The sequence below is a fragment of the Parazoarcus sp. PS-13 R2A genome (genome assembly GCF_057621855.1).
Genome location: NZ_JBYEXN010000001.1, coordinates 169,502 through 398,154, shown reverse-complemented (window position 1 = coordinate 398,154; position 228,653 = coordinate 169,502). Strand labels below are relative to the sequence as shown.

The window sequence follows — 228,653 nt, the reverse complement described above, 5'->3', positions numbered from 1 at the left end:
TGCGCTGGTCAAGCGCGGCTTCGTTTCCGCCAGCGTCGAGGACAAGGCCCGCACCGAGGCCACGGCGCGTCGCTCGGCCTGCGCCACGGCCCGCGCCGACGTGGCCACGGTCGAGGCGCAGATGGCCGCGACCGAGATCGACCGCCAGCGTACGGTGCTGATCGCCCCGTTTGACGGCACGGTCGCCAAGATCACGGGCGAACTCGGCGAGTACGCCACCCCGTCGCCCCCGGGCGTGCCCACCCCCCCGGCCATCGACCTCATCGACGAGTCCTGCCTTTACGTCAAGGCGCCGATGGATGAAATCGATGCACCCAAGATCCAGCCCGGACAGGTCGTCCGCATCAGTTTCGAAGCGCTGCCGGACAGAACCTTTGCGGGCAAGGTCAAGCGCATCGCGCCCTACATTACGGCAGTGGAAAAACAGGCCCGCACGGTGGAGGTCGACGTCGCCTTCGACCACCCTGAAGAAGCGCGCGGCCTGCTTGTGGGCTACAGCGCCGATGTCGAGATCGTGCTCGACACCCGCGAGGAAACCCTGCGAATCCCGACCGCAGCCCTGCGCGAAGGCCAGCGCGTGCTGGTCCTGGGCGACGACGGCGTGCTGAGCGAGCGGGCGCTCAAGACCGGGCTCGCCAACTGGGATCAGACCGAGGTACTCGAAGGGCTCGCGGCTGGCGAGCGTATCGTCACCTCGCTGGAGCGTGAGGGCGTAACGGCGGGCGCGCAGGCTGTCGTCGACGACGATGGCCGCACCCGCTGACCACGCCGGAGGCAAAGCCATGGCGCAGATCGAGCTTGAAGGCATCGAGCGCGTCTTTACCCTGGGCGACAGTGAAGTACATGCGCTGAACGCGGTGTCGCTCACTATCGAGGCGGGCGAGTACGTCGCGGTGATGGGGCCGTCAGGCTCGGGCAAATCCACGCTGCTGAACCTGCTCGGCCTGCTGGACCGCCCCGATGCCGGACACTACCGACTGGAGGGGCGCGACGTCACCACCCTGTCGGGCGACGAGCAGGCGACGGTGCGCCGCAGTCGCATCGGCTTCGTGTTCCAGAGCTTCCACCTCGTTCCCCGCCTGACCGCGGCCGAGAATATCGCCCTGCCGTTGATGCTTGCCGGCATGCCGGCATCCGAACGCTCGACCCGCGTATCGCGCGCGCTGAAGGATTTCGGCCTTCAGACCCGCGCCGACCACCGCCCGGAAGAGCTCTCGGGCGGCCAGCGCCAGCGCGTCGCAATCGCGCGCGCCACCATCATGCAACCCGCCGTGCTGCTGGCCGACGAGCCGACGGGCAACCTCGACCGGCATACCGGGCAAGAGGTCACCGCCCTGCTCGAGGCGCTGAACGCCAGCGGCACCACGCTGATCGTTGTCACCCACGACCCCTCGATGGGCGAGCGTGCGCGCCGCCGCCTGATGATGGAGGACGGCGCCCTGGTCAGGGATCTGCGTGGCGGCACAGATGCAGATCGGGGGGCCAGCGGATCGTGACCCCCGCCGACACCCTGCGCTTTGCCACCCGCGCGGCACTGGGCTATCCACTGCGCACCTCGTTGATGGTGCTGGCCATGGCAATCGGTGTCGCTGCAGTCGTGGTGCTGACAGCCCTTGGCGATGGCGCACGCCGTTACGTCGTCGGCGAGTTTGCCTCGCTCGGCGCCAATCTCATCATCGTTCTGCCCGGTCGCAACGAGACCGGGGGCGTGAACGCGGGCAGCTTCATCACCAGCACCCCGCGCGACCTTACGGTGAACGACGCCGCAGCCCTGCTGCGCGCACCGATGGTGAGCCGCATCGCCCCGCTGTCGGTCGGCAACTCCGAGATTTCGGTGGGCGGACGCCTGCGCGACGTGATGGTGCTCGGCACCAACGCCGACTACCTCGACATCCGTCAGTACAGCGTCGCCCAGGGGCGTTTCCTGCCCCGGGAGGACCTCGGGCGTGCGAGCGCAGTGGCGGTGATCGGCGACAAGATCCGGCGCGAGCTGTTCGGCGCCGAAGCCGCGGTGGGGCGCATGGTGCGCGTTGGCGACACGCGCCTGCGCGTCATCGGCGTCATGGCCCCGGCCGGCCAGGGCCTGGGCATGACCACCGACGAACTGGTGATGGTGCCTGTCGCCACCGCGCAGGCCATGTTCAATACCAACACCCTGTTCCGCATCATGGTCGAGGCCCGCAATCGCGAGGCCCTCGCCCCCGCACAGAAGCAGCTCGAGGACATTCTTAGGGCCCGACGCGATGGCGAACTCGACGTCACCCTGATCACCCAGGACGCGGTACTCGGCACCTTCGACCGCATCCTTGGCGCACTTACAATGGGCGTCGCCGGCATCGCCGCAATCAGCCTCGCAGTCGCCGGCATTCTGGTGATGAACGTGATGCTGGTGGCGGTCACCCAGCGCACCGGCGAAATCGGTCTGCTCAAGGCCCTCGGCGCCACCGCTCGCGACATCCGCTTTGCCTTTCTCACCGAAGCGGCGCTGCTGTCGATTGCCGGTGCGCTGGTCGGCTACGGGCTCGGCCACCTTGGTGCCTGGGGCATCCGCCTGGCCTACCCGGTGCTGCCGGCGTGGCCGCCTGACTGGGCCGTCGCGGCCGGCCTCGGTACGGCGCTCGGAACCGGACTGCTGTTCGGCGTGTTGCCGGCGCGGCGGGCTGCACGCCTCGACCCCGTACAGGCCCTGGCCAAGCGTTAGGACAGGCCATGCTCTGGCGAGACTTCTTCCAGCTCTCACTCCGTGCCCTGATTGCGCACCGCATGCGCAGCTTCCTGACCCTGCTCGGCATCGGCGTCGGCATTGCCGCAGTGATCCTGCTGACCTCGATCGGCGAGGGGCTGCATCAGTTCGTGCTCAAGGAGTTCACCCAGTTCGGCACCAATCTCATCCAGGTCACGCCGGGCCGCCAGGGCGCGCGCGGCGGGCCACCCGGCCTGCCCTCCACCACCCGGGAGCTGACGCTCGAGGATGCGGCCGCGCTCGAACGCGCGCCCTTCGTCACCGGCGTCACGCCCAATGTGTCCGGAAACTCGGAAGTCCGTGCCAACGGCCGCGTTCGCCGCACCTACATCATGGGTGTGGGCGCAGACATGCAGAACGTGTTCTCGATGCGGGTCAAGAGCGGTCAGTTCCTGCCCCCTGACGATGCGGCCAACGCCCGCGCCTTCATCGTGCTCGGCTCCACGCTCAAGCAAGAACTCTTCGGCACCGCGAATCCGCTCGGCGAACGGGTGCAGATCGGTGGCGAACGTTACCGCGTCATCGGTGTCATGGAGAGCAAGGGACAGTTTCTCGGCATCGATCTCGACGACACGGCCTACATCCCCACGGCACGGGCGCTGTCGCTGTACAACCGCGACGGTCTGATGGAAATCAACATCACCTACGACGAAGGTGTCGCCGCATCGCGGGTCGCCGCCGCGGTAAAGAAGATCCTGGTCACGCGTCATGGACGCGATGACTTCACCCTCACCACCCAGGAGGACATGCTGGACAGCCTCTCGAACATCCTCGACATTCTCACCGCGGCCGTCGGCGCCTTGGGCGGCATTTCGCTTCTGGTGGGCGGCGTTGGCATCATCACCATCATGACCATCGCAGTGGCCGAACGCACCAACGAAATCGGTCTGCTGGTCGCGCTCGGCGCGCGACGCAGAACCATTCTCGGGCTGTTTCTTGGCGAAGCGGTCGCGCTCGCCGCGATTGGCGGCCTGTTCGGCCTCGCCATCGGCGCCGGCATTGCCCAACTGATCGGACTGTTCGTCCCCGCCCTGCCAGTGACCACGCCCTGGCACTTTGTTTTCGTCGCCGAATCCGTGGCGGTGCTCATTGGCCTGGCCGCCGGAGTCATCCCCGCACGCCGTGCTGCGGGCATGAACGCGGTCGAAGCCTTGCGCGCGGAGTAAGCCATGCCCTCACGCTGCCTCCGCACCCTGAGCATTCTGCTCTGCCTGCTGCCAGGCTCCTCGTCGATTGCCGCGCCCGCCGCCTGGCATTGGTGGCAAAGCAAGCTGGACGGACGCCTGTTTTGTGCTCAGGCCTCGCCCGGCCCGGGCTGGAACAAGCTCTCGCGCCCCTATCTGGACGTGAATTGCAAGAAACCTGCTCCGCAGCCCCCGGGCACATCGCGCCCCCGGTTTGAGCCAGGTCAACCCGAGGCGGATTCGCCGCACAAAGTTCGCACCCCACGCCTAAACTGACATTGACAAAGCAGGTAGCAACTGATCAATAAAATCTGGCGCAGGAGGCAATCATGAGCATATTCGACTCCCCGGTCGGCCGCTGCGAAGCGGTCAAGGAAATGGTCTTGCTGGACGAAACCCAGGCCGAGTGTGCATGCGAACACGAGTGCCCGCCCGGCAGGGAATGTCCGCTCGACGGTCACTTCACACCGGTAAGCGGACTATCCGAAGAAGACGCTGAACTTCTCTCGCACAAACCGGCAAGCCGTAAAGCCCGGACAAACTGAATCACGATGGCGTGTCGCGCCGGCGTGTGCGAATGAGCGAATAGCCCACAGACCGTTCAGTGGGCATGCGCTCGTTCGCGCGCCGAGTGCCACAGGCTGGCCCCCACCGCCAACGCAAGCAGCACGGCGACGACACCAAGCGACACCATCACCGGAATCTTCACCCACTCGACGATCAGCATCTTGGTGCCGATGAAAACCAGGATCGCTGCCAGACCGTATTTGAGCAGCGAGAAGCGGTCACCCAGGTCAGCCAGCAGGAAGTACATCGCCCGCAGACCAAGGATCGCGAACAGGTTTGAGGTCAGCACGATGAAGGGGTCGGTGGTAATCGCAAAGATCGCGGGGATGCTGTCGACCGCGAAGATCACGTCGGAGATTTCCACCAGCACCAGCGCAAGCAGCAAGGGAGTTGCCATGCGAACCCCGTCGCGCATCACGAAGAAGCGCTCGCCCTCAAGCCGTTCGGTAATCGGGTAGTGATTGCGAATCCAGCGGATGAAGGGGTTCTTCTCCAGGTTCGGATCGTGCTCGGCGAACCACACCATCTTGATGCCGGTGATGACCAGGAAGGCGCCGAACACGTAGAGCAGCCAGTGAAACTCGGTCACGAGCCAGCTACCGGCAAAAATCAGGACCGTACGCAACGCGATTGCCCCCACGATGCCATACAACAACACCCTGCGCTGCAATTCGAGGGGCACAGCGAAATAGCTGAAGATCATCATCCAGACAAAGACGTTGTCGACCGCCAGCGACTTCTCGACCAGGTAGCCAGTCAGAAATGCCACCGCCTTCTCATTGGCAACAACCCGACCGAGGCTGACGTCGAGGTACCACCACAGCCCCGCCGCGAACAGCATTGCCACCGACACCCAGGCTGCCGACCACGCGGCAGCCTCCCTGAGCGACACACGGTGCTGTTGTCCGCCCTTGAACAGAAAGAGGTCTGCCGCCAGCATCGCCAGCACGATGACTGCAAACGCCACCCACATCCACCACGTACCGATCGATTCCACCGCTGACTCCGCACAGAAAACAAAAAGGGCCTGTTCCCGAAGGACACAGACCCTGGATGCACGCTATCCATGCACGGACCTTGCCCTCGGGCAAGGTCTCGCCTGCGACGGTATGCCGTCGCCCGAAGCACCGGGAGGCCGTCGCGAGACGAACCAGCCGTGATGACGATGCTGCGGCGTTGAAAAGCTACTCCCCTTGATTCCCCGCAGTCTATATCGCGTTACGCCAAAGTCAAGGTACCGAAGGGTGGATCAAGCACATTCTTCGGGGCCGTGACAAGCACGCAGACTTGCGGCATGATCGCCGCTTCTCAACAGATCAGGGCTTGCGCGGGGTTTGACAACTCCGCACTATGAGTTGCTTCTGTCCTTCCCGGGGCCTCGTCCCCCAGTCGTCGAATATTGGCGCACCCGACACCTCCGGCCACCGGTTCACGTCAGGCCACCCGCGCGGGGATCCTGTCACTCCTGATGCGTCCTTCCGCGCCCCTGCGGCGCAGGCACCGACGCAGCGCCTGATGGCGACCGGCCCTGCCCTTCGCGCCACCCCATCACGAATCTTTCAGCATGCCTGCGGGCAGGGCTGCACACGTCACGACTCAGGAAACTGAAAACCTTCCATGGAAATACTCCTGCTTACCGCCCTCATCGTCGTGAACGGCCTTTTCGCGATGTCCGAAATTGCCCTGGTGACCGCACGCCGGGCGCGCCTCGCGCGTCTGGCCGAAGACGGTGACGGTTCCGCTGCCGTCGCAATGAAACTCGGCGAAGAGCCGACGCGCTTTCTGTCGACCATCCAGATCGGCATCACCTCCATCGGCATCCTCAATGGCATCGTCGGCGAAGCGGCGCTCGCGGGCCCGCTGGCAATCTGGCTGCAAACGCTCGGGATGGAGCAGCGCATGAGCGAGATCGGCTCTACCGTGCTGGTCGTGGTGGTCATTACCTATGTCTCGATCGTGGTCGGTGAGCTGGTGCCGAAACGCATCGGTCAGATCAATCCGGAGGGCATTGCCCGTCTCGTGGCGCGGCCGATGTACCTGTTGTCGATCGCCTCCCGCCCTTTCGTTCACCTGCTGGCCGGCTCCACCGCGCTGCTGCTGAGACTGATGGGACAGCGCGAGTCCGGCGGCCCCAGTGTCACCGAGGAGGAGATCCACGCAATGCTCGACGAAGGGTCGGAAGCAGGCGTGATCGAGAAAAGCGAACACGAGATGGTGCGCAACGTCTTTCGACTGGATGATCGCCAGATCGCTTCCTTGATGGTGCCGCGCTCGGACATGGTCTGGCTCGACGTCAACCGTCCGCCCGAGGAGAACATGACCCTGATGGCAGAGTCCTGCTACTCACGCTTCCCGGTCTGCCGCGGCGGGCTTGATGACATCCTTGGCATCGTCAGCTCGAAGCAGCTCTTCAACCAGATGCTACGTGGCGCCCGGGTCGATCTTACCCACGACCTGCAGCCCCCGGTGTATGTACCTGAGTCGCTCACCGGCATGGAACTGCTTGATCAGCTCCGCGCCTCCGGCGCGCATACGGTGTTCGTGATCGACGAATACGGCGAAGTTCAGGGCATGGTCACCCTGCATGACGTGATTGAATCGGTAACCGGAGAGTTCACGCCTCAAAACAAGGAAGAAGCCTGGGCCATGCAACGCGAGGATGGTTCCTGGCTGCTCGACGGCCTGATTCCGATTGTGGAGCTGAAGGATCGACTCGGCTTCAAGACCGTGCCTGAGGAAGAAAAGGGCCGTTATCACACCCTGTCCGGCATGGTCATGTGGCTGCTCGGACGCCTGCCCAACACAGGGGATATCGCCACCTGGGAAGGCTGGCGCCTGGAAGTGATCGACCTCGACGGCAAGCGGATCGACAAGGTACTTGCCACCGCCCTGCCAATGACCTCGCCCGACCCGAACTCGAACGAGGGCGGCTGAGCACGCCGCTCGTTCAAACAGTCAGGGACGGCGGCGGCGCCACAAGCCCGGGCGAGGCCGCCAATGCCAGCAGGCCCGCCAATCCGTGCTTGCGACTCAGGCGAACGATTCGTCGTCGGCCAGGTAACGCCACTGTCCGAGGGGCAGGTCGCGCAGGGCGACCTTGCCGATCCGCACCCGCTTGAGGCCCACCACATTCAGTCCCACCAGTTCGCACATGCGGCGGATCTGGCGCTTGCGCCCCTCGCGCAGCACGAATCGCAACTGGTCATCGTTGATCCACTCGACCTTCGCCTCGCGCAGCGGACGATCGTCCAGCCACAAACCATGGTTGAGCAGTGCCAGACCATTTTCGGCCAGCTGTCCCTCGACCCGCACGATGTACTCTTTTTCCACCGAAGAGTTGTCGCCGATCAGCTGACGGGCGATGCGGCCATCCTGAGTAAACACCAGCAAGCCGGTCGAGTCGATATCGAGCCGGCCGGCAGGCGCCAGCCCCTTGAACTGCGAGGGGTGGAAGCGTTGCGAGGTTTCGTGGTCATACTGGGTGTCACTGCCAATCAGTGCCATTGCCGGCTGATACCCCGGCTCGGGCTGGCCGGACACGTAGCCAACGGGTTTGTGCAGCAGAATCGTCACGCGTTGCGCCTGTTCCTGCTTGGCCTCCGGGGCCAGCGCAATGCGTGCATCAGGATCGATCCGGGTTCCGAGCTCGGACACCCGCTTGCCATCGACGAACACCCAGCCGCGCTCGATCAATTCGTCGGCTTCACGACGCGAACAGATACCACGGTCCGCCATAACCTTGGACAGGCGCAGTCCTTCAGCGGTGGAGGTGCGCGGCGTCAGCGGCGGGCCGGGCGGAATGGCGCGATGCTCGCGGGGCGAAGTACGATTATCCGAACGGGTCGCGCTGCGGTCATCATTGCGACCATCGCTGCGCGCATCGGTACGCCCGCCGCTGCGCGCAGCGTCACGCGCTTCGGGCTTGCCCGCACGTCGGGGAGGATTCGCGTCCTTTGCGCGTCTGTCATCCGGGCGCGAGTCGCGACCGCCACGCCCGCCCTGCTCGCCTTCCTTCTTCGGCTTGCGCCGCACATCTGCGGCGTCGGCAGGCGGCGCCTCGGGTGCGGGACGATTGACCTTGAGCGTACCTGCAATACGGGACGGGGCCGGCTGCGGCGGATTCTTGCGGACAGTATTCAAAACAGACCTCGGGCGTCGGACGACGTTTTCAGAGAAACAGGCGCAATTATGCGCCGAAGTGGAACTCAAGGCGCACGGAAGGCTTCTGCGCCCCGCGATACGGCCCTTGAGCCGGCACCATCGCGCTGCCTTATTCAGCGCGACAGCCGAACAAAAAACAAAACCCGGCACGAGGCCGGGTTCTGCAGCGTGCTACGAACAGCACCGATTACATCATGCCCAGCGCCTTGGGCAGGAAGGTCGAGATGCTCGGGATGTAGGTAATCATCATCAGGAACACCAGCATGGTGTACAACCAGGGCATTACGGCCTTGCTCATCTCCGTCAGGCCCGCATTGGTGATGCCGCTAGCCACGAAAAGGTTGAGTCCGACCGGTGGCGTGATCATGCCGATTTCCATGTTCACCGTGATCATCACGCCGAAGTGGATCGGGTCAATGCCCAGCGCCACAGCCACCGGGAACAGAATCGGCGCCAGGATCAGAATGATCGAGGACGGCTCCATCAGTGCGCCCGCTACGATCAGCAGAATGTTCACCACGATCAGGAAGCCGACCTGCCCCATGCCGCTTGCAACGATCGCATCAGCCATGCGCTGCGGAATCTGCTCGGAAGTGAGAATGAAAGAGAACAGGATCGCACTGGCAATGATGAACAGCAGCATCGCGCTCATGTTTGCCGAGTCGAGCAGCACACGGGGAATCTGCTTGAAGGTCAGATCTTTGTAAACGAACACCGCAATGAAGAAGGCGTACACCGCGCTCATCGCTGCCGCTTCGGTCGGAGTGAACATGCCGGAATAGATCCCGCCCATCACCACGACGATCAGCATCAGGCCCCAGAAGGCATCCTTGAAGTAGCGCAGCTTCAACTTCCACGGTGCGCGGGGCAGCGTCGGGTAGTTGTTCTTCTTGGCCACATACCAGGTGCATAGACCAAGCATGAATGCCAGCAACAGACCCGGGATCACCCCCGCCATGAACAGCGCGCCGACCGACGAGTTGGTCGTCACCGCGTACATCACCATGACGATGGATGGCGGAATCAGGATACCCAGACCGCCCGCCGAAGCCACCACGCCCGCGCCGAAGCGAATCGGATAGCCCTGCTTGACCATTGCCGGAATCAGGATTGAGCCGATTGCCACCACCGTTGCGGGACTTGATCCCGACACCGCCGCGAACAGCGCGCATGCCAGCACTGCAGACATGCCCAGACCGCCGCGCAGGTGACCGACCATTGCCGTGGCAAAGTTGATCATGCGTCGCGCCACGCCACCGTGGGTCAGGAAGTTACCGGCGAGGATGAAGAACGGAATCGCCATGATCTCGAACTTCTCGATACCGGTGAACATTTTCAACGCCACCGCTTCAAGCGGCACGTCAGTGAAGATGAACATGAAGCTCAGCACGGTGAGGCCGAGCGCCACGCCTACCGGCATGCCGATCGCCATCAGGACGACGAGCAGGCCGAAAATCGCAAGTGTGTTAGTCATTCCTGCATGCTCCTGTTAGCGCTTGTCGTCGGTGCCGGGACGATCTGCACGGGGCTTGCCAGCCTGCCCGTGCTCGATATCCTCGTACATCGAGATTGCTTCACCCTCGAGCAGCACGCTCGCATCCTGTTCCTCGTCCAGTCCTTCGACATGGCCGTGGTCGTGACGGGGGAGTTCGCCGGTCTTGGCAAAGCTGACCATCACCTGCAGGAAACGGAAGCACATCAGGAAGGAACCCAGCGGAACCGCTGCATACACGATCCAGGTTGGCCACTCAAGGTCCGGGGTCGTCGGGCCCTCGTAGAAATTGCCAACATCGGCGCCAAACAGGGAGAGAGTTTCGTAGGCCATGCCGTTCTCCCAGATGAACAGCGCGCCAAACACGCCGATCAGTCCGGTGAAAATGACGCCGCACACGAGGCCGAGCTGGATCATGGCCGCACGGGGCTTGTCCGACAGCTTGTTGACGAGGATGTCGACACCCACGTGGATGCCGGTACGCACGCCATAGGCCGCGCCGAACTTGGCCATCCACACAAAGAGGATGATGCAGAACTCCTGCGCCCAGCCGAAGTTCATCGACAGCAACCAGTCCTGCAGGTACGGAATTTCGTAGCCGGACATGTAGCGATGAACAACCGAAATGAAGATCACCACCGTTGCCACCGCCATCAGCGACGCAATGATGATCTCTTCGAGACGATCGAGAATTTTATTCATGGGGATCTCCCTGCAAAAAGCGCCCGTCAGGTGACGGCCTGACGGGCGCTTCCGGGTACAGAAACGAATTACAGCTTGGACGGATCGAATCCCGTTTCCTTGTAGATGGACTGGATCAGGTCAGCCCCGATACGCGACTCCATCTTCTTGTGTACCGGCGCCAGCGCCTTCTTGAAAGCCAGCTTTTCAGCCGGGGTCAGCTGATACACCTCGGTCTTGCCCGAAGCGCGGACAGCAGCCAGTGCCTTGTCGTTCTCTTCCTTGGCAATCGTGTTGGCGTATTCGGTCGACTCGACCATGGCCTTCTCAAGTTCGGTGCGAACGGCAGACGGCAGGCCATCCCAGAACTTCTTGTTGGTGATCACGGCATAGCCCAGGTAACCGTGCTCAGTCAGGGTCACGTTCTTCTGCACTTCGTGCATCTTCTGCGTGTACAGGTTGGAGTGCGGGTTCTCGGTGCCATCAACCACGCCGGTCTGCAGCGCCTGATAGACCTCGGAGAATGCCATCACCTGCGGCAGCGACTTCAGTTCGCGCATCTGCTCTTCGAGCACCTTGGACGACTGAATGCGCATCTTCTTGCCCTTCAGGTCATCGGGCGTCTTGATCGGGCTGTTGGCCGAGAACGACTTGAAGCCGTTGTCCCAGAATGCCAGACCCTTGATGCCCTTGGCCTCAAGCTTGGACAGCATCATCTGACCGACCGGACCGGTCGTCACCTTGTGCAGGTCGGCGTAGCCGTCGAAGATGTAGGGCAGGTCAAAGGCTTCGAATTCGCGCACGCCGAGCGGGCCGAACTTGGCCAGCGACGGGGCGAGCAGCTGGACGGCGCCAAGCTGCAGCGCTTCCATCTCTTCCTTGTCCTTGTACAGGGTGCTGTTCGCGTAAACTTCGACCTTCACGGCACCGCTGGTGTATTTTTCGGCCAGTTCCTTGAATTTTTCGGCGGCCTTGCCCTTGGGGGTATCCGTCGCCACGACGTGGCTGAACTTGATTACGATAGGATCGGCTGCAGCAGCAGTTGCGGTGATGCCGGCAGCAATAAGACCCAGTAGAAGCGCACGAATTTTCATTACCCATCTCCTCCAATTGAGAAACTGACGCACTGAATGCGTTTTCGACTCGAGAACGGCATGCCTTGCACACCGCCATACGAGACTTCAAGGCCGGCCAAACCCGCCGTAAAGTGTGAGCATACTGTTCGATCGGAACAATGATCGCAATTGTGGAATACCGCAAATCTAATGGATGCGGGCATAAACCCCGTCAATGCAGCCGATTCCAAGCCCAGGTTGAACGTTCGCGTAATGCACTCTCTGTCCGATACCCAGAACACCACCCGCAACCGCTGGATCGGTCGCCTTCCGTATTTCTTCCTCACCCTGTTCCTCGCAACCATTGTGCTGCTGGTCTGGCTCACACGGCAGTACGACGCCGAGGAGCAGCAGACGACGCTGATCACCGATGTCCTGTGGATGGAGCAGAATCTCCGCTTTCAGCTCGATCGTAACGAGGCCCTGCTGCAGCAGATCGGCCCGGAGCTCCTGCTCAGTGCCGGACGACCGTCGGGACAGACCGAGGCACAGTTGCGCCAGCTGATGAGCCAGGATCGCGGCATTGTCCGCGTGCTGTGGCTCGACCAGGATGGCGAGCTCAAGGGGGCCCTGCCCCCGACCCAGGACCGCGGCCTGGTTGGCGAGGCCGACGGCGCAGTTCCCTCGGAATCGGTCATGACCCTTGCACGCGGGCTCGGACGGCCGGTCTATGGCCCGGCCTACCCGGTGGTCAACGACAGGTACCACTTCGAAGTGCATGTTCCCGCGTGGTCGGACGATGCGTTTCTGGGCGTGGTCGTCGCCGTCTACTCACTCTCCGATCTTGTTTCCCGCGAATTGCCGTGGTGGTTCTCGGAGCGATACCGCGTTGCGGTGCTCGATCCGGACGGACAGGAAATTGCAGCGAAGTCCAAGATTGCACCGCTTGCTTCCCACCTGAGCTACACCACCCCCTTCGACCCCCCGGGGCGCGGCCTGATGCTGCAGATCACGGCCTACAAGGGCGAAACCCGGTGGGTGCTGGTCCTGCTGATTGCGTCCATCGTGCTCTTTGGAGCCGTCATCGTATGGAGCACCTGGCAATTGCGACGCCAGCTTGCGCGCCGTCAGGCCGCCGAACAGGCTCTGAGGCGGGAGTCCGCGTTTCGCAAGGCCATGGAGGACTCCGTCATCACCGGCCTGCGGGCGCGTGACCATGAAGGCCGCATCACCCACGTCAACCCGGCCTTCTGCCGCATGACCGGGTACAGCGCCGACGAACTGATCGGCGCCACACCGCCCATGCCTTACTGGGACCCGGATCAGATCGACCGCACGCTGGAGGTCCACGACAATGTGATGGCGGCCGGCACGCCGGTGGACGGGCTCGAAGTCTCGCTGCGGCGCAAGAACGGGGAGCGCTTTGACGCCCTGATTTTCGAAGCACCGCTGATCGATGCGGAAGGACGGGACAACGGCTGGATGGGCTCGGTACTGGACATCACCGAGCAGAAGCGGGCACGCGAACTTGCCCGCCAGCAGGAGGAGCGCCTGCAGGCCACCTCGCGCCTGGTCACCATGGGTGAAATGGCCTCCACGCTGGCGCACGAGCTGAACCAACCGCTGGCCGCGATTGCCAGCTACAACAGCGGCTGCATCAACCGTCTCGATGCGAGCGAAGTCGACCCTGCAGAGCTGCGCGAGATCCACGAAAAGATCGGCCGTCAGGCACGTCGTGCGGGCGAGATCATCCGCCGCGTGCATGATTTCGTGCGCCGTTCCGAACCGAAACGCGAAACCGTCGACCTCAACGCCATCATCGTCGAGGCCGTCGGCCTCATCGAGGCAGATGCGCGCAAACGCCGGATGCGCATCACCACCGAGCTGCTGCCGAACCCGCCGATGGTGACGGCAGACCCGGTCATGATCGAGCAGATCCTCGTGAACCTCGCGCGTAACGGCATGGACGCAATGCGCAGTACGCCTGCAGCATTGCGGGAAGTGCGCATCCGCACCCGCAGCACCGGGAGCACGATGGAAGTGCAGGTCTGCGACTGCGGCGCAGGCATTGACGCAGAGTCTGCGGCCCGGCTCTTCCAGCCCTTTTTCACCACCAAGGAGGAAGGCATGGGCATGGGGCTCAACATCTGCCGCTCGATTGCCGAACTCCACCATGGCCGCCTGACTTTTGAGCCAAACCCTTCAGGCGGTACCATCTTCATCCTTTCGCTACCGGTAGAACGCCAATGACCCAGGCTTGCGCCCACATCATCGACGACGACGAAGCCATTCGCGATGCCCTGCAGTGGCAGTTCCGGACCCGCGGCGTGGCCTGCCGGATGTGGCCAGGGGCCGAGGACTTTCTCGCCGCCTGGCAGCCCGAATGGCGCGGCTGCATTGTGCTCGACATCCGCATGGCAGGCATGAGCGGGCTGGAGTGCTTCGACGTGCTGATCGAACGCAACTGCACCCTGCCGGTGATTTTCATCACCGGTCACGGCGACGTACCGATGGCGGTCAGCGCGCTCAAGAAAGGCGCCTTCGACTTCATCGAAAAACCGTTCAACGACAACGACCTGATCGAGCACGTGCAGCGCGCGTTCGAACGCGACGCAGCGAGTCAGCAGGCGGCAGCCGATCGCGACACGGTCGAGGCCAGGCTGTCCACGCTGACAGCACGCGAACGTGAGGTCATGGAACTGATTCTGGAAGGAAAATTCAACAAGGTCATTGCCGACGAACTGTCGATCTCGATGCGCACCGTCGAAGCACACAGATCAAAAGTGTTCGACAAGATGCAGGTACGCTCGGCCGTCGAACTGGCGCAGATGCTGACCACGCTCAGGAGCTGACGGGCACCCACGCCGGCTCGACACCCTCATCCCCGGGCGGGCACGCGAAAGCCGCGTCGACGCCAATCCCGCCAATCCAGGCTACCTTGCCGTCGACCTCCAGCACCGGCAGACGGTCGCGCATCCACGCCGGGATGCCGGCCTCCTGGCACAGATTCTTGAATGTGCGACTGGGCCGCTCCGGCGCCAGCCGCATGCGCAGGCCCGCCGGGCGCGTCACCAGACTCAGTTTCGCCGCCTGATCCAGCGCAGCACGGACAATGCCACGCCCCTGTGCCGCGCTGAACACCACCCTGCCCGCCCCCCACGGTTTCTCGACATCCGCCGCACCCGCCCAGTGGCAAGGCGTCGGCAGACCGCCCCCGACCGGCTCCAGCCAGACCTCGCCGCGGTAGGCACAGCAGACCAGATCGCCGAGCGGAAAATGGAGCGGCCGCACCGCAGGCGCCGCACGCAGCTGGCGCAAAGCCTCCAGCAGGCGCGCACGCGAGGGCGCTGCCATGCCACAGCAGCGGGCCTGCCAGCGCAGCAGGTTGGCAATGCGCGCATCGGACAGCGCGAGCAGCGCCTCGCGCACCAGCATGCGGCCGCCGCAGGCACGCTCGTCGCTGGCGGCAAGCTCGTCGAGCAGGTCGCTGGCTTCTCTGAAGTGCGCCGCAGCGCGAGCGATCGAGGCTGAAGCTGAAGGATAGGCGGTCTCAATCGCCGGCAGAATGCGATGGCGAATGTCGTTGCGCGCAAAACGACGGTCGGTATTGCTGTCGTCCTCGACCCAGGTCAGTGCGTGCGCACGAGCCCAGTCGCGGATGGCCGCGCGGCCGACGCCAAGCAGCGGGCGCAGACGCCCTGCGCGCCCTGCCGCACCGGGTTCGACCGCCGCCATGGCGCTCGCGCCGCGCAAGCCGGTTCCACGAAAAAGGCGAAACAGAACCGTTTCGGCCTGATCGTCGCGGTGATGACCAAACACCAGCCAGTCACACGCCACTGACTCCAGCACTGCGTGTCGGGCCTTGCGCGCCGCAGACTCCAGCCCCTCGGGATCGTCGCGTGCGACATCGACCGAAAATGCAGCAAAGGGAATGCCACGGTGACTGCACAGTGCTGCGCAGTGCGCCTGCCAGGCACTGGCTGCAGGGTTCAGGCCATGGTTCACATGCGCCGCGCTCAGCGCAAAACCAAAGCGTGGCTGCAAACCCGCCAGCAGGCCCAGCAGAACGACCGAATCAACCCCGCCTGAGAGCGCACAGCACAAGCGGCTGTGCGCCCCGACGCCAGCCGCCTCGAGGACGGCCGCGGCTGCCTGTAGCGGGGATGTACTCAGGCTGCCTGTTCCTTGAAGCGGCCGTAACCCATCAGCTTCTCGATCCGCTGCGCCACCAGATCGGCAGGCGTCATCGAATCGACCTGACGCAAGGCATCGGTCAGCGCGCGCTTCAGGCTCTGTGCCATCGCCCGATGATCGCGGTGTGCACCGCCCACCGGCTCGTTGACGATCTTGTCGATCAGGCCCAGCGACTTCAGACGAGCGGCAGTAATGCCCATGGTTTCAGCCGCCTCCGACGCCTTGTCCGCACTCTTCCACAGAATGGAGGCGCAGCCTTCGGGGGAGATCACCGAGTAGGTGGAATACTGCAGCATCATCACCTGGTCGCCGACGGCAATCGCCAGCGCACCGCCCGAACCGCCTTCGCCGATGATGGTGCAGATCAGCGGCACCTTGAGCTCGGCCATCACGTAGAGGTTGTGGCCGATGGCCTCGGACTGCCCACGCTCCTCGGCACCAATGCCCGGGTAGGCGCCCGGCGTGTCGACGAAAGTGAACACCGGCAGGCCGAACTTCTCCGCCAGCTTCATCAGCCGCATGGCCTTGCGGTAACCCTCGGGCCGCGGCATTCCGAAGTTGCGCACGATCTTTTCTTTGGTATCGCGCCCTTTCTGGTGGCCGATGACCACGCAACTCTGGCCATTGAAGCGCGCCAGACCACCCACGATTGCCTTGTCGTCGGCAAAGGCGCGATCGCCGTGCAGCTCTTCGAAATCGGTGAAGATATGCTGGACATAGTCCAGCGTGTAAGGACGCTGCGGATGGCGTGCGACCTGTGCGATCTGCCACGGCGTGAGCTTGCCGTAGAGATCCTTGGTCATCGTGTGGCTCTTGGCCTCGAGTCGGCCGATCTCCTCGGAGATGTCCACCGCAGAGTCGTCCTGCACGAAACGCAACTGTTCGATCTTGCCTTCAAGCTCGGCAATCGACTGTTCGAAGTCCAGAAAGGTGGTCTTCATGGGACCTTTCCCGTTGAAAAAAAGTCATCCATTGTAACCGCTCGCGCAGCTCTAGGCCGCAGCAAGCACAAATGCAAAGGGGCGACCCCTTTGCGGAAGTCGCCCCGGATTGCAGTCAGCAGGCGCGTCAGTCGTTGTTCATGAAACCCAGCAGATGCAGCAGGCTGGTGAAGAGGTTGTAGATCGTCACGTACAGCGTGACCGTCGCCATCACGTAGTTGGTTTCGCCACCGTGGATGATGTTGCTGGTCTCGTACAGGATCAGGCCCGACATCAGCATCACGAACATCGCCGACACGGCAAGCGACAGGCCGGGCATTTCAAAGAACACCGCGCCCAGACCCGCAAGGAAGGCCACCAGGATGCCAACCATCAGGAAGCCGCCCATGAAGGAGAAGTCCTTGCGCGTGGTCAGCGCATAGCCCGACAGGCCAAGGAAAATCGCCGCCGTGCCCCCCATCGCCTGCATCACGACCTGACTGCCGTTGGGCATGGACAGGTAGTGCGAGATGATCGGACCAAGGGTGTAACCCATGAACCCGGTCAGCGCGAAGACGAACAGGATGCCCAGACTGCTGTTGCGGAACTTGGTCGTCAGGAACAACAGGCCGAAATAGCCGACCAGCGTCAGGATCAGGCCCGGATGCGGCAGCCCGAACGCCATCGAGGCACCTGCGGTCACTGCCGAAAACGCCAGCGTCAGCGACAGCAGCATGTAGGTGTTGCGGATGACCTTGTTGGTCGACAGCACCGAGGCTTCCGACCGGTTCATCGAGGCAATGCGATTTTCCATCTGTGATTCTCCTTGAAACAAGCGGCGATGCCGTAGTCTAGTTTTGATTTGCTCGAAATATAAACGCTGAATGCGTGCTCAGGCGGGCGCTTCGATCAATGCCGCGCAGCGGGTGTGATCCACGCGCCGGTTACGACGCAGGCGCTGGGCGAGAACGCGCGAAACCCTGTCCGCCGCCTCATCGACCGCCGCCCTGACATCGAGCTGGGTGATCGCGAATACCACGTCCGGCAGGTTGCGCAAGCGCAACTGCACCACACAGCGCTTGTCCGCGCCACCGCGCGGCCCGTTCACGTCGGCCACCTTGATCCGGGCCCACTGGATGTGATCCCTGAATTTGCCGACAGCAAAGCGCATCCTCCGCGCCACGTAGTCCTGCAAACCGGGAGCCGCTTCAACGCCGTCACAATGCAGATCGATTCGCATGTCTGAGTCTCCTTTGTCTGGTGCAATGACCGCCCTGCAATACACAGTTCGGATGCTAAGGCTCAGACTGTTCGATAAACTCCGGGTTCAACTGAATTTTCATCTGGTTTTACCGAACTATACACATGATCAACTTCAAGCAGCTTCACCATTTCTGGAGCGTGGCGCGTGCCGGCGGCGTGGTCAGGGCCAGCGAGCGCACCGGCCTTGCACCACAGACGCTGTCGGGCCAGATTGCCGCGCTTGAGACCACGCTCGGCGTCAATCTGTTTCGCCGCCAGGGGCGGCGACTGGTGCTGACCGAAACCGGTGACATGGTGCTCGACTACGCAGAGGAGATCTTCCGCCTCGGCACCGAACTGGAAGACGCCCTCAGCACGCGTTCGGCCGGCCGCGCCCTGCCCTTTCGCGTCGGCGTCTCAGATGTCGTGCCCAAGGCAATCGCCTATGTCCTGCTCGCCCCCTCGATCGCCCTGCCCGAACCGATGCGCATCGTGTGCCGCGAAAACAAGCTCGACCAGTTGCTTGGGGAGTTGGCCGTCCACAAACTCGACGTGGTGCTGGCCGACAGCCCGCTTCCACCGCATATGGACGTGCGCGGCTTCAGCCACAAGCTGGGCGAGTCGCCGGTCAGCTTCTTTGCCACGCCGGCCCTCTCGGCCAGTCTCAAAGGCGGCTTCCCCGCCTGCCTGCATGGTGCGCCCATGTTGCTGCCGGGTGCCGATGCCGCGGTGCGGCGCCCCTTGCTGCGCTGGCTCGAAGATCACAAGGTACACCCGCGCATCGTCGGAGAATTCGACGACAGCGCGCTGATGAAGGCTTTCGGAGAGGCCGGTGTCGGCATTTTTCCCTCGGCCGACCTGATCTCCGACGAGGTCTGCAGGCAGCACGGCGTACAACGCCTGGGCACGGCCGACAGCGTCAGGGAATCCTTCTATGCGATTTCCGTGGAGCGCCGGCTGACGCATCCCGCAGTGCGCGCGATCAGCAATGCCGGCCCGATGCAATCGGACTCAAATGACACGACGTCGTGAGGGTCAGACACATCCAGCAGCATCAAGCGGACGAAACACACTGGAAGGCAGGTAAGGCCAAGGGAAGAGTGGCAGAGACCGAGCCCGCCGATGAAAGCTGCTAGAATCCGCCGCTTTCGATGCGTGCTGTCTTGCCTGGTGCCGGGAGAGGGACTCGAACCCTCACACTGTTACCAGCGGCGGATTTTGAATCCGCTGCGTCTACCGATTCCGCCATCCCGGCAGGGAGGGGCACGCATTATCACTGAACTCGACCGATTGCGGCAAGCCGTTACTGTTATTTGATGCCTCTGACCCTCAACGATTTTGACTACGAGCTTCCACCCGAGCTGATTGCGCAGGCACCGCTTGCCGAGCGCAGCGCCAGCCGCCTGCTGATTGTGGGTGATACGCTCGATGACCGGCAGTTTTCGGACCTCCCCGACTACATTCGTCCCGGCGACCTGCTGGTGTTCAATGACACCCGTGTGCTGCATGCGCGCCTGCACGGCACCAAGGCCTCGGGCGGCCAGATCGAGGTGCTGATCGAGCGCCCGGTGGGCCCGCACGAAGCGCTTGCGCAGATCCGCGCATCCAAGTCTCCCAAACCGGGCAGCACCCTGCGGCTGGCAGATGCGTTCGACGTGACCGTGCTCGGGCGCGTGGGCGAATTCTTCCACCTCCGCTTCCCGGACGATGAAGACCTCGTCCAGTTGCTCGAACGCCACGGCAAGCTGCCGCTTCCGCCCTATATTCAACGTGCTGCTGGCGACGCCGACGAGAGCCGCTATCAAACGGTGTATGCACGCTCGCCGGGCTCGGTGGCGGCGCCTACAGCTGGCCTCCACTTCGACGAGTCCGTGCTCAAGCGTGTCACCGAGCGCGGTGCCAAGTGCGCCTGGCTGACGTTGCACGTGGGTGCAGGCACCTTTCAGCCGGTCAGGGTGGACGACCTCGGCGAACACCGCATGCACTGCGAGCGCTACGTGATTCCGCAGGAAACCGTAGACGCGATCGCCGCCACCCGCGCCGCCGGCGGGCGGGTGATCGCAGTCGGCACCACCAGCATGCGCGCGCTTGAAGCCGCTGCGCAGGAAGGCCCGCTCGCAGCAGGCAGCGGCGAGACCGAGATCTTCATCCTGCCCGGCTTCCGCTTTCGCGTGGTGGACGCCCTCGTCACCAACTTTCACCTGCCCAAATCAACCCTGCTGATGCTGGTCTCCGCCTTTGCCGGCATGGACACCATGCGGCAGGCCTATCGCCACGCAATCGCCCAGCGCTATCGCTTTTTCAGCTACGGCGACGCCATGCTTCTGACCCGGAACGACCATGCAGTTTGAACTCCTCACCACCAGCGGCAGCGCCCGCCGCGGCCGCCTGACCCTGGCTCACGGCGTGGTCGAAACCCCGGTATTCATGCCGGTCGGCACCTATGGCACGGTCAAGGCCATGACGCCGACGATGCTCGCGGACATCGGCGCCCAGATCTGCCTCGGCAACACTTTCCACCTGTGGCTGCGCCCGGGGCTCGATGTCATTGCGGCACACGGCGGCCTGCATGGCTTCATGGGCTGGGACAAACCGATCCTCACCGACTCCGGCGGTTTCCAGGTCTTCAGTCTCGGCGCCCTGCGCAAGATCACCGAAGAAGGCGTGAAGTTTGCCAGCCCGATCGACGGTGCCAAGCTCTTCCTCACGCCCGAGATCTCCATGCAGATTCAGCACACGCTGAACTCGGACGTGGTGATGATCTTCGACGAGTGCACGCCCTACCCTGCCACCCGCGATGAAGCCGCCAAATCGATGCGCATGTCGCAGCGCTGGGCGCAGCGCTCGCGCGACGAATTCGACCGCCTGGAAAACACCAACGCACTGTTCGGCATCGTCCAGGGCGGGATGTACGAAGACCTGCGCGACGAATCGCTGGCCGCGCTGGATGAAATCGGCTTCCACGGCTTTGCCATTGGCGGCCTGTCGGTGGGTGAACCCAAGGAGGACATGCGCCGCATCCTCGCCCATACCGCACCGCGCCTGCCCGTGGGCAAACCGCGCTACCTGATGGGCGTGGGCACGCCGGAAGACATCGTGGAAGGCGTGGCGGCCGGCATCGACATGTTCGACTGCGTGATGCCGACCCGCAATGCCCGCAACGGCTGGCTATTCACCCGTTTTGGCGACATCAAGATCAAGAATGCCACGCATAAGCTTGATACCCGGCCACTCGACCCCACTTGCGACTGCTACACCTGCCAGAACTTCAGCAGGGCTTATCTTCACCATCTGCACCGTACCGGGGAGATTCTGGGCAGCATGCTCAACACGATTCACAATCTGCGCTATTACCAGACACTCACCGCCGAACTCCGCGACGCCATTGCGGTCGATGGCTTCGCTGCGTTTGTCGAGCGCTTCCAGCGCGATCGCAATACAGGCACCGTCTGATCCCCACCAAGGCAGCGCATGCTTCGCTGCTATAATTCAACGCTTTTTGCCAACTTTGGAGTAACAACGTGCTGATTTCCAACGCATACGCACAGGCCGCAGGCGCCGATCCTACCGGTGGCCTGATGGGCATGCTGCCGCTGATCCTGATGTTCGTGGTGCTGTGGTTCCTGATGATTCGGCCGCAGATGAAGAAGGCCAAGGAACACAAGGCCATGGTTGAAGCGCTGGGCAAGGGTGATGAAGTCGTCACCGGCGGCGGTATCGCTGGCCGCGTCACCGAAGTGAACGACAGCTTCGTGCAGGTCGAGGTCGCGCCCAACACCGTTGTCGCCGTGCAGAAGAATGCCGTCGCCACGGTGCTGCCCAAGGGCACGCTGAAGGCACTCTGAGCATTGCCTGAACGGAGGTGGCGCTCTGCCGCCTCCGTACCGACACTCCCGCGCTGCCGAGGCGCAGGGGATGCCTTTTACGTTGTCCGGAAGGCGGGTGCATGACCGGCCCGCTTCCCGTACAGCCTCATCCTCAAAGCACTGCCCTCCACAATGAATCGCTATCCACTCTGGAAGAACATCCTCATCGGGCTCGTCCTGCTATGGGGCCTGATCTACACATTGCCGAACTTCTACGGCGAGGTGCCCGCGGTTCAGGTGTCGAGCGGAAAGGCCACGCTCAAGCTTGATCCCGCTTCCGTCACCGACCGCGTTGCCGAGGTGCTGCGCAGCGCCGGCATCGAGCACAACGGAATTTTCTCGGATGTCTCCGGCGTCCGCGCCCGCTTTGCCAGCACCGACATCCAGTTGCGCGCCAAGGACGCCATCGAGCGCGCCTTCAACCCCGATCCGCAGGACCCGTCCTACGTCGTCGCGCTCAACCTGCTGTCGGCCTCGCCGGCCTGGCTGACCTCGATTCACGCCTTGCCGATGTATCTGGGCCTCGACCTGCGCGGCGGCGTGCACTTCCTGCTTCAGGTGGACATGCCGGGGGCACTCACCAAGCGCCTCGACTCCACCACTGGCGACCTGCGTACCCTGATGCGCGACAAGAACGTGCGCCATGCCGGCATCACCCGCGAAGGCAACACGATTCACATCCGCTTCCGCGACAGCGCGCAGCGCGACGCCGGCCGCAACGCCATCCAGGACAGCACGACCGACCTCCAGCTGTCCGACCGCGACGACGGCAGCGATGACCTCAAGCTGGTGGCCACGCTGACGGCGCAGGCACAGCAGACCATGCGCGACTTCGCGATCAAGCAGAACATCACCACGCTGCACAACCGGATCAACGAACTGGGCGTCGCCGAGCCGGTGATCCAGCAGCAGGGTGCAGAGCGCATCGTTGTCCAGCTGCCTGGCGTGCAGGACGTGGCCAAGGCCAAGGACATCCTCGGCCGTACCGCCACCCTCGAGGTGCGCATGGTCGATGACACCCCCGGCGCGGTAGAGGACGCCATTGCCGGCAAGGTGCCCTTCGGCACCGAGCTCTACACCGAGCGTGGCGGCTTGCCCCTGCTGGTGAAGAAGCAGGTAGTGCTGACCGGCGACCGCCTCACCGACGCCCAGCCCGGCTTCGACGGCCAGACCAACGAAGCGGCTGTGCACCTCACCCTGGATGCAGCCGGCGCCCGGATCTTCCGCGATGTCACCCGTGAAAGCATCGGCAAGCGCATGGCCATCCTGCTGATCGAGAAGGGCAAGGGCGAAGTGGTGACCGCACCGGTCATCCGCAGCGAAATCGGTGGTGGCCGGGTACAGATTTCCGGCCGCATGACCACCGCCGAAGCCAACGACGTTGCCCTGCTGCTGCGTGCCGGCTCGCTCGCAGCACCGATGGAGATCATCGAGGAGCGCACCGTCGGCCCCAGCCTCGGCGCCGAGAACATCGCCAAGGGCTTCAACTCGACGCTGTGGGGCTTCCTCGCCATCGCCGTGTTCATGTGCGCCTATTACGCGCTTTTCGGTGTGGTCTCGACCATCGCACTGGCAGCCAACCTGCTGCTGCTGGTGGCCTTGCTGTCGCTGCTGCAGGCCACGCTGACCCTGCCGGGTATTGCCGCCATGGCGCTCACCCTGGGCATGGCCATCGACGCCAACGTGCTGATCAACGAGCGCATCCGCGAAGAACTGCGGAACGGCTCAAGCCCGCAGGCGGCCATCGCAGCCGGCTACGACCGCGCCTTCGACACCATTCTCGACTCCAACATCACTACCCTGATCGCAGGCATTGCGCTGCTGGTATTCGGTTCGGGACCGGTGCGCGGCTTCGCCGTGGTGCATTGCCTGGGCATCCTGACCTCGATGTTCAGCGCGGTACTGGTGTCGCGGATGATGATCAACCTGATCTACGGTCGTCAGCGCAAGGTGGAAAAGCTGGCAATCGGCCAGGTCTGGAAGCCGGGCAATAACTGAGCGGAAGACAAGGACAAGCAATCATGGAATTTTTCCGCATCAAGAAAGACATCCCCTTCATGCGCCATGCGCTGTTGTTCAACATCATCTCGTTGATCACCTTCGTGCTGGCCGTGTTCTTTCTCGCCACCCGCGGCCTGCATCTGTCGGTCGAGTTCACCGGCGGTACGCTGATCGAGGTCAGCTACACCGAAGCGGCGCAGCTCGAGCCCATCCGTCAGGCGCTTGGCACCGAAGGCTACCCGGATGCCCAGGTACAGAACTTCGGCAGCGCGAGCGATGTGCTGATCCGCCTGCCGAACCGCGAAGACCTCGATACCAACCGGGTGTCGGAGCGGGTCATGAGCACGCTGGCAACCATCGACGGCCCCAAGGCTGAACTGCGCCGGGTCGAGTTCGTCGGCCCCCAGGTCGGCAAGGAGCTCGCCACCGATGGCGCGATGGCGCTGCTGCTGGTGATCATCGGCATCATGCTCTACCTTGCCGCCCGTTTTGAATGGCGCTTCGCGGTGTCGGCCATCGTCGCCAACCTGCACGACGTGATCATCATTCTCGGCTTCTTCGCCTTCTTCCAGTGGGAGTTCTCGCTGCCGGTGCTGGCGGCCGTGCTCGCGGTGCTGGGCTACTCGGTGAACGAATCCGTCGTGGTGTTCGACCGTGTGCGCGAGACCTTCAAGAAGAAGCGCAGCATGACCACGCCCGACGTGCTCAACCACGCCATCACCAGCACCATCTCGCGTACCGTGATCACCCACGGCAGCACGCAGATGATGGTCCTGGCCATGCTGATCTTCGGCGGCGAAACGCTGTACTACTTCGCCCTCGCGCTGACCATCGGCATCCTGTTCGGCATCTACTCGTCGGTGCTGGTCGCCAGCCCGCTGGTGATGTGGCTCGGCGTGTCGCGCGAGCAGTTCATCAAGCCGAAGAAGGAAAAGGAAGAAGCCGTCGTCTGACGCTTCCTGCAGCACACATGACAAGGGCGCCGATTGGCGCCCTTTTTCATGCCACCCTGCCCGGCAGCGCCGGACTGCCTTGCATCAAACGGCAAACACCTGCTTCACCCGCAGCGTCTCGCCGCGCTCGATCAGACCGATCAGGCGGTCGATGTTCGGGTGCTTGCCGGGGTTCTGGCGCGCATCCTCGGTATGCTCGGCATACAGCTCCAGCCCCTTTGCGGCGGCTTCGGGGCTGATCGCGCCATGAATCTGCGCCAGATGGTTGTACACCGCCAGCGAGCCGCCCTGGCCGGGCTTGTTCTCGATCGTTCCCACGACTGCGCCCGCAGCGTCAATCAGATTGATTGCCGCCAGGTGGGACACCTTGGGCAACTGCTTGAGGTTATCGGCAAACGCCATGTTCACACTCCCTGTTTGATGGAAAACGCCACCCGGGGGTGGCGTTGAATGTCTTATCGTGCCAGGGCTCACGCCCTCGGCACTTCGGCAACGCTCAGATGGCGCGGGCCAGTTCTGCGGCCTTGCCGATGTAGCTCGCCGGCGTCATCGCCAGCAGACGGTCACGCTCGCTCTGCGGAATCGCCAGCGTGGCGATGAAGGACTGCAGCGCCTCACGGGTGATGCCCTTGCCGCGCGTCATGGCCTTGAGCTGTTCGTAAGGGTTCTCGATGGCAAAGCGGCGCATGACGGTCTGCACCGGCTCGGCGAGCACTTCCCAGCAGTCGTCGAGGTCGGCCGCCAGACGGGCCGGTTCGGCTTCGAGCTTGCCCAGACCGCGCAGCGCGCTGTCGATTGCCAGCACCGTATGACCAAAGCCCACACCCATGTTGCGCAGCACGGTCGAGTCGGTCAGGTCACGCTGCATGCGCGACACCGGAAGCTTCTCCGAGAAGTGACGCAGCACCGCGTTGGCGATGCCGAGGTTGCCCTCTGCGTTCTCGAAATCGATCGGATTGACCTTGTGCGGCATGGTCGACGAACCCACTTCGCCGTCCTTCAGACGCTGCTTGAAGTAACCCAGCGAGATATACATCCAGATGTCGCGGCAGGCGTCGATCAGGATGGTGTTCATGCGGCCGGTGGCGTCATACAGCTCGGCCATCGCGTCATGCGGCTCGATCTGGATGGTGTAGGGGTTGAACTCCAGCCCCAGCGACTCGATGAAGCGGCGGTTGAAGCCCTCCCAGTCGAACTCGGGCCAGGCCGAGAGGTGGGCATTGTAGTTGCCCACCGCACCGTTGAACTTGGCGGTCAGCGACACCGCTGCGATCTGCGCGCGCGCCCGCATCAGGCGCGCTGCGATGTTGGCCATCTCCTTGCCCAGCGTCGTCGGGCTCGCCGGCTGACCATGGGTGCGCGACAGCATCGGCAGATCGGCGAGCTGATGTGCAAGCTCGCGGAAACGGGCGATCACCTTGTCCACTGCCGGCAGCAGCACCTCGTCGCGACCGGCCTTGAGCATCAGCGCGTGAGAAGTGTTGTTGATGTCTTCCGAGGTGCAGGCAAAGTGGATGAACTCCGACACCTTCATCACCTCGGCGTTATGGCCGAGGCGCTTCTTGAGCCAGTACTCCATGGCCTTGACGTCGTGATTGGTGGTGGCCTCGATGGCCTTCACCGCCTCGCTGTCGTCCGGGGAGAAGCCCGCCACGACGGCATCGAGTTCAGCAACGGTTGCGGCAGAGAACGGCGCGATCTCCGCGAGGCCGGCGTCGGCCGCAAGGGCCTTGAGCCACTCCACCTCCACCCTTACCCGATTGCGGATCAGGCCGTGTTCGGAAAAATGGTCGCGCAAGCCCCCAACCTTGCCGTGATAACGGCCATCGAGCGGGGACAGGGCAGTAAGGGCAGAAACGGACATGACAGATTTTCCGGACAAAATGTTATTTTACCGCTCTGACCCCCGTCTTGGCCCGCTTTCGGGACAAGAAAGCCAACACCATCCACCGGCAACCCGTGGCGCCTGCGCCACCTTAACCGATGGTCATTCCAGGAGAATCACGCGCGTGAGCACTTCAGACGCCTATCGCATCGCCGTCGAAGCTGTCGCCGAATTCATTCCGGCACAGTCCAATCCCGACGAGGACCACTTCGTTTTCGCCTATCACATCACCATTCGCAACACCGGCACCGTGCCAGCACGGCTGGTCAGCCGCCACTGGATCATCACCGACGGCACCGGCAAGGTTCAGGAGGTTCATGGTCAGGGCGTGATCGGCGAGCAGCCGCTGCTCGAACCGGGCGAAGTGTTCCGCTATTCCAGCGGCTCGGTGCTCGAAACGGCCGTGGGCACCATGCACGGCAGCTACCAGATGGAAGCGACCGACGGCCATCGCTTCGAAGCCGAGATCCCGCCCTTCATGCTGGCAATGCCGCGCGTACTGCACTGATTCGAAAGGTGCAGACTGTGCCGCCGGGCACGATGCTCAGTACAATGGTGTCGACGCATGGAAGGCTTTCGGCGCGTTGTCGCCGGCCACCAGCGGATCGCAGCAAGGCACCGGAGTGCACGCGGAAGCGTCCGCTTTGCAGAGCCGGGCGCCCAGCAAAGGAGTCGTCACCATGAGCAAGCAGACGTCTATGACCGGCAGTGCTTCGCATGCAAGCGGAGGCGCGCCAGCCGCGGGACCGGCAGTCGACGAGATCGAGCGCGAGACCCGCAATGCCACCGGGGGCTCCCCCGAGGAAATTTCCGAACGCGTCCGCGCCATCACCCTTCAGGCCCTCGCCGACGGCCATCTGAACGGTGATGCGATTCGTGGCGTGCTGGATGCGGTGGTAAAGGGCGCCCAGCAAGGCGCGGCCAACCGTGGCGGAGACGAGGCACAGGCACTCAGGCAGGCGATGACCGGCCTTGACGAGGCACTGGCATCCGCAGCGGAGGCCACCCAGCTTGCGCTGCAGGAGGCAGGAAAGCGCGGCGAAGCGTTTTCGCATCAGGTGCTCAAGCAGACTCGCGACGAACTCTCCGCGCTTGAAACCCTGTTCATCGAAACCCTCGGCAATGCGGCACATAACGCCAGCGGCATTGCGCGGGCGACCCTGCAGGACCTGAACGACCACGCGCGCAGCAGCGGCACGGCGGTGGGCGGGCGCATCCGGAGCGCACTGTCCGAGCTCACTCAGAGCCTGGCCGACACCGCACGTGGCCAGGTCGAAGACGGTGCGCGTATCGTGCGCAACGAAGCCGCGGTTCTCGCCGGCCTCGCTGCCGGCCTGATCCGCGGCATCGCCGACCGCCTGCATCCGCAGACGGACGATAGCAGCAAGCCCACGCCACCCGACCAGCCCCGCTGATGTGGTCGGAGGCCGTCAGCGCCGTTCGCGACCTTGGCCGCCTGCATGACATTGCAAGTGTCCTGATTCGCTACGGCTTCGGCGATCTGGTGCGCCGCATCGGCATGGCCGGCGCACTTGAGCGCGCGGGCAAGGTATTGCACTGGCGCGCCCCGGATGAACTCGCCCAGCTCGAACCGCCCGCCAGGGTGCGTCGAGCGCTCGAGGATCTTGGCCCGACCTTCGTCAAGCTCGGCCAGATCCTCGCCACCCGCGTCGACCTGTTTTCGGCTGAGTGGACGACCGAGTTCAGCAAGCTGCAGGACGCCGCCCCCGCCCTGCCCTATGCCGACATCCACGCGCAACTGACGGAAGCCTTCGGCGAGGCACCCGAGAACATCTTCCCGCGACTTGAAACCTCCCCGCTGGCCGCCGCCTCCCTGGCCCAGGTGCATCGAGCCTGGCTCGCGGACGGCACGCCGGTGGTGCTCAAGGTGCGCCGTCCGGGCATCCGTCCGGTCGTGGAAGCCGATCTGCGCCTGCTGGCCCGCCTCGCCGAGATTGTCGAAGCCGACGCCCCCGATCTGCGGCGTTACCGTCCACGCGAGGTCATACGCCAGTTCACCCGGTCCCTGCGTCGCGAGATGGATTTTTCCGCCGAGGGCCGCAGCGCGGAGCGCATCGCCGCCCGTTTCGCAGACCGTCCGGAAATCGTGCTGCCGCGCATCCACTGGCAATGGACCAGCGAACGGGTCAATGTGCAGGACTGCATCGAGGGCATTCCCGGGCGCAACCTCGCCGCCGTTGATGCCACCGGTCTCGATCGCAAGCTGCTCGCCTGCCGCGGAGCCAATGCGGTGCTGCAGATGATCCTGGAAGACGGTTTCTTCCACGCCGATCCGCACCCGGGCAATCTGTTCTACCTGCCGGGCAACCGCATCGCCTTCATCGACTTCGGCATGGTTGGCAGGCTCACCGAAGAGCGCCGTTACCAGGTCGCGCGCCTGCTGCACGGCCTCGTTCGCCACGAAGCGGCGGCCGTTGCGGACATCCTGATCGACTGGAGTGGCGGCATGGAGGGCGACAGCGCGCCGCTGATGGACGAGATCGACGCCTTTGTCGATCAGTACCATGGCGTCCCGCTGAAGGCGCTCGATTTCAGCGCCATGCTTTCCGACCTGATCACGATCCTGCGCGATCACGGACTGGCCCTGCCCCCCGATCTCGCGCTGCTGGTGAAGACCTTCATCACCCTCGAAGGCCTCGGTCGCCAGCTCGACCCCGAGTTCGATATGGCGGGCGAGGCCACCCCGTTTCTGGAGAAGGTCCTGATCGCTCACGCCGCACCGCTCGCGCTGGCCAGGCGCGGCTGGCGCACGCTCAACGGCGCCCTTGACCTGATTGCCGGACTTCCTCAGGACCTGCGCCAACTGCTGCGGGCATCGCGCACCGGCCGGCTGAAGGTTCAGGTCGAGGTCGTTCCGCTCAAGCAGTTCGGTGAACGGCTGGATCGGGCAATCAGCCGTCTGGCACTGAGCATCGTGACCGCGGCACTGATCATCGGCTCGGCCATCATCCTGACGGTCGATAACGATGCCGCCCTGCCCGGCGGCATCTCGTTTGGCTGGCTCGGCTTCGGCGCGGCCGTGCTGGGCGGTCTGTGGGTCCTGATCTCGATCTGGCGCAGCGGTGGCCGACACTGAGGCCTCGTCGTCGCAGTCCGACCGCCCCCCCACCGCAGCATGCTCAGAACTCGACCTGCGCCCCCAGCTCCACCACCCGGTTGGGCGGAATGCCGAAATAGTCGGCCGCACTGCCGGCATTGCGAAACAGCACGATGAACAGCTTCTCCCGCCATCCGGCCATGCCCGAACTTGCGCGCGATACGAGTTTCTCGTGCCCGAGGAAAAACGAGGTGCTCATCAGATCGAATTCGAGCCCGTGCTGAGCACTCAGCGCCAGCGCCGCCGGAATGTCCGGCTCCTCCTTGAAGCCGTAGCGCACCAGCACGCGCCAGAAGCCGTAGTCCAGTTGCTCCACCTCCAGGCGCCGCTCGTCGGGCACCCATGGCGTGTCTGCGGTTTCCACCTTCAGCAGCACCACCCGCTCGTGCAGAACCTTGTTGTGATAGAGGTTGTGCAGCAGGGTTCGCGGCACACTCTCGAGCCAGTGCGTCAGAAACACGGCCGTCCCTGGCACCCTGGGCGGCGGGTCGTTGAACAGGGACGGAATGAAGATCTCGAGACGCATCGTGTCCGCACGTGAGCGCTCCTCGAGCACGGCGCGACCGCGTTTCCAGGTTCTGAGCACGACGAAGATCAGCGCGCCAATCAGCAGCGGAAACCATCCACCGGCGACGATCTTGACCGCGGTGGCGGAAAAGAAGGCGATGTCGACCGTGATGAATACGCCAATGAAGGCGAGCGAGGTCGCGACGTTCCATCGCCACAGGGCGCGCACGACGACGAAGGCGAGGATGGTGTCGATCAGCATCGTCAGCGTCACGGCGATCCCGTAGGCGGACGCCAGCGCGCTCGACGAGCGGAAACCCACCACGAGGGCGATCACCGCGCCCAGCAGCATCCAGTTGATGCCCGGCACGTAGATCTGGCCGATCTCCCGCTCCGAGGTGTGCACCATCAGCATCCGCGGCGCATAGCCGAGCTGTATCGCCTGCCGGGTGAGCGAGAACGCCCCCGAGATCACCGCCTGACTGGCAATGATCGTTGCCAGCGCGGACAGGGCCACCATCGGATACAGCAGCTGATCGGGCACCAGCAGAAAGAAGGGATTCCGGACGTTGTCAGGGTGATCGAGAATCAGCGCTCCCTGCCCCAGATAGTTCAGGTACAGGGCGGGAAAGACGACAAAGAACCAGCTCAGCTTGATCGGCCGGCGGCCGAAGTGCCCCATGTCGGCATACAGGGCCTCACCACCGGTAATCGCCAGCACGACCGCGCCCAGCGCGAGCCACGCGATCAGTGGCTGAGTGGCGAAGAAGTGCGCCGCCCACCACGGACTGATGGCGCCGAGAATCTCTGGATGCAGACGAATGCCGTTGATGCCGAGCACGGCCAGCACCGCAAACCAGCACAGCATGACCGGGCCGAAAATTGCACCGACGCTGCCGGTTCCGCGGCGCTGCATCATGAACAGCCCGATCAGCAGGACGAGTGCGATCGGGAGCACGAAGGGGCGGAACGCCGGCGTCGCGATCTCCAGCCCCTCCACTGCGGAGAGCACCGAAATGGCCGGCGTGATCATGCCGTCGCCGTAGAACAGCGCGGCACCGAACACCCCGAGCACCGACAGCCACCACGCCTTGCGCCCCGGCTTCACCGCACGCAGCGCGAGCGAAGTCAGCGCCATGATGCCGCCCTCGCCATCGTTGTCGGCACGCATGATGAAAAGCACGTACTTCGCCGAGACCACCAGCATCAGCGCCCAGAACACCAGGGACAGAATGCCGTAGACGTTCTCGGGCGTCACCGGCACGGCGTGTTCGCCGTTGAACACTTCCTTCAACGTATAGAGCGGGCTGGTGCCGATGTCGCCGTAAACGATGCCGATAGCCGACACCGCAAGCCCTGCGATGCCCGCTCTGGGTCCGTGACCTGCATTTACAGGAGGCTTACTCTCATCATGTGCCGACACCGTCGATCTCCGCGCGCTGTGCAATAGGCTGCTAAGGCGTGCCGCTCCGGCCCGTGCGGACCGCAGCAGGCGTTTCATGCACCGCAACATTCTGCACCAAGGCGACGGCGAGCGCGAACCTGCGTGCCTGAGTCCTGCGCTCACGTCCGCCGCGGGCAGCATGCCCGCGAACCATGAAAAAACCGGACAGCGCGCTCGACGCGGTGTCCGGTTTGTGTGCTGCCAGGCTGGGCTGAATCAGCTGCGGTAGTCGGCGTTGATCTTTACGTAGTCGTAGGAGAAATCGCAGGTCCACACTGTGGCAGCCGCATCACCGCGGGCGAGATCGATGCGCACGGTGAGTTCCGCTTCTTTCATGATCCGGGTGCCGGCTTCTTCAACGTAGCTCTCAGCCCGGCCACCGTGCTCGGCGACCAGCACGGACTCTGCCGTGTTGCCGAGCCAGACGCGAAGCCTGGAGACATCGAGGTCGTCGATGCCCGCATAACCGATCGCAGCTAGAATCCGCCCGAGGTTGGGATCGGACGCAAAGAACGCGGTCTTGACCAGCGGCGAGTGGCCCACCGCATAAGCTACCTTGCGGCACTCGTCACGGCTTGCGCCACCTTCGACGACGATGCTCATGAACTTGGTCGCGCCCTCACCGTCGCGAACGATGGCCTGTGCAAGCCGGATCGACACGTCGACGATTGCGTCGCGCAGTGCGGCGTAATCGGCCGTGCTCGCGTCGGTAATCTCTGCGTTGCCGGCCTGCCCCGTTGCGATCACGATGAAGGAGTCGTTGGTCGAGGTATCACCATCGATGGTGATGCTGTTGAAGGACAGATCCGCCGCTTCGCGCGTCACGGCCTCCAGCAGCGGCTGACTGATCGCAGCATCGCAGGCGAGAAAACCGAGCATGGTTGCCATGTTGGGCCTGATCATGCCCGCGCCCTTGCTGATACCGGTGAGCGTGATGGTGCGCCCGCCCACGACGACCTGCTTCGAGACGCCCTTCGCCAGGGTATCGGTGGTCATGATCGCGTGCGCAGCGTCGAACCAGCCATTGGCGCGGAGATCCGACACGGCCTTCGGCAGACCGGCCACCAGGCGGTCAACCGGCAGCGGCTCGAGAATGACGCCGGTCGAAAACGGGAGCACCTGTTCCGCACCGATATCCAGCCGCGCCGCCACCGCTTCGCACGTCGTTCGCGCGTTGGCCAGGCCCGACTCGCCGGTGCCGGCATTGGCCACACCGGTGTTGATCACCAATGCACGAATGTCGCCGAGCGGCAGGTGCGTCTTGCACAGCTGAACCGGCGCTGCGCAGAAACGGTTCAGCGTGAACACGCCTGCAACACGGCTGCCCGGTGCAAGTTCGATCACGGTCAGGTCGCGCCGGTTGGCCTTGCGGATACCCGCTTCGGCAACACCCAGACGCACGCCGGCGACAGCGTTCAGCTCAGCCGGGTTCGGAGTCGTCAGATTTACAGCCATGGTGTTCTCCTGGACCGGCTCAGCTCAGCTTGCCGTGACAGTGTTTGTACTTCTTGCCCGATCCGCAGGGGCATGCATCGTTGCGCCCGACCTTGGGCCCGGCCGTGGCCGGCTGCGGGGCATCGCCGCCCGCAGCGGCCTTGCCCAGTGCCTCGTCGTAATCGGCGTGGTGATACTGCACGTTCTCGACGTCTGACTGCGGTTCGGCCTCATCGAGCTGCGATTCGGTACGAATCTGCACCGTCATCAGCAGCTTGCTGACATCGGCACGGACCGCATCGAGCAGGGTCTCGAACAGCTCGAACGCTTCGCGCTTGTATTCCTGCTTGGGGTTCTTCTGCGCATACCCGCGCAGGTGGATGCCCTGACGCAGGTGATCCAGCGCCGCAAGGTGCTCCCGCCAGTGGGTGTCGAGGCTTTGCAGCATCACATTGCGCTCGAACTGCTGCCACGCCACCGGATCGACCGTCGCGGTCTTGGCGGCATAGGCGGCTTCGGCCGCTTCGAGAATGCGCTTCAGAATCGCGTCGTCATCCAGGCTCGGCTCGGCCTTGATCCACTCGGCCACGTCCAGCTTGAGCTGGAAGTCGGCCGCGAGTGCCTGCTCCAGCGCGGGCACGTCCCACTGCTCTTCCACGGTGTCCAGCGGCACGTAGAGGCGGAAGGTGTCATGCACAACGCCCTGGCGCATCGCGGTGATCGTGTCGGAGATGCTCTCGCTCTCAAGCAGCTCGTTGCGCTGCTGGTAGATCACCTTGCGCTGATCGTTGGAGACGTCGTCGTACTCAAGCAGCTGCTTGCGGATATCGAAGTTGCGCTGCTCCACCTTGCGCTGCGCAGATTCCAGCGAGCGGGTGACCATTGCATGCTCGATGGCCTCGCCTTCAGGCATCTTGAGGCGGACCATGATCGCGTTCAGGCGCTCGCCGGCGAAGATCTTCATCAGCGGATCTTCAAGCGAGAGGTAGAAACGGCTCGAACCCGGGTCGCCCTGACGGCCCGAACGGCCGCGCAGCTGATTGTCGATACGACGCGACTCGTGGCGCTCGGTACCGATGATGTGAAGACCGCCCGCGGCACAGACCTGCTCATGCACCTTCTGCCACTCCGCGCGCAAGGTGGCGATGCGGCCCTCCTTCTCGCTTTCCGGAATGCTCTCGTCTTCACGCAGCAAGGACACCGGCTTCTCGATATTGCCGCCCAGCACGATGTCGGTACCGCGACCGGCCATGTTGGTGGCAATCGTCACCACACCGGGGCGGCCGGCCTGAGCGACGATCTGGGCTTCGCTGTCGTGCTGCTTGGCATTGAGCAGCTGATGCGCAATCTTGGCCTTGTTCAGCAGGCCGGACAGGTACTCGTTGGTCTCGATCGAGGTCGTACCCACCAGCACGGGCTGCCCGCGACTGACGCAGCCTTCGATATCGGCGATCACCGCATCCCACTTTTCCTTGGCGGTGCGATAGACCTTGTCGTTCTCGTCGCGCCGTGCGGCCGGACGATTGGTCGGAATGACGACCGTCTCGAGACCGTAGATGGAGTGGAACTCGAACGCTTCGGTGTCGGCCGTACCCGTCATGCCGGCGAGCTTGCCGTACATGCGGAAGTAGTTCTGGAAGGTGATCGAGGCCAGGGTCTGATTCTCGGCCTGGATGCGCGCGCCTTCCTTAGCCTCGACGGCCTGGTGCAGACCGTCGGACCAGCGCCGGCCCGCCATCAGGCGCCCGGTGAACTCGTCGACGATAACCACTTCGCCGTTCTGGACGACGTAGTGCTGATCCTTGTGATACAGCGCGTGGGCACGCAGCGAGGCGTAGAGATGGTGCACCAGCAGGATGTTGCCCGGCTCATAGAGGCCGCTGCCTTCCGGCAGCAGGCCCATGCGCACCAGCAGCTGTTCGGCCGTCTCGTGCCCCTGCTCGGTCAGCAGCACCTGATGGGCCTTGAGGTCGACCGTGTAGTCGCCCGGCACGGTCACATCGTCGCCTTCGCCCTCCTGCTTTTTCAGCAGCGGCGCAACCTGGTTCATCTTCAGGTACAGCTCGGTGTGATCTTCGGCCTGGCCGGAGATGATCAGCGGCGTGCGCGCTTCGTCGATGAGGATGGAGTCCACTTCGTCGACAATGGCGAAGTTCAGTTTGCGCTGAACACGTTCGCCGGTGTTGTACACCATATTGTCGCGCAGGTAGTCGAACCCGAACTCGTTGTTGGTGCCGTAGGTGATATCGGACGCATAGGCCGCCTGCTTTTCCTGGTGCGACATGCGCGACAGGTTGCAGCCGGTGGTCAGCCCGAGGAAACCGAAGATCCGGCCCATCCAGTCGGCGTCGCGGCTGGCCAGGTAATCGTTGACGGTGATGACATGCACGCCCTTGTCGGCAAGCGCATTCAGGTAGGCCGGCAGCGTGGCGACCAGGGTCTTGCCCTCGCCGGTACGCATCTCGGCAATCCTGCCGTCGTGCAGCACCATGCCGCCAATGAGCTGCACGTCGAAGTGGCGCATGCCGTGCACCCGCTTGCCCGCTTCGCGCACCACGGCAAAAGCCTCGGGCAGCAGCGCATCAAGCGTTTCGCCGTTTGCAACACGCTGCCTGAACTCGGCAGTCTTGCCTTTGAGCGCTTCGTCCGACAGCGCCGAGATCTCGGGCTCCAGAGCATTGATCCGACGAACGGTCTGCGAATACTGGCGGATCAGACGGTCGTTACGTGTACCGAATAATTTCTTGAGAAGGCCGGAGAACATGAGATGGGGTCGACGTCGATTCGGCAAAGCGGCGAGTTTATCATGTCGGACTGTCCTCCCATATTTCTCCCTCATTTAGCGACCCGAAACTCATGAGCAAGCTCCTGCAACGATACCTTGGCGCCGGCAATGCACTTGCCCGCCTGCAGGACCATGCAGCCCGGCTGCGCCGCCTGCAGACCGTCCTCGACGGCGGCCTGCCCCCCCAGTTCGCGCATGTGTGCAGCGTGGTCAATCTGAAGGATGACGTGCTGGTGATCGCCACCCGTGGCAGCGCCCTTGCAGTGCGCCTCAAGCAGATGGCGCCCTCCCTGATGGACCACTTCCTGCACGCGGGCTACCCGCTGCAGTCGATCAGGATCAAGGTGTCCACGCCCGAGGAGACCGTCGTACAACGCGCACCGACCGTGCGCACGGTGTCGCCGGCGGCCAAGAATCAGTTGCGGGAATTTGCTGCGACGCTGCCCAAGGACTCACCGCTGCGCGATGCGCTCGAGCGGCTAGCGCGCCTCAGCAGGGAAAGCTGACAGAGCGTCAGATCATGGGCACCAGCAGGCGCTCGAGGGCAAACAGGGACAGAAAAACAAAGAGAACGACCAGGCCGGCACGAAAGATCTTCCATGCCCACTGCCGATAGCGGCGGTTGCCGGTCAGCAGCCACAGCAGGATGGAGCCGGCAATCCCGAGCACCAGCAGCAGACCGACAATCCGCAGCACGAGCATCGCGGGGACTCAGGTCGCCAGCGCGGCGTCGGCAAACTGATGCACGACAGCAGCAGGCGTAGCGGCTACTTTTTCGAAGGTCACGATTTCCCAGGCCGAAGCGTCTTCGAGCAGAACGCGCAGCACCTGGTTGTTCAGTGCATGCCCGGCCTTGTGAGCCGAATAGGCGGCGAGCAGCGGATGGCCGCACAGGTACAGGTCGCCGATGGCGTCGAGGACCTTGTGCTTGACGAACTCGTCGGCGTAGCGCAGCCCTTCGGCGTTGAGCACGCGGTACTCGTCCATCACGATGGCGTTGTCGAGGCTGCCGCCCAGCGCAAGGCCGTTTGCGCGCATGAACTCGACGTCCTGCATGAAGCCGAAGGTGCGGGCCCGTGCCACATCGCGAATGTATGAATGTTCGGCGAAGTCGATATTGACCGACGTCGAGGTACTGTCGATCGCGGGATGGTTGAACACGATGGAAAACTGCAGCTTGAAGCCGTCGTACGGCTCAAGGCGTACCCACTTGTCGCCCTCGCGATACTCCACAGCCTTCTTGACCCGCATGAACTTCTTGGGCGCGGACTGCTCTTCGATGCCCGCTGACTGCAACAGGAACACAAAAGGACCGGAACTGCCGTCGAGAATCGGGATTTCGGGCGCATCGACATCGACGTGCAGGTTGTCGATGCCGAGGCCGGCCAGCGCCGACATCAGGTGTTCGACCGTACCCACCTTCTCACCGCCCTGTTCCAGTCCGGAGCACATCCGGGTGTCGCACACGGCATAGGGATCGGCAGGCAGATCGAGCGGCGGATCAAGATCGACGCGGTGAAAGACGATACCCGTGTCCGGCGCGGCCGGACGCAGCACGAGATTGACCTTGCGTCCGCCGTGGAGGCCTACGCCGGTTGCCTTGACGATCGATTTGAGTGTTCGCTGCCTGATCATGTGTTTCATTCCCGTTTCACACCCGCAGTTTAGCACGCCCCAAATTTCCAGTTGCAGTGCACAAAAGAGACGGGCACCCGCGCGCGAACCGGAGGCGGCGGTTCGCGCGTGAGTGCCCGTGCGGGCCCGCAGGAAGCGGGATCAGTCTGCCTGACGACGCAGGAAGGCCGGGATGTCGTAGGTACCGACGCCGTTGTTGCTCATCGCATCGACGGTCGTACGGCGACCACTGCGCATTACGGCAGGCACGTCGAGATTGTTCATATCGACGCCGCTGTTCGGGCCGTAGGTACCCGTACCCTGCACCACCTGCATCACCGGCTGGCGAGCGGTAGCACGCGGCGTACCGAGACCGGTGGCGACGACGGTGATGCGGATGCGGTCTTCCATGCTGTCTTCAAACACGGTGCCGTACTTGACGAAGGCTTCCGGTGCGGCAAACGCCTGCACCGTCTTCACCGCATCGCGCACTTCGGACATCTTCAGCGACTTGCTGGCGGTGATGTTGATCAGCACACAGCGCGCGCCGGAGAGCTCGGTCCCCTCGAGCAGCGGCGATACGGCTGCCTGCTCGGCGGCAATCCGCGCACGGTCCATTCCGGCGGCTTCTGCGGAACCCATCATCGCGCGGCCCATTTCGGCCATCGCGGTACGCACGTCCTGGAAGTCGACGTTGACCAGGCCCGGCACATTGATGATCTCGGCGATACCGCCAACGGCCGAACGCAGCACGTTGTCGGCCGAACGGAAGCATTCCTCGAAGCCGGCGTCGTCACCGAAGACGTCGAGCAGCTTGTCGTTGAGCACGACGATCAGCGAATCCACGTGGCGGGTCAGTTCCTCGACACCGCTCTCGGCCACACGAATGCGGTTCTCGAAGTCGAAGGGCTTGGTCACCACGGCAACGGCCAGAATGCCCATCTCCTTGGCGATCTCGGCCACGACAGGCGCAGCACCTGTACCCGTACCACCACCCATGCCGCCAGTGATGAAACACATGTGCGCACCTTCCAGTGCGGCGGCGATCGCCTCGCGCGACTCCTGAGCTGCAGCGCGACCGGCTTCAGGCTTGGAGCCTGCGCCCAGACCCGTAACGCCGAGCTGAATCTTGGTCGGGGCCAGACAGCGTGCCAGCGCCTGCGCATCGGTGTTTGCGGAGATGAAATCCACCCCTTTCACACCCTCGCGGATCATGTGGTCGACGGCGTTCCCGCCGGCACCACCCACACCGACCACCTTGATGATCGTTCCAACCGGCTCTTTCTCAATGATTTCAAACATTTGCCTCGCCTCCTTGATAAACGGCCCTGCTACACTCAGAACGTCCGTTTAACCCGCATTTAGTATTAACTGTGAAGTGTAATACTAAATCTAGGTATCAAAACAGACACTCATTCAAAATGACTGGCTGCACCTGCAGTCGGTCAGAAATTTCGCTCGAACCATGACTTCATGCGTCCGAAGAACTGTTTCACGCCGCGCGTATCGCGCGCCTGCAAGCCTCTCCTGCGCTGCGCTGCGCCTTCGATCACCAGCCCCATCGCGGCCGCATAGCGCGGCTGACACACCACGTCGGCCAGACCGCCGTCGTACTGCGGCGCACCGACCCTGACCGGCATGTGGAACACGTCCTCGCCGAGTTCGACCATGCCTTCCATGACTGCCGAACCACCGGTGAGCACGATGCCCGACGACAGCAACTCTTCGTAACCGCTGCGGCGCAGCTCCGCCTGCACAAGCTCGAAGAGCTCGGACACCCGCGGCTCGATCACATCTGCCAGACGCTGACGCGACAGCGGGCGCGGCGGACGATCGCCCACACCGGGCACTTCGATCATTTCCTCGGGATCGGCGAGGGTGTGCATCGCCACCCCGTGGCGGATCTTGATCTCCTCGGCCTCCGAGGTCGGCGTACGCAGCGCCATTGCGATGTCGTTGGTGATCTGGTCGCCTGCAACCGGAATCACCGCCGTGTGGCGAATGGCACCCTGAGTGAACACTGCGATGTCGGTCGTGCCTCCGCCGATATCGACCATGCACACGCCGAGTTCCTTCTCGTCCTCGGTCAGCACCGCGTAGCTCGACGCCAGCGGCTGCAGGATCAGGTCCATGACCTCGAGCCCGCAGCGACGCACGCACTTGACCACGTTCTGAGCGGCCGACACGGCGCCGGTGACGATGTGCACCTTGACCTCGAGCTTGACGCCGCTCATGCCGATCGGTTCGCGCACGCCACCCTGGCCATCGATGATGAATTCCTGGGTGAGGATGTGCAGGATCTGCTGTTCGGCCGGAATCGGCATCGCACGCGCGACCTCGATCACCCGCTCCACATCCATCGGCGTGACTTCCTTGTCCTTGATCGCCACCATGCCATTGGAGTTGAAGCTCTTGATATGGCTGCCGGCAATGCCGGTGTAGAGATCATGGATCTTGCACTCGGCCATCAGTTCGACTTCCTGGATCACCCGGGAAATCGCATCGACCGTGGCTTCGATATTGACCACCACACCGCGCTTGAGGCCGTTGGTCGGCTGCGTGCCGAGGCCGACGACATTGAGTCGTCCGTCAGGGCGCACCTCGGCCACCATGCAGGTGATCTTGGAAGTGCCGATATCGAGACCGACGATCAGTTCTTTGAAATCCTTGCTCATTTCTTGCCTTTCGTTGCCTGGTTCCGGCCGACCGGCACGGCATCAATGGGAGTCAATGCAAAACCGCCCGGGTAGCGGAGATCCGCCACGGCGACCTGTAATCCGATGGAGTCCCGAACTTCGGGCCAGGCTGCGACGAAGCGCTTCAACCTGGCCTCGAGGGGGACACGCTCCTGCTCGCGCCCGAGCACGATGAGCACGCCGTTATCAAGCTTGAGCTGCCAAGCCTCGCGCGCCGACAACATCAGGCCCATCAGCGACGCGCCCATCGGCTTCAGCATTCCGGAGTAGGTCTCGTAGCGCGCCAGCAGCGTTGCTGCCGACCCCTGCGGGCCGGAGAACGCGGGCATGCGGGCATCGCTCGATGCGGTAAACACCTCGCCCTGACGGTTGACCAGGCGCGTGTCGCCGCTCTCGGTCGCCGTCCAGTACGCAACCGCCTGGTGCTCCTCAAGGCGCAGTTCGATGCCATCGGGCCAGCGCCTGCGCACTTCGGCACGCCGCACCCAGGGCAGCTTCTCGAACGCCGAGCGCACCGAATCAAGCTCGATGGTGAAGAAATTGCCGCGGATCGCCGTGCGTGCCACGTATTGCAGTTGCGCCTCGGTCACCTGCCCCGGCGGGGTCAATACCACCAGTTCGCGCAGCGGAAACAGCGGCCGCGACAGAAACCATGTCACCAGGGCCCAGCCCAGACCGATGGCTGCGAACAGCATCAGCACGTCGGAGAACAGATCAAGCAATGCCGGACGATTCCACAGCCCACGGTCGTCGCGCGCGTTCGTCCGCTGCCCGGCCTTGCGGGCAGATGCTGCAGCGGATCGCATGCGCGCTTCAGCCAAGGCGGGCTCCCTTGAGCAGTTCAAGGCACAAGGCCTCGAAGGAGAGGCCCGCAACACTGGCCGACATCGGCACCAGCGAATGCCCGGTCATGCCGGGCGAGGTATTCATTTCCAGCAGGTAGGGCTTGCCGTCCTCGGTCAGGATCAGGTCTGCGCGGCCCCAGCCACGACATCCGAGCACACGTGCGCTCTTCATCACCAGCGCCTGCAGCGCCTGCTCCTCGGCTTCGGGCAGGCCGCAGGGACAGTCGTAGCGGGTGACGTCGGTAAAGTACTTGTTCTGGTAGTCGTAATTGCCATCGGGCGCGACGATGCGCACCAGCGGCAGAACGCGATCCTCGAGGAAGGGAGCGGTGAGCTCCTGACCGGACACGAACTCCTCTGCGATCACCAGGCTGTCGTAGCGTGCGGCCAACTCCCATGCGGCCTTGAGCTGAGCGGCTTCGACCACCTTGGTGGCGCCCATGCTCGAGCCTTCGTGCGCGGGCTTGACGAAGATCGGCAGCCCGAGGTCTGCGACCACCGCGGCCCAGTCGGTATCGGCGTCAAGAATGGCGTAGCGCGGCGTGGGCAGACCGGCCGCCAGCCACACCATCTTGGTCCGCCACTTGTCCATCGAGATCGCGGAAGCCATGACGCCGCTGCCGGTATAGGGGATGCCCATGAGTTCGAGCGCGCCCTGCACCGTGCCGTCTTCGCCACCGCGTCCATGCAGGGCGATGAACACACGGTCGAAGCCTTCTTCCTTGAGGATGTGCAGATCGCGCTCGGCCGGATCGAAAGCGTGCGCATCGACCCCGGCGTGCTGCAGCGCTGCGAGCACGGCTGCGCCCGACATCAGCGATACCTCACGCTCGGCGGACGAGCCCCCGAACAGCACTGCGACCTTTCCGAAACGCGCCTTCACGACTGATCCTCGCTGTTGCAAAGCTTGCCGGGTACGGCGCCGATGCTGCCGGCACCCATGGTGATGACCACATCGCCGTCCTGGGCGAGGTCGAGCATGGCCTGCGGCATGTCGGCGATATCCTCGATGAACACCGGCTCCACTTTTCCGGCCACACGCAGGGCGCGAGCCAGACTGCGCCCGTCGGCAGCCACGACCGGCGCTTCGCCGGCGGCATAGACTTCGCTCAGCAGGAGCGCATCGACCGTCGACAGCACCTTGACGAAATCCTCGAAACAGTCGCGGGTGCGGGTAAATCGGTGCGGCTGGAAAGCAAGCACCAGACGACGGTCGGGGAAGGCGCCGCGCGCGGCTGCAATGGTTGCAGCCATCTCGACCGGATGGTGGCCGTAGTCATCGATCAGGGTGAAGCTGCCGCCGTTTGCGAGTGCGATTTCGCCATAGCGCTGGAAGCGGCGGCCAACGCCGCGGAACTCCGAAAGCGCCTTGATGATGGCGGCGTCCGGCACCTGCACTTCGGTTGCCACCGCAATCGCGGCAAGCGCGTTGAGCACGTTGTGCAAACCCGGCAGGTTGAGCTCGATCGGCAGGCGCGAAGTCGTGCCATTGACCCGTACCGCGTCAAACTTCATCCGCCCGTTCTCTGCGCGGATATTCTCGGCACGGATGTTGGCCGTCTCCGACAGACCGTAGCGCACCACCTGCTTCGACACCAGGGGCATGATCGACCGCACGTGCGGATCGTCCTCGCACAGCACGGCCACACCGTAGAAGGGCAGGCGCTGGAGGAAATCCACGAAGGCCTGCTTCAGGCGGGCGAAGTCGTGGCCATAGGTATCCATGTGATCGGCATCGATGTTGGTCACCACCGAGATCACCGGGCTCAGCATCAGGAAGGACGCGTCCGACTCGTCGGCCTCGGCCACCAGAAAGTCGCCCTTGCCCAGGCGTGCATTGGCGCCTGCCGCATTGAGGCGGCCACCGATGACGAAGGTCGGATCCATTCCGCCTTCTGCAAGAATGCTGGCGACCAGCGACGTCGTCGTGGTCTTGCCATGGGTGCCGGCAATTGCGATACCGCTCTTGAGCCGCATCAGCTCTGCAAGCATCTGGGCACGCGGCACGACCGGAATGTGGCGCGCACGCGCAGCGATCACTTCCGGGTTGTCGTTCTTGACTGCAGTGGATACAACCACGGCGTCAGCCGCCTCGACGTTGGCCGCGTCGTGACCGAGCACCACGCGCGCACCGGCGGCCTTCAGCCGGCGTGTCGCTGCGCTTTCGCTCAGATCCGAGCCGCTGACCCGGAACCCGAGGTTAACCAGCACTTCGGCAATGCCGCTCATGCCCGAGCCGCCAATGCCGACGAAATGAATGTTCTTTACCTTGTGCTTCATTTTTCTTCCCCGCCTGCCAGTTCTTCGCAGATACGGACGACTGCCTCGGTGGCGCGCGGCTTGGCCAGCGCCCGGGCATGTTCCGCCATCTGCAACAGGCGCGTTCGATCGAGACTGACGAGAATGCCGGCCAGTCGTTCGGCGTTGAGTTCGGTTTGCGGCAGCAGGTAGGCCGCGCCGTTATCGGCGAGGAATCCGGCGTTGCCGGTCTGGTGGTCATCGACTGCGTGCGGAAAGGGCACAAGCAGGCTCGCCGCTCCGACCGCAGCAAGTTCCGCTACGGTAAGTGCCCCCGAGCGCGAGATGACGAGGTCCGCAGCCGCATATTCCCCGGCCATGTCCTGAATGAAGGGACGCAGATCACCTTCGACACCTGCGCCCGCATAGGCGGCACGCAAGGCCTCGATCTGCTTCTCGCCCGCCTGGTGCACTACGATGGGACGGACTGCGGCGGGAATCCGGGCCAGGGCCTGCGGCAGCGTCTCGTTGAGCACCGCAGCGCCGAGGCTGCCACCGACTACCAGCAGGCGCAGCGGACCTTCCCGCCCGGCGAATCGCTCGGCAGGTGGCGCAACCGCGCTGATTTCCGTACGCACGGGGTTGCCGACCCAGCCGGCCTTCTTCAGTGCATGCGGAAAGCCGGACAGCACCTTGTCCGCGACCATTGCCAGCACCCGGTTGGCAAGACCCGCCACCGAGTTCTGTTCGTGCAGCACCAGCGGCCGCCCGAGCAGTACCGCCATCATGCCGCCGGGAAACGTGATGTAGCCGCCCATGCCGATCACGACGTCGGGCCGGACACGGCGCAGTTCGCGCAGCGCCTGCCAGAATCCCGACAGCAGGTTGAGCGGAAGCATCAGCTTGCGCATCAGCCCCTTGCCGCGCAGCGCACCGAAGCGAACCCACGCGGTGTCGTAGCCGTAGGTCGGCACGATGCGCGCTTCCATACCGTCAGGATTGCCCATCCATACGATGTGCCAGCCCTTCGCCTTGAGCGCCTCGGCGACCGCCACGCCGGGGAAGATATGGCCGCCTGTGCCGCCAGCCATCATCAACAGGGTTTTCATGACCCGCCCCCCCGTTTCATTTGCCTGACTTCCCAGTCGATCCGCAGCAGAATGGCGAGCGCCAGGCAGTTGGCCACGATGCCCGAACCGCCGAAGCTCATCAGCGGCAGGGTCAGCCCCTTGGTCGGCAGCAAGCCGGTGTTCACACCCATGTTGATGAAGGACTGGACGCCCATCCACAGGCCGATGCCCTGCGCCACCAGGCCGGAGAAATAGCGCTCGAGCTTGATTGCCTCACGACCGATGACGAAGGCGCGCTGAATCAGGATCGCAAACATCCCGACGACCACGACCACGCCGACAAATCCGAGCTCTTCGGCAATCACCGAGAGCAGGAAGTCGGTATGCGCTTCGGGCAGGTAGAAGAGTTTCTCGACGCTCGCACCGAGGCCGACGCCGAACCATTCGCCGCGACCGAAGGCGATCAGCGCATGCGACAGCTGATAGCCCTTGCCGAATGCGTCCTGCCAGGGGTCCATGAAGCCGAAAATGCGCTCGCGCCGATAGGGTGAAGTCCAGATCAGAATCACGAAACCGATCAGCGCCACGACGCCGAGCAGCGCGAACACGCGGATATTCACGCCGCCGAGGAAGAGCACACCGAACGCAATCGCGGTGATCACCACGAAGGCGCCGAAGTCGGGCTCGCGCAGCAGCAGGAAACCGACGAACAGGATGACCATCATCATCGGCAGGAAGCCGCGCTTGAAGCTGCCCATGGCGTCGAGCTTGCGCACCGTGTAGTCCGCCGCATAGATCGCGGCAAACACCTTCATCAGCTCCGAGGGCTGCAGGTTGACCGGGCCAAGCGACAGCCAGCGCTGCGCGCCATTGACCTCGCGCCCGACACCCGGAATCAGCACCACGATCAGCAGCACCACGCCGCCCACGAACAGGGCGGGCGCGAGCCGCTGCCACTGTGTCATCGGCAGCTGGAACGCCACCAGCCCGACACCGATGCCGACCGCAAGGAAGACCGCGTGGCGCATCAGGAAATAATGCGACTGGTTGCCGGTAAAGCGGCTGCCCTCGGCAATCGCGATCGAGGCTGAATACACCATCACCAAGCCAAGCAGCAGCAGGCCGACCGCGGACCAGATCAGCAGCAGATCGAGCTCACGAGCCGGTGCCGACGGGCGCATCATGCGCGCGACCGTGCGTGCCCCGGCGCTGCTGGTGGGCGGCGTACGGGAGGCAAACATTCCGGCGAGCGCGGCTGAAATCTTCATCGGGCGCTGACCCCCGGCAGCCTGCGCGCGGCCGCGACAAAGACGTCGGCACGGTGCGCATAGTTGCGGAACATGTCGAGGCTGGAGCAGGCCGGTGAGAGCAGCACCACATCGCCGGGCTGGGCCAGCTGCGCAGCACGCTCAACAGCCGCATCGAGGCTGTCGGCATGCTCGAGCGGGACGCCGCATCCCGCGACACCCGCCTCGATCCGTGCCGCATCACGTCCGATGAGCACGGCAGCACGAACATGGCGCGAGAACGGCTCTGCAAGCGGCGAGAAGTCCTGCCCCTTGCCGTCGCCGCCGGCGATCAGCACGACCGTGCCGGCAAGACCGTCCAGCGCTGCAACCGTGGCACCGACGTTCGTGCCCTTGGAATCGTCGTAGAAGCGCACGCCGTCGTCACGTTCGGCAACCAGTTCAACCCTGTGCGGGAGGCCGCGGAAGGCGCGCAGCGCAGGCAGCAGGGACTGCGGGTCCAGACCAAGGCCGGCTTCGCACAAGGCCAGGGCCGCCATCGCATTGGCGGCATTGTGGCGCCCGGCGATCGGCAACGCGGCCAGCGGAATAAGCCGCTCATCACCACGCTCAAGCCAGTCTTCACCGGCCTGACTGATCAGGCCGTAATCGTCGGCACACTGCGGCGCCGACGTAGAAAAGCCGAGCACTTTCCGTCCCGGTCGCGCCATCGCCAGCACGCGTTCGTCGTCCCGGTTAAGCACCTGCGCACCCTTGCCCTCGAAGATCTTCGCCTTGGTCGCGGCGTAGGCTTCGAGATCGGCGTAGCGGTCGAGGTGGTCGTCGGTCACGTTGAGCACGGTCGCTGCATCCGGATCGAGCCCTTCCATGGTCTCGATCTGGAAGCTCGACAGTTCGAGCACCCAGCACGCGGGCAGATCCCCGCCGCTGTCGAGACGGTCCATGAGCACGTCGAGGGCGGCCGGGCTGATATTGCCCGCCGCGACGGCATCCATGCCCGACGCTGCGGCCAGTGCCGCGGTCAGCGCGGTTGTGGTGGTCTTGCCGTTGGTCCCGGTGATGGCGATGATGCGGGTCTCGTCCCTCACACCGAGGTCGCGCAATGCCGCAGCAAGCAGGCTCATCTCGCCGGTGACCGGCAGGCCGCGGCGCGTAGCTTCGGCAATCACGCCCGTGCGGGGGTCTAGGCCGGGACTGATCGCAAGCAGATCGACACCGTCGAGCACTTCATTTCCGAAAACACCCGTGATGATCTCGGACAGCGGCACGTCCTGCTGCAGGGTATCGAGACCCGGCGGCCGCTCGCGACTGTCGGCCACGCGCAGACGCGCACCCTGGCGCCCGCACCAGCGTGCCATCGCGAGACCGGATTCACCCAGCCCGAGTACCAGAACGTGTTTACCTGCGAACGTGCTCATCTCAGTTTCAGCGTCGACAAACCAAACAGCACCAGCATGATGGTGATGATCCAGAAGCGGACCACCACCTGCGTTTCCTTCCATCCACCCAGCTCGTAGTGGTGATGCAGCGGCGCCATGCGGAAGATCCGCTTGCCACCGCTAATCTTGAAGTACAGCACCTGCACCATCACCGACAGGGTTTCAGCAACGAACAGCCCGCCCATGATGAAGAGCACGATTTCCTGACGCACGATGACGGCGATGGTCCCGAGCGCGGCGCCCAGCGCCAGCGCACCGACGTCGCCCATGAACACTTCGGCCGGATAGGCGTTGAACCACAGGAAGCCGAGCCCGGCACCGCAGATCGCGCCGCAGAACACCGCGAGCTCGCCTGCACCGGCGACATAGGGCACACCGAGATACTTCGAGAAGCCGACATGCCCGGCAACATAGGCAAAGATCGCGAGTGCGCCGGCCACCATCACCGTTGGCATGATCGCGAGGCCGTCGAGACCGTCAGTCAGGTTGACCGCGTGGCTGGTGCCGTTGATGACGAAATAGGTCAGCGCGATGAAGCCGAAGACGCCCAGCGGATACGTCACGGCCTTGAAGAAGGGCACGATCAGTTCGGTTTCGGCTGGCGTGCTCGCGGTCACACCTAGGAAGATCGCCGCAGCCAGCGCAATCAGCGAGGTCCACAGATACTTCCAGCGGCTGGCCAGCCCCTTGGGGTCACGGTGCACCACCTTGCGCCAGTCATCCACCCAGCCCACGGCACCGAAGCCGAGCGTGACGAACAGCGTCACCCAGATGTAGCCATTGCTGAGATCGCCCCACAGGAAGACGGTGACCGCAATCGACAGCAGGATGAGGGCGCCGCCCATTGTCGGCGTACCGGTCTTGGTCAGGTGTGACTTCGGACCATCGTCGCGCACCGCCTGACCGATCTTCTTCGCGGCCAGCCAGCGGATCACGCCCGGCCCTGCCATCAGGGAAAGCGCGAGCGCAGTCAGCGCGGCCAGCACCGTACGCAGCGTGATGTAGCCGAAGACATTGAAGCCGCGGATATCCTGACTGAGCCAGAGCGCGAGTTCGTGCAGCATATTAGGAACCTGTTTCCGTACGAGGGGCGGTATTGTGCAGTGCAGCGAGCGCATCCGCCACACGTTCCATGCGCATGAAGCGCGAGCCCTTCACCAGCACCACCGAATCGGCATCGAGTTGCCCGGCAAGCGCTTCGACCAGGGCCTCGACGCTGCCGAAATGGGCACCACCTTCGCCGAAGTTGCGCGCGGCCACCGCGCTTACATCGCCCAGTGCGTAAAGCCCGTCGACACCCTTGCTCTTGGCATAGCCGCCGATTTCGTCATGCACCTGAGCGCTGGTCTCGCCGATCTCGCCCATGTCGCCGAGCACCAGAAACGTATGCCCGGGCGTCAGCGCCAGAACGTCGATTCCCGCGCGCACGGAATCGGGGTTGGCGTTGTAGCTGTCATCCAGAATGACCGAACCGTGCGGCCCGGAGCGACGCTGCAGACGTCCCTTGGTCCCGGCAAATTCGGTCAGCCCTTCGACCACCGCCTCCAGTGCTGCACCGGCTGCCAGGCAGGCTGCCGCCGCCGCAACGGCATTGCGTGCGTTGTGAAGACCCGGCACCTGCAGCGCGATCCCGACCCGCCCCTGCTGAGTGTCGAGTTCGAGCTGCGATCCGAGGCCGTGGAGGGTACACCGGCCGCGCACGTCCGCCGCCTCGTCGATACCGAATGTCACAATCCTGTGACCGGCGTTGAGCTCCCGCCAGTAGTCCACATGCGCATCGTCGGCGTTGATGATCGCCACGCCATCGGACCTGAGGCCCTGGTAGATGCTGCCTTTCTCGCGCGCCACTTCGGTCAGCGAGCCCATGCCCTGCAGGTGTGCCCGCTGCGCGTTGTTCACCACCGCCACGGTCGGTCGTGCGAGGCCGGTCAGGTAGGCAATCTCGCCCGGACGGTTCATCCCCATCTCGATCACGGCCGCACGATGGTGGTCACGCAGTTCAAGCAGCGTCAGCGGCAGGCCGATGTCGTTGTTCAGATTGCCCCGCGTCGCCAGCACGGCATCGCCACCCGCGCCGTTCAGGGCTGCGTCCGCGCGCATGATGGCTGCGCACATTTCCTTTACCGTGGTCTTGCCATTGCTGCCGGTCACACCGATCAGGGGCAGGTCGAAACCGGCACGCCAGGCGGCAGCAAGCGTGCCGAGTGCAAGCCGTGTGTCGTCCACGATCACCAGTGGCAAGGGCGCGCCCGGGTGCATTTCCGCCCAGCGCGAATCCACCAGTGCAGCGGCGGCCCCGGCGGCAGCGGCGACATCGATGAAATCGTGCCCGTCGAAGCGGTCGCCACGCAGGGCAACGAAGAGCTGCCCGGCCTGCAGATTACGGGTATCCGTTCCAACCAACTCGAAGCGCGCGGCACCGATGACCCGGGCATCCCGGGTAGCAAGGGCGCGCACCGCGTCCAGCAGCGTCATCATGTGTTGCTCCCCTCGTTCCATTCACGCAAGGCCGCACGGGCATGTTCAAGATCGAGGAAGGGCAGGCGCGTGCCATGAACTTCCTGATAGGGCTCATGCCCCTTTCCAGCAAGAAGGATCACATCGTCAGCGCCCGCGTCCGCAACCGCGGTCCGGATCGCCAGCGCGCGGTCAACGATGCTCTCCGCACCGGGACCTGCGCCCTCCATGATCGCGTCGATGATCTGCTGCGGATCTTCGCTGCGCGGGTTGTCACTCGTTACCACGACACGGTCGGCAAGCTCGCGCACCACCTCTCCCATCATCGGCCGCTTGCCGGGGTCGCGGTCACCGCCACAGCCAAACACGCAGATCAGCCGTCCTCTGCGGGTACGCACCGTACCGCGCAAGGCCTCGAGCACTTTCGCCAGCGCATCCGGAGAGTGCGCATAGTCAATCACGATCAAAGGCTCGCCCACGCCACCGACGAGTTGCATGCGGCCTTCGGGCGGCGTCAGCCTGGCCGCCACGTGCAGTGCTTCATCCAGTGCCACGCCGCGGGCAATCAGCGCTCCGATGACGGCAAGCAGGTTGGACACGTTGAAGGGGGCCACCATGCGCACCTGGAGATCAAACTTGCGGCCCTCCCAGAGCACGGTGAAACGCAGACCGGAAGCCGTGGCTTCAAGGCGGTCGCCGATCAGCACGCGAGCGCCCGGCACCGCGTCTGCATTCGAGGCGATACGGGTGTAGCCCAGCACGCGCCGCCCCTCGGCAAGCAGACGGCGCGCCTGCATCAGGCCGAAGGCATCGTCGAGGTTGATCACCACCTCGCCAACACCCGGCAGATCGAACATGCGGGCCTTGGCGGCCGCATAGGCATCCATCGTGCGGTGATAGTCGAGATGGTCCCGCGACAGGTTGGTGAAGATTGCAACATCGAAGCGGGCACCATTCACCCGCCCCTGGTCGAGCCCGATCGAGGACACTTCCATCGCGGCCGCACCCGCACCGCCCGCCACAAAGCCGGCCAGCAGGCGATGCAGATCGAGCGCGTCCGGGGTGGTATTGGCACTTGCCGACAGCTGGTCGACAAAGCCGCAGCCCAGCGTGCCGACGATGCCGCAGCGGCAACCGAGCTCATCCAGCGCCCGCGCCAGCCACTGGCTGACCGTGGTCTTGCCATTGGTGCCCGTCACGCCGGCGAGCCAGAGTTTCTCCGAGGGACGCTCGTAGATCTCGTGCGCCAGATGTCCGGCCAGTTCCCGCAGGCCATTGACCGCGATGAGCGGGCGGGCACCCGTGGCGCATTGAAAGCCGTCACTGCCTTCGTAAAGCACAGCAGCAGCACCCGCGGCGACGGCGGAGTCGATGAAGCGACGGCCGTCGGTCGCGTAGCCCGGCCACGCCGCAAAGACGTCGCCCGCGCCAACGCGGCGCGAATCGGCGGTGATGCCCGCGGGCGTGACGCCCTGCATGCGCAGCTGTTCGAGGATCGCCTGGGCCTGCTCGCTCACATGCTCTCCCGCACGGTGGTCGGGGCTTCTGCACCTTGCTTGCGGGCAAGCTGCAGTGGCGTGATGGGCGCATCGGGCGCCACACCCAGTGCGCGCAGGGAGCCTTCGACGATACGGGCAAAGACCGGGGCAGCAACCGCACCGCCGTAATGCGCGCCGGTTGGCTCATCGATCATCACCGCGACGACCAGCCGCGGACGGGAAACCGGTGCAAGACCGACAAACGAGGAGATGTACTTCTTGACGTACTGTCCTCCCTCAAGCTTGTATGCGGTGCCGGTCTTGCCGGCAACGCGATAGCCGGGTACCTGGGCCTGGGGCGCCGTCCCACCGGGCCCGGCGGCCAGCTCAAGCATGGCCCGGACCTCTCTTGCCACCTGCGGCGAGAAAACACGCTTCGGGGCCGCTTTTGCCGCGTCGACCCGGGTCAGCGACAACGGCAGCAGATCGCCATCTCTCGCGAAAGCGAGATATGCATGCGCGACCTGAATCAGACTGACCGAAATCCCGTGTCCATAGGACATCGTGGCCTGCTCGATCGGACGCCATGACTTGGCCGGACGCAGGCGACCCGCCGCTTCACCCGGAAATCCGAGACTGAGCTGCGAGCCGAAGCCGAGCCCGTCCAGCAGGCGCCACATCTCATCCGGGCTGAACTGCAGCGCCATCTTGACGGTGCCGACGTTGGACGACTTCTGGATGACCTCGGCAACCGTCAGGACGCCATGAGGATGCGCGTCGCCGATCGTTGCAGTGCCGATCGTCATGCGGCCCGGACTGGTATCGATCTTGGTCGCGGCCTTGAACTTGCCACTCTCGAGCGCAAGCGCGGCGACGAAGGGCTTCATGACCGAACCCGGCTCAAAGGTGTCGGTGAACGCCCGGTTCCGCAACTGGGCCCCGGTCAGGTTGGCGCGATTGTTCGGATTGAAGGTGGGGGCATTGGCCAGCGCCAGCACTTCGCCGGTCTGCACATCCACGACCACGACGGCGCCCGCCTTGGCGCGGAATTTCTGCATGGCTTCGCGCAAGGCGGAGTAGGCGAGATACTGGATCTTGCCATCCATCGCGAGCACGACGTCCTCGCCATCACGCGGCGGCCGGATGGACTCGACGTCCTCGACGACCTGCCCGCGACGATCCTTGATCACCCGCCGCGAACCGGGCTGACCGGCAAGCTGAGCCTCGTACGCGAGCTCGATGCCTTCCTGCCCACGATCCTCGACGCTGGTGAAACCCAGCATGTGCGCGGTCACCTCGCCACCCGGGTAGAAGCGGCGATATTCACGCTGCTGATGGATACCCGGGAGCTTGAGCTCGGCGATACGCTCAGCCACATCGGGTGAAAGCTGGCGCTTGAGGTAGGCGAAGTCACGACCCGACGCCAGCTTGGCATTGAGTTCGGGCACATCCATCTCGAGCAGCTTTGCCAGCTGCCGTGCCTCGCCTGGTTCAAGACTGACGTCGGATGGAATTGCCCACACGGAACGCACCGGCGTGCTCACGGCGAACATGTCGCCATTGCGATCGGTGATCCGCCCCCGCGTTGCGGGCACTTCGAGCACACGGGCGTAACGCATCTCGCCCTTGGCCTGGAGAAATTCGTTGTTGATGCCCTGCAGGAACAGCGCCCGCCCGATCAGCACCAGCATGGAGCCGAGCAGCACCATCAGCACAAAACGTGAGCGCCACACGGGCAACTCGCGCTTGAGCAAGGGATTGTGGTTGAAGGTCACAGTGCGCTGTTTCTGCATCATTGCGCCTCCAGCACGACGACCTGTCCCTGCACGGGCGGCCGCAGACCAAGGCGCTCACGGGCGAGCTTCTCGACACGTCCATGCGCCGCCCAAGTGCTTTGCTCGAGCTGCAGTTGCCCCCACTCGACCTCAAGTCCGTGCGCGCGCGTCTGCTCGCGCTCAAGCGCGGAGAACAGCTTTCTGGCCTGGTGCTGTGCGGCAACGACGCCGAGCGCACTGGCCACCACGAGCGCAACGAGGAGTGCATCGAGGCGGATCATGCTGCTGCCTCCGTGCGTTCGGCCACGCGCATCACCGCGCTGCGGGAGCGCGGGTTGAGTGCAACCTCTGCATCCCCCGGATGCACCGCCTTGCCGACCAGCACCAGCGGCGGCTTCGGCATGTCGGCCGCACGCACCGGCAGGCGCGACGGCAACTGGGGCGGACGCGAGCCGTCACGCATGAAGCGCTTGACGATGCGGTCCTCGAGAGAATGAAAACTGATCACGGCCAGCCGGCCGCCAGTGCGCAGACGACGAACACAGGCGGGCAGCACCTGCGTCAGCTCCTCAAGCTCCTGATTGATGAAAATCCGTAGAGCCTGGAAACTGCGCGTCGCTGGGTGCTTCCCCGGCTCGCGCGTGCGGACCGTTTTTTCCACGATCGCGGCAAGTTGTCCAGTGGTTTCGACAGCCCCCCCTGCCCGAGCAGCTGCAATCGCCTTTGCAATCGCATAAGCAAACCGTTCTTCTCCATAATCTCTGAGTACCTCCGTGATTTGGGCGACGGAAGCATCCGCCAGCCAGTCTGCTACGGTCTGTCCGCGACTTGTGTCCATGCGCATGTCGAGCGGCGCATCAAAGCGAAAGCTCATCCCTCGTGCGCCGTCATCGAGCTGTGGAGACGACACCCCGAGATCCATCAGCACGCCATCCACCAGCCCCACGCCGAGTTGCTCGAGCTCGATATCGAGGTCGCTGAACGGGGCATGGACCAGCGTCAGGCGGTCGTCATTCATCTCCCGTCCGGCCGCAATGGCAACGAGGTCACGATCGAAGGCGATCAGACGTCCGGCCGGGCCAAGCCGCGCAAGGATCTCGCGACTGTGCCCACCACGCCCGAAGGTGCAGTCCACGTAGACGCCGTCAGACTTGACCGCCAGTGCATCGACGCCTTCCTTCAGCAAAACGGTGATGTGCAGCGCTTGTTCGCTCATAACGCCAGACTCTCAAAACCAGGCGGCAACCCGGTGCCTGCCAGCGCCATCATGGCTTCCTGCTGTTTCTGCCAGCCAGCATCGGACCAGAGCTCGAAGTGGCTGCCCTGACCCACCAGCCAGACCTGTTTTTCGAGACGGGCGAACTGCCGCAGGGAAGGCGCAATCAGCACGCGCCCGGCGCTGTCGAGCGCCTCATCCTGAGCAAAGCCGACGAGGAGTCGCTTCAGCTGGGCCGAGACCGGGTCGAGGCTGGGCGCACTCAAGACCTTGTCACGGATCGGCTCCCACGCAGGAACCGGGTAAACGATCAGGCAGCCGTGAGGATGGGCGGTGATGACCACCTGCCCATTCTCAACAGCAAGCGCGTCACGATGCCGCGAGGGAATCGCAAGGCGACCCTTCGCATCGAGACTCAGCGCTGCGGCTCCCTGAAACATCGCGCCCCCTGAACGGTTCGGGCGAAGCATCAAAATGACACTCCACCCCACTTTTCTCCACTTATCCCCACTGTAGAGTAAAGGCACAACCCGGTCAAGCTGACGGGAGGGGGAAACTCTTTGCTACACAATGACTTAAGTCAAAGAGGGCAAGCTCGAATAATCCCTGTTAAATCAAGGCAAATAGCGCAGCTTCATGCAGAAGCGCATGAACAGCGAAAGTGGGTCTGACCGGGGTGGGGCGAAGTGGGAAATCCCGCAGGACGCGGGCGACAAATGACTGCCGGATGACGGCATGTCGCCACTTCGGCGCTGATGTTCAGCAGTCGCTGAATTCGGAATGAAAAGAAATTGGGAAGTTCGCCGATAAGCCGGGTTCTGTCGAACGATCCAGCGCAAACCGGACCATCGGGCAGTCATTCCTCTGGGCGACACGTTACCGTGAAGCTCTAGCAGCCTACCCGGGAGCGACGCGAGCCACGCCATTACTCCCCTATTTGGCCTTGCCCCGGATGGGGTTTACCGTGCCAGTCCTGTTGCCAGTCCTGCGGTGGGCTCTTACCCCACCCTTTCACCCTTACCTGATCTTTCTTGCGAAAGCCATCGGCGGTCTGCTCTCTGTTGCACTTTCCGTCGCCTCACGACGCCCGGCCGTTAGCCGGCATCCTGCTCTGCGGGGCCCGGACTTTCCTCCACGCACCCTGAGGTGCACAGCGACTGCCTGGCGAACTTCCCGGGCGGATTATACGTGAACACCCCGCCCCGGGCGTGCCATCGGCAAAACAAGCTGTGCAGCAGGTCCGGCGCACGGGCCAGCGGCAGACAAATCACCACGAAAGCCGCAACTCCGCAGCAGCCTCACCCGCCCGCAGCGGGCGCGACTGCGGGAGCGGCCTCGAATGCCGACACACCATCCTTGAGGCGGAAGCGTCCCACAAGCGCGCCCGGCGGCGCATCGCCGGCGTTGTCCCAATCCTGCACCTGACATGTTTCCGTACTGGCCAGATACCAGCGGGCGCCCTGATGCAGCGCCCACATCTGGTAACCCGCGTCGAAGACTTCGATATCGGTCATCGCCGTTCGGCCGGGATGAATGCGCACCTTCTTCTGGCATTGCGGCAGACGCGCCGCAACGATGTACTGCGTGACCTCGTCACTCCAGAAATAGGGCTGCTCGCGCAACAGGGTCAGCGCGTGCTCCTTGCCTTCGATCGAATAGGCAACGGCACTGTTCTCGCAAGCCGCCAGCAACGGAGCCAAGGCAAGCAGGGCAATGCAGCGCAGACGTGGGAAAGACATCAGGCCAGACCTCCTCAGGGCACCAGCTTCCACGCCACGGACTCACCCGCGCGCAGCGGAACCAGCGGATCCGCACCGAGATAGCCGTAGGAATCGGGCACCTGCCAGGTCTCGCGCTGCAGGGTGATGCGCTCGGGGTTCGGCTTGAGGCCGTAGAACGCAGGCCCGTTCAGACTCGCGAAGGCCTCAAGCCGGTCGAGCGCTCCGGCAGCCTCAAAGACTTCCGCGTACAGTTCGATGCCCGCATGGGCGGTGTAACAGCCAGCGCACCCACATGCAGACTCCTTGGCACTGCGCGCATGGGGTGCGGAGTCGGTGCCGAGAAAGAAGCGCGGATTGCCCGAAGCCACCGCCTCGACGAGCGCCTGACGATGCGTTTCGCGCTTTAGCACCGGAAGGCAGTAGTGATGCGGGCGGATGCCGCCGGCAAAGATGGCGTTCCGGTTTAGCAACAGGTGATGTGCGGTCACCGTCGCGCCAACGTGCGACCCGGCCGCACGCACGAACTGCGCGGCCTCGGCTGTCGTGATGTGCTCGAACACCACCTTCAGTCCGGGGAAACGCCGCACCACCGGTGACAGGACTCGCTCGATGAAAACACGTTCGCGATCGAAGACGTCGACATCGCCAGCGGTCACCTCGCCATGCACGCACAGCACCATGCCGCACGCTTCCATGCGCTCGAGCACCGGATAGATCTTGTCGACCGAGGTCACACCTGCATCGGAATTGGTGGTCGCCCCCGCTGGATAGAGCTTCGCTGCCACGATCGCACCACTGGCCTTGGCCCTGTCGATCTCGTCAGGCGGCATGTTGTCCGTGAGATACAGGCTCATCAGGGGCTCGAAACGCACGCCCTGCGGCACGGCCGCGAGGATGCGATCGCGATAGGCCAGCGCCTGTTCCGTCGTGGTGACCGGAGGACGCAGGTTCGGCATGATCAGGGCGCGGCCGAAGCGTTGCGCAGTGTGGGGCACAACGGTGGCAAGCGCATCGCCGTCGCGGACATGCAGATGCCAGTCATCCGGGCGGGTCAGGGTAATCGTGTGCATCGCTTCGCTCTGTGATCGTTTGTGAGGATTATAAGCGGGCAGAGCCTCAGTCGGCGTCCTTGAGTGCCAGCGCCCGCGCATAAAGCGCATTCTTGGGCGCCCCGGTGATCTCGGCCGCGATCCGCGCCGCCGTCTTGACCGGCAATTCGCCAAGCAGCAGGTCGAGCACGCGCTCGGTCTCCGCCCCCAGGCCTTCCTGCTCAGGCACGCCATCGACCACCAGCACGAACTCGCCGCGCACACGGTTGCTGTCCGCCTCGAACCAGGCGACGGCCTCGCCCAACGGCATGCGCACGATCTCCTCGTGCAGCTTCGTCATTTCACGCGCCACCAGAATCTCGCGTGCAGGCCCGAACACTGCGGCCATGTCGGTGACGCACTCAAGCACCCGATGGGGCGCCTCGTAGAACACCAGGGCGTCGCGATCCTCCACCAGCGCCGCCAGCGATGCACGACGGGCACCGGACTTGGGTGACAAGAAACCGACGAAGCGAAAACCACCCTCCGCAAATCCGGACACCGACAGCGCCGCGATCGCGGCACAGGCACCGGGAACCGGCACCACCGGATATCCCGCCTCCCGCACCCGGGCCACTGCCTTTGCCCCCGGGTCCGACACCGCAGGCGTGCCCGCATCGGTGATGAGCGCCACATGCTGCCCGGCCGCCAGCCACTCCACCAGTTGCCCGGCCGCGCGTTGCTCGTTGTGCTGATGCAGGGCGACCATCCGGGTACGGACGCCGCACGCCTCCATCAAGCGCTGGCTATGGCGGGTGTCCTCGGCCGCAATGACATCGACCGCAGCCAGGATGCCCTGAGCCCGCGCGGATATGTCACCCAGATTTCCCAGCGGCGTCGCCACTACATATAATGACGGCGTCCTGGACAGGAGCCTTGCAGAAGAGTCGGTCATGAAGAAGTCAGCAGAAGGGGGCAGGACATCGATTGTCGGCGCGCGGGCGACTCCGGCGCAAGCGCGCGGGCAAATTGCCGAAGATCTCGCAGCAGCACACCTCGAACGCAACGGCCTGCAGATCCTCGCGCGCAACGTGCGCTGCCGCGGCGGCGAGGTCGACCTGATCGGGCTCGAGCGCGGCACCCTTGTCTTCGTCGAAGTACGCCTGCGCGGCAATTCACGCTTCGGCGGTGCTGCAGCGAGCATCACCGCGGAAAAGCAAAGGCGTGTCGTACATGCCGCACGCTGGTGGCTGAGCGGCGACGGCCGCAGCCACGCCAAGCGCCCGTGCCGCTTCGATGCCATCCTGTTCGATGCCCCTGACGCAAACCACCTCGACTGGATCAGGGCGGCGTTCGACGCAGACTGATCGCAACCTCCAGTAAGCCCATGTAAAACCGCGTGCGCAAAGGCGCGCTTGCCGCCATGCTTGGCAGCAGTCGGCACCCGAAAGTGCGTGCTAGACTTCAACCCCCAAGGCATGACCCCGATCGAGACATGGACCTGATTGACAGAATTTCCCGCCACTTCGAGGACAGCGCGCAGACCAAGCTCGCCTCGATCGAGTGGATGGCTGCACCCATTGCGCAGGCCGTGGAGGCCATGACCGGCTGCCTGATCAATAACGGCAAGATCCTCGCCTGCGGCAACGGCGGATCGGCAGCCGACGCCCAGCACTTCGCAGCCGAACTGGTCAACCGCTTCGAGATGGAGCGCCCGCCATTGGCGGCGGTGGCACTGACCACCGACAGTTCCACCCTGACCTCGATCGGCAACGACTACGACTTCGTACAGATTTTTTCCAAGCAGGTTCGCGCACTGGGACAACCGGGCGACGTTCTGCTGGCGATTTCGACCAGCGGCAATTCGCCGAACGTCATCGACGCCATCAACGCCGCACACGAACGCGAAATGCGCGTCATTGCCCTGACCGGCAAGGGCGGCGGCTCGATTGCCGACCTGCTCGGCGACGACGACATTCATCTGTGCGTGCCGGCCGATCGCACCGCGCGCATCCAGGAAGTCCACCTGCTCGTCCTGCACTGCCTGTGCGACGGCATCGATTGTCTGCTACTAGGAGTGGAAGACTGATGACCCCATCCCGTACCCGCCGCAAACTGCTTCTCGGCCTTTGCGCCGCAGGCACCCTGCCCTTGCTGCAAGGCTGCTTCCCTGTCGTGGCCACCGGCGTCGGCGCCGGCGCCATGATGATCGCCGACCGTCGCAGCTCCGGTGTCTACGTAGAAGACGAAGGCATCGAGTGGAAGGCTGCCAGCCGCCTGCGCGAGCAGTTCGGCACCATCAACCACATCAATGTCACGTCCTACAACCGCAACGTACTGCTCACCGGTGAGGTGCAGAACGAAACCGTGCGCGCGGAAGCCGAGCGCATCATCGCCGGCGTGGAGAACGTGCGCGGCATCATCAACGAACTGGCGATCGGCCCGGCTTCGTCGATGAGCGCTCGAGCCAACGACAGCCTGATCACTTCCAACGTCAAGGCCCGCTTCGTGGATGGCCAGCGTTTCTCCGCCAACCACGTCAAGGTCGTCACCGAGGCCAACGTCGTCTTCCTGATGGGACTGGTGACGCGTGCCGAGGCCGATGCAGCCAGCGCCATCGCAAGCACCAGTCAGGGCGTGCGCAAGGTCGTGCGGGTATTCGACTACATCAGCGACGACGAGGCACGTCGCCTGGACGCGCCCGCCGGCAGCAAGTCGAAATAGTAAACATCCGTTGCGCGCTGGACGCCTCCGCGGGAGTCGTCCAGCCGCCGACGCACCTCAGGCGCACGCAAGCGCTGTGAGCAGCTTCTGGTGCACGCCACCAAATCCGCCGTTGCTCATGACCAGCACGTGGTCACCGGGCTGAGCTGCACGCACCACCTCGGCCACCAGCGCATCCAGATCGTCATGGCAGACCGCCACCGCTCCCAGCGGCGCCAGGGCGCCAGCGGCATCCCAGCCCAGACCACGGGTATAGCAGAACACACGGTCTGCATGCGCCAGGCTGCGAGGCAACTGATCCTTCATCACCCCCAGCTTCATCGTGTTCGAGCGCGGCTCAAGAACGGCGAGAATGCGCCCTTCGGGGTGACGCCGCCGCAGACCTTCGACGGTCAGCGCGATCGCCGTCGGATGATGTGCAAAGTCGTCATACACGGTGACACCTTCCACCACACCCCGAACCTCCAGCCGGCGCTTGATGCCCGCAAACTTCGCCAGACTGGCGATTGACTGCGCCGGCGTCACCCCGACATGACGGGCTGCGGCAATGGCCGCGAGGGCGTTGTCGCGGTTGTGACTGCCCGCCAGAGGCAGTTCAACCCGCCCGAGCTCACGCCCTGCCAGCGAGAACACTGCCTCGGCGTCGGACGCGCCGACACCCGCAGACCAGCCCTCTGCGGTATTGAACCATTCGAGCTCCGACCAGCAACCGCGTTCGATCACCCTGTGCAGTGCCGCCTCAGCGCCATTGGCAATGATCCGGCCGCTTGCCGGCAGCGTGCGGACCAAGTGATGAAACTGCGTTTCGATCGCAGGCAGATCGGCGAAGATGTCGGCGTGATCGAATTCGAGGTTGTTGAGGATCACGGTCCGCGGGCGGTAGTGCACAAATTTGGAACGCTTGTCGCAGAAAGCGGTGTCGTATTCGTCGGCCTCGATCACGAAGAAGGGCGATTCGGTCAGCCGCGCGGACAGCCCGAAGTTCTGCGGCACGCCGCCGACCAGAAAGCCGGGGTTGAGCCCGGCATCCTCGAGGATCCATGCCAGCAGCGAGGTCGTGGTCGTCTTCCCATGCGTACCCGCCACACCGAGCACCCAGCGCCCCGCGAGCACATACTCCGCCAGCCACTGCGGCCCCGACACATAGGGCAGGCCACGATCGAGAATCGCCTCAAGCAGCGGATTGCCGCGCGAAATGGCGTTACCGACCACGAACACGTCAGGTTCGAGCGCGAGTTGCGCCGGAGCAAAGCCCTCGGTGAGTTCAATGCCCTGCTCTTCGAGCTGAGTGCTCATCGGCGGATAGACGTTGGCATCGCAACCGGTGACCCGATGACCGGCGGCACGGGCAAGCAGCGCCACCCCACCCATGAAGGTGCCGCAGATGCCGAGAATATGGATATGCATGAAGACTCCGGAAGAGCGCGAAACGAATGAAACCCGCCCGTGTAGAATGGGCCGCATTCTACCCGATGGCACCGAGCCCACAGCATCCATGCCAGCAAACGCCAACTTCCCGAAAATCGGCACCCTGCGCCGAGAAATCGCCGCACTGGCCGCCCGCATGATGGCCGAGGACGGGATCAGCGACTACGGCTTCGCCAAGCGCAAGGCCGCCAAGCAACTCGGCGCAAGCGTCTCCGAGTCACTGCCGAACAACGCCGAGATCGAAGCCGAACTGCGAGTCTGGCAGGCGCTGTACCAGGACGACGAGCAGGCCGAGCGACTCGAAGCCATGCGCTCGGCAGCGGTGGAAATCATGCAGTTGCTGGCCGATTTCCGCCCCTACCTGACCGGTGGCGCCCTCGACGGCACTGCGGGCCGCTACTCCGAACTGGAGATCGAGCTCTACCCCGAGAGCGCGAAGGAAGTGGAGATCTTCTTCCTCAACCAGGACCTCGCTTACGAGCACCGGGAACCGAGGCGCCCCGCGCCCGGCGCGCCCGAAGTCGTCCTCAGTCTCGACTGGGACGATGTCCCGGTCAGGCTGTCCATTTACGGCGCCGGTGCCGAGCGCAATGGCCGCCGCCCGCATCAGGAGCGCGCCCGGCTGGCGCAGGTCGAAGCCCTCCTGAACAACGCCGCAGCCGCGGAATGAGCTCATGAACCGATACCTCCAGTACGGCCTGATCGCTGCAGTCGCAGGCATTGCCGGCATCGCTGGCTACTTCACGAGCCAGATCGGCGGCTCGGCCGAATCCTCCACCACATCCACTGCATCGGCAGGCGCCACCGAAGCATTGCTGGCGCTGGCGCTCCCGGACACCGAGGGCAACATGCAGCCGCTGACGCAATGGCGGGGCAAGGTCATCGTGGCCAACTTCTGGGCAACCTGGTGCCCGCCCTGCCGCCGCGAGATCCCGGACTTCTCCGCAGCCAGTCGCAGCTTCGGTGATGCGCCGGTGCAGTTCGTCGGGCTCAGTATCGACTCGCTCGACAAGGTAAAGGCCTTCAAGGCCGAATTTGATGTGCCCTACCCGCTGCTGATCGCCTCGGCAGATGTGCTCGCACTGGGCCCGGGATTCGGCAATGCAGCACAGGGCTTGCCATTCACGGTGATCATCGACCGTCAGGGCGTCGCGCGCCATGTCAAGGTCGGGACCTTGAATCAGGACGAACTCGAGCGCAAAATTCGTCCGCTGATCGACGACAAGTCCTGACCCAGAGCAGACCGTACTGGACAAGTTGTCGTCAATTACGGCAAACTTGCCGCCATGACGCGCTCAAAACGCAGCCAACAAGCCGAATCGCCCCCGCCGCCGCAAGCTCGAATACTGGTCCTTCATGGCCCGAATCTGAACCTGCTCGGCAGTCGCGAACCCGATATCTATGGCAAAACCACACTGTCCGACATCCATGCAGCCATGGAGTCGCGCGCTCGTGCGGACAGCGTATTGCTCGAATCCTTCCAGAGCAATCACGAAGGCCAGCTGATCGATCGGGTGCAGGCTGCGGCAAGCGAAGGCGTCGCCTTCATCGTCATCAACCCGGCCGCGTACACCCACACCAGTGTCGCACTGCGCGACGCACTGGCCGCGGTACAGATTCCCTACGTGGAAGTTCATCTGTCCAACGTCCACGCTCGCGAACCGTTCCGCCAGCACTCGTACTTTTCGGACCGGGCAGTCGGAGTCGTCTGCGGTCTGGGCGCCTACGGCTATCTCGCCGCACTCGAATTCGCACTCACCCGTCTGCGGGAACACAACAACTAGCCATCCACGACGGCGACCGCCAGCCGCGGCGTCGTTACGTACGGAGAACAGCATGGATCTGCGCAAGCTCAAGAAACTGATCGACCTCGTCCAGGAATCGGGCATTTCGGAACTCGAAGTCACCGAGGGCGAGGAAAAGGTGCGTATCGCCAAGCACCTCGCAGCTGCCCCTCAGGTTGCCTACATGCAGGCGCCCGCCCAGGCCGCAGCCGCAGCCCCTGTGGCCGTCGCGGTTGCAAGCGAACCGGACGCAGACGCCCTGCCCGATGGCCACGTGATCAAGTCGCCGATGGTCGGCACCTTCTACCGCGCTTCGGCACCCGGCGCCAAGCCCCTGGCCGAGGTCGGTCAGAGCATCAACGAAGGTGACCGTCTGTGCATCATCGAAGCGATGAAGCTGATGAACGAGATCGAGTGTGAAGTGAGCGGCACCGTCAAGGCGGTGCTGGTCGAGAACGGCCAGCCGGTCGAATACGGCCAGCCCCTGTTCGTGATCGGCTGAACGCCATGTTCGAAAAGATCCTGATCGCGAACCGCGGCGAGATCGCACTGCGGGTGCTGCGCGCCTGCCGCGAACTCGGCGTCAAGACCGTCGCTGTGCACTCCGAGGCCGACACCGAAGCCAAGTACGTCAAGCTGGCGGACGAATCGGTCTGCATCGGCCCCGCACCGTCCGGCCTGAGCTACCTCAACGTACCGGCCATCATCTCCGCAGCGGAAGTGACCGACTCGGAAGCCATCCACCCCGGTTATGGCTTCCTGTCCGAGAACGCTGACTTTGCCGAACGCGTCGAGCAGTCCGGCTTTGTCTTCATCGGCCCGCGCCCCGAGACCATCCGCCTGATGGGCGACAAGGTTTCGGCCAAGGATGCGATGAAGGTCGCTGGCGTGCCCTGCGTTCCCGGGTCCGACGGCGCGCTGCCGGAAGACCCCAAGGAAATCGTCAAGATCGGCCGTGCGGTTGGCTACCCGGTCATCATCAAGGCTGCGGGTGGTGGTGGCGGTCGCGGCATGCGCGTCGTGCATACCGAGGCGGCACTGCTCAACGCGGTCACGACGACGCGTGCCGAAGCCCAGGCTGCGTTCAGCAACCCGGTGGTCTACATGGAAAAGTTCCTCGAGAACCCGCGCCATGTGGAAATCCAGATCATGGCCGACCAGCACGGCAATGCGGTCTACCTCGGTGAGCGCGACTGCTCGATGCAGCGCCGCCACCAGAAGGTGATCGAAGAGGCACCGGCACCGGGCATCGATCGCAAGCTGATCGCCAAGATCGGTGAGCGCTGCGCCGAAGCCTGCCGCAAGATCGGCTACCGCGGCGCCGGCACCTTCGAGTTCCTGTACGAGAACGGCGAGTTCTACTTCATCGAGATGAACACCCGCGTCCAGGTCGAGCATCCGGTCACCGAGATGATTACCGGCGTGGATATCGTTCAGGCCCAGATCCGTGTCGCTGCCGGCGAGAAACTCTGGTTCCGTCAGCGTGACATTGAGTTCCGCGGCCACTCGATCGAATGCCGCATCAACGCCGAAGACCCGTTCAAGTTCACCCCTTCGCCGGGCAAGATCACGAACTGGCACACCCCCGGCGGCCCCGGCATCCGCGTTGATTCGCATGTATACAACGGCTACACCGTTCCTCCGCACTACGACTCGATGATCGGCAAGCTGATCTCATACGGCGACACCCGCGAGCAGGCGATTCGCCGCATGCGCATTGCCCTGTCGGAGATGGCTGTCGGCGGCATCAAGACCAATATCGCGCTGCACCAGGAACTGATGCTCGATGCCCGCTTCGTCGAAGGCGGCACCAGCATCCATTACCTTGAGCACAAACTCGCCGACCGTGGCGAAGTCAAATCCAGCTGAGCACGACAACAATAATGTGGACTTCGGTCACCCTGCAGGCAGATGCCAACAAGGCAGAAGCACTCTCCGACGCCCTGATGGAGGCCGGCGCCCTGTCGGTCTCCATTGAGGACGCGGACGCCGGCACTGAGGCAGAGACGCCCCAGTTCGGCGAACCCGGACACCTGCCCACCAGCTTGTGGGATCACAGCCGGGTGATTGCCCTGTTCGACCGCGATGCCGCGTTCGAGACCGTGCTCGCCGAAGCATCGAAGGCAGTCGGACTCGACGCTGTTCCACCCTATACGACGGAAGCCGTGGAAGAGCAGAACTGGGTGCAGCTGACCCAGAGCCAGTTCGACCCGATCCGGATCACCGAGCGCCTGTGGATCGTCCCTTCCTGGCACACCGCACCGGACACCGAGGCGATCAACATCGAACTCGACCCTGGCATGGCCTTCGGTACGGGCTCACACCCGACGACCCGGCTCTGCCTGGAGTGGCTGTGCGATGCAGTCCAGCCCGGCCAGTCCGTACTCGACTATGGCTGCGGCTCAGGCATCCTCGGCATCGCTGCCATTCGGCTGGGCGCAGGGGATGTTCTCGGCGTAGACATTGACGAAAAAGCGGTCGAGGCTGCACGCGACAACGCGCAGCGCAATGCGGTCGCCATGCGGCTGCAACACTCGGGCATCGCCCTGAGCGAAACCTTCGACATCGTCGTCGCCAACATCCTGACCAATCCCCTGTGTGTCCTCGCCCCTGCCATCGCTGCGCGGGTCGCGCCGGGCGGGCGGGTTGCGCTGTCGGGCGTACTCGAACAACAGTCAGAGCAGGTCATCGACGCCTGGGCTCCCTATATCGCCCTTGAGGTCGGTGCCACCAGCGATGGCTGGGTCAGACTGGAAGGCCGGCGCTAAGCGCCCGACGATGATGCTGACCCGCTGCCCGGCGTGCCAGACCGTTTTCCGGCTGCGTGCCGAGCAGCTGCGCGCGCGCCATGGCGAAGTGCGATGCGGACACTGCTTCAATCCGTTCAACGCGCTTGACCAGCTCATCGCAGACCCCGCCTCGCCCCAGCCGGCGCCCGCGGCAGAGCCGGCAACTGAAAACGAACCGCCGCTCGCGCCGATGCCCCATGAGCCCGCGGCAGAAGCTGAGCACCCCACAGCCGACGAGCCGGAAACGTTCGCGCCTGCGAGCATGAACCCCGAGCCCGTCGAGCAACTCACAAGCAAGTCGGAAACAGCCCAGGATGCCGCAGCCGCCGATGACACCGACACCGGAAATGGCGCCGGGGCGCCCGACACACAGCCTGCCGAGGCCCCGCCCGCGCACGACCCGGCTTTGCTCAGCAACCTCGACTTTGACATCCCTGACGACATCGTTGGCGCGGACCAGCCCCCCCGGCCGCCGGAGCGCACCGAGCCGCGCCTCGACGAGATCGACTTCTCGAGCTTCTTCGAACCCGACAGCAACAGTCTGCAACTGCCACCGCACGAGGACGAGCCCCGAGCAACATCCGGCCCGGGCATGGCGGCCTTTCCCGAGCTGGAGCGTCATTACGACGACGATGAGCACAAACCGGGCTCAAATGTCGATTGGACACAAACCCCGGAAGCAGGCGTCGCATCGGGCATCGAGCCCCCTGCCGCCGCTTTCACGCTTCCCGACGTGATTCGTGCCGAGCGCCGCTCGAGCGCCGACATGCGTGTCGAACCCGGGATGCCGGACCACCCCGACGTCCCCCTCACCAAACAGCCTGACCTCAATGAGCACGTCCCGCTCACCGAGTTCGAGCGCCATCGTGTCGACAACGAAGTCGACACCGATCCGGACGTGCCGGATGCCCCTGTGCTCGACAACCAGCATCTCGACGCAACCTATGGCAAGCCGCCGCAGGCAAGCGGCCTCAGGCGAACTCTTTGGGGGCTGGCGGTCGGCCTGCTTGCGGGCATCCTCGCAGTGCAGGCGATCTACCTGTTTCGACAGGACGTGGCACGCGCGCTCCCCGGGCTGAGACCACTGCTGGTCACCGCCTGCGAACGCCTCGGCTGCACAATGCCCCTGCCGCGCGAAGCGGCACAGATCTCGATCGACACTTCCGACCTGCAATCCGAACCCGGCCGCCCCGGCCGCTTCGTGCTGCATGCAACGGTGAAGAACCGGGCCGACTTCCTGCAGGCCTGGCCACATCTTGAGCTGACCCTTACCGACGCGAATGACGCGGCACTGGTGCGCAAGGTGTTCAGCCCGGCTGAATGGGTCGCCAGCGGCCGCATCGAAGCCGGGTTTGCGCCGCGCGGCGACGCCGTGGTGCGGCTGGCCTTCGACGTGACAGCCGTCGCACCGACGGGCTACCGCGTGTATGTCTTCTATCCCTGACCTCTGCGCCCCTGCTTGACCAAGTCACGGCGCAGTCATCACGCCGTGCCACACTGCCGTCGCCACCGATGCTTCCCGAAGCGAGACCATGAGCGCCCCTGAAAACACACCGCACGCCGAAAGCCCCTTCAAGGGCAAGACGGGCCTGATCCGAATCTGGAACGCACTGCGCTATTCGCTCGCAGGCCTGCGCGCCGCCATCCTGCATGAAGACGCCTTTCGCCAGGAGTGCCTGCTGGCGGCCATCCTGATTCCGGCCGCATTCTTCGTGCCCACGAGTGGCATCGGCAAGGCACTGCTGATCGGCAGCACCTTGCTGGTGCTGGTGGTTGAGCTGCTGAACTCGGCGATCGAGGCAACCGTGGACCGGGTGTCTCTTGAGCGTCACCAGCTCGCCAAGCGGGCAAAGGACATCGGCAGCGCCGCCGTCCTCATCGCGCTGATCAACCTCGCGGCGGTCTGGGCGCTGGTGCTGTTCGGCTGAACCGCCGCGGGCAAGATCAGCGGGTTACGCGGGTCGTCCCGCCATCACGCAGGATGCGCACGCGCTGACCGGGCATGAAGTTCTCGCCCTGGTCTTCCTGCACAACGGCAAGATACTGGCCGTTATCGAGACGCACCGTCACTTCCACGCCTTGTTCGCGCGTCACGCCTTCCTCGAGCGCCGAACCGGCTAGACCGCCGGCCACAGCACCGAGCACGGTTGCGATCGAGGCACCCCGGCCGCCACCGACCGAGCTGCCGGCAATGCCGCCCACCGCAGCACCTGCCACGGTGCCAACCGGGCTCTTGGTGCCCTCAAGCTGCACTGCCCGCACCGACTCCACCGCGCCGAACTGCACGACCATGGTGCGCCGGGCTTCGCCGCGGGAATACGTCCCGCCACCCAGACCCGATGCGCAGCCGGTAATCAGCAAGCCCGCAAGCAATGCGCCGCACACGGCGCGCAGCTTCTTTCCGTTGCTCAAGTCCATAAAGTCTCTCCAAAAGCCGCCTTGTACACCGCGGCGATTTCGTTGCGCGACGGGCTGTGGTTCTGCCCCCCGCGATGACCGATCTTGATTGCGCCCATGACCGCTGCAAGGCGCCCGGTCCGGCCCCAGTCCCAAGCCTGGGACAAGCCATACAGCAGCCCTGCACGATAGGCATCACCGCACCCGGTGGGATCGACGATGTCATTCACCTTGACCACCGGAATCCGGATGCACTCGCCGCCGGCATGGATCTCCGATCCATCCGCCCCCAGTGTCACCACCAGTGCATCCACCTCGGCGGCAAGCTGCTCAAGCGTGCGGCCGGTCTTGTCACACATCAGGCGGGCCTCATAATCGTTGACCGTGCAATAGCGCGCCAGTTTCAGACAGTGCAGCAACTCGTCGCCGGAGAGGATGGGCAAAGCCTGGCCGGGATCGAAGATGAAAGGCACACCCGCCTCGGCAAATCCATTGACGTGACGCAGCATGCCGTCACGGCCGTCAGGCGCCACAATGCCCAGCGTCGCGTCCGCAGCATCCTGCACCCGGTTGAGGTGCGAATGCATCATCGCGCCGGGATGGAAGGCCGTGATCTGGTTGTCGTCGGTGTCGGTGGTGATGAAGGCTTGCGCGGTATAGGTGCCCGGCACGTGGAGCACGTGATCCTGTCGCAGCCCGAGCGACTCAAGGCGCTCCCGATAGGGCGCCACGTCGTCACCAACCGTGGCCATGATCAGCGGATCGTCACCGAGCAGTCGCAGGTTGTAAGCGATATTGCCGGCACAGCCACCGAACTCGCGACGCAGATCCGGCACCAGGAAGGACACGTTCAGGATGTGGATCTGCTCGGGCAGGATGTGGTTCTTGAAACGGTCATGAAACACCATGATGGTGTCGTAAGCCATCGAACCGCAGACGAGGATGGACATGGCAGGCCTGTATTTGAGTAAAGACCGCAATTATAGGCTGCCCCCCCGGGAAGCGGACACGGCGGCACTCAGCGCACGGCGATCAACCGGCCAGGCCAGCGACCTTCGCATCGGGCGTCATGCGTGCCTCATGCGCCTCCACCACATCTTCCATCACCGCGGCCAGCTGACGCGCGATCGCCCCCCAGTCCGCATCGCTCACGCTCGCGCGTGCGTTCGCCGCGAGGCGCTGCCGTAGCACGCCATCGCCAGCAACGCGCAGCACCGCGTCCACAAAAGCCGGCTCGTCGCCCAGCGCAGCAAGCCAGCCGTTATGCCCCGTCTGCACGCGCTCCGCCGCAGCGGCATAGTCGAAACCGATGACCGGCAGGCCGCTGGCGAGTGCCTCGGTCGTCACGTTGCCGAAGGTCTCCGTCACGCTCGGCATCAGGAACAGGTCTGCCGATGCATAGTGGGCCGCCAGATCCTCGCCGGTCCGCATGCCCGCAAACACCAGACCATTATCCCCCGACTGCAGTCCGGCGCGCGCCGGACCGTCGCCCACGAACAGCAGGCGCACGTCGGACACGCTGCCGCGCAGCGCCTCGAATGCACGCACGGCGAGCCCGAGGTTCTTTTCGGGCGCCACCCGCCCCACCACGACCAGCACCAGCGTCGTATCGCTCGCCCCCCACGCAGCCCGCAATGCGGGATCACGGCGCTGAGGCGAAAAAAGGCGGGTGTCTACCCCCCGCGCCACGACATCCACACGACGGATGCCGCGATTCATCAACTGCCCGGCCAGCTCTGCCGTCGGGGCCAGGCAACGCTCTCCCTTGTTGTGAAATCGTCGCAGGTAGGCCTCGACGGGCTGCTTCAGCCAGCCCATGCCGTAATATCGGCTATAGCTGTGAAAGTTGGTGTGAAACTCGGTAATCACCGGCAACCGGAGCTTGCGCGCGGCCGCGACCGCCGACCACCCCAGCGGACCCTCCGTGACCACCTGGACCACGTCCGGTCGCCGCAAGGACCACATGCGCAGCAAGGCGCTGCGAGCTGGGAGCCCCATCTTGAGGTGGTTGTATCTGGGAATCGGCAAGCCACGCGACAATACCTCCTCGAAGCCCTCGCCGCTCGCCGCATGGTCGCCGGCACCCTGGCGGGGCCGGACCAGCTGCACGCGATGCCCGAGACGGAGGAGGCCATCGACCACCCTGCCTGTCGTCATCGCCACCCCATTGACTTCGGGCGGATAGGTTTCGGTCACGACCGCAATACGCAACTGGCGTGCGGCGTGGGCAAGATGCTGGAGGGAGAGCGGCGCGTCCATGAGCGCGAATGCTGAACATCTCAGACGACAGAGACGTGACTACGGGATGAAGACTGGATGAACGTTCGCTCAGCAACGCATTTCACGACAGCACGCAACCGCACATGCGGACACCTCCGACTCATGACAAAAGGCATACAATTCGGCATCTGCATGTTGCACCGCAAACTCATAAGCGGTAAAACCAGCACATACCCTGAAGCCATGAGCGCCACATTGAAAACGTTCGGCTATATCCTTCTCACGCTGCTTTGCCTGTTCAGCCTCAACGTGCAGGCGGACGAAAGCCCTGTTGTCGGCTACGTCAAAACGAGCTCCGGCGCCGTGGTCCTGATGAGCGCGGGACAACCCGCTGCGGCTGCAGTCGGCACCCCGGTGAGGGTCGGCGATCTCCTTCGCACGGCAGCGGACGGCAGCGTCGGCCTCACGCTCAAGGACAACACCATGCTGTCCCTTGGCCCCAACAGCGAACTCAGCATCGACGCGTATCTTTTCGAGCCTGCCCGAGAAGAGCTGCGTCTTGCCACGCGCCTCCTGCACGGCACGCTGCATTTCATTTCCGGGGTGATTGCGAAACTCAAGCCTGAGGCGGTGAGCATCGAAACCCCCTCCGCCACGATCGGCGTGCGTGGAACCCGTTTTGTGGTCAAGGCCGGCGAATGACGAACGCAGAATCCACCACCCCTAACCTGAACGCACTGCGGTTGCGCCGCATTGGCCTGAACCTCGCCTGCGTCCTGCTGGCCACCGGTTGCGCGCCCAAAGCCTACATGGTCCTGCTGGAGCAGGAAGACGGCCGCACCGGCAGTGTCGTGGTCACCCACGCAGGTCGCAGCGCCAGCCTGGACAAGGCCGGATCAGGCCTCGCCCTGAATGCAGACGGCCCGAGCCCGATAGACGTGGATCCCGCGCAGATCCAGGCCGATTTCGGCGCGGCGATGGCCGCACAGCCTCTGCCGCCGCAAACCTTCGTGCTCTACTTCGACGGAGTCGGCGTTGCCTTGACGCCAGAGTCGCAGGCGAAGATCAACGACATCCGCAAGATCATGAGTACCCGACCGGCGCCCGACGTCTCCATCGTCGGTCACACCGACCGCGCCGGCGATGACGCCGCCAACGAGGCCCTCGGGCTGACGCGGGCACACGCTGTGCGCGACATGCTGACCCGGGAAATCACCGCGGCAGTCTCGGTCGAAGTCGCCTCCCATGGCGAGCGCAATCCGCTTCTGCCGACCGCCGACGGCGTCAGTGAGCCGAGAAACCGCAGGGTCGAACTGACCATCCGCTGAACACCTCGCAAGGCGAAAGCAACGCAGTTGCCCCCCTGCGGGCACGCGGGCGCTCCCGTCCACGCCACGCCCCTCACTTTTCCGTCAGCACGATCAGGTCACCGCGCTCGCCTTTGCGCAGCCGCCCGAGGTGAAGCGCAACCAGCGGGTCGGCCGGGCGTTGCAGGGCAAGACGCTCGAATGCGGCCAGTGCGCTGTCGGCGCCAAGCGCGAGCAAGGCATAGGCGGCCTCGTACTCGGTGTCACGCGTACCATCGGCCCGTGATGCCGCGAACAGGGGTTCGCTCACCGCGATCACGCCGGAGCGCCCCTTGAGCACCAGCCTTGCCGCAGGCCGGGCGAGCGCCTCCGGGCATTCGTCGAGCGTCGCTTGCGAAACGCAGACCAGGGTGCCGAGGTACTTGTTTGCCCCCTCGAGGCGAGAGGCCGTATTGACCGGGTCGCCCAGCGCCGAGTAATCGAAGATGGTGGCGCCGCCGAAGTTGCCCACGATCACTTCACCGGTATGCACCCCGATTCGCGTCTGTCCCCATACCAGTCCTTCCGCACCGCGCGCGCGCGCAAACGCGCTGGCGAAGGCATGCATTTCGCCGGCGCACGCGAGTGCGCGTTTGGCATGATCGGCCTGCACCAGCGGTGCCGAAAACATCACCACGACCGCATCGCCCACAATGCGGTCGAGTGTGCCCTGATGCGCGAACGCAATGCGAATCAGGCCATCGAGATAGGCATTGATCAGACTCACGACCTGCGCCGGATCATGGCTCTCCACCAGCGTGGTGTAATCGGCGAGGTCGGTGAACACGAAGCTGCAGACCCGTCGCACACCGCCGAGCTCGAGCTCTTCGGGGTGCGAAACCAGATAGTCGACAAGGTTGGGCGACACATAGCGCTCGAAGGCCTGCCGCACCCAGCGCTGACGCCGCTCGGTGGCAATGTGACGCGCGACGCTGGTGCTGACGAAGATCAGCGCGATCAGCAAGCCCGGCACCGCAGGATCGAGCAGAAGACCGTGTGCCGCATACGCATGCCAACCGCCCCACGCAAGCGCAAGCAACAGCAGCGCGGCAATTGTCGCGGACATCAGCGCACGCGCCCGGAGGGCGAGCCCACCGACCAGCCCGCCCACCAGGCAAAGGGCCAGAACTTCGATCGCCATCGCATTCGCGGGGCGCTGCAGCCAGTGCCCTGCCATCACCTGCTCAAGCGACTGGGCGTGGACTTCGACGCCCGGCACAACCTCGCCCAGGGGGCTGAAGCGAAGATCCATCAAGGCCTGCGCCGAGGCCCCGATCAGCACAGGGCGCCCGCGCAGGCCCGCCAGATCGACTTCACCATTGAGAACCTTCCATGCAGGCAGATATCGGTCGGGACGCAACTGGCCGTAATGAATCCAGAGCTCCCCGGCCTCTGACACCGGGATCCGCAACAGCCCGATGTGCAGCAGTCGCCCCGCGAGCGCATCCTCGCGCAGCACAAAGCCCGACGCGCCCTGCGCCAGACGCAGCATCTCGCTCACAAGTGACGGGACCTGGCGATCGCCGAGGGCAAGCACCAGCGGCAAGCGTCGGACCACACCGTCGGCATCGGGAACGAAGTTGATCGCCCCCAGCCCGGCGCCCAGGCTGAGTTCCGGCAGCGGGAACAGCCCCCCGGCAAATCGGTGAAGCCCGTTGAACACCCCGGGCCGGCCACCCGCAAAAACCGACGGCCGGCCATCGGGTGGCGCGCTCGCACCGCGCGGCCCGAGCGCGAATCCGAGCACGCTCGGTACACTGCCGAGACTGTGGGCAAAAACCTGGTCGGATGCGGTCGTGCGCGGCGCGGGCAGCTGGCCGTCGTCACCGCTCAAAGCCGTGCGGTCGGGCTCGGCAAACAGCACGTCGAAGCCGATCACGCTTGCACCGGCTTCGCTCAGGCGCTGGGTGAGCCTGGCGAGCACGGTGCGCGACCATGGCCATTGCCCGATCCGCGCAAGGCTTTCATCGTCGATGTCGATCACCTGCACGGGCTCTGCCGGCGCCACCGCGGGCTGCAGGCGCTGAAAGTGGTCGAACACGGCATGGCGCAGTGACACCAGCACCGCAGGCTCGCTTACCATCAGGACGAGCCCGGCAAGCAGAACCCCGAACGGGAGCAGAGCGGCAGATTTCGGCAGAATGGGGCGCAAGTCGGCAGCACGCATGCGGGAAGATTCCGCATGATAGCCGGGTGCAGCCTGCCCCCGCCATGCGCCCTGCCTTGCGGACCATCCGCGCCGGCTTGCTCACACGACAGGCGAGCACGTCTCGCCCCCGTCCTTTATGATCGCCCCTCCCGCCTTATACGGAGCACGCATGGACAACTCGCCGACCGCAACCGAAGCAGGCTTCGATCTTGACCCGATCGAGATCCGCGTCCTCGGAGTCCTGATCGAAAAGGCCTTCGTGACCCCCGACGCCTATCCGCTTTCGCTCAATGCGCTGCTGAGTGGCTGCAACCAGCTCACCGCACGAGAGCCGGTGATGTCACTGAGCGAGGCCGAGGTGCAGCGCGCCATCGACAGCCTCATGGAGCGTCGCCTGGTGACGCGCCGCGACCAGGCCAGCGCCAGAGTGCCAAAGTACGAGCATCAGGTCCGCCTGCGCCACTCGCTGCCACCGCCGGAACAGGCTGTCCTTGCCACGCTGCTGCTGCGCGGCGCACAGACGGCCGGCGAAGTCCGTACGCGCTGCGAGCGCCTGCATCATTTCGACGACATTTCCACCGTCGAGGCCGCGCTGGAACATCTGGCCGAGAAATACCCGGCCATGGCGGCCAGCCTGCCCAAGACCCCTGGTACCAAGGAAACCCGTCACATGCATCTGCTTGGCGGCGACGCCCTGCTGCAGGCTGCGATCGAAGCCCAGGCCTCCGGAACGCTGAGCGCCGGCAGCTCACGAGGGCGGTCTGCGGAACTTGAGGACGAGGTTCGCCGTCTGCGGGAAGAGCTCGATGCGCTCAAACTAGAATTCTCAGACTTCCGCCGCCAGTTCGAATAAGCCCTGCCCATGCTCATCCACCCCCAGTTCGACCCGATCGCCTTCTCCCTCGGCCCACTCAGCGTGCGCTGGTACGGCCTGATGTACCTCGTGTCCTTCGTGCTGTTCGTGGCCCTGGGACGCGTTCACGCACGACGTCGCCCGGAGCTGGGCTGGAACGCCCAGGCCATCGACGACCTCCTGTTCTACGGCGTGCTCGGCGTCATCATCGGCGGACGTCTGGGCGAGGTCATCTTCTTTCAGCCCGGCTACTACCTCGCCAACCCGGGGGAGATTCTCGCGGTGTGGAAGGGCGGCATGAGTTTCCACGGCGGCTTTCTGGGCGTGCTGGTGGCCATGCTGGTGTACGGTCGCAAGCATGGCAAGGGGTTCTGGCAGGTCACCGACTTCATCGCACCACTCGTCCCCACCGGACTGGCGGCAGGTCGAATCGGCAACTTCATCAATGGCGAACTCTGGGGTCGGCCGATGGATGGCGACTGGGCGTGGGGCATGGTCTTTCCATGGGTCGACGCGCTTCCGCGGCATCCGAGCCAGCTCTACCAGGCCGCGGGCGAAGGCTTGATGCTGTTCGTGATCCTGTGGCTCTACGCCGCAAGACCACGCCCCATGCGAGAAGTGTCTGCCGTCTTTCTGATCGGCTATGGCAGCCTTCGTTTTCTGGCCGAGTTTTTCCGCACGCCAGATCCGGGCATCTTCGGTACACTCACACTTGGCATATCGACCGCTCAATGGTTGTGCCTGCCGATGATCGCGCTGGGTGCCGGGCTCCTGATCCGTATCCGGGCAGGTAAAGCCGCCCAGTCGTGAGGAACTGCAGACGCAGCGATCAAGCGAACGCGATATGATCCCTGCAAGAGAAACCCCGGCCGGAACAAAAGAACGTCATGTCAGCGACCAGTCTGGTATCGAAAAGCCTGTCAAAAATGCGCGAAATGGTTGCCCAGGCAACCGGCAAGACGCGCGAGCCCTCCGAGAAGGTTCTCGAGCGCATTCGCCAGCAGCTGGAGGAGTGCGCCGCCGGACTGGGTGGCGAGATCTCCACCCGTCAACGTGCAGCCCGACTGGCCGAGACCTACCTCAAGCTGGACGACAGTGGCCGCATGGCCATGCTGCACATGATCGCGCTCGACTTCGGCCCCGACCCTGCGGCAATCGCCGAGGCCCATGCGGCCTACCAGAAAGCCGTCGGCAGCAAGGACCAGTGGGAGGCAGAGGCGCGTCTGCGTGGTGCCATGCGCTCGCGTCGCATCCGCATCCTGACCCAGTTCAACGCCATCCCGCAGGGGGTCAAGTTTCTCGTCGACCTGCGCGCCGACCTGCTGCGCTTTCTGCCTGACAACCCGCTGCTGAAACCGCTCGACCGCGAACTCGAAGCCCGTCTGGGCGCCTGGTTCGATGTTGGCTTCCTCGAGCTCGCACGCATTACGTGGAACTCGCCCGCAGCGCTGCTCGAGAAGCTGGTCGAGTACGAGGCTGTGCACGAGATCAAGTCCTGGCTCGACCTGAAGAACCGGCTCGACTCCGACCGCCGCTGCTATGGCTTCTTCCATCCACGGATGCCGCTCGAGCCGCTGATCTTCGTCCAGGTCGCTCTTACCGAAGGGCTCGCCGACGACGTCCAGCAATTGCTCGACATCAACGCACCGCTGGCCGACGCCAGCAAAGCCAATACCGCGATCTTCTATTCGATCAGTGCAACCCAGACCGGCCTGCGCGGCGTATCCTTCGGCAACTTCCTGCTCAAGCGCGTGGTGGAAGACTTGCAGCGCGATTTTCCGAAGCTGCAACAGTTCGCCACCCTGTCGCCGATTCCCGGCCTGCTCAAATGGGTGAACCGCAATCCCCAGACGCTTGGCGAGGCGATTACTGCAGCAGACTGGAAACGGCTCACGGCCGCAGGGGTCGAGGACGAAAACGCCCCCGTGCTGCACGCGCTGCTCGAAGGCGGGGGCGACTGGGCCAGCGACGAAGCGCTTTGCGCAGCGCTGCGCGACCCGCTGCTGCGCCTTGCCGCGCGCTACCTGTGCGAGGCACGGCGCGGTGATAAACCGGTGGACCCGGTCGCGCGCTTCCACCTTGGCAACGGCGCCCGCATCGAACGCCTCAACTGGCTCGCCGACACCTCGCCAAAGGGTCTTTCGCAGTCCTGGGGAATCATGGTGAACTATCTCTACGACCCCGACCGCATCGAATCCAACCTCGAGGCGTTTGCGCGTGAAGGGCGAATCGACGCATCGGCGGCTGTCCGACGCCTGGCGAAACGCTGAAAACGCGGCCCCGGGGATACTACGTGCGCATGCCTTTCCGCAACAGTTCGATACGCACCCGGCTGCTCCTTGCAAGCACCGCGGTGCAGGTCGTCCTGTTGAGCCTGTTGCTGGCAAACAGCGTGCGCCTGATGAACGACGCCACCACCGCCAGTCTCGACACACTGATCAGTCAGAACGCGAGCATGCTGCACGCGATGGCAACAGCGTACGGCGAACAGCCGAGCTACGGCCCCTTGCAGGACACGCTCGGCGAACTGCTGGCAGACTCGGACAAGGGGTTGATCTACGTCCGCATCGGTGACTCCACCGGCAGGATACTGCTGAGCGCCGGACAGACCAGCATGCGCAGCCTGCCACCGGCAACTGCGACCCCTGGCATCGGAATCGGCGAGATGCTCGACCATCCCGTGATTCACGTCCGGCGCCCGCTCCTACTTGCCCGCAACGAGGTCGGCTTCCTTCAGTTCGGCGTGTCGGTATCGGTGCTGGCGAAGGCAAGACAGTCGATCATCCAGCAAGGGGCCCTGATCGCGCTGATTGAAATCGTCATTACCTTCGTCCTGCTGTCGGGAATCGGCTACCTGCTCAGCAACAAGCTGGCCCGCCTGCTCGCCGGCAGCAAGGCCATTACGGACGGCTACCTCGACCACCGCCTGCCCGACGACGGCGGCGACGAATTGGCACGGCTCGCCAAGCATTTCAACATCATGGCCTCCACCCTGCAGCAGCGGGTGTCCGAACTGCAACAGACGGCCGAGCGACTGAAGACCAGCGAGCAGCGCTACGCCCTGGCCATGCGCGGCGCAAACGACGGACTATGGGACTGGGACATCAATACCAACCGGACCTATTTCGCCCCGCGCTTCTGCGAGCTGATCGGCATCCCGGAAGATGACGCGGCGACCGATCCCGAACCCTTCGTATCCCGACTGCATCCGGATGAAACCGCCGGATACCGCGCGCGCATGATCGACCACCTGCGGGGTGACAATCCTCAGTTCATGCTTGAGCATCGCATTCGCCAGCCCGATGGCAGCTATCGCTGGATCATGACCCGCGGCGTAGCTCTGAGGGACGCGTGCGGGCGCGCCATCCGCATGGCCGGATCGATCAGCGACGTGCATCTGCGCAAGCGGGCCGAAGAGCAGCTGATCCACGACGCATTGCACGACGGTCTCACCGGACTGCCCAATCGTGCCCTGTTCATAGAGCATGTCCGGCTTGCCCTGGGGCAGCAGCGTCGCGACGAAAGCTATCGCTTCGCCGTGCTCGCGATCAACCTAGAGCGCTTCCACCTGGTCAACGACAGCTACGGGCACGCCACCGGCGATCTCCTGTTGCGCGAAGTCGCCCACCGGCTGCACGACCTGCTCAGGGCGGGCGATCTGCTGGCAAGGGTTGGCGGAGACCAGTTCGCGGTGTTGCTGAACGGGCTCGAGGACAGCACGGAAGCGCTCGAGATTGCGAAAACAATGGTCGAACTGCCCGGCTTCGACGCCCCCGGCGCAGATCGCACCCTGCACCCAAAGTGCCGCATCGGCTTGGCCATGAGCGACAACGAGCGCACCGACGGCGAAGCCCTGTTGCGCGACGCCGACAATGCCTTGCAGATCGCCAGACAGAGCGACGGCTGCTCGATCAAGGTCTTCCACGCCTCGATGCATGCGCTGGCGCTCAATACGCTGCAACTGGAAACCGATCTGCGCAACGCACTGAGCACCGGGACGCTGTCGGTGCATTACCAGCCGATCATGCGTCTGATGGACCGCAGGATCAGCAGCTTCGAGGCACTGGTGCGCTGGGAACATCCGGTGCACGGCATGATCCCGCCCTCACAGTTCATCCCGCTCGCGGAGGCGCTCGACATGATCCACGAGCTGGGCCTCCTCGTCCTGCGCCGGGCCTGCGAAGACATCCACCGCTGGCAGGCTCAGACCGGCACCGAACAGGTTCCGCCCGTGAGCGTGAACCTGTCGGCACGACAGCTTTCGCGCAGCAATCTCGCTGACGAACTCATCGCCATCATCAAGGCCAGCAAGCTTGAACCGGAACGGATCCGCTTCGAAGTCACCGAGAGCATTCTTGCCCGCGCCGACGGTCCTGCCAGCAACACCTTGCGCCAGCTGCGAAGCGCAGGCATCAAGGTCCTGATCGACGATTTCGGTACCGGATTCTCTGCACTCAGCTACCTGCATACGATCCCGTGCGACATCATCAAGCTCGATGGCTCCTTTGTCGGCGCGATTACAAACGACCCTCGCCTGCGCGCCATCGTCCGCCGCAGCATCGAACTCGCCCATGACCTGAACATTGGCGTCGTCGCCGAGTGCATTGAAAGCGGGGAACAAGCCACCACGCTCAACGGCATGGGCTGCGACTTCGGTCAGGGCTACCTGTTCTCGCGCCCACTGCCTGCCGAGGAGGCTTCACGCTTCCTGACACCCGCATCCAAGGAAACCCAGCCATGACCCGACGCCTTGCGGCACTCGGTTCCGCACTCCTGCTGACGCTATCCGCGACCTTCGCGCACGCCGAGCTTTCTGGACTTCAGCTATCGGGCTTCGGCACCCTGGGGATGGTGTTCACAGGTCAGTCCGACCTGCGCTTCACCAACTTCGGCATCGACCAGCCGGGCTCGGACAATCCGGATTTTGCCCCCGACAGCGTGCTCGGCGTGCAGGCGAACATGGTGTTCTCGCCAGACACCTCAGCCGTCCTCCAGCTTGTCAGCAGGGAGAATCCGAGGGGCAACTACGATCCGCGCCCCAGCCTTGCATTCCTCAGCCACAACGTCTCCCAGGAAGCCACGGTGCGACTGGGCCGGCTGCGAATTCCCTTCTTCATGCTGTCAGACTCTCTCAACATCAATATTGCCAATCCGTGGATACGCCCCCCGGCCGAAGTGTATGGCCTCAACCCCTTCACCGATCTCAACGGCATCGACCTGCTGTATCGAACCCGTGTGGGGTCTGCCGACCTTGAGATCCACCCCTATTTGGGCCAGAGCTCAATCACGATCTACAGCAGCGGAAGTGCGCGCCTGACACGTCTGATGGGGATTAACCTGACCCTGAGCACCGAGCAACTGACAGTCTTCGTCGGACATGGCGAGTCTCCGCTGACGCTGCACTGGGGCGATGACAATTACACCGTCCTCGAATCGCTGATGCCCCCCGAGGTCATCGCCAGACTGTCCGGTAACGATGGCTACACCACCTTCAGCTCCGCCGGTTTCCAGTGGGACGACAGTGAGTGGCTGCTGATCGGCGAATACGCGAAACGCACGGCCAGTCGCTACGTGAATAGCGGCCACGGCTGGCACCTGACACTCGGCAGGCGCTTCGGCAACATCATGCCCTACGTGACCATCGCGCGTCAGACCCAGGACCGTGCCGTCACCCAGGCCACGTTCACCGACCCCTTCATTGGCCCCTATCAGACCGCGGCACTCGAGGGCTTTCTGATTTCGCGCAACGGTGCGCAGCGCAGCATCACCCTGGGCTCTCGCTGGGACTTCCGCCGTGACGCGGCCCTGAAGGTGGAGTTCAGCCACGTTCAGTCGACCGGAAGCAGCTGGGGCAACAGCTTCTTCCCACGCGGCGACCCGGCGCTTACAGAACTCAGAAACCGTTCGGTCAACATGCTAGGTGTAGCGCTCGATGTTACGTTCTAGACGACTCCTGCTCACACTCCTTCCGGCACTCTTCACCCTTGCGTGGGCGGGGGGAATGGCATCTGCGGCAGACGCGGCCGAAATCCATCTTGTTTCAGCGCGCGGCGGGCAGATTGCGAACCTCAGCCTCGACGAAGCAGAGCAACTCTATCTTGGGCGCAGAACGAGCCTCTCGAATGGCACGCCGGTCAAACTTGTTGACCTGCCGGCTGGCACGGTACGCGACCGCCTGTACCTGCTGCTGACCGGAAAAAACCCGATTCAAACCCGTGCCTACTGGTCGCGACAGGTATTCACCGGACGCGCCCTCCCCCCGCGCGAGGCCGAGAGTCAGCAGCAGGCGCGTGACTGGCTGGCGACAACCCCGGACGCGATCGGCTACCTCCCCGCAGACGTCATCGACAACCGGCTGCAGATTCTGCTGCGCCTGCCCTGAGCGGGCTCACTCGAAGCCTGCAGTCAGCATCAACGCTGCATGAGTGAAAAACACCTTGACGCTGCGCTTGCCCGAATGATTTAATGCAAATCATTCTTATTAAGAAAAGCAGCATGACCACTGAACGGTGCCCTTCCACAGACGAGCCTGAAGCAAGCCGCGCCGGGGAACCGTGCGCAAGGCACGCGACCCGGGCGGGCTCGGAGACGATTCGGGCGCCGCGGTCGATTTCGAGCAGCGAACTTCTGGATGGGCAACTCAGCGTCACGATCGACCACGAGGGCATGCGCTACGTTCTGCGTGCGACCCGCGCGGGAAAACTGATCCTGACCAAATAGATCGTCTCCGGGCGATACGAACCATAAACGGGGCTAGACTATGTACGTTTGTGTCTGCAATGCTGTAACCGAAAATCACATCGGAGAAGCCGTCCGCAAGGGTGCAACGACCCTGCGCCACCTGCGCCTGGAACTGGGCGTGAGTGCGGAGTGCGGGCGCTGTGCCACATGCGCACGCGACTGCCTGCGCTCGGCGCTTGACGAGACGACGGAGCGGCATGCAACGCAGGGCAAACTCTTGCAACGGAGCATCTTTCCACTAGCCCTGGAGGCCATATGAAAGGCGACAAGAAAGTCATCCAGTTTCTGAACAGGCAGCTGACCATCGAGCTCACCGCGATCAACCAGTACTTCCTGCACGCGCGGATGTACAAGAACTGGGGGCTGGGCAGGCTCGGCAAGCACGAGTACGAAGAGTCGATCGAAGAGATGAAGCATGCGGACATGCTGATCGAGCGTGTCCTCTTCCTCGAAGGGCTGCCCAATCTGCAAAACCTCGACAAGCTGCTGATCGGCGAAAACGTGCCTGAGTGCCTCAAGGGCGACCTCACGCTGGAAACAGGCGGTCGTGCCAACCTGATTGAAGCCATCGCCTACTGCGAATCCTGTCGGGACTATGTGTCGCGCGAGATCTTCGAACACATCCTTGAAGATACCGAAGAGCACATCGACTACCTCGAAACCCAGATCGAACTGATCGACAAGGTGGGCGTGCAGAACTACCTGCAATCCCAGATGGATCACGCTTCATCCTGAGCCGCCCGGGAACGGCCCGGGCACATCAAAAAGGAAACAACACCATGCAGTTCCTTCCGCCCCCGCACGTTCCCGAGCACACCCCCCGCCGCAACGCGCTGCCATCGTTTCCGGCCGGTCGTTTCACGCTCTATCTGGTGGTCGCAGCGGCCCTGCTGTACTTCATGATCAGCCCCGGAATGGCTTGAGCCGACACGCTGCGCCCCGGGCTCCGCGCTCTCGAGCCCTCATCGGCATCAGGCCAAACCTAACGACGTATAATGACTGCCGCATCCATCGCACTATCGCAGCCCTCCACGCCGTCCGTGGAAAGACCGTCCCCGGACACGTCCCAAACCGACCGCAAGCAGTCTTCGCGCCGCGCCGCTGAACATCCGCGCGTGAGCCGCCGCGAGCGTCGCGGCCTTGCCGCGCTCGTCATCGTGCTGCACGTGGCAGGCATACTGACACTGGTGCGGCTGGGGAGCGTTCCGCCCAAGGCGCCAGAAGTTCAAAGCATCGAGATCGCGCTGATTCAGGCGGAAGCACCTGCACCGGCGCAGATTCAGCCCCCCGCACCACCGCCTCCGGCAGCCGTGATCCAGCCTGCAAAAGCACCGCCACGGCCCGCGCCCAAGCCGGTGCCCAAACCTGTGGTCAAACCGGCGCCGAAACCGGTAATCAAGCCCACGCCCACGCCCACGCCCATCGAGACTACAGCGCCCGAGCCGGCCCAGGCCGCTCCTGCCCCTGTCCCGGCACCCGCCCCCGCGGCAACTTCGCTTCAGCCTGCAACTGCACCGGCCACGGCCCCCGACAAGACCGCGGCGCCTGCAGCAGCACCGGCACCGGTGACATCGGCGCGCTTCGATGCCGATTACCTCAAGAACCCGCCCCCCTCGTATCCACAGCTTTCGCGACGCATGCGTGAAGAAGGCAAGGTGCTGCTGCGGGTCGTGGTATCGGCCGACGGCACGCCAAAGCTTGTCGAGATTTCGCAAGGCTCGGGCTCCGAGCGGCTCGACAAGGCAGCCCGCAGCGCGGTGGAGCGCTGGCGCTTCGTACCCGCCCGGCAGGGCGAACGTGCCATTGAGGCAGCAGTACTGGTTCCAATCATATTCAAACTCGAAGGAAACTGAGCATGGAAACCCAAGCCTTCGGACTTGCCCACCTGTGGACGCAGTCCGATTTCGCCATCCGGGCCGTTGCGGCAATCCTGCTGCTGATGTCGATCACCAGCTGGTACCTGATTCTGACCCGCGGATTGCGCCAGTTGCGCGCTCGTCGCAGCGAGGGCGCGGTGGACGCGTTCTGGGCAGCGCCCAGTCTCAAGTCGGGTCTGCAGCGCCTGAATGAGCAGGCCCCCGACTCACCGTTCGAAGCCCTCGCCCAACAGGGCGCAGCCGCAGCCGAGCACCTGCGTCAGCACAGCCACCGGGAAACCCTCGGCGGAACGATGAACACCGACGAATTCATCACCCGCGCGCTGCGCAAGTCGATTTCGATGTCCACCTCCAGCCTTGAGTCCGGCCAGACCATGCTCGCCTCGATTGGCTCCACAGCGCCCTTCATCGGCCTGTTCGGCACGGTCTGGGGCATCTACCACGCACTGGTCAATATTTCGGTGTCGGGCATGGCCACGCTGGACAAGGTCGCGGGCCCGGTCGGCGAGGCGCTGATCATGACGGCCTTCGGCCTCTTCGTTGCGATTCCCGCAGTCCTCGCCTACAACGCTTTCACGCGCGCCAACCGCGTCGAACTGTCCGAGCTCGACGCCTTCGCGCACGACCTTCACGCATGGTTCTGCACCGGCGCCCGCATCGCGCCGGTCAATGGCCGTGCGCAGCCCAGAGCCGAGACAGCCCGACTGCCGTCGACGGAGGCCGCATAATGGCCTTCGGCAGCTTCGATCAGGGCAGCGAGCGCATGCCGACCAGCGAGATCAACATGGTTCCGCTGATCGACGTCATGCTCGTGTTGCTGATCGTATTCATGATCACCGCGCCGCTGCTGACCCACTCGGTCAAGATCGACCTGCCTCAGGCATCCAGTGCGCCGAACACGGAGAAGCCGGACACCGTCACCCTCGCGCTCGACGCCAATGGCGGCCTGTTCTGGAATGACGAACCCATGCCGGACGCGGATCTTGCCCTGCGCCTGCAGGCTGCGGCAGCGCGCAGCCCGCAACCGGAGCTGCACCTGCGCGCGGATCAGAACACCCGCTATCAGATACTGGCCGAAGTGATGTCGGCAGCGCGCGAAGCCGGTATCGAGAAAATGGGCTTCATCACCATACCGCCCAAGTAAGGACCCGGCGCGAGCGCCTGACCGCCCTCGCGTGGGCGGTCATGGCGCCTGGCCAACAGGCCGAACTGCATGCAATACAATACGGGCGCAAAGGACCACATCGATGCTCCTGCTCGGTGACCTTTTTGCACGCAATGCGGTCTGTTTCAGGCGAATGCCGTTTCCGGGAGTTTCATGTCAGCCTCTACCGCCCCTCGTCCCCGCTCCGCCAGGGGACGGCGTACCCTGCTTGTCGTACTGATCGGCGTCCTTGTCGCCGCCGCGATCTGGCTGCTCTGGCCGCGGCTGTTCGGCAATTCGGACCCTGCTGCCGGCTACCAGATCACGACCGTACAACGTGGCGACGTCGAGGATGTGGTCACCGCCACCGGCACCCTGCAACCGCGCGAGTACGTGGATGTCGGCGCGCAGGTTTCAGGACAACTGAAGAAGATTCATGTCGAGGTTGGCTCCGAGGTCAAGGCGGGCGACCTGCTCGCCGAGATCGACCCGACCGTCTATCTGTCGCGAGTCGATGCGGCCCGTGCCCAGTTGCGCAACCTGCGCGCCCAGCTCAAGGACCGCGAAGCCCAGCTCACGCTGGCGCAGATCCAGTTCAGGCGCCAGGCGGCGCTGATGGCCGAGGACGCCACCACCACCGAAGCGCTGCAGATCGCTGAAGCCTCGCTGAAGTCGAGCAATGCCCAGCTCGAAGCCCTGCGCGCGCAGATCGAACAGAATGAATCCACACTGCGCGGCGACGAAGCCAACCTGCAGTACGCCCGCATCCTGTCGCCGATGGCGGGGACCGTGGTGTCGATCACCGCCCGTCAGGGGCAGACGCTCAACACCAACCAGTCCGCGCCGGTCATCCTGCGGGTCGCCGACCTGTCGACAATGACGGTGCAGACCCAGGTCTCGGAAGCCGACATCGGCCGCCTGAAGATCGGCATGGACGCCTATTTCACCACCCTGGGCAGTCAGGGCAAACGCTGGGAGGGTAAGCTTGCCAGCATCGAACCAACGCCCACAGTCACCAACAACGTCGTGCTCTACAACGCCTTGTTCGATGTCCCCAACACCGACGGCAGATTGATGACGCAGATGACGGCTCAGGTGTTTTTCGTGGTCGCGCGGGCAAGCGACGTGCTGCAGTTGCCGATGGGCGCACTGACGCTGGACACCCCGCCGCGAAGGCCATCGCGCAAGGAAGCCCGGCCCGCTGGCGAGACAGCGGAAACGCAAGCTCAGCCACGACGGCGCGCCACCGTTCAGGTGCTCATGGCAGACAACTCGCTGGAAGCACGCAGCATCGAGATCGGCCTGTCCAGCCGCGTCCAGGCCCAGGTGGTGTCCGGGCTGAACGAAGGCGACAAGGTCGTCTCCGGCGCTGGCGCCGGCGCCAGCGAAAGTCGTCGCCCCAGCCGCACGCCACGTCTATGAAGCGGGAGGCGCCTCTCGCGGAGATCGGCCCGGACGCGCGCGCGGTGCAGCCCCTGATCGAGCTGGGCGGCATCACCCGCAGCTTCGTCAATGGCGAGGTCGAAACCCGGGTGCTGCACGGCATCGACCTGCAGATCTATCCCGGCGAATTCGTTGCCATCATGGGCGCATCGGGCTCGGGCAAGTCGACGCTGATGAACCTGCTCGGCTGCCTCGACCGCCCCAGCAGCGGGACCTACCGGTTCATGGGTCAGGACGTGGCCGGTCTCGACCGCGACGAACTCGCCCGCCTGCGACGCGAGGCCTTCGGCTTCGTGTTTCAGAGCTACAACCTGATCGGCGGCGCATCGGCGCGCGAAAACATCGAAGTCCCAGCCATTTACTCCGGCATGCCGCCGCAGGAGCGACATGAACGGGCGGAGGCGCTGCTCGCCACCCTCGGCCTGGAGGGACGCGGCCACCATCGCCCCAACCAGCTTTCCGGCGGCCAGCAGCAACGCGTATCGATCGCCCGGGCGCTGATGAACGGCGGCCGGATCATCCTCGCCGACGAACCAACCGGCGCGCTCGACAGCAGAAGCGGCGAAGAAGTGATGAAGCTCCTGCGCAGACTGTCTGCCGAGGGCCACACCATCATCCTGATCACCCACGCGCCCGAGGTTGCCGCGCTGGCCCAGCGCGTGATCGAGATCCGTGACGGACGCATCGTGTCCGACCCTGGCCCGGTGCTGCCTGCCGGCCCCGAACCCGACTTTGCCCCGCACGTCGATCGCACCTCGTCAATGACCGACGTGCTCGAAGCCACCCGCACCGCCTTGCGCGCCCTGCGCAGCAACCTGTTCCGCTCGGTACTGACCCTGCTCGGCATCGTCATCGGCGTGGCCTCGGTGATTGCCATGCTCGCCATTGGCGACGGCGCAAAGGCAAAGGTGGTGAACCAGATCAGCGCGATGGGCACCAACCTGCTCAACGTCCGCCCCGGCGCCCCCAACCAGCGCGGGCGAGACACCACGGCCACACTTGTGATCGAGGACGTGCGCGCGATTTCCGACTTGCCGAACGTGCTCGCCGCGGTGCCTGAGCAAAGCACCGGCATTACCGTGCGCACGGGCAACCTGGACCATCGCACCAGCGCCAACGCCACTTCGTGGGATTACAGCTTTGCCCGCAAATGGCCTGTCGCCAGTGGCACCTTCTTCAGTGCCGACGACGAAACGCGCTATGCCGCCGTGGCCGTCATCGGCCAAACTGTGGCCGAGGCCCTGTTTCCCCGCGCCGACCCGGTCGGCGAATACCTGCTGGTCAATAACATCCCCTTCCAGGTCGTCGGGGTGATGACGCCGAAGGGGGCAACATCCTGGGGCGCAGATCAGGATGACATCGTGTTCGTTCCGTTCACGACCGGCAGCCTGCGCCTCACCGGTCAGCGCCACCTGCGCAACATCACCGTGGCAGTCGACGATGTCGACGCCATCGACCAGACCCAGGCTGCGGTGCACAGCCTGCTGCTTGCACGTCACGGGGTCGAGGACTTCCAGATTCGCAACATGGCTTCGATCATCGAAACCGTCTCCGCCACCCAGAACACGCTCACCATCCTGCTCGGCACCGTGGCTGCCATCTCCCTGCTGGTAGGCGGCATCGGCGTGATGAACATCATGCTGGTTTCGGTCACCGAGCGCACGCGCGAGATTGGCATCCGCATGGCCACCGGCGCACGCATGAAGAACATCCTGCAGCAGTTCCTGATCGAGGCGCTGGTCGTGTCCTCGCTCGGCGGCGCCATCGGCGTTGGCGTCGGGCTTGGCTCGGCCGCCATCATTGCGCTCTTCGACACGCCGATCGAGTACTCGCTCGCGCCGGTGGTACTGGCCTTCGGCTGTGCCTTTGCCACCGGCCTGATCTTCGGCTACCTGCCCGCACGCAAGGCCGCGCGCCTCGACCCCGTGGTCGCGCTGGCGTCGGAATGAAACCATGACGCTTTCTGCCCAGCTCCGCCCACTCGTCCTCGCCCTTGCCTTCGGGCTGAGCGGCTGCGCAGTGGTTGAACCCATCGTCCATCCTGACATCGCCCTGCCCGGGAACTGGGCGGAGTCCTTGCCCGAGGCCGAGACGGCGCAAGACATCTCAAGCGACTGGTGGGTCGGCTTCGATTCGGCCCAGCTCGATGCGCTCGTGCGTGAGGCCCTGGCGGCAAGCCCGGATCTGAAGATCCAGGGCGAACGCGTCATCCAGGCCGAACTCGCGCTGCGCAGCACCGGCGCTTCCCTCTTTCCCAGCCTCGGGCTGAGCGGCGACACCGACTGGCGCCGCAGCGACAGCGGCGACCGTGGTGGCAGTGCGGTGAGCGAGTCCAGGTCGTCCTCGCTCGGACTGTCGGCAAGCTACGAGATCGATCTCTGGGGCCGTGTCGCCGCCACCATCGACAGCGCAGATGCCAGCCTCTCCGCCACCCGCTACGAGCTCGATGCGCTGCGCCTGAGCATGACGGCGAGCGTTGCCACCACCTACTTTCAGCTGCTGGCCTCGCAGTCGCGGCTCGATATCGCGCGCGCGAATCTTGCGACCGCCGAGCGCGTACTCAAGGTCGTCGAAGCGCGCTATCGATACGGTGCCGCCTCGGCACTCGATGTCAGCCGGCAGCGCACCACGGTACTCACCCAATCCGCGACCATAGGCCCGCTTGAGGTTCAGGTGCGCCAGACAGGCTCGGCACTTGCGATCCTGCTCGGGCGCACACCGCTGAAACCCGGGCTCGAACCCGAGTCGCTCACGACCCTGCGCATTCCGTCTGTCGCTGCGGGCCTGCCCGCCGATCTGCTGCTCCGCCGTCCCGACCTAGCCGCAGCCGAAGCCACACTGCGGGGCGCCGCCGCCGACATCGCCGCCGCCCGCGCCGCCCTGCTCCCGGCATTCAGCCTGTCGGCAGCGGGCGGACTGGCGAGCGACTTTCTGCTGTCGCTGGCCGACCCGTCCTCCACCGTCGCACTCTCCGCTTCACTGGTGCACACGGTCTTTGATGGCGGCAAGCGGCAGGCGCAGGTCGACAGCACCCGCTCGCGGCAGCGCGAACTGCTCGAGCAATACCGCAAGGCCATCCTCACCTCACTCAAGGAGGTGGAGGATGCGCTTGGCAACGCCGCCCGCGATGCCACTCAGGAGCGCATTCAGGCAAGGATCGTTCTCGAGGCGGAGCGCTCGCTGCGTCTGGCCGAATTGCGCTACCGCGAGGGCGCGGATGATCTGCTGAGCGTACTCGACGCACAGCGCACCCTGTTTTCAAGCCAGGACAGACTCGTCCAGTTGCGCCAGGCCAGGCTCACCAACGCGGTGGACCTCTACAGGGTGCTGGGCGGCGGCTGGCAGGCGCCCGAACTGGCCAGCGCGCGCTGAAGCCATTTCAGGCCTTCGACATGCGTGAAAATTGTTGTAAAAAAACATCATATTTTCACCAAAAATGATAACCAGTCTCATTTGTATTGACTGACACACTCGTTACATTGAGAATCAATCTCATCTGCACAGCGCCGGTCGCCTGAGTACCCTCAGTCGCCGCGCCCGCAGAACAGCCAGCCAGTCCTCCCTGCGGATCAGCCAGCCAGACGGCCCACATGCATGTGTCCGGACGTCAGCTTTCAGGACGTCTCCGATGCATGCGATCACGCAGCCCGCCACTCGGCGCCGGCATGCGTTTCCCGCTCAGAGAAACCGAGGACAAGGCTCACAATGAAAAGCAACAGCGCGAAATTCCCCCGCAGCTTCCGCAAACCCCTGACTTCCACCACCGGAATGACCCGCATCGCACTGGGCATCTCGACCGCGATGCTGATGCCAATGCCGTCGTTCGCAGCCGATGACGCTGCACAAAAGAAAGAAGCCGAAATGCAGGCGGTACAGGTCGTCGATACTGCGATCGACCCCAACCCCAACGCGGAACCGGATGTGCCCTACAAGGCCCGGACCTCAGGCGACAAACGCCACGTCAAGCCGCTGGCAGAAACCCCGCAGACGATCACCGTGCTGACGGCGAAGCAGCTGGAGGACACCGGCCGCACCGACCTGCGCGACGTGCTGCAGGCGCAGCCCGGCATTACGCTCGGCACCGGCGAGAACGGCAACGCCTTCGGCGACCGCTACATCATCCGTGGTCAGGAAGCGCGCAGCGACGTCTTCGTCGATGGCTTGCGCGATCCCGGCATGACGGTGCGTGAGAGCTTCGCCACCGAGCAGGTCGAGATCACCAAGGGCCCCAGCTCGACCTTCGCCGGTCGCGGTGCCACGGGAGGCGCGGTCAACTCGGTCACCAAGCAGGCCACGACCGACCTCGACTTTGCAAAGTTGTCCGGCGGCATCGGCACCGACGAGTATCACCGTCTCACCTTCGACGGCAACCGCGTACTCACCGACACCATGGCCATCCGGGTCAACGTGCTCGACGCTTACCAGAAGGTGCCGGACCGCGACCCGGCAGACCGCGACCGCTCCGGTGCCGCGATCTCCTTCCTGTGGAAGCCGACCGACCAGTTCAACCTGACGGCGGACTACTACCACGCCGAGGCGAACGACTCGCCTGACCTCGGCGCCTACATCAACCGCACGACCGGCAAGGTGGTCGACGACGTACCGGTCTATCTGCAGGATGAAGACTTCCTCACGTCCACGATCGACACCTATACGCTGCGGGCGAGCTATCAGGCCAACGCCGATCTGCGCATCGAGAACCTGACCCGCTATGGCACCACGAAAAACGGCTATCTCGCCACTGGCTACAACGGCACCCGTCTGAGTACCCACCAGGGCTGGCAGGATGTCGAGTACTTCGCCAACAGCCTCAACATGTATCTCGATCAGCAGATCGCGGGCATGAAGCACCAGTTCGTGTTCGGGGTCGAGTACTCCGACCACAGCGTCAAGAACGGGACCTACACGACGACGCCGACGACTTACACGGTTACCGGCAGCGAGACCGACTGGCAGAGCCTGATGAACCGAAGTGTGGTCAAGGGCGCGGAGGATTCGGACTGGAACGTCAGGACGGTTTCGCTCAGCGCAATGGACACCGTCGATCTGACCGACAAATGGACGGTATTCGGCGGTCTGCGCTACGACCGTTTCGACTACAACAACACGGTGGTCGACCGCACCCTGGGGCCGATCGAGTACGAACTTGAAGACGGCCTGTGGAACGGTCACCTGGGTGTGAGCTACAAGTTCCTGCCCTATGCAAATGTCTACTTCAACTACAGCACTTCAAGCGACTTCAATGGCGGCGAATCCGACGTCGGCGCGAGCTGCGGCTATGGCGGCATCTGCGTGCCGAGTGGCACCACGACCGAAGAGCGTCGCAACATGTTCGCCAACAGCAAACCCGAGCTGTCGCAGAACTTCGAACTCGGCACCAAGTGGGACCTGATGGATCGCAAGCTGCTCGCCACCGCAGCGGTGTTCCGCACGGTCAAGAGCGACGTGATGGAGAACACCACGGGTGATGCGTACTCCGCTACCGGCAGCATCAACACCGGCAAGTACCGCATCCAGGGGGTCGAACTGGGGCTTACCGGCAAGCTCACCGACAAGCTCACCACCCAGTTTGGTGTTGCGGTCATGAGTTCGAAGATCCTCGAATCAGCGACGGCTGCGAACGTTGGCGAAGGCCTGAGCAACTTCCCCGAAAAGACGGCCTCGCTGCTGCTGAGCTATGCGCTCACACCGAAATTCACTTTCGGTGGCGGCGTCACCTATTCCAGCGAGAAGTATTCAGGCGAACCGGAGTCGGTCGCGGCGACCTCGCTCGAGGTGCCGGAATACACCGTGTATGACCTCTTCGCCAACTACAAGGTCAGCAAGCAGCTGAGCGCGCGCGTCAATATCGGCAACGTCACCGACGAGAAGTACTACACCGCGGTGTATCGCTCGGGTTCGTTTGCCTACATGGGCGACCGGCGCAACGTGCGTCTGACGCTCGACTACAGCTTCTGATTCCGGGCTGATACATGGGAGAGGCCTGGTTCCTGCCGGGCTTCTCCCTTGCACACATCGCAATGAACGACACAACAGATCTGCTGGCTGCACTGAATCACATTCCCGCCGAAATCCATTGCGCGCAGGACTATGAGCGCCTCGCACGCAAGCACATCGACCCGCGCGCACTGGCCTATATCGACGGCGGCAGCGGCACGGAAACCACGCTGCGCAGCAACCTCGACGCATTCTCCGGCTTCAGCCTGCGGCCCCGCCTGCTGCGCGACCTGAGCTCGGGCCATACGCGACTGCGCCTGCTCGGCCGCACGCTGCTGCATCCGGTCATGCTTGCGCCGATCGCATTTCACAGGCTTGCCCACCCCGAAGGCGAACTCGCGAGCGCAAGCGGCGCAGCCGCCATGGATGCCTGCATGGTGTGCTCCACCTTGTCCTCCGTCCGCCTGGAGAACGTCGCCGAACGGGCAGGCGCGGAGAAATGGTTCCAGCTGTATTTTCAGCCGCGACGGGAATACACACTCGATCTGGTCCGGCGCGCTGAAAGGGCTGGCTTCAGCGCCCTGGTCGTCACGCTGGACGCATCGATCCAGGCTCCGAGCATCCGCGCACGCCGCGCAGGCTTCGTCATGCCGCCCGCGATTCAGCCGGTCAATCTTGCCGCTTACCCGGCGCCCGCACAGGTTCGACTGGACCGGGATCAAAGCATCATCTTTCAGGGCATGATGAGCGAAGCCCCGACCTGGGACGATCTGGCCTGGCTGCTCGCGCACACTGCCCTGCCCGTTGTGGTCAAGGGTGTGCTCCACCCCGCGGACGCCGTTGAGCTCCGCCGCAAGGGAGTGGCTGCGCTGGTCGTCTCGAACCACGGCGGGCGCAGTCTCGATGGCGTGCCGGCCAGCCTCGTTGCCCTGCCGGAGATCCGCCGGGCGGTGGGTGAGGACTATCCCTTGTTGCTCGACAGCGGCATTCGCAGCGGCACCGACATCTTCAAGGCACTCGCACTTGGCGCCGACGCAGTGATGATCGGCCGTCTGCAGCTTCATGCGCTGGCCGTCGCCGGCGCGCTTGGCGTGGCTCACCTGATCAGGACGCTGCGCGAGGAGCTCGAAGTCTGCATGGCCCTTGCCGGCTGCGCGACCCTGAACGATATCGGCCCGGACATGATTCAAGAACAGAAAGGGGCGCACCACACATGCTGATTCCGATCGAAAACGTCCTGAGCAAGGACGAAGTACTGCACTTCAGGCAGCAACTCGCGGCTGCGGACTGGCAGGATGGGGTAAAGACCGCGGGCACGCTGGCTCGCGCTGCAAAGACCAATCTCCAGCTCGAAGACGGCTCGGCACTCGCCGTTGCGCTGGGCAACCACATCCTGCGCAAGCTGGGCAACCACCCTGCCTTCATCTCCGCTGCACTCCCCCACCGCATCTTTCCACCGAAGTTCAACTGCTACCGCAACGGCGGCGCCTACGGCCTGCACGTCGATAGCGCGCTGATGGCGGTCGGTGGCACGGGACTCACCGTGCGCTCGGACCTTTCCGCCACGCTGTTCCTGTCCGAGCCGGACGAGTACGACGGCGGCGAACTGCAGATCGACGGCCCCTTTGGCGTACAGGCGGTCAAACTCGGCGCCGGCGACATGGTGCTCTATCCGTCGAGCAGCCTGCACCAGGTCACGCCGGTCACCCGCGGCGAACGCATCGCATCCTTTTTCTGGATACAAAGCATGGTGCAGCAGCAGGAAGACCGGACCCTGCTATTCGATCTCGACCGCGCTATTCAGGGGCTGACGCCAGACAGCGCCACCCGTCCCGATCTGATCACGCTGACGCAGGTCTATCACAACCTGCTCCGGCGCTGGGCCGTGACCTGATGCGGCAGGGGTGATAGCCACACCAAGTGCATGGATACAACAGCAGTTGAGCCAAATCAAAGAACTCTTAATGCGATGCATTATCATTCCCATGAACTTACATCGCCGAGCTTCCAATGAACCAGGCCACGCTGACCGAACACGCAAGTCTTGCCGCTTCCGAGTCGGGCAACACAACCCTCGCCCTCGTCGGACACCCGAACGTCGGCAAGTCAGTGTTATTCCATCGCCTGACCGGCACTTACGTAAACGTATCCAACTACCCCGGCACGACGGTTGAAGTCGCCCGGGCGCCCGCCCGTTTCGACCGCGAGATGTCCTTGCTCGACACCCCAGGGGTGCTCGCCCTGCCCTCGCGCAGCGACGATGAGCGGGCCACGGTGCGCGCACTGCTGCATGAAGATCTGCGCCTGATCGTGCAGGTGGGCGACGCCAAGAACCTGCGGCGCACGCTGAACCTCACCGCCCTGCTCGCCGAACTCGGCGTGCCGATGGTGATGGCGCTGAACATGACGGACGAGGCCAGCGCGCGCGGCGTGACCGTGGATGCATCGGCACTCGCCGAGGCACTCGGCGTACCGGTGGTGGCAACGGTCGCAACTGGCGGCGAAGGCATCGCACCGCTGACCGACGCCCTCGCCCACGCACGCCAACCGGCGGCGATGCTGCGCTACGACCCGGAGATCGAGACCGTCATCGGTCAGGTCACCGCCATGATCGCTGCACGCGCCCCTCACCCGCGACTGACCGCCCGCGGCCTGGCCATCCTGCTGCTCGGACATGATGCAGAGGTGCAGGCCTGGCTCGCCACCCGTCCTGAGGGGCCTGCGCTGCTGGCAGAGGTCGCCACCCTTGCGCCGGCCACCGGCCGTGACTCCCTGCCGGCGCGGCTCGCGCGTGAGCGTGGACGTGCCGCCGAAGCCCTGTCGCGCACCGTGTCGCAACAGGCCGCAGGCAAGGACCGCAGCCTGTCGCTGCTGGTCGGACAAGTGGCGGTGCACCGGATCTGGGGCTGGCCGATGCTGCTGGCCGTGCTCTATGTGGTGTACCTGTTTGTCGGTGACTTTGGCGCCAGTACCCTGGTTGGCCTTCTCGAAGAGGACTTCTTCGGAGAGATCCTCAACCCTGCGGTGACCACCCTGGTGCAGACCCACATCACCGTTCCGTGGATCGCCGACCTGCTGGTGGGCGAGTACGGCTTGTGGACCATGGGCATGACCTACGCACTCGCGCTGATCCTGCCCATCGTGACCACCTTCTTCCTTGCCTTCGGACTGCTCGAGGATTCCGGCTACTTCACCCGCCTGTCGGTCATCGCCAACCGCATGTTCGCCGCCATCGGCCTCAATGGCCGCGCCGTGCTGCCGATGGTGCTGGGCCTGGGCTGCGTCACCATGGCCACACTGACCACCCGCATCCTGCACACGCCGCGCGAGCGCCTGATCACCATCTTCCTGATGGCGCTGGCAATTCCGTGCTCGGCACAGCTTGGCGTGGTGCTCGGCCTGCTTGGCGGCATCTCGTTTGGCGCCACCGTGATCTGGGCCGGCGCCATGGTGCTGGTGCTGCTCAGTGCTGGCTGGCTGGCCGGCAAGCTGGTGAAGGGGCGACGCGTCCCGCTCGTGACCGAACTCCCGCCCATGCGCATGCCGGTACTCGGCAATGTGCTGAAGAAGACCGGTGGCCGGCTCAAGTGGTACCTGATCGAAGTGATCCCGCTCTTTCTGCTCGGCACCCTGATCATGTTCGTGCTCGACCGCACCGGCGCCCTGCCGTGGATCATCGAAGCCGGCAAGCCGCTGGTCACCGGCTGGCTCGGACTGCCGCCGGAAGCCAGCGCGGCCTTCGTCATGGGCTTTCTGCGCCGCGACTTCGGCGCCACCGGCCTCTTCGCCCTGAGCCATCAGCTGGACATGATTCAGGCCGTCGTCGGCATGGTGACCATCACCCTGTTCGTGCCCTGCATCGCCAGCGTGATGATGATCGTCAAGGAACAGGGCGTTCGCACCACCGCACTGATGCTGGCGATGATCATGCCGACCGCCTTCTTTGTCGGCGGCGTCCTCAACCACGTCCTGCGCCTCTTCTTCTGAGCGAGATCGACATGAGCCCATCCCCCTCCGAGCGCATCCGCCTGACCGGCACCCCGATCGGCCGCAAGGTCCGCGTTGCGGACTTCGGCACCGAAATCGACCCGCTGCAGGTCGAACAGCTGCACGCCTACGGCATGTCGCCGCCACACATCATTCGCGTGACGCAGCAGCAGCCGATGACCGTCGTGTTATGCGACCACATGGAGCTCGCGCTCGAGCACGATGTCGCACGCCACGTCTGGGTCGAGGAGGCCTGAGCCCCCTCCGCTCCGGCTACCAGCCCAAGCCCTTGCGCATCAGGATCAGCAGCCCCATGCCAAAGATGAAGGGCAGCCAGGGGTTGCGCGAGCGCAAGGCAAAGAAGAGCACGACCAGGGCTGCGGCAAACTTCGGATTGAAGGGCTGCAGCGCGCCTTCGTCGAGGAGAATGTCCGGCGCCACCAGGGCGGACAGCGCTGCCGCCGGCGCGTAGCGCAATGCACGATGCAAGGCCCTGGGCAGGCGGGCCTTCTCCCCCAGCATGATGAAGCTGCCACGGGTCAGGATGGTGGTGCTGCCAATGGCGATGAAGGTCAGCCACAGCCAGATGCCTTCGCTCATGCGCCCGCCCTCCGCTGCTGCCAGTGCTCGGCGACGAAGCCCGATGCGATGCCGATCGCGATGCCGGCAAACAGCCCAAGTCGCAGCGGAAGCTCGCGCAGCAGCACGGCCGAAACGCCGCCAGCGAGCGCAGCCACCAGCATCGGCCGGGAACGGGCCATCGGGATCATCATCAGCATCAGCGCGATGGTCACCATGAACTCGAGCGACCAGTCGGTCGGGATCACTTCGGCGCCAAGCGTGCCCAGCAGCACAAAGGTCTGCCACAGGCACCAGGCCCATGCCGACGGCGCAATGAAATAGCCCCAGCGCCACTCGGGATCCTCACTCGCAAGCATCCTCTCCGAACCGACGGCGAATACACCATCAACCAGCAGATAGCTCGCACGCGCTCGCCGCGACCAGGCATGACCATGAAACGCGGGCGCGAGCGCGGCGCTGAAAATCACGAAGCGCAGATTGAGCACCATCGCGGTCAGAAAGATCAGCCACAGCGGCGCACCGGTGGCGATCAGGGGCAAGGTGCCGAGTTGCGCGGTACCGGCATACACAAGCATGTTCATGCCCATTGCCTCGAGCGGCGACAGGCCGATCGAGCGCATCGCAATGCCCGTCACGACGGCCCACGGTACGAGACCGAGCGACATCGGCAGAAAATCGCGCCAGCCTTCACGGGCACCAAGGCGGAAAGCGGTGTTCATGTACACATCCGGAGGAAAAAGCGCACTAGGTTAGCAGTGCCCGCCACAGCAGCCATAGACGCTTGTGCACGAATCGACCATCACACTTGCGTAATCGCGTTCGCATGAGCGCGGGTTTGCCCTGCTTCTGTGTGCGATACTTTGCTGAGATGATCTGACCCCTCTCCCAAGAACTTCCGAACATGGCAGGCCAACCCGTTTCCGACACCGACCGCACCCGCCTCGACAAGTGGCTGTGGGCCACCCGCTTCTTCAAGCACCGAAGTGCCGCAACCGAAGCGGTGGAAGGCGGCAAGGTGAAACTGAACGGAGCGTCGGCTAAACCGGCCCGGGCGGTGAAACCGGGCGACCGGATCGACATCACCCAGGCCGAAAGCACCGTGTCGGTGCTTGTACGCGGTATCGCCGAAAAGCGCGGCCCAGCCGAGCAGGCTCGTCTGTTGTACGAAGAGAGCGCGGAGAGCGTTGCGCGCCGTGAAACCGAGCGCGAGGCTCGCCGCCTCGCAGCGACACCCGGCGCAGGCCTGCATGGTCGCCCAACCAAACGCGACCGCAGGCAGATCGAGCGCTTTCAGCGCGAGTAGCCACGCGACCCGCACAAGGAGCAGTAAGGAGCAAGGCAGCATGGACTCCCCGTCGCCAACCGCCCGTTCGTATGTATCGGCAATGATTTTGCCGGCACGGCGGCGTTCCGCCCTGATCACCGCGGCCGTCGTCGCGGCGATCATCGTCTTGCAGTGGCTGGCCCTGCTGCAGTATCAGGCGCTGGAAGCCTCGCGTTCAGAACGCGCTTTCGCGCGCACGGTCGATCAGGCCGCGGTCTCGCTGATCCAGCAGACCGTGCTCTACCAAAACGCCGTACTCGGCCTGCGCGCGCATTATCTCGGCAGCGACAACGTCACCGTTGCCGAATTTGCGCGTTATGCACGCGCGCTCGAGATTGAACAGGCCTTGCCCGGACTGCGCGCATTTGCCTTCAACCGCGAAGTCAGCGAGGACGATCGCGAAGCGTATGTGAAATGGGTCCGCAAGACACTTTCGGAGTATGACCCTGCGTACGCAAGTTTTGACATCTACCCTGTCGAACCCGGTCATACTCACCACGTCGTCGAGACCATTCACCCGCCGCTGGGCAACCAGCGCTCCCTCGGCTACGACCTCATGAGCAGCGAAGTCCGGCGCTTCGCGATTGCGCGCGCACGCAGCCACGGCTTCGCTGCCACGCCGCCGATCCGTCTGCAGCAGGCACCCAGCGCCATTGCAGTGTTGATACTGGCGCCGGTCAGCACGCCGGGCTGGAACGGTCATTTTTCCAACCAACAGACCGTCGCTGCATCCTTCCTCGTCAACGATCTCATCAACACCGCCATTGCACCGGCGCTGCGCCGCCGCTTCCACCTGCAAATCGTCGACCTGGGCTCAGAAGAGGGTCTGGATACCATTCCCACGGTTCTGTTCGAAGACGACGCGGTCGATAACGAAACCCTGCCCTACCGGCAAATGCTGCACCGGACACACGTCTACGGCGGTCGTCGCTGGGATATCCGTTTCACCCCCCGCAACGCCGAACTCAACCTGATCCCGATGCCGGTCATCGTGCTCCTCATGATCGGTGGCGCGCTGATGACCGGCACGATCACCCATCTTGCCCAGCAGCGCATCCGCCGCGCTGCGCGCAACCAGGCCCTCGCCGACCAGGCGCTGGACTGCGTGCTCGAGATCGACGCCGGCGGCGTCGTGCGCAATGCGGATGCGTCGACCGCTCGCATCACCGGTATGCCGCCAGCGCAGTGGGAAGGCAGACCGTTGTGGAGCAGTATTGTCGAAGAGGACGCAGATGCGGTGAGGACAGGCTTTGGCAAAGTGGTCGCGGACGGCACCCCGATTGCGCTCGAGTGCCGCCTCGCGTGCCCGGATGCCGATCCGCGCTGGATCGAGATCCGCCTCGGCAACCAACTCTCAAAACGCACAATTGGAGCCGTGCTGGCGCAGGTATCGGATATCGATGCGCGCAAGCAGGCCGAGGCCGAAATCGAGCGCCTGGCGTTCTTCGACTCGCTGACCAAGTTGCCTAACCGGCGCCTGCTTGAGCAGCGCGCCGAAATGACCTTCAGCGCCGCGCGCCGCCACCGCGGACGCGCGGCGCTGCTCGTCATCGACCTCGATGGCTTCAAGCAGATCAACGACAACGCGGGACACGCCACCGGCGACACCGTTCTCGCGACCGTGGCGACCCGCCTGCAACTGGCCCTGCGTGACAGCGACACCGTGGCAAGGCTCGGCGGAGATGAGTTCGTGATCCTGCTCGGTCAGCCGGCCAACGAGGTGGACGTCCGTTCTGCTGCGGGCCGGCTGACGCGCGATCTCGCCCTGCCGCTGAACGTCGACGGCCGCAACTGGTTCGTCCGCGCCAGCATCGGCATGGCGATGTTCCCCGACCATGGCACGAGCTTTGCCGAACTGCTTAGCCGGGCAGACGCTGCAATGTACCGCAGCAAACGCAGCGGAAGCGGGCTCAACACCATGGCTGGCCCCATCCCCTGAGAACCGGACTCAGGCGCTCAGACCAGCGCCAGGGCAAGCGCAACCGGCAGAAACAGCATCGCGAAGAGATTGCCGATCAGCACCATGGACGCCACTTTCTCTGGCTCCTGATGGTAGCGCTCGGCGAAGATGTAATTCAGGACCGCAGGCGGCAGGGCGCCAAAGACCAGCAGCAGGGCCTGTTCGCGAGGAGGCAGGTCAATGAGCAGCATCACGCCCCACGCCAGCAGCATGCCGGTCACCGGCCGCACCACCGCGGCAAACACGCCAAGACCGACCGACGTGATCCGGGAATCGTTGAGCCGCACGCCAAGCGCAAACAGCATCAGCGGAATCGCGATATCGCCCAGCATCTTGATGGCCAGCATCAGCGGCGACCACACTTCAACTCCGGAAACGGCAACCACCAGGCCAGCCATGGTCGCCAGCACGGACGGCACCCGCCAGACCGTTGCAATCCGGATGTTGTGATCCAGAAGCCAGGCCCCGAACGAGAAATGCAGCAGGTTCGACACCATGAACATCACCACCGCAGGCGCCAGCGCCTCGTCGCCAAAGGCCAGCACGGCAAGCGGCAGGCCCAGGTTGCCACAGTTGTTGAACATCTGCGGCGGCACAAAGGTCCTGGGGTCGACTTTTGCAATGCGGGCCGTCACCCAGCCCAGCACGCCCGCGCCCAGCACCATGATCAGCGTAGCCCCGAGCAGCGGCATGTACTCGGAGATGTGAAACTCCTTGTTCGCCAGCGCGGCAAACACCAGCGCCGGCACGAACACGTCCATGTTGAGCTTGTTGGCGTGGGACATGTCGGGCTTCAGCCGCTTGCCGACGAAATACCCCAGCGCGGTAATCGCAAACAGGGGGAACAGGATCGAGACGATGCGTATGAGCATGATGGCTACCGAAAATGCAGCGCGACATGCACGCCGTGTACAAACGCAGAGCCGGTCACACCCGGCCCTGAAAGATCATCATTCTGCGTCAGAATGCCGCGCCCGACACGGATGAATGCCGACGCCATCGTTCAGCATGGCTGGCACCGGCATTCGCGGAGCACACTCAAAGGACGTAACGCGCGAGATCTTCCCGCTCGGCCAGAACCTCAAGCCGGGTATCGACGTAAGGCGCATCGACGACCAGCGCCGTGAGCCCGATCTTGCCGGCGTCGAAGGAAACCTCTTCGAGCAGCTTTTCCATCACGGTATAGAGCCGTCGGGCACCGATGTTCTCGGTTTTTTCGTTCACCTGATAGGCAATTTCGGCCAAGCGACGAATGCCATCAGGCCTGAATTCGAGCGTCACCCCGTCAGTCGCCAGCAAGGCTTCGTACTGTCGGGTGAGGCAGGCATCGGTGCTGGTCAGAATGCACTCGAAATCCTCGACTGACAGCGCATCCAGTTCGACCCGAATCGGGAAGCGCCCCTGTAGCTCAGGGATCAGGTCGCTCGGCCGCGACAGATGGAAGGCACCGCTGGCAATGAACAGCACATGGTCGGTCTTGACCATGCCGTACTTGGTCGAAATCGTCGTTCCTTCGACCAGGGGCAGCAAGTCGCGCTGCACACCCTGGCGCGAGACATCCGCCCCCTGCGAGTCGGAGCGCGCGGCGATCTTGTCGATCTCATCGAGAAAGACAATGCCGTTCTGCTCGACCGCCTTCACTGCAGCGGTCTTCACCTCCTCGTCATTGACCAGACGGGCGGCCTCTTCCTCGACCAGAAGCTTGAGCGCATCGACGATCTTGAGCTTGCGCTGCTTGCGCTTGCCGTTGCCCATGTTCTGGAACATGCCCTGAATCTGCTGGGTCAGTTCCTCCATGCCCGGCGGGGCGAAGATCTCGGCATGCATAGGCGACGCCGCCAGTTCGATCTCGATTTCCTTGTCATCGAGCTCGCCTTCGCGCAGCTTCTTGCGGAATTTCTGCCGCGTGGTCGAATCCTGCGTTTCGGGCTCGGCATTGAAACCGGCACCGCGTGCGGGCGGCAGCAGGGCATCGAGCACCCGGTCCTCGGCGGCGTCGAGCGCACGGTCACGCACCACCCGCATCGCTTCCTCGCGCCCATCCTTGATCGCGATTTCGACCAGATCACGGATGATCGTCTCCACATCACGCCCGACGTAGCCCACTTCGGTGAACTTGGTGGCCTCGATCTTGATGAAGGGTGCGTTGGCCAGCCGCGCCAGGCGACGGGCGATCTCGGTCTTGCCCACGCCGGTCGGGCCGATCATGAGAATGTTCTTCGGCGTGATCTCGCTGCGCAGGGGCTCGGCCACCTGGGCGCGCCGCCAGCGGTTGCGCAGTGCAATCGCCACCGACTTCTTGGCTCGATTCTGGCCGACGATGTGCTTGTCGAGTTCGGAAACGATCTCGGGTGGAGTCATCTGGGTCATGAGGGCACTCGAAAAGAGGTCAGTCCAGCACTTCGATGGTGTGGCACTGGTTGGTATAGATGCACAGGTCTCCAGCGATGGCGAGCGACTTCGCCACCACTTCCTGCGGCGTGAGTTCGGTATTCTCGATCAGGCCGCGCGCTGCGGCCTGAGCGTAGGCACCGCCGCTGCCGATGGCGACGATTCCCTGCTCGGGCTCGAGCACGTCACCATTGCCGGTGATCACCAGCGAATGGTCGCGATCGGCCACCGCGAGCATGGCTTCGAGGCGGCGCAGCATGCGATCGGTGCGCCAGTCCTTGGCGAGTTCGACGGCACTGCGCAGCAGGTTGCCCTGGTGCTTTTCCAGCTTGGCCTCAAAGCGCTCAAACAGCGTAAAGGCGTCTGCCGTACCCCCCGCGAAACCTGCCAGAATGCGCCCCTGGTAAAGGGTACGCACCTTGCGTGCCGAGGCCTTGATGACGATATTGCCGAGCGTGACCTGACCGTCGCCGCCGAGCGCGACGCGGTTTCCGCGACGCACCGAGAGAATGGTTGTGCCGTGATACTGTTCCATCATGAATCCTTGCCGGAATTGGTGTAGGGCTTGAAGCCTGGCTGGCGAACACTTGCCGCCAATGGCATTGCTCAGGGGCGCAGCGTCACCTGGGCAACCTGATCGACGCTCATGACACGCAGCAGCGCACCAACCATGGCGTTCACATTCTGCATGACCACGAGTTTACCCTGAGACTGCAAGGTGGCAAGAATGTTGAACAGGGTACCGGCGCCGACGAAATCGATGCGCTTTAGACGACTGCAATCCACCGTCACCACCTGCTTCCCGGACGCATGCGCGGCGAGCTTGCGGATGGGCTCGTTGGAAGCGCCGGTCAACTCGCCTTCGAAACGGAAAGCGTCCCCGCCGCGCTCGGCGGTGTCGAGCACCGCCGTATCTTCCGCCGCCTTCTGCTGGGACTTGAACTCCCAGGACGGCGGCGACTCCTCGAAGGTGACGGCATAATCGACCGCGAGATCCTCGAAACGCTCGTGCTCACCCGTGTATTGCAGCAACTCGAGCATCAGCAACCAGATTTCTCGATTGTCGCAGCGCCCGGGCGCCACCTGCCCCTGCAACATATTGACCAGCTGCGCGGCGTTGAGCACCGACACCCGCACCCGGTCGCTTGCCAGCTGCGCAAGAGTCTTGCTCAGCAGCCCGCAGCCGGTATCGTCGACAGCGCGCAAACGCCCGAGATCGATCCTGATCGCCCCGCTCTTGCGGCCAATCACGCAGATCTGCTGGAACTGCGGCGCGGCCTGGCCCGAGAGATTACCGGAGAGATTGATCAGCGGCGCGACATCGCCTCGCCGTGCCCCCGGCTGACAGGAGAGATCCACCCATGGCGGAGGAGAACGCTCGAAGCGGGTGGCGTAATCAAGCACGCGTGATTCGAAGCGCTCACGCTGCCCGGTGAGCCGGTACAGATCAAGCAGCATCATCCACAGGCCTTCGCCGGCCGAATTGGCGGAATCCTCGATCACGAAGTCGAGCACACGCTCGGCTTCAGCCACATTGCCATTTGCGTAGAGTACCGCCGCCTCTTCATAGATGGCGCCGATGCCCGCACCGACCTCCTGCACCTCCACCATGCCGGCGCATTGGGCCAGGGCACGATTGACGTCCCCGCCCGAAAAATCGAGCGTAGACAGCTCGGTACGCGGAGACTGTGAGCGCCGGGCGTCCGGAGTAGCCGGCGCATGCTGTTGCTCGCCGGGTGCAGAATTGGGTTTCTTGCCGAAAAAGGGAAGCGCCACGCCTGAATCAACCAGAATGATTGCGGGGATGCCAGTACTGACTGGCCTGAAAGCATATCACTTCAGCACAGGTGCTTGCGCAGCAGAATCTCACACCCGCTGCAGGCCAGTCCGGCCCTGCCTCGCGCAGGTAACGAATGCTTACCTTTTGCAAACACCTTGCCACCAATGAACCACAACCCAGTCAGGCTGCTCGGCTAGAATGCTGCAATGCAAACGAATCATACGTCCGGAGACCCGGCGTTCCCGCCCGGTTTCGTCCTGCCTGTTCGTGTCTATTACGAAGACACCGACGCGGCAGGCGTCGTTTACTACGCCAATTACCTGCGTTTCTGCGAGCGCGCGCGCACCGAGTGGCTGCGTGCGATCGGCTTTGAACAGCAGCGCATGCTCGCTGAAGACGGTCTCGCCTTCGTCGTACGTTCGGTCAGGGCCGATTACCGCTCGCCCGCCCGCCTCGACGACGCGCTTGCCGTTGTCAGCACAATAGATCAGCTTCGCCGCGCCAGCATCATCTTCGGTCAGAAAGTGATGCGTGGCGATACCCTTCTGTTCGACGCAAGCATCCAGATTGCCTGTGTCGACTGGAACCGCAACAAACCGGCGCCGATTCCGGATGCCGTCCGCACCCAACTCGAAAAACGCCAAACAGCATGACTGTCTCCCACGACCTTTCCATTCTCAGCCTGATCAGTCAGGCCAGCGTACTCGTGCAACTGGTGATGGCGCTGCTCGCCACCGTATCGCTGGTGTCCTGGTACTGGATTTTCCGCAAGTGGTTCCAGATCCGGGCTGCCCGCGCGAAAACGGCCGAGTTCGAGCGCGACTTCTGGAGCGGCGGGGACCTCAACGGCCTGTTTCAGTCGGCTTCGGCCGGTCGCCACCACAGCGGTGGCATGGAGCGCATCTTTGAATCCGGCTACCGTGAATTCACCAAGCTGCGCGCCAAGAGCCACGACCAGACGGCCACCATCGATGGCGCTCGCCGCGCGATGCGGGCCACCTACCAGCGCGAAGTCGACGACCTCGAAGCCCACCTGGCGTTTCTGGCGTCGGTCGGCTCGGTGTCACCCTACATCGGCCTGCTGGGCACCGTCTGGGGCATCATGAACGCCTTCCGCGGCCTCGCCAACGTCGGTGCCGCAACGCTCACACAGGTCGCCCCCGGCATTGCCGAAGCGCTTGTCGCCACGGCGATCGGCCTGTTTGCGGCCATCCCCGCGGTCGTGGCCTACAACCGTTTCGTCCATGACATCGACCGCGTCAGCATCCGCTTCGAGAGCTTCATGGAAGAGTTCTCGAACATTCTTCAGCGGCACCTGCGCTAAGCGGTCGGGAGGCAAGACATGCGCCAACGCCGCCTCATGAACCAGATCAACGTCGTGCCCTACATCGACGTGATGCTGGTGCTGCTCGTCATCTTCATGGTGACTGCGCCGATGGTACAGCCGGGCAATATCGACGTACCCTCGTCCGGCCCCCTCGCCGCGCCCCCGGCCGAAGCGATGGTGATCGAGATCAGCAAGGACGGTTCGCTCGCTTTGCGGGCAAGCAGCAGCGCAAGCTCGAAGAAACTGTCCAGCCTCGAGTTTCAGCGTGAGCTGAAGCAGGCCATCGCCAGCAATCCGGAACAGCCCTTTCTGGTCGCAGCAAGCAGCGAGCTCCAGTACCAGAAGGTGATCGACATTCTCGAAACCGCTCGCGAGCTGGGCGTGAAGAAGATCAGCCTGCAGACTCAATCAGGCAACCGGGGACAATGAACGAAGAACGTCACCGCCCGCAGGAGCAACCCGGGAAATTCGCATCGCTCACGCTGACCGTCCTGGTCCACGTGGGCCTGGCGCTGTTCCTGTTCTTCGGCATCAACTGGCAGAGCAAGCCGCCGGCCTCGCTCGAGGTCGAGCTCGTCTCGGCCCCGCCCAGCCGTCCCGCGCCGCAGACCGAGCCCGCGCCGCAGCCCAAACCCGAGCCCCCGAAACCTGAACCCAAGCCCGAGCCGAAACCGGAGCCAAAGCCGGTACCCAAGCCTGTGCCGACGCCCGAGCCCCCCAAGCCGGTGGTCAAGCCCGAGATTGCGACCAAGGCGCCGGAAAAGAAGCCGGAGCCCCCGAAGCCCGAACCCAAGCCCGAGCCGAAAAAGCCGGAGCCCAAGAAGCCGGAGCCGCCCAAACCCGAGCCCAAGAAACCGGAACCGCCGAAGCCGGAGCCAAAACCCGAACCCAAGAAGCCCGAGCCCAAGCCGGAGCCGAAAAAGCCCGAACCCAAGGTTGAGCCGAAGAAACCTGAGCCTCCAAAGCCGGTCGTTCCGCCGAAGGATGACTACATGGCCAAGCTGCTGGAGCAGGAAAGTGATCGCGCAAAGGTCGAAGGCATGATGCGCGGTGAGGCTGCGCGCGCTGCCTCGGCGCGCACCAAGGGCGAGATCGACGCCTACCAGAACGCGATCCGCACCAAGGTCCGCGGCAACCTCCTGAGCCCGCCCGGCCTCAGCGGCAACCCTGAGGCGGTATTCGAGGTCGACCAGCTGCCGAGCGGCGAGGTGCTGGTCATCCGGCTGAAACGTTCATCAGGCATTCCTGCGCTCGACGATGCGATCGAGCGCGCAATCCGGCGCTCCAGTCCGCTGCCTTTGCCGGCCCAACGGGAACTTTTTCAGCGTACGCTGGAACTGAAATTCCGTCCTCTGGATGAATAAGGTCACCCTATGGCTATAATCGACAACATTGTTGTGCACCACGTTATGACCAAAATCCTCGCCTCCTTCCGTCTGCTGCTCGCCGGAGCGCTTGCCTGCCTCGCACTCGGCGCGCATGCGCAGCTCTCCATCGAGATCACCGGTGCCGGCGCTTCGCGCTTCCCGGTCATCATTCCGGTGTTCGAGAACGAAAGCAGCCTGCCGCGCGGCATCTCGGACGTTGTCCGCGCCGACCTCGAACGCAGCGGGCTCTTCAGCCTTGTCGACATCGGCCCCCTCCCGCTGCCCGAGTCGCGCGTGCCCGACCTCGTCGCCATGCGCAGCCGCGGTGCCGACGCGGTGCTGAGTGCGTCCCTGCTGCCGCAATCCGACGGCCGCTACGAAGTGCGCTTCCGTCTGTTCGACACCCAGAAGCAGGTCGAACTGGGCGCGATGTCGCTGCGGATGGCGCCGGCACAGAACCGGCTTACCGGCCACCGCATCGCGGATTTCGTCTACGAGAAGCTCACCGGCCTGCCCGGCTACTTCGCCACCCGCATTGCCTACGTCGTGAAGAGCGGTGCGCGCTACGAGCTGCAGATCGCCGACGCCGACGGCATGAATGCGCAGGCTGCACTCGTGTCCCGCGAGCCCATCATCTCGCCGGCGTGGTCGCCCGACGGCCAGCGCCTGGCTTACGTTTCCTTCGAAGCCAAGAAGCCCATCATCTACATCCATACCCTGGCAACCGGCCAGCGTCAGGTGGTCGCCAACTTCAAGGGCTCCAACTCCGCGCCGACCTGGTCGCCCGATGGCGGTCAGCTCGCAGTCGTGCTGACCAAGGACGGACAGTCGCAGCTGTATGTGCTCAATGCCGACGGCTCGGGCGTGCGTCGTCTGGCCAGCTCGGCCGGCATCGATACCGAGCCGGCATGGTCGCCCGACGGACAGTGGATCTATTTCACCTCCGACCGCGGCGGCAGCCCCCAGATCTATCGCATTCCGACCAGCGGCGGCAACGCCCAGCGGGTGACCTTTGAAGGCAGCTACAACGTGACGCCGCGCCCCTCGGCCGACGGCAAGCTTCTCGCCTTCATCACCCGCAGCAACGGCAAATTTCAGGTGGCTGTGAACGACCTCGCCAGCCGCCAGACAACGATCCTCACCGATTCGGCGCGTGACGAATCTCCAAGCTTCGCGCCAAATGGCCGCATGATCCTTTACGCCACCGAAACCGGTGGCCGTGGAGTGCTTGCGGCCGTATCGTCCGATGGCCGGGTGAAGCAACGCCTTTCGGTGCAGGCCGCTGATGTGAGGGAGCCCGCATGGGGTCCCTTGCAAAGGTAACAACGCTGCTGTCCCTTGCATAATCAAATTGGAGATACATCCATGAAAAAACTGCTGTTGCCCGCTCTGCTGTCCGCCCTCCTTGCCGCCTGCTCGAGCACCGGCACCGATGCGACCGGCGCCAAGGTTGAAGATCGTACCGGCGCTGGCGCCGGTGTCGCCACCGTAACCGCACCGGGCATGTCCGGCTCCGGCATCGCTGCGCTGACCGATCCCAACAACATCCTGTCCAAGCGCAGCGTGTACTTCGACTACGACAGCTTCGTCATCAAGAGTGAAGGCAAGGCGCTGATCGAAGCGCACGCCCGCTTCCTGGTGCAGAACCCGCAGATGAAGGTGCTCCTGCAGGGCAACACCGATGAACGCGGCAGCCGTGAGTACAACCTCGCACTCGGCCAGAAGCGTGCCGACGCCGTGCGTCAGGCCCTGAGCCTGCTCGGCGCCAAGGAATCGCAGATCGAATCCGTCAGCCTGGGCGAAGAGAAGCCGCGCTGCACCGACGCGTCGGAAGCCTGCTACGCGCAGAACCGCCGTGGCGACATCCTGTACTCGGGTGAGTTCTGATGATTCGCCTCCTGCCACTGGCGGCGCTTGTCGCACTGTCTATGGCCGGGCCCGCGCAAGCGGGCTTGTTCGACGACACTGACGCGCGCCGCCAGATCACCGAGATGCGGCAGGATCTGGAAGGCCGGATCGAAACGTCCAATCGTGGGCAGCTCGAACTGGCCAACCAGAACGAGAAGCTGCGCGCTGAAGTCGCCAAGCTGCGTGGCCAGCTCGAAGTCGTGCTCAATGAAGTCGAGTCGCTCAAGCAGCGTCAACGCGATTTCTACGTCGACCTCGATGCCCGCATGCGCGCGCTCGAAACCGCGGGCGAGACCGCACCGCAAGCAGGTGGAAACGCAGCAGAAGAAGCTGCCGAATACGAAGCCGCACTGAACCTTCTCAAGGAAGGCAAGGCGCGCGAAGCCATGACCGCTTTCGAGAGTTTCGTCGTTCGCTACCCCGACAACGCCAGCACCCCCAGTGCGCACTTCTGGGCAGGCAATGCAGCCTTGCAGAACAAGGACGCAGCAGCAGCCAGCCGGCACTTCAATACTGTACTCGGCAAGTGGCCCAACGATATGGTGGCGCCTGACGCCATGCTCGGCCTTGCCAACAGCCAGCAAGCCATGGGCGATCCGAAAACGTCCCAGCGCACGCTGCAGACCCTGATTGAACGTTACCCGTCGTCTAACGCCGCGCAGGCTGCGAAGCAACGGCTGGCAAAGCGCTAAGCCATGGCAGATCAGGAAAACGTCAGTCGCAGCACGACTTTGCGGCTGTCGGAAATATTTGCTTCACTGCAGGGCGAGTCGACCCGCGTCGGCCTGCCCACTGTTTTTGTCCGCCTGACCGGTTGCCCCTTGCGCTGCACCTGGTGTGATACCGCCTATGCCTTCAAGGGTGGCGAAACCGTCAGTCTCGAATCTGTACTCGAAGACGTGGCCAGTCACGGCCTGAACTCGGTATGCGTTACCGGTGGCGAACCGCTGGCACAGAGTACCTGCCTTCCGCTGCTCACCGCACTGTGTGATGCCGGACACTCGGTATCGCTTGAGACCAGCGGCGCGCTCGACATCAGCGCCGTCGATCCTCGCGTTTCGCGCATCATGGACCTCAAGGCACCCGGCTCCGGCGAGTCGGGCAGAAACCGTTTCGAGAACATCGCGCTGCTCAACGCGCGCGACGAGATCAAGATGGTGCTGGCCGACGAAGCCGATTACGACTGGGCCAAGGCCAGAATTGCCGAGTACGACCTCGCCGCGCGCTGCACCGTCCTGCTCTCGCCGGTTGCCGGCAAGCTCGACCCGGCCAGACTGGCCGAATGGATCGTACGCGACCGCCTGCCCGTGCGCTTCCAGCTGCAACTGCACAAGGTGCTGTGGCAGGACGCCCGCGGCCGCTGAACCACGCGCTTCGTGCGCACCACCTGATTTGCCCGGAGCTCTTCCATGACTTCAACGCCCCGCGCCATCGTCCTGCTGTCTGGCGGGCTGGATTCCGCCACCTGTCTGGCCATCGCCCGCGAGCAGGGCTTTGAAACCTACGCCCTGTCCGTCGCCTACGGGCAGCGCCATGTCGCCGAACTGACCGCATCGAAACGCGTCGCCGAGGCCCTTGGCGCCAGGGAGCACCGCCTCGCCCGTGTCGAACTCGGCCAGTTCGGCGGCTCGGCCCTGACCGACCCCGGCATCGCCGTGCCCGAAGACGTCGAGGCTGACGGCATCCCGGTCACCTACGTCCCCGCCCGCAATACCGTCATGCTGTCGATCGCAATGGCCTGGGCGGAAGTGCTCGGCGCGCGCGACGTGTTTGTCGGCGTCAACGCCGTGGATTACTCCGGCTACCCGGATTGCCGTCCCGCCTTCATCGAGGCCTTTCAGACCATGGCCAACCTCGCCACCAAGGCCGGCATCGAAGGCCACGGCCTGCGCATTCATGCGCCGCTGATGACCCTGTCCAAGGCCGACATCGTTCGCCGCGGAACCGCACTGGGCGTGGATTACGGACTGACCGTGTCGTGCTATCAGGCCGCGGACGATGGTCGCGCCTGCGGCCGATGCGACGCCTGCCGCCTGCGCCGCGCCGGCTTCGAAGCAGCAGGCATTCCCGATCCCACGCCATACCAGCACCGAAGCGCCTGATTTCAAATAGAATCGCAGCTCGTTCCTGATCCGGTATCTGCACCATGGAAGAAGCACCAATCGCCGTATCGACCATCGCCCTGCTCGCCTTCGCCATTGGCATCGTGTTCGGGTTCATTGGTAACAAGACCAACTTCTGCACCCTCGGCGCCGTGTCCGACATCGTCAACATGGGCGACTGGAACCGCATGCGCATGTGGATGCTGTCGATCGCGATTGCAGTGCTCGGCACCGCTGCGCTCGGACTGGGCGGGCTGATCGACGTATCGAAGTCAATCTACACCGGCAGTCGTCTGATCTGGCTGTCGCACATCTTCGGGGGCGTCTGTTTCGGCATCGGCATGACCCTCGCGTCCGGATGCGGCAGCAAGACCCTGATCCGTATCGGCGCCGGCAACCTGAAATCCCTTGTGGTGTTCTTCTTCGTTGCCATCGGCGCCTACATGACGCTGCGCGGGCTGTTTGGCGTCTGGCGGGTGAACTTCATCGACGTGGTGGCCATAGACCTGGGGCACGCCCAGGACCTCCCCTCCTTTCTCTCAAGCGCGGGCTTCGCACCGGATGTCGCGGTCATGCTCGCTGCCGGCGTCATCGGAGGCGGCCTGCTGCTGGCCGCACTCGCCCGCCGCGAGGCATGGCGCAGTGACGTCCTGCTCGGCGGCATTGTGATCGGCGGACTGATCCTCGCCGGCTGGTATGTTTCTGCCCACGTCGGCTACGTCGCCGAGCACCCTGAAACGCTTGAAGAGGCCTTCATCGGCACCAACAGCGGCCGCGCAGAATCGCTGTCCTTTGTTGCGCCGCTCGCCTACACGCTGGAGCTGCTGATGCTGTGGAGCGACAGCAGCCGGGTGGTGACTTTCGGCATTGCCTGCGCGCTCGGCGTCATCGCCGGCTCCATGCTGTACGCGCTGAGCACCCGCAGCTTCCGGCTTGAAGGCTTTCGCACGCCGGACGATCTCATCCGCCACATCATCGGCGGCATCCTGATGGGTTTCGGCGGTGTCACGGCGATGGGATGCACCATCGGCCAGGGCATCACCGGCCTGTCCACCTTGGCCATCGGCTCTTTCCTCGCAACGGCGGCCATCATTGCCGGCGCCGCGGCGACGATGAAAGTGCAGTACTGGCTGATGATGCGCGAAGCCTGATCCGCTGCGCCCTGCCAACGCCAATACGCAGCAGCAGGGCGCAAGCCGACGGACCGGTATCGGCCCGCCCCTTGGCTTGCCTCAGGCGAGATCGGACAGCGGGTGTTCGCCCTGAAAGCGGGGCAGCAGGAGCGCAGCGATTTCTTCGGCGTCGACGTCCGCGATTGAAGCGTGCTGCCAATGGGGATTCCGGTCCTTGTCCACCAGCAAGGCACGCACACCTTCGGAGAAGTCAGGCTGCATCGTCGCCGCCAGGGAAACCTGATACTCAAGACGAAACACGTCGGCGAGCGACAGATGCAGGGCGCGCTCCCACAAGGCAAAGGACAGCACGGCCGAACTCGGTGCACCGTGGCTGAAGGTGGCTGCGGCAGCGGCGAGCCACGGCTCGGGGTCCTCTCCGAGCGCCTGAAGGCGTGCCTCGATCGGCGCCAGGCCGTCGTGTCCGATGACGGCATCGATGCGGTCGTAGTGACGGCGCAACATCGACTCCGGCATCGCCCCCCGACGACCCGACTCTTCCAGCAGCTGACTCAGCCTGCGGTGGTTCGCCGCCACATCGTCGCTCCAGCAGGTCTGACCGAAGGCGGTCAGCACCCCGGACTTGTCGCCATGTTCGAGGATGAAGTCCGCGAGACCGGCGAAACGTGCGTCGGCCGCATTGATCTGGGCACCGGTCAGGGCGAGAAACAGCCCGGTCCGCGCGGGCATGCGGCGCAGGAACCAGCTTCCACCCACATCCGGATAGAGCCCGATGCTGATTTCCGGCATCGCCATCCTGGTCTGCATGGTCGCGACCCGGTGCGAAGCGCCCGCCATCAGCCCGATCCCGCCTCCCATGACGATGCCGTGCCCCCAGCACAGCACCGGCTTGGGACACGTATGAATGCGATAGTCGAGGCGATACTCATGCTCGAAGAAGGCCGGAACGACGGCGGGCGTCTCGGGACTGCCGTTCGCGCGGGCCTCGCGGATGGCGTGGTACAGCGCACGCACGTCACCGCCAGCACAGAAGGCCTTGTCACCGGCACCATCGAGCACGATGCCGACGATCTGCGGGTCGGCCACCCAAGCATCGAACTGGGGCGCAAGGCGATCGATCATCTCGAGCGACAACGCGTTGAGGGTGCCTGGCGCATTCAGCGTGGCATGGCCGAAACGGCGGCCACAGGCAGTCGGAATCTCGCGCAGGATCACGCATTCGCTCATTTCACTACTCCGGAGTCAGGGTTGCGGCCACCCACCGGTCTTGGCCGGGTGTGGCGGAATCAGCCCGTGACTATGCCATCCGACAGCGTGCGATCCAAGCGCAGCGCGCACCAGGCGGTCATCCGGCCGGAACCCGAGCGAACACCGGACCCAGCACAGCCCCAGTGCTCAGCAGGCTTGATGGCGTTCGATGCAGCGCGCCAGGCCGCTGCGCGCAACCTTCTGAACAGCCAGCAGGAGCGCATGATCAACCCCGGCAAGACTGAACCGCGACTGCAATTCATCGCGCAAGCGCATGAACAGATGCGCCGTCGCCTCCGCATCGGCCAGGGCGCGGTGATAGCGACCGGTCGCGGGCAATTGCAGCGTGCGCACCAGGGTGCCGAGCTTGTGGTTCGGCGCATCCGGGAACAGACGCCGCGACAGCAACAGCGAACACACGAAGTCACCTTCGCGCTGACGCCCCAACTGCGCAAGCTCGGCATCCCAGAACTTGCGGTCGAAGGCCGCGTTGTGCGCAACCAGTGAATACTCACCGACAAAATCAGCCACCTCACTCATCACCTGCTCCACCCGTGGCGCAGCGCGCACCATGGCATTGGTGATGCCCGTGAGGGCCTGAATATCGTAGGGGACGCGCACACCTGCGTTCATCAGGCTCTGGTAACGATCGACGATGAGCCCGTCGCGCACGAGGACTGCGGCAATCTCGGTCGGACGGGCCCCAAGTGCGGGAGACATGCCCGTGGTCTCGAAGTCGATGACGGCATAGGTGCTCAAGGTAATCTTCCTGCTTCGGTTCATCAGTGGGGTGCATCCTGCAGGGCAGGAAGATACCCCCTTAGCGCTGACGACAAAAGGCAAGCTGGTCCGCCTCCGTCACATTCACCGTCAGTGCCATCCATGCGGCGTCATGCTGCACCGCAGATCGACGCCTGTAACGCAATTCGTTAGTGTATGCAGATATTCAAATATTAGGAGCGGACATGCGCCGACTCATCACGATTCTGATCGGAACCCTGTGCCTGCTCTCAGCGCATGTCGTGCACGCCATCGACATGCGCGCAGTCAAGGTCGGCCCCCACAGCTGGTATGTCATGGGCAAGGCCGGCATGGCCTCGGCAGTCAACGAAGGCTTCATGTCCAACGCCGGCTTTGTCATCACCCCCGACGGCGTGGTGGTGTTCGATGCCCTCGGAACGCCGGCGCTGGGTGAAAGACTGATCGCCGAAATCCGCAAGCTCACCGACAAACCGATCCGGCGCGTGGTCGTCAGCCACTATCATGCCGACCACTACTACGGCTTGCAGGCGTTCAAGGCCGTGGGCGCCGAGGTCTGGTCCCATCGCCGCGGCCTTGAAGCACTCAATTCGGATGGCGCCCAGGCACGCCTCGCCCAGCGTCGCGCCGACCTCTTTCCCTTCGTCGATGACACTACCCGCCTGATTCCTGCGGATCTCTGGCTGGACGGGGACACTGCATTCGAGATGGGCGGCCTCCACTTCCGCATCACATACGTCGGCCCGGCGCACGCTCCCGACGACGTGGTCATGGAGGTGGTCGAAGACAGGATCATGTTCGCAGGCGACATGCTGTTCCGCGGACGCGTACCTTTCGTCGGTGATGCGGACACCGCGCAGTGGTTGCGTGCACTCGACCTCCTGATCGCTGCGCGGCCTGATGCGCTGGTTCCGGGCCACGGCCCCGCTTCCACCAACCCGCAGGCCGACCTTGCGCTCACGCGCGACTACCTGCTCTACCTGCGTGAATCCATGGGCAAGGCAGTGGCGGATCTCAAATCCTTCGACGAAGCCTACGAAAACACCGACTGGCACCAGTGGGAGAAGCTGCCAGCCTTCCGCGAGGCCAACCGCGCCAACGCCTACAACGTATTCCTGCAGATGGAGAAGGGCTCGCTGCGCTGAAGCGTCACATGCGCGCACCTCGGTTTTCCGCACATCCGCGCCCGTCGAGGGCATTTTTTCACGCGTAAACTTGACTCGAAACGAACTCGCCCCTAGAATTGTTGGCTGTTCCGGGGGTCGTTAGCTCAGCTGGTAGAGCAGCGGACTTTTAATCCGTTGGTCGCGTGTTCGATCCACGCACGGCCTACCAAGTGAACCAAGGGGATAGCCGGACTGAGGTCTGGCTATTTTCTTTTCAATCCGTTGTTCGCTCCGAATGTCGGTCCATTTCTGGATCCGGCACCATCCGCAGGACACATCATTCGCGGGGGACCGAAGCCTACTCGGACCCGGCGCCTGTGCTGCTCATCGAGCAGCCGGGCACTGCATCGCGATCATGCACATCACGGTCGCCTTTCGTGCGGCGCGCACACAGAAATACCCAGCGCGCCGACCACTTCGGCCGCCAGGTGCGCCCGGGGTGCCAATGCAACACAAGACATTCGGCCCGCCAATCATCGTGCCGACTTTTGACAGTATGCCGCCTGCAGGACGACCTGCAGCGGCCAAGCACTGAACTGTAAGCTTGCCAAGGCGGTGGCGAGCGTGGCCAGCATCACCCGCAGCGCGGAGTGAGGTTAGCCGCACCCACTAGGAGCCTGAATATGGCCAAAGAAGAACTGATTGAAATGCACGGCACTGTTGACGAAGTCCTCCCTGACGCCCGCTACCGCGTCACGCTGGACAATGGTCACAAGCTCATCGCCTACTCGGGCGGCAAGCTGCGCAAGCACCACATCCGCATTATTGCCGGTGACAAGGTTTCGCTCGAAATGTCGCCCTATGACCTGAGCAAGGGTCGCATCACCTTCCGCCACATGCCCGGCCGTCAGCCGATGGCACCGGCAACGCGCTAATCCGCATGCCCTGCCGGCAACGGCAGGGCCTCAACGCACGCCCCCCCTGCGTGCGCACTCCATGCACATCTGGGTTGATGCAGACGCCTGTCCCGGCGTCGTCAAGGACATTCTGTTCCGCGCCGCCGAACGCACCGGGCAGACCCTGACGCTGGTTGCCAACCAGTACCTGCGCACACCACCGTCAGCCCACATCGCCATGGTGCAGGTGCCGTCCGGCTTCGATGAAGCCGACAAGTACATTGCGACCCACGTCCAGCCTGCCGACCTCGTCATCACCGCCGACATTCCGCTCGCCGCAGAAATCGTTGCCAAGGGCGCACGCGCACTCAGTCCGCGCGGCGAGCTCTACAGCAAGGACAACATCCGCGAGCTGCTTGACCTGCGCAACTTCATGGACACCCTGCGCAGCACCGGCGTCGACACTGGCGGCCCCGCCGCCTTCGGCCCGTCCGACCGCCAGGCTTTTGCCAACCGGCTCGACCGCATCCTCCGCGCCACACCAGGCAAGCCGGCGACACCACCGGCCTGAGTGCCGATGCGCCTGCTGCGCTGTGTCGCTGCGCCCGCCCCCACACACCCGTCCCGCGCAGAACGCCGCGCTCATCCGACTACCCGTGCAGCTGTTCGGCAATGATGTGGATGTGACCTCGTCCTGATACAGTTCGGCATTCCCCCGGCATGAGACAGAGACCCGGATGCCACCGGATACCGACAGCAACGCGCCCGCCGCGGCCGACCTGAAACCGCAGAGTATCTGGCCGCAGTTCCTCGCGCTCTTTGTGCCACTGGCGCTGATCGTCGTGATTGCCGGCGCGGCCATCGGCCTGTCCCGCCTGGATGCAGAATTCACCCGCATCCATGAAACCGAGAACCTGAACATCGGCATCGGCAGCAAGCGCCTGGAATCCTCGCTTGAGGTGCCCGTCCTTCATCTGATCGGGCTGACCAACGAGCCCGGCGTGGCAGCGATCCTGGACACACCCGAGAGCACGGACTTCAGTGCCATCGAACGCAGTTTCGTCTCTCTGATCTACCGTAATGCGGGTTACGACCAGGTGCGCTGGATCGGCCCGGACGGCGAAGAGCGTGTAAGGGTCAATGCAGAGAACGGCGGGGCCCGCATCACACCCCGCGACGAACTGCAGAGCAAGCGCGAGCGCAGCTACTTCCAGGAATCCATGCGTCTGGCCGGTGGCGACATCTACATCTCGGCCCTCGACCTCAACGTCGAACACAACGAAGTGGAGATCCCCTACAAGCCGACGCTGCGGATGGCCATCCGCCTCGCGCGCAAGAGTGGCCTCGACCAGGGAATCTTCGTCATCAACATCCAGGCGCAGCCCATGCTCGATGCCTTGCTCGAGAGCGTGGGCCGCGGACGCGACCACCTGATGCTGCTCAACAGCGAGGCGCACTGGTTGATCAGTCCCGACCGGACAGATGAGTGGGGCTTCATGTTCGGTCGCAAGCGCACCCTGGCCGACCGTTCGCCCGCCGCCTGGCAACGCATCAGCAGCGCGCTGCAAGGACAGTTCGAGAACGCGGAGGGCCTGTGGACGTGGGAAACCATTTCGGCGAACAGGAAGCAACTGGTCCCCATCCTCAGCCATGAAGCCTGGAAGCTCGTCAGCCTGGTGCCGGCCGCCCGGCTTGCGAGCCTGCGCTTTCAGACCTGGGGCGCGGTGTCGGCATCGGCCCTCTTGCTCCTGAGCCTGTTCGCATGGATGTGCCTGCGCCTGCTGAAGACCCAGCAACAGCACCGTCTGGCCGAACGCGATCTCGAGCACGCACGCTTCGAAGCCAGCAGTCAGCGGCGCTGGCGTACCCTCGCCGAATCCATGCCGCAACTGGTGTGGCGCTGCGACGCCGACGGGCTGTGCGATTACCTGAGCGCCCAGTGGCTGAAGTACACCGGGATCGAGGAGCAAAGCCAGCTTGGAAACGGCTGGCTGAACCAGATACACCCGGACGACCGCCCAGCCTTCGCCGAGGCCTGGGAGGCGTCAATGCGCACCTTGCGCCCGCTCGACATCGAGTACCGCATCCGTCGCCACGACGGCGCATACCGGTGGTTCACGACCCACGCCACCCCCATTGTCGATGACGACGGGCAGCTGAACCGCTGGTACGGCTCCAACACCGACATCGAGGACATCAAGCAGTCCGAGCACCGTGCCCGCATGGACCGCAACCGCCTGCAGACGCTCTACGACACCACGCCTGTCGCCTGGCGGGAGGAGGACTGGAGCGCCGCGCTCGCCCACCTGGACACACTCGCCGGGAACGGCGTCACCGACTTTCAGGCGCACTTCGAAGCACATCCCTCCTCGATCAGCCACCTCCTCGCGCAGACACGCATCCTGAACTTCAACCAGGCGACCATGACCCTGCTGGGTGTCGACAGGACCGCATCCCTGCGCGGTCCAAGCACCGTACTGTATGCCACTCCCGAAGCCCGGCGCGGGTTCGTCACCCTGCTCCTCGCGCTGCACCGGGGCGAGACCCTGTCCAGCCACCAGACCCAGATCACCACGCTCGCGGGCACGCCACTGGATGTGCTGGTCTCCGCATCGCAGTTCGACAGCAAGGGCACACCAGGGCGCGTATTCATCGCAACGGTCGATCTGCGCGACAGGGTGCGGCTGCGCAAGGAACTTGAGCGCTATCGCGACCACCTGGAGGACGTCGTTGCAGAGCGTACCCGTCAGCTGGCCGACGCGAACCGCTTCCTGCACACGCTGGCAGACTCGCTGCCCGGCCTGGTTGCCTACTGGAACCGCGATCTGCACTGCAGCTTTGCCAATGCGGCCTTCAAGACCTGGTTCGAACTCGACCCCGATGCCGTGCTCGGAAAGAGCATGCACGAGGTGATGGGTGAGGTCTTCTTCGACAAGCACGAGGCACAGATCAGGGCCGCGCTGAAGGGTGAAATCCAGCAGTTCGAACATGCGCTGCCCAAAGGCTCGCAGGACGAAGTCCGTTATGCGATGACCCACTACATCCCCGACCTTGCCGATGGTGCCGTGCGCGGGCTGGTGGTGCTGGTCACCGATATCACGCAGATGAAGCTGACCCAGGTCGAGCTGCAGCAACTCAATGCCGCACTGGCCGAACGGACGCGCCAGGCAGAGGATGCCAGCCACGCGAAGTCGGACTTCGTTGCCAACATGAGCCATGAAGTCCGCACGCCGATGAATGCGATCATCGGGCTCTCGCAACTGCTCGACGACACCGGACTCACCGCCCATCAGCGCAACTATCTGGACAAGATCCGAAGTGCGTCACATGGCCTGATGAACGTGCTCAACGACATCCTCGACTTCTCCAAGCTTGAGGCGAGCCGGGTCGAGATCGAGCACGAGCCCTTCCGCCTCGACGACGTGCTGGAGCGGGTATCGGATCTGTTTGCGGTACCGGCATCGGAGAAGGGCCTGGAGATGGTGTTCGACGTCGCGCCCGACGTTCCGGCGCTACTCGAAGGCGATGCGATGCGCCTGACCCAGGTCCTGAACAACCTGGTCGGAAACGCCATCAAGTTCACTGCGAGCGGCCTCATCAGGGTCCGCATCGAATGCGCGATGAACAGCGGCAGCGACCTCAAGGTGCGATTCTCGGTGCAGGACACGGGGATCGGCATGACAGCCGAGCAATGCGCACAGATCTTTGCACCCTTCACCCAGGCCGACTCGTCCACCACCCGACGCTTTGGCGGCACCGGGCTCGGTCTGTCGATCTGCAAGCGTCTGGTCGAACTCATGGGCGGAACGATCGGCGTCGACAGCGTGCAGGGCGAAGGCTCCACCTTTCACTTCACGGCCGCGCTGTCCAGATCGACACACCCTGCCGACACCCGGCATATCCATCTGCGCCGCGAACGGGTGCTGGTGGTAGACGACAGCGACAGTGTGCGCAGCGTACTGAGCGCTTACCTCTCAGAATGGGGGCTTGAACCTGACACCGCAGCCGATGCTGAAACGGCGCTGCGCAAGGTGCTGGCAGCCGGCGCGGATGGCCACCCGTTCAGGCTCGCCCTGATCGACTGGAAGATGCCTGACATGGACGGCCTCACCCTCGCGCAGGCCATCAGACAGGCCGGCAGTGACGGAAGCCTGCCGTTTGCGCCGATCATCATCATGGTGACCGCCCACGACCATCCAGCCATGCCGCAAGCCTCTGTAGCCGAATACACCGATGCGGTTCTCACCAAGCCCGTGACCGCGTCCCGGCTCTTCGACGTGCTCGCGAACGTCCAGTTGCACGGCTTCTTCACCCCCCGCCCCGTGCCGGATGCGCTGCCAGGCAGCAGCCTGTTCGAGCAGGCGGGTCCGATTCACGGCGCACGGATTCTGGTGGCGGAAGACAATCTCACCAACCAGGAGGTTGCCGAGGCGGTTCTGTCCAAGATGGGCGTCCAGGTCACGCTCGCGCACAACGGACGCGAAGCCATCGAAAAAGCGCGCAGCGCGCACTTCGACGCCATCCTGATGGACATCCAGATGCCCGAAATGGACGGCCTTGAAGCCACCCGGCAGATCCGCGCAAGCGACTGGGGCCGCACGCTGCCCATCATCGCCATGACTGCCGCAGCCTTTGACCACGACCGCAAGGCGAGCGAACAGGCAGGCATGAACGCACACATCAGCAAACCGATCGACACGCTCGTGTTGCTCAAGGTCCTGCTGCAGTGGATCCCCGCCCGCACGCCATCCATCGCAGAGAATGCCGAAGCTGCGCAAACGCCCGCAGCCACGGCCGTGCCGCCAATGCAGATCGCGGGCCTGGACTTCAGGGCCGCGCTGAACCGGCTGGCCCAGGACAAGGCACTGCTCATGCGCCTGATCCGGGGGTTTTCACGCGACTTTGCGGACTGGCCGCAGCGTCTTCGCACGGCGCTCGCCGACAATGACCTTCAAGCGGCCGTGCGTCTTGCGCATATGCTCAAGGGTGCCGCCGGCAACGTCGGTGCCACCCAACTCCAGACGGCCGCCGGGGAACTTGAGCTGGGGCTGGCGCATGGCGACACCGGCGCGGCGGACCGGACGACAGGCATGCTGACGACACTGCTGGCCACCATCGATGATGCACTTCCGGTACAGCGCGCCCCGCAACAGGCGCCCCACTCCAGCCCGGGAAAGGCGCTTTCCGATCTCGATCAGATCGACGACCTGCTCAAGCGCAGCAGACTGGTGCCCGAACCCCTGCTGAAAACGCTCGCATCGCACCTCGATCACGACGCACACCACGCCCTGCTGTCCGAACTGTTGCGGCAGATCGACAGCTTCGATATCGCCGCCGCCCTCGTCACAACCGGAGAACTCCGGCGCCGCTTGCTCGGATGAACGGAGCATCCGGCGCTCCCGCGCATGCGAGTATCGGGCCGGCGCATGTTTTTCATGTCTCCCCACTCGATCAGCATGACGCTGAGGCAGGGCTGAAGTAACATGCAGGCTGATGACTTTCATGCATGCGGAATCCGTTTTCCGTGTCGCTGGGTAAAGCGGGACCGGGCCAAACACAATGGGCGAAACCTCGTCGAGCATCCCCCTCGCAGCGAAGGCAGCTGCTGATACACCGAGCGCGCGCAAAGCCTTGCGCCCGCTCGTACTGCTGGTCGATGACGAAAGCAGCAACCTGCACCTTCTCATCGAAGCCTTGCGCTCCGACTACGAGGTTGCCGTTGCCAACAGCGGGCAGGCTGCGCTGCAGTTCCTCGGGTCGGGCGAGAAGCCCTCCATCATTCTGCTCGATATCATGATGCCGGAGATGGACGGCTACGAAGTCTGCCACCGCATCAAGAGCAACCCGGACACCCGCAGCATCCCGGTCATCTTCATTACGGCGCTGACCGACGTCGCCTCCGAAGAGCACGGCTTCGAACTCGGTGCCGTTGACTACATCCACAAGCCGCTGAAAGTCGCGCTGGTGCGCGCCCGGGTTCGCACCCACATGACCATTCGGGGCATGCTGGATCAGCTGTTCAACACCAATACCGAACTGAACGAGAAGATCACGGGTCTGGATCGCACCAACCGCGCGCTGGACCAGACGGCATCCGAACAGCAGTTCGCGCGCAGCCGTCAGGAACTGTTTGCCCGCATCTTTGCGAGTACGGCCGAGGGCATCATCGTGGCGAACGCCGAGGGCCAGGTCGAGGCCGTCAATCGGGCGTTCGTCCGCATCACGGGCTACACGTCCGAAGAGGCCATAAACCAGAACCATTACTTCCTGAAATCCGGCCTTCATGCCGCCGATTTCTATCGGGAGATCTCGAAGCGGCTGCATGACAGTGGCCATTGGAGCGGCGAGATGCTCAACCGCCGCAAGGGCGGCGAGATCTACCCCGAGCTGCGCACCATCAGTGCCGTCTACGATGACGAAGGGCGCATCTCTCACTTCGTGTCGGTGTTCAGTGATATATCCGGCATCAAGCAGACACAGGAGCGGATCGACTTTCTCACCTGGCACGATTCGCTTACGCAACTGCCGAACCGCATGCTGTACCTTGATCGTCTCGACATCGCCCTGCGGTCGTGCCGCAGCAGCACGACACATACGGCAGCAATGGTGCTCGATATCGACGGGTTCAAGGCAATCAATGATGCGCAGGGTCTGCAGACCGGCGACAGCGTCTTGTGCGAAGTCGGCAGACGCATCGCCACCGTGCTGCGTTCCGACGACACCGTTGCACGCCTGGCGGCAGACGAGTTTGCCATTCTGCTTTTCCCGCGGCAGCAGTCACTGGCCGATGTCACCAGCCACGCGTTGCTGATCGCTGAAGCGATTCGCAGCGCGCTCGCGCACGCACTGGAATGCGGGGGCCAGACCTTCCTTCTCACCTGCAGCATCGGCATCCATGTCTTTCCGGCCAATACGGACGAGACCCCGCTTCAGGTGCTGCAAAGCGCGGATACCGCCCGCCACAGGGCCATGCTGGACGGCGGGAACAGGGTGGTGTTCTTTGAAGAGTCCATGGCCCGACACGCACGACAGCACTTCGAACTTGCTCAGGCCTTGCAGACAGCGATCGAACAGAATCAGCTCAGCCTCTATCTGCAGCCCCAGGTCAATGGCAGTGGTGTCGTGGTTGGCGCTGAGGCGCTGGTCCGCTGGGAACACCCGCTGCGCGGCCTGATCCTCCCGGCCGAGTTCATTCCGGTCGCGGAAGAATCCCGTCTCATCGTCGCACTCGATCGCTGGATGCTTCGCCGCACCTGCGAACTCATCGGCGAGATGCAGCGCAATGCATGCCCCCTGCGCATTTCGGTCAATATCAGCCCGCGCCACTTCATCGAGGCCGACTTCGTGGACGATATCCGGCGTCTTCTCGAGAGCAGCGCCATCAATCCAAGCCTGCTGATGCTGGAAGTGACCGAGACCCTGATGATCCGCAACATGGACGACGTCGTGGCAAAGATGAAGGCCATCAGCGCCATGGGTGTGTGCTTTTCGATCGATGACTTCGGCACCGGATACTCGAGTCTGGCCTATCTCAAGCGTCTTCCGATTCACGAGCTCAAGATCGACCAGAGCTTCATCAGGGACGCTCCCGCAGACGCCAACGACGCGCTGCTTGTCGAAATGATCCAGTCGATCGCCACAATTCTGAATATCGAGACCGTGGCCGAAGGCGTCGAAACCAGGGAGCACAGCGAGTTCCTCACACGCTTCCCCGGACTGATCCAGCAAGGCTATCTGCACGGACGCCCGCAGCCCGGGACCGCCTGGGTGCAAAGCCGCGTGGAACAATCCCGCACGTCCAGCCACGCCGGGCACTGACCCCCTCTGCCCTGCCTGCGCGCCGGGAGAGCCGGTAGAGACGGTAGAGCCGGGCAGGCAGCGATACCTCGCCTTCAGCGCTCCAGGCTGTGCAGGGCGGGGCCAATGCGAAAGCGATTGACGATACCCGCCATCTGATCCGAGATCTCCCGGATCGTGTCCGCGGCGGCCCGGTTCTGATCCGCGGCCGCACTCGCTCTTCGCATCAGGTCTTCAATGGTGTCGACACGATCGACGATATCCCTGCTCGACGCCTGGCCGACTGCGACCTGCTCCCCGATTTGACCGACAACACCGATCACCTCTCGCGCCGATCCCTCGATATCGGTCATGGCCCTGCCCGCCGAAGCGGTGAGATCGATGTTGTGCTTGATACCGGCAACCACACGGCGCATCAACTCGGCCGACGCGTTCGAGGTGGCGTCGATGCCCTTCACCTGCTCGGCAATGGAGAGCGTCGCACTGGACACCCGCTCGGCGAGTTTTCTCACCTCTCCTGCCACGACCGCGAACCCTCGCCCGGACTCTCCGGCACGTGCGGCCTCGATCGCCGCATTCAGGGCCAGCAGGTTCGTCTGATCGGCAATCTCCCTGATCTCCTTGACCTGCAGCGCAATCTGCCCCCCCGCTGTGGCAAGCGCGAACACCCGCTCCGATGCCGACTCCACGCTCACTGCGAGCTCATGAATGCGCGCGGCCGCCTCACGGATGAGTTCGCCATTCGCCGTTGCCTGCTGCCCGGAGATCTCCGTCAGGCCGCCCGCGTGCAAGGTATCGTCGTTAATGCGCTCAATCTGGCGCTGCACCTCCCTGACTGCGAACTGGATATCGCCTGCGGATGCATTGCCATTCTCCGCAATGCTCGTCATGTCCGCAGCAGAAACGTGCATATCCACCGAGGCTGCTTCATTCTTGCGGATCACCTGCGCCATCTCCGCCAGGCTGCCATGCACCGCTTCGATCAGGGCATTGAACGCACGGATTGACTGCCCGATCTCATCCTCGCGCACGATCGGCACGCGGCAGGTGAAATCGAGATCGGCGGCAACCGCCGCCATGGCGCGCTTCATCTCCGCCAGGGGCTTCGAGATCTGCCGATAGAGTCTCGATCCGAGCACCCCGAGGACCACGAACGTGCCAAGCAGCGCCCCGGCCAAGATCAGAGTGGACTGCTGCCGGGCAGCTTCGATCTCGCTCAGCAGACTGTCCTTGGTGCGCCGCTTCTCCACCAGCAGGGTTTCGAGGATCTGCTCCAGTTCCTGCAGATAGGGGTCGGCGGACCCGGAGAGCACCGCATCGGCAAGATCCTGCTGCCCGCCCCGACGCAGACTGGATACATCATCCAGTGCCGCGAGATAGGCATTCAGACTGTCCTGCACGTGGCGCATAAGGCCTTGCTCGACCTCCCCGTCCGCCATCGTCATCTGCTCACCCACGGCTTCCTGCAACGCATGCTTTTGCACAACCAGGGGGTCTGCCCCCTGACGGGCAAGGCTGTCGTCCGGAGCATGAACGAGATTGATCACCGTGATCTGCAGGGTCTTGAGCGCGGATTTGAGTTCGCCTGCAGCGAGAAAGCCCGGAATCGCACGGTCGGTAAGGGTTCGCATCGACACTGCGTTGCGCTCGAACTGCAGGAAGGCGACCACGCCCAGACCAGACAGCGCGATCGCGGCGATCAGAAGCAAGAGTCCAAGGTTACGGCGAATACTCATTTTCAGGAAGCACGGAAGGCGGGAGTTGTTACACACATTAGTGGCATTCAATGACACTCTTGTTACTGACTTGTTACATCCCTGCTCGCAACTTCCGCCTCCTTTCGCAATGCCATTAGCATGTTTCTGCACACCCAGGCCGAGATCCGGCGGAGGATGAAGCATCAGCGTCGGGGTTCTGCGCTACACTCGTTCACGCATATCACTAAGGGCGGAGTCACTCGGATGCACCGGCTTCACTGCTGCCTGCGGCAACTCGCACTGATGCTGACCATGCTTGTCACCCGAGAGGGCATGGCAGCTGAGGTGTTGCGGGTGCTCGCCTGGCCGGGCTATGCCGACCCCGACGTCGTGAAAGTCTTCGAGCAACGCACCGGCAGCCGGGTCGAGGTGACCGTCATCGACTCCGACGAATCCCTGTGGCGACGGGCAAACGGGAACGGCCCGACGTCTTTCGACGTCTTTGCAGTCAATACCGCCGAGTTGCAGCGCTATATCCGCCAGGGCCTCGTCCTGCCGATCGACACCGCCGCCATCTCCAATCGCTCACGCCAGCTGCCCCGCTTTCGCGATCTCGACAACATTCCGGGCATCGTCCATGACGGCAAGGCGTATGCCATTCCCTATACCTATGCCGAAATGGGGCTGATCTACGACCGCAAGCAGTTCGAAACGGCGCCGGACTCGATAAATGTCCTGTGGGACCCGCGCTACCGCGGGAGGATCCTCGTCTATGACGGGGGCGCTCACAACTTCGCCCTTGCCGCACAGTCATTGGGACTGCCGTCGCTCTTTCAGCTCCGCGACCAGGACTGGCCTGCTGCCGTCGAGCGCCTGATCGCGCTGCGCCGGAACACACTGAGTTTCTATACGCAGCCGCAAGAGTCGGCGGACATGTTCATCCGCCTGAAAGCAGCCCTGCTGTTTGCGAACTTCGGATCGCAACAGCTTCAGCTGTTGCGCGCGACAGATGCGGACGTCGGCTATGCAATCCCGCGTGAGGGTGCCCTCGCATGGCTCGACTGCTGGGCAGTTCACCGCGACAGCAGAAACAGGGCGCTCGCCGAAGCATGGATCAACTATCTGCTCGAGGATGGGCCGGGCGCCGTACTCAACAATCGTCAGGGGCTGGCAAGCACGACCAGGCCCGCCAGCAGTTCGGGCAATGAGGATAGGCTGATCTGGCTCGAGCCCGTCGAGAGCGCGGAGCAGCGCAATCTGCTGTGGGGGCGGATCATGTCGGGCGACCGGGCATCGAGGGTGCTGGCGCCATGAGGTTCGGCATCGCTGCGCGCCTCGCCCTGCTGCTGGCGCTGGTCGGCATGCTGGCGGCCGGGCTGACTGGCTTCTATGCATACACTGCCAGTCGGGACCTCCTGATCCAGTCGGCCAAGGACGAGCTTCTGACCTCGACGCAGGTACTCGCAAGCAGAATCGTCGTCGCCCGTCAGGAGGTCTCGCACAACCTTCAGATTCTGAGTGCGCATCCTTCGGCCCTTCGCGCGCTGGACCCCAGCGACACCGCGTCTGCCGATCAGATGGCAACCCTGTTCGAACTCCTGATGAAGGCCAATCCGGACTACTTCCAGATTCGCCTGATTTCTGATGCAGATTTCGGCATGGAACGCGTCCGCATCGACCGCAGTGGCGACAGCCTGCTGCGCATCAACGGTGACGACCTGCAGGAAAAAGGCCATTACGCATACGTCTTCGAAACGCTGAAATCACGCCCGGGCGAGACCTACCTCTCGCGCTTCGTCATCAATCACGAGCGTGGCTCACACGCAGGTCAGGAGGAGCCCACTGCCCAGCTTGCAATGCCGGTTGTGGATGCCAACGAGGCCGCACTCGGGGTGATCGTGATCAATGTCGATCTGAACGGCGTCTTTGCACAGCTTGCTGCCGGACTGCCCCCGGAGTTTCAGCTCTTTCTCGCCAACGGTCAGGGCGACTTCCTCATCCACCCCGACCACAGCCAGACCTTCGGCTTCGACAGGGGGAGGCGCATCCTCGTACAGGACACGTTTGCGCCCACAGCCGACCTCATTGCAGGCAAATCCGATCAAGTACTTGTCGAAGCCACCCAGGGCAGCTATGCCAACTACCCGATGGTTGCCGCCTTCATGCAACAGGGCATCTCCATCCGCTCGGACGAGCGCAATCTCATCCTGGGCCTGGCGCAGCCGCTGACCTCGGTCCTGCACAAGGCAGATGCGCTGGGCGTCGTCATCCTGCAGATCGTGCTGGGACTTTGCCTGGTCTGTGCGCTGCTTGCAGTCCTTGTGGCGCGTGCCGTCACCCGCCCGATCAATCTGATGAGCGCAGCGGTTCAAGGCTTTTCCGACGAGCGGCAGGCACACGGGCTCCCGCTGCAGCGGGAGGACGAAATCGGCGTGCTCGCCCGCAGTTTCCAGCAGCTGCGCGACCAGATCCGCCAGCAGCTGTCGGAGTTGAACCAGAGCAGACAGGATCTTGAGCATCTTGCGCAGCACGATCCGCTGACCGGTCTTCCCAACCGGGCGCTGTTCGCCGACCGCATGGCGCTTGCCCTTGCCGCCGTCCGTCGCGATCAGACCCGGCTGGCATTGATGTTCATCGATCTCGACGACTTCAAGCCGGTGAACGACGCATATGGACACGCCGTCGGCGATCAGTTGCTGAAAGAGATCGGCGCGCGCCTGCGCAAGGCCGTCCGCGAGTCCGACACCGCTGCCCGCATCGGTGGAGACGAATTCGTCGTCCTGTTGCGGAATGTTCAGAGCGCCGACGATGTCATGGCCGTCGGAGAGAAGATCCGCATCGCCGTCGGCGCGCCGTTCATCATCAACCACGCCTCGATCAGCATCTCTGCCAGCATCGGCATCGCGCTCTGCCCAGAGAGCGGACAGGACCTGATCGAACTGTCGAAAAATGCGGACGACGCCATGTACAGCGCAAAGAAGCAGGGGCGCAATACGGTGGTCATCCACACCGCAGCGGATCCGGCATGAGCGCCCCGGCGCGCCGCATTCCTCGATACCGGCAGCCGGGGATTACCCACACTGTCATAGTGTGATATTTTCCCGTTCCACGCCCTAGCACCTTCGCTATAGTGTGCCGCGTCTGCCGTCAGTTGGTCCGCCACTTTTCGAGCGCCCATTCCACAAGCGCCCCAAAGGCCCCCAATGATCCTAGAGCTCGTCAAAACGGCGGCCCTCCTGCTCTCACTCTGCCTGCTACAAGGCATCAACACCCGCCTGCTCAGGCACCATCCGCACGCTGCGCGCTGCGCGCTTCAGTGCAGGAATCATCTATGGCGGAGTCTGCGTGATCGGCATGATGACACCCATCTTTTTCAGCCCGGGGGTGATCGTCGACGGCCGCTCCGCAGTGCTCGCAATGGCGGGATTCTTCGGGGGTCCCCTGGTGGGCTCCGTAGCCGTGCTGATTGCCGCAGTCTATCGCACCCTTCTGGGCGGTACGGGTGCGCTGACCGGCGTCAGCATCATCTGCAGTTCAATGCTGCTCGGGCTGGCCTATCGTGCTGCGGTGAGCAAGGGATGGGCATCCCGCAGCCCTGCGCAGTTCCTGATCTTCGGCGTGATCGTGCACCTCGTCGCCCTGCTCCTGTTCACCGGACTGCCGAACGAGCAGAGAAGCGCCTTCTTCGAGGCGCTTGCGCTGCCCTACCTGCTGGTGCTGGCACCCGCCACGGCGTTGCTGGGGATGCTGCTTCAGGACCTGGAGAATCGCACCCAAACCGAACAGGCTCTTGCCGGAAGCGAGGCAAGGCTGCGCGCAGTCACGCACGCCATGCCGGACCTCGTGCTGGTACTGGATGAAGACGGTCGCTACGTCGAGGTCATCTCGCAGAATGAGAGTCTGCTCGCTGCCGAGACCAATGGGCTGATCGGGAAGTGCATGCATGACGTGCTGCCGGCGCAGGAAGCCGACCGCTTTCTCAAGCTCATCCTCTGCACCCTGGATGAGGACCGCCCGCAAAGTATCGAGTACGACCTGCAGACACTTGCCGGACCACGTACCTTCGAAGGGCGCTGTCAGCCTCTCGACACCCTGCTGGACAATCGACGCGCGGTTCTCTTCCTTGCCCGGGACATTTCGGAGCGTGTCGCCGCCGAGCAGGAGCGACGCATCGCGGCCATCGCCTTCGAGTCGCAACAGGGCATGATCATTACCGACGCCGATACGGTCATGCTGCGCGTCAACAATGCATTCACCGACATCACCGGTTACAGCGAAGCCGAAGTGATCGGCAAGAAAACCCGCATGCTGGGCTCCGGCCGTCACAGCCTGGCCTTCTACCAGGCCATGTGGGACGACCTGCTGGGCACGGGCACATGGCAGGGCGAGGTCTGGAACCGGCGCAAGAATGGCGAGACCTACCCGCAGACTCTGTCGATCAATGCCGTACGCAACGAACACGGCCGGGTAACGCACTACGTCGCCGCACTGACCGACATCTCTCTGCGCAAATCCACCGAGGAAGAGATCCGCACCCTTGCCTTCTTCGACCATCTCACGCAGTTGCCCAACCGCAGGCTGCTGATGGACAGACTCGGACAGGCCCTTGCCCTGAGCGCCCGCTCTTCGCGCTATGGCGCCCTGATGTTCATCGATCTCGATGACTTCCGGAACATCAACGACCTGCTCGGACACCACAACGGTGACGTTCTGCTGCAACAGGCCGCGAAACGGCTGTGCGCCGTGACCGGCGAAGCCAATACGGTGGCGCGGTTCGGGGGCGACGAGTTCGTCGTTCTGGTGGAGGAGATCGACGGCGATGAGGATGCGGCGTACCAGGCCGCGGAGAGCATCGGCATGCGTGCACTGGCCGCGCTCAAGACGCCCTATGCGCTCGAGGGACACACGCAGCAAGGCAGCGCGAGCGTTGGCATCACCTTGTTCCGGGATCATGAGCGTTCGATCGACGAACTGATGAAACAGGCCGACCTTTCCATGAACGAAGCAAAGCACCGCGGCAAGAACAGGCTCTGCTTCTACGATCCGGTAATGCAGGAGACCGTCACCGCCCGCCTGCGTCTCGAGGAGGAGATTCGGCTCGGCACTGCGGCGGGCGAGTTTGTGGTGCTGTACCAGCCGCAGTTCGGCGGGGACGGAGCAATGCTCGGCGTGGAGGCGCTGGTTCGCTGGCAGCACCCGCAGCGCGGCTTCATTTCACCTGACCAGTTCATCAACGTCGCCGAGCGCGCCGGCCTGATGCCGGCGCTCGGTCTCCATGTCCTGAAGAGCGCCTGCAATCAGTTGGCCAAATGGGCCCGCGACCCCGCCACCGCCGGCCTGAGCATTGCGGTGAACGTCAGCGCGCAGCAACTCTACAGCGACGCGTTTGTCGAACAGGTGCTCGACAGCCTGACCCGCAGCGGCGCACCGGCCGACCGCCTGACCCTGGAGCTGACGGAATCCCTGCTCCTCGATGACATGGAGGAAGCGATCGAACGCATGGGTCAGCTTCGGACCCGAGGCATCCGCTTCTCGATCGACGACTTCGGCACCGGGTATTCCTCGCTGTCCTATCTGCAGCGCCTGCCGCTCGACCAGCTGAAGATCGACCGCTCATTCGTGCATAACCTGCCCGGAAGCGCCAACGGCCTGGCGATCGTGAAGGCGGTCATCGCGCTCGCCCGTGCGCTGGACCTGAAGGTCATTGCCGAAGGCGTGGAGTGTGCGCCGCAAAGAGACATCCTGGACGCAAATGGCTGTCATCGCTTCCAGGGCTTTCTGTTCGCACGCCCGATGAAGGTCGAGGCGGTCGAAGCACTCCTGCATGATGCCCGGCGCACAGCCCGCGACACAGCCGAGGTCACCGGCACATAAAAAAGGGCGCCCCGAATACGGACGCCCTGATGCTTTCCCGAGCGGCGGGATTACTGCACGCGCACCTCGACGCGACGGGCCTCGTCTGCATCGCTACCACCCAGCGCAACCGCGGGGCGACGCATCAGCACGCGCTCGGCCGGCACACCAGCCGTCAGCAGCGCCTCGCGCACGCCGAGGGCACGATTCTTTGCCACTTCGGCGTTCACATCGGCAGAACCGGTTTCATCGTGAAAGCCCGACAGCAGCACCTGTGCATCGGCACGCGCCTCGAGTTCAGCCAGCACGGGGGCCAGGGCCTCCAAGGCATCGGCAGGCAGGTCGGTTGCGCCTGACTCGAAATAGACCTTGAGCATGGGCTCGCCGACTTCCTCGACCTCGGCATAGATCACTTCCATCCCGCCCTCAAGCGCCTCGACAGTCGTCGGCGCAGCCCCGCTGCGGCTCATCGAATGCACGCCAAGGCCGATCACAAAGGCGATCACCAGCGCGATGATGCCGAAAAGCACCCCCATGACAACGTTCAGCTCACCGTCTTCCTGATCAAACATGCTTTACTCCCGCTCAAGTCATTGTGTTGTTTGGCAATCCGCGCAAGTCTAACCGATACGGGTGACGTTGCGATTTGATTTGCGCACTGCAACAGTCGAAGAATGCACAGTCCGAAATAATGATTTGTGAGAATATTTACCCGACACACATGAGGCAGACAGCTTCATGCGGGTTTGCATTTCATTCACTACAAGGAGATTGGCATGGGTTTGTTCAGCTTTATCAAGGATGCAGGGGAAAAGCTCTTCGGTACCGGCGAGGCCAAGGCCGCCCAGGAAGCCGCAGCCGCAGCCCCCAGTCCTGAAGCCAACGCGCTTGCCAACACCAAGGCAGCCGAGGCCATCAGCCACTACATCGACACGCTCAAGCTGCTCACGCCCGAGATTGCCATCAGCTTCGATGGCGCGACCGCCACGGTGACAGTCAGCGGCACCACGCCGGACCAGGCAAGCAAGGAGCGCATCCTGCTGGCCGCAGGCAACGTTTCGGGCGTCGCCGAAGTCGAAGACAAGCTCACCGTGCTCAATCCCGAGCCCGAGGGCCGCTTCCATACGGTGGTGCGCGGTGACACCCTGTCCGGCATCGCCAAGACCTACTACGGCAATGCAAACAAGTACATGGTGATCTTCGAGGCCAACAAGCCGATGCTCGGCCACCCCGACAAGATCTACCCGGGTCAGATGCTGCGCATTCCGCCGCAGGCCTGAGCATTTCCACGGCCCGACGGCGCCACTCAGCAACCGTCGGGCCGCACACCGAAGCCCGCGCCCTCCCCTGCCGGGCTTGAATTGCTGCACCGCGGGCGCTACTGTCGACGACCGCCAATTTCTGCGCCCGCCTTCTGCGGAGCGAATACGACATGCCCCGCATTCAGATCGACCTCCCGGACACGCTGCCCTTTTCCTGCGAGATTCAGCTCTACCTGAGTCACATGAATTACGGCGGTCACCTCGACAACGCCCTGCTGCTCACCGTCGTCAGCGAAGCGAGGGTGCGTTACCTGAAGTCGATGGGCTACACCGAACTGAGCGTCGAAGGGCTGGGCATCATCGTTGCCGACGCGGCGCTGCAGTACAAATCCGAAGCATTCCATGGGGAAACGATGGTGGTGTCCATGGGCGCGGCCGATTTCAGCAAGTACGGCTGTGATCTGCAATGGCGCATGACCGACCTCGCCTCGGGGCGGGAGATTGCGCGTGGCAAGACCGGCATCGTGTTCTTCGACTACACAGCACGCAAGATTTCCCCCGTACCTGACGGCTTCCGCCGCCGCTTCCCGTCGGACCAGACCTGACATGATGAAGGCTGAAGCGCTCGTCGCCGTCATTGGTGGCGGGCCGGCCGGACTGATGGCGGCCGAGGTGCTCGCCTCGCACGGCATCGCCGTCACCGTCTTCGATGCGATGCCGTCGGTGGGACGCAAGTTTCTGCTGGCCGGACGCGGCGGCCTCAACCTCACACACAGCGAAGACAGCACCCACTTTCTGTCACGATACGGCGTGCGTTCGGCCGAACTGGCACCGATGATCGATGCCTTTGGCCCGAGCGCGCTTCGCGACTGGGCCGCCGCACTCGGCGTCGACACCTTCGTCGGCAGTTCGGGGCGGGTGTTTCCCACAGAAATGAAGGCAGCCCCCCTGCTACGGGCCTGGCTGGCGAGACTGCGCACGAACGGAGTGAAGTTTGCCGTACGGCATCGCTGGCTCGGCTGGGGGCCGTCCCCGGACGCTTCAGCGCAGGTTTTGCGCTTCGCCACACCGGACGGCGAGCGCAGCGTGTCAGCCAGCGCGGTCGTGCTCGCACTTGGGGGCGGAAGCTGGGCGAAGCTGGGCTCGGACGGCGCCTGGGTGGACACCCTGCGCACTCAAGGCATCGGCGTCGCCGACCTGCGCCCCGCCAACTGCGGATTCGATGTCTCCTGCTGCGACGGACACACCCCGGGCTGGAGCGCGCACTTCCTCGAACGCTTCGGCGGAGCGCCGGTGAAGTCGCTCGCGGCGCAGTGCACCGACCCGCAGGGGCGGACCCACACCCACAGTGGCGAGTGCATGATCAGTGCAAGCGGCATCGAAGGCGGGCTGATCTACGCCTTGTCGGCGCCACTGCGCGACACGCTTGCCGCACAGGGCGAGGCCACGCTGTACCTCGACCTCGCCCCCGGCCGCAGCCTGGCACGGCTGAGCGCCGATCTGTCCCGCCCGCGCGGCAGCCGCTCGCTGGCCAGCCATCTGCAAGGACAGGCGGGGATTAAGGGCGTCAAGGCCGGCCTGCTGCGCGAATGCCTGCCCGCCGCAGCCTTCGCCGACCCGGCCCGGCTTGCCGCCGGCATCAAGGCCCTGCCGCTGCGCCTCAGGGCAACCCGCCCCATCGATGAAGCCATCAGTACCGCGGGCGGCGTCCGCTTCGAGGACACGACCCCCGGTCTGATGCTGAAAGTCATGCCCGGCGTGTTCTGCGCCGGCGAAATGCTCGACTGGGAGGCGCCCACCGGTGGTTATCTGCTGACGGCCTGCTTCGCCAGCGGCCGGACTGCCGGCCAGGGCGTCGTCGACTGGCTCGTCGCCTGCAAGCAATGAGGAAGGACGTGCACTGCGGGCATCATGTGTTGCGCCACCACGCAGTGAACACCCCGGCCTTTGCAGGCGCCAGCCACACCATCCGCAATGTCAGGCGTGATTTCCACGAGTGGCACCTTGGCCGGCCACGCTATCTCCTGTGGGCGCTCGATGTGGATACGGCGCCGGTGCGCCGGCGTGTGCTCGCCGCTCAGCACCACCTGAGCGGGCTTCTCCTTGACGACTACGCCCGTCAGCCGCACATCACGCTGAGCCTGTGCGGTTTCCCCAGCAACGCCCCCCGCCACTCGGACGACTTTGGCGCCGAAGCCCTGCACAGGCAAATCGCAGGGTTGCAATGCTTACGTCCCCGCCCTTTCGAGATCCGGATCGGGCCATTGAGCAGTTTCACCTCCGCGCCCTACCTTGAAGTCGACGACGCAGGCGCACACATTGCCCGCCTGCGCACCGGCCTCGCAGGCGACGAGTTCGATCACCCTGCCGGCAGCTACACCCCGCACGTAACGGTGGGCCTTTACGCTGGCGCCTGGCCCACCACGGATGTTCATGAACGGCTCTGCCGCTTCGCCGCAGGCGCGCAGCTCGACCTGCGCATCGAGCGCATCAGCCTGTTCGCATACCGGTCGGCAGATATCGGTGGCGCACTGACGCGCGTCGCCGACTATGACTTCGAGCATGGCGCAATGCAGTGGCACGAGGCATCACCGTTTCAGGCCCAGGCAGCGCAGCAGGCCAGGCCTGCCTAGTCCAATGCGGGCTGGCGCACGAATGTGTTCAGACGCACATCCACCGTGACCGAGAGCGCCGTCAGTGCGGCAGCCTTTGCACGCCCTTCGGCGCTCGCGCGATACAGGTGCGGCGTCATCGCCAGCAGGTCGCCGATCTGTTCGCTACCCGAGAGATCCAGCCGGTAGCGGACGGTCTCGGCGGTCTGCCTGGCAAAGCCTTCAGGCGTCGGCATTTCGCCCGAGCGCTCGGGCTTGAGCGTCGGATAGATGATCTCGCGCAACTCCCGCAGATGGTCCGGCCCCGAATCGACCTGCAGCAGCACGCCCGACGGCTTGAGCACACGCGCGAACTCCGGGTAGACCGGAAAACCGAACATGCACAGCACCCGGTCCAGCGTGCCAGAGAACACCGGAAGGTTGGCATTGCTGCCCACCACCCAGTTGGGCCGCTTGTCCTGCTTTGCGGCCGACAGCACCGCCCACTTGGAGATATCCAGCCCGAGCAGTTCCAGCACCTGCCCTTCGCCACATGCAGCCGCCAACTGGCGCAGGTAGTAGCCTTCGCCACAGCCGGCATCGAGGCAGCTGAGCGCTGCATTGGCATCCACGCCCGCCAGCGCCATCCGCCCCACGGCAGCGGCGATGGGCTGATAAGGCCCTGCATTGAGAAAGCGTCGCCGCGCGGCCACCATCTCCTTGCTGTCGCCAGGGTCGCGCGAGCGCTTCTGCTGTACCGGCAACAAGTGCGTATAGCCCTGGCTGGCAACGTCGAACGTGTGCCCGGCAGCGCAACGCCAGGCGGAACCGTTGCAGTGCAGTCGGGCGCCGTCGAGCGGGCAGACCAAGGCCTGAAATGGGATGATCATGAGCAGAGGCGCGCTGCGCCCGAAACGTGAGACAGGGCGCAATTCTGCGGCAAACACCGCGCTCTGTCTTCATGACATGGTTCGTGACGCGGCGCACCGGGGTGCCACGAAACCTGCTCCGCGCCATCGACTCCGGCCCGCCGCGCCTGCCCCTGTCCCTTACCAGTTCGATTCGCGCTCCGCCGTCGCAGTGATGCGGTGGATCGCGAGGTCAGCCCCCATGTATTCGTCTTCCTGATCCAGGCGCAACCCGAGCGTGAGCTTGAGAACGCCGTACACCAGAACGCCCCCGCCGACGGCAACCGCAATGGCGAATACGGTCATCACCAACTGCGACATGAAAGACACGCCACCGAGGCCTCCGAGCGCCGTGCTGCCAAAAATGCCCGCGGCGAGCCCGCCCCAGGTGCCGCACAAACCATGAAGCGGCCACACACCGAGCACGTCGTCGATCTTCCAGCGGTTCTGGGTGAGCGTGAACATCACGACGAACAGGGCGCCGGCCACCCCACCGACCATCAGCGCACCAAGCGGGTGCATGAGATCGGAGCCTGCGCAGACCGCAACCAGACCTGCCAGCGGCCCGTTGTGTACGAAACCAGGGTCATTCCTGCCCAGCACCAGTGCAGCCAGCGTGCCGCCGACCATCGCCATCAGTGAATTGATCGCGACCAAGCCAGTGATCTTCTCCAGCGTTTGTGCAGACATCACGTTGAAGCCGAACCAGCCCACGATCAGAATCCAGGCACCCAGCGCCAGAAAAGGGATGGACGACGGCGGATGCGCAGAGATTGCGCCAGTACGCGAGTAGCGGCCATGACGCGCGCCCAGCAGCAGAACCGCCGGAAGCGCGATCCACCCACCCATCGCGTGCACTACGACCGAGCCGGCGAAGTCGTGAAACTCCGCACCGAACGTTGTGGAGAGCCAGGCCTGCACACCGTATGCCTGGTTCCACGCGACACCTTCGAAGAAGGGGTAGATGAAACCGACGATCAGGAAGGTGGCCACGAGCTGAGGATAGAACTTCGCGCGCTCCGCGATACCGCCCGAGATGATCGCGGGAATCGCTGCGGCAAAGGTCAGCAGAAAGAAGAAACGGGTAAGCTCGAATCCGCTTTTCTCCAGCAGGGTTTCGGCGCCGGTAAAGAAATGGACTCCGTATGCGATGCCATAGCCAATCAGGAAATAGGCCAGGGTCGATACGGCAAAGTCAGTCAGGATTTTTACCAGGGCATTGACCTGATTCTTCTTGCGCACCGTGCCCACCTCAAGAAAGGCAAACCCTGCGTGCATCGCCAACACCATGATGGCGCCCAGCAGGATGAACAGGACATCGCTGCTTGATTTGAAAGCTTCCATGATCCCTCCGAACGGAATTGCGGATCGAAAGCAAGCACCGTTCCAGTGCAGCACCTCCAGACACGGCGGTGCATGCGCCCCAAAACAGGAGCATCAACCGCACCGTTATAGTGCATTCAGCACCCGGATTGCCCGATTACGGTGCATCCGCAACAGCAAATCTCCCGCGGGGGTGCGCCACTGAGAGCCGATGCGTAAAATGCCGCTTTGCCCTGCGCCTCCAGCCATGACCGCCTCCCGCCGCCCCACCGAACTGCTTGCTCCCGCGGGCTCCCTCGACATGATGCGCACCGCCTTCGCCTATGGCGCCGATGCGGTGTATGCCGGCCAGCCGCGCTACTCGCTGCGGGTGCGCAACAACAGCTTCGACAAGCTCGACGCACTCGCGGCCGGCATTGATGAAGCGCACGCCGCGGGCAAGGGCTTCTACCTCGTCGCCAACATCTATCCGCACAACGCCAAGGTTCGCACCTTCGAACGCGACATCGCGCCCGTGATCGACATGAAGCCGGACGCACTGATCATGGCCGACCCCGGCCTGATGATGATGGTGCGCGAGCGCTGGCCGGACATGGCGATCCACCTTTCGGTACAGGCCAATACCACCAACTACGCGAGCGTGCGTTTCTGGCAGTCGATGGGGGTGAAGCGCATCATCCTGTCACGCGAGCTGTCGCTGGACGAAGTCGCCGAGATTCGCGATGCCTGTCCCGACATGGAACTTGAGGTCTTTGTGCACGGCGCGCTGTGCATCGCCTACTCCGGCCGCTGCCTGCTGTCAGGCTATTTCAATCATCGCGACCCCAACCAGGGCAGCTGCACCAACTCCTGCCGCTGGGACTACAAGGTGCACGCGGGCACCGAGACCGCAAGCGGCGACATTCAGACCTGTGGTGGTACACCTGCACTGGGCAATCCACGTGACTTCGGCACCGTGGGCACGGCGCTCGGCGGCGGACCGCGGCACGCCGAGGCAAACCGGACATGGCTGCTGGAAGAGGGCTCCCGCCCGGGCGAACTGATGCCGATCGAAGAAGACGAGCACGGCACCTACATCATGAACTCGCGCGACCTGCGCGCCATCGAGCATGTACAGCGACTGGTGGACATCGGCGTCGACTCGCTCAAGATCGAAGGCCGCACCAAGAGCCCCTACTACGTTGCGCGCACCAGCCAGGGCTATCGACGCGCGATTGACGACGCAATTGCCGGCCGGCCCTTCGATCTGAAATTGCTTGGAGAGCTCGAAGGTCTCGCCAACCGAGGCTACACGGATGGCTTCTATCAGCGCCACCACACACCCGAACATCAGAACTACCTGCGGGGTCATTCGGAGTCCGGCCGCAGCCTGCTGGTTGGCGAAGTGGTCGGTTTCGACGGCGCACGCGGGCTGGCCGAGATCGAGGTGAAGAACCGTTTCGGCGTCGGCGATACGCTGGAGTTCGTGCAACCCGACGGCAACTTCACCGCCACCTGCACGCACATGGAAGATGCCGATGGTGGTGCACTCGACATGGTGCCGGGCAGCGGACGCCGCATCCGGCTTGCGCTGCCAGCCGGCGCCAATCCGGCCCAGCCCTGCTTCGTCGCACGATTCGTCTGATTCCTACGTCCTGGACGACCGGGTGCGCCGGGGCTTGGCCTCCGGCGCCGGACTGCCCCCGGGACTGCCCAGGGGCCGCGCCTGATTCCAGGCCACCATTCCACCGAGCAACAGAAAACCGCCGAGCAGCGCAATCGCGACAAAGGGCAAGGCCATCGCAAGCAGCGTCCAGTTGAGCGAGCGCACAAGCACGACCTTGCCCGGATCGGCCGGATCGATCCAGGCCGTGACCGACTGACCGATGTCCATCTCCCGCAGCACCGCCGCCAGGGTCCTGTGGTATCCCACCCCCTGGTGCAGGTCATAGCGGGATCCGACGAAGCCCTCGGCGTCCACGGTATAGCGGTAGCGAACCTTCAGCGACGGCAGCGGCCTGTTGCGCAGCAGGTCAGCCGGCTCGATTGACGCGAGCTCGAGCGTCGCGGGCACCGGCGTCCATTGCCGTGTCTGCATGGCCTCGTAAAGCGGCTGCACCCCGAACGAGATGGCGCCGAAGATGCCGGCGACCAGCAAGGCGACGCCGAACAGGGGAAAGATGAGCCTGATCCCGCCTTCGACAAGATACAACTTAAGTGAGGTTCGAGACATGTAGGCGCGAGCCGTAAGAGATTCCGTATTCTATGGCCCAACGCACCATACTGAAAATGGCATATGAAGCGCGCAGGCAGGCAATGCCGACACAATGCTCGACAAGCTGCAAACGGAGAGCGAGAATTTCCCGACACAGCGCCCAGCCCCCTGACCCACCGGTCGCCAGCGCGCCTGCCTACCTGCACCCGCATTCACATCCGGGGCAGGCATCCCGACCACTACCACACAGCCCATGATGCCCTGCACTCAGAATACAAGCACTGCACCAGCACTCGATATCGTCGCGCTGGACCTCACTCAGGCCCGCCACGCCCAGGCCTTCATCGATCTGCTCGATCACTATGCGCGTGATCCGATGGGTGGCGGCAAGCCGCTGACTGAACCGGTTCGAGCCACACTCGCCGAGCGCCTGCTGCAGCGCAACGACTTCGTCGCTTTTGTCGCCTTCAGCGGCGACACGCCATGCGGCCTGATCAACTGTTTCGAGGGCTTCTCGACCTTCACCGCGGCGCCGCTGCTGAACGTCCACGACCTGGTCGTGCATGCGGATTTTCGCCGCCGCGGTGTCGGCCAGGCCCTGCTCGGCGCGGCAGAGACGGCGGCCCGCAATCGCGGCTGCTGCAAGCTCACGCTGGAAGTGCTGTCGAACAATTACACGGCGCTTGCCATCTACGAGCGCGCAGGCTTTCGTCCCTACGTCCTCGACCCTGCAGCCGGACATGCCCAGCTTATGCAGAAGTGGCTCGCCTGACCGCTCGTCGCCTTAGTCCGCCCCCGATCCTTCGCTGCAGTGCAACCTGCCTTGCGCTATAATGCAAGGCTTTGTTTTATCTGAAAAACAGGATTTACTGTGCTCGTCGCCGCCAATATCACCATGCAGTTCGGGGCCAAGCCCCTGTTCGAGAACGTCTCCGTCAAGTTCGGCGACGGCAACCGTTACGGCCTGATCGGCGCCAACGGCGCGGGCAAGTCGACTTTCATGAAGATCCTTTGCGGTGCGCTTGAGCCATCAGCCGGCAACGTATCGAAGGATCCGCACGAACGCATGGCCTATCTGCGCCAGGACCAGTTCGGCTATGAAGACCTGCGTGTTCTCGACGTGGTGCTGATGGGGCACGAGCAGATGTGGGCGTGCATGGCCGAGAAGGATGCGATCTACGCAAATCCCGAGGCCACCGAAGACGACTACATGCGCGCCGCCGAACTCGAAGGCAAGTTCGGCGAGTACGACGGCTACACCGCCGAGGCGCGGGCGGGCGAACTGCTGCTTGGCGTCGGCATCGGCACCGAACTGCACAACGGCCCGATGAAGAACGTCGCACCGGGCTGGAAGCTGCGCGTGCTGCTGTGTCAGGCCCTGTTTGCCAATCCCGAGATCCTGCTGCTCGACGAACCGACCAACAACCTCGACATCAACACCATCCGCTGGCTCGAAGACGTGCTCAACAATCGTGACTGCACGATGGTGATCATCTCCCACGACCGCCACTTCCTGAACCAGGTCTGTACCCACATGGCCGACCTGGACTACGGCACCATCACCGTCTACGCCGGCAACTACGACGACTACATGGAAGCGGCGACCATTGCCCGCGAGCGTCAGTCCGCAGCCAACTCCCGGGCCAAGGACAAGATTTCCGAACTGCAGCAATTCGTGCGCCGCTTCTCGGCCAACAAGTCCAAGGCCAAGCAGGCCACCAGCCGTCTGAAGCTGATCGACAAGCTCAAGCCGGAAGACGTCAAGCCGTCGTCACGCCAGTACCCGTGGATTCGCTTCGACTACGACGAGAAGGACAAGCTGCACCGCCTTGCCTGCGAAGTCGACAACATCAGCTTCGCCTACGACGGCATGGACAAGCCACTGATCAACCGCTTCTCGCTGGCGATCGACGCCGGTGACAAGGTGGCGATCATCGGTGAGAACGGCGTCGGCAAGACCACGCTGATGAAGCTGCTGATCGGTGAGCTCACCCCGCAGAAGGGCGCGGTGAAATGGGCCGAGAAGGCCAAGCCGGGCTACTACGCGCAGGATCACTCGTCGGACTTCGCCAAGGACATCAACCTGACCGACTGGATTGCCGACTACGCGCGCATCACCGCAGACGCCGTCGGCGGCGATGTCGAAACCCTGATCCGCGGCACGCTCGGCCGTCTGCTGTTCTCCGGCGACGAGGTCAAGAAATCGGTCAAGGTCATTTCCGGTGGCGAGCAGGGACGGATGCTGTTCGGAAAGCTGATGCTGTCGCGCCCCAACGTGCTGCTGATGGACGAGCCGACCAACCACCTCGACATGGAATCGATCGAGTCGCTCAACACCGGCCTCGACAAGTTCCCCGGCACCCTGGTGTTCATCTCGCACGACCGTGAGTTCGTCTCCTCGCTGGCCACCCGCATCATCGAGATCAAGCTCGACGGCAGCATCATCGACTATCGCGGCACCTACGAAGAGTACCTGTCCAGCCAGGGCGTAGAGTAATCGCCCGGACCCTGGCCCCTCAGTCCGCCGCCTTCCCGCCCAGCCCCCAGCTTGCACGCAGGCTGGCGGCAGGCATGGGCTTGTCATACAGGTAGCCCTGCCCGATGTCGCAGCCCTCCGCGCGCAGAAACGCAGCCTGAGTCTGGGTTTCAACCCCTTCGGCAACCGCCCTGAGTCCCAGGCTGCCTGCCAGCGCTATCACCGCCCGAATGATGGCCTCGCCGTTGGTGTCGTGACCGATGTCACTCACGAACGACTGATCGACCTTCAGCCGGTTGAGTGGCAGTCGTCTGAGATAGGCCAGGCTTGAATAGCCGGTTCCGAAGTCGTCAATCGCCAGCGCGACGCCGAGTGCACGCAGCCCCTCGAGGACCTCCAGCGCGCGCTCGGGCTCGCGCATGATCATCGACTCGGTTACCTCGAGCTCGAAACGTTTGGCGGCAAGTCCGTTACGCTGCAGCGCGTCGGCAGTGATCTCTACGATCTGGTCGCGGTCTATCTGACGCGCCGACAGGTTGACCGCAACCAGCGGCACCTCGAATCCCTCTGCATCCCAGGCCACCATCTGCCGACAGGCCTCATTCAGGACCCACTTGCCGATCTCGCCTATGATGCCCATCTCCTCGGCAAGCGGAATGAATCTGCCCGGCGGGACCAGTCCCAGCTCGGGGTGTTGCCAGCGCACCAGCGCTTCGGCCCCGGCCAGGCTGCCATCCGCAAAATCAATCTGCGGCTGGTAGTGCAGGACCAGCTCCTTGCGCGCCACCGCCCCGCGCAAGGCGCTCTCCATGACCAGGCGCTCGAGCGTCCCGGTTGTCAGATCCTGTGAGAAGAACTGGTACGTATTGCGGCCCTGCGACTTGGCCTCGTACATCGCCAGGTCGGCATGCTTCAGCAGCGCGTCGGCGTCGTCCCCGTCATCCGGGTAGCGTGCGATGCCGATGCTCGCGGTCACGGTCAGCGCATGCCCGCCCACCGTGCGCGGGGTGGAGAAGATGTCGAGCATCTTGCGCGCGACGGTCGTCACCTGCCGCACGTCGGATTCGTCCTCCATCAGCAACACGAACTCGTCTCCGCCCAGACGCGCAAGCGTGTCACTGGCCCGGATCAGACGGCTGATACAGTTCCCGACATCGATCAGCAGCTCATCGCCGACCGTATGACCCAGCGTGTCATTCACGCTCTTGAACCGGTCGAGGTCGAAGAACAGCAGGGCGAGCTCGCCCCCCTCGCGCCGTGCCCGCATCAGCGCATGCTCGAGCCGGTCGCGCAGCAGAATGCGGTTGGGCAGACGGGTAAGCGAATCGTGATAGGCGAGAAAATCGATCTTCTCCTGCGCCACCTTGAGGGTGGAGATATCGCTGAACACGGCCACATAGTGCGTAATCTGCTCGTCGCTGCCGCGCACCACGCTGATCGTCAGCCACTGCGGGTAGATCTCGCCGCTCTTGCGCCGGTTCCACAGCTCACCACGCCATTGCCCGGTCGCATTCAAGCTGCGCCAGATCTCGCGATAGAACTCGGACTCATGCCTGCCAGACTTGAGAATGCGCGGATTGCCACCCACGACCTCATCCTTGCGATAGCCGGTAATCGTTTCGAACGCGGGATTCACCGTCAGGATGCAGCCCTTTGCATCCGTCACCAGAACGCCCTCGACCGTGCTGTTGAAGACACGGTCAGCCAGACGAAGCTCTTCGTCGGCACGGCGACGATCGGAGATGTCGCGCGCAAAGCCCACCGTACCAAGCAGCTCGCCGTTCCGGTCGACAACCGGCGCCTTGTAGGTTTCAATCCAGCGCCGCTCTCCGCGGTTCGTGATCTGCTCTTCGACGGACAGGCTCTTGCCCGTCGCCATCACCACGCCGTCATCATGGACATACTGCCGCGCGAGTTCTGCCGGCCACAGGTCTGCGTCGGTCTTACCCTTGACCCCTTTCTGATCCGGCTCACCACATGCCTCGGCAACTTGGCGATTGACCGCGAGGAAACGCCCATCGCGATCCTTGAGCCAGACCATGAAGGGAAAGTTGTCGATCAGCGCCTGCTGGTAGTGCAGTTGCTGCTCCAGACTCGTGTTGAGCTCCAGAATTCTTTCATCAGCCCGCCGCTGATCCTCCAGAACGCTCAGCAACACCTGTCGCGCTTGGTCGGCATCCAGCAGCATCTGCGCCATTTCGTCCTTAGCTCGCCGCACTGCATGCTCGGCTTCGAGACGCAGGGTGATGTCGAGGCATACGCCGGCCACCGCCGGACGCCCTCCGAATTCAGCCCAGCTGCCATGCACCTCCACCTGAAATTCAGTGCCATCGCGGCGCAGGGCGGAAAAAACATAGTGTGACTCGCGCACCTCGCCAGACATCCGCTGCGCGACCTTGCCGCGTACCAGCCCGCGATCGCGCTCGGTGACCAGCGAGCCCATCTCTACGCCATCGATCACGTCTGCGGGCGAAGCGTAGCCAAACATCGTGGCAAAGGCCCGATTGACGTAGCGGAAGCGCTCGTCCTGAATGACATAGATCGCGACGAGCGACTGCTCCACCACCGTCCGAAACAGGACATCCATATCGGCCACCCTCACTCTGGCTCACTTCCGTAACGCGGCGGCTCACCGAGGCGACGCAGCAAGGCATTGACCTCATCCTTCAACTCGAGAACCCGCGACTCCCGCCCGAGCGTGACCGCATACCAGCGCCGCATCTCCTCGACACTTGCGGCAAGCCGCGACGATTCACGGTGGCGCTCGAGCGCGATCGACAGCAACTGACTGATGCTGTCGAACTGCTGGCGCTCGTGCTCGGCCGCCTCACGCGGCGTGCGGTAATAGGCCGCAAAAGTACCCAGCACACGACCATCGGTGGCAAGCAGCGGCACCGACCAGCACGCACGCAGACCATGAGCAAGCGCAATTTCTGCGTAGTCCACCCACAGGGGGCTGTGCTCGATATCGCTGACGAACACGGATTGCGCAGTAAAGGCAGCAGTCCCGCAGGAACCCGCCGCGGGACCGATTGGCGCACCGTTGATGGCCTCGGAATACGCCGCCGGCAAACTCGGGCCTGCCCCGGTGTGCAGATGCGTCCCTTCCTCGTCCATCAACAGGATGGAGCACAGCATGTCCGGGTTTTGCTGCTCAAGCAGTGTCGTCACATACAGCAATGTGTCACTCAGCGCTTCCCCGCGCGCAACACGCTCCAGCGTGCTGTTCGAAAGTTCGAGCATGCGCTGCGACCGCGCGCTCGCGGTTATGTCGCTCCACACCGTGGACACGCAGTGGCGCCCGCGCAACGCCAAGGCGCGCGCACTCACCCGTACATCACGCAGCTCACCGCTGCGATTCCGGTATTGCGTGGAGAACACGCCCTCCCCCTGGGCGATGACCTGCCGGATATGCGTCACAAGCTGCACCTGATCGAGGGCCGCCCCAAAATCACGCAGATTGAGCTTTTCGAACACCTCGCGGCCATAGCCGAAATTGCGGTGTGCCGCTTCGTTGAACTCAAGCACGGCGCCGCTATCGGCATCGAACAGCAGGATCGAATCCAAAGCCTGATTGACGATGGCACCATAGACCTCCTCACGCTCCGCGAGACGCTCCAGGGCCTGATGCAGCGCAGTCACATCACGTGCAACGCCCAGCACACCAAGCAGCGCCCCATCGGCGCCGAATATTGGCGTCTTGACTGTTTCCAGCAGCTCACGGTGGCCATCAGCGAAGTCGATCCAGTCACTGTGGCGCGCGGGCTGACCGCTCTGCATCACGGCACGGTCCTCCGCACGGATGGACTCTGCCAGTTCGGGGCGGAGCAGGTCGTAGTCGCACTTGCCGAGCACCTCCGTTTCAGGAAGCCCGAAAACCGATGCGACGCGGGCATTGCAGGCAAGGAACACCCCTTCCCTGTCCTTGAGAAAAACAAGGTCGGATGCACCCGCCAGCGAAGTGGCAAGACGCAATGCGTTGATGGGATCACCTTCGGGTGGCGCAGTGGTGTTCATGATGATTCAGAAGCCTTTCCGAGGCCATTCGGGACATCCCGCCCGTTCGCCCGAGTTCGCCATAAGGCTTAGTCGTGTCGTCAGCCAATTATGAAGCAATCCGCTCCAGCGTTTGTGCTCCCCGTCACGGCTGGCACTGCCCGGCCTCGAACGCTGCTCAACAGGTCTTGACGACAATGTCGTGCAGCGTGTTCGCACAATGCGCCATGCGGTCCGCCGCGTTTGAAAGGTGGCGGTAGATTTCACGCCGTTTGAACATGTTCAGGTAGTCCTCACCCTGAAATAGTTCCGCAAGCGCCTTGCGGTAGAGCTTTTCAACCTTGCGCTCAGCCTTGCGCCCGACGTCGGCGCACTCCGCACTCAGTGCGGGCTGTTTTGCCAGCACCGAGAAGCCCGTCGCCAGCGCTTTCACCCCCTGCTGCAAGGCCCGCGCCATTTCCGTCGTGTAGGGATCAGGCCCGACGCCGAGCACGTCCATCTCGTTGACGGTGCTCTTGCAGTAATTCACCACCTCGTCGAGATCCATGATCGCGCGGTGAATGTCCTCGCGGTCGAACGGCGTGGAAAACGCCTCGTTCAGGGTATGCAGGTTGTGAATCTTGACGCGGTCGGCAGCATGCTCATCGGCCTTGATCTGCTTGGCGATCGCGGGGGTCGCCTGCTCCATGAACTGCACCAGCAGGGTGACGGTGTGCACCACCTGCAGCGCCTGTTCGGTGAGCAGCCGATGAAAGTCCGGCGCCTTTGGAAAGATGCGGTCGAGCACCCGGAAAACGATGGAGCGTGTCGGTTCTGTCATGTCCTGACCTCAATCAAGCAAGGGGCGCAACAGCAGCAGCACGACGGCACCGGCCGCAGCCGAGGCCGGAATCGTGATCACCCAGGTCGCGACGATCTCGCCCGCCTTGTCCCAGCGCACACTGCGCGGACGTTCGGATGCGCCGATCCCCATGATCGAACTGGCCACGACATGGCTTGTGGAGACCGGCGCCCCCACGAACGAGGCAGAGAGGATGACCGTGGCCGAGGTGAGTTGCGAATCGAGCGCATGCAGCGGACGCACCTTGTACACCGCAAAGCCGAGCGTGCGCACGATGCGCCAGCCCCCCGTCAGCACGCCCGCCGTCATCGAGATGGCGCACACGAGCATGACCCAGAGCGGCACGTCGAAGCTCGGAATGAAACCGCCGAGCAAGAGGACCAGCGTGAGAATGCCCATGCTCTTCTGCGCATCGTTCGCCCCGTGCGCGAACGCCAGTCCGGCGGTGGTCACATACTGGGACAGCCGCAGATGGCGGTTTAGCGTCGGTCGTGCCGCGCGGAACAGCAGGGACAGAAGACGGTGTATCAGGTAGCCGACAAAAAAACCAAGCAGCGGGGACAGGACCAGCGCCAGCAAGACCTTGGTCACCCCCGAAAGATGGCCGTCAGCCAGCGCCGAAAAGCCCCACACCACGTGATCGAGCCCCGCCGAGCTCACAACCGCGCCAACAAGACCGCCAACCAGCGCATGGGATGAAGAGGACGGGATGCCTTTCCACCAGGTCAGCAGATTCCACCCAATGGCGCCGATCAACCCGGCCAGCAGGATCCCCAGAGACAGCATCACCGGCACGCCCGCAAGATCAACGAAACCGCCAATCGTGTTGGCCACTGCCGTCCCCCCGAGCAGGGGTCCGAGAAACTCGAACACTGCGACCACCGATACGGCCTGCGCCGGGCTCATCGCACGCGAGGCAATGACGGTGGCGACGACGTTTGCAGCATCATGAAAGCCATTCGTGTAGTCGAACAGCAGGACGGTCGCAACGGCGCACACGGTAATCACGAGGACAAGGTCCACCGGCACACACTCCGCAGCAAAATGGCATCTGCGCCTGATGATAAGCGGATGCAGGGGACAAAGCATGCCGCACTGCGCAACATCCGGGCCGACCCGGCGCGGCCCGTAAACAGGAAAACCCGGCACACGCCAGTCAGGCATGTGCCGGGTCAGTGGTCGGCAAGCGCTTAGCGTGTGCGCTCTGCGATGCGACCGGACTCGTCGGAGATGATGACTTCAACCCGGCGGTTTGCCTGGCGCCCTTCCGCCGTGCCATTACCGGCAACGGGGTATTCGAGTCCCAGACCGCGAACCAGAATCCGCGTGCTTGAAATGCCACGGTTCACCAGGGCGAAGCGGACCGAGTCTGCACGCTGCTCGGAGAGCTTGCGGTTGTACGCCGCCGAACCAACGCTGTCCGTGTGACCTTCGATCATGACGGTGCGCGCAGGATGCTTGTTCATGAACGCAGCAAGCTGATCGATGGTGCGCATCGCACCCGCCTTGAGCTCGGCTTTTCCGGTATCGAACAGCACATCGCCGAGGGTCAGCACCATGCCCCGATCGCTCGGCTTTGCCTTCAGTTCGGCGAGCTGGTCCTCAAGTTCGCGAGCACGGGCCAGCGCAGCCTCTGCTTCGGTTGCACGCGCTTCAGCCACCTTGCGTGCTGCGTCCGCCTCCTGCGTCCGCGCTCCGATGAGCGCGTCACTGCGGACGCGCTGGGCAGCCGCGACTTCTTCGTCGGCCTTCGCCTGCAGTCCCTTTTCGAGCGCAATATTGACGCGCTGACGGGCGAGGTAGGCCTGATGCTCAACCATGTCGAGTTCTCCGCCCCGGCTCATGATGCTCTCTGCCTCGCGCAGCGACTGCTCCGCACTCTTGAGTTCGACCGCTGCGCTGCGTACAACCCTCGGGTCAGCGCTTGCGCTGCGATACGCCTCGCGTGCATCGGTCAGCATGGCGTTTTCCTTCGGCATGCCCGCACAACCCGCGACAAGCAGGAGACCTGCGATCGCACTCAGACTGCGTCGTGAAAACGCCGACTGCAGACGCGGGACACGGGCGTTGGTCTTGTTCAGCTCAATCTTCATTGTTTCGGCCTCCGGTCCAGTTCGCCACGCAGGGTCTCGATGCTCTCCTGCACTTCAGTCACCGCACGCTGCGAGCGCGCCGTGCGAGCCTTGGCCTCTGCCAGTCGCGCATCGACTGCGGCCTGCTCGGCAAGTACCTTGGCACGCTCATTGTCTTCGCTGCGCATGGCCGCTTCGGCCTGCGAGAGCTTGTCGCGGGCGGTCAGCAGTTCCAGCGGCGCATGCGTGCGCGCACCGGCCGACTCGGCCTGCGAAAGCGATGATTGTGCGGTGGACAGCTCTGCAACCGGCGGTCCCATCCTGCTTGCACACCCGGTCACAAAGAGAACGGCCAGGACGCTGGCAGCCACGGTAAGCGGGCGGTACTTCGAAACGCTCAAGCTCATTGCAACTCCTTCGCTGTTGAACGGTGAAGAACAAATTCAGCCATCATCGTATAGCGCGACAATCGACAAATAAAACGATATATTTTTGTCACTTCAACAAATATTTTTGATCAATGGACATCGACCTTCTCCGCACCTTCGTGGAAGTTCATCGTCTGCGGCACTTCGGTGCGGCGGCCGAATCACTCCACGTCACCCAGGCCGCGGTCAGCGCGCGCATCAAGCAGCTGGAGACGCTGCTTGGCGCACGCCTGTTCGACCGCACGCGTCGTGACGTGCGCATCACGCCCGAAGGTCATCGCTTCCTCCATTCGGCCGACCTGATCATCTCCGAGTGGCGCCGCGCGCGTCATATCGTCGGCAAGGGCGGCGTCGAAACCCCGCAACTTTCCATCGCCGGCAGCCTGCGCCTGTGGGACATCTTCCTGCAGGACGGCTGGCTGCATGCCTTGCGCCGGGCACGCCCCGACATCGCACTGACGGTTGAGACCGGTGCGCCCGAAATGCTGATTTCGCGGCTGTTCGACGGCCTGCTCGACGTCGTGGTCATGCTCGAACCCCCGCGCATCGAACTGATGACCGAGACCCGGCTGACACAGATTGATCTTTTTCTGGTGTCCACAAGCCCGCGGCAGACTGCCGCCGAGGCGCTCGGGAAGGGTTACGTGATGATCGACTGGGGGCAGGCCTTCGAGGTAGAGCACCGCGAGCGCTTTCCCGAAGCACCGGCGCCGATGACCACCGTTTCGAACTCGGGCATGGCGCTGGCCTACCTCAAGGCCATCGGTGGCGCAGCCTTCCTGCCCGGCCGCGTCATCCAGCCCGAGATTGACACCGGCAACCTGTTTGTCGTGAAGGACACGGCGCCGATCAGCCGCGGCGTATACGGCATCTATCTCAACCGCAACCCCAAACTGCCTGTCATTCTCGAGGCGCTGGACGTTCTGAATGCCGGCAAGCGGATCTCGGTCGACGGCTTCGGCACCGCGGACGAAATTCCCGGAGACGCGTCGCAGGGCCACGAGCCTTCGTCTCGGATAGAATAAGGGCCGGTCAACCGGATTTCGCCATGATCGGTATCTTTCTCATCACCCATGCCACGCTGGGCGAATCGCTCATCCAGTGCGCCTGCCATGTGCTCAACAAGCGCCCTGCCAATATCATTCAGCTCGGCGTGTCCGCGCAGGACGATCCACTCGACCTGTTGCCGACCGCGCGACAGATGGTTTCCTGGGCGAACAGCGGTCGTGGGGTGGTCATACTGACCGACATCTATGGCGCAACACCGTCCAATATCGCGATCAAGCTCCTGAAACCCGGCCTCGTCGAGGGCGTCGCGGGCGTGAATCTGCCCATGTTGCTGCGTGTGCTGACATACCGGGAGAAAGACATGTCCACCCTGATACAGCGCGCCATTTCGGGCGGCTGTGACGGGGTGATGCACATGAAGTAAAGCAGCAAGTTCTGACCTCACATTACAAACCAAACCAGAAACCGGAAGTCGAGCGAGACGCAAGATGCCCAAAGCGGACGTGGAAATCATCAACAAACTTGGCCTGCATGCACGTGCTTCGGCCAAACTGACCCAACTGGCAAGCGGCTTCGGCGCCGAGGTCTGGCTGGAGCGAAACGGCCGCAGAGTCAATGCAAAAAGCATCATGGGCGTTATGATGCTCGCCGCCGCGCGCGGCGCCACAATCAGCGTTGAAACCGCCGGGGTCGACGCCGAGAACGCTCTCGAACAGATCAAGGCACTGATTGCCGACCGCTTCGGCGAAGAGGAATAGACGATGGCGTTTACGCTGCACGGACTGCCCGTCTCGCAAGGTATCGCCATCGGCCAGGTGCACCTCGTGTCTCACGCGCTGCTCGAGGTGAACCACTACCACGTGCCGCCAAAACACCTCGCCGACGAACTGACGCGGCTCGACGATGCGCTTGCCACCGTGCAGGGCGAACTCATCGGACTCAAGGCCTCGGCCAGTTCGGGGACCAGTCACAACGAAGTCGGCGCTTTCGTCGATCTGCAGCTGATGATGCTGTCCGACCCGATGCTGATCGATGCCGCACGCAAGCTGATCGAGTCGCGTCGCTGCAACACCGAGTGGGCGCTGGTCCAGCAGATGGAACTGGTCGTCGAGCAGTTCCGCCAGATCGAGGACCCCTATCTGCGCGAGCGCCAGGCCGACGTCGTGCAGGTTGTCGAACGCCTGGTGAAGGTCCTGCTCGGCCACCCGGGCCACCTGCCGCCCAAGCGCCGCGACGGACTGGGCACCGTGGTCGTGGCGCACGACTTGTCGCCAGCCGACACCATCGGCTTTCGCGACCACAACATCTCGGGATTCGTCACCGACGTGGGCGGGCCAACCAGCCATACCGCGATTGTTGCCCGCAGCCTGTCCATTCCCGCTGTCGTGGGCCTGCACCATATCCGCGACCTCGTGGAAGACGGTGAGCTCATCATCGTCGACGGCACCCGCGGTGTCGCCATTGTCGATCCTGACGAAACGGTCGTGCAGGAATACCGCCTGCGCCGCTCCGAACTCGAACTGGAAAAATCCAAGCTCAACCGGCTCAAGGACACGCGCGCCACGACGCTCGACGGCGAGGACGTCAATCTGCTCGCCAACATCGAAGGCCCGAAGGACCTGCCCCAGGTGAAGGCGGTCGGCTCCGACGGCGTCGGCCTGTACCGAACGGAATTTCTCTTCATCGGTCGCGACACCCTGCCAGACGAAGACGAGCAGTACGAAGCCTATCGCGCCGTACTCAAGGCCATGCCCAGCAAGCCGGTGACCATCCGCACCTTCGACGTCGGCGCCGACAAGGCGCTCAATGGCAACCAGGGCCGCAACGAGCCCAACCCGGCGCTGGGCCTGCGAGCGGTGCGCTACTCCCTGGCCGAACCGAAGATGTTCATGACCCAGCTGCGTGCGCTGCTGCGTGCATCTGCGCACGGCAGACTGCAGATCATGGTGCCGATGCTGGCGCATGCGCACGAGATCGACCAGTGCCTGACCCTGATCGAAAAGGCCAAGACCGAACTGCGTGCGGAAAAGGTCAAGTTCAACGAAGCGGTGCCCGTCGGCGGCATGATCGAAGTGCCTGCTGCTGCGCTGTCGCTGGGCATGTTCATCCGCCGCCTGTCGTTTCTCTCGATCGGTACCAACGACCTCATCCAGTACACGCTGGCCATCGACCGCTCGGACGAGTCCGTCGTTCATCTTTACGACCCCCTGCATCCGGCAGTGCTCAAGCTCATCAGCGGCACCATACAGGCCGGTGTTCGCTTCGGTGTGCCGGTTTCGGTGTGCGGCGAGATGGCGGGCGACCCCGCCTATACCGAACTGCTGCTCGGCATGGGACTGCGCAATTTCTCGATGCACCCGGCCCATATCCTCGGGGTCAAACAGCAAGTGCTGCGCGCCGATGTGGGCGAACTCGCACCGCGAGTGCAGCGCATTCTCAAGATGGACGAGCCGGCACGCGTGCGCGAAGCCGTGGAGCGGCTCGGAAGCTAGGCGACGGGTCGGAAGTCCGGCCCCGACACATGGACCGGAACCTGCCTTGAAGCACATGCTCCGCGCAAACGCATACGCTTTCATCAGCATGATTGCGCGCGCTGACGCCCGCCATTAGAATGGCGGCCTGTCCAGTGAAGGCCTTCCGGCTTTCCTCAGAGCGGGCGTCGTATAACGGCATTACCTGAGCTTCCCAAGCTCATGACGAGGGTTCGACTCCCTTCGCCCGCTCCAGCCATCCATATCGAACACCAGCTGAAAAGGCCGGCCTCCCAGGCGGGCCTTTTTGCATTCCACGCCGGTCTTCACCCACACCACCGTCACACGCTGCGAATGTGATGCGCCAGCCCATATCCAGATCAACAAATCTGTATTTCGACTTTTTACGATATATACTTCGATAAAATTCGATATTGAACCCAGCCCCGCCGACAGGCGCCCAAACATGAACATCGACGTCATCATCAAGGCACTCGCGCACCCTGTACGGCGCGAGATCCTGCAGTGGCTGAAGGAGCCCGAAAAGCACTTCTCCGAGCAAGCGCATCCGCTCGAAGTCGGTGTATGTGCGGGCATGTTCGAGCGCTGCGGCTTGTCGCAATCCACGGTATCCACCCACCTCGCCACCCTGCAGAACGCCGGTCTGGTCAGCACGCGGCGCATCGGCCAGTGGGTGTTCTACAAACGCAACGAAGAAACGATCAGCACCTTCCTGCGCCAGATCAGCGACGAGCTCTAGGGTTTCGCCTGCTCCCAGGCCCCTGTGGCACAGCACTGAACACGCGCCCGATCATCAGCACCAGACTCCAGAAACGCCCTTCACTACAGGACACAGACCTCCCATGCCTACCCTGTTCGACCCATTTACCGCCGGCGACATCGCGCTTTCCAACCGTATCGTCATGGCCCCGCTGACCCGCAACCGCTCACCCGGCGCGGTACCTGGCGAGATGACGGCCACCTACTACGCACAACGTGCCAGCGCCGGCCTGATCATCACCGAGGCCACAGCCATTACCCAGCAGGGTCAGGGCTATGCCGACGTGCCGGGCCTGTATGCCCCCGAACAGCTGGCTGGCTGGCGTCGCGTCACCGAGGCTGTGCATGGCGCGGGCGGAAAGATCGTGGTGCAGATGTGGCACGTCGGGCGCATTTCCCACGCCTCGCTGCAACCCGCAGGCGGTGCGCCGGTGGCTCCCTCGGCCATTACCGCCAAGGCCAAGACCTATATCGTGAATGCAGACGGCAGCGGCGAGTTCGTCGCCACCTCTCAACCACGGGCGCTGGCGCTGGACGAGCTGCCTGGGATCGTTGAAGACTACCGGCGCGCGGCCCGTGCCGCGATCGATGCCGGATTCGACGGTGTCGAGGTGCATGCGGCAAACGGCTATCTCATCGATCAGTTCCTGCGTTCCTGCAGCAATCATCGTACCGACGCCTACGGCGGCGGCATCGAGAACCGCGCACGCCTGCTGGTCGAAGTCATGGAAGCGATCACCGCCGAAATCGGCGCGGGCAGAACGGCCATCCGCATCTCGCCGGTCACGCCCGCCAACGACGCATCGGATCCCGATCCGCAGCCGCTTTTCGACTACGTGGTGCGACAGCTCGCGAGATGGCCGCTGTCCTACATTCACGTGATCGAGGGCGCCACCGGTGGCGCGCGTGATTTCCAGCAAGGCGACACGCCCTTCGACTACGCGGACCTGCGCGCCGCTTATGCCGAGGCTGGCGGCGCTGGCGCGTGGATGGTGAATAACGGTTACGACGGCACGCTGGCAGAAACCGTCGTGGCCGATGGCTGCGCCGATCTGGTCGCCTTCGGCAAGCCCTTCATCGCCAACCCCGACCTTGTGCGCCGCCTGCGCGAACACGCGCCGCTCAACGCGCCAGACACAAAGACCTTCTATGGCGGCGGGGAGAAAGGCTACCTGGACTATCCGACGCTGCCCTGACCCCTGCGGCAGCGCGCACGGCGGACGCCTCCGGAATAATCAGCGGAGGCCGTCCGCACGGGCGAACAGACGCCCGACCGCCTGCGGGTTGGACGGGAAGTACAGGTGCACGTACGAGGCGGTCAGCCGCGCACGACGGTAGATCGCCTCGCCCTCGCGCCCGTCCGGCGTGTGCGCACGAAGCAGGGGCTGCAACGGGGTTTCGCTCTTCGAATAGTGGAAGGTATGCCCGACCAGCCTGCCCTCGGGCAATTCGGCAATCTGCAGGCCGAGTGCGGCAAGCCGCTTCTGCATCACGGCGCGCCCCGGCAGCAGCCCACCGAAGGCGTGCGCCTCCCCCGCCTTGTCGACCACGGTCTCGAACAGACTCATCATGCCACCGCACTCGGCCAGCACCGGGCGGCCGGCATCGACATGTGCGTGCAGCGCCTGCCAGAACCCGCGATTGGCCGCGAGGCGCTCGCCATGCAGTTCCGGGTATCCACCCGGCAGCCACACAGCATCGCAGGCAGGTATCCCCTCGCCCGCGAGCGGAGAAAAGAAGGCGAGCTCGGCACCCAGCGCGCGCAAGCTATCCAGGTTTGCCGGATAGATGAAACCGTAGGCCGCATCGCGCGCGATCGCGACCGTATGCCCGGCAAGGACCGGCCCCACGGGGGCTGCGGGCGCAGCGGTGAAGGCGACTGCAGGCGGCAGGTCCGCCGCGCCGGTCTGCGCCAGGCTGTCGGCCAGACGGTCCAGTCGCGCATCGAGATCCTTGATCTCCGCCGCCTGCATCAGTCCGAGGTGGCGCTCGGGCAGGGCCGCATCGGCATCGCGCATGAGCGCGCCGAACCAGCGCATGCCATCGGGCAAGGACGCCTCAAGCATTCCGGCGTGGCGCGGGCTGCCGACATGGTTGGCGAGTACGCCGGCAAACGGCAGCCCCGCGCGGTAGGTCGCCAGCCCATGCGCCAGCGCGCCAAAGGTCTGCGCCATCGCGCGGGCATCGATCACGGCCATGACGGGCAGTCCGAAGCGGCAGGCAATGTCCGCACCCGAGGGCGAGCCGTCGTACAGGCCCATGACGCCCTCGACCAGGATCAGATCGGCCTCGCCCGCCGCCTCGTACAAACGCCGTGCGATGTCGTCCTCGCCGCACATGCCGAGATCGACGTTGTACACAGCCGCAGCGCTGGCCACGGCATGAATCTGCGGATCGAGGAAATCCGGCCCCGACTTGAACACCCGCACCTTGCGCCCAAGGCGGCTGTGCATGCGTGCAAGCGCCGCGGTGACGGTGGTCTTGCCCTGACCGGAGGCCGGGGCGGCGATGAATAGCGCCGGACAATGGCGCGGCGTAAGGGTTTCGGTCATGTCGATGGACGCCACGAATCGGCGTCGAAAAAGGCTGAACAAGATGCGCGCCGGCGTGGGCCGGGCACTAGCGCTCGCCGTCGGGCGTTGCGGGATGCACCACCGCACAGCCTGCGTGCGGCGGATGGGGGGTGTCGATCGCGTTCTGCGGCGCGAACCATGCCAGGCGCGGGTAGAGCCCGACCACCCCGCCAACCACGGTCAGCGCCGGTGGGCGGATGCCCGCCGCCTGCACGCGCTCGGTCAGCGTCGCGAGGTCGGCCGTTACCACGCGCTGGGCATCGGTCGTGCCGCGCTCGATCACCCCGGCCGGCGTGTCCGCCTGCAGGCCATGGGCGACGAGTTGCTCACAGATCTCGGCCAGGCGCGAAATGCCCATGTAGATCACCAGCGTCTGCCCCGGGCGCGCAAGCATCGGCCAGTCCAGATCGAGCGCGCCATTCTTGAGAAAACCCGTGGTGAAGATCACCGATTGCGCATGATCGCGGTGGGTCAGCGGAATGCCTGCGTACGCTGCAATACCCGCTGCAGCCGTGACGCCCGGCACCACTTCGACGGTAATGCCGGCCTCGACCAGCACCTCCATCTCTTCACCGCCGCGCCCGAAGATGAAGGGGTCACCGCCCTTCAGCCGCACCACCCGCTTTCCCGCCTGGGCCAGCGTCACCAGCAAGCGGTTGATTTCGTCCTGCGGCAGGGTGTGATCGGCGGCCTTCTTGCCGACATAGATGCGCTCTGCGGCCGCAGGCGCCAGAGCGACGATTGCGGGGCTGACCAGGTTGTCGAAGACCACCACATCGGCGCCCCCGACCAGGCGCGCACCGCGCAGCGTCAGCAGTTCCGGGTCGCCGGGACCGGCTCCGACCAGATACACATGACCGGGCTGGGCGCCGGCTCTCGCGCCAGGCATGACGGGCACACTCATCTCACCACTCCATGCCGGCCATCGCCTTGATGCCGGCCGCAAACGCATGCTTGACCACGGTCATGTCCGTCACCGTGTCGGCGACCGCCACCAGTTCAGGCGGCGCTGCACGGCCGGTCACCACCACGTGCTGATCGACCGGCCGGACCATGAGGTCGGCCACCACGCTATCCACTTCAAGATAGCCGTACTTCAGCGCGATGTTGAGCTCATCGAGCACGACAAGTCCAGTCTCCGGGTCGCGCAGAAAGCGGCGAGCCTGCTCCCAGGCAGCGTGTGCCGCAGCCACATCGCGGGCGCGATCCTGCGTTTCCCAGGTGAAGCCCTCGCCCATCACGTGCCAGCTCACGCCGGGCTGGCGGCGGTAGAAGGCTTCCTCGCCGGTGTCCGACCTGCCCTTGATGAACTGCACCACCCCGACTTTCTGTCCATGGCCGAGCGCACGCGCAACCAGCCCGAATCCGGCACTGGATTTGCCTTTGCCGTTGCCGGTATTGACCAGCAACACCCCGCGCTCAATCTGTGCTGCGGCGATGTGGCTGTCGACCACTTCCTTCTTGCGCGCCATGCGTGCGTTGTGGCGCGCGTCCTTGTCCTGATTCTCGCTCATCGTGTTCTCTCTCGTTCAGGGGTTCGTTGGCGTGACGGGCTGCAACACGCCCGTGGCGCTTCCAACTGCAAAACTGCCTCTGGCGGGCAGTGTGGGAACAGGGTTTTCATCGCTTCAATCGGGCACAAAGGTAATCCGCCCATCGAGTTCGAAGCGCCGCAGCGGATGCCCGAAGGCATGGCTCAGGCAATCGGCCTGCAGCACAGTGTCGCGGTCGCCGGCGATCACGCCCCCCTGACCATCGAGCAGGATGATGTGATCGGCAAAGCGGGCGGCAAGGTTGATGTCGTGCAAGACCATGACCACCCCTCGCCCCTGGTCAGCGAGCAGGCGGAACAGGGACAGCACTGCGATCTGGTAACGCAGGTCGAGGTGGTTGAGCGGCTCGTCGAGCAGGAACAGCTTCGGCGCCTGCGCCAGCAGCGCGGCCACCGCAACGCGCTGACGCTCGCCGCCCGACAGGGTGAGGATGTCGCGCTGCTCGAAGCCGGTCAGCCCGACATCGGCCAGCGCAGCACGGGCGATGCGTTCGTCGTCCGAGCCTTCCCAGCCCCAGCGCCCGAGGTGCGGGTGACGGCCGATGAGCACGGACTCCAGGACGGACGCGGCAAAGTGGTCGGGCTGCTGCTGCGGCAGCACGCCACGGAACCGGGCCGCATCGAGCGCAGACCACTCCGAGTAGGGCGCGCCGCCAAGACGCACGGTGCCCACGCTGGGCGCGCGCAGTCCGGCCAGGGTATGCAGCAGCGTGGTCTTGCCCGCGCCATTGGGTCCGAGCAGCACCAGGCATTCGCCCATCGCCAGATTGAGGCTGAACTCGCAACACAGCCAGCGCTCGCCTGCCTGCAGCGCGAGCCGGTCGGCCTCGAGCAAGGGTGAAGCGGAAGCGGATGCGCCGGAAGTTTTCATGTCAGCGCGGATGGCGTGCAAGCAGGAACAGGAACACCGGCACGCCGATGAGTGCGGTCAGCACGCCCACCGGCAGTTGCTGCGGCGCCATCACCGTGCGTGCCAGCGTATCGGCCACGGTCAGCAGAATGCCGCCCGCCACGGCTGCGGTCGGCAACAGCACGCGCTGGTCGTTGCCCAGCGCGAGCCGCACCAGATGCGGCACGATCAGCCCGACGAAACCCACCGAGCCCACCTGCGTCACCGCCACCGCGGTCAGCAGCGAAGCCAGCACGTACAGCCCGAGGCGCAGGCGTTTGACGCTCACGCCGAGCGCATGTGCGGTCATCTCGCCTCGCGCGAGCACGTTGAGATCACGCGCAAACGGCAGCACCGCGAGCAGGCCGATCAGCAGCACGCCCAGTGCCGGCCACGGGTTGGACGCGCCACTGGCATCGCCCATCAACCAGAACAGCATCGACTGCACCCGTGTGTCCGGCGCCAGCGCCAGCATCAGCGTCACCGCCGCGCCACAGCCCGCGGCCACGATCACACCGGTCAGCAGCAGGCGCGTCTGCGTCCAGCTGCCGTCGCCGTGTGCAAGTCCGAACACCAGCAGCATGGCAATCAGGGCGCCGGCAAACGCGCCGCCATCGATCCAGATTGACGCCGCCCCCAGCGAAATCCCGGTCAGCGCACCAACCGCCGCGCCACCGGAAATGCCGAGGATGTAGGGATCAGCCAGCGGATTACGCAGCAAGACCTGCATCAGCGCCCCCGCCAGCGCGAGCAGGCCGCCACACACAAAGGTCGCCACCGCACGCGGCAGGCGAAGTTCGCGCACGACGCTGGCTGACATGCCGTCGGCACCGCCCAGGGCAGCAAGGACCTCGGCGGGCGCGATTGGCAAACTGCCCGCGATCAGCGCCCACCCCATGGTCAGCGCCGCGACCAGCACCAGCAGCAGCGCGACGACGAGCGGGCGGCGACGCCTGCCAGTCATCAGGCAGTCCCCGCCCTTGCGCAATGCCACGGCCTCCATCGGCTGTCAGTGCAGTGCGTAGCGCAGCGCAACGAAGGCATTCGCGCCCTTCGTGCCGTAGCCCTGAGCCAGTTCGTAGTCCCTGTCGAGGATGTTGTTTGCACGCAGCTCCACACTCCAGTCAGGCGCCAGCGCATAGTGAACGTATGCGTTGAGCAAGGAATATCCGGCCAGCCGTTTTGCCGACGTGTTGCTCGCCGTTGTGTCGAAGCGCCGCCCCTGCCCGGTCAGCTCCATCCCCCAGGTCCAGGCGCCCGTGCTGCGATCGATGGCCAGCGACGCGCTTTCCTTGGCCCGACGCCCAAGGTAATTGCCGCTATCCTTGTCCTTGGCCTCAAGAAAGTCCACGTTTGCACGCAGACGGTAGCCGTACACCATCGTCGTCAGTCCCAGTTCCACGCCTTCCAGCGTTGCGGTGGCGACGTTGTCCGCGATGCCGGAGCTCCAGTCGATCAGGTTCTTCACCCGGTTGTTGAAATAGGTCGCGCGCACGGAGGTCGCGCCACGCTCCCAGACCAGTCCGAACTCGCGATTGAGCGCCTCTTCCGGCTTGAGGTCGGCGTTTCCGCCAAAACAGCCGTAAGAGCCGAAACAAGCCAGCGGATAGTAGAGATCGTTGAAGGTCGGCGCCTTGAACGCGGTGCCGATACTGCCATGCACACGCCACTCAGGCAGGAACTGATAGCCGTATGCCGCCGATCCGGTGGTTTCTCCGCCGAATTGCGAGTCATCGTCGTGGCGGACATTGAACTGGACGTTGTGCTTGCCGAACTGGCCGCCCCAGCCGAGCACCAGCGAATTGGTGTTGCGCTGCGTCTTGGCATACGCGGTGGTCGTGCTCACGTTCTGCTCGAGGTACTCGTATGCGGCCAGCAGCGACCCGCCGGCCAGCGCGACATCGTTCTGCCAGGTGAACTGCGTTTGCGCCGTATCGAACTCGGATGTTGAGGTCGCGGTGGAGTGGTCATGCGAGGTGTCCGCGCTGTAGCCAACCCTGACCGTACTGGCCCAGTCGCCAGTGATCTGATTGCGCATGTAGACGCTCGCGGTATCGGTCTGCTTGTCCAGGTACGAGTCGTAGGCCTTGCCGGCGTCGTACCAGCTGCGGCCATCGGTATGAAACACGGACAGGCCGATCTCGTCGCGCTCACGAAAGCCCACCGTCAGCGATCCATTGACGTAGTTGTTACGGAAACCATCGTCGTCCTGATCCCTGCCTGCATAAGAGGTGGGCCGGGCATTGATGCCGTCGGTGCGGTCCTCGCCGACGACCAGGCTGTAACGCAGGCGATCCACACCGCCTGCGACCGCAGCCTCAAGAGAACGGCTGTTCTCGGTGCCGAAGCCGACACGAACCGACGGCTGAAATCCTTCCTTGCCCTTGCGGGTGAAGATCTGGATCACGCCGCCGATTGCGTCCGAACCGTACAGCGCACTCGCCGGCCCGCGCAGGATCTCGACACGATCGATCAGCGCCAGGGGAATCGTTTCCAGCGAGGGGGAGCCATTGGTCGCAGAACCGATTCGCATGCCGTCGATCAGCACCAGGGTGTGACCCGAGTTGGCACCGCGAATGTAGATGCTGCTGCTCGCGCCGGCACCGCCGTTGCTCACGACCTGAATGCCGGATCGCGCGGAGAGCAACTCGACGAGGCTTGAATTACCCGCTGCAGCGATGTCCTCGCGACTGATCACTTCGACAGTCGCGAGTGCCTCTGAGGCAATGACCGCTTGCCGGGTGGCCGTGACAACGACCTGATCGAGTTCGGAATCGCCATGCACGGTCTGCGCCTGGCCGAGTACGGGGTAAACGAGTGCGCACGCCGACGCGAGAATGGAAAGCTGGATTTTCATTGTAATGACTCCCTTCGCCACGGCCCGCGTCCCCGCATACCGTGACTGATTCGCACAAGGACATGCCGGGAGAGAACCGAAGAGAGCCGAAAATGCCGCACCCGTCGCTGCCACCCCGCAGCACATCCGCCATTTCGCATTCGGGCCGGTATCCGGGCTCATGAGCTGTCTGGAGCAAGATCCTCCTGACCCGACGCATCGCCTTCCCGGGCATGACCCAGTGGCTTCTCGAGGCGTCTTGCACTCACTTACCGTTGCGGGGGCAGCACAGGCATTGCACGCTTGCGGCGTGCGCACCTGTTTCCCGTTTAACCCTGTGGCGAGAGTCGCCGTCGGGCACCACGAACGCGTTGCCCCTTTCAGGGCAGAGGGGGCGGATGATACCGTGTCCGGCTATCTAGTGCACTGCAAAAAGCGAAGCATTCCAATGACCTGCGAACTCATTCTTGGCGGCGCCCGCTCCGGAAAAAGCCGCCACGCCGAACAACGCGCCCTCGACAGCGGCCTGCCGGTCACCGTGATTGCCACGGCGGAAGCCGGAGACGAGGAGATGGCCGCACGCATCCGCCGCCACCAGCTCGACCGCCCGCCGCACTTCCACACCGTCGAAGCGCCCGTCCGGCTCGCCGAAACCCTGAAGCAGGAGGCCGCCCCGGGCCGCTGCATCATCGTCGACTGCCTCACGCTGTGGCTGTCGAACCTGCTCATGGAAGCGGACACGCTGGTCTCTGCGCACAGTGCAGACACCCTGCCCCTGTTCAGCCGCGAACGCGACGCGCTGCTCGCCACCCTGCCCGAACTTCCCGGCACCATCGTGCTGGTCGCCAACGAGGTCGGGCTCGGTCTGGTGCCGGAACATCCGCTCGGGCGCCTGTTCCGCGACGAAGCCGGACGGCTCAATCAGGCCGTTGCCGAGCGCTGCCAGCGCGTCGTCTTCGTTGCCGCCGGCTTGCCGCTGGTGCTGAAGGGTGGCTGAAACAGCGTGCTAACATCCGCCGCGCTCATCCACACCCTGTTGCGATATCACCAATGAACTTCACCATCAGCGCGCCGGATCAGACGATCGCCCCCCGGCTGCAGCAATGCATCGACACCAAGACCAAGCCGCTGGGCGCACTCGGGCGCCTTGAAGCGCTCGCCCTGCAGATCGGCCTCGTACAGCAGACCGAGGCCCCCGTTCTGAACCAGCCGCACATCATGGTGTTTGCCGGCGATCACGGCGCGGCGCGCGCAGGCGTTTCGGCCTACCCGCAGGACGTGACCTGGCAGATGGTGGAAAACTTCCTCGCCGGCGGCGCCGCGATCAACGTCTTCAGCCGGCAGATGGGGCTCGGACTGACCGTGATCGACGCCGGCGTGAATCACGACTTCGGCAAGCGTCCCGGACTGATCGACGCCAAGATCGCGCCCGGCACCGACAACTTCATCGAGCGCCCGGCGATGTCCGCTGCACAGTGCGAAGCCGCCCTGGTCAAAGGCCGTGAGCTCGCCCACGCGCTGGCCGCAAACGGCTGCAACTGCGTGGGTTTTGGCGAGATGGGCATCGGCAATACCGCCGCTGCGTCGCTGCTGACCCACTGTCTTGTTGCCGGCGGCGAGCTCGCCACGGTGACCGGCCGCGGCACCGGACTCGACGACGCAGGACTTGCGCGCAAGCAGGCACTGCTCAAGCAGGCACTCACGCGCGGTGGCCGCCAGCGCGACCCGCTGGTCGCCCTGGTGCAATACGGCGGTTTCGAGATCGCGATGATGGTCGGAGCGATGCTTGGCGCGGCCGAGAAGCGCATGGTGCTGCTGATCGACGGCTTCATCGTGACCTCGGCGCTGCTCGTGGCCCATGCGGTTGCGCCGGCAGTCCTGCCCTACTGCGTGTTCGCGCACCGTTCGAAGGAACCTGGGCACACGCTGCAACTTGAGCACCTCGGCGTCGAGCCGCTGATGGAACTCGATCTGCGCCTCGGCGAGGGTACTGGCGCTGCGCTGGCCTACCCGCTGGTGCAGGCGGCAGTGAACTTCCTCGACGAAATGGCGAGCTTCGAGTCGGCCGGCGTCAGCGCGCAGGACTGACCCCCGTTGATGCGCTACCAGCTCGAACTCTTCTTCACCGCACTCGGCTTCTTCACGCGCCTGCCGGTCCCGGCCTGGGTGCCGTGGTCCACCGAGCGCCTGAATCATGCTGCACGCTACTTCCCGCTGGTGGGCTGGGTCGTGGGCATGATCGGGGCAGGCAGCTATCTGATCTTCACCCTGGCACTCCCGCCCGCGCTCGCCGTGATTCTGTCGATGGCGGTCACGGTTCGTGCCACCGGCGCCTTCCACGAGGACGGCTGGGCCGACACCTGCGATGGCCTCGGCGGCGGCTGGGAGAAGGCTCAGGTACTGACGATCATGAAGGATTCGCGCATCGGCAGTTACGGCACCGTCGGCATGGTACTGATGCTGCTCGCCAAGGCTGCCGCCCTGTTCGAGCTCGGCGCCCACGGCTTGTCAGGTGTCGCTGCAGCCATGCTGGTCGCACACCCGCTGTCGCGCCTGTGCGCGACCAGCCTGATCCACCGCCTGCCCTACGTGCGCGAGGACGAGAGCGCGAAGTCGAAGCCGCTTGCCCGCCGCATGAACGGTGCGGAACTCCTGATCGCAGCCGGCTTCGGCCTGCTTCCGCTGATACTCCTTGGCCCGCTAGAGGCCTTGTGCGCCGTGGCTGCGGTGACGCTCGTCACCCTGTGGGCCGCACGCATGTTCGTGCGCCGGCTCGGCGGTTACACCGGCGACCTCCTCGGCGCCACCCAGCAAGTCACCGAGCTTGCCTGCTACCTTGGCATCCTGAGCGCATGGAACTTCATCTGATCCGCCACCCCCGGCCCGACGTCGCACCCGGCGTGTGCTACGGCCAGACCGACGTCGGGCTGGCCGAATCCGCCGTCGATGTCGCAGCCCGGCTGCGCCCGCTCCTGCCCAAGCGCTTCGCACTGCACGCCAGTCCGCTCAGTCGCGCCCGCCTGCTCGCCGAGGCACTCGGCTCACCGCAGATCGACGCCCGCCTGCAGGAAATGAGCTTCGGCGAATGGGAGGGGCGCCGTTTCGACGAACTCGGCACCGCCATCGACGCCTGGGCGGACGATCCGCTCGGTTTTCGCGCGCCGGGCGGCGAATCTGCCCGTGAGCTGAGCGCACGCGTCCTGCCCTGGCTGGCGGAGGTGCGCAGCGCTGCGGCAGACGACCTGCCGGTGGTGACCGTTGCACATGGCGGACCGCTGCGCGTGATTGCCGGCCACCTGCTGGGCCTGCCCCCCGAGCGCTGGCTGGCGCTGGACTTTGCCTGTGGCCAGGTCACGCGGATCGACGTCGAATCCTGGGGCACGACGCTGAAGTGGTTCAACCGCTAGCACGCGACAGCCGCCTCGAAAACAGGCCGGTGCGTGCTCGCAGTCGTCGCCTTCCGCCCTTCGTGGGATAATCCCCGTCTTTCCAACGTCTTGCCTTGCGCTTAATGCCGAACATCCTGCCCGACTTTTCCGCCGGTCGCCTCCTCGTCATCGGTGACGTCATGCTAGACCGCTACTGGCACGGCTCAACCACCCGTATCTCGCCCGAGGCGCCGGTGCCCGTGGTCAAGGTCGAAACCGATGAGTTCCGCGCCGGCGGAGCGGGCAACGTCGCCCTGAACGCGGCCTCGCTTGGCGCCTGCGCAGAACTGGTAGGCCTGGTCGGACGCGACGAACCTGCCCGCCTGCTGCGCGAGCGGCTTGAGCACGGCGGGGTGCTGTGCCGGCTGCTCGAGGCACCGCAGCACCCAACCATTACCAAGCTGCGCATCATCAGTCGCCACCAGCAACTGATCCGGCTCGACTTCGAGGACAATTTCGCAGTACTCGAATCCGCCGGTATCGAACAGGCCTTCGAGGCTGCCCTGCCGGACGCGCACGCTGTCGTGCTGTCGGACTACGGCAAGGGCACGCTTGCCCAGGTCAGCAGCCTGATTCGGCTCGCTCGCGAACGCGGGCTGCCGGTCGTGGTCGACCCCAAGGGCGCGGATTTCGGCCGCTACAGCGGTGCCACCGTAATCACGCCCAACATGACCGAGTTTGAAGCGGTGGTCGGGCACTGCAGCGACGAAGCCGCGGTGCGCAGTCGCGGTGAAGCGCTGATCGAGGCGCTCGGCCTGGAAGCCCTGCTGATCACCCGCTCCGAACGCGGCATGACCCTGCTGCAAAAAGGCCAGGCGGCGCTCGACCTGCCGACCCGTGCGCGAGACGTATTCGACGTGACCGGCGCAGGCGACACCGTGGTCGCCGTGCTCGGCACCGGCCTCGCCTGCGGACTGTCGATGGCGGACGCCACCGCACTGGCCAATACTGCTGCCGGCGTCGTCGTCGGCAAGCTCGGCACCGCCACCGTGAGTCTCGCAGAGCTCACCGCGGCGCTGACCGCAACACATTGAACTAGGAGTTCGCATGATTATCGTCACCGGCGGCGCCGGCTTCATCGGCAGCAATCTCGTTCAGGGTCTGAATGCGCGGGGTATTTTCGACATCCTCGTGGTGGATGACCTCAGCGACGGTCACAAGTGTCTCAACCTCGCGGACGCCGACATCCGCGACTACATGGACAAGGACGACTTCCTCGCACGCATCGAGGCGGGCGATGACTTCGGCACCGTCGAGGCCGTCTTCCATGAAGGCGCCTGCTCGGCCACCACCGAATGGGATGGCCGCTTCGTGATGAAGGTGAACTACGAATACACCAAGGCCTTGCTGGCCTGGTGTCTGGCGCGCAAGGTGCCGCTGATCTATGCCTCGTCCGCATCCGTGTACGGCATGGGCCCCAACTTCCGCGAGGCGCGCGAGTTCGAGCAGCCGCTCAACATGTACGCCTACTCGAAGTTCCTTTTCGACTGCCACCTGCGCCCCCAGCTCGACGGGCTGCAGAGCCAGGTGGTCGGCCTGCGCTACTTCAACGTCTACGGCCCGCGCGAGCAGCACAAGGGCAGCATGGCGAGCGTGGCCTGGCATTTCAACAACCAGCTCAACGACTCCGGCCGCGTGCGCCTGTTCGAGGGCTCGGACGGCTACGGCCCGGGCGAACAGCGCCGCGACTTCATCCACGTGGATGACATCGTCGCGGTCAATCTGTGGCTGCTCGACAACCCGCAGGTATCGGGCATCTACAACCTTGGCACCGGGCGCGCACAGAGCTTCAACGAAGTGGCGCGTGCAGCCATCAAGTGGGCCCGCGCGAACGGCAGCGAAGGCGGCGGCATCGATTACATCCCCTTCCCGGAGCATCTGAAGGGCCGCTACCAGAGCTTCACCGAAGCCGACATGAGCGCACTGCGCAAGGCCGGCTACGACCGTCCATTCATGGATGTCGAGACCGGCGTGCCGCGCTACCTCGACTGGCTCTCCCGCAACGGCTGACCCGGTGAAGGCAGCAGGAATGCGCAGAATTCTGGTCGTGGGCCCTTCCTGGGTGGGTGACATGGTGATGGCACAGAGCCTGTTCGTGACGCTCAAGCGCGGCGGCCCCTGTGAAATCGACGTGCTCGCGCCCGGCTGGTCACTCCCCATCCTTGCACGCATGCCCGAGGTGCGGCGTGGGGTGGCGATGCCGCTCGGCCACGGCGAGTTCGGGCTCGGCAAGCGCTGGGCGCTGGGTCGCGAACTGGCCGCCGAAGGCTATGACCAGGCCATCCTGCTGCCCAACTCGCTGAAATCGGCGCTGGTGCCGTTCTTTGCCCGCATTCCGCTGCGCACGGGTTTTCGGGGCGAGATGCGCTACGGCCTGCTCAATGACCTGCGCCTGCTCGACGAGACCGCGCTGCCGATGACCGTGCAGCGCTTCGTCGCCCTCGGCCGGCCTGCGGACGCCGCCCAGCCACCCGCCTTTCCCAACCCGCACCTGCTTGCCGACGCAGCCAACCAGGCCACGCTGCACAGCCGGCTCGGACTCGCCGACGACCGGCCCGGCATTGCGTTCATGCCAGGCGCAGAGTACGGCCCTGCCAAGCAGTGGCCGCTGCCTCACTACGCCGCACTCGCCCGAGAACTCGTCGGCCGTGGTTACCAGGTCTGGATTCTTGGCTCGGCCAAGGATCACCCGGCCGCCGAGGAAATTGCAGCCGACACGCCCATGGTCCATAACCTGGCCGGTCGCACCCAGCTGGGTGACGCGGTCGACCTCCTCGCGCTCGCCGAGGCCGCAGTGACCAACGACTCCGGCCTGATGCATGTCGCTGCGGCGCTCGACGTGCCACTGGTGGCGATCTACGGTTCCTCCAGCCCCGAGCACACGCCGCCCCTGTCGGGCAAGGTCTCGATCCGCAGTCTCGGCCTTGAGTGCTCGCCCTGTTTCAAGCGTGTCTGCCCGCTCGGTCACACCCGCTGCCTCGTCGACATCACCCCGGCCAGCGTGCTGCAGGCACTCGAGACCCTGGGCGCTGGTGGCGCACGCATGGCCGCCACGGCAGACTGAGCAGCCCATGCGAATCCTGATCATCAAGACCTCTTCGCTGGGCGACATCATCCACACGCTGCCCGCGGTCACGGATGCTGCGCGGGTGTTTCCGGGCATCCGCTTCGACTGGGTCGTGGAAGAAGCCTTTGCCGAGATTCCTGCCTGGCACCCTGCGGTCGACCGCGTGATTCCGGTGGCACTGAGACGCTGGCGCAAGCATCCGCTGAAAGCGCGCCAGAGCGGTGAATGGCGCGCATTTCGCCAGGCCATCTCCAGCGTCGAGTACGACGCAGTGATCGACGCACAGGGGCTGCTCAAGAGCGCGTGGCTCAGCTGCTACGCCCGCAGCACGGTGCACGGCCTGGACCGGCACTCGGCGCGCGAACCCCTCGCCAGCCTGCTCTACCGTCATCGCCATGCGGTGCCCTGGGGGCGGCATGCGGTGCTGCGCGTGCGCGAACTGTTTGCCGACGTGCTTGGCTACAGCCTGCCACCGGATGCCCACAGCGACCGCGACGGCGCAGAACCCGCCGGCGCCTCGGCCTACGGGCTCGATCATGAGCGCGTGCTCGCAACCGCCGCCCATCGCCCGGATACAGGCAAGCCCTATCTCGTCTTCCTGCACGGCACAACCTGGGACACCAAACACTGGCCGGAAACCTACTGGCGCCAGCTGGTCGAGCGCGCGAGCGCGAATGGCTGGCAGGTTCGGCTTCCGTGGGGCAGCATCACCGAACATGAACGCGCTGACCGCATCGTTGCCGGCATTGCCGGCGCCAGCGTGCTGCCGCGGCTCACGCTGACCGATCTTGCCGCCGAACTCGCCGAAGCACGCGCCTGCGTTGCGGTCGACACCGGCCTCGGCCATCTGGCGGCCGCGCTCGACATCCCCACGCTGTCTCTTTTCGGCCCCACCAACCCCGGCTATACGGGGGCCTGGGGCCGCAGTCAGGTGCATCTGGCAGCCGACTTCGATTGCGCACCCTGCCTGCAGAAGGATTGCAGCTACAAGCCAACGGCCGAAGACCGCAGTCGCTTCGACCTCGAAACCGAACACCCCCTGTGTTTTACCCGGCTTGCGCCGGCGCAGGTATGGTCTGCGCTCGAAACGCTGCTCGAGCGGCGACTCGACTCCACCAAGGACTCTGCCTGATGCAGCTTGCATTCTGTCTGTACAAATACTTCCCGTTCGGCGGCCTGCAACGCGATTTCCTTCGCATTGCCCTGGCCTGCCAGGCCCGTGGCCACGACATCCGCGTGTACGTTCTCGAATGGGAGGGCGAAGTGCCGCCCGGATTCGACCTGATCAAGGTACCGGTCAGCTCGATGCTCAACCACCGTCTGTACGCCAAGTTCACACGCTGGGTTGAGGCCGATCTCGCGCGCCGGCCGGTGGACCGCGTGGTCGGATTCAACAAGATGCCGGGGCTCGACGTGTATTACGCCGCCGACCCGTGCTACGAGGAGAAGGCGCGCACCATGCGCAAGTCGCTGTATCGCTACAGCCCGCGCTACCGCCACTTCTCGGCCTACGAACGTGCGGTGTTCGCGCCCGAGAGCCACACCGAGATCCTGATGATCTCGACCACGCAGCAACCGCTGTTCAAGAAGCATTACGGCACGCCGTCCAAGCGCTTTCATCTGCTGCCACCGGGCATTGCGCCGGATCGCCGCGCGCCGGCCAACGCCAGCGAGCTGCGCGTCGCAGCACGCGCGCGCTTTGCCTCCGAGTTCAAGCTGCAAAGCGGCGACCTGCTGCTGGTGCAGATCGGCTCGGACTTCATGCGCAAGGGGCTGGACCGCAGTATCGAAGCCATGGCCTCATTGCCCGAGCCGCTCAAGCGGCGCACCCGCCTGATCGCGCTCGGCGCCGACGACCCTGCCCCCTTCATGAGCCAGGCGGCGCGCCTGGGCGTAGGCGAAAGGGTGTTCATGCCCGGCGGGCGCAAGGATGTCCCGGACTTCCTGCTCGCGGCCGACCTTCTGCTCCACCCCGCCCGCCACGAGAACACTGGCACGGTGCTGCTCGAAGCCCTCGTTGCCGGCCTTCCGGTACTGGCCTCGGCCGCCTGCGGCTATGCGCACTACATCACCGACGCCGACGCCGGCAGCGTGATCGGCGAGCCCTTCCATCAAAGCGCGATGAACGACACGCTGGCGGCGATGCTGTCGACCCCGGACGCGCTCACCTGCTGGCAGCACAACGCCCTCGTGTTTGCCGACAGCGCCGACCTCTACAGCCTGCCGGAACGCGCCACCGATGTGATCGTGGGCAAGCGCGGATGAATCGGCTGGAACTGCGCCCTCCGCTGACGACGCTATGGTCCGGCCGCGATCCCTTTGCGGCCGCGGCTGCGCTCGCGCGGGAGGCTGCAAGTGACGACCTCGTGCGCGATGTCGAGGGCCGGCGCACGCTGCGTTTCGAGATCGACGGTCGCGGCTATTACCTGAAGCTGCAGAACGGCGTGAGCTGGGGACGCATCGCCGAAGAGCTCGTCCACCTGCGGCGTCCGGTGCTGGGCGCGGGAAACGAATGGAACGCGATCGGGCGTTGCCATGAGCTCGGCGTACCCACGATGACAGCCGTCGGCTTCGGTGAGCGTGGTTCAGGGCCTGCACGGCGGGACTCGTTCATCGTTACAGAGGCGATCGAGCCCGCCATCGACCTCGATGAGTTCACCCGCAACTGGCGCGAGCAGGCGCCGCCGCCCGCCCTAAAGCACGCGCTGATCCGGGCGGTCGCATCAATCGCACGGCGCCTGCATGAAGGCGGCGTCAATCACCGCGATTTCTACTTGTGCCACTTCCTCATGCGTACCGTCCCCGAACCTGCGGCGGATGCCTTCCAGCTCGCGCTGATCGACCTCCACCGTGCGCAGTTGCGCAGCCATACACCGCGGCGCTGGCGCGACAAGGATCTCGCAGGCCTGTACTTCTCGGCGCTCGACATCGGGCTCACCCGCCGCGACAAGCTGCGCTTTCTGCAGACCTACTTCCCGGGCGCACTGCGCCACACGCTGCAAACGGAACGCCGGCTGCTGGCCTACCTTGAGCGCGAGGCGGCTCGGCTCAAGCTGCGCTTCGAGCGCAAGTTCGCCAATCGCCCGGCATTGCAGCGATGATGCGCTGGTCCCTCAATCCCGGCGCCCTCGATGCGAGCGCGGAACGCGCTTTTGCTTCGCTCGACAGCGTCTTTGCGCTCGAAGGCGAGCAAGTGGCGGCCGACCCACTCAGCCAGGTCTTGCGTGTTAGCGCGGGGCTGCGTCGCTACTACGTCAAGCGTTACCACGGCGCCGGCAAGAATCCGCTGCGCCGCTGGCTCGGCCGCCCAAGGGTGCAGGCCGAGTGGCAGAACCTGCGCCATTTCGCGGAGTGGGGCATCCCCACCGCCACCCTGGTCGGATGGGGTCTGGAGCGACGCAACGGCGCATTCCTGCGCGGTGCGCTGATCACCGCCGAACTGCCGGGCACCACCGACCTCAACCAGCTTGCGCTGCGCAAGGATGCACGCCTGGCCGATCCACGCTGGGTCGCGGCGGTATCGCGGCAGCTGGCGAAGATGACGCGGATCATGCATGCCCACCGCTTCACCCACAACGATCTGAAGTGGCGCAACCTGCTGGTCGACGCGGCGGACACCCCCCACCTGTACCTGATCGACTGCCCGTCTGGCGAGTTCTGGTGGGGCCCATTCCTGCGCTACCGGATCGTCAAGGACCTGGCCTGCCTCGACAAGGTGGCGAAGTACCACCTGACCCGCACCCAGCGCCTGCGCTTCTATCTGGACTACACGCAGAAGACACGACTGGATGCCGGCGACAGGAAGCGGGTGCGCCACATCCTGCGCTTCTTCGACGGCCGCGAATGAGACTGGCATGACGGACACCCGCCCCGAGGGCACGACGCCCCTGCTCGACGCTGCCGCCCTGCAGATGGCGGGCCGCCAGCCCCCTGCTGCATTCCGCATTCGCCTCAAGGACGGACGCGAGTTGCAGCTCATTCGCCTGCTGCGCGTGCTGCCGGGCAAACGCGTGGTGGGTGAAGCCGTGCTGGACGGCGAACATGTGCTCGCCAAGCTCTTTGTCGACAAGCGCAGCGCCCGCTACTGGTCGCGCGAGCACGCCGGCATTGCCGCCCTGACCAAGGCCGGTATCCCGACGCCCGCAGCGCTGCTTGCCGAAGCGCTGCCGGAGGGCGGCCACGTCCTGCTCACCCGCTTCCTGGCTGGCGCCCGCAGCCTCCTCGAAGTCTGGCAATCCCTGCCGGACATCCGCCCTGCCGCGACGGATGCAAGCGACGCGCTCGCCCCTGCCTTTGCACTGCTTGGGCAATTGCATGCAGCCGGCCTGACGCACTCAGACCTTCATTTCGGCAACTTTCTGCAGCATGAAAACCGCCTGCTGCTGATCGACGGCGACGCCGTGCAGACTCACGCCGGGCCCTCGCTTCCCACCGCCGCCGCAGCGCGCGACCTTGCCATGCTGATTGCACAACTCCCGCGCACCTGGGATGGAGCGCTCGCCCCCCTGCTCGAGGCTTACCGCCACAACAACCCGCACATGCCCTCGACTGCCGAGCAGGCCGGGGCACTGAAGACGGCACTGGCGTGGCGCTTGCGCGACTACCTCGACAAGACGGGGCGCGATTGTTCGCTGTTCAGTGTCACGTCCCGGTTCAGGCGCTTCGAGGCCGTGCTGCGCAGCGAGCGCAATCGCCTCGCACCGCTGCTCGACGACATCGATGCATCCATCGAAGCCGGCACCCTGCTCAAGCGCGGCAACACCTGCACCGTTGCCAGCGTCCTGATTGGGGCTCAGCCGGTCGTGGTGAAACGCTACAACCTCAAGAACCTGCGCCACGCCCTGTCGCGGCTGTGGCGCCCGAGCCGCGGCTGGCATTCATGGCGCGAAGGCCACCGCCTGCGCCTGTTCGGCATACCAACGCCCACCCCGCTGGCGCTCATCGAGGAGCGCTGGGGTCCATTGCGCGGACGCGCTTGGCTGATCACCGAACACTGCCCCGGCATCGACCTGCTGACCCACCTCGACCCGGATTCCGCACCACCGCCAGCCGAAGCCAGCGCACTGCAGATCCTGTTTGCCACCCTGTACCGCGAGCGCATCAGTCACGGCGACCTCAAGGCAACGAATCTGCTGTGGGACGGCAAGGATGTTCAACTGATCGATCTCGACGCAATGCAACAGCACCGCAGTGACGCAGCCCACCAGCGCGCCTGGCAGCGTGACCGCAAGCGACTGTTGCGCAACTGGCCGCCTGACTGTGTCTTGTCTGAATGGCTTGACGCTCACCTTCCGGCAAGCTGAAGCGGGCCGCTCAGTCCGCGTCGAATGCCAGCCACGGCGCGCGCAGATGACTGCATCTCAGTACCGTCACCACACCAACGGACGCACCACGTGATCCTGTTCGACGCGAACCCGTATTGCGCGCATGCAATGACAAATTTATAAGGCTATTCCATGTCCTGGCTTCACTCCCGGCGCATCCGCTTTCTCTGCGCAGGCGTCACGCTTTTCTTCATCCTGTTCGCCGCCCTGCGTCTCGGCTTCCTCATCGCCTCCGCGGATCATGCTGCACTGGCCGGCGAAAGCACCGGAGTCATCCTTCAGACAATCTCGATTGGACTCCGCTTCGATCTTCGGCTCGCACTGCTGATCATGCTACCGGTTGCATTCGCCGCATCCCTGCCGCGGGTCAATCTGGTGCGAAGCAGATTCACCCGGGCACTGACCGGGCTCTACCTCGCACTGGCGACCCTGCTGGTGCTGCTGGTCTATGTGCTCGACTTCGGCCACTACTCCTATCTTGGCCAGCGGCTGAGCGCGACGGTCTTCCGTTTCGCCGGAAACGCGGACATCTCGACGCGCATGCTGTGGGAGAGCTACCCGGTCGTCTGGATCAGCCTCGGATGGCTCGCGCTGACAGCAGCTTTCGTCAGTCTTCTCTTCAGGGCGGCGCGCGTCACGCTGGACCGCCCACGCCGGCAACCGATCCGCCCGCTCCCCGCAGTCGCAGGAATTGTCCTGGTTGCCGCACTCGGTCTTCTCGGGATGCTTGGTCGGGTAGACAACATCAATCCGGAGAACCCGGTACCGCTGCGCTGGAGCGATGCATTCTTCTCCGGCAATGCTGCAGTCGGCGCTCTCGGTCTCAACCCGGTGACCTTCATCTACGACACCCACCGAATCCCGTCCGAGAAATACGATCTGGCCGAACTTGGCCGACACTACGACACCGTCGCCCACTACCTGTCGGTCGACTCGCCAGATCCCGCGACACTGTCGATGCAGCGCACGGTCAAACCGCATGTGCACCGCCTGCCGGTCGCACAAGCACCCAACGTCGTGTTCATCATGCTCGAATCGCTTGGCGCGAGTCGCTCCGGCCTGTTCGGCAACCCGCTTGATCCCACCCCCGAGTTGGACGCCCTCGCCCGCGAAGGCTGGCTGTTCCGCAATCTCCATGTTCCGGTTACCGGCACAGCCAAGACCGTCTGGGCCAGCATCACCGGCATCCCCGATGCGGCGCGCAGCGAAAGCGCCACGCGCAACCCCTTCATCAGTTCCCAGCACTCGGTGATCAACGCGCTGCGGGGCTACGAGAAGATCTACGCGGTCGGAGGCAGCGCCGGATGGGCCAACATGAACGCACTCGTGCTCGGCAGCATCGACAAGGTCAGGCTCTATGAGGAGGGCCACTGGCGCGCGCCCAACGATGACGTGTGGGGCATCTCCGATCTGAACCTGTTTCGCGAAACCGATGCCATCCTGCGCGAGCAGGCACGCAAGGGACCGTTCTTTGCCTACATTCAGACCGCAGGCAACCACAGGCCATTCACCATTCCCGAAGACAATGACGGGTTCATCGCAAGCTCCATTCCCGATGCCGAGGCGCAACAGGCAGGATTCCAGAATACGGCCCAGTTCAATGCGGTCAGGCTGCTCGACCATAACGTTGGCCGCTTCATCGAGATGGCGCGCGCGAGCGGATATTACGACAACACGATCTTCGTGCTCTTCGGTGACCATAACGGCCGCATCTCCACCCTGCCCTTCATGGCCCCTGCGTTCGAACTGCTGGGGCTGGAAAGCACGCACGTGCACGCAATGATCCATGCGCCAAAACTGATTCAGCCACGCCTCGTCGACGAGGCCGCAAGCCTCGTCGATCTGATGCCGACGGTCGCCGGCATGCTTGGACTCGAATACGGCACTGCAACCATGGGGCGCGACCTTCAGCTCCCGGCGCCCGAAGGCGAGCGCGCGGTACCCGTGATCCTGCGCGAAGGAGCGTTCCCGGTCATCGGTGCGGTGACCCGCAAGCACCTGGTGCGGATGAACGCGGACGGGAGCAAGGCAAGCATGCATGACCTGGCCGCCGAGGCGCCCCTGAAGGATGTCTCGGCCAGCCATCCAGAGGAATTCGCGCGTTTGTCAAAGCTTGCACGCGGGCTGCACGAGAGCGCGCGCTTCATGATGTACGACAATGTGGTCGGCAATTGAAGCCCGGCCAAAGGCGTTCCAAGCTAACATTTCACCCCATGAGAAACCGGATTCCGCTGCAATTGCTTGGGCACGACGAGTATCTTGAGATGCGTGCCGGCGCACGCGTTGTCGAACAGGACGAGCATGGGGAGAAAGTGCTCCTGCTGCCCGACGGCACCTACTTCAAGCTCTTCAGGCGCAAGCGCGTGCTGACCTCTGCCGCGTGGAAGCCCTATTCACAGCGCTTTGTCGACAACGCTGCGGCTCTGCACCGATTGGGCATACCCTGCCCACAGGTGCTGAAGCACTACCGCATCCCGGCGATCAGCCGCGATGCGGTACATTACCTTCCGCTTGAAGGCGAGACCATCAGACAGGTCATCGCAGGCGGCCTCGGCGAGGCGAGAGCCGACGCGTTAAGGCATCAGTTGCTGGAATTCATTCATCACATCCACTCGCTCGGGATATTCTTCCGCTCGGCACACCTCGGCAACATCGTGCTGACACCGGAGAACACGCTCGGCCTGATCGATATCTCGGATCTCAGGATCAGCTGGTTCAGACTTGGGCCGTTCAGGCGCCGCCGCAATCTTCGCCACGTGCTCCGCTATCGCGACGATCGCGAATGGCTGCGCAGGAGTATCGAATGGGCAAGGCTCGACAAATGAAGACACAGGAACCTGGCGGCGCGGCCGGATACCCGGCGTGGCGCGAAAGAATCAACGACCATCTGACGAGCTGGGTACTCCCGCTGGGCATTTTGCTGCTGCTCACCAGCATGATGTGGGCGGGAGAGAAGAGGCTGTTCCAGCAACTGTTCTATGTATTCCTGGCACTCCCCGCGTTCGTACTGGCACTGAACTGCCGGGACCTCGCCGCTGCACTGCTCCGCAGCCCGGTGTTCATTGCCTTCCTCTGCTTCGCCGCCTATTTCTCCATCAGCATCAGCTGGTCCGGAACGGACGAAAGCGCGCTGTCGCTGCTGAAGCGGCCGCTTTACGTCCTGTGCCTGTTTTTTGCCTTTGCCGGAGTCGCCTTCCGTCGGCCCGATCGGCTGACGGCAGTGCTGCGGCTCTCTTCGATCATTGCCGTCATTGCGGGTAGCGTGCAGCTTGCATTGTTCCTGTTGTCGAATGACGGCGCGCGTTTGGCCGGCTACGGCGCGCTCCACAACCCGCTTCTGACCTCACATGTCTTCGGCTTTTTCCTGGTGCTGTGGATCGCATACTGGATTCATCACCGCCGCTTCTTTCTGCCGGTAGCGATGGTTGCGGTTGCCGTCCTGGGTGGCCTGATCCTCGCAACCGGGTCGCGTACTCCGCTGCTGGCCCTCTCGGCCACGATTTTGTGGCTGGGACTGATGACAGGGGACCGCCGGGGCGTGATCGCGTTCAGCATCCTCGTTCTTGCGGGAGGGATCATCGCCGTATTGTGGCCGGAGGCGATCGCACAGCGGGGGCTTTCCTACAGGCCCCAGATCTGGGCAGAGGCGATCCGCCAGGCGCTGGAGTTCCCCACGTTTGGTCACGGCTACAACCATGCCCTGCGCATCCAGGTCGAAGGAATCAACTACGCCTTTTCCGACCCTCATAACATGACCCTGTCCGTGTTCTACAGGGGCGGAGCACTGGGTCTGGTGTTTTGGGCCGCACTGTTTGCGTCTGCCCTGTTCGTGAGCTGGAAGAACCGCAAGGACGTAATGGTATTCGCATTCTCGGCGACCATCGTATACGGACTCGTTGCCAGCATGACCGAAGGCGGGTCTTTCCTGTCCAGACCCAAGGAGCACTGGTTTCTGCTCTGGATCCCGTTTGCGCTGCTCACCGCCGCAACCTTGAGGCGGCAGGAGAACGAAGGGACGGGCGGGAGATGCTGAAGGCACTCAAGAAACTCTTCCGCAGAAAGCAGAAGCCCCCAAAGCTCTATCGCGACCAGATCAGATTCAGGGAACGCTACCCCGGCTTTTCCATCGGGCTTGGCACCTACGGCATGCCCGAGGTCCATGACTGGGCTCAGGGCACAACCCTCTCGATTGGTGCCTACACGTCGATCGCCGATGACGTACACATTTTTCTAGGCGGAAACCATCGCACCGACTGGATCAGCTGCTATCCATTCCCCGCCTACATGGAGGAAGCAAAAGGGATACCCGGCTACGTCACTAGCAAGGGTTCGGTCGTGATCGGGAACGATGTCTGGCTCGGGTCGGGCAGCCTGATCCTGTCGGGTGTCACCGTCGGCGACGGCGCGGTCGTCGCCGCACGCTCCGTTGTGACCAGGGATGTCGCGCCCTATGCAATCGTGGCCGGCAATCCTGCCCGGACCATCGGCTGGCGTTTTGACGAACAAACCCGGCTTGCGATCCAGGCCACAGCATGGTGGTCGTGGCCCGAGGCGGAGATCCGCAGCATCGTCCATCACCTGTGCTCGGGAGACGTCGCAGCATTTCTGGCGCATGCAGCGGCGCGGCCCCGGTAAGCGCTGTCGTGCGGTGGCATCAAACGGCTAGCGTCGCCTTGCCGGAGACACCAGACGGATGAGGCCGCGCAGCGTCTTGCTGTTCCAGTTCTGCAGAGGAATCTGTTTCAGCAACGCCCACGCCATCTTCCTGTCACGATTGGCGCACTTCAGGAACATCGAATTCAGAAAACGGGCACGTACCTCTTCGTAGCGGGGATGCCCTGCGTACTCCTCGTAGATCCGCAGAATACTCGCGGTCATGAAGCCAAGGTTCTTGTACGTGTTGGTCTCGTGCTTCCGATAGCGGGCCAGCGTCACACCGAGTGCGTCGATGAAATAACCCGCATGAGTAATCTTCAGTTCGATGTACAGATCTTCGAGGCGGATCTCCGGATTGAACCCACCGACCTCCCTCAGCACCTCGGTGCGAAACAACAGGGTCGGCGCGGGCGGGTACGGCTTGCGCTCGAGAAACATGTCGTCAAAATCCAGGCGCCGGAACGGAATATCGAGTCGCTGCCTGGACGCCGGGTAGGCGCTGCCGTCCGCATGCATCAGTTCGATGTTCCCTGCGCAGATACCGACTTCAGGCTTGCCCGTCATGTACTCGACCTGCAGCGCAATTCGCTCAGGCAACATGATGTCATCCGAGCCAAAGGGCGCGAAAAGGCTGCCTTTGGCACGCGCAAGCGCATCGTTGAGCGTTCGGGTCAGCCCCTGATTCTTCTGCTCCCTGAAATCGAAGCCATGCTCGGCCTGGAGCGCCCGTATTCTGGGTACGCTGTCATCGCTCGAGCCATCATCGATCACCAGCAATTCGATTGAAGGGTAGGTCTGTGCCAGAACGCTACGGATTGATTCCTCCACATAGGGACCGTGGTTGTACGAAGCGATCACCACGGTCACCAGGGGTCTGACCGGATCAGCGTTCATCGCTCACCCTCCGCGTTCGCGCGCAGTCCGGATTCAATGAGCTTCCGATACGCAGCCCTGTACTCGCTGATGCCGTGGTGCGCCTTAAGGTAGTTGTAGCAGCGTCCCCCCTTGCTGCGGAGTTCATCTGGCGACACGGCGAGATAGCAGTCCATTGCCTCAGCCAGCGCGTCGACATCGGTCGGCGGCACCAGCAGCCCCTCCGCTCCTGCGACGAGTTCATGCATCGACGGGATGTCCGACGCGATGACCGGCAATCTGCCGCTCATCCCTTCTAACAAGGCGAGTGGGAAGCCTTCCGCAAGCGACGGCATGATCCACACATCGAAGGCCCTCACGTATTGCATTGCATAGGGGCGCATTCCGGGCAGCAGCACGCGCCCTTCGAGTCCGAGCCGCGCCACCTCGTCCTTGAGCCCCGCATGCTCCCTACCGTCTCCAATCAGGATCAACTGCGCATCAGCGTACTTGTCCGCGATGCGCGCGAATGCCTGAACCAGGTAACGGTAGCCCTTCACCGGCACCTGTCGGCCAATGGTTCCAATCACGCGTGCCGTTGCGCTCAGCCCGAGCGCCTGACGGGCGGCATCGCGATCGAGCTGCAGCGACTCGGCCTGATCGATATCGATGGCGTTGGTAATCGCAACCGTATTCTGTGGCGTAAACCCGCTGCCGTATCCGATCAGCTCGTCACGAACTGCAGCGGACACACCGACGAAACGCCAGTGCGCGTCTGCGCGCAGACTCACCTGACGCCGACGGTACGAGCGCTCGTAGTCACCCAGGTTATGTGCGATCCCGATGCACAACGGGATGCGTAACCAGCGGTTGAGCAACAGCATCATGTTGACCGGCTTGAATCGATTGCAGATCACTACGTCAAACCGCTCCTCGCGGCAGAAGCGGAACAGCAGCCACAAGGCGCGAAGCCTCGCCCCCTTGAGCTGTGCATCGGAAAAGTCGAAATAGACCGAGCGCTCGGCGCGACTCACCGGATCGTCCCCGGCGGGACGTCCCTTGAGAAAGGCGGAGACCACCTCGTAGTCACCGGCCGGCAGACTCAGCACGATCTGCTCCGCGAGGTCGGCGAAGCTGTGATGCTTGACGTTGAAGTCTGGCTGGAGCTGAAGAACCTTGATTCGTCTTTTCATGATCGCATCGCGTGAAACCCGGCTTCACTCATCTCCCAGCGACCGCTGGCCGCAAGCACGCCGAGCGCCCGGGTATCCTGTGGCGGCAACGCAGCCCAGGCGTTTTTCTTCCAGACGGGAAAATGGAAATATGGGAAAGCCCTGCCCTGGTCACGATCATTACTGAGGGCGCCATCGCTCCAGAACCAGCGCCGCGGAAAGTCGAAGCTCCCATCGACCCACGGCACTTTCGCATCTGGCGTGCTGAAAGCCTCGACGAACTCTGCCCGTCGATACCATGGGTTTGCCTGCGCGGCGAGGCGAAACAGCCAGTCGGGCCAGTTTTTGTGGCGGATGAAGATCCGGCTGAAGGCGCCCTCGTCCAACGCATAGTGCTCTTGATCAGCAAACAGCTTCTTCCAATTTTTGATCAGACGGAACGCCTCGCGCATGCGCTTCGTATTTCTCAGCAGACAGCAGTGCCCCGACACTCGCCGCCGGTGAGTGGACAACAGATCCTTGTGCGCCAGTCGCTCCGGGGTGAAATAGGCCCGCAGGTCGCCGAACACAAGATCGAGATCGCCGAATGCCCAGAAGTCGTAGCGAAGCAGTTCTTCTTCATGGATAAAGCCGAGCGCGGGCTTCAGGTCGCAGAGCTTGTAGGGATTCTGCGGTGCAAACTCGATTCCAAGCACGCGGGTGACCCGCGCGCAGTATGCGTCGTAGCCAATATCGACGATTCGCACGTTGGGCGGACAGTGCTCGACCTGACCACAGTCGGAGAACAGCAGCCAGTCTATGCTCGGGTTCGCACGGCAGCTCTCCAGAAAGAACGGCATCCAGAAAGGCCACTGGCCAAAATAAGGGATGACAAAGCACAGGCTTGGCGTTGGCTGAAGCGACGCGCTCATCCGCACACATCCCCGAGCACATCGCGCACCATTGGCAAGGCGAAGAAGCGCCGCCTTGCGGCCTCGTCAGAGAAGGCTTCACGCAGGCGAACGAGACTGGCATGGGCGCACGCTTCCTTGCGCGACACCGACCAGCCAGCATGCTCGACCAACAGTCGCGCGAGTTCCGCATCATCGCCCAGCGGGAACAGGCTGCCGACCTCACCGACCACTTCCGGCGCACCGCCACAGTTGGTGGCGATCACCGGCACACCGGCAGCCATGGCTTCAAGGAGGACCATGCCGAAAGGCTCGTGGTCCGAACTGAGCGCAAACACGTCGAAGGCGGCGAAGGCCTGCCAGGCCTGCGGAACCTGTCCCATGAAACGGACGTTGCCTGCGATGCCGAGCGATTCAACCTGCGCGCGCAAGGACTTCTCCAGCCGTCCCTTGCCGAGGATGACGAGCTGCGCCTCCGCCGGCAGTTGCGGCAAGGCGCGAGCGAACGCTCGCAGCAGCGTAGCCTGATCCTTGTCCGGGTGGAGGCGGCCGACATTGCCGACGATGAATGCATCCGCAGGCAGACCGAGGCGCTCGCGCGCAGCCCCACGCGTGATCTGCCCTGCCCGCACGGTCTCGACATCGATACGGTTGTGCAAAGTCTCGATCCGGCCCTCGGGCCAGCTCGGCACACCACGGCGAATATCATCACGAATCGCATCCGAAACCCCGAGCAATCCGAGTCGCTTGCCGAACCAGCGCGCAAAGAGCTGGTGTGACAGGCGCTCGTAATCCCCAAAGGCGTGATGCACACCGATGACGGGGAGCTTCGTCGCCCAGCACGAAATGTAGATCGGCTTGAACCGGTGCGCGATGACAAGCCGAATGTCCCGCTCCGCCACGATCTGTCGCAGACGCCGCATTGCATCGAGCTTCAGCCCGCGCACGTCCTTGCCGTCGTAATCCAGGAAAATGACTTCGTCCGACGCCGAACCGGCCTCGACCTCCGCATTCGGCGGGTCGGTCAGATAAACGGTTGTCACCTTGTAAGGGGTGTCGCGAAACAGCGTGGCGTACTGCCGGGCCACATCCCGAAACGGGCCGTAATGGCAGTGACAGAACTGCAGGATTCGGGCTTCAGTCAAAACATCTCCAGACGACCGGCACTTGAGCACGTGAATGAGGAGGCCAGGCCGATGTAGCCCGGACACAGCCCCGAATTATAGCCGGACGCCGGGAAACGGATGGTCGGCGGAGGTCAGTCCCCGGCTTCGTCCCTGAACTGCATCGAATGCAAGCGTGCATAGTGGCCACCCGCCGCAAGCAGTTCGGCATGGGTGCCGCGCTCCACCAGATGCCCCTGGTCCATCACCAGGATCATGTCCGCACGCTCGATCGTGGACAGGCGGTGTGCGATCACCAGCGTCGTCCTCCCGCGGGTGGCGTGATCGAGGGCAGCCTGGATATGACGCTCCGACTCGGTGTCGAGCGCAGAGGTTGCCTCATCAAGAATCAGGATGGGTGCATCCTTGAGCAAGGCCCTTGCAATCGCCAGGCGTTGGCGCTGCCCGCCCGAAAGCGAGACGCCGTTCTCACCGATCTCGGTATCGAACCCCAAGGGCAGGCGGTCGATGAACTCGCGCGCATACGCCGCCTCAGCCGCCCTCTCCACCGCGTCGCGCGGCGCACCGGCGAGATCGCCATAGGCAATGTTGTTCGCAACCGTATCGTTGAACAGCGTGACGTGTTGTGTGACGAGCGCAATCTGCTGGCGAAGGTTACGCAATGCAAAGTCCTGAACAGCCACCCCGTCAATCAGGATGTCGCCCCCGTCATGCACGTAGAAGCGTGGAATCAGGTTGGCCAGCGTTGACTTCCCGCTGCCCGAGCGCCCCACAAGCGCCACCATCTGCCCCGGCGCGACATCGAAGCTGATGTCGTCAAGTACCTTGCGTTCAGTGCCGGGGTAGCTGAAGCTGAGATGCCTCACGGACAGCCGCCCCTCGACCCGTGGACGGGTGAGCGTGCCCTGATCCAGCTCGGGCGCCTCGTCGAGCTGACTGAAGATGCTCTCCGCCCCCGCCAGGCCCTTCTGGATCGTTGAACTGACCTCGGACAACTGCCGGATCGGCTTCGGCAGCAGTCCGGCTGCGGTGATGTAGGCGACCAGCTCGCCCGCAGTGGAGTCGCCGCGCAGCCACAGCACCAGAAACAGCAGTACTGCCATCGCGGAATACGTGACCAACTGCAAGGTCGGCGTATAGGTGGCGCCAGTCTTGACCATGCGCAACTGCTTGCGGGTGTTGTCCTCGCTCGCAGCGCGGAAACGTGCCGACTCATAGGCCTCGCCGCCAAAGCTGCGCACCACCCGATAGCCTTGTATGGTTTCGGACGCGACATGAGTGACATCGCCCATCGCGGCCTGAATCTTCTTCGCCTGCTTGCGGAACTTCTTGCTCGCGCTGCCGACCAGTACGCCGATCACGGGCAGTATGGCGACCATCACCAGGGTGAGCTTCCAGTTCATCCACAGCAGGTAGCCGAACAGAAAAACGATGGTCAGGCCTTCGCGGATCACCACCTTGATGGCGTCGGTCGCCGCGCCCGTCACCATGGTGACGTTGAAGGTGATGCGCGAGATCAGGTGGCCGGAATTATTGCTGTCGAAATAGCGGTTGGGCAGGCGCAGGAGACTGTCGAACAAGGCCAGTCTCAGGTCATGCACGAGGCCAAGCGAAACCTGGGCGATGAAATAGTTACCCAGATAGGAGCCGAGCCCCTGCCAAGCTGCGATCGCCACGATCAGCGCCGGCACGGCCTGCATCAGCGCGAGCTCACCGAGCAACGGAATGCCGGAAAAGACGGCAAGCGCAGGGTCGTTCAAACCATCGACAAAATACTTCAACACGCCCGCCAGCATCGGCTGCGAAGAAGCGAAGATGACGAAGCCGACAATACTGATCGCAAACAAGCCGACATAAGGCCGGACGTAGGTCAGCAGACGCAGGTAGATCTTCAGGCTGGAGCTTGATGTGGCGTCGGTTTGCGACATGCGGGTTCGGTCAAATCGGAGCCGTCGATGGTAGCACGATGGTCTGTCGGCATCGAAAAAGAGCAGCTCTCAAACGACTCTGACCCCTTTGATCCGTTGACGAAAAAACGGGCGCCGAGGCGCCCGTTTTCGCTAACTCGTCGGGAGACGAGATTAGAAGCGGTGCTGAATGGCCACTTGCAGGCCCTTCTGGTAATCGGTGCCGTCAACACTCTTGGTGGTGTCGTCGTTGTCGATCGAAGCGTAGATTGCGTACACCTTGGTGCGCTTCGACAGCGGGTGCTCGTAACCAACTGCCCACATGTCAGCTTCGCCCTTGAGGCCGTCCAGATCCTTGTACGAGTTGTACGAGGCCATGACCTTGCCCACGCCAACCGGAGCGCTCACGCCGAGCATCCAGTACTTGGCAGCGTTATCAACGCCGGCGGTCGTTTCGGAGTTGTCACGACCGTAGGTGCCGCTGACCTTGACCATACCGAAGTCGTAGGAAGCGCCGATGTCCATACGCTTCTGGATCTGAGCGTTGGTAGCATCATCCTCAGCAACGTGGTAGTTCAGACCGACGTAGATCGGGCCGTTCTTATACACGGGCGACACAGCCCAGACGCGAACGCCGTTGTCGTTGTCAACTTCCTGACCCGAAGCCTGCATGGTGTAACCGGCGGTCACGTTGAAGCCGCTGAAGCTCGGCGTAACGTAGGCAACCAGGTTGTCCAGACGGGTCTGAACGCGGGAGATGTTGGCAACGTTGCCAACCGAACCAGCGCCGAACGGGTCAACTTCGCCGTACAGGTTGAACTGGGGGGTGTACTGACGGCCAAGCGCCAGGGTACCGAAGTTGCCCGACAGTGCGAGCACGGTCTGACGGCCGCTGCCGACGTCGCCGCCTTGGTCGGTGCCAACGTTGAATTCGTACTGGAAGGAAGCCTTCAGGCCGTTGCCGAGGTCCTCAACACCCTTGAAACCCAGACGGCTGCCGTTCAGGAAGCCCTGATCGAGAGCGGTGCGGTTTGCCTTACCCGAGGTAGCGCTGTCGGAGTAGTGAGCCAGACCGATGTCGAAAAGACCATAAACGGTAACGTTCGACTGAGCGAAGGCAGGTGCGGACATCAGGCCAGCAACAGCCAGCGCGATCAGTTTCTTTTGCATGTGTTTCTCCTCTAGTTGAAGTTGAGAATGCAGCTTGGCTGGATCCCGACTTACCTCTCATGCGAGAAGTTGAAGCGATTCTGCGCATTGAGCCATGACTCACGCAAGCGCCAGCATCAAAAACCGGCGCTGGAAGCGTTTTCTTGTTGCGCAGGAGCAACACCCAGTTTTCGTGCCGGGCTGCGAAGCCTTGAAAACACTGTGCTCGGGGGCTTGCGTGCCGGTGTGGTATTGAGCGCAACGCAATGTCACGGCCATGCGCCCGAATGACGATCCGATGCCCTTCAGATCTTGACCGCACCCGGAACCACCGCACTGCCCGTGCGGGAGCCCATCGTCGCTCCGGCATCACCGCTCGCACATGCTGAGCCCGAGCCGTAGAATAGGACTTTCGGACGACGTGCCCTGCAGCTGTATCGCCACCCTATTCGTCCGGATGCAGGATTAGAATCGAGCGCATCGACGGACCGCGCACAGATTTGCGCACCAGCAGGCTTGCACCAATTGAAGCACCTTCCGGGAGTGCATGCGATGCATGAGGAGTACGGCACTTCACCACGCAACCGGCCACAACTCGAGCGGCGGCGCCTTACTGTGCGTGGCGTCGTGCAGGGCGTGGGCTTTCGCCCTTTCGTTTATCGCCTGGCGCAGGAACTCGATCTGAGCGGCTGGGTGCGTAACGACGGCAGCGGCGTCGAGCTCGAGGCACAGGGGACGGCAGGCAACCTTTCGGCCCTTGTCGCTCGCCTGCATGGCGAAGCGCCGCCGCTGGCGAGCATCGAGAGACTCGACAGCAGCCTGTGCGAACTCGACCCGAATGACCGCGGCTTCACCATCAGCGCATCCCAGGGGGGCAGCGTCACGACATCGATCGCCCACGACAGCGCAGTGTGCGATGAATGCCTGCATGAGCTTTTCGACCCCACCGGCCGGCGCTGGCGCCACCCGTTCATCAACTGCACCCAGTGCGGACCACGCTACACGATCACCCGCGGCCTGCCTTACGACCGCGTCAGCACCAGCATGGCAGCATTTGCGCAATGTCCGGAGTGTGCCGGCGAGTACCGCAACCCGCTTCACCGGCGCTTTCATGCAGAGCCCAACGCCTGTCCCGCCTGCGGTCCCAGACTGAGCCTGCTCGAAGCCTATGGGGTTACGGTCGCAAGCCACGACCCGATCGCCGACACCTTGCTGCGCCTGCTGTGCGGCGAGATCGTTGCGGTGAAGGGCCTTGGTGGATATCACCTGATGTGCGATGCCCGCAACCCGGAGGCTGTCGATCGGCTGCGTCAGCGCAAATCACGCGACGACAAGCCCTTTGCGATCATGGTGGCCAATACGGCCTCGGCCCGCCACTGGGCGAACCTTGGAGCCACCGACGAATCTCTGCTCTGCAGTCCCGAGCGCCCCGTGGTGCTGTGCGACAAGCGCGACACAGTGGACGCCGAATTGCACGGCGTGGCGCCGGGACTCGCCTGGATCGGCCTGATGCTGCCGTACACACCGCTTCACTACCTCCTGTTCCACGACTTCGCAGGCCGCCCTGCGGGTACAGGGTGGCTTCGCGATGCGCAGGAGCTGGCGCTGGTATGCACCTCAGCCAACCCCGGCGGCGAACCGCTGGTGACCGGCGACCGCGAGGCGACACGGCGCCTGATGGGGATCGCCGACGCCTACCTTCTCCACGACCGCGAGATCGTCGTCCGCTGCGATGACTCGGTTGTGCGCAGCCTCCCCGCCGTGCGTGCAGGCGATCTCAGGATGCAGTTCGTGCGCCGCTCGCGCGGCTACACCCCGCGCGCCCTGAGGCTGGCGGGCAAGGGCGAACCGGTCATGGCCTTCGGCGGATTGCTCAAGAACACCCTGTGCATGACCCGCGGCGACGAGGCCTTTCTGTCGCAGCACGTCGGTGACCTCTCGTCTGCGGGCGCCAGCCAGGCCCTGGACGAAGTCGCCAGCCACCTGCAGCACATCCTCACGCTCACACCGCTGGCGGTCGCGCACGACCTGAACCCGGACTTCCCGTCGACGCTGGCTGCCGAAGCCCTGGCTGAGCGCCTGGGAATTCCGGCCTTCCCGGTGCAGCACCACCATGCACATATCGCTGCGGTCCAGGCCGAACACCACCACCAGGGCCCCATTCTCGGACTCGCCCTGGACGGATCCGGCCTCGGCACCGACGGCAAGGCCTGGGGCGGCGAACTGCTTCAGGTCGATGGCGCGCACTTCAATCGCCTCGGCCACCTCGCCGCGCTGCGACAGCCCGATGCCGGAAAATCGGAGCGCGAACCCTGGCGCATGGCCTCGTCCGTGCTGCACAGACTGGGACGAGGCGACGAAATTGCCAGTCGTTTTCACAATGAAGCGGCCGCGTGGCGCATGCGTGATCTGCTTGAGTCCGGTACAGGCTGTCCGCCGACGACCAGCCTCGGGCGCTGGTTCGACGCCGCAGCAGGCCTGCTCGGTGTGTGCGAGCGCATGGGCTATGAAGGCGAGGCCGCGATGCGGCTGGAAAGCCTTGCCACCCGTTTCGGCGGGGTACTGCCCTTGCACCGGGGTTGGCAGCTGACCGACAGCGGCGATCTCGACCTGCTGCCGCTGCTGTCCGCGCTGGCCGACGAACGCAACCCGGCACGGGGTGCGGCGCTGTTCCATGCAACCCTCGCAACCGCGCTCGAGTCCTGGGTGTTGCAGGCAGTCGACGCAACGGGCATTCGCAGCGTGGCCTTGTCGGGCGGATGCTTTCTCAACCGCCTGCTGTCCCGCGATCTTTCCCGTCGGCTTTCGGCGCGCGGACTGGATGTACTGGAAGCCCGCCAGGTGCCGCCCAACGACGGCGGCCTCGCACTCGGCCAGGCCCACGTCGCCCGCCACATCCTGCATCGCTGCAGCAGCTGACAGCCTGCGGCCCGGATCGGGCCTATCGTGACCAATCGCCTTGGCGGGCTTCAAGGCTGCCTGTAAGCTCGTCGTCCGCCTTTTGTCGGCGCGGAGTTCAGGAGAAAACACTTGGCAGTCGGTCTTTTGCGTTCGAACACGGTGCGCTGGTTACTGGGCGGTGCGGCACTCCTGCTGCTTGCCGACCTGCTGCTGGTGTCCGTGGTGCTGAACGACCGCGAGCAGGCCCTGAACAGGGGGCGGGAAACCGCGCGAACATCGGCCTCGATCATCCTGCGTCGCGCCGAGGGCCTGTTCGATTCGCTTGATCGCACCCTGTCTGGGGTTGCCGAAGTCATGACCGCGCGCGATTTGCCCCCGGCGCGGGATGACCTGTACATCCATCGGCTGCTGGTCCGCCGTCACGCCATTACCCCCGCACTGAGCTGGCTGCTGATCACCGACACCGACGGCCTGACGGTCGCAAGCTCGCGCAGCTTTCCCGCCCCGCCGCTTCAGATTTCCGATCGGGAATACATCCGCGCTCAACGCGAGGACTGGTCGCTCGGAATGTACATCGGGCTGCCCGTGGTCTCCCGCGGGATCGGCACGCCGGTCGTTCCGATCAGCCGCCGGCTGGAAACCGACGGCGGGCGCTTCACCGGCATCGTCGCTGCCGGCCTGAGAAGCGAGTTTCTGCAAAGCCTGGTGGACGACCCGGGTCCGCCCGAAGGCCTGGTCATCGGCATTTTTCGCAGCGACGGCCACGCCCTGGCCTGCCTGCCATCCCGAAGCGCCTGCCCCGACGCGCCGCTGAGCGTAGTCGACGATGCGGACGACGAGCAGGCAGACAGCGCGCGCGTCCTCAATGCCCGCCTGATCGGCAGCGATGCCGGCGTGAGTGCCTTGCACGCGTCGCAGCGCTACGAGTTCTTTGTGGTTACCGATTATCCGGCCGAGGTCCTGCTCGCCGCCTGGCGACATAACCTGCCGGCGTTTCTTGCACTCGGTCTGGGGGGCAACCTGGCGCTGATCGCGATCGGCCTGTACGCCTGGCGCCAGGTCACGCACCGCCAGCGCGCAATGGCCGAACTTGCCCACAGCAATCTGGTGCTGGAAGACCGGGTCCGTGAGCGTACCGAAGCGCTTGCGCGCATGGCCAATACCGACGTACTGACCGGCCTGCCCAACCGCAGGCTGTTCATGAGCGAAGGCACCCGCCTGCTCGCCCTCGCCCGCCGCCATCATCACCCGCTCTCACTGATGATTCTGGATGCGGACCACTTCAAGCTGATCAACGACCGTCATGGTCATGCCGCCGGCGATGCCGTACTGCGCACCCTTGGCGCCGCACCCTCGGATGTGCTGCGCAGCTCCGACATCTTTGCAAGACTGGGCGGCGAAGAGTTTGCCGTCCTGCTGCCGGAAACCGGACACGAGGGCGCGCTTGAAGTGGGAGAGCGGCTACTGGATGCGTTCCGCAACAGTGTCACCGAACACGCCGGGGAACACCTGCATTTCACCGTCTCCATCGGGCTGGCCGAGCTTGTGCCCGGCGATACCGACCTCGAGGCCCTGCTTCATCGTGCAGACACCGCGCTGTATCGCGCCAAGCAGGAAGGACGCGACCGCCTCGTCAGCGATCGCCTGACAAACAGCAGCGAATGATCAGGGGGTAAGGTGGCGATAGGCGCCACCGAAGTAGACCAGCGGATCGGCGTCGCTGCGATCGAAGCTCACCACCTCGCTGACGAAGATCACGTGGTCCCCACCTGCGTGCCGGGTGGTGTTGCGGCAGACGAAACGGGCGCAGCAGCCATGCAACAGCGGTGCACCACCCAGACCATGATCGAAGCCCAGTCCGGCGAAGCGATCCGCCATGCGACTGGCGAAACGCTGCGACACGGCCTCCTGGTCGGCGGCCAGCACGTTGATCGCGTAGTATTCGCACTCTTCAAACAGCTTCAGACTCGGCAGATTGCTGGACAGACTCCAGACCACCAGCGGCGGATCCAGGGACACCGAATTGAACGAGTTGACCGTAAGCCCGATCAACTCACCCGTCGGCGTGCGCATGGTCACCACGGTGATGCCGGTAGCGAAGCGGCCAAGGGCGTTGCGGAAACTGCGCGAGAAATCCTCGGCGACGGGAGCGTTCTGGGACATGGGACAGCCTCTGGCGCGGCGCCAGCCACACCCGAAAGATAGTATTCAGGCGGCGGATTATGGCCGCGCAAGCGGTATACGTCGAGTACTGCAGCGCGACATGAAACTCGATTACAACATTAATACCGGAATTTGCACCCCACATGAGTGATTTTGCCCGTCGCCTGATCGAGTGGCAGCGCCACCACGGCCGCCATGACCTGCCCTGGCAGGGCGGACGCGACCCGTACCGCATCTGGCTGTCGGAAATCATGCTGCAACAGACCCAGGTCAGCACCGTGATTCCGTACTACACCCGATTCGTCGAGCGCTTTCCCGATGTGGCCGCGCTGGCTGCGGCACCGGTGGACGACGTCATGGCACTGTGGAGCGGCCTCGGCTACTACGCCCGCGCACGCAATCTGCACCGGGCGGCGCAGCTGGTCATGAGCGATCACGGTGGCGTGTTCCCGCGGACCGCAGCACAGATCGTCACCCTGCCCGGCATCGGTCGTTCCACCGCGGCGGCCATTGCCGCTTTCTCAAGCGACGAGCGCGCTCCGATTCTCGACGGCAACGTCAAGCGGGTGCTGTGCCGCGTGTTCGGCATCGAGGGCTTCCCCGGCGCGAAAGCGGTCGAATCGCGCCTGTGGGCGCTGGCCGAATCGCTGCTGCCGCAGGACGGCATCGGCAGCTACATCCAGGCTCAGATGGACCTCGGCGCCACCGTTTGCACTCGAGGCAAACCCGCCTGCACGCGCTGCCCGCTCGCCGACGAATGCATCGCGCGCCTCGGCAACCGGATTGCGTCGCTGCCAGCACCGAGACCCAGAAAGCAGATCCCGCGACGCAGCGTGCGCGTGGCGGTGATTGTCGACCGTGGCGCGGTCCTGCTCGAACGCCGCCCGCCCGCCGGAATATGGGGCGGTCTGCTGAGCCTGCCGGAAGTGCCCGAGCACGAAACAGAGGTCGACTGCTGGGTACGCGACCGGCTTGGCATCGACGCCGGCACTGGCGTTCTGCTTGCGCCGCTGACACACACGTTTACCCACTTCGTGCTCGACATTCAGCCGTGGCGGTTCGATCTCGCCGCACAAGGCGTCCGTGCTGAAGAAGGCGGCAGCACGCAGTGGTTGCCGCTTGCAGACACTTCCGATGCGGCCTTGCCGACACCGGTGCGCAGCATCCTAATGCAGATGGCGGCGCCGGACCTGTTTGCTTAGGAAGGCTGCGCTGGGCTCGGGGTGTGGCGCTGTTCCGATGCGAGGGTCTGGTTCACGCGGAGGCGCGGAGGCGTTGTCTGAATGAGGAAACGCCTCGCGCCTGACCTGAGGGTCATCCTGCGTGGGTGCGTGCCCAGCGCACGATGTCGGCGGCGCCCATGGCGCCTGCCTGCCGGGCGATTTCCTTGCCGTTTCTGAACAGCGCGAGCGTGGGGATGCTGCGGATATTGTATTGGGCGCCGATGGCCTGATTAGCCTCGGTATCGAGCTTCGCTACGCGGAAATCCGGTTCCAGCGTTCGCGCCGCCTCGGCGTAAGCCGGCGCCATCGAACGACATGGCCCGCACCACGGCGCCCAGAAATCCACCAGCACCGGAACGTCGTTGCGCTGGATATGGCGGGAAAAACTCGACGCGTTGAGCTCCAGAGGTGCAGCAACAAACATCGGCTTGTGGCACTGCCCACAACTCGGCTGCTCGGTCAGCCGCGCAGCAGGCACGCGGTTTACAGCGTTGCAATGGGGGCAGACGAGGTGCATGGAATCTGACATGGCGATGACCCGGGACTGGCAATGATTTCAAGGTGGAGTCAGCTCTCCCAAACTTCAAGAGCCGTCAGCCCACTCCATCCTGCGCGCCGCCGCGAGCCTCAAGACCAGCCATCCGCAAAGCACTCTGCCGGGGCAAGTCAGGCCATGAGCGCCGCCGACATCACGCTGTTGACATGTACCCACGCAGGATGCCCTATCCAGGCGCAAGGGATCGCCTCAGTCAGGCGACTCCTCCGCGCCTCCGCGTGCCCCAGAACCCAGCCCCGAAAACCCGAACCACGCTCACGCCTTGCCCAGCAAGCCATGCTGCCGCAAGAATTGCTGCATGATCTCCAGCCGGCTCTGCACATCGTCGAGTTCAAGCAGGCGCTGGCGCGCAAGCGCCGGGATGGGGAGCAACTCGGCATAACGCGCCCCCACCCAGGCCGCGTCTTCGAAGTGGTGCGGTGGCGGCATGCGGTCGCCTGCTTCCGCTGCCAGTACCCTGAGCAGCGGAAGAATCTCGGCCTGAGCCTCGGGCACCGGCTGCACCGGCGGCTCGTCCAGCCACACCACCTCGCCATTGAGCAGACCGTCGTGCTCGACCTCGTGATCGACCACCCGAAACCGCCGCGCTCCGCGCACCATGATAGCCAGCACGCCCGGTTCGGCCATGTCCCAGCTTTCAATTCGCGCCTCGGTGCCGACCTCGTGCGGCAGCGCGGCCTCGCCGACCTCCTGCCCCGCTGCGATCAGACAGACGCCGAAGCTGCTGCCCTCGCGCATGCACCGGGTCACCATGTCCATGTAGCGCGCTTCGAAAATCCGCAAGGGCAGCAGACCATCGGGGAAGAGCACCGTATTGAGCGGAAACAGCGGCAGACGCTCACTCATCGGCCTTCCTCCTGCTCTCCCCAGCGCGCCATCAGGGTGTGGGCGACGCCGAGCTGATCGAGCACCCGCGCCACGACGAAATCGACCAGATCCTCCACCGTCCTCGGATGGTGGTAGAAGCCCGGATTGGGCGGCAGGATGCACACACCCAGCCTTGCCAGCTTGAGCATGTTCTCGAGATGGATTGCCGAGTACGGCGTCTCGCGCGGCACCAGCACCAGCTTGCGCTGCTCCTTGATGACCACATCGGCCGCACGCTCGATCAGGCTCTGACTGAGCCCGGCCGCAATCGATGCCAGCGTCGCCATGGTGCACGGGCAGACCACCATGGCATCAGGCGGATTGGAGCCCGAGGCCGGCGGTGCAAACCACTCTTCCCTGCCAAACACCCGCAACTGCCCGGGTGCAGCGCCGAAGCGCGCGGAGAGTTCGGTTTCGACCTCGGCCGCGCGACCGGGCAGGTGCCAGTCCATTTCCTGGCGCGCAACGATCTGCGCCACCTGGGAATACAGCAGCCACACCCGGCAGCCCGATTGCAGCAGGCACTCCACCAGACGCAGGCCGTACGGCATGCCGGAGGCGCCGGTGAAGGCGACGGTGATGGTGCGCGGGGTGCTCATCGATTGTGCTTCCTTATCAGGCCATCATTGGGCCACTGCTGCGCGCACGCCGGAAAATCACTTCAGGTAGTCGCTCAGGATGACCCAGCGTCCGTCGCGAATCTGGGCCAGGCGGCCGTAGCGGTTGCCAAGGTGGTCGTCGTGGCTGAAGCGATACTCGGGGCTGCCGAAGAAATCGCGCGTGGTCTTGAGTTGCTCCAGAGCAGAGACGAAGCCTTCGACCGTGAGTTCCCGCCCGGCCGCATTTGCGCCCTGCACGAAGAGATCGGCAATGCTGTAACCCATCGCGCTCCACACGTTCGGATCGACGCCAAAACGCTTGCGATAGCGCGTGATCCAGTCGGCCAGCGCACTGTTGGCACCCTCGGCATAGGGATGCGGCAGCACGCTCACACCGTACAAGCCATCGACGGCCGCGCCGCCGAGTTCATGCGTCTGTGCCGAATAGCCGGATGCGGTCACAAGCATGTCGACCATCCAGCCGGTCTTGCGCGCTTCGCTCATGGCGGCGATGGTTTCACGCACCACCGTCGCGAGCACCACGAAGTCGCAATCGGCGCCACGCAGGCGGGCGATCTGGCTGGAGAAATCGGTGGCGCCGCGCTTGTAGCTGGTTTTTTCGACCAGGCTCTGGCCGATTCGGGCGAGCCCTGCCTCTACCCCCTTGAGGACTTCAAGACCATAGTCGTCGTCCTGATAGAGCAGGCAGGTACGCTTGTAGCCGCGGCTTTGCACCATGTGACGCGTGGCCGCATCCATGTAGCTCTGATACGGCGCGAAGATCTGGAACTTCAGCGGATGCAGCGGGCTGTAGGTTGCCTCATGGGGCGAGAACGGGAACAGGTGTGGGCGACCGGCATCGATGATCAGCGGCATGGTGGCCATCACGACCGGCGTACCGAAGTTGGCGAGAAAGGCGAAGGCCTGATCGCGGTCGAGCAGCTTGCGCGTCGCCAGCACGGCGCGCTTGGGGTCGTAGCCGGTGTCCTCGACCACCATCCGCAGCTTGCGCCCATGCACCCCGCCCGCCGCGTTCGCTTCTTCGAGGCGCAGCAGCATGCCGTCGCGCACCGGCGAACCGAGCATCGCGGCAGGGCCGGACAGATCCTGGATGCTGCCAAGAACGATCTCGCGATCGCTGACGCCGGGCGTGGCAGCCACTGCAAACGCGGTGGTCAAGGCCAGCGCACAACCAAGAACGAAACGGGAAACAGACATGGGCGGACCCTGAACGAAGAAGTCGGACCGCGATTATCCTTCAAGCCGGCGATAACCGCAGCCGTCAGTCTTCAGTGCCCTTGCGCACAGACGCCGGCGCGCCGCCGGAAGCCGATGCCAGACCCTGCGGCCGCAGCAGCACCATTGCCACGATCACCGCGCCAAAGAGCACGGTCTCGAGTCCGGCACTGCGGCTCCATTCGCCCGGCAGCACGTCGCGCAGCAAGGCAATCAGCTGCGGCAGACTGACGATGACGAGCGCGCCCCACAACGCACCGGACAGGTGGCGGGCGCCACCGATGAACACCAGCATCAGCAGTTCGAAGGAGAACATCAGCCCGAACTGCTCGGGACTGATGAAGCCGATCCAGTGCGCGTAGAGCGCACCCGCCAGTCCGGCCAGCGCGCCGCCGAGCACGAAGGCGCGCAACTTGGTCGCGGCCACGTCGACGCCGCAGGCCTCGGCGGCCGCGATCTCGTCCTCGCGCACCGCCCGCCAGGCGCGACCGCTGCGCCCTGCCAGCAGACGCCTGCATGCCAGCCAGGCCAGCATCAGCGCAGCAAGGCTGACCAGCATCTGTTCCAGCGGCGTATCCACCTTCATCCCGCCCAGGTTCAGGGTCGGCACGCTGAGTCCGGCGCCGCCGCGGGTGAGCGAGGTCCAGCGCACGAGCATTTCTTCCACGATGAGCGCAAAGGCCAGCGTGCTCATCGCAAAGTACAAGCCGCCGAGGCGCCGGGCGGGAAGGCTTGCCAGCGCCCCGCCGGCCGCGCCAAGCGCCACTGCGGCCGGCACCGAGAACACTGGCGGCACGCCACGCATGGCGAGCAGGGTCTCCGCGTAGGCACCGAGCGCCACCAAGGCACCCTGCCCCAAGGTGATCTGCCCCGCCTGACCGACGATGATGACCAGCCCGAGACCGGCAATCGCATAGGTTGCAACCAGCGTGGCCTGCCCGGCGGCGTAGTCAGCACCGAGTACGCTGAGCCCGAGCACAAGAATGGCTGCGATCAGCAGCAGCGGACGCAGCATGCTCACCGGCGCCTCCGCCATCCTGCGGCCATGCCATCGGGGAAAAGCAGCAGGGCGAGCATCAGCAGCACATAGGGCACGACATCCTTGACGCCCTCAGGGAGCACCAGACCGGCGAGCGACTCGGCCACGCCGAGAAAGACGCCCCCCACCAAGGCCCCCGGCAAGCTGGTCAGCCCGCCGAGCACCGCGGCTGGAAAGGCCTTGAGTGCAATCAGCCCCATGTTCAGATGGATGAAGGTAATCGGCGCGAGCAGGAGGCCCGAAACGGCGGCAAGCCCAGCGCCAAGCGCCCACGCCAGGGTGTGCATCGAGGCGACCGGCACCCCCATCAACGCAGCGACCCGCGCGTTTTCGGAGCATGCACGCAGCGCGAGTCCCGCTCGCGTGTAGCGAAAGAAGATTGCCAGCATCCCTGCCAGCACCACGGTGGCCACAATCACCAGCACATGGCTCAGGGACAGGGCGAGCGCACCGATCTGCAGCACGCTGTCAGCGAACGGGAGACGGTAGATGTCGTGGCTTGCCGCCGGCACCGACGTGACCCCGCCGCGCAGCATCATGCCGAGGCCGAAGGTCAGCAGCACTGCAACCAGATGTGGCTGGCCGATCGCCCGGCGCAGGGCGACACGTTCCAGCACCGCACCCAGCAGCGCGAGCCCCGCCACAGCAACGACCGCCGCCAGCCACAAGGGCCAGCCCGCACCGGTATTGAGCGCCACGGCAGCAAACGCCCCCACCATGAGCAGTTCGCCCTGCATGAAGCTCACCGTTTCGGTGGCCTTGTAGATGAGGACGAAGGACAGCGCCACCAGTCCATACACGCAACCGATGGCAATTCCGCTGGTGAGAACCTGGATCAGGGAAAGCATGGGCGCGAAGGATAGACCATCGGGGGCTTCGCTGGGCAAAGGCCACACCCGGCCGCAGGTAACAGGGCTGCGGCGCTTACCCGGGGCCGCTCTCCCGGAGGCAGACGTTCGCGGCCTGCGGCTTCCCGTTGCTTGAGGCACTGTGGCGGCGGTGGCGCAAACTCGGGCGCTTCGCGCCCTCAGACATGCGCCACCTTGTTCCCGCCACAGCACCTCAAGCAACGGCGCTCTCGACAGCCTCCGGAAGAGCGACCCCGGCGCGCCACAACCCTGTTACCTGCTACAGAGTGCGTTGCTCGGCGGTTTATTGCAGGCTTCGCGATACTCGGCGACAAGGCGCTCGACCAGCTCCGCCACAGTCGGAATGTCGTGAATATTCGCCACCCCGTGGCCAGCACTCCACACATCGCGCCAGGCACGCGCCTCGTCCGACAGATCGTGCAGCTTGCCCTTCCCGTGTCCCGCCACCAGTTCGCTGCGTTCGAAACCCGCCTGCTCCAGACTTGGCCACAGGAAATTGGCATTGGTGCCCGAAATCACATCGGTATAGACCACCTCCGACGGGCCGCAATCCACCACCATCTGCTTGTAAGCCTCCTGCGCCAACGCCTCGCGAGTCGCGATGAAACGCGTCCCCATGTAGGCGAAATCGGCACCCAGCACCTCGACCGCACGGATCGAGGCACCGTCCGAAATGCTGCCAGCCGCGATCAGCACGCCATCCCAGAACTCGCGGATCTCGCGGATCAGGCTCACCACGCTCTGGGTGCCGGCGTGACCGCCTGCCCCGCCGGCCACCGCGATGATGCCGTCGACACCGGCCGCCGCGGCCTTCTTCGCATGGTAGGCATGCACGATGTCGGAAAACACCAGCCCGCCATAGGCATGAACCGCCTTCACCACCTCGCCGGGATGGCCCAGGCTGGTGATCACAAAGGGCACACGGTGACGCACGATGGTCGCCAGGTCCTCCTCCAGACGCTTGTTGGACGCATGGAGGATGAGATTCACCCCGTAGGGCGCACATGGCGCATCCGGATTGTCCGCGCGATGCCCGGCAAGCGCCGCATCGATCTGAGTCAGCCACTCCTCAAGTTGCGCAGCCGGCCGTGCGTTGAGCGCGGGAAAGGTACCGGCCACCCCGGCCTTGCAGGTCGCGATGACCAGCTCGGGGCCGGATACCAGAAACATCGGCGCGGCAATCGCGGGCACACTCATGGTGCCGCGGAAGGATACGGGAATTGTCATGCTGCCTCCTCACTGTTGTTGCGAGCGGGCAATCAATGCCCTTGCATGAAGCGCACTCTAGCATGTGAAGCGCACATTTCAAACGACCGTTTGAATATGTCTGCCATCCGATGCCCGATGGCATCCGCCGAGAGAATCAGGTGCTATCCTCGGCGCCATGCAAGGCATCGAATCCCTTCTCTACGGCATCGGTATTGCCGGCGTGGCGGTCAACGCGGCCGCCGGCGTGCTCGATGCCGGGCGCAAGCCCTTCGACCTTTTCGGCATGGTCGTGGTGGCACTGGCCGCCTCCCTGGGTGGCGGCACCTTGCGCGACGTGCTGCTCGATCGCACGGTTTTCTGGATTGCAGATCAGAGCAATCTGATCGCGGCCATCGTCGCCGGCCTCGCGACATTTCTCGTGGTGCGCGTGGTGCGCCTGCCGCCACGCCTGTTCCTGTTACCGGACGCCCTTGGCCTCGCACTCTTCACCGTCTCGGGCACCCAGGCCGCCATCGCGATGGGAGCGCCATGGCTGGTGGCCAGCCTGATGGGCGTGATCACCGGCGTTTTCGGGGGCATCGTACGCGACGTGCTGTGCAACGAAGTTCCCCTGGTTTTTACCGCCGAACTGTATGCCACCGCATCATGGGCCGGCGCCCTGCTGCTGCTCGCCCTGCTCGAAGCCGGCGTCAGCCCAGGGTGGGCTGCGCTGGCCGGCGCGACGCTGGTGCTGGTGATTCGTCTGGGTGCCATCCGCTTCAAATGGCGGTTGCCGGTGTTCATTGCCCGAAGCTGACGTCAAGCGTGACATTCGCCGCGCATCAGTAGATACCCTTCTGGCGTATGCAGGTCGATCCTAATAAGGTATGCGGCCAAGCCGGGACCACCCGGTACATCAAGCAACAGAGCCTGGCTACGAAAGGCTCGACCTGACAGGAGTTCATCCATGAGCATGATGAAGGAATTCAAGGAATTCGCCATGCGCGGCAACGTCATCGATCTCGCCGTTGGCGTGATCATTGGCGGCGCCTTCGGCAAGATCGTCGATTCGCTGGTCAAGGACATCGTGATGCCGGTCGTTGGCCGCCTCGTCGGCGGCGTCGATTTCCGCCAGTTGTACATCAACCTTGGCAGCGACGTCTTCGAGACCCTGGAAGCGGCCGAAAAGGCGGGGGCACCGCTGATCAAGTACGGTAACTTCATCAACACCGCAATCGACTTCCTGATCATCGCCTTCGCCATCTTCATGGCAATCAAGGCCATCAACAAGCTCAAGCGTGCAGAACCGCCGGCACCGCCCGCCGAGCCCGCACCCGAACCGGAAGACATCAAGCTGCTGCGCGAGATCCGCGACTCGCTCAAGCAACGCAGCTGATCGCTGCAACATGAAAGAAGCCCCTGGTGGCGCCATGCAGGACGGCGCCACCAGGGGCTTCTTGCGTTCAGTTCAGTCGTTCAGCCGTAGGCACCGACGAACGGGTTGCTTTCGCGCTCTTCGCCAAAGGTCGAGGTTGGCCCGTGCCCCGGAACGAAAGTGATGTCGTCACCGAGCGGGAAGAGCTTGTTGCGGATGGAGCTGACCAGCATCTGATGGTCGCCGCGCGGAAAGTCGGTGCGCCCGATCGAGCCCGCGAAAAGCACATCGCCAACCAGCGCGAGCTTTGATTCCGGATGCACGAACACCACGTGGCCCGGCGTGTGGCCCGGCGTGTGGATCACCTGCAGCGTCTGCTCCCCCACGGTCACGGTGTCGCCATCGTGCAGCCAGCGATCAGGCGTGAAGGTTTCAACATCGGGAAAGCCGAACATCTTGCTCTGCTGAGCCATGCCGTCGATCCAGAAGCGGTCTTCCTCCTGCGGCCCTTCGATGGGCACGCCCAGTTCGCGCGCCAGTTTTGCGGTACCGCCGGCATGATCGATATGCCCGTGCGTGATCAGGATCTTCTCGATGGTGACGCCAAGTGCCTCAGCTGCGGCATGGATGCGGTCGAGATCGCCACCGGGGTCGACCACCGCTGCCTTGCGCGTCTTGTCGCACCAGATAATGCTGCAGTTCTGCTCGAAGGGCGTAACGGGAACAATGCGGACGTCGATCATGTGGGCTGGAACATCAGTAAGAAACCGGGGCCCAATGATAACCCGTCCACTCCGCAGGGGCCGCCACGAAGGGCGCGGCCCTGCGCAGAATGCGTGCTTATTGACCGGCGTTGGGGAAGAACAGCTGCTCGCCCCCGATCTTGTAGCCTGCAATCTCGGCCTGGCCCGCCGGCGACACCACCCAGTCCACAAACTGCTGGGCTTCGGCAGCCTTCACGTGCGGATGCTTGGCCGGGTTGATCACCATCACCCCGTACTGGTTAAACAGGCGAGTGTCGCCTTCGACCAGCACCTTGAGATCGGCGCGGTTCTTGAAATTGAGCCAGGTGCCACGGTCGGCCAGCACATAAGCGCCGGACGAAGCCGCCATGTTCAGTGCCGGGCCCATGCCACAGCCGCACTCCTTGTAGCCGGTGCCCTTGTTCGAATCGCTGTCGGCGTCCTTCCAGTAGCGCAGCTCGGCCGCGTGGGTACCGCTCTTGTCACCGCGCGACACGAAGCTGCCGTTGGCGGCAGCCAGCTTCTTCAGCGCGGAGACGATGTCCTTGCCGCGCACGCCCGCCGGATCAGCCTCCGGCCCGATCAGCACGAAGTCGTTGTACATCACCGGATAACGCTTTACGCCATAGCCTTCGGCAACGAATTTTTCCTCAGCGATCTGGTTATGCACGAACAACACGTCGGCATCGCCACGGCGCCCGGTATCGAGCGCCTGACCCGTGCCCTGGGCGACAACCTTGACCTCGATGCCGCTGGCCTTGGTGAAGGCCGGCAGCAGGTGAGAGAAAAGGCCGGACTGCTCGGTCGAGGTCGTGGAGGCCATCACGATCGACTCCGCCGAAGCGGTCGAGAATACGGACAGCAGCGCAACCAGGACACATGCCTTGCGGGTAGCGCGAAAGTTCTCGACTGATGCGTTCATACAAACTCCTCTGAGTGGGTGTTGGATCACCGGAACCGGCGACTCTTCGAGATTTCGGGTAACGTAAGCGCCCGCATGACTTCGATCAATATGAAGCGCTGTGCATAGGATCAACTTTCACTACACCCTCGGCGATGACGCCAGCCCCGCCCGCGTCCACAATCCGCTGATCGACCTCTTGCAGGCCGTGGCCGAAAGCGGCTCGATATCGGGCGCGGCCAAACGTCTTGGCCTGTCGTACCGGCATGTATGGGGCGAGCTCCGACGCTGGGAGGAGAGCCTCGGGCACAGCATGATCGTGTGGGAAAAGGGCCAGCCCGCGCGGCTGACCGAATTCGGCACCAAGCTGATGTGGGCCGAGCGCCAGGCTCAGGCGAGGCTGTTGCCGCAGATCGAGGCCCTGCGCGCCGATCTCGAGCGCGTCTATGCCGTGGCCTTCGACGACAGCGCCCATGTGCTGACGATGTATGCCAGCCATGACGAGGCACTTGCCGCACTGCAGGAGCAGGCACGCCAGCCCGCGCACCGACTGCATCTCGACATCCGCTTCAGCGGCAGTGTGGATGCCATCCGCGCCCTCAATGAGGGACGCTGCCTGATGGCCGGCTTTCACACGCTGGAAGGCGCCGACACCGACAGCCTGACACGCCGCACCTACAAGCCCCTGCTGCGCCCGGGCCTGCACAAGATCATCGGTTTTGCGCGGCGGACCCAGGGCCTGATCGTCGCCCGCGGCAATCCACTGAATCTGCACTCGCTGGCCGACGTGCGCCAACGCCGGGCCCGCTTTGCCAACCGTGCGCTAGGCACCGGCACCCGCGTGCTGCTGGACGAGCTTCTGCTACAGGCGGGTATCCCCGTGCAGGACATCAACGGCTACGACCATACCGAGCACTCCCATGCTGCGGTGGCCCAGGCCGTTGCCTCCGGCCAGGCCGACGTCGGCCTCGGCATCAAGGCCACGGCGCGTGGGCGCGGGCTGGACTTCGTGCCGCTGGCCAACGAACGCTACCACCTTGCCTGCCTCAAATCGGCACTCGATACGCCGGCGGTCGCCGCACTGCTCGATCTGCTCAAGGGCAATGCATGGCAGGCCGGTCTTGGCAGGCTGGCCGGCTACCAGCCGGCACAGTCAGGTGAGGTGTTGTCGATGCGCCAGGTGCTGCCATGGTGGTCCTACCGCAGCCCGAGGCCCTCCGCCCCGGACTGAGAACGCACCCTGCGCACTAGCGACTGGACGCTGCCAGAAAGGCGCCGGCACCGACAAAGAGCCCGCCGAACACACGGTTCTGGATCCTGAGCGCGTTCGGGTTGCGCAGCAAGGGACGAAAGCGGGTCGCCAGCAGCGCATAGCAAGACATCACCACCGTATCGACCGCGACCATGGTGGTGGCGATGACCAGAATCTGCGGCCACTGCGGTGCGGTGGCCACCATGAACTGCGGCACCAGCGCCGCCATGAAGACAATGGCCTTGGGATTGGTCAGGTTCACCAGCATGCCCTGCATGAACAGACCACCCCGGGGCCGGCCGGCTCCACTCCCGGCCTCATCGAGCGCCTCCACCCTGGCGCGCCACTTGGCGACACCAAGCCACACCAGGTACACCGCCCCCAGCACCTTGACGACGAGAAAGGCCGTGGCCGATGTCGCCAGCAGGGCGCCGAGCCCAAGCGTCACCACCGCAAGCTGCAGCAGCAATGCCGCCTGCAATCCGGCGATGGACCGCAGCGCGGCGCCATAACCGTGACGCAGGCCGGTTGCCATGGACAACACCGCCCCCGGCCCGGGCGACACCGAGATCACGAGATTCGCCACCAGAAAGGGCAGCCACAGATTCCAGCTCATACCGTCACACTCCGCTCAGGCAAACAGCGAATAAAGCATCTTGGCACACAGCAGCATCAGCACGCCGGCGAAGATCTTCTTGAGCGTCGCCACCGGCAGACGGTGCGCAAATGAAGCGCCGACCGGCGCCATGAAAATGCTGACGATACCAACCTGCACCAGCGCCGGCAGGTAGATATAGCCGAAAGACAGCGACGGCGTGCCGGCGACCGACCAGCCATTGACCAGGTAACCCACCGTTCCGGCCACGGCAATCGGAAGACCGATCGCGGCCGAGGTGCCGATGGCGTGCTGAACCTTGACGTTGCACCAGGTCATGAAGGGCACCGACAGCGATCCGCCGCCGATCGCCACCAGCGCCGACACGCCGCCAATGCCCATGCCGACCGCGGTCATCCCTGCGGTACCGGGCAGATTGCGCGAGGGCTTGGGCTTGACGTTGAGCAGCATCTGGATGGACACGTAGGCCATGAAGCAGACAAAGAAGATCGCCAGCGGCACCGTATCCACCCGCGACGCGATGAAGGTACCGCCAAATGTCCCCAGCAGGATGCCAGGGGTAATACTGCGAACGATATTCCAGTGCACGGCCCCACGCGCATGATGGGCCCGCAGGCTGGATACCGAGGTCAGCACGATGGTCGCCATCGACGTACCCAGCGCCATGTGCAGAACCTGCTCATGCGGGAAGCCCTGGGCGACGAAGAAGGTCGTCAGCATCGGCACCATGATGCCGCCGCCCCCCACGCCGAGCAGACCGGCAAAAAAACCGACAATCGCACCCAGGCCCAGGTAGGCCACCAACCACAGATCGAATTCCATTGCGCCAGACACCCTCGCTGCGCGCGACGACGTCCGTCGCGACAAGGGCCGAATGGTGGCCAGTTAGGCGCCGGGACGCAAGAGCCACACATGCCGGACGCAAACACGCGGGGATCGGCGAGCGCGCCGCATGCACACCGGACGAACCCGCTTCGCGCTAGAGTTCGGACATGGATCAGCCCCCGCCAACCGCCCTTGCCGCACCACTGCGCTGGAAGGATTACCTTTATGCCGCGATCACGGTCGGCGCGGTTGCCGGTATCGGCGCCCCCTTGCTCGGCGCATTCGACCTGGCCAACATCGCCATGCTGTTTCCGCTGGCGGTGATGTTTTCCGCGGTTCGCTTCGGCCGCGGCCCGGCGGTACTCGCCGCCTTTCTCTCGGTGGCCTTGTTCGATTTCTTCTTCGTTCACCCGCACTTCACCCTGGCGGTGAGCGACTTGCAGTACCTGCTGACCTTCGCCGTGCTGCTGGCTGTCGCCTTGACCACCGCCGCCCTGGCCACCCGCCTCGGCCGCGAGCGCGATGATGCCGAGGCGCGGGAACGTGAATCCCGACAGCTCTACGAAATCGCCCAGGCCCTGTCCGCTGCGGTCAATGCCGAACAGATCGGCGCCCTGCGCGCGCGCAGCATGGATGCACTGGGCCCCGACACACCGGCCTCGCTGCGGGAGACCTACGCCACGCTCTTTTCCACCGCTATCGAGCGCGAGCACTACCTCGCCGAGGCCGAGCGCAACCGGATCGAGATCGAGGCCGAGCGCATGCGCAGCGCCCTGCTGGCGACGCTGTCGCACGACCTGCGTACGCCGCTGACCGCGCTGGCCGGGCTGGCCGAAGCCCTGCCGCTGGCCGGGCCGCCGCTGCCCCCGGCACAGGCCGAGCTGGCGGACGCGATCCGCGCCGAAGCGCTGCGCACGCACGCACTCGCCCGCGACCTGCTCGACCTCGCCCGGCTGCAGTCGGGTGCGGTCACCTTGCGCCGCGAGTGGCTGCCGCTGGAGGAAGTGGTCGGTGCGGCGATGCAGGCCCGCAGCAGCCTGCTGAACACGCACAGGATCGCCATCGGCCTGCCCGACACCCTGCCGCTGATCGATGTTGACCCGGTCCTGATGGAGCGGGTGCTGTGCAATCTGCTGGAGAACGCCGCCCACCACACGCCGCCGGCGGGCCGGATCGACATCGCGGCCAGCGCCGATGCCGGGATGCTGAGCCTCAGCGTAAGCGATGACGGGCCCGGACTGCCGGCGGCGGGAAGCCCGCCTTCAGGCACCGGCCTTGGCCTCGCCATCGTGCGCGCGATCGTCGGCGCCCATGGCGGCAGGGTCGAGATCGACAGCCCGCCCGGCGGTGGCGCACGCGTCACCCTGCGCCTGCCCCTTTCCACCCCACCTCAGCCCCCGGACAGCGAAGCGTGAAAGACGCCCTCACCCACCCGCCCGCCGTCGTGATCGTGGACGACGAGCCCGGCATTCGCCGCTTTGTACGCACCGCGCTGGAGTCGGCCGGCTGCGTGGTCAGCGAAGCCGGCACCGCGGCGCGTGCGCGCATCGAACTGAACTCGCGCAAACCCGATCTGCTCATCCTCGACCTCGGCCTGCCGGACGAGGACGGGCTTGCGGTGCTCGCCGCGTTGCGGGCGTGGTCGGGCATGCCGGTGCTGGTGCTGTCCGCGCGCAGCGACGAACACGACAAGGTTGCCGCACTCGACGCAGGTGCGGACGACTACCTCACCAAGCCATTCGGCATCGCCGAGCTGCTGGCCAGGGTCAGGGCCCTGCTCCGACGGTCGCTGCGCCCGTCAGAGGGCTTGTCGACCGTGAGCTTCGGCGAGATCGAGGTCGACCTCGCCCAGCGCAGCGTCACCCGCAATGGCGAGCCGGTGCGCCTGACGCCGATCGAATTCAAGCTCCTCGGCCATCTGATTGCCAACGCAGGCCGCGTCCTCACCCACCGTCAGCTGCTGGCCGCCGTATGGGGGCCGAACCATGTCGAACACAACCACTACCTGCGGGTGTACATGGGCGGATTGCGGCGCAAGCTGGAGCCGAACCCCGGCTTCCCCGCCCACATCCTGACCGAATCCGGCGTCGGTTATCGCCTGGTACTTTAGGCAGCCGGGCGTTCAGCGGCGCCAGAAGGTCGGCGTCATCACCACCAGCAGGGTGAAGATTTCCAGCCGCCCGAGGATCATGGAGAAACTCAGAATCCAGGTCTGCAGGTCGCTCAACCCCTGGTAGTTGGACGCCGGCCCCACCGCCCCCAGTCCGGGGCCTGCATTGTTGAGACAGGCGACCACGCCGGAGAACGCGGTGATTAGGTCGAGGCCGGTTGCGGCAAGCACCAGCGTGAGGCTGACGATGGTCACCATGTACATGAAGCTGAAGGCCAGCACCGCGTGGAGAACCCCTTCCGAGATCGCCTGGCGCCCGAGCCGGAGCGGCAGCACCGCGCTTGGGTGCAGCGAACGCACGATCTCTCGATAGGACTGTTTGTACAGGATGATCGCCCGCATCATCTTGATGCCGCCTCCGGTCGAGCCCGAACAGGCGGCGAAGCTACACAGAAAAAGGACGCAGATCTGCGCAAACATCGGCCACAAGGTGTAGTCATAGGTGGCCAGCCCGAGCGAAGTGGCCAGCGAAATCGCATGAAAGGCGACATAGCGCAGGGTGGTGGGCATGTCCGCATAGACATGGAACTGCATCAGATAGAGCGTCAGGGCGGCAATCATGACGACGAGCGTGCCGAAGAACCACGGCACCTCGGGGTCCTGAAGGTAGGCACCGGGACTGCGCCGCACCAGCGCAAGGTAGTGGGTGGCGAAGTTCACCCCGGACAGCAGCGCAAAGCCCATGGTGACCAGCTCGATGGGCAGGCTGTCAAAGCCCCCGAGACTGGCATCACGATCGGAGAAGCCCCCCAGGCCCATGATCGAGAACGCATGGATCACCGCCTCCCACGGCTTCATGCCGGCCCACCACAGGGATAGACCGCAGGCCAGTGTGAGCAGCGCGTAGACCGTCCACAACCCCTTTGCCGTTTCGGCAATACGCGGCGTCAGCCCCGATTCCTTCATCGGTCCCGGCGTTTCCGCCTTGAACACCTGCCGCCCGCCGATGCCCAGCAGCGGCAGCACCGCCACCATCAGGACGATCACCCCCATGCCGCCGACCCAGTGCATGAAGGTGCGCCACAGGTTGATCGAGATCGGCAGGTATTCGAGCCCGGTCAGCACGGTCGCACCGGTCGTGGTCAGGCCGGAGGCGGCCTCGAAATAGGCATCGGTGAAGGACAGCGCCGGCATGTAGAGCATCAGCGGCATGGCGCCGAACACCGGTACCACGATCCAGGTCGCCGCAACCAGCAGAAAGCCGTCATGTACCCGCAGATCGCGGCGTCGCGCGCGGGTCGTGAGCCAGGCCAGCAGACCGCAGGCGACCGTCACCAGCAAGGCTTCGTCGTACGCCGTTACCGCGCCGTCATCCAGAAAATACGAGACCGCAAGCGGAAACGCCATGACCAGCCCGAACAGCATCAGGACAAGGCCAAGCGCACCGATCACCGGAAAGTAGCTGCGCATCTGATCAGTCCGGCGCGCGCTTGCACCCGCCGGATCACCCGGGAAAGGATGCGAATGCTAGGGAGAAAGGCGTAAAGATGGTGTAAAGATTCCGCACCGCAGCACCCGCGCAGGACGCAGGGCGGGAGGGCTTCGCACCCCACCTGTATTCGGGCAAACACGGATAGCCGTGCGTACGCATTCGAGGGCACAGTGGGCCATTGATCTCGACCCGGCGCCAGAACGGGCGACTTCGATGCATCCTTTGACATACAACAATCAAGGTAGGAGACATTCGATGAGACTGATTCGCACCCTCGGCCTGGCGGCCGGCATGATGCTTGGCGCCTCTGTTGGCGCACAATCTGCGCACGCCCAGCAATTCGTCAATGTGCTGACCGGCGGCACCAGTGGCGTGTACTACCCGCTCGGCGTCGCCCTGTCCCAGCTCTACGGCAATGCCTTGCCGAATGCAAAGGTCAGCGTGCAGTCCACCAAGGCCAGCGCGGAAAACCTCAACCTGCTCCAGGCCGGGCGCGGCGAGATTGCCTTCGCCCTCGGCGACGCGGTTTCCGATGCATGGAACGGCGTCGAGGAGGCAGGCTTCAAGACCAAGCTCAGCAAGCTGCGCGGCGTGGCTGCGATCTACCCCAACTACATCCAGATCGTCGCCGCCAGCGACTCCGGCATCAAGACCCTGGCCGACCTGAAGGGCAAGCGGGTCTCGGTGGGCGCCGCACGCTCAGGCACCGAACTGAACGCACGTGCAATCTTCAAGGGCGCGGGCATGACGTACGACGACCTCGGCAAGGTGGAGTACCTGCCGTTCGGCGAATCGGTCGAGCTGATCAAGAACCGCCAGCTCGACGCCACGCTGCAATCGGCCGGTCTTGGCGTCGCCTCACTGCGCGACCTCGCCAATGCGCTGCAGATCACGGTGGTCCCGGTATCGACCGACGTTGTTGCCAAGATCGGCGATGCGGCCTATCAGGCCAGCGTCATTCCGGCCAACACTTACCAGGGACAGACCGCAGACGTACCGACCGTACGCATCCGCAACATTCTGGTCACCCATTCGGGCGTATCCGACGAAGCCGTGTATGCGATGACGAAGACCATGTTCGAAAACCTCGACCAGCTCGTCAACGCGCACGCCGCCGCCAAGGGCATCACCAAGGAAGACGCTGCCGCCGTGCCGCTGCCGCTGCACCCGGGTGCCGAGCGTTACTACCGCGAAGTCGGCCTGCTGAAGTAGTCGTCCTCGGGCTGACCCCAGCCCCACCCCTGCAGTCTGCCCGCCCCGGCGGTGCAGACTGCATCCGTCTGACCGGAGTTTCACATGTCCGAAAACAGCTCGCTCACACCCTTCGGCTGGGAGCGCGAAAAGGGCCTCCAGGCACGTGCGCTGTTCCTGATCGCAGTAGCCTTTTCGGCCTATCAGATCGTCATCGCGGCCTATCACCCACTGTCGTCCCAGGTCGTACGGGCGATACACGTCGGCTTTCTGCTGCTGATGACCTTTGCCTCGTTTCCGGTGTGGCTGCCCCGCAGGCGCAGCGTACCGTCACTGGCGTGGCTGATCGGCGCAACCGGATTCGTGCTGGCGTTCTACCACTGGATTTACGAGGGCGACCTGATCCAGCGCGCGGGAGACCCGACGCAGACCGATCTCGTGGTCGGCACCATCACCCTGATCATGGTGTTCGAAGGCGCACGGCGCATGATGGGTGCGGCACTTCCGCTCATCTGCGCGACCTTCCTCGCCTACGCCGCCTTCGGCCAGTACCTCCCCGGCGACCTCGCACACAGGGGCTATGATTTCTCACAGCTGATCGAACACCTCACCTTCGGCACCGAAGGCATCTACGGCGTCCCGACCTACGTCAGCTCGACCTACATCTTCCTGTTCATCCTGTTCGGCGCCTTTCTCGAACAGGCCGGCATGATCCAGCTCTTCACCAACTTTGCACTGGGCACCGTCGGTCACACGCGCGGCGGACCGGCCAAGGTGTCGGTGATTTCCTCCGGACTGATGGGCACGATCAACGGCTCCGGCGTGGCCAACGTCGTCACCACCGGACAATTCACCATTCCGTTGATGAAGCGCTTCGGCTACCGCCCGGAGTTTGCCGGCGGAGTGGAGGCCACCTCCAGCATGGGGGGGCAGATCATGCCGCCGGTAATGGGCGCGGTGGCCTTCATCATGGCAGAGACCATTGGCGTGGCCTATGTCGAGATCGTTACGGCCGCCATCATTCCCGCGGTGCTCTATTTCGTCACTGCCTTCTGGATGGTGCACCTGGAAGCCGGTCGCGCCGGCCTGCACGGGCTCGCGAAGAGCGAATGCCCGAACGCATGGGAGGCCATCCGGCGTGGCTGGTATCTGCTGCTGCCGCTGGGCATTCTGGTGTGGCTGCTGTTCTCCGGCTACACCCCGCTGTTCTCCGGCACCGTCGGGCTGGCGCTCACCGCCGTACTGATCTTCGGTGCCGCGATTGCGCTCCGGCTCAAAGGCAACGCCCTGCGGGTGGCATTCTGGATCGCGCTCGGCATCGCCTGCTCCGGCTTTCTGAAGTGGGGCATCGACGCCTTTTTCGTCCTGATCGCGCTGCTGGTGCTTGTCTGCGCCTTTATCCATGGCGGACGCGAGACCTTGCGACTGGCGGTGAATGCGCTGGCCGACGGCGCGCGTCATGCGCTGCCGGTGGGCGTGGCCTGCGCGCTGGTGGGCGTGATCATCGGCGTACTGACCCTGACCGGTGCCGCGACCTCGTTTGCCAACATGATCATCACCCTCGGCGAAAACAACATGCTGTTGTCGCTGGTACTGACCATGCTGGTCTGCCTGCTGCTGGGCATGGGCATCCCGACCATCCCCAACTACATCATCACCTCGTCGCTGGCCGCACCGGCCCTGCTCGAGCTCGGCGTGCCGCTGATCGTCAGCCACATGTTCGTGTTCTACTTCGGCATTCTCGCGGACCTGACGCCGCCGGTCGCACTGGCCGCGTTCGCAGCGGCGCCGATCGCGGGCGTGTCCGGCATGAAGATCGGTGTGCAGGCGGTGCGAATCGCGATGGCCGGCTTCATCATTCCCTACATGGCGGTCTACGCGCCCGAACTGATGCTGCAGGGCGACCCGACCGTGCTGGCAGTGGTGTGGATCGTCTTCAAGGCCGTGCTCGCCATCGGCCTGTGGGGCGTCGCTTCGGTGGGCTATCTGTGGCAACCGGTGAGCTGGCCGGAAAGAGTCGGTGCGCTGCTGGCTGCAATCTGTCTGGTCGCCGCGCTGCCGATCACCGACGAGATCGGCATTGGCGCTGCTGCGCTGTTGCTCGGACTGCAGATCTGGCGTCGGCGCCAGCTGGCGCACTGATGGCCGGCAGTGGATGAATGACGAAAGTCATCATCTGCAGACGAAAAAAGCGCAGCTTGCGCTGCGCTTTTCTGTTTGGCCCCCCGCCTGTGCCGTTTCCGCCGGGCATCCTGAACCTAGGGTTCAGGGAGGTCACTTTCCTTCCGCTTCAGGCTCACCCGGCAAGGGGCGTGCACACCAGCGGCATCTATGGTCAGCAACCGAGTCTCTCGACTATTGGTTCAAGGAATCTACGACTTCAACAAACACGGCAGGGGATTGATTTTGCACGCTTTTTCAAAGCTCAAAAGAGCTTGTCCTGCTGGGCCAGTACCCCGTCAAGGCGTGCTTGCATGAGTCCGATTCTACGCTTCGCGGCCGGCATGTCAAACCCGTTTCCACGTTGATGCTGAATGAACTCGTGGGCGATGTTGAGCGCGGTCATCACGGCCAGTTTTTCGCCCGATGCACTGGTCTTGCCGACCAGCTCCTTCAGCTTGCCATCGACATAGGCGACCGCTTCAACCAGACCGTCCCTGGTCTCAGCCGTACAGGCCACGCGGTATTCCTTGCCCAGCAAGGTGATGTCCAGGGATTCCATACGGTATTCCTCAGGCTTCCGGCAGCTTTGCCAGCAGGGCTTCGAGTTTCTCGGTCGCCAGCTGTACCTTTGCCGCCAATTGATGGTTCTCGGCTTCCAGCTTGCCCACACGCGTGCGCAACTCGCGGTTCTCGCCCTTGAGTCCGCTGTACTGGCTGATGAGTTGCTCGAGTTGGGTCTCGAGCCGGGTGAGTTCTGCGTCCATGGCTTGGATGGTAGCGGGGGGAGAATGACGCGGTCAATAAGCCGGGCGAACCCGGTGCGATGAGCCCCCGAAGGGGCCCGGTTCAACGATTGCTCAACGCTGTACCTGCGTCACGTCACGCACCGCGCCGGTGTCGGCCGAGGTGGTGAGCGCCGCATAGGCCTGAAGGGCCGCGGAGACGTAGCGCTCGCGGCTGACCGGCTTCCATGCCGCACTGCCCTTCGCCTCCATGGCGTCACGGCGGGCGGCGAGTTCTTCGTCGCTGATCGCCAGCCGGATGCTGCGGTTCGGGATGTCGATCTCGATCACGTCACCGTCCTCGACCAGCGCAATCGCGCCGCCGCAAGCCGCTTCGGGCGACGCGTGGCCAATCGACAGACCCGAGGTGCCGCCGGAAAAGCGACCGTCGGTGAGCAATGCACATTCCTTTCCGAGCCCGCGGCTCTTGAGGTAGGAAGTCGGATACAGCATTTCCTGCATGCCCGGACCGCCCTTGGGACCCTCGTAGCGGATGATGACCACATCGCCGGCCTGCACCACTTCGCCAAGGATGGCCTCCACCGAGGCTTCCTGGCTCTCGAACACACGGGCGCGACCGGAGAACTTCCAGATCGACTCGTCCACCCCGGCGGTCTTCACGATGCAGCCCTTCTCGGCAATGTTGCCGTAGAGCACGGCCAGTCCGCCGTCCTGGCTGAAAGCATTGGCCTTGCTGCGGATCACGCCCTTGACCCGGTCCATGTCGAGCTCGTTCCAGCGCCGGTTCTGGCTGAAGGCGACCTGGGTCGGCACACCACCGGGCGCAGCGAGGAAGAAGTCGAACACCGCCTTGTCGTGAGCCTGCATGATGTCCCAGCGCGCCAGAGCATCGCCCAGCGTCTTGCTGTGCACAGTGGGCACATCGCGATGCAGCAGGCCGGCACGATCGAGTTCACCGAGAATGCTCATGATGCCGCCAGCGCGGTGCACATCCTCAATATGCACGTCCGGCACCGCGGGAGCCACCTTGCACAGGCAGGGCACGCGGCGCGAGATGCGGTCGATGTCCTTCATGGTGAAATCGATACCGGCTTCCTTGGCCGCAGCAAGCAGGTGGAGCACGGTATTGGTCGACCCGCCCATGGAGACATCGAGGGTGATCGCGTTCTCGAACGCCTCGAAGCTGGCGATCGAGCGCGGCAGTGCGGTGACGTCGTCCTGCTCGTAGTAGCGGCGGGCCAGATCGACGATGCGATGGCCGGCATCCTTGAACAGCCGCTCGCGGTCGGCGTGGGTTGCCAGCGTGGTGCCGTTGCCCGGCAGCGACAGGCCCAGCGCCTCGGTCAGGCAGTTCATCGAGTTGGCGGTGAACATGCCGGAGCATGAACCGCAGGTCGGACATGCCGAGCGCTCGATGGCGTCGACTTCTTCGTCGGAGCAGTTCTTGTCGGCCGCCTTCACCATCGCATCGACCAGGTCGAGCGAGATGACCTTGGCTTCCCACTTCACCTTGCCGGCTTCCATCGGGCCACCGGAGACGAAGATGGTCGGGATGTTCAGGCGCAATGCGGCCATCAGCATGCCCGGGGTGATCTTGTCGCAGTTCGAGATGCACACCAGCGCGTCTGCGGTGTGGGCGTTGCACATGTACTCGACGCTGTCGGCGATCAGGTCGCGCGAAGGCAGCGAATAGAGCATGCCGCCATGCCCCATGGCGATGCCGTCATCGACCGCGATGGTATTGAATTCCTTGGCGACGCCGCCGGCCTTCTCGATCTCGCGCGCGACCAGCTGCCCCATGTCCTTCAGGTGCACATGCCCTGGCACGAACTGGGTGAAACTGTTGGCGATGGCGATGATCGGCTTTTCAAAGTCACCGTCCTTCATGCCGGTCGCGCGCCAGAGCGCGCGGGCGCCCGCCATGTTGCGGCCGGCGGTGGAGGTACGGGAACGATACTGGGGCATGACGGCGCTCCGGAAATTCTGCAGGAAAGCCGATGATTCTAACCCCGCAATGGGCACTCCGGAACATTGGGTTTGCCTGTTCGCCAGCATCCCTGCACAAACGCCCGCCGGACCGCGGCAGAAAAGCGTCATCGCACCGTAACCGCGACGTCACCGTGTCGCAACGCAGAGTTTCGAAAATGGCCACACCCCAAATCGGAAAGGGACGCACGCCATGCTCCAGACCCGCCAGCAAGTCGCAAACCGCCCCGGCCGCAATTTTCACGTCGGACTCGCCACCTGCGACACCGAGATTCTCGAAGCCCAGAAGCTTCGCTACCGCGTATTCGCCGAAGAGATGGGCGCCCGCCTTTCCACCCGCACGCCGGGTGTTGACCGCGACATCTACGACCCCTTCTGCGAACACCTCATCGTGCGCGACGAAGACGCCGGACGCATCGTCGGCACCTATCGCATCCTGTCGCCGTCTGCCGCATGCAAGGTCGGCGGCTACTATTCGGAAAACGAGTTCGACCTCACCCGCCTGCAGCACCTGCGCAACCGCATCGTCGAGATCGGCCGCTCCTGCATCGACCCCGACTATCGCAGCGGCGCCGTCATCACCCTGCTGTGGTCCGGACTCGCCCGCTACATGAAGGAAAACGGCTACGGCTACCTGATCGGCTGCGCCTCGGTCAGCATGGCCGACGGCGGCCACACTGCGGCCAGTCTGTATAATCGCCTGCGTGAAACGCATCTGGCCCCGCTCGAATACCGCGTATTCCCGCGGCTTGCCCTGCCGCTCGACATGCTGCGCGGCGACCTGCCGGCCGAGACGCCCCCGCTGATCAAGGGCTACCTGCGTGCAGGTGCCTGGGTGTGCGGTGACCCCGCATGGGATCCGGACTTCAACACGGCCGACCTGCCGCTGCTGATTCCGATGGACAAGGTGTCGGACAAATACGCCAAGCACTTCCTGGGACGCAAAGACTGAACGCCAATATCGCCAGCGCACCGCGCACCCCCCCCGGCCACGCCGCCAGCCCTGCGCTGCTGCGTGGCTGGCGGCGTTTGCGCGTGGGCCTGCACCTGGCCCGCGGCGTGCTCACGATCGCACTGGTCTATCCGCTCAGCAGCGACGCCACCCGTCTGCGCCTGCGTCAGCGCTGGTCGCGGCAGCTGCTGAACATCCTCGGCATGGCGCTTCAGCCCGGCGGCTGCGACATCGCACCGGGCAGCATGCTGGTGGCCAACCACGTGTCGTGGATCGATATCTTCGTCATCAACGCGCTTGCGCCCTCGGCCTTCATCTCCAAGCATGAAGTCCGCGCCTGGCCGGTCATCGGCTGGCTGGCAGCGAAGAGCGAAACCGTCTTCCTGCGCCGCGGCAGCCGTGGCCACGCGAAGATCGTCAACGCAGAGATTGCGTCGCTGCTTGGCGCCGGTCGCAACGTCGCGGTGTTTCCCGAGGGCACGACGACCGACGGCAGCCATGTCCTGCACTTCCACGCCGCGCTGCTGCAACCGGCCATCGAGGCCGGGCAGCCACTGCAAACGCTCGCGTTGTCCTATCACCTGGAAGACGGCAGCCCGAGCCGCGCCCCGGCCTATGACGGCGACCTCAGCCTGGGCGAATGTCTGGACAACATCCTCGCCCACCGTCGCCTGGTCGCACGTATCGCCGTCGACATGCCCCTTGCGACCACGCCGGACAGCAGCCGTCGCGAACTGGCGCATCAGACCCGGGAGATGATTGCGGCAAGAATCGGCGCAGACACGCAGCATGCGCCAGACGGGCAGAAGACAGCGATCGGCCCGGTCTCGTCGATGCGGCCGGAAACGGCCTGAGGCTTCACCTGCCGCCTGATGCGCTCAGGCGGGAACCTGAAACACCTCGTCGTCGTCGAGTCGCACTGCGGTGAGCTTGCCACCCCAGACACAGCCGGAGTCGAGCGCAAGCAGGCCTTCCGTGCGGTAGAACCCGAGCGCCGACCAGTGACCGCATACGATTGTGTGAGTGCGATTGAAGCGGTCCGGTGCAGCAAACCACGGCACGGTTCCGGCCGGTGCCTTGTGCGGAGGCCCCTTGCCACGCAGCGCCATGCGCCCGTCAGGCGTACAGAAGCGCATGCGCGTCATGGCATTCACGATCACGCGCAGGCGCGGCCATCCCTTGAGTGACTCGTCCCAGCGGTCGGGACGGTCACCCGCAAGGTGCAGCAGGAACTGGCGCGCATCGGGCCCCGTCAGCGCCGCACTCACTTCGGCTGCCAGCGCCTGCGCCCTGGAGACGGTCCATTGCGGCAGCAAGCCCGCATGCAGCATCACATGATCGCCCTCGACATGCATCAGCGGCAGGCCTGACAGCCAGTGCAGCAACTCGTCACGGTCGGGCGCCTCAAGCACCTGGTACAGCGTATCGTCCTTGTCCCGGCGCTTGTCGCCGGCACCGAGCATCAACAGGTAGAGATCATGATTGCCGAGCACGACCTTTGCCGAGTCGCCCATTTCGCGCAACGCGCGCAGCACCTGCACCGACTGCGGCCCACGATTGACCAGATCACCAACGACCCACAGGCGGTCAGCCGCGGGGTCGAACGAAATCTTCGCCAGCAAGCGCTGAAGCGCGTCGTGGCAGCCCTGAATATCGCCTATTGCGTACGTTGCCATCGCCCCGAGGGAGTGGGAAAAAGAGATTGGCCGAAGAGTCTACCCGACTAATGTGAAAAAACTGAACTCGGCACACCGATTTTGCCTCCGCCGAAGGTCAGTTCGCCCCGGTCAGGTCTGCATAGAGCGCGCGATACTGGTCGATAACCGCCGCCTCCGAGAAATCCTTCTGCACCCGCACAAGCCCTGCCTGCACCAGGCGCTGTCGCAGCCCCGCGTCACGCAGCAACTGTTCGATGCCGACCGCCAGAGCCGCACTGTCGTCGCAAGGCACGACCCAGGCATCCTCACCGTGGCGCGCAATCTCGCGCGCGCCCCTGAATGCCGTCGTGAGCAGGGGTTTGCCGTGACCCCAGGCCTCGAGAATGACATTCCCGAGCGTCTCTTCGTCGCGCGACGGAAAGACCACCAGATCGGCGGCCTGATACCAGGGCGCGGGGTCGTGCTGCCATCCGGCCCAGTGAATCCGCCCGGCCACCCCGGCCTCGGCCGCCTGCTGCTGCAAGGGGAGCAGACGTTCGCCGTCCCCCAGGATCACGAGGCGCACGCGCCGCCCCGCAACTTCCGCCGGCGCCCGCCGGAGCGCATCGATCAGGAAGCGGTGGCCCTTGACCTCGACCAGGCGTCCTGCGGTCACCATCATGCAGTCGCTATCGCTCAGGCCGATCTGCTCACGCAGCGCGATCCGCTCGGCTGCGCCCGACGCCTTCACCGGCTCGGCAAAGTTGGTGATGTGGAACACGCGGTTCGCCGGCAGCCCGCCTTTGACCATCCAGTCGCACAGCCCCCGGGTATTGCCGATCCAGGCATGCGCATGGCGAAACGGATCGAGCCGGTAGTAACCGCCGAGCCGCGCCACGTGCACCCTGCCCCTGCCCGGACGGATATGCGTCAGCCGGGTTGCCCTGCCCATGTAGGTCTGCACGATACGCGCGTCGCTGCCCGCAATAAGACGCGAGACTTCGACCCGGGACAAGGGGTCCCACACCGTGCGCAAGGGCAGTTCGTAGAACGGGACCCCGGTCAGATGGCGCCGGGCCAGCGCCGAGCCAGTGCGCACCACCGCCTCCACCTTCTCCTGGCGCCGCGTCATCGCACCGAGAAAACGTGCAAACCAGCGCTCCGCGCCGCCCATCTCGGCACTGCCGATGAGATGCAGCGTCTTCATCAGGCCGCCAAGCCTGCAGGGCGCAGCACCTGCTGCGAGGTCAGCACCTTGTGATAGACCGCCAGATTGCCTTCGCACATCGCATCGACCGAAAACTCGCGCAGCATCAGCGCACGGCCGGCCGCTCCCATGTGCTCGCGCAGCACCGCATCGCCGAGCAGGCTGTTGATTGCTGCAGCCAGGCCCGCAACATCGCCGGGCGCTGTCAGCAGCCCGTTAAGGCCGTGGCGCACCGCCTCGGGTATGCCGCCGGCACGGCACGCAACGATCGGCACCGCAGCCGCCGCAGCCTGAAGCAGCGACACCCCCAGCCCCTCGAGATCGGCCGGATGCACCAGCAGGTCGAAACAGCCGATGACCGCAGGCAGATTATTGACGAAGCCCATCAGGCGGACATTGCCCTGCAGCCCGCGCTCGGCGATCACCTCGCGCAATTCAGCCTCAAGCGGTCCGCGCCCGTAGATCAGCACCTGCGCGCCGGGATGACGCGCGAGCACTGCGTCAAGCGCCTGCAACAGGTGGCGGTGGCCCTTGCGCCGGATCAGTTGCGCGACCATGCCGATGATCAGCGTGTCCGCCGGGAGCCCGAGACCCGCGCGAAACACCGCCTTGTCGTAATCGCCCAGGTAGGGACGAGGATCGACCGCGCTGCGCACGCAACTCACCTTGCCTTCGCTCAGGCCTTCATCGAGCAGGACCTTGCGAATACCGTCCGAAATCGCAATCACGTGCTCGTACATCGCATACTTGGGGCGGACGAGCCACTGCGGCTCGGGGTTGTCCACCCTGCGCGACAGCACCACCGGCACCCGTCCGAGCATGGCGGCGACACCGCCCCACAGGTCGGCTCCGCGCCGGCTGTGAATATGGACGATGTCGGGCGCCTGGGCTGCAATCAGGCGCCGCAGTCGCAGCGCCATGCCGACATCGGCATCGCCCTTCATCCTCATCTCGAACACCTCCGCGTGCGGACGTGCCAGCGTTGCGATGTGCGCGCCTGTGGGACAGGCCAGCAGGTTCTCCACCCCGTGACGCTTGAGGCCCTCCATGATGTGCAGCACCTGTTTCGCACCGCCATAGAGGTGACGACCGGATTCGACGTGCAGGACTTTCATGATGGAATCTCCACCTTCAGGACGTTGCGCGCCTCGTCGAGAACGCGCGCGGGCTCGATGTCCCGCATACAGGGAAAGGCGCCGTCGCAGCCCGGGCTGCGGCGACATGGGGAGCACGCGAGGCCAAGCCAGATCACGCGCGCATTGGGCCGACCGGCATCGAGGTAAGGTCGGGTGGAACCGAACAGGGTGACAAGAGGCCGCTTGAATGCCACCGCCATGTGTGTCAGACCGGTATCGACGCCAATCACCAGCGCCGCCTGCTCGACGATGGCTGCGGCTTCCGGCAGCGCGGTATCGCCTGCGAGCGCAACCGAGCCGGGCGCGGCCTGCGCAATCCGCCGCGCCGCGTCACGATCAGCGGGGCCACCCAGCACCACCGCCGGCATGCCAAGTTCCTGCTGCACACCAGACGCGAGCGCACGCCAGGCGTCTTCGGTCCAGTGCTTCTGCGGTCGGGTGGTGAAGGGCGCAAAGACGACATATCGCCCGGGCTCGATGCCGTGCTGCCGGAGCATGTCGAGCGCCTTGCGCTGCGCCGTCGGCGCCAAGCGCAGGCGGGGGTGAAAATGCTCCGTATCGAGCCCGAGCGCCTGCGCCAGATGCCGGTACTCTGAGCTGATCTGCCCCGGCGTACCCCCGGCCGGCACCACCCGCGTCATCAACAGCTGACTGCCTTCGCGCGAGCCCAGCCCGATGCGCTGGTCCGCGCCCGAAAGCCAGGTCAGCCAGCCACTCTTGAGCAGACTCTGCAGATCGATCGCGGTGTCGAAGCGACGTGCCTTCAGCGCCCGCGAAAATTCGCGGATGCATGCGGCCAGTTCGCGGTACTGCCCGGACTGCCACAGCTGCCTCCATGCGGCCTTGGGCCACAGGATGATCTCGTCGATACAGGGGTCGGCTTCAAGCAGGCCATCGATACCCGGCTCAACCAGCCACGCGATATGCGCTTCCGGGTAGCGCTGGCGCAAGGCGGCCACGAAGGGCGAGGCAAAGACGATGTCGCCGATCGCCGAGGTACGCACCAGCAGGATGCGGGACATGCCGCGGCTGACCACGCTTTCCGGCAGGGCCTCGGGTGCGCTCATGGGCAGGGACGACAATCGCAGGCGGTGTACATTCCGGCGATGCTGAAGCCCCGGGATTGCAGGAAGATGGCAGTCGCGTGACGTTTCGATGCACGCCATCCCGAGCCCTCATTCCGGCCCGCACATCAACTTCGGCGCCCCTGCATTCGCGTAGAATCTCCGCCCTATGAAACCCGATCGGTATGCCGGCGCAACCCCGCAGCGCGCGTCGCTGATGTCATTCATTGCGATCGCGCTGGCGCTCAGCCTGTATCGCGTGGGCGTGATCATTCACCTCGGCCTCGACCCCTACGTCGATGAGGCTTACTACTGGGGATGGGCGCAATCACTGGACTGGGGCTATTACTCCAAGCCCCCCATGATCGCCGCGCTGATCGCCGGCTCGATCCAGCTTTTCGGCGATCACCTGCTGGCGATCAAGGCCCCGTCGCTGATCCTCTACCCGGCCACCGCAATCGTCATTCGCCAGCTCGGCTGCAGGCTGTTCGACGATCGCGTCGGCTTCTGGTCCGGGCTCGCCTTTCTGACCATGCCGCTGACCGCCACCCTGGGCCTGTTCGTCAGCACCGACGCACCGCTGCTGTTCTTCTGGGCGCTCGGCATGCTGCTGCTGTGGCGCACGCTGCAGCAGGGCACGGTGAAGCAATGGGTGGGCATCGGGGTCGTCTGCGGATTGGGCCTGATGTCGAAATACACCATGCTGGCCTTCGTCGGCTCGGCTTTCCTCGTTCTGCTGGCAGATGCCAACGGGCGTCGTCAGCTGACGCGACCCGGCCCCTGGATTGGCGCCCTGGTCGCGCTGGCGATGCTGGCCCCCAACCTGTGGTGGAACTGGCAGCACGACTTTCCGACCCTCCGCCACACGGCCGAAATCACCCGCATCGGCGTTGGCGGGCGGGGCTTGAATCTGGATGAATTCGTCGAGTTCGCCGGCGCGCAGCTGATCTCCTTCGGGCCGCTGCTGATGGCCGGCCTGCTGTGGGCCTTTCTTCGCCCGCAGCCCGCCTGGGTCGAGCCACGTTTCCGCTTCCTGCTGCTGTTTTCCCTGCCGCTGCTGGTCATCGTCAGCCTGCAGGCGCTCACCGGCCGCGCCAACGGCAACTGGTCAGCCCCGGTGTATGTTTCCGCCAGCGTCCTGGTGATCGCCTTTCTCGCGCAGCGGGCCAGATGGAAGCTGGCGATCATTGCAGTCGCACTCAACGCGGTGCTGGGCATCGCCGTCTATCACTGGCCGGACATCGTTCAGCTCGCGGGCAAGACGCTCAATGGCCGCAACGATCCATACAAACGGGCGCGCGGCTGGAATGAGCTGGTCACGCAGGTGCGCCCGCAACTCGCAGCCCACCCCGACGCGGTGCTGGTCGGCGACGATCGCGAACTCCTGGCGCAGCTGATCTACGGCCTGCGCCCGAGCCGCTACGCGCGCTGGCAGGCGGACCCGCACATCATCGACCACTACGGCCTCACCGTGCCGCTGGGCACCACATCGGGCGACCCGGTGCTGTTCGTTTCGATCAGGCCGGACATCGGTGATACCGGCGCCTGTTTCGAATCAGTTGAAAAAATCGCGGACGTCGAGGTCGCGGTTTATCAGAATTTTCACAGGAGGGTGTCAATATGGCTGCTTAAGGGCTTCAAGGGCTATTGAAAAGCAGCACATGCACAACGCACTCTCAACACCTTCGCGCCGGTTCCGTACCTGGCTGGACATGCATCTGGTCGACCACGGCTGCGTACGCGCGATTTACAACAATTTCCATCCGCTCGGCGGCGGCATGTATCGCTGCAGCCAGCCCAGCCCGCGCCAGATCCGCAGGTACCGCGACCGTTACGGCATCCGCAGCATCATCAACCTGCGCGGCGTGCACGACTACGGCTCGTACTTCTATGAAGAAGAAGCCTGCACGCAACTCGGCATCAGGCTGATCAGCGTCAAGCTGTATTCCCGCACCCCGCCCTCGGTGGCCGAGATACACCGCATGCGCGACATCTTCGCCGGCCTCGAGTATCCGGCCCTGATCCACTGCAAATCGGGCGCCGACCGCGCCGGGCTCGGCGCAGTGCTGTACCGCGTACTGCACCTCGGTCACCCGGTGAGCGATGCCATCAGCGAACTGTCGTGGAAGTACGGCCATTCGAAACGGGCCAAGACCGGGATCCTGGATTTCTTCTTTGCCACCTATCTGGCGTACAACGCGACCCGGCCCATCGCCTTCATCGACTGGGTTGGCACCGTGTATGACGAACAGGCGCTCAAGGTGAGCTTTCGCGATGAGGGCTTTTCCAGCCTGATCGTGGACAAGGTCCTGCACCGCGAATGAAAGACTCGCTTTCGCTCTACCGCCGCCTGCTCGGCACGCTGCGCCCGTATCGCAAGGTTGTGGTGCTGTCGGTGCTGGCCATGATTGCGGCCGCCTCGCTCGAACCGGTGCTGCCCGCCCTGCTCAAGCCGCTGATCGACGAGAGCCTGATCGGCAAGAACCACACGGCACAGTGGCAGATCCCGCTGTTCCTGATGCTGGCCTTTCTTGGCAAGGGCATTGCCGAGTATGTCGCCAACGTCTCCAGCCAGTGGATCGCCAACAAGGCCATCACCGACCTGCGTCAGGCGGTGTTCCGCCACCAGCTTCACCTGCCGCTGTCGGTGCATCAGGCCGAGTCGGGCGGGCGCATGCTGTCACGCATTCTGTACGACATCCCGCAGGTGGGCGCTGCGCTGTCGAACGCGTGGATCATCGTCATCCGCGACAGTTTCGTGATCCTCGGCCTCACCGCGTATCTGGTCTATACCGCCTGGGAGCTCACGCTGCTGATCCTGGCCATTGCACCGGTCGTGGCGTGGTTGATCCGGGTAGCGAGTCGCAAGCTGCGCGGCTCGAACCGCGACATGCAGCTGACCACCGGCCGTGTCACCGGCGCGGTGGAAGCCTCGCTGTCGGGTATCCGCGAGGTCAAGCTGTTCGGCACCCACGACTACGAGGACGAGCGCTTCGCCAGCCTGGCCGAGAGACTGCGCAAACAGACCATGCACACCGTCCGGGTGTCGTCCGCCAACGCACCGCTGGTGCAGGTCCTCGCCGCGGCGGCCGTGTCGGCGGTGATCTGGACGGCGTCTGCGCTCTCGGCGGAAAACAGGTTGAGTCCGGGCGAGTTCGTCTCCTTCGTCACCGCGATGTCGATGCTGTTCGAACCCATCCGGCGCCTGACCAACATCAACGCGGTCATCCAGCGCGGACTCGCCGGCGCGCAGAGCATTTTCGAACTGCTCGATACCGCAGGCGAAACGGACACGATCGACACCACCGGGGCCACGCGCCCCCGCGCACGCGGCGAACTGTGTTTCGAGCAGGTCGGGTTCGGCTACCCGGGACAGAACGGGCTGGCCCTGGACGGCTTCGACCTGCGCGTGCAGCCGGGCGAAACGATTGCGCTGGTCGGCGCATCGGGCAGCGGAAAGAGCACGCTGATCAATCTCATCGCACGCTTCTTCTCACCGCAACACGGCCGCATCCTGCTCGACGGCGAGGCGCTCGACACCCTGCCGCTGGGCTGGCTGCGCGCACAACTGGGCTGGGTCGGCCAGCATGTCGTGCTGTTCGACGACAGCGTCGCCGCCAACATCGCCTACGGGCAGCCGCAGACCGCGATTGCTCAGATCGAGGCCGCCGCGCGCGCAGCCCATGCGTGGGACTTCATCCAGGCCCTGCCCGAAGGCCTCGCCACCCGTATCGGCCCCAACGGCAGCCAGCTTTCGGGTGGCCAGCGCCAGCGCATCGCGATCGCCCGCGCCTTTCTGCGCAACGCGCCCATCCTGCTGCTCGACGAGGCCACCTCGGCACTCGACAATGCGTCGGAGCGCGCGGTCAAGAACGCGCTCGACACGCTGCGCAAGGATCGCACCGTGCTCGTCGTCGCCCACCGTCTGTCCACAATTCGCGATGCGGACCGCATCGTCGTGATGGAGCACGGCAGGATCGTGGAGTCGGGCACGCACGAAGCACTGGCCGCAGCCAACGGAAGCTACGCCCGCCTGCTCGCCAGCGGTACTGACATCGCCCCCGCCACCACCGCCGAACCGGCAGCGGCACCGCAGCCGGCGCCCTGAACAGAACGCCATGCCGCGCACCACTGCACTCTACTTCGTTGCCTCACCGCTGCAATACCTGGCCGCGCGCCGCATCGCTGCCACGGCGGAAGCCGGTAGCCGCCAGGTGCTGGTCTGGTACAAGCACGGCGTCGCTTCGATCATCAAACCCGGGGAATGGGACGCGGCAAGCTACATGTCCTGGCCGCGCTGGGAGCCCCTGCCGGGCGTGCTCGGACGGCACCGCCGGCTGCGCGACAACATCGGCCTCGTCGCCGGGCTCGTCGGCCACTGCGACACCCTGCATATCCACAGCGCGGTGTTCGACACCGAGGCCATCAACTACTTCCTGCGGGCGCTCCCCAAAGCCTGCGGCGCACGGACGATGCGCGCGCGCATCCTGCCCGACGGCATCATCAGCACCCGCCGCTACCCGCTGAGCGCAGGCAAGCGGCTGGCCCAGCACGCGCGCAAACTGCGTCGACTGATCGCCCCCGAGCTCGACTACTGGTGCTTCGACGGCGACCGCATCGGTTCGGACGCGGCCTTCTGTGACCGCATCTACGTGCTGCCCGGACTCCCGCACGAATACCCGGCGGGAAAAGTGCATGTATTGCCGCCGCTGGTCGAAGCGGCCGCGGGGCAAGCCGAGCCGGCCGGCACTGGCCGCCGCGCGCTGGTGATCGGGCAGCCGCTCACCGGCTTCGAACTCATGTCGCCAGCCGATCTCGCCGCGGTAACGGGCGAGATCCGCGCCTGGCTTGCAGACCATGGATTCGACGCTATCGATTACAAGGGGCACCCCAAGGATGCACAACGGGAACTCTCGCACCCCGATTACCGGGTGATCAGCCCGGAGCAAGCGCTGGAACTGTTCATGGCTGGCACGCATTACGATGCGGTGCTTGGCGTGCGCTCATCCGCACTGCTGTTCGCGCGCCAGATCTATCCCGCAACGACGCCTGTCGAGGCCTTCGGCTGGTCGCGCATCCGCTTCAAATCCACCGCCGAGAAGCAGGACATGGAGCGCACCTTCGCCGCGGTCGGCGTCGTCACGCATCCCTGAACATCGATCATGAACGCAGTCCTGACCCCGACGTCCCCGCGCTCTGCCGATACGCACCGAGCCCTGCGCGTGTTCTGCGATTTTGCAGTCTGGCTCACTTTTGCAGGTCTCGTCAGCCTGCGCGGTGCAGGCAGTCCGGGCACGATGGCCGCCCTGCTGGCAATCGTCGGCCTCGCGCTGCTCGTGTACCGGAAGGATGCGGACCGCAGCGATCTGAAGATGGCAGCCCTGTTCCTGGTGCTGCCAGTGCACGATGTGCTCAACATGGCGCTGACCGGCTGGGACCCCGGCATGCTCGACAAGTCGGGCAGACTGGTGCTCGGCCTCTTTACATACTTCGCCATCAGCCGGACAGGCATCCATGCACGATCACTGCGATGGGGGGTCATCGTCGGCTGCGTCGCCGCTGCGGCGCTGGCCGCATACCAGGCGCAGGTGCTCGGCCTGGAGCGGGTCAGCGGCTTCATGAACGCCATCCCGTTCGGCAACGACGCCCTCCTTCTCGGATTTCTCGCGCTCGCTGCGTGGATCGTGACCCCGAGGACCGAGAGAACGCCGCTATTCCAGACCTGCACCCTGATCGCGCTCGGCTGCGGCATCTATGCCTCGTACGCGTCCGGCACCCGCGGCGGATGGGTCGTGGCGCCGGTGCTGATCTGGATTCTGAGCCTGGGTGCGAGAGACATGCGACGCAGCCTTCGTACCGGCGTGACGATCGGCATCCTGTCGCTGCTGATCATCGGTCTGGGCCTGCTACCGGTACTGAGCGAGCGCACCGCGGACGAGCTCAGCAACGTCATGGCCGTCCTTACGACAACCAAAGAGGACGCGGCGTCGATGACGCTGTCGTCGATCGGCACCCGGCTCCACCTCTATCGTGTTGGCTTCGACGCCTTCATGTCCCGGCCGGTGCTCGGCATCGGCGTCGCCAACCTCGGTGATTACCTTGCAGCAAGCGCGCAGACGGGCACACTCAACCCCGCCGCCGCGCACTTCACTCACCTGCACTCAGGCATCGTGGATACCCTCGCCCGCGGAGGCCTGCTCGGGCTGGCCGCGCTGGCGTATTTCGTGATCGGTCTGGCCCGGCATTTCCACCGGGCACTCGTCACCTCGGGCGATGACGATGTGCGCTACTTTGCGCTGACCGGACTGCTGTGCATTGCTGCGGCGTTCCTGTTCTCGCTGTCGAACGTGTTTTTCCCCGCCATCGTCGGCACCAACATCCTGATCATGACGCTGGCCGTACCCGCGGGCGCACTCGCCTTTCGCACCCGCCAGCTCCGATGCACAGACCGACCGGGTGCAAAGAAAGGATCCGTATGAACACACGCGAACAGGACGGGATTTCCGGCCTCAGGCACTACCTGGAAGGCAAACGGGTGGTGGTGATCGGAAACAGCGAAAGCCAGTTCTCCCAGCACCTCGGTGCGCGCATCGACGCCCATGACGTGGTCGTGCGCATGAACCTCGGCTCGATTCGCGCCCCCGAGCATCAGGGCAGTCGCACCGATGTGGTGTTCACGTCGTCGGAGAAACTCAGCGCGGCGATGATCGACGACTGGTTCAAACCGTCCTGGGTGGTGTGGGCCACGCCAAAGCGCGAGAAGATGCCCGACCTGAGCGCGCTGGGCGAGCGCCTCGTGCTGCATCCGGTGCAGATCTGGGAAGCACTTCACGCCCGCATCGAGCCCGCTCGCCCCTCGACCGGGCTGATCGCACTGAACTTCCTGTTCAATCACTGCAAGTGTGCCGAGCTGGCCTTTGCCGGCTTTGACTTCTTCGCCAGCGGCACCTTCTACAACCGAAAGTTCTTCGGCCTCATCAAGCATCCGCGCAAGGCATCGAAACCACACGACGGCGCCGAAGAACAGCGCGTCGTCGCCGACATGATCGCCAGCGGCCGCGTGCACAACCTCGCCCAGGCAGACTGAAACCATGACCCGCTCTTACCGCGTGGCGATCTTCAACGACACCCGCCGCACCTCGCATTACGGCTGCGAAATCGTCATGGAAACGCTGATCGCAAACCTGGTTGAGCGTGGCATCAAGCCGACGTTCTTCTGGCCCGTAGGCGCGGACTGGCGCGGGCGGGAAGACGTCGCCGCCGCGCTGCGGACGGTGGATGCCGTCATCGTCAATGGCGAAGGCTCGATCCATCACAGCGCGCGCCGCGATCGCGCGCACTATCTCACCGAGATCGCCGCCTTCGCGCGCACGACGGCGAACATCCCGTCCTTCCTCGTCAACAGTTCGCTGTTTGAACTCGAGCCGAAGATCATCGACAACCTGCGTCACTTCGATGCCATTTATCTGCGCGAAAGCCGCTCGCTCGCTGCACTCGAGGGCAGCGGCATCGAGGCCGCAATCGTCCCCGACCTGACGCTTCTCACCCCATTTCCGAGGCGGACGGGTCCGCGCACGGGCGTCCTCGGCACGGATTCGGTCAAGGCCGACCTGGCCGCCCGTCTGAAGCGCCTCAGCAAGGCCAGGGGATGGGATTACAGCAGGCTGACCCACGCGGCCTTCCCGAGTCGCGCCGAGCATGGCACGCGCGAATACCTGCGCCGGGGAGCGAAGTGGCTGCATGCGGTGCTGACCGTGCGCAATACGCGCGACCGCAAGCGCTTCGTCGCCTGGCTCGCCACCCATCAGCTGCTGTGCACCGGACGCTTTCACGCCGTGACCCTGGCACTGGCCACGCACACCCCCTTCCTCGCGCTTGCATCCAACACCCCCAAGATCTCCGGCCTGCTCGAAGATGTGTTCGGGCACGACAGCCGGGTCGTTTCGCTGAGCACGCTGGAAGCCGTGTCCGACCCGTCCGCGCACATCTTCAGCGCCACGGAAGAGGTCGCACTGACGGCCTTCCTCGAATCAGCCCGGATCCGCGCCGCAGCCATGTTCGACGCGATCCGCAACCGGCTCGACAGCACTCGCACCGGCCAGGCGCACTGACCAACAGTCCGCCCACGATAATTCAACACCTTCTTCACATTCGTGCGGGCACATTGAGTCCATGGACTCAATGGATCGCATTCTTCTCATCCGCAGCTCGGCCATCGGCGACATCGTGTTCGCCTCGCCCTTTGTTGGCGCCTTGCGCCGGCGCTATCCCGCCGCACACATCGCCTGGCTGGTCGAACCGGGCCTGGACGGACTGCTCGCTGCCGACCCCTGTATCGACGAACTGATCCTGTGGCCGAAGGCCGAGTGGAAGCAGCTGTGGCGTGAGCGTCGTTTCGGCGAACTGTTTCGCCGCGTGCGTGCCTTCACCAAGGCACTCAGGGCGCGCAAGTTCGATACCGCAATCGACCTGCAGAGCCTGCTCAAGAGCGGGCTGCTGGCGTGGATGTCGGGCGCCGGACGGCGTATCGGGCTCGCCTCGCGCGAAGGCAGTCAATGGCTGATGACCGAGGTGCTGGCAGCTGGCGGGACGCCAGGCCGGGTGAGCTCGGAGTACCTGCATCTGGCGCAGCACCTGAAGCTGGACACCCGCGACTTTTTCCCGCGCCTGTTCGTCGCCACGGAGACCGAAGACAAGGCCGGCACCCTGCTCGCCACGCATGGCCTGCATGCAGGCCGCTACGCCGTCTTCGCCCCGTTCACCACCCGCCCGCAGAAACACTGGTTCGAGGATGCCTGGCTGGCGCTTGCCGCACGGGTCCGTGACGAGCTCGGCCTGACTCCGGTCATTCTCGGCGGCCCGGCCGAACGCGACCCCGCCCAACGCATGGCCGCGGCCATGCCGGGTGCCGTTTCGCTGGCGGGCATGACACGCCTTCCGGAAGCGGCGGCAATCGTCGCCCATGCGGGCCTGGTGGTCGGCGTCGACACCGGCCTCACCCACATGGGTCCGGCTTTCAACACCCCCACGGTCGCCCTGTTCGGCTCCACCCGCCCCTACCTCGACGCCGGTCGCAGCAATTCACGGGTGATCTGGCTCGGCCTTCCGTGCTCGCCGTGTCGGCGCAACCCAAGCTGCAACGCGCGCTTCGACTGCCTGCGCGCGATCTCTCCCGAGCGTGTGATGCACGAAGCCCGCTCCGTCCTTCACGAGGCGATCGCCGCATGAAAATCCTGCACATCGAAGCCGGGCGTCACCTTTACGGCGGCGCAACCCAGGTGCTCTATCTCATGGAGGGGCTCGCACGCCGCGGCGTCGACAGCCTGCTGGCCTGCCCAACCGGCGCCGGCATCGCAACACCGGCCCGGGCCTTTGGCAAGGTATTCGAGATGCCGATGAAGGGCGACGTGGACATCGGCCTCGTTCTGCGCCTGCGTCGCCTGATCGCAGCCCAAAAGCCCGACCTCGTGCATATTCACAGTCGACGCGGGGCCGACGTCTGGGGCGGACTCGCGGCCCTTCTCTGCGGCGTGCCCTGCGTGCTCTCGCGCCGGGTGGACAACCCCGAATCGCCCTGGCTGGTCGCCGCGCGCTACCCGCTGTACGACCATGTCGTCACCATCTCCGAAGGGATCCGCCAGGTCCTGCTGGCAGAGGGACTGCCCGACGCCAAGACCAGTTGCGTGCGCAGCGCGGTCAACGTCCGCCCCTATCTGCGCGACTACGACAAGGCTGCCTTTCGCGC

At 64.2% G+C, this 228,653-nt stretch carries 212 protein-coding genes, 3 tRNA genes, 2 other RNA genes and 1 riboswitch (2 of these 218 running past the window's edge); of the genes, 124 read left to right on the top strand and 93 right to left on the bottom strand.

Going from position 1 to position 228,653, the window contains the following annotated elements; translation table 11 throughout:
• The 5 genes from AC22G6_RS01885 to AC22G6_RS01865 form a co-directional block, all read left to right on the top strand.
• Positions 1–763, top strand: partial view of an efflux RND transporter periplasmic adaptor subunit gene (locus AC22G6_RS01885; RefSeq protein WP_487365378.1) — the 3' portion only. The gene continues 392 nt to the left of window position 1, outside the view; 763 of the gene's 1,155 nt are visible here — the last part of the coding sequence; its start codon lies off the left edge, out of view; it ends in the stop codon at positions 761–763.
• 19 nt (positions 764–782) lie between these two features.
• A complete protein-coding gene (locus AC22G6_RS01880; RefSeq protein ID WP_487365377.1) occupies positions 783–1,496 on the top strand; it encodes an ABC transporter ATP-binding protein in 714 nt (237 codons plus the stop codon).
• Positions 1,493–2,701, top strand: a complete 1,209-nt coding sequence (locus tag AC22G6_RS01875; protein ID WP_487365376.1) for an ABC transporter permease — start codon at positions 1,493–1,495, stop codon at positions 2,699–2,701. Before AC22G6_RS01880 ends, AC22G6_RS01875 begins: the two co-directional genes overlap by 4 nt.
• 8 nt (positions 2,702–2,709) lie before the next feature.
• A complete protein-coding gene (locus AC22G6_RS01870; protein WP_487365375.1) occupies positions 2,710–3,909 on the top strand; it encodes an ABC transporter permease in 1,200 nt (399 codons plus the stop codon).
• A 347-nt stretch (positions 3,910–4,256) separates the two neighbouring features.
• Complete coding sequence (locus AC22G6_RS01865) at positions 4,257–4,472, top strand: hypothetical protein (RefSeq protein ID WP_487365374.1); 216 nt, start codon at positions 4,257–4,259, stop codon at positions 4,470–4,472.
• A 56-nt stretch (positions 4,473–4,528) separates the two neighbouring features.
• Here AC22G6_RS01865 and AC22G6_RS01860 read toward each other — a convergent pair whose 3' ends face one another.
• Positions 4,529–5,491 carry a TerC family protein gene (locus AC22G6_RS01860; RefSeq protein ID WP_487365373.1) on the bottom strand — a complete coding sequence of 321 codons (963 nt, stop codon included), beginning with the start codon at positions 5,489–5,491 and terminating at the stop codon, positions 4,529–4,531.
• Between the two features lie 620 nt (positions 5,492–6,111).
• On the opposite strand from AC22G6_RS01860, the gene AC22G6_RS01855 reads away from it, so the two are divergent.
• Complete coding sequence (locus tag AC22G6_RS01855) at positions 6,112–7,428, top strand: hemolysin family protein (RefSeq protein ID WP_108972779.1); 1,317 nt, start codon at positions 6,112–6,114, stop codon at positions 7,426–7,428.
• Positions 7,429–7,524: 96 nt separating this feature from the next.
• On the opposite strand, the gene AC22G6_RS01850 is transcribed toward AC22G6_RS01855, so the two are convergent.
• The 4 genes from AC22G6_RS01850 to AC22G6_RS01835 form a co-directional block, all read right to left on the bottom strand.
• Positions 7,525–8,634, bottom strand: a complete 1,110-nt coding sequence (locus AC22G6_RS01850) for a pseudouridine synthase (RefSeq protein WP_487365372.1) — start codon at positions 8,632–8,634, stop codon at positions 7,525–7,527.
• A gap of 208 nt (positions 8,635–8,842) precedes the next feature.
• A complete protein-coding gene (locus tag AC22G6_RS01845) occupies positions 8,843–10,129 on the bottom strand; it encodes a TRAP transporter large permease (RefSeq protein WP_487365371.1) in 1,287 nt (428 codons plus the stop codon).
• A 15-nt stretch (positions 10,130–10,144) separates the two neighbouring features.
• On the bottom strand, positions 10,145–10,849 hold the full coding sequence (locus tag AC22G6_RS01840; RefSeq protein WP_487365370.1) for a TRAP transporter small permease: 705 nt from the start codon (positions 10,847–10,849) through the stop codon (positions 10,145–10,147).
• A gap of 68 nt (positions 10,850–10,917) precedes the next feature.
• Complete coding sequence (locus AC22G6_RS01835; RefSeq protein WP_108950686.1) at positions 10,918–11,922, bottom strand: TRAP transporter substrate-binding protein; 1,005 nt, start codon at positions 11,920–11,922, stop codon at positions 10,918–10,920.
• Between the two features lie 234 nt (positions 11,923–12,156).
• Here AC22G6_RS01835 and AC22G6_RS01830 point away from each other — a divergent pair, with 234 nt between their 5' ends.
• On the top strand, positions 12,157–14,133 hold the full coding sequence (locus tag AC22G6_RS01830) for a PAS domain S-box protein (protein ID WP_487365369.1): 1,977 nt from the start codon (positions 12,157–12,159) through the stop codon (positions 14,131–14,133).
• On the top strand, positions 14,130–14,735 hold the full coding sequence (locus tag AC22G6_RS01825) for a response regulator transcription factor (RefSeq protein WP_487365368.1): 606 nt from the start codon (positions 14,130–14,132) through the stop codon (positions 14,733–14,735). Before AC22G6_RS01830 ends, AC22G6_RS01825 begins: the two co-directional genes overlap by 4 nt.
• On the opposite strand, the gene tilS is transcribed toward AC22G6_RS01825, so the two are convergent.
• From tilS to AC22G6_RS01805, 4 genes are all read right to left on the bottom strand, one after another.
• Positions 14,725–15,987 (bottom strand): tRNA lysidine(34) synthetase TilS, encoded by a 1,263-nt coding sequence (gene tilS / locus AC22G6_RS01820; protein ID WP_487365367.1) that lies wholly within the window; start codon positions 15,985–15,987, stop codon positions 14,725–14,727. The two genes, AC22G6_RS01825 and tilS, sit on opposite strands and share 11 nt — an antisense overlap.
• 65 nt (positions 15,988–16,052) lie before the next feature.
• A complete protein-coding gene (locus tag AC22G6_RS01815; protein ID WP_108950683.1) occupies positions 16,053–17,018 on the bottom strand; it encodes an acetyl-CoA carboxylase carboxyltransferase subunit alpha in 966 nt (321 codons plus the stop codon).
• 127 nt (positions 17,019–17,145) lie between these two features.
• Positions 17,146–17,811: a Bax inhibitor-1/YccA family protein gene (locus AC22G6_RS01810; protein WP_108972768.1), complete on the bottom strand. Its 666-nt coding sequence runs from the start codon at positions 17,809–17,811 to the stop codon at positions 17,146–17,148.
• 78 nt (positions 17,812–17,889) lie between these two features.
• Positions 17,890–18,237 (bottom strand): HPF/RaiA family ribosome-associated protein, encoded by a 348-nt coding sequence (locus AC22G6_RS01805; protein WP_108950681.1) that lies wholly within the window; start codon positions 18,235–18,237, stop codon positions 17,890–17,892.
• A gap of 125 nt (positions 18,238–18,362) precedes the next feature.
• Between AC22G6_RS01805 and nhaR the strand changes: the two genes are divergently transcribed.
• Complete coding sequence (gene nhaR / locus AC22G6_RS01800; RefSeq protein ID WP_487365366.1) at positions 18,363–19,271, top strand: transcriptional activator NhaR; 909 nt, start codon at positions 18,363–18,365, stop codon at positions 19,269–19,271.
• 136 nt (positions 19,272–19,407) lie between these two features.
• On the opposite strand, the gene AC22G6_RS01795 is transcribed toward nhaR, so the two are convergent.
• A tRNA-Leu gene (locus AC22G6_RS01795) sits at positions 19,408–19,494 on the bottom strand.
• A 61-nt stretch (positions 19,495–19,555) separates the two neighbouring features.
• Between AC22G6_RS01795 and queA the strand changes: the two genes are divergently transcribed.
• From queA to secF, 5 genes are all read left to right on the top strand, one after another.
• Entirely contained in the window at positions 19,556–20,590 is a 1,035-nt protein-coding gene (queA, locus tag AC22G6_RS01790; RefSeq protein ID WP_487365365.1) for a tRNA preQ1(34) S-adenosylmethionine ribosyltransferase-isomerase QueA, read from the top strand.
• Entirely contained in the window at positions 20,580–21,692 is a 1,113-nt protein-coding gene (gene tgt / locus AC22G6_RS01785; RefSeq protein ID WP_487365364.1) for a tRNA guanosine(34) transglycosylase Tgt, read from the top strand. The genes queA and tgt overlap by 11 nt, the downstream gene beginning before the upstream one ends.
• 68 nt (positions 21,693–21,760) lie before the next feature.
• Positions 21,761–22,084, top strand: coding sequence for a preprotein translocase subunit YajC (yajC, locus tag AC22G6_RS01780; protein ID WP_108950677.1), 324 nt, complete (start codon positions 21,761–21,763; stop codon positions 22,082–22,084).
• Positions 22,085–22,237: 153 nt separating this feature from the next.
• Positions 22,238–24,103, top strand: a complete 1,866-nt coding sequence (gene secD, locus AC22G6_RS01775; RefSeq protein ID WP_487365363.1) for a protein translocase subunit SecD — start codon at positions 22,238–22,240, stop codon at positions 24,101–24,103.
• 23 nt (positions 24,104–24,126) lie between these two features.
• Complete coding sequence (gene secF / locus AC22G6_RS01770) at positions 24,127–25,059, top strand: protein translocase subunit SecF (RefSeq protein ID WP_487365362.1); 933 nt, start codon at positions 24,127–24,129, stop codon at positions 25,057–25,059.
• Positions 25,060–25,143: 84 nt separating this feature from the next.
• On the opposite strand, the gene AC22G6_RS01765 is transcribed toward secF, so the two are convergent.
• Positions 25,144–25,461: a DUF2322 family protein gene (locus AC22G6_RS01765; RefSeq protein ID WP_487365361.1), complete on the bottom strand. Its 318-nt coding sequence runs from the start codon at positions 25,459–25,461 to the stop codon at positions 25,144–25,146.
• Between the two features lie 94 nt (positions 25,462–25,555).
• The gene (purB, locus tag AC22G6_RS01760) at positions 25,556–26,923 is read right to left on the bottom strand and encodes an adenylosuccinate lyase (protein WP_108950673.1); all 1,368 of its coding nucleotides are present in this window, start codon (positions 26,921–26,923) and stop codon (positions 25,556–25,558) included.
• A 145-nt stretch (positions 26,924–27,068) separates the two neighbouring features.
• On the opposite strand from purB, the gene apaG reads away from it, so the two are divergent.
• The 3 genes from apaG (at position 27,069) to AC22G6_RS01745 (ending at position 30,041) form a co-directional block, all read left to right on the top strand.
• Positions 27,069–27,452: a Co2+/Mg2+ efflux protein ApaG gene (gene apaG, locus AC22G6_RS01755; protein WP_108950672.1), complete on the top strand. Its 384-nt coding sequence runs from the start codon at positions 27,069–27,071 to the stop codon at positions 27,450–27,452.
• Between the two features lie 172 nt (positions 27,453–27,624).
• Entirely contained in the window at positions 27,625–28,359 is a 735-nt protein-coding gene (locus AC22G6_RS01750; protein WP_487365360.1) for a DUF6781 family protein, read from the top strand.
• Complete coding sequence (locus tag AC22G6_RS01745) at positions 28,359–30,041, top strand: ABC1 kinase family protein (RefSeq protein WP_487365359.1); 1,683 nt, start codon at positions 28,359–28,361, stop codon at positions 30,039–30,041. The genes AC22G6_RS01750 and AC22G6_RS01745 overlap by 1 nt, the downstream gene beginning before the upstream one ends.
• 43 nt (positions 30,042–30,084) lie before the next feature.
• Here the strand turns inward: AC22G6_RS01745 and AC22G6_RS01740 are convergent, their stop codons facing one another.
• The 3 genes from AC22G6_RS01740 to secA form a co-directional block, all read right to left on the bottom strand.
• A complete protein-coding gene (locus AC22G6_RS01740; protein ID WP_487365358.1) occupies positions 30,085–32,070 on the bottom strand; it encodes a potassium transporter Kup in 1,986 nt (661 codons plus the stop codon).
• Positions 32,071–32,229: 159 nt separating this feature from the next.
• Positions 32,230–33,468: a bifunctional glutamate N-acetyltransferase/amino-acid acetyltransferase ArgJ gene (gene argJ, locus AC22G6_RS01735; protein ID WP_487365357.1), complete on the bottom strand. Its 1,239-nt coding sequence runs from the start codon at positions 33,466–33,468 to the stop codon at positions 32,230–32,232.
• A gap of 19 nt (positions 33,469–33,487) precedes the next feature.
• Complete coding sequence (gene secA / locus AC22G6_RS01730; protein ID WP_487365356.1) at positions 33,488–36,211, bottom strand: preprotein translocase subunit SecA; 2,724 nt, start codon at positions 36,209–36,211, stop codon at positions 33,488–33,490.
• A gap of 92 nt (positions 36,212–36,303) precedes the next feature.
• Between secA and AC22G6_RS01725 the strand changes: the two genes are divergently transcribed.
• Positions 36,304–36,738 carry a DciA family protein gene (locus AC22G6_RS01725; RefSeq protein WP_487365355.1) on the top strand — a complete coding sequence of 145 codons (435 nt, stop codon included), beginning with the start codon at positions 36,304–36,306 and terminating at the stop codon, positions 36,736–36,738.
• Between the two features lie 7 nt (positions 36,739–36,745).
• Here AC22G6_RS01725 and AC22G6_RS01720 read toward each other — a convergent pair whose 3' ends face one another.
• The 21 genes from AC22G6_RS01720 to rsmI all read right to left on the bottom strand — a co-directional run bounded on the left by AC22G6_RS01720 (position 36,746) and on the right by rsmI (position 58,011).
• Positions 36,746–36,934, bottom strand: coding sequence for a hypothetical protein (locus AC22G6_RS01720; protein ID WP_487365354.1), 189 nt, complete (start codon positions 36,932–36,934; stop codon positions 36,746–36,748).
• Positions 36,935–36,943: 9 nt separating this feature from the next.
• The gene (gene lpxC / locus AC22G6_RS01715; RefSeq protein WP_487365353.1) at positions 36,944–37,867 is read right to left on the bottom strand and encodes a UDP-3-O-acyl-N-acetylglucosamine deacetylase; all 924 of its coding nucleotides are present in this window, start codon (positions 37,865–37,867) and stop codon (positions 36,944–36,946) included.
• 141 nt (positions 37,868–38,008) lie between these two features.
• Positions 38,009–39,148, bottom strand: a complete 1,140-nt coding sequence (gene ftsZ / locus AC22G6_RS01710) for a cell division protein FtsZ (protein WP_108950665.1) — start codon at positions 39,146–39,148, stop codon at positions 38,009–38,011.
• 143 nt (positions 39,149–39,291) lie between these two features.
• On the bottom strand, positions 39,292–40,521 hold the full coding sequence (ftsA, locus tag AC22G6_RS01705) for a cell division protein FtsA (RefSeq protein WP_108950664.1): 1,230 nt from the start codon (positions 40,519–40,521) through the stop codon (positions 39,292–39,294).
• Positions 40,518–41,348, bottom strand: a complete 831-nt coding sequence (locus AC22G6_RS01700; protein WP_487365352.1) for a cell division protein FtsQ/DivIB — start codon at positions 41,346–41,348, stop codon at positions 40,518–40,520. Before AC22G6_RS01700 ends, ftsA begins: the two co-directional genes overlap by 4 nt.
• Before the next feature lie 7 nt (positions 41,349–41,355).
• Positions 41,356–42,270 carry a D-alanine--D-alanine ligase gene (locus AC22G6_RS01695; RefSeq protein WP_487365351.1) on the bottom strand — a complete coding sequence of 305 codons (915 nt, stop codon included), beginning with the start codon at positions 42,268–42,270 and terminating at the stop codon, positions 41,356–41,358.
• Positions 42,267–43,667 carry a UDP-N-acetylmuramate--L-alanine ligase gene (gene murC, locus AC22G6_RS01690; RefSeq protein ID WP_487365350.1) on the bottom strand — a complete coding sequence of 467 codons (1,401 nt, stop codon included), beginning with the start codon at positions 43,665–43,667 and terminating at the stop codon, positions 42,267–42,269. The genes AC22G6_RS01695 and murC overlap by 4 nt, the downstream gene beginning before the upstream one ends.
• Positions 43,664–44,734 carry an undecaprenyldiphospho-muramoylpentapeptide beta-N-acetylglucosaminyltransferase gene (murG, locus tag AC22G6_RS01685; protein WP_487365349.1) on the bottom strand — a complete coding sequence of 357 codons (1,071 nt, stop codon included), beginning with the start codon at positions 44,732–44,734 and terminating at the stop codon, positions 43,664–43,666. The genes murC and murG overlap by 4 nt, the downstream gene beginning before the upstream one ends.
• Positions 44,731–45,963 carry a putative lipid II flippase FtsW gene (gene ftsW / locus AC22G6_RS01680; RefSeq protein ID WP_487365348.1) on the bottom strand — a complete coding sequence of 411 codons (1,233 nt, stop codon included), beginning with the start codon at positions 45,961–45,963 and terminating at the stop codon, positions 44,731–44,733. Before ftsW ends, murG begins: the two co-directional genes overlap by 4 nt.
• The gene (murD, locus tag AC22G6_RS01675; RefSeq protein WP_487365347.1) at positions 45,960–47,360 is read right to left on the bottom strand and encodes a UDP-N-acetylmuramoyl-L-alanine--D-glutamate ligase; all 1,401 of its coding nucleotides are present in this window, start codon (positions 47,358–47,360) and stop codon (positions 45,960–45,962) included. Before murD ends, ftsW begins: the two co-directional genes overlap by 4 nt.
• Complete coding sequence (gene mraY / locus AC22G6_RS01670) at positions 47,357–48,445, bottom strand: phospho-N-acetylmuramoyl-pentapeptide-transferase (protein ID WP_108950657.1); 1,089 nt, start codon at positions 48,443–48,445, stop codon at positions 47,357–47,359. The genes murD and mraY overlap by 4 nt, the downstream gene beginning before the upstream one ends.
• 1 nt (position 48,446) lies before the next feature.
• Positions 48,447–49,859, bottom strand: coding sequence for a UDP-N-acetylmuramoyl-tripeptide--D-alanyl-D-alanine ligase (locus AC22G6_RS01665; protein WP_487365346.1), 1,413 nt, complete (start codon positions 49,857–49,859; stop codon positions 48,447–48,449).
• A complete protein-coding gene (locus AC22G6_RS01660) occupies positions 49,856–51,316 on the bottom strand; it encodes a UDP-N-acetylmuramoyl-L-alanyl-D-glutamate--2,6-diaminopimelate ligase (RefSeq protein ID WP_487365393.1) in 1,461 nt (486 codons plus the stop codon). The genes AC22G6_RS01665 and AC22G6_RS01660 overlap by 4 nt, the downstream gene beginning before the upstream one ends.
• A 35-nt stretch (positions 51,317–51,351) precedes the next feature.
• Positions 51,352–53,109 carry a peptidoglycan D,D-transpeptidase FtsI family protein gene (locus tag AC22G6_RS01655; protein WP_487365392.1) on the bottom strand — a complete coding sequence of 586 codons (1,758 nt, stop codon included), beginning with the start codon at positions 53,107–53,109 and terminating at the stop codon, positions 51,352–51,354.
• On the bottom strand, positions 53,109–53,372 hold the full coding sequence (gene ftsL, locus AC22G6_RS01650) for a cell division protein FtsL (protein ID WP_108950654.1): 264 nt from the start codon (positions 53,370–53,372) through the stop codon (positions 53,109–53,111). Before ftsL ends, AC22G6_RS01655 begins: the two co-directional genes overlap by 1 nt.
• Positions 53,369–54,307, bottom strand: coding sequence for a 16S rRNA (cytosine(1402)-N(4))-methyltransferase RsmH (gene rsmH / locus AC22G6_RS01645; protein WP_487365345.1), 939 nt, complete (start codon positions 54,305–54,307; stop codon positions 53,369–53,371). Before rsmH ends, ftsL begins: the two co-directional genes overlap by 4 nt.
• Positions 54,304–54,747, bottom strand: coding sequence for a division/cell wall cluster transcriptional repressor MraZ (gene mraZ / locus AC22G6_RS01640; RefSeq protein WP_108950652.1), 444 nt, complete (start codon positions 54,745–54,747; stop codon positions 54,304–54,306). The genes rsmH and mraZ overlap by 4 nt, the downstream gene beginning before the upstream one ends.
• A gap of 351 nt (positions 54,748–55,098) precedes the next feature.
• Positions 55,099–55,480: RNase P RNA component class A (rnpB, locus tag AC22G6_RS01635), an RNA gene on the bottom strand.
• A 125-nt stretch (positions 55,481–55,605) separates the two neighbouring features.
• Positions 55,606–56,046, bottom strand: a complete 441-nt coding sequence (locus AC22G6_RS01630) for a hypothetical protein (RefSeq protein ID WP_487365344.1) — start codon at positions 56,044–56,046, stop codon at positions 55,606–55,608.
• 14 nt (positions 56,047–56,060) lie between these two features.
• On the bottom strand, positions 56,061–57,098 hold the full coding sequence (gene pyrC / locus AC22G6_RS01625) for a dihydroorotase (RefSeq protein WP_487365343.1): 1,038 nt from the start codon (positions 57,096–57,098) through the stop codon (positions 56,061–56,063).
• A gap of 46 nt (positions 57,099–57,144) precedes the next feature.
• Positions 57,145–58,011 carry a 16S rRNA (cytidine(1402)-2'-O)-methyltransferase gene (gene rsmI / locus AC22G6_RS01620; RefSeq protein WP_487365342.1) on the bottom strand — a complete coding sequence of 289 codons (867 nt, stop codon included), beginning with the start codon at positions 58,009–58,011 and terminating at the stop codon, positions 57,145–57,147.
• Between rsmI and AC22G6_RS01615 the strand changes: the two genes are divergently transcribed.
• From AC22G6_RS01615 to AC22G6_RS01605, 3 genes are all read left to right on the top strand, one after another.
• Entirely contained in the window at positions 58,010–58,423 is a 414-nt protein-coding gene (locus tag AC22G6_RS01615; RefSeq protein ID WP_487365341.1) for a YraN family protein, read from the top strand. The two genes, rsmI and AC22G6_RS01615, sit on opposite strands and share 2 nt — an antisense overlap.
• Before the next feature lie 128 nt (positions 58,424–58,551).
• Positions 58,552–59,145, top strand: a complete 594-nt coding sequence (locus tag AC22G6_RS01610) for a phosphoheptose isomerase (RefSeq protein ID WP_108972709.1) — start codon at positions 58,552–58,554, stop codon at positions 59,143–59,145.
• Positions 59,145–59,780 carry a BON domain-containing protein gene (locus AC22G6_RS01605; RefSeq protein WP_487365340.1) on the top strand — a complete coding sequence of 212 codons (636 nt, stop codon included), beginning with the start codon at positions 59,145–59,147 and terminating at the stop codon, positions 59,778–59,780. Before AC22G6_RS01610 ends, AC22G6_RS01605 begins: the two co-directional genes overlap by 1 nt.
• A 57-nt stretch (positions 59,781–59,837) precedes the next feature.
• Here the strand turns inward: AC22G6_RS01605 and mpl are convergent, their stop codons facing one another.
• Positions 59,838–61,187 (bottom strand): UDP-N-acetylmuramate:L-alanyl-gamma-D-glutamyl-meso-diaminopimelate ligase, encoded by a 1,350-nt coding sequence (mpl, locus tag AC22G6_RS01600; RefSeq protein WP_487365339.1) that lies wholly within the window; start codon positions 61,185–61,187, stop codon positions 59,838–59,840.
• A 157-nt stretch (positions 61,188–61,344) separates the two neighbouring features.
• Between mpl and AC22G6_RS01595 the strand changes: the two genes are divergently transcribed.
• The 8 genes from AC22G6_RS01595 to AC22G6_RS01560 all read left to right on the top strand — a co-directional run bounded on the left by AC22G6_RS01595 (position 61,345) and on the right by AC22G6_RS01560 (position 67,709).
• The gene (locus tag AC22G6_RS01595; RefSeq protein ID WP_420094106.1) at positions 61,345–61,878 is read left to right on the top strand and encodes a hypothetical protein; all 534 of its coding nucleotides are present in this window, start codon (positions 61,345–61,347) and stop codon (positions 61,876–61,878) included.
• Positions 61,879–61,882: 4 nt separating this feature from the next.
• On the top strand, positions 61,883–62,440 hold the full coding sequence (locus tag AC22G6_RS01590; RefSeq protein WP_487365338.1) for a TlpA family protein disulfide reductase: 558 nt from the start codon (positions 61,883–61,885) through the stop codon (positions 62,438–62,440).
• Between the two features lie 54 nt (positions 62,441–62,494).
• Positions 62,495–62,992 carry a type II 3-dehydroquinate dehydratase gene (aroQ, locus tag AC22G6_RS01585; protein WP_487365337.1) on the top strand — a complete coding sequence of 166 codons (498 nt, stop codon included), beginning with the start codon at positions 62,495–62,497 and terminating at the stop codon, positions 62,990–62,992.
• Between the two features lie 52 nt (positions 62,993–63,044).
• On the top strand, positions 63,045–63,494 hold the full coding sequence (accB, locus tag AC22G6_RS01580; RefSeq protein ID WP_108950641.1) for an acetyl-CoA carboxylase biotin carboxyl carrier protein: 450 nt from the start codon (positions 63,045–63,047) through the stop codon (positions 63,492–63,494).
• A gap of 5 nt (positions 63,495–63,499) precedes the next feature.
• Complete coding sequence (gene accC, locus AC22G6_RS01575) at positions 63,500–64,861, top strand: acetyl-CoA carboxylase biotin carboxylase subunit (protein ID WP_108950640.1); 1,362 nt, start codon at positions 63,500–63,502, stop codon at positions 64,859–64,861.
• A gap of 14 nt (positions 64,862–64,875) precedes the next feature.
• Complete coding sequence (gene prmA, locus AC22G6_RS01570; protein ID WP_487365336.1) at positions 64,876–65,760, top strand: 50S ribosomal protein L11 methyltransferase; 885 nt, start codon at positions 64,876–64,878, stop codon at positions 65,758–65,760.
• A 10-nt stretch (positions 65,761–65,770) separates the two neighbouring features.
• Positions 65,771–67,225 (top strand): DUF3426 domain-containing protein, encoded by a 1,455-nt coding sequence (locus AC22G6_RS01565; RefSeq protein WP_487365335.1) that lies wholly within the window; start codon positions 65,771–65,773, stop codon positions 67,223–67,225.
• An 88-nt stretch (positions 67,226–67,313) separates the two neighbouring features.
• Positions 67,314–67,709 carry a diacylglycerol kinase gene (locus tag AC22G6_RS01560; protein WP_487365334.1) on the top strand — a complete coding sequence of 132 codons (396 nt, stop codon included), beginning with the start codon at positions 67,314–67,316 and terminating at the stop codon, positions 67,707–67,709.
• A gap of 16 nt (positions 67,710–67,725) precedes the next feature.
• Here the strand turns inward: AC22G6_RS01560 and AC22G6_RS01555 are convergent, their stop codons facing one another.
• The 3 genes from AC22G6_RS01555 to AC22G6_RS01545 form a co-directional block, all read right to left on the bottom strand.
• A complete protein-coding gene (locus AC22G6_RS01555) occupies positions 67,726–68,199 on the bottom strand; it encodes an outer membrane lipoprotein (protein ID WP_487365333.1) in 474 nt (157 codons plus the stop codon).
• Positions 68,190–69,128, bottom strand: a complete 939-nt coding sequence (locus tag AC22G6_RS01550; RefSeq protein ID WP_487365332.1) for a carbohydrate kinase family protein — start codon at positions 69,126–69,128, stop codon at positions 68,190–68,192. Before AC22G6_RS01550 ends, AC22G6_RS01555 begins: the two co-directional genes overlap by 10 nt.
• An 82-nt stretch (positions 69,129–69,210) precedes the next feature.
• Entirely contained in the window at positions 69,211–70,437 is a 1,227-nt protein-coding gene (locus AC22G6_RS01545) for a glycosyltransferase family 4 protein (protein WP_487365331.1), read from the bottom strand.
• A 57-nt stretch (positions 70,438–70,494) separates the two neighbouring features.
• On the opposite strand from AC22G6_RS01545, the gene AC22G6_RS01540 reads away from it, so the two are divergent.
• Both AC22G6_RS01540 and AC22G6_RS01535 read left to right on the top strand, forming a co-directional pair.
• Positions 70,495–71,100 carry a FecR family protein gene (locus tag AC22G6_RS01540; RefSeq protein ID WP_487365330.1) on the top strand — a complete coding sequence of 202 codons (606 nt, stop codon included), beginning with the start codon at positions 70,495–70,497 and terminating at the stop codon, positions 71,098–71,100.
• Entirely contained in the window at positions 71,097–71,726 is a 630-nt protein-coding gene (locus AC22G6_RS01535; protein WP_487365329.1) for an OmpA family protein, read from the top strand. The genes AC22G6_RS01540 and AC22G6_RS01535 overlap by 4 nt, the downstream gene beginning before the upstream one ends.
• A 73-nt stretch (positions 71,727–71,799) precedes the next feature.
• Here the strand turns inward: AC22G6_RS01535 and AC22G6_RS01530 are convergent, their stop codons facing one another.
• The gene (locus AC22G6_RS01530; RefSeq protein WP_487365328.1) at positions 71,800–73,911 is read right to left on the bottom strand and encodes a CHASE2 domain-containing protein; all 2,112 of its coding nucleotides are present in this window, start codon (positions 73,909–73,911) and stop codon (positions 71,800–71,802) included.
• Positions 73,912–74,062: 151 nt separating this feature from the next.
• Between AC22G6_RS01530 and AC22G6_RS01525 the strand changes: the two genes are divergently transcribed.
• From AC22G6_RS01525 to AC22G6_RS01425, 21 genes are all read left to right on the top strand, one after another.
• Entirely contained in the window at positions 74,063–74,746 is a 684-nt protein-coding gene (locus tag AC22G6_RS01525) for a YceH family protein (protein ID WP_487365327.1), read from the top strand.
• Between the two features lie 9 nt (positions 74,747–74,755).
• The gene (gene lgt / locus AC22G6_RS01520; protein ID WP_487365326.1) at positions 74,756–75,556 is read left to right on the top strand and encodes a prolipoprotein diacylglyceryl transferase; all 801 of its coding nucleotides are present in this window, start codon (positions 74,756–74,758) and stop codon (positions 75,554–75,556) included.
• A gap of 77 nt (positions 75,557–75,633) precedes the next feature.
• A complete protein-coding gene (locus AC22G6_RS01515; protein WP_487365325.1) occupies positions 75,634–77,016 on the top strand; it encodes a malonyl-CoA decarboxylase in 1,383 nt (460 codons plus the stop codon).
• 29 nt (positions 77,017–77,045) lie between these two features.
• Positions 77,046–79,487, top strand: a complete 2,442-nt coding sequence (locus AC22G6_RS01510) for an EAL domain-containing protein (RefSeq protein WP_487365324.1) — start codon at positions 77,046–77,048, stop codon at positions 79,485–79,487.
• The gene (locus tag AC22G6_RS01505; RefSeq protein WP_487365323.1) at positions 79,484–80,692 is read left to right on the top strand and encodes a hypothetical protein; all 1,209 of its coding nucleotides are present in this window, start codon (positions 79,484–79,486) and stop codon (positions 80,690–80,692) included. The genes AC22G6_RS01510 and AC22G6_RS01505 overlap by 4 nt, the downstream gene beginning before the upstream one ends.
• A 55-nt stretch (positions 80,693–80,747) precedes the next feature.
• Positions 80,748–81,128 (top strand): hypothetical protein, encoded by a 381-nt coding sequence (locus AC22G6_RS01500; RefSeq protein ID WP_487365322.1) that lies wholly within the window; start codon positions 80,748–80,750, stop codon positions 81,126–81,128.
• Between the two features lie 83 nt (positions 81,129–81,211).
• Positions 81,212–81,466 carry a hemin uptake protein HemP gene (hemP, locus tag AC22G6_RS01495; protein ID WP_487365321.1) on the top strand — a complete coding sequence of 85 codons (255 nt, stop codon included), beginning with the start codon at positions 81,212–81,214 and terminating at the stop codon, positions 81,464–81,466.
• Positions 81,467–81,506: 40 nt separating this feature from the next.
• On the top strand, positions 81,507–81,746 hold the full coding sequence (locus AC22G6_RS01490) for a (2Fe-2S)-binding protein (protein ID WP_487365320.1): 240 nt from the start codon (positions 81,507–81,509) through the stop codon (positions 81,744–81,746).
• Positions 81,743–82,222, top strand: coding sequence for a bacterioferritin (gene bfr / locus AC22G6_RS01485; RefSeq protein WP_108950622.1), 480 nt, complete (start codon positions 81,743–81,745; stop codon positions 82,220–82,222). The genes AC22G6_RS01490 and bfr overlap by 4 nt, the downstream gene beginning before the upstream one ends.
• Before the next feature lie 44 nt (positions 82,223–82,266).
• Positions 82,267–82,410 (top strand): hypothetical protein, encoded by a 144-nt coding sequence (locus AC22G6_RS01480; RefSeq protein WP_487365319.1) that lies wholly within the window; start codon positions 82,267–82,269, stop codon positions 82,408–82,410.
• 192 nt (positions 82,411–82,602) lie between these two features.
• Positions 82,603–83,340: an energy transducer TonB gene (locus AC22G6_RS01475; RefSeq protein ID WP_487365318.1), complete on the top strand. Its 738-nt coding sequence runs from the start codon at positions 82,603–82,605 to the stop codon at positions 83,338–83,340.
• Positions 83,341–83,342: 2 nt separating this feature from the next.
• Positions 83,343–84,092 (top strand): MotA/TolQ/ExbB proton channel family protein, encoded by a 750-nt coding sequence (locus AC22G6_RS01470; RefSeq protein WP_487365317.1) that lies wholly within the window; start codon positions 83,343–83,345, stop codon positions 84,090–84,092.
• Positions 84,092–84,508, top strand: a complete 417-nt coding sequence (locus AC22G6_RS01465) for an ExbD/TolR family protein (RefSeq protein ID WP_108950619.1) — start codon at positions 84,092–84,094, stop codon at positions 84,506–84,508. Before AC22G6_RS01470 ends, AC22G6_RS01465 begins: the two co-directional genes overlap by 1 nt.
• 174 nt (positions 84,509–84,682) lie before the next feature.
• A complete protein-coding gene (locus tag AC22G6_RS01460) occupies positions 84,683–85,930 on the top strand; it encodes an efflux RND transporter periplasmic adaptor subunit (protein WP_487365316.1) in 1,248 nt (415 codons plus the stop codon).
• The gene (locus tag AC22G6_RS01455) at positions 85,927–87,900 is read left to right on the top strand and encodes a MacB family efflux pump subunit (protein ID WP_487365315.1); all 1,974 of its coding nucleotides are present in this window, start codon (positions 85,927–85,929) and stop codon (positions 87,898–87,900) included. Before AC22G6_RS01460 ends, AC22G6_RS01455 begins: the two co-directional genes overlap by 4 nt.
• 4 nt (positions 87,901–87,904) lie before the next feature.
• A complete protein-coding gene (locus AC22G6_RS01450) occupies positions 87,905–89,323 on the top strand; it encodes an efflux transporter outer membrane subunit (protein ID WP_487365314.1) in 1,419 nt (472 codons plus the stop codon).
• A gap of 333 nt (positions 89,324–89,656) precedes the next feature.
• On the top strand, positions 89,657–91,909 hold the full coding sequence (locus tag AC22G6_RS01445; RefSeq protein WP_487365313.1) for a TonB-dependent receptor: 2,253 nt from the start codon (positions 89,657–89,659) through the stop codon (positions 91,907–91,909).
• A 62-nt stretch (positions 91,910–91,971) separates the two neighbouring features.
• The gene (locus tag AC22G6_RS01440) at positions 91,972–93,108 is read left to right on the top strand and encodes an alpha-hydroxy acid oxidase (protein ID WP_487365312.1); all 1,137 of its coding nucleotides are present in this window, start codon (positions 91,972–91,974) and stop codon (positions 93,106–93,108) included.
• Positions 93,102–93,782, top strand: coding sequence for a Fe2+-dependent dioxygenase (locus AC22G6_RS01435; RefSeq protein WP_487365311.1), 681 nt, complete (start codon positions 93,102–93,104; stop codon positions 93,780–93,782). Before AC22G6_RS01440 ends, AC22G6_RS01435 begins: the two co-directional genes overlap by 7 nt.
• A gap of 116 nt (positions 93,783–93,898) precedes the next feature.
• The gene (gene feoB / locus AC22G6_RS01430; protein ID WP_487365310.1) at positions 93,899–95,875 is read left to right on the top strand and encodes a ferrous iron transport protein B; all 1,977 of its coding nucleotides are present in this window, start codon (positions 93,899–93,901) and stop codon (positions 95,873–95,875) included.
• Positions 95,876–95,886: 11 nt separating this feature from the next.
• Entirely contained in the window at positions 95,887–96,132 is a 246-nt protein-coding gene (locus AC22G6_RS01425; protein ID WP_487365309.1) for a ferrous iron transport protein A, read from the top strand.
• A gap of 16 nt (positions 96,133–96,148) precedes the next feature.
• Here AC22G6_RS01425 and AC22G6_RS01420 read toward each other — a convergent pair whose 3' ends face one another.
• Both AC22G6_RS01420 and AC22G6_RS01415 read right to left on the bottom strand, forming a co-directional pair.
• A complete protein-coding gene (locus tag AC22G6_RS01420; RefSeq protein WP_487365308.1) occupies positions 96,149–96,475 on the bottom strand; it encodes an AzlD domain-containing protein in 327 nt (108 codons plus the stop codon).
• Positions 96,472–97,176: an AzlC family ABC transporter permease gene (locus tag AC22G6_RS01415; protein ID WP_487365307.1), complete on the bottom strand. Its 705-nt coding sequence runs from the start codon at positions 97,174–97,176 to the stop codon at positions 96,472–96,474. Before AC22G6_RS01415 ends, AC22G6_RS01420 begins: the two co-directional genes overlap by 4 nt.
• Positions 97,177–97,358: 182 nt before the next feature.
• Here AC22G6_RS01415 and AC22G6_RS01410 point away from each other — a divergent pair, with 182 nt between their 5' ends.
• Positions 97,359–97,760, top strand: a complete 402-nt coding sequence (locus AC22G6_RS01410) for an RNA-binding S4 domain-containing protein (protein WP_487365306.1) — start codon at positions 97,359–97,361, stop codon at positions 97,758–97,760.
• 40 nt (positions 97,761–97,800) lie between these two features.
• On the top strand, positions 97,801–99,720 hold the full coding sequence (locus AC22G6_RS01405; protein WP_487365305.1) for a sensor domain-containing diguanylate cyclase: 1,920 nt from the start codon (positions 97,801–97,803) through the stop codon (positions 99,718–99,720).
• Positions 99,721–99,737: 17 nt separating this feature from the next.
• Here the strand turns inward: AC22G6_RS01405 and AC22G6_RS01400 are convergent, their stop codons facing one another.
• The 4 genes from AC22G6_RS01400 to AC22G6_RS01385 form a co-directional block, all read right to left on the bottom strand.
• A complete protein-coding gene (locus AC22G6_RS01400) occupies positions 99,738–100,613 on the bottom strand; it encodes an AEC family transporter (protein ID WP_487365304.1) in 876 nt (291 codons plus the stop codon).
• A 166-nt stretch (positions 100,614–100,779) separates the two neighbouring features.
• On the bottom strand, positions 100,780–102,111 hold the full coding sequence (hslU, locus tag AC22G6_RS01395) for an ATP-dependent protease ATPase subunit HslU (RefSeq protein ID WP_487365303.1): 1,332 nt from the start codon (positions 102,109–102,111) through the stop codon (positions 100,780–100,782).
• Positions 102,112–102,130: 19 nt separating this feature from the next.
• Positions 102,131–102,667 carry an ATP-dependent protease subunit HslV gene (gene hslV / locus AC22G6_RS01390; protein WP_108951514.1) on the bottom strand — a complete coding sequence of 179 codons (537 nt, stop codon included), beginning with the start codon at positions 102,665–102,667 and terminating at the stop codon, positions 102,131–102,133.
• A 71-nt stretch (positions 102,668–102,738) separates the two neighbouring features.
• Positions 102,739–103,908, bottom strand: coding sequence for an STAS domain-containing protein (locus AC22G6_RS01385; RefSeq protein ID WP_487365302.1), 1,170 nt, complete (start codon positions 103,906–103,908; stop codon positions 102,739–102,741).
• A gap of 210 nt (positions 103,909–104,118) precedes the next feature.
• Between AC22G6_RS01385 and ybgC the strand changes: the two genes are divergently transcribed.
• The 10 genes from ybgC to AC22G6_RS01335 are packed head-to-tail and all read left to right on the top strand — an operon-like array spanning position 104,119 to position 111,767.
• Positions 104,119–104,565: a tol-pal system-associated acyl-CoA thioesterase gene (gene ybgC / locus AC22G6_RS01380; protein ID WP_487365301.1), complete on the top strand. Its 447-nt coding sequence runs from the start codon at positions 104,119–104,121 to the stop codon at positions 104,563–104,565.
• On the top strand, positions 104,562–105,236 hold the full coding sequence (gene tolQ / locus AC22G6_RS01375; protein ID WP_108950604.1) for a protein TolQ: 675 nt from the start codon (positions 104,562–104,564) through the stop codon (positions 105,234–105,236). The genes ybgC and tolQ overlap by 4 nt, the downstream gene beginning before the upstream one ends.
• 18 nt (positions 105,237–105,254) lie before the next feature.
• Positions 105,255–105,668 (top strand): biopolymer transporter ExbD, encoded by a 414-nt coding sequence (locus AC22G6_RS01370; protein ID WP_487365300.1) that lies wholly within the window; start codon positions 105,255–105,257, stop codon positions 105,666–105,668.
• A complete protein-coding gene (locus tag AC22G6_RS01365) occupies positions 105,665–106,603 on the top strand; it encodes an energy transducer TonB (protein WP_487365299.1) in 939 nt (312 codons plus the stop codon). The genes AC22G6_RS01370 and AC22G6_RS01365 overlap by 4 nt, the downstream gene beginning before the upstream one ends.
• 45 nt (positions 106,604–106,648) lie before the next feature.
• A complete protein-coding gene (gene tolB, locus AC22G6_RS01360) occupies positions 106,649–107,929 on the top strand; it encodes a Tol-Pal system beta propeller repeat protein TolB (protein ID WP_487365298.1) in 1,281 nt (426 codons plus the stop codon).
• 42 nt (positions 107,930–107,971) lie between these two features.
• Entirely contained in the window at positions 107,972–108,493 is a 522-nt protein-coding gene (gene pal / locus AC22G6_RS01355) for a peptidoglycan-associated lipoprotein Pal (protein ID WP_108950600.1), read from the top strand.
• Entirely contained in the window at positions 108,493–109,206 is a 714-nt protein-coding gene (gene ybgF, locus AC22G6_RS01350; RefSeq protein WP_487365297.1) for a tol-pal system protein YbgF, read from the top strand. The genes pal and ybgF overlap by 1 nt, the downstream gene beginning before the upstream one ends.
• Positions 109,207–109,209: 3 nt before the next feature.
• Complete coding sequence (gene queE, locus AC22G6_RS01345) at positions 109,210–109,878, top strand: 7-carboxy-7-deazaguanine synthase QueE (RefSeq protein WP_487365296.1); 669 nt, start codon at positions 109,210–109,212, stop codon at positions 109,876–109,878.
• Positions 109,879–109,923: 45 nt separating this feature from the next.
• Positions 109,924–110,616 (top strand): 7-cyano-7-deazaguanine synthase QueC, encoded by a 693-nt coding sequence (gene queC, locus AC22G6_RS01340; RefSeq protein ID WP_487365295.1) that lies wholly within the window; start codon positions 109,924–109,926, stop codon positions 110,614–110,616.
• Positions 110,617–110,660: 44 nt separating this feature from the next.
• Positions 110,661–111,767, top strand: coding sequence for a YeeE/YedE family protein (locus tag AC22G6_RS01335; RefSeq protein ID WP_487365294.1), 1,107 nt, complete (start codon positions 110,661–110,663; stop codon positions 111,765–111,767).
• Positions 111,768–111,848: 81 nt separating this feature from the next.
• Here AC22G6_RS01335 and AC22G6_RS01330 read toward each other — a convergent pair whose 3' ends face one another.
• Both AC22G6_RS01330 and AC22G6_RS01325 read right to left on the bottom strand, forming a co-directional pair.
• Positions 111,849–112,976 (bottom strand): enoyl-CoA hydratase/isomerase family protein, encoded by a 1,128-nt coding sequence (locus AC22G6_RS01330; protein WP_487365293.1) that lies wholly within the window; start codon positions 112,974–112,976, stop codon positions 111,849–111,851.
• Between the two features lie 168 nt (positions 112,977–113,144).
• Positions 113,145–113,756, bottom strand: a complete 612-nt coding sequence (locus AC22G6_RS01325; RefSeq protein WP_487365292.1) for a 3'-5' exonuclease — start codon at positions 113,754–113,756, stop codon at positions 113,145–113,147.
• A 206-nt stretch (positions 113,757–113,962) separates the two neighbouring features.
• On the opposite strand from AC22G6_RS01325, the gene AC22G6_RS01320 reads away from it, so the two are divergent.
• The 6 genes from AC22G6_RS01320 (at position 113,963) to AC22G6_RS01295 (ending at position 123,576) form a co-directional block, all read left to right on the top strand.
• Positions 113,963–114,901 carry an MBL fold metallo-hydrolase gene (locus AC22G6_RS01320; RefSeq protein WP_487365291.1) on the top strand — a complete coding sequence of 313 codons (939 nt, stop codon included), beginning with the start codon at positions 113,963–113,965 and terminating at the stop codon, positions 114,899–114,901.
• A 114-nt stretch (positions 114,902–115,015) separates the two neighbouring features.
• Positions 115,016–115,091: transfer RNA gene (locus AC22G6_RS01315), tRNA-Lys, on the top strand.
• A 454-nt stretch (positions 115,092–115,545) separates the two neighbouring features.
• Complete coding sequence (infA, locus tag AC22G6_RS01310) at positions 115,546–115,797, top strand: translation initiation factor IF-1 (protein WP_108950593.1); 252 nt, start codon at positions 115,546–115,548, stop codon at positions 115,795–115,797.
• 61 nt (positions 115,798–115,858) lie between these two features.
• The gene (locus AC22G6_RS01305; RefSeq protein ID WP_487365290.1) at positions 115,859–116,329 is read left to right on the top strand and encodes a YaiI/YqxD family protein; all 471 of its coding nucleotides are present in this window, start codon (positions 115,859–115,861) and stop codon (positions 116,327–116,329) included.
• Between the two features lie 166 nt (positions 116,330–116,495).
• Entirely contained in the window at positions 116,496–121,139 is a 4,644-nt protein-coding gene (locus tag AC22G6_RS01300; protein WP_487365289.1) for a PAS domain-containing hybrid sensor histidine kinase/response regulator, read from the top strand.
• 178 nt (positions 121,140–121,317) lie between these two features.
• Positions 121,318–123,576: a two-component system response regulator gene (locus AC22G6_RS01295; protein ID WP_487365288.1), complete on the top strand. Its 2,259-nt coding sequence runs from the start codon at positions 121,318–121,320 to the stop codon at positions 123,574–123,576.
• 74 nt (positions 123,577–123,650) lie between these two features.
• Here AC22G6_RS01295 and AC22G6_RS01290 read toward each other — a convergent pair whose 3' ends face one another.
• Positions 123,651–125,291, bottom strand: coding sequence for a methyl-accepting chemotaxis protein (locus AC22G6_RS01290; RefSeq protein WP_487365287.1), 1,641 nt, complete (start codon positions 125,289–125,291; stop codon positions 123,651–123,653).
• Between the two features lie 225 nt (positions 125,292–125,516).
• Here AC22G6_RS01290 and AC22G6_RS01285 point away from each other — a divergent pair, with 225 nt between their 5' ends.
• The 3 genes from AC22G6_RS01285 (at position 125,517) to AC22G6_RS01275 (ending at position 131,126) form a co-directional block, all read left to right on the top strand.
• Positions 125,517–126,566 (top strand): extracellular solute-binding protein, encoded by a 1,050-nt coding sequence (locus AC22G6_RS01285; protein WP_487365286.1) that lies wholly within the window; start codon positions 125,517–125,519, stop codon positions 126,564–126,566.
• Entirely contained in the window at positions 126,563–128,281 is a 1,719-nt protein-coding gene (locus AC22G6_RS01280) for a diguanylate cyclase domain-containing protein (RefSeq protein ID WP_487365285.1), read from the top strand. The genes AC22G6_RS01285 and AC22G6_RS01280 overlap by 4 nt, the downstream gene beginning before the upstream one ends.
• A 325-nt stretch (positions 128,282–128,606) precedes the next feature.
• Entirely contained in the window at positions 128,607–131,126 is a 2,520-nt protein-coding gene (locus AC22G6_RS01275; RefSeq protein WP_487365284.1) for an EAL domain-containing protein, read from the top strand.
• Between the two features lie 50 nt (positions 131,127–131,176).
• Here AC22G6_RS01275 and AC22G6_RS01270 read toward each other — a convergent pair whose 3' ends face one another.
• Entirely contained in the window at positions 131,177–131,677 is a 501-nt protein-coding gene (locus AC22G6_RS01270; RefSeq protein WP_487365283.1) for an OmpA family protein, read from the bottom strand.
• 204 nt (positions 131,678–131,881) lie between these two features.
• Between AC22G6_RS01270 and lysM the strand changes: the two genes are divergently transcribed.
• The 4 genes from lysM (at position 131,882) to AC22G6_RS01250 (ending at position 135,000) form a co-directional block, all read left to right on the top strand.
• Positions 131,882–132,385: a peptidoglycan-binding protein LysM gene (gene lysM / locus AC22G6_RS01265; RefSeq protein WP_487365282.1), complete on the top strand. Its 504-nt coding sequence runs from the start codon at positions 131,882–131,884 to the stop codon at positions 132,383–132,385.
• 152 nt (positions 132,386–132,537) lie between these two features.
• A complete protein-coding gene (locus AC22G6_RS01260) occupies positions 132,538–132,972 on the top strand; it encodes an acyl-CoA thioesterase (protein WP_487365281.1) in 435 nt (144 codons plus the stop codon).
• A 1-nt stretch (position 132,973) separates the two neighbouring features.
• A complete protein-coding gene (locus AC22G6_RS01255) occupies positions 132,974–134,254 on the top strand; it encodes a TIGR03862 family flavoprotein (protein ID WP_487365280.1) in 1,281 nt (426 codons plus the stop codon).
• An 8-nt stretch (positions 134,255–134,262) separates the two neighbouring features.
• Positions 134,263–135,000 (top strand): 2'-5' RNA ligase family protein, encoded by a 738-nt coding sequence (locus AC22G6_RS01250; RefSeq protein ID WP_487365279.1) that lies wholly within the window; start codon positions 134,263–134,265, stop codon positions 134,998–135,000.
• Here AC22G6_RS01250 and AC22G6_RS01245 read toward each other — a convergent pair.
• The gene (locus tag AC22G6_RS01245; RefSeq protein WP_487365278.1) at positions 134,997–135,848 is read right to left on the bottom strand and encodes a putative RNA methyltransferase; all 852 of its coding nucleotides are present in this window, start codon (positions 135,846–135,848) and stop codon (positions 134,997–134,999) included. The genes AC22G6_RS01250 and AC22G6_RS01245 overlap by 4 nt on opposite strands.
• Positions 135,849–136,007: 159 nt before the next feature.
• On the bottom strand, positions 136,008–137,210 hold the full coding sequence (locus AC22G6_RS01240) for an ammonium transporter (RefSeq protein ID WP_487365277.1): 1,203 nt from the start codon (positions 137,208–137,210) through the stop codon (positions 136,008–136,010).
• A gap of 226 nt (positions 137,211–137,436) precedes the next feature.
• On the opposite strand from AC22G6_RS01240, the gene trhP reads away from it, so the two are divergent.
• A complete protein-coding gene (trhP, locus tag AC22G6_RS01235; RefSeq protein ID WP_487365276.1) occupies positions 137,437–138,813 on the top strand; it encodes a prephenate-dependent tRNA uridine(34) hydroxylase TrhP in 1,377 nt (458 codons plus the stop codon).
• A 3-nt stretch (positions 138,814–138,816) separates the two neighbouring features.
• Here trhP and AC22G6_RS01230 read toward each other — a convergent pair whose 3' ends face one another.
• Positions 138,817–139,401: a DUF3592 domain-containing protein gene (locus AC22G6_RS01230; RefSeq protein ID WP_487365275.1), complete on the bottom strand. Its 585-nt coding sequence runs from the start codon at positions 139,399–139,401 to the stop codon at positions 138,817–138,819.
• A gap of 235 nt (positions 139,402–139,636) precedes the next feature.
• Here AC22G6_RS01230 and AC22G6_RS01225 point away from each other — a divergent pair, with 235 nt between their 5' ends.
• The gene (locus AC22G6_RS01225; RefSeq protein WP_487365274.1) at positions 139,637–140,155 is read left to right on the top strand and encodes a GNAT family N-acetyltransferase; all 519 of its coding nucleotides are present in this window, start codon (positions 139,637–139,639) and stop codon (positions 140,153–140,155) included.
• Positions 140,156–140,254: 99 nt separating this feature from the next.
• Positions 140,255–141,880, top strand: coding sequence for an ABC-F family ATPase (locus AC22G6_RS01220; RefSeq protein WP_108950576.1), 1,626 nt, complete (start codon positions 140,255–140,257; stop codon positions 141,878–141,880).
• A 19-nt stretch (positions 141,881–141,899) separates the two neighbouring features.
• Here AC22G6_RS01220 and AC22G6_RS01215 read toward each other — a convergent pair whose 3' ends face one another.
• From AC22G6_RS01215 to AC22G6_RS01190, 6 genes are all read right to left on the bottom strand, one after another.
• Positions 141,900–144,446 carry a sensor domain-containing protein gene (locus AC22G6_RS01215; protein WP_487365273.1) on the bottom strand — a complete coding sequence of 849 codons (2,547 nt, stop codon included), beginning with the start codon at positions 144,444–144,446 and terminating at the stop codon, positions 141,900–141,902.
• 11 nt (positions 144,447–144,457) lie between these two features.
• On the bottom strand, positions 144,458–145,876 hold the full coding sequence (locus tag AC22G6_RS01210; protein ID WP_487365272.1) for a PAS domain-containing protein: 1,419 nt from the start codon (positions 145,874–145,876) through the stop codon (positions 144,458–144,460).
• Positions 145,877–146,033: 157 nt separating this feature from the next.
• Complete coding sequence (locus AC22G6_RS01205) at positions 146,034–146,675, bottom strand: DUF47 domain-containing protein (protein ID WP_487365271.1); 642 nt, start codon at positions 146,673–146,675, stop codon at positions 146,034–146,036.
• A gap of 9 nt (positions 146,676–146,684) precedes the next feature.
• Entirely contained in the window at positions 146,685–147,719 is a 1,035-nt protein-coding gene (locus AC22G6_RS01200) for an anion permease (RefSeq protein WP_487365270.1), read from the bottom strand.
• Between the two features lie 167 nt (positions 147,720–147,886).
• Entirely contained in the window at positions 147,887–148,789 is a 903-nt protein-coding gene (locus AC22G6_RS01195; RefSeq protein ID WP_487365269.1) for an OmpA family protein, read from the bottom strand.
• Positions 148,786–149,175 (bottom strand): DUF4398 domain-containing protein, encoded by a 390-nt coding sequence (locus tag AC22G6_RS01190; protein ID WP_487365268.1) that lies wholly within the window; start codon positions 149,173–149,175, stop codon positions 148,786–148,788. The genes AC22G6_RS01195 and AC22G6_RS01190 overlap by 4 nt, the downstream gene beginning before the upstream one ends.
• Positions 149,176–149,288: 113 nt before the next feature.
• Here AC22G6_RS01190 and AC22G6_RS01185 point away from each other — a divergent pair, with 113 nt between their 5' ends.
• From AC22G6_RS01185 to AC22G6_RS01155, 7 genes are all read left to right on the top strand, one after another.
• Positions 149,289–150,221 (top strand): LysR family transcriptional regulator, encoded by a 933-nt coding sequence (locus tag AC22G6_RS01185; protein WP_487365267.1) that lies wholly within the window; start codon positions 149,289–149,291, stop codon positions 150,219–150,221.
• A gap of 23 nt (positions 150,222–150,244) precedes the next feature.
• The gene (locus AC22G6_RS01180; RefSeq protein WP_487365266.1) at positions 150,245–150,628 is read left to right on the top strand and encodes a PTS sugar transporter subunit IIA; all 384 of its coding nucleotides are present in this window, start codon (positions 150,245–150,247) and stop codon (positions 150,626–150,628) included.
• 64 nt (positions 150,629–150,692) lie between these two features.
• Complete coding sequence (locus AC22G6_RS01175; RefSeq protein WP_108950571.1) at positions 150,693–150,962, top strand: HPr family phosphocarrier protein; 270 nt, start codon at positions 150,693–150,695, stop codon at positions 150,960–150,962.
• A gap of 3 nt (positions 150,963–150,965) precedes the next feature.
• Positions 150,966–152,696: a phosphoenolpyruvate--protein phosphotransferase gene (ptsP, locus tag AC22G6_RS01170; protein WP_487365265.1), complete on the top strand. Its 1,731-nt coding sequence runs from the start codon at positions 150,966–150,968 to the stop codon at positions 152,694–152,696.
• A 160-nt stretch (positions 152,697–152,856) separates the two neighbouring features.
• Positions 152,857–152,930: transfer RNA gene (locus AC22G6_RS01165), tRNA-Gly, on the top strand.
• A 211-nt stretch (positions 152,931–153,141) separates the two neighbouring features.
• A complete protein-coding gene (locus AC22G6_RS01160) occupies positions 153,142–153,435 on the top strand; it encodes an ArsR/SmtB family transcription factor (RefSeq protein ID WP_108950569.1) in 294 nt (97 codons plus the stop codon).
• Positions 153,436–153,538: 103 nt separating this feature from the next.
• Complete coding sequence (locus AC22G6_RS01155) at positions 153,539–154,651, top strand: alkene reductase (RefSeq protein WP_487365264.1); 1,113 nt, start codon at positions 153,539–153,541, stop codon at positions 154,649–154,651.
• 39 nt (positions 154,652–154,690) lie between these two features.
• Here AC22G6_RS01155 and AC22G6_RS01150 read toward each other — a convergent pair whose 3' ends face one another.
• The 6 genes from AC22G6_RS01150 to AC22G6_RS01125 all read right to left on the bottom strand — a co-directional run bounded on the left by AC22G6_RS01150 (position 154,691) and on the right by AC22G6_RS01125 (position 161,326).
• A complete protein-coding gene (locus AC22G6_RS01150; RefSeq protein WP_487365263.1) occupies positions 154,691–156,007 on the bottom strand; it encodes a cobyrinic acid a,c-diamide synthase CobB in 1,317 nt (438 codons plus the stop codon).
• 67 nt (positions 156,008–156,074) lie between these two features.
• Positions 156,075–156,932, bottom strand: coding sequence for a uroporphyrinogen-III C-methyltransferase (gene cobA / locus AC22G6_RS01145; protein WP_487365262.1), 858 nt, complete (start codon positions 156,930–156,932; stop codon positions 156,075–156,077).
• A 1-nt stretch (position 156,933) separates the two neighbouring features.
• Entirely contained in the window at positions 156,934–157,542 is a 609-nt protein-coding gene (cobO, locus tag AC22G6_RS01140) for a cob(I)yrinic acid a,c-diamide adenosyltransferase (protein ID WP_487365261.1), read from the bottom strand.
• Positions 157,543–157,656: 114 nt separating this feature from the next.
• Positions 157,657–158,451: an ABC transporter ATP-binding protein gene (locus tag AC22G6_RS01135; RefSeq protein ID WP_487365260.1), complete on the bottom strand. Its 795-nt coding sequence runs from the start codon at positions 158,449–158,451 to the stop codon at positions 157,657–157,659.
• Between the two features lies 1 nt (position 158,452).
• Complete coding sequence (locus tag AC22G6_RS01130; RefSeq protein ID WP_487365259.1) at positions 158,453–159,433, bottom strand: FecCD family ABC transporter permease; 981 nt, start codon at positions 159,431–159,433, stop codon at positions 158,453–158,455.
• Positions 159,434–159,478: 45 nt separating this feature from the next.
• Positions 159,479–161,326: a TonB-dependent receptor domain-containing protein gene (locus tag AC22G6_RS01125; protein WP_487365258.1), complete on the bottom strand. Its 1,848-nt coding sequence runs from the start codon at positions 161,324–161,326 to the stop codon at positions 159,479–159,481.
• Between the two features lie 127 nt (positions 161,327–161,453).
• Positions 161,454–161,685: riboswitch (cobalamin riboswitch) on the bottom strand.
• A 68-nt stretch (positions 161,686–161,753) separates the two neighbouring features.
• Here AC22G6_RS01125 and cobU point away from each other — a divergent pair.
• The 16 genes from cobU to AC22G6_RS01045 all read left to right on the top strand — a co-directional run bounded on the left by cobU (position 161,754) and on the right by AC22G6_RS01045 (position 177,759).
• Positions 161,754–162,302, top strand: coding sequence for a bifunctional adenosylcobinamide kinase/adenosylcobinamide-phosphate guanylyltransferase (gene cobU / locus AC22G6_RS01120; RefSeq protein ID WP_487365257.1), 549 nt, complete (start codon positions 161,754–161,756; stop codon positions 162,300–162,302).
• 53 nt (positions 162,303–162,355) lie between these two features.
• Complete coding sequence (cobT, locus tag AC22G6_RS01115; protein ID WP_487365256.1) at positions 162,356–163,393, top strand: nicotinate-nucleotide--dimethylbenzimidazole phosphoribosyltransferase; 1,038 nt, start codon at positions 162,356–162,358, stop codon at positions 163,391–163,393.
• Between the two features lie 9 nt (positions 163,394–163,402).
• Positions 163,403–164,173 (top strand): adenosylcobinamide-GDP ribazoletransferase, encoded by a 771-nt coding sequence (locus AC22G6_RS01110; RefSeq protein WP_487365255.1) that lies wholly within the window; start codon positions 163,403–163,405, stop codon positions 164,171–164,173.
• Positions 164,158–164,712: an alpha-ribazole phosphatase family protein gene (gene cobC / locus AC22G6_RS01105; protein ID WP_487365254.1), complete on the top strand. Its 555-nt coding sequence runs from the start codon at positions 164,158–164,160 to the stop codon at positions 164,710–164,712. Before AC22G6_RS01110 ends, cobC begins: the two co-directional genes overlap by 16 nt.
• Before the next feature lie 104 nt (positions 164,713–164,816).
• Positions 164,817–165,767 carry a D-glycero-beta-D-manno-heptose-7-phosphate kinase gene (gene rfaE1, locus AC22G6_RS01100; protein WP_108972553.1) on the top strand — a complete coding sequence of 317 codons (951 nt, stop codon included), beginning with the start codon at positions 164,817–164,819 and terminating at the stop codon, positions 165,765–165,767.
• A gap of 13 nt (positions 165,768–165,780) precedes the next feature.
• On the top strand, positions 165,781–166,743 hold the full coding sequence (rfaD, locus tag AC22G6_RS01095) for an ADP-glyceromanno-heptose 6-epimerase (RefSeq protein ID WP_108950557.1): 963 nt from the start codon (positions 165,781–165,783) through the stop codon (positions 166,741–166,743).
• Between the two features lie 19 nt (positions 166,744–166,762).
• Positions 166,763–167,797, top strand: coding sequence for a lipopolysaccharide heptosyltransferase II (gene waaF / locus AC22G6_RS01090; protein WP_487365253.1), 1,035 nt, complete (start codon positions 166,763–166,765; stop codon positions 167,795–167,797).
• Positions 167,798–167,804: 7 nt separating this feature from the next.
• Positions 167,805–168,932 carry a lipopolysaccharide heptosyltransferase I gene (gene waaC / locus AC22G6_RS01085; RefSeq protein WP_487365252.1) on the top strand — a complete coding sequence of 376 codons (1,128 nt, stop codon included), beginning with the start codon at positions 167,805–167,807 and terminating at the stop codon, positions 168,930–168,932.
• A complete protein-coding gene (locus AC22G6_RS01080; protein ID WP_487365251.1) occupies positions 168,932–170,065 on the top strand; it encodes a glycosyltransferase family 4 protein in 1,134 nt (377 codons plus the stop codon). Before waaC ends, AC22G6_RS01080 begins: the two co-directional genes overlap by 1 nt.
• Positions 170,062–170,901: a lipopolysaccharide core heptose(I) kinase RfaP gene (rfaP, locus tag AC22G6_RS01075; RefSeq protein ID WP_487365250.1), complete on the top strand. Its 840-nt coding sequence runs from the start codon at positions 170,062–170,064 to the stop codon at positions 170,899–170,901. The genes AC22G6_RS01080 and rfaP overlap by 4 nt, the downstream gene beginning before the upstream one ends.
• The gene (locus AC22G6_RS01070) at positions 170,898–171,647 is read left to right on the top strand and encodes a lipopolysaccharide kinase InaA family protein (protein WP_487365249.1); all 750 of its coding nucleotides are present in this window, start codon (positions 170,898–170,900) and stop codon (positions 171,645–171,647) included. Before rfaP ends, AC22G6_RS01070 begins: the two co-directional genes overlap by 4 nt.
• 7 nt (positions 171,648–171,654) lie before the next feature.
• Positions 171,655–173,103 (top strand): lipopolysaccharide kinase InaA family protein, encoded by a 1,449-nt coding sequence (locus AC22G6_RS01065; RefSeq protein WP_487365248.1) that lies wholly within the window; start codon positions 171,655–171,657, stop codon positions 173,101–173,103.
• A 153-nt stretch (positions 173,104–173,256) separates the two neighbouring features.
• A complete protein-coding gene (locus AC22G6_RS01060; RefSeq protein ID WP_487365247.1) occupies positions 173,257–175,299 on the top strand; it encodes an LTA synthase family protein in 2,043 nt (680 codons plus the stop codon).
• A 38-nt stretch (positions 175,300–175,337) separates the two neighbouring features.
• Complete coding sequence (locus tag AC22G6_RS01055; RefSeq protein ID WP_487365246.1) at positions 175,338–175,949, top strand: toluene tolerance protein; 612 nt, start codon at positions 175,338–175,340, stop codon at positions 175,947–175,949.
• Positions 175,907–177,157 carry an O-antigen ligase family protein gene (locus AC22G6_RS01050; RefSeq protein ID WP_487365245.1) on the top strand — a complete coding sequence of 417 codons (1,251 nt, stop codon included), beginning with the start codon at positions 175,907–175,909 and terminating at the stop codon, positions 177,155–177,157. The genes AC22G6_RS01055 and AC22G6_RS01050 overlap by 43 nt, the downstream gene beginning before the upstream one ends.
• Complete coding sequence (locus tag AC22G6_RS01045) at positions 177,151–177,759, top strand: CatB-related O-acetyltransferase (protein ID WP_487365244.1); 609 nt, start codon at positions 177,151–177,153, stop codon at positions 177,757–177,759. The genes AC22G6_RS01050 and AC22G6_RS01045 overlap by 7 nt, the downstream gene beginning before the upstream one ends.
• A 27-nt stretch (positions 177,760–177,786) precedes the next feature.
• Here AC22G6_RS01045 and AC22G6_RS01040 read toward each other — a convergent pair whose 3' ends face one another.
• The 6 genes from AC22G6_RS01040 to AC22G6_RS01015 form a co-directional block, all read right to left on the bottom strand.
• A complete protein-coding gene (locus AC22G6_RS01040; protein ID WP_487365243.1) occupies positions 177,787–178,674 on the bottom strand; it encodes a glycosyltransferase family 2 protein in 888 nt (295 codons plus the stop codon).
• Positions 178,671–179,825: a glycosyltransferase gene (locus tag AC22G6_RS01035; RefSeq protein WP_487365242.1), complete on the bottom strand. Its 1,155-nt coding sequence runs from the start codon at positions 179,823–179,825 to the stop codon at positions 178,671–178,673. The genes AC22G6_RS01040 and AC22G6_RS01035 overlap by 4 nt, the downstream gene beginning before the upstream one ends.
• Positions 179,822–180,715: a DUF6625 family protein gene (locus AC22G6_RS01030; RefSeq protein WP_487365241.1), complete on the bottom strand. Its 894-nt coding sequence runs from the start codon at positions 180,713–180,715 to the stop codon at positions 179,822–179,824. Before AC22G6_RS01030 ends, AC22G6_RS01035 begins: the two co-directional genes overlap by 4 nt.
• The gene (locus tag AC22G6_RS01025) at positions 180,712–181,839 is read right to left on the bottom strand and encodes a glycosyltransferase (RefSeq protein WP_487365240.1); all 1,128 of its coding nucleotides are present in this window, start codon (positions 181,837–181,839) and stop codon (positions 180,712–180,714) included. The genes AC22G6_RS01030 and AC22G6_RS01025 overlap by 4 nt, the downstream gene beginning before the upstream one ends.
• Positions 181,840–181,952: 113 nt before the next feature.
• Positions 181,953–183,746, bottom strand: coding sequence for a lipid A export permease/ATP-binding protein MsbA (msbA, locus tag AC22G6_RS01020; protein WP_487365239.1), 1,794 nt, complete (start codon positions 183,744–183,746; stop codon positions 181,953–181,955).
• A 153-nt stretch (positions 183,747–183,899) separates the two neighbouring features.
• Complete coding sequence (locus AC22G6_RS01015; RefSeq protein ID WP_487365238.1) at positions 183,900–184,895, bottom strand: porin; 996 nt, start codon at positions 184,893–184,895, stop codon at positions 183,900–183,902.
• Between the two features lie 531 nt (positions 184,896–185,426).
• On the opposite strand from AC22G6_RS01015, the gene hypF reads away from it, so the two are divergent.
• The gene (gene hypF / locus AC22G6_RS01010) at positions 185,427–187,793 is read left to right on the top strand and encodes a carbamoyltransferase HypF (RefSeq protein WP_487365237.1); all 2,367 of its coding nucleotides are present in this window, start codon (positions 185,427–185,429) and stop codon (positions 187,791–187,793) included.
• Between the two features lie 111 nt (positions 187,794–187,904).
• Entirely contained in the window at positions 187,905–189,440 is a 1,536-nt protein-coding gene (locus tag AC22G6_RS01005; RefSeq protein WP_487365236.1) for a GGDEF domain-containing protein, read from the top strand.
• On the opposite strand, the gene AC22G6_RS01000 is transcribed toward AC22G6_RS01005, so the two are convergent.
• Positions 189,441–189,938, bottom strand: a complete 498-nt coding sequence (locus tag AC22G6_RS01000; RefSeq protein ID WP_487365235.1) for a flavin reductase family protein — start codon at positions 189,936–189,938, stop codon at positions 189,441–189,443.
• Positions 189,939–190,081: 143 nt separating this feature from the next.
• Here AC22G6_RS01000 and mutY point away from each other — a divergent pair, with 143 nt between their 5' ends.
• Entirely contained in the window at positions 190,082–191,140 is a 1,059-nt protein-coding gene (gene mutY, locus AC22G6_RS00995; RefSeq protein ID WP_487365234.1) for an A/G-specific adenine glycosylase, read from the top strand.
• 112 nt (positions 191,141–191,252) lie between these two features.
• Here the strand turns inward: mutY and trxC are convergent, their stop codons facing one another.
• From trxC to AC22G6_RS00960, 7 genes are all read right to left on the bottom strand, one after another.
• Complete coding sequence (gene trxC / locus AC22G6_RS00990) at positions 191,253–191,690, bottom strand: thioredoxin TrxC (RefSeq protein WP_487365233.1); 438 nt, start codon at positions 191,688–191,690, stop codon at positions 191,253–191,255.
• Between the two features lie 282 nt (positions 191,691–191,972).
• Positions 191,973–192,563 carry an LON peptidase substrate-binding domain-containing protein gene (locus AC22G6_RS00985; RefSeq protein WP_487365232.1) on the bottom strand — a complete coding sequence of 197 codons (591 nt, stop codon included), beginning with the start codon at positions 192,561–192,563 and terminating at the stop codon, positions 191,973–191,975.
• The gene (locus AC22G6_RS00980) at positions 192,560–193,183 is read right to left on the bottom strand and encodes a flavin prenyltransferase UbiX (protein ID WP_487365231.1); all 624 of its coding nucleotides are present in this window, start codon (positions 193,181–193,183) and stop codon (positions 192,560–192,562) included. The genes AC22G6_RS00985 and AC22G6_RS00980 overlap by 4 nt, the downstream gene beginning before the upstream one ends.
• 57 nt (positions 193,184–193,240) lie before the next feature.
• Positions 193,241–194,401 carry an ABC transporter substrate-binding protein gene (locus tag AC22G6_RS00975; RefSeq protein ID WP_487365230.1) on the bottom strand — a complete coding sequence of 387 codons (1,161 nt, stop codon included), beginning with the start codon at positions 194,399–194,401 and terminating at the stop codon, positions 193,241–193,243.
• A 64-nt stretch (positions 194,402–194,465) separates the two neighbouring features.
• Positions 194,466–195,434 (bottom strand): branched-chain amino acid ABC transporter permease, encoded by a 969-nt coding sequence (locus AC22G6_RS00970; protein ID WP_487365391.1) that lies wholly within the window; start codon positions 195,432–195,434, stop codon positions 194,466–194,468.
• A gap of 2 nt (positions 195,435–195,436) precedes the next feature.
• Complete coding sequence (locus AC22G6_RS00965) at positions 195,437–196,306, bottom strand: branched-chain amino acid ABC transporter permease (RefSeq protein ID WP_487365229.1); 870 nt, start codon at positions 196,304–196,306, stop codon at positions 195,437–195,439.
• A gap of 273 nt (positions 196,307–196,579) precedes the next feature.
• Entirely contained in the window at positions 196,580–197,554 is a 975-nt protein-coding gene (locus AC22G6_RS00960) for an NAD(P)H-dependent flavin oxidoreductase (protein ID WP_487365228.1), read from the bottom strand.
• A 157-nt stretch (positions 197,555–197,711) separates the two neighbouring features.
• On the opposite strand from AC22G6_RS00960, the gene AC22G6_RS00955 reads away from it, so the two are divergent.
• Positions 197,712–198,332, top strand: coding sequence for a trimeric intracellular cation channel family protein (locus AC22G6_RS00955; protein WP_108950530.1), 621 nt, complete (start codon positions 197,712–197,714; stop codon positions 198,330–198,332).
• Positions 198,333–198,482: 150 nt separating this feature from the next.
• A complete protein-coding gene (gene mscL / locus AC22G6_RS00950) occupies positions 198,483–198,911 on the top strand; it encodes a large conductance mechanosensitive channel protein MscL (RefSeq protein WP_487365227.1) in 429 nt (142 codons plus the stop codon).
• Between the two features lie 80 nt (positions 198,912–198,991).
• Here mscL and AC22G6_RS00945 read toward each other — a convergent pair whose 3' ends face one another.
• Together AC22G6_RS00945 and AC22G6_RS00940 are read right to left on the bottom strand one after the other, a co-directional pair.
• Complete coding sequence (locus tag AC22G6_RS00945; protein ID WP_487365226.1) at positions 198,992–199,633, bottom strand: MBL fold metallo-hydrolase; 642 nt, start codon at positions 199,631–199,633, stop codon at positions 198,992–198,994.
• A 97-nt stretch (positions 199,634–199,730) separates the two neighbouring features.
• On the bottom strand, positions 199,731–200,555 hold the full coding sequence (locus AC22G6_RS00940) for an ABC transporter substrate-binding protein (RefSeq protein ID WP_487365225.1): 825 nt from the start codon (positions 200,553–200,555) through the stop codon (positions 199,731–199,733).
• A gap of 100 nt (positions 200,556–200,655) precedes the next feature.
• On the opposite strand from AC22G6_RS00940, the gene AC22G6_RS00935 reads away from it, so the two are divergent.
• A complete protein-coding gene (locus AC22G6_RS00935) occupies positions 200,656–201,765 on the top strand; it encodes a substrate-binding domain-containing protein (protein WP_487365224.1) in 1,110 nt (369 codons plus the stop codon).
• 16 nt (positions 201,766–201,781) lie between these two features.
• Here the strand turns inward: AC22G6_RS00935 and rhtB are convergent, their stop codons facing one another.
• Entirely contained in the window at positions 201,782–202,402 is a 621-nt protein-coding gene (gene rhtB / locus AC22G6_RS00930; protein ID WP_487365223.1) for a homoserine/homoserine lactone efflux protein, read from the bottom strand.
• Between the two features lie 15 nt (positions 202,403–202,417).
• A complete protein-coding gene (locus AC22G6_RS00925) occupies positions 202,418–203,224 on the bottom strand; it encodes a sulfite exporter TauE/SafE family protein (protein ID WP_487365222.1) in 807 nt (268 codons plus the stop codon).
• 170 nt (positions 203,225–203,394) lie between these two features.
• Here AC22G6_RS00925 and AC22G6_RS00920 point away from each other — a divergent pair, with 170 nt between their 5' ends.
• Positions 203,395–204,642 carry a DUF4118 domain-containing protein gene (locus tag AC22G6_RS00920; RefSeq protein ID WP_487365221.1) on the top strand — a complete coding sequence of 416 codons (1,248 nt, stop codon included), beginning with the start codon at positions 203,395–203,397 and terminating at the stop codon, positions 204,640–204,642.
• Positions 204,639–205,337, top strand: coding sequence for a response regulator (locus tag AC22G6_RS00915; protein WP_108950522.1), 699 nt, complete (start codon positions 204,639–204,641; stop codon positions 205,335–205,337). Before AC22G6_RS00920 ends, AC22G6_RS00915 begins: the two co-directional genes overlap by 4 nt.
• A 12-nt stretch (positions 205,338–205,349) precedes the next feature.
• On the opposite strand, the gene AC22G6_RS00910 is transcribed toward AC22G6_RS00915, so the two are convergent.
• A complete protein-coding gene (locus AC22G6_RS00910; RefSeq protein WP_487365220.1) occupies positions 205,350–206,807 on the bottom strand; it encodes a TrkH family potassium uptake protein in 1,458 nt (485 codons plus the stop codon).
• 277 nt (positions 206,808–207,084) lie between these two features.
• Between AC22G6_RS00910 and AC22G6_RS00905 the strand changes: the two genes are divergently transcribed.
• Positions 207,085–208,041 (top strand): TAXI family TRAP transporter solute-binding subunit, encoded by a 957-nt coding sequence (locus AC22G6_RS00905; protein ID WP_487365219.1) that lies wholly within the window; start codon positions 207,085–207,087, stop codon positions 208,039–208,041.
• An 84-nt stretch (positions 208,042–208,125) separates the two neighbouring features.
• On the top strand, positions 208,126–210,162 hold the full coding sequence (locus AC22G6_RS00900; protein ID WP_108950519.1) for a TRAP transporter permease: 2,037 nt from the start codon (positions 208,126–208,128) through the stop codon (positions 210,160–210,162).
• Between the two features lie 76 nt (positions 210,163–210,238).
• On the opposite strand, the gene ssrS is transcribed toward AC22G6_RS00900, so the two are convergent.
• From ssrS to ilvD, 4 genes are all read right to left on the bottom strand, one after another.
• Positions 210,239–210,422, bottom strand: a non-coding RNA gene (ssrS, locus tag AC22G6_RS00895) — 6S RNA.
• A 23-nt stretch (positions 210,423–210,445) separates the two neighbouring features.
• Entirely contained in the window at positions 210,446–210,742 is a 297-nt protein-coding gene (locus tag AC22G6_RS00890; RefSeq protein WP_108950518.1) for a cell division protein ZapA, read from the bottom strand.
• Positions 210,743–210,752: 10 nt separating this feature from the next.
• Positions 210,753–210,947, bottom strand: coding sequence for a cell division protein ZapB (locus AC22G6_RS00885; RefSeq protein WP_108950517.1), 195 nt, complete (start codon positions 210,945–210,947; stop codon positions 210,753–210,755).
• A 93-nt stretch (positions 210,948–211,040) separates the two neighbouring features.
• Positions 211,041–212,891, bottom strand: a complete 1,851-nt coding sequence (gene ilvD / locus AC22G6_RS00880) for a dihydroxy-acid dehydratase (RefSeq protein WP_487365218.1) — start codon at positions 212,889–212,891, stop codon at positions 211,041–211,043.
• Positions 212,892–213,105: 214 nt separating this feature from the next.
• Between ilvD and AC22G6_RS00875 the strand changes: the two genes are divergently transcribed.
• Entirely contained in the window at positions 213,106–213,864 is a 759-nt protein-coding gene (locus tag AC22G6_RS00875; protein ID WP_108950515.1) for a GNAT family N-acetyltransferase, read from the top strand.
• 89 nt (positions 213,865–213,953) lie between these two features.
• On the top strand, positions 213,954–214,718 hold the full coding sequence (locus AC22G6_RS00870) for a lysophospholipid acyltransferase family protein (protein ID WP_487365390.1): 765 nt from the start codon (positions 213,954–213,956) through the stop codon (positions 214,716–214,718).
• Positions 214,719–214,742: 24 nt separating this feature from the next.
• On the opposite strand, the gene AC22G6_RS00865 is transcribed toward AC22G6_RS00870, so the two are convergent.
• From AC22G6_RS00865 to AC22G6_RS00850, 4 genes are all read right to left on the bottom strand, one after another.
• Positions 214,743–215,540 (bottom strand): symmetrical bis(5'-nucleosyl)-tetraphosphatase, encoded by a 798-nt coding sequence (locus AC22G6_RS00865; RefSeq protein WP_487365217.1) that lies wholly within the window; start codon positions 215,538–215,540, stop codon positions 214,743–214,745.
• Between the two features lie 97 nt (positions 215,541–215,637).
• Positions 215,638–216,708, bottom strand: a complete 1,071-nt coding sequence (locus tag AC22G6_RS00860; protein WP_487365216.1) for a glycosyltransferase — start codon at positions 216,706–216,708, stop codon at positions 215,638–215,640.
• Positions 216,708–217,823 (bottom strand): glycosyltransferase family 4 protein, encoded by a 1,116-nt coding sequence (locus tag AC22G6_RS00855; protein ID WP_487365215.1) that lies wholly within the window; start codon positions 217,821–217,823, stop codon positions 216,708–216,710. Before AC22G6_RS00855 ends, AC22G6_RS00860 begins: the two co-directional genes overlap by 1 nt.
• On the bottom strand, positions 217,820–218,911 hold the full coding sequence (locus AC22G6_RS00850; RefSeq protein WP_487365214.1) for a glycosyltransferase family 9 protein: 1,092 nt from the start codon (positions 218,909–218,911) through the stop codon (positions 217,820–217,822). The genes AC22G6_RS00855 and AC22G6_RS00850 overlap by 4 nt, the downstream gene beginning before the upstream one ends.
• A gap of 166 nt (positions 218,912–219,077) precedes the next feature.
• Here AC22G6_RS00850 and AC22G6_RS00845 point away from each other — a divergent pair, with 166 nt between their 5' ends.
• The 9 genes from AC22G6_RS00845 to AC22G6_RS00805 all read left to right on the top strand — a co-directional run.
• Positions 219,078–220,559, top strand: a complete 1,482-nt coding sequence (locus AC22G6_RS00845) for an ArnT family glycosyltransferase (RefSeq protein ID WP_487365213.1) — start codon at positions 219,078–219,080, stop codon at positions 220,557–220,559.
• 10 nt (positions 220,560–220,569) lie between these two features.
• A complete protein-coding gene (locus AC22G6_RS00840; protein WP_487365212.1) occupies positions 220,570–221,232 on the top strand; it encodes a protein-tyrosine phosphatase family protein in 663 nt (220 codons plus the stop codon).
• A complete protein-coding gene (msbA, locus tag AC22G6_RS00835) occupies positions 221,229–223,016 on the top strand; it encodes a lipid A export permease/ATP-binding protein MsbA (protein WP_487365211.1) in 1,788 nt (595 codons plus the stop codon). Before AC22G6_RS00840 ends, msbA (AC22G6_RS00835) begins: the two co-directional genes overlap by 4 nt.
• A gap of 10 nt (positions 223,017–223,026) precedes the next feature.
• Entirely contained in the window at positions 223,027–224,061 is a 1,035-nt protein-coding gene (locus AC22G6_RS00830; protein WP_487365210.1) for a hypothetical protein, read from the top strand.
• Between the two features lie 9 nt (positions 224,062–224,070).
• The gene (locus AC22G6_RS00825; RefSeq protein WP_487365209.1) at positions 224,071–225,387 is read left to right on the top strand and encodes an O-antigen ligase family protein; all 1,317 of its coding nucleotides are present in this window, start codon (positions 224,071–224,073) and stop codon (positions 225,385–225,387) included.
• Positions 225,384–225,995, top strand: coding sequence for a glycosyltransferase family 29 protein (locus AC22G6_RS00820; RefSeq protein WP_487365208.1), 612 nt, complete (start codon positions 225,384–225,386; stop codon positions 225,993–225,995). The genes AC22G6_RS00825 and AC22G6_RS00820 overlap by 4 nt, the downstream gene beginning before the upstream one ends.
• 4 nt (positions 225,996–225,999) lie before the next feature.
• On the top strand, positions 226,000–227,019 hold the full coding sequence (locus tag AC22G6_RS00815; protein WP_487365207.1) for a polysaccharide pyruvyl transferase family protein: 1,020 nt from the start codon (positions 226,000–226,002) through the stop codon (positions 227,017–227,019).
• 70 nt (positions 227,020–227,089) lie between these two features.
• The gene (locus AC22G6_RS00810; protein WP_487365206.1) at positions 227,090–228,136 is read left to right on the top strand and encodes a glycosyltransferase family 9 protein; all 1,047 of its coding nucleotides are present in this window, start codon (positions 227,090–227,092) and stop codon (positions 228,134–228,136) included.
• A protein-coding gene (locus AC22G6_RS00805) for a glycosyltransferase family 4 protein (RefSeq protein ID WP_487365205.1) crosses the window boundary here: on the top strand, positions 228,133–228,653 show its beginning. It continues 598 nt past the right edge of the window; only the first 521 of its 1,119 coding nucleotides appear in the window; it begins with the start codon at positions 228,133–228,135; the stop codon falls past the right edge of the window. Before AC22G6_RS00810 ends, AC22G6_RS00805 begins: the two co-directional genes overlap by 4 nt.

Bases quoted from the DNA above. Each gene is read 5' to 3' on its own strand.
- AC22G6_RS01080 (WP_487365251.1), top strand. From the start codon at position 168,932: ATGCAGCTTGCATTCTGTCTGTACAAATACTTCCCGTTCGGCGGCCTG.
- AC22G6_RS01515 (WP_487365325.1), top strand. From the start codon at position 75,634: ATGTCAGCGACCAGTCTGGTATCGAAAAGCCTGTCAAAAATGCGCGAA.
- AC22G6_RS01630 (WP_487365344.1), bottom strand. From the start codon at position 56,046: ATGTCTTTCCCACGTCTGCGCTGCATTGCCCTGCTTGCCTTGGCTCCG.
- AC22G6_RS01740 (WP_487365358.1), bottom strand. From the start codon at position 32,070: ATGAAACGCCTGCTGCGGTCCGCACGGGCCGGAGCGGCACGCCTTAGC.
- AC22G6_RS01560 (WP_487365334.1), top strand. From the start codon at position 67,314: ATGAGCGCCCCTGAAAACACACCGCACGCCGAAAGCCCCTTCAAGGGC.
- AC22G6_RS01830 (WP_487365369.1), top strand. From the start codon at position 12,157: ATGCACTCTCTGTCCGATACCCAGAACACCACCCGCAACCGCTGGATC.
- queA (WP_487365365.1), top strand. From the start codon at position 19,556: ATGCCTCTGACCCTCAACGATTTTGACTACGAGCTTCCACCCGAGCTG.
- pyrC (WP_487365343.1), bottom strand. From the start codon at position 57,098: ATGCACACGATTACCCTGACCCGCCCGGATGACTGGCATCTGCATGTC.
- AC22G6_RS01725 (WP_487365355.1), top strand. From the start codon at position 36,304: ATGAGCAAGCTCCTGCAACGATACCTTGGCGCCGGCAATGCACTTGCC.
- AC22G6_RS01595 (WP_420094106.1), top strand. From the start codon at position 61,345: ATGATGGCCGAGGACGGGATCAGCGACTACGGCTTCGCCAAGCGCAAG.
- AC22G6_RS01835 (WP_108950686.1), bottom strand. From the start codon at position 11,922: ATGAAAATTCGTGCGCTTCTACTGGGTCTTATTGCTGCCGGCATCACC.
- secD (WP_487365363.1), top strand. From the start codon at position 22,238: ATGAATCGCTATCCACTCTGGAAGAACATCCTCATCGGGCTCGTCCTG.
- AC22G6_RS01260 (WP_487365281.1), top strand. From the start codon at position 132,538: ATGCCCCGCATTCAGATCGACCTCCCGGACACGCTGCCCTTTTCCTGC.
- AC22G6_RS01060 (WP_487365247.1), top strand. From the start codon at position 173,257: ATGTCCTGGCTTCACTCCCGGCGCATCCGCTTTCTCTGCGCAGGCGTC.
- AC22G6_RS01330 (WP_487365293.1), bottom strand. From the start codon at position 112,976: ATGAGCGAATGCGTGATCCTGCGCGAGATTCCGACTGCCTGTGGCCGC.
- AC22G6_RS00865 (WP_487365217.1), bottom strand. From the start codon at position 215,540: ATGGCAACGTACGCAATAGGCGATATTCAGGGCTGCCACGACGCGCTT.
- AC22G6_RS01215 (WP_487365273.1), bottom strand. From the start codon at position 144,446: ATGGATGTCCTGTTTCGGACGGTGGTGGAGCAGTCGCTCGTCGCGATC.
- murG (WP_487365349.1), bottom strand. From the start codon at position 44,734: ATGAAAACCCTGTTGATGATGGCTGGCGGCACAGGCGGCCATATCTTC.
- AC22G6_RS01425 (WP_487365309.1), top strand. From the start codon at position 95,887: ATGAGCCCATCCCCCTCCGAGCGCATCCGCCTGACCGGCACCCCGATC.
- AC22G6_RS01205 (WP_487365271.1), bottom strand. From the start codon at position 146,675: ATGACAGAACCGACACGCTCCATCGTTTTCCGGGTGCTCGACCGCATC.
- AC22G6_RS00860 (WP_487365216.1), bottom strand. From the start codon at position 216,708: ATGAAGACGCTGCATCTCATCGGCAGTGCCGAGATGGGCGGCGCGGAG.
- tolB (WP_487365298.1), top strand. From the start codon at position 106,649: ATGACCAAAATCCTCGCCTCCTTCCGTCTGCTGCTCGCCGGAGCGCTT.
- AC22G6_RS00925 (WP_487365222.1), bottom strand. From the start codon at position 203,224: ATGGAATTCGATCTGTGGTTGGTGGCCTACCTGGGCCTGGGTGCGATT.
- AC22G6_RS00920 (WP_487365221.1), top strand. From the start codon at position 203,395: ATGGATCAGCCCCCGCCAACCGCCCTTGCCGCACCACTGCGCTGGAAG.
- tgt (WP_487365364.1), top strand. From the start codon at position 20,580: ATGCAGTTTGAACTCCTCACCACCAGCGGCAGCGCCCGCCGCGGCCGC.
- AC22G6_RS00825 (WP_487365209.1), top strand. From the start codon at position 224,071: ATGAACGCAGTCCTGACCCCGACGTCCCCGCGCTCTGCCGATACGCAC.
- mpl (WP_487365339.1), bottom strand. From the start codon at position 61,187: ATGCATATCCATATTCTCGGCATCTGCGGCACCTTCATGGGTGGGGTG.
- trxC (WP_487365233.1), bottom strand. From the start codon at position 191,690: ATGTCAGATTCCATGCACCTCGTCTGCCCCCATTGCAACGCTGTAAAC.
- AC22G6_RS00845 (WP_487365213.1), top strand. From the start codon at position 219,078: ATGAAACCCGATCGGTATGCCGGCGCAACCCCGCAGCGCGCGTCGCTG.
- msbA (WP_487365239.1), bottom strand. From the start codon at position 183,746: ATGTCGCAAACCGACGCCACATCAAGCTCCAGCCTGAAGATCTACCTG.
- ilvD (WP_487365218.1), bottom strand. From the start codon at position 212,891: ATGCCCCAGTATCGTTCCCGTACCTCCACCGCCGGCCGCAACATGGCG.
- AC22G6_RS00905 (WP_487365219.1), top strand. From the start codon at position 207,085: ATGAGACTGATTCGCACCCTCGGCCTGGCGGCCGGCATGATGCTTGGC.
- AC22G6_RS01555 (WP_487365333.1), bottom strand. From the start codon at position 68,199: ATGGACTTGAGCAACGGAAAGAAGCTGCGCGCCGTGTGCGGCGCATTG.
- AC22G6_RS01305 (WP_487365290.1), top strand. From the start codon at position 115,859: ATGCACATCTGGGTTGATGCAGACGCCTGTCCCGGCGTCGTCAAGGAC.
- AC22G6_RS01245 (WP_487365278.1), bottom strand. From the start codon at position 135,848: ATGATCATCCCATTTCAGGCCTTGGTCTGCCCGCTCGACGGCGCCCGA.
- cobU (WP_487365257.1), top strand. From the start codon at position 161,754: ATGACCTGCGAACTCATTCTTGGCGGCGCCCGCTCCGGAAAAAGCCGC.
- AC22G6_RS01655 (WP_487365392.1), bottom strand. From the start codon at position 53,109: ATGCAGAAACAGCGCACTGTGACCTTCAACCACAATCCCTTGCTCAAG.
- AC22G6_RS01130 (WP_487365259.1), bottom strand. From the start codon at position 159,433: ATGACTGGCAGGCGTCGCCGCCCGCTCGTCGTCGCGCTGCTGCTGGTG.
- feoB (WP_487365310.1), top strand. From the start codon at position 93,899: ATGAACCAGGCCACGCTGACCGAACACGCAAGTCTTGCCGCTTCCGAG.
- cobA (WP_487365262.1), bottom strand. From the start codon at position 156,932: ATGAGTGTGCCCGTCATGCCTGGCGCGAGAGCCGGCGCCCAGCCCGGT.
- AC22G6_RS01185 (WP_487365267.1), top strand. From the start codon at position 149,289: ATGGACATCGACCTTCTCCGCACCTTCGTGGAAGTTCATCGTCTGCGG.
- AC22G6_RS01135 (WP_487365260.1), bottom strand. From the start codon at position 158,451: ATGAAAACTTCCGGCGCATCCGCTTCCGCTTCACCCTTGCTCGAGGCC.
- aroQ (WP_487365337.1), top strand. From the start codon at position 62,495: ATGACGCGCTCAAAACGCAGCCAACAAGCCGAATCGCCCCCGCCGCCG.
- AC22G6_RS01000 (WP_487365235.1), bottom strand. From the start codon at position 189,938: ATGTCCCAGAACGCTCCCGTCGCCGAGGATTTCTCGCGCAGTTTCCGC.
- mscL (WP_487365227.1), top strand. From the start codon at position 198,483: ATGAGCATGATGAAGGAATTCAAGGAATTCGCCATGCGCGGCAACGTC.
- ftsZ (WP_108950665.1), bottom strand. From the start codon at position 39,148: ATGTTTGAAATCATTGAGAAAGAGCCGGTTGGAACGATCATCAAGGTG.
- secA (WP_487365356.1), bottom strand. From the start codon at position 36,211: ATGTTCTCCGGCCTTCTCAAGAAATTATTCGGTACACGTAACGACCGT.
- murC (WP_487365350.1), bottom strand. From the start codon at position 43,667: ATGAAGCACAAGGTAAAGAACATTCATTTCGTCGGCATTGGCGGCTCG.
- AC22G6_RS01255 (WP_487365280.1), top strand. From the start codon at position 132,974: ATGATGAAGGCTGAAGCGCTCGTCGCCGTCATTGGTGGCGGGCCGGCC.
- AC22G6_RS01180 (WP_487365266.1), top strand. From the start codon at position 150,245: ATGATCGGTATCTTTCTCATCACCCATGCCACGCTGGGCGAATCGCTC.
- AC22G6_RS01370 (WP_487365300.1), top strand. From the start codon at position 105,255: ATGCGCCAACGCCGCCTCATGAACCAGATCAACGTCGTGCCCTACATC.
- rfaP (WP_487365250.1), top strand. From the start codon at position 170,062: ATGAATCGGCTGGAACTGCGCCCTCCGCTGACGACGCTATGGTCCGGC.
- AC22G6_RS01660 (WP_487365393.1), bottom strand. From the start codon at position 51,316: ATGCAGGGCGTCACGCCCGCGGGCATCACCGCCGATTCGCGCCGCGTT.
- cobC (WP_487365254.1), top strand. From the start codon at position 164,158: ATGGAACTTCATCTGATCCGCCACCCCCGGCCCGACGTCGCACCCGGC.
- lpxC (WP_487365353.1), bottom strand. From the start codon at position 37,867: ATGATCAGGCAGCGAACACTCAAATCGATCGTCAAGGCAACCGGCGTA.
- hemP (WP_487365321.1), top strand. From the start codon at position 81,212: ATGCAAATCATTCTTATTAAGAAAAGCAGCATGACCACTGAACGGTGC.
- AC22G6_RS01290 (WP_487365287.1), bottom strand. From the start codon at position 125,291: ATGAGTATTCGCCGTAACCTTGGACTCTTGCTTCTGATCGCCGCGATC.
- mutY (WP_487365234.1), top strand. From the start codon at position 190,082: ATGAGTGATTTTGCCCGTCGCCTGATCGAGTGGCAGCGCCACCACGGC.
- prmA (WP_487365336.1), top strand. From the start codon at position 64,876: ATGTGGACTTCGGTCACCCTGCAGGCAGATGCCAACAAGGCAGAAGCA.
- AC22G6_RS01420 (WP_487365308.1), bottom strand. From the start codon at position 96,475: ATGAGCGAAGGCATCTGGCTGTGGCTGACCTTCATCGCCATTGGCAGC.
- AC22G6_RS01455 (WP_487365315.1), top strand. From the start codon at position 85,927: ATGAAGCGGGAGGCGCCTCTCGCGGAGATCGGCCCGGACGCGCGCGCG.
- nhaR (WP_487365366.1), top strand. From the start codon at position 18,363: ATGATCAACTTCAAGCAGCTTCACCATTTCTGGAGCGTGGCGCGTGCC.
- AC22G6_RS01270 (WP_487365283.1), bottom strand. From the start codon at position 131,677: ATGTTTGATCAGGAAGACGGTGAGCTGAACGTTGTCATGGGGGTGCTT.
- AC22G6_RS01160 (WP_108950569.1), top strand. From the start codon at position 153,142: ATGAACATCGACGTCATCATCAAGGCACTCGCGCACCCTGTACGGCGC.
- AC22G6_RS00810 (WP_487365206.1), top strand. From the start codon at position 227,090: ATGGATCGCATTCTTCTCATCCGCAGCTCGGCCATCGGCGACATCGTG.
- AC22G6_RS01550 (WP_487365332.1), bottom strand. From the start codon at position 69,128: ATGTCCATCCTCGTCTGCGGTTCGATGGCTTACGACACCATCATGGTG.
- waaC (WP_487365252.1), top strand. From the start codon at position 167,805: ATGCGAATCCTGATCATCAAGACCTCTTCGCTGGGCGACATCATCCAC.
- AC22G6_RS01845 (WP_487365371.1), bottom strand. From the start codon at position 10,129: ATGACTAACACACTTGCGATTTTCGGCCTGCTCGTCGTCCTGATGGCG.
- AC22G6_RS00850 (WP_487365214.1), bottom strand. From the start codon at position 218,911: ATGAGCGCACCCGAGGCCCTGCCGGAAAGCGTGGTCAGCCGCGGCATG.
- msbA (WP_487365211.1), top strand. From the start codon at position 221,229: ATGAAAGACTCGCTTTCGCTCTACCGCCGCCTGCTCGGCACGCTGCGC.
- AC22G6_RS01230 (WP_487365275.1), bottom strand. From the start codon at position 139,401: ATGTCTCGAACCTCACTTAAGTTGTATCTTGTCGAAGGCGGGATCAGG.
- AC22G6_RS01050 (WP_487365245.1), top strand. From the start codon at position 175,907: ATGGCTGCGCAGGAGTATCGAATGGGCAAGGCTCGACAAATGAAGACA.
- trhP (WP_487365276.1), top strand. From the start codon at position 137,437: ATGACCGCCTCCCGCCGCCCCACCGAACTGCTTGCTCCCGCGGGCTCC.
- AC22G6_RS00940 (WP_487365225.1), bottom strand. From the start codon at position 200,555: ATGAACGCATCAGTCGAGAACTTTCGCGCTACCCGCAAGGCATGTGTC.
- AC22G6_RS01605 (WP_487365340.1), top strand. From the start codon at position 59,145: ATGACCCCATCCCGTACCCGCCGCAAACTGCTTCTCGGCCTTTGCGCC.
- AC22G6_RS01765 (WP_487365361.1), bottom strand. From the start codon at position 25,461: ATGGCGTTTGCCGATAACCTCAAGCAGTTGCCCAAGGTGTCCCACCTG.
- AC22G6_RS01825 (WP_487365368.1), top strand. From the start codon at position 14,130: ATGACCCAGGCTTGCGCCCACATCATCGACGACGACGAAGCCATTCGC.
- AC22G6_RS01015 (WP_487365238.1), bottom strand. From the start codon at position 184,895: ATGCAAAAGAAACTGATCGCGCTGGCTGTTGCTGGCCTGATGTCCGCA.
- ybgF (WP_487365297.1), top strand. From the start codon at position 108,493: ATGATTCGCCTCCTGCCACTGGCGGCGCTTGTCGCACTGTCTATGGCC.
- AC22G6_RS01840 (WP_487365370.1), bottom strand. From the start codon at position 10,849: ATGAATAAAATTCTCGATCGTCTCGAAGAGATCATCATTGCGTCGCTG.
- AC22G6_RS01055 (WP_487365246.1), top strand. From the start codon at position 175,338: ATGAGAAACCGGATTCCGCTGCAATTGCTTGGGCACGACGAGTATCTT.
- cobT (WP_487365256.1), top strand. From the start codon at position 162,356: ATGAACTTCACCATCAGCGCGCCGGATCAGACGATCGCCCCCCGGCTG.
- AC22G6_RS01470 (WP_487365317.1), top strand. From the start codon at position 83,343: ATGGAAACCCAAGCCTTCGGACTTGCCCACCTGTGGACGCAGTCCGAT.
- AC22G6_RS01880 (WP_487365377.1), top strand. From the start codon at position 783: ATGGCGCAGATCGAGCTTGAAGGCATCGAGCGCGTCTTTACCCTGGGC.
- AC22G6_RS01505 (WP_487365323.1), top strand. From the start codon at position 79,484: ATGACCCGACGCCTTGCGGCACTCGGTTCCGCACTCCTGCTGACGCTA.
- queE (WP_487365296.1), top strand. From the start codon at position 109,210: ATGGCAGATCAGGAAAACGTCAGTCGCAGCACGACTTTGCGGCTGTCG.
- AC22G6_RS01125 (WP_487365258.1), bottom strand. From the start codon at position 161,326: ATGAAAATCCAGCTTTCCATTCTCGCGTCGGCGTGCGCACTCGTTTAC.
- AC22G6_RS01530 (WP_487365328.1), bottom strand. From the start codon at position 73,911: ATGCGTGCTGCCGACTTGCGCCCCATTCTGCCGAAATCTGCCGCTCTG.
- AC22G6_RS01295 (WP_487365288.1), top strand. From the start codon at position 121,318: ATGGGCGAAACCTCGTCGAGCATCCCCCTCGCAGCGAAGGCAGCTGCT.
- AC22G6_RS01865 (WP_487365374.1), top strand. From the start codon at position 4,257: ATGAGCATATTCGACTCCCCGGTCGGCCGCTGCGAAGCGGTCAAGGAA.
- AC22G6_RS01440 (WP_487365312.1), top strand. From the start codon at position 91,972: ATGAACGACACAACAGATCTGCTGGCTGCACTGAATCACATTCCCGCC.
- AC22G6_RS00985 (WP_487365232.1), bottom strand. From the start codon at position 192,563: ATGAGTGAGCGTCTGCCGCTGTTTCCGCTCAATACGGTGCTCTTCCCC.
- AC22G6_RS01500 (WP_487365322.1), top strand. From the start codon at position 80,748: ATGGCATCTGCGGCAGACGCGGCCGAAATCCATCTTGTTTCAGCGCGC.
- AC22G6_RS01335 (WP_487365294.1), top strand. From the start codon at position 110,661: ATGGAAGAAGCACCAATCGCCGTATCGACCATCGCCCTGCTCGCCTTC.
- AC22G6_RS00885 (WP_108950517.1), bottom strand. From the start codon at position 210,947: ATGGACGCAGAACTCACCCGGCTCGAGACCCAACTCGAGCAACTCATC.
- ftsW (WP_487365348.1), bottom strand. From the start codon at position 45,963: ATGAAGATTTCAGCCGCGCTCGCCGGAATGTTTGCCTCCCGTACGCCG.
- AC22G6_RS01720 (WP_487365354.1), bottom strand. From the start codon at position 36,934: ATGCTCGTGCTGCGGATTGTCGGTCTGCTGCTGGTGCTCGGGATTGCC.
- AC22G6_RS01240 (WP_487365277.1), bottom strand. From the start codon at position 137,210: ATGGAAGCTTTCAAATCAAGCAGCGATGTCCTGTTCATCCTGCTGGGC.
- purB (WP_108950673.1), bottom strand. From the start codon at position 26,923: ATGTCCGTTTCTGCCCTTACTGCCCTGTCCCCGCTCGATGGCCGTTAT.
- AC22G6_RS01035 (WP_487365242.1), bottom strand. From the start codon at position 179,825: ATGAAAAGACGAATCAAGGTTCTTCAGCTCCAGCCAGACTTCAACGTC.
- AC22G6_RS01665 (WP_487365346.1), bottom strand. From the start codon at position 49,859: ATGATGACGCTGCTGGACGCGGTGCGCGCCCTTGCTACCCGGGATGCC.
- rsmH (WP_487365345.1), bottom strand. From the start codon at position 54,307: ATGAGCGAACAAGCGCTGCACATCACCGTTTTGCTGAAGGAAGGCGTC.
- AC22G6_RS01750 (WP_487365360.1), top strand. From the start codon at position 27,625: ATGAGCAAGCAGACGTCTATGACCGGCAGTGCTTCGCATGCAAGCGGA.
- AC22G6_RS01415 (WP_487365307.1), bottom strand. From the start codon at position 97,176: ATGAACACCGCTTTCCGCCTTGGTGCCCGTGAAGGCTGGCGCGATTTT.
- AC22G6_RS01190 (WP_487365268.1), bottom strand. From the start codon at position 149,175: ATGAGCTTGAGCGTTTCGAAGTACCGCCCGCTTACCGTGGCTGCCAGC.
- accB (WP_108950641.1), top strand. From the start codon at position 63,045: ATGGATCTGCGCAAGCTCAAGAAACTGATCGACCTCGTCCAGGAATCG.
- AC22G6_RS01405 (WP_487365305.1), top strand. From the start codon at position 97,801: ATGGACTCCCCGTCGCCAACCGCCCGTTCGTATGTATCGGCAATGATT.
- AC22G6_RS01465 (WP_108950619.1), top strand. From the start codon at position 84,092: ATGGCCTTCGGCAGCTTCGATCAGGGCAGCGAGCGCATGCCGACCAGC.
- AC22G6_RS01545 (WP_487365331.1), bottom strand. From the start codon at position 70,437: ATGGACGCGCCGCTCTCCCTCCAGCATCTTGCCCACGCCGCACGCCAG.
- AC22G6_RS00875 (WP_108950515.1), top strand. From the start codon at position 213,106: ATGCTCCAGACCCGCCAGCAAGTCGCAAACCGCCCCGGCCGCAATTTT.
- AC22G6_RS01210 (WP_487365272.1), bottom strand. From the start codon at position 145,876: ATGAACACCACTGCGCCACCCGAAGGTGATCCCATCAACGCATTGCGT.
- hslU (WP_487365303.1), bottom strand. From the start codon at position 102,111: ATGACCCAGATGACTCCACCCGAGATCGTTTCCGAACTCGACAAGCAC.
- AC22G6_RS00945 (WP_487365226.1), bottom strand. From the start codon at position 199,633: ATGATCGACGTCCGCATTGTTCCCGTTACGCCCTTCGAGCAGAACTGC.
- AC22G6_RS01275 (WP_487365284.1), top strand. From the start codon at position 128,607: ATGATGACACCCATCTTTTTCAGCCCGGGGGTGATCGTCGACGGCCGC.
- ftsA (WP_108950664.1), bottom strand. From the start codon at position 40,521: ATGAGCAAGGATTTCAAAGAACTGATCGTCGGTCTCGATATCGGCACT.
- AC22G6_RS00820 (WP_487365208.1), top strand. From the start codon at position 225,384: ATGAACACACGCGAACAGGACGGGATTTCCGGCCTCAGGCACTACCTG.
- AC22G6_RS01700 (WP_487365352.1), bottom strand. From the start codon at position 41,348: ATGCGATCCGCTGCAGCATCTGCCCGCAAGGCCGGGCAGCGGACGAAC.
- AC22G6_RS01065 (WP_487365248.1), top strand. From the start codon at position 171,655: ATGACGGACACCCGCCCCGAGGGCACGACGCCCCTGCTCGACGCTGCC.
- mraY (WP_108950657.1), bottom strand. From the start codon at position 48,445: ATGCTGCACGAACTCGCGCTCTGGCTCAGTCAGGATATCCGCGGCTTC.
- AC22G6_RS01490 (WP_487365320.1), top strand. From the start codon at position 81,507: ATGTACGTTTGTGTCTGCAATGCTGTAACCGAAAATCACATCGGAGAA.
- secF (WP_487365362.1), top strand. From the start codon at position 24,127: ATGGAATTTTTCCGCATCAAGAAAGACATCCCCTTCATGCGCCATGCG.
- AC22G6_RS01155 (WP_487365264.1), top strand. From the start codon at position 153,539: ATGCCTACCCTGTTCGACCCATTTACCGCCGGCGACATCGCGCTTTCC.
- cobO (WP_487365261.1), bottom strand. From the start codon at position 157,542: ATGAGCGAGAATCAGGACAAGGACGCGCGCCACAACGCACGCATGGCG.
- AC22G6_RS01320 (WP_487365291.1), top strand. From the start codon at position 113,963: ATGCGCCGACTCATCACGATTCTGATCGGAACCCTGTGCCTGCTCTCA.
- AC22G6_RS01045 (WP_487365244.1), top strand. From the start codon at position 177,151: ATGCTGAAGGCACTCAAGAAACTCTTCCGCAGAAAGCAGAAGCCCCCA.
- waaF (WP_487365253.1), top strand. From the start codon at position 166,763: ATGCGCAGAATTCTGGTCGTGGGCCCTTCCTGGGTGGGTGACATGGTG.
- AC22G6_RS01175 (WP_108950571.1), top strand. From the start codon at position 150,693: ATGCCCAAAGCGGACGTGGAAATCATCAACAAACTTGGCCTGCATGCA.
- murD (WP_487365347.1), bottom strand. From the start codon at position 47,360: ATGAGCACGTTCGCAGGTAAACACGTTCTGGTACTCGGGCTGGGTGAA.
- AC22G6_RS01040 (WP_487365243.1), bottom strand. From the start codon at position 178,674: ATGAACGCTGATCCGGTCAGACCCCTGGTGACCGTGGTGATCGCTTCG.
- AC22G6_RS01855 (WP_108972779.1), top strand. From the start codon at position 6,112: ATGGAAATACTCCTGCTTACCGCCCTCATCGTCGTGAACGGCCTTTTC.
- mraZ (WP_108950652.1), bottom strand. From the start codon at position 54,747: ATGTTTCAGGGAGCCGCAGCGCTGAGTCTCGATGCGAAGGGTCGCCTT.
- rfaE1 (WP_108972553.1), top strand. From the start codon at position 164,817: ATGCCGAACATCCTGCCCGACTTTTCCGCCGGTCGCCTCCTCGTCATC.
- AC22G6_RS01300 (WP_487365289.1), top strand. From the start codon at position 116,496: ATGCCACCGGATACCGACAGCAACGCGCCCGCCGCGGCCGACCTGAAA.
- pal (WP_108950600.1), top strand. From the start codon at position 107,972: ATGAAAAAACTGCTGTTGCCCGCTCTGCTGTCCGCCCTCCTTGCCGCC.
- AC22G6_RS00815 (WP_487365207.1), top strand. From the start codon at position 226,000: ATGACCCGCTCTTACCGCGTGGCGATCTTCAACGACACCCGCCGCACC.
- AC22G6_RS01815 (WP_108950683.1), bottom strand. From the start codon at position 17,018: ATGAAGACCACCTTTCTGGACTTCGAACAGTCGATTGCCGAGCTTGAA.
- AC22G6_RS01540 (WP_487365330.1), top strand. From the start codon at position 70,495: ATGAACGTTCGCTCAGCAACGCATTTCACGACAGCACGCAACCGCACA.
- hslV (WP_108951514.1), bottom strand. From the start codon at position 102,667: ATGGAACAGTATCACGGCACAACCATTCTCTCGGTGCGTCGCGGAAAC.
- AC22G6_RS01805 (WP_108950681.1), bottom strand. From the start codon at position 18,237: ATGCGAATCGATCTGCATTGTGACGGCGTTGAAGCGGCTCCCGGTTTG.
- AC22G6_RS00840 (WP_487365212.1), top strand. From the start codon at position 220,570: ATGCACAACGCACTCTCAACACCTTCGCGCCGGTTCCGTACCTGGCTG.
- AC22G6_RS01070 (WP_487365249.1), top strand. From the start codon at position 170,898: ATGATGCGCTGGTCCCTCAATCCCGGCGCCCTCGATGCGAGCGCGGAA.
- AC22G6_RS01030 (WP_487365241.1), bottom strand. From the start codon at position 180,715: ATGAGCGCGTCGCTTCAGCCAACGCCAAGCCTGTGCTTTGTCATCCCT.
- AC22G6_RS01285 (WP_487365286.1), top strand. From the start codon at position 125,517: ATGCACCGGCTTCACTGCTGCCTGCGGCAACTCGCACTGATGCTGACC.
- AC22G6_RS01410 (WP_487365306.1), top strand. From the start codon at position 97,359: ATGGCAGGCCAACCCGTTTCCGACACCGACCGCACCCGCCTCGACAAG.
- AC22G6_RS00830 (WP_487365210.1), top strand. From the start codon at position 223,027: ATGCCGCGCACCACTGCACTCTACTTCGTTGCCTCACCGCTGCAATAC.
- AC22G6_RS00980 (WP_487365231.1), bottom strand. From the start codon at position 193,183: ATGAGCACCCCGCGCACCATCACCGTCGCCTTCACCGGCGCCTCCGGC.
- AC22G6_RS01565 (WP_487365335.1), top strand. From the start codon at position 65,771: ATGATGCTGACCCGCTGCCCGGCGTGCCAGACCGTTTTCCGGCTGCGT.
- rsmI (WP_487365342.1), bottom strand. From the start codon at position 58,011: ATGACCGACTCTTCTGCAAGGCTCCTGTCCAGGACGCCGTCATTATAT.
- AC22G6_RS01280 (WP_487365285.1), top strand. From the start codon at position 126,563: ATGAGGTTCGGCATCGCTGCGCGCCTCGCCCTGCTGCTGGCGCTGGTC.
- AC22G6_RS01810 (WP_108972768.1), bottom strand. From the start codon at position 17,811: ATGGAAAATCGCATTGCCTCGATGAACCGGTCGGAAGCCTCGGTGCTG.
- AC22G6_RS01610 (WP_108972709.1), top strand. From the start codon at position 58,552: ATGGACCTGATTGACAGAATTTCCCGCCACTTCGAGGACAGCGCGCAG.
- AC22G6_RS01435 (WP_487365311.1), top strand. From the start codon at position 93,102: ATGCTGATTCCGATCGAAAACGTCCTGAGCAAGGACGAAGTACTGCAC.
- AC22G6_RS01110 (WP_487365255.1), top strand. From the start codon at position 163,403: ATGCGCTACCAGCTCGAACTCTTCTTCACCGCACTCGGCTTCTTCACG.
- AC22G6_RS00965 (WP_487365229.1), bottom strand. From the start codon at position 196,306: ATGCTTTCCCTGATCCAGGTTCTCACCAGCGGAATTGCCATCGGTTGC.
- AC22G6_RS01195 (WP_487365269.1), bottom strand. From the start codon at position 148,789: ATGAAGATTGAGCTGAACAAGACCAACGCCCGTGTCCCGCGTCTGCAG.
- AC22G6_RS01745 (WP_487365359.1), top strand. From the start codon at position 28,359: ATGTGGTCGGAGGCCGTCAGCGCCGTTCGCGACCTTGGCCGCCTGCAT.
- AC22G6_RS01365 (WP_487365299.1), top strand. From the start codon at position 105,665: ATGAACGAAGAACGTCACCGCCCGCAGGAGCAACCCGGGAAATTCGCA.
- AC22G6_RS01525 (WP_487365327.1), top strand. From the start codon at position 74,063: ATGGACAACTCGCCGACCGCAACCGAAGCAGGCTTCGATCTTGACCCG.
- AC22G6_RS00970 (WP_487365391.1), bottom strand. From the start codon at position 195,434: ATGCTGCGTCCGCTGCTGCTGATCGCAGCCATTCTTGTGCTCGGGCTC.
- ybgC (WP_487365301.1), top strand. From the start codon at position 104,119: ATGCAAACGAATCATACGTCCGGAGACCCGGCGTTCCCGCCCGGTTTC.
- tolQ (WP_108950604.1), top strand. From the start codon at position 104,562: ATGACTGTCTCCCACGACCTTTCCATTCTCAGCCTGATCAGTCAGGCC.
- infA (WP_108950593.1), top strand. From the start codon at position 115,546: ATGGCCAAAGAAGAACTGATTGAAATGCACGGCACTGTTGACGAAGTC.
- AC22G6_RS01535 (WP_487365329.1), top strand. From the start codon at position 71,097: ATGACGAACGCAGAATCCACCACCCCTAACCTGAACGCACTGCGGTTG.
- AC22G6_RS00900 (WP_108950519.1), top strand. From the start codon at position 208,126: ATGTCCGAAAACAGCTCGCTCACACCCTTCGGCTGGGAGCGCGAAAAG.
- lysM (WP_487365282.1), top strand. From the start codon at position 131,882: ATGGGTTTGTTCAGCTTTATCAAGGATGCAGGGGAAAAGCTCTTCGGT.
- AC22G6_RS01480 (WP_487365319.1), top strand. From the start codon at position 82,267: ATGCAGTTCCTTCCGCCCCCGCACGTTCCCGAGCACACCCCCCGCCGC.
- AC22G6_RS00855 (WP_487365215.1), bottom strand. From the start codon at position 217,823: ATGAAAGTCCTGCACGTCGAATCCGGTCGTCACCTCTATGGCGGTGCG.
- argJ (WP_487365357.1), bottom strand. From the start codon at position 33,468: ATGGCTGTAAATCTGACGACTCCGAACCCGGCTGAGCTGAACGCTGTC.
- rfaD (WP_108950557.1), top strand. From the start codon at position 165,781: ATGATTATCGTCACCGGCGGCGCCGGCTTCATCGGCAGCAATCTCGTT.
- bfr (WP_108950622.1), top strand. From the start codon at position 81,743: ATGAAAGGCGACAAGAAAGTCATCCAGTTTCTGAACAGGCAGCTGACC.
- AC22G6_RS01400 (WP_487365304.1), bottom strand. From the start codon at position 100,613: ATGCTCATACGCATCGTCTCGATCCTGTTCCCCCTGTTTGCGATTACC.
- AC22G6_RS01615 (WP_487365341.1), top strand. From the start codon at position 58,010: ATGAAGAAGTCAGCAGAAGGGGGCAGGACATCGATTGTCGGCGCGCGG.
- AC22G6_RS00975 (WP_487365230.1), bottom strand. From the start codon at position 194,401: ATGTCTGTTTCCCGTTTCGTTCTTGGTTGTGCGCTGGCCTTGACCACC.
- AC22G6_RS00960 (WP_487365228.1), bottom strand. From the start codon at position 197,554: ATGACAATTCCCGTATCCTTCCGCGGCACCATGAGTGTGCCCGCGATT.
- AC22G6_RS01510 (WP_487365324.1), top strand. From the start codon at position 77,046: ATGCCTTTCCGCAACAGTTCGATACGCACCCGGCTGCTCCTTGCAAGC.
- AC22G6_RS00890 (WP_108950518.1), bottom strand. From the start codon at position 210,742: ATGGAATCCCTGGACATCACCTTGCTGGGCAAGGAATACCGCGTGGCC.
- AC22G6_RS01150 (WP_487365263.1), bottom strand. From the start codon at position 156,007: ATGACCGAAACCCTTACGCCGCGCCATTGTCCGGCGCTATTCATCGCC.
- AC22G6_RS01460 (WP_487365316.1), top strand. From the start codon at position 84,683: ATGTCAGCCTCTACCGCCCCTCGTCCCCGCTCCGCCAGGGGACGGCGT.
- AC22G6_RS01870 (WP_487365375.1), top strand. From the start codon at position 2,710: ATGCTCTGGCGAGACTTCTTCCAGCTCTCACTCCGTGCCCTGATTGCG.
- AC22G6_RS01445 (WP_487365313.1), top strand. From the start codon at position 89,657: ATGAAAAGCAACAGCGCGAAATTCCCCCGCAGCTTCCGCAAACCCCTG.
- hypF (WP_487365237.1), top strand. From the start codon at position 185,427: ATGCATGAGGAGTACGGCACTTCACCACGCAACCGGCCACAACTCGAG.
- AC22G6_RS01450 (WP_487365314.1), top strand. From the start codon at position 87,905: ATGACGCTTTCTGCCCAGCTCCGCCCACTCGTCCTCGCCCTTGCCTTC.
- ftsL (WP_108950654.1), bottom strand. From the start codon at position 53,372: ATGATCCGCCTCGATGCACTCCTCGTTGCGCTCGTGGTGGCCAGTGCG.
- queC (WP_487365295.1), top strand. From the start codon at position 109,924: ATGACTTCAACGCCCCGCGCCATCGTCCTGCTGTCTGGCGGGCTGGAT.
- rhtB (WP_487365223.1), bottom strand. From the start codon at position 202,402: ATGAGCTGGAATCTGTGGCTGCCCTTTCTGGTGGCGAATCTCGTGATC.
- AC22G6_RS00910 (WP_487365220.1), bottom strand. From the start codon at position 206,807: ATGCGCAGCTACTTTCCGGTGATCGGTGCGCTTGGCCTTGTCCTGATG.
- AC22G6_RS01225 (WP_487365274.1), top strand. From the start codon at position 139,637: ATGATGCCCTGCACTCAGAATACAAGCACTGCACCAGCACTCGATATC.
- AC22G6_RS00955 (WP_108950530.1), top strand. From the start codon at position 197,712: ATGCAAGGCATCGAATCCCTTCTCTACGGCATCGGTATTGCCGGCGTG.
- lgt (WP_487365326.1), top strand. From the start codon at position 74,756: ATGCTCATCCACCCCCAGTTCGACCCGATCGCCTTCTCCCTCGGCCCA.
- AC22G6_RS01590 (WP_487365338.1), top strand. From the start codon at position 61,883: ATGAACCGATACCTCCAGTACGGCCTGATCGCTGCAGTCGCAGGCATT.
- accC (WP_108950640.1), top strand. From the start codon at position 63,500: ATGTTCGAAAAGATCCTGATCGCGAACCGCGGCGAGATCGCACTGCGG.
- ptsP (WP_487365265.1), top strand. From the start codon at position 150,966: ATGGCGTTTACGCTGCACGGACTGCCCGTCTCGCAAGGTATCGCCATC.